A 179,130-nucleotide genomic window follows, 5' to 3' on the forward strand; every position below is an offset into this window, starting at 1 on the left:
GCTTCGCGACGATCTCTTCGGGCTTGTGCTTCTTCTGGGGCATTCCAACGTCCTCTCTATCGGCCAAATAGCCTACTTCAGGGAGGACCACTTTTCAGGAGGCAGGCCACTTTCCCGGCGCCCTTGAGTACGAGCTTCTGTCTATAGGTCGTGAAGCGATAGGTTCCACTTCGAACTTTGGTGAGTGCTAGAGAAAGCTCTGTGTCAATCATGCCTTCAAAGGCGTCTGGCGAAACTCCATCCTTGCCGGTTGTTGCGGTATGAGCGATCCGCTCTTTGAAAATTTCCCTGAGATTATCATGGGCAAACTGGCGGTCGAAATGCTGGCGTGCAGTCATGCACACTTAGCCGCGAAGGGGCCTGCTGCGAAAGCGAGAGGGATCAGAATGAGCATTCCAACCAGAGTCCAGAAGACGACACGCCTCCAGACATAGGCGAACTTCATGTACCAAGTACAATGTAGCGGCTTACCGTTGCTTGTGACCTCCTTCCCTTCGAGAATGATGTGGGTGAACAGGAAGTCATGGTAATCACCGTTCGAATGGTTGGGGCATACCACCAAGATATCAGCGTAGAGTTTCTGCTTGGACCTTACGTCCCCTTCATCGTCGTAAAGGCGCTGCAGGGACAGATAGCAATCGCGATATAGCGAGGCGGTCCTTTCAAACCGGAATCCACCGACAACGAGAGAGGCAACCAACACAGCCACTGAGGCTGCGACCGCGATCCCGTCGAAGTGTGTGTAAAATGATTTGAAATATTCTGAAAAGACTGATAGTATTACTGTGAAGACAGAGTAATATGCAAGAAGAAATAGAGACCATACATTGTACCGAAGAAGGCGCCTCTCACCAATCATCCTAACGCGCGATGTAATCCATATTTTATCTTGGATATAGTCTGTTGGGGAAGCCGGTTCCGACATCAAAGCTCCATATGGGTACGGACGCAATTTCTCATGGATAACTAAGCACTCGTTCCCGAATGCAGCAGAAGCCAAGGCCGAAGCCCTATTTAGTAACAGTGACCCTTCCGAGCCAACGAGCTTTCACTCGTTCCGTCCGTACCCACGCGAAATAGAATGCAAATGGTGAAGGAACGCAAGTTTATCTTGCGGCGAGTAACATACGTTGAAACCTCGTGCCTTCCAATCTTGCCGCGACCGACCAGTTTTTTGGCCACCCTTTGTTTGGCTGCTTTGGGATTGCTCCCAGATCAAACTAAATGACTGCGACGGGGTCGTCTCCAGATCTCCGCTACCCCCACCACCGCACCAAACAAAAGGCCGGCGCTGGGCCGGCCTGTTTTGATGGGTGGGATCGTTCGGGTCAGCTTTCGCGGCGGCCGCCGAACTCGGCGGCCAGCGTTTCCTCGCGCTGGATGACGCCGAACTCGATGGCGATGCCGTCTTCGAAGTGGCGTACGACGCGGCCGCGCATGGTGCCGAGCGTGACGGCGACGCCGAGGGCCGGCTTGACGTCGATCTCGATGGCCGCGCCGGAGAGCGACAGGTCGATCAGGCGGCACTGGTACTGGCGTCCGTCTGCCAGCTGGAGGATGCTCATCGGGTTGCGCGGCTGCACGCGCTCGTGGCGGCGGTCTTCCGGCAGGTCCAGCTCGTGCTTGTTGGCAAGCCATGTGAGCTGAGCCGCAAGCTTGTCGCGCTTGCGGTCGGACGCGAGGATCGTCATCGCGAAGCCGTTGTCGAGGCGGCGGGTGACCACGCCCTCGATGCGGCCGATATGGTCGAGATAGGCGATGACCTTCTCGCCGAGCTGGCCCGGATGGTCGGAGCGGAAGGAAACATCGCCGGGAGACATGTCGACGACCTGGCAGGGATATTCCGAGCGGTCTTCAAGCATATAGCGACCGTAGACCTTCACGCGCACGCGCTGAAAGTTACGTCTCTCCGTCCTTGACGGCGCCAATTTGCTCGCCGCAGAAATCATTCTCGCACCCGCCCCGCTCCACTTCCGTGCTTCGCAAACCGCGAAGTGTTTAGCGCAACGATAATCGCAAACCGGTTAATATCCGGTAAGTTGGGCCGGGTGCGGCAGGCCGTTCAACTGTCCTTGCCGCCCTCGAATACCACCAGATGGCGGATGCGGCGGCCCTGGTCGGAAGAGGCCGAACCGGCGATCATCTGCGAGGCGCCGGGGGCAAGGGAAGGGACCTCCATCGCGGCGCGGCCGCCGAGGAAAACGGGTTCGCGGTCGGGGTCGACGACGCGCAGCGTATCCACCTTGCCTTCGACGATGGGATCGGCGCCCAGCCAGTAGGGCTTGGCGACGGGCGTGATCGCGCCCAGCGAGCGGGGGCTGCCCAGCCCGCCTTCGAGCGGCAGCAACACCAGCTCGAACGGGTTGGTCTTGCCATCCTTGCTGATGCCTTCATAGGTGACGACGACGACGGACTTGTCGTGGAAGGCGCTGTGGGCGAGGCGCGAGATCATGCGCTGGTCGCGGCGCGACCAGATGAGCGGGAAGGAGTATCCCTTGAGCTCGCGTCCATATGTGGCACACAGGCGCGTGCCGGCGAGGCGGAAGATCGCTTCCCCGCGCGTGTCCTTTTCGAGGATGAACGTGTCGGCCAGCAGGGACTTGATGTCCGCCGGCTCGATTTCGGTGCGCCGTGGCGCCGGGCGTCCGTTGCGCAGCCGATTCCAATACTGGAACAACGCTATCGATCCGTCCTGTTTCATATGCCGTGCCGCCCCATTTGTCCCTTTGCGGTTGTCTCATCGGTGAACAGAATCGAAGCCCTCCGATGCGCTACATGCCCAGCCACGCAGATGCCGTGCCAGTCCCGTTAACCGTTGTTCACGGCGTTCGGGCCCGTTAGGGTTAACAAAGGGTTTACGTTGCCGGGCGGCCGGCCCTGTGGCATCTCTGGGCCACTCCAAGGGGACAACGCTTCGGCGGGAACTCCAGTCAGAAGAAATTCCTGGGGGAGAGCAGGGGGCTCGACCAGCCGTTCGGGGGAAACCCCGGACGGCTTTTCATTTGCGCGGATGGCCGAACCGGATTCCACTTTCCGATTCTATGCTCTAGATGTGAGGCAGATGTCTCACGATCCCGCACAGCCCGACAGTTCAGCCGAATACGAAACACCTGCCAGCCAGCCGCCCCGGCCGCCGGCGCGCGAGCCCGTTTTCAACCTGCCGAGGGTGGTGATCGCGCTGCTGGCGATCTGCGTCGGGCTGCACCTGATTAGGATGTATCTCCTCAGCGACCGGCAGGATTTCGAGCTGATCGTGCGTTTCGCCTTCATCCCGCTGCGCTATTCGGGCGGCTACGACATCGACATATGGGCGTTCACCGGGCCGTGGACCTATGCCTTCCTGCATGGCGGGATGGCGCATCTGGTGGTCAACATGGTGTGGCTCGCCGCATTCGGCTCGCCGCTGGCGAACCGAATCGGGACAGGCCGGTTCCTGGCGTTCTGGGTCGTTACATCTCTGGCGGCGGTCGCTCTGCACTATGTGCTGCATCCGGCCGACGCCGCACCGCTGGTCGGTGCGTCCGGAGCGATATCCGGGATGATGGGGGCTGCAGCCCGCTTCGGCTTCAAGATCGACCGCGCCGAGGGCAAGGCGGCGTTTGCCGGGCCGGTCCTTTCCATTCCCGCCGTGTTCCGCTCGCGTGCGGCCGTGACCTTCGTGGGCGTGTGGATGGTGATCAACCTGCTGATGGGACTGGGCATCGGCACGCCGGGCATGGAAAGCCGCATCGCATGGGAAGCGCATATCGGCGGGTTCCTCGCCGGCTTTCTGCTGGTGCGGGTCTTCGACCGTCGCCAGCCGGTGCTGCGGGGGCCGGGCCCCGGCACTTGAAAAGCTTTCGGGCTCGGCGCACCATGCATCGTCAGGCGTATGACGGACCAAAAAGCCGAGAGGAGCGTGCGATGACGATCAGGTCGATACTGGACGAGAAGGGGCGCGACGTCGTCACGATAAAGCCGACGGCGACGCTGGGGGAGGCGGCGCGGATGCTCGGCGAAAAACGCATCGGCGCAGTGGTGGTGACGGCCGGCGACCGCAAGATACTCGGCATCCTGTCCGAACGCGACATCGTGCGGGTGATTGGCGAAAAAGGTGCCGACGGGCTTTCGCAGCCGGTGGGCGACGCGATGACGGCGAAGGTGAGCACCTGCCGCGAGACGCACACGATCAACGACGTGATGGAAGTGATGACGCGCGGGCGGTTCCGCCACCTGCCGGTTGAGCGCGACGGCCATCTCGACGGCATCATCTCCATAGGCGACGTGGTGAAGCGGCGCATCGAGGAGGTCGAGCGCGAGGCCGAGCAAATCCGCGAATACATCGCCACCGCCTGAGCGGTGGCCCGCCGACCCGTGGGGCCGGCAGGATGCTCAGTTTCAGCGGTTGTCGGGTCGCGAGCGCACGAGTTCGAGCCCGCGCCGCGTGATGCGGTAGGGGCCGCCGCCTCTGGACGCGACGGCTTTGCGCCGCTTGAGCTTCCTGAAGAGCGAAAGATCGAACGCGGCGAACCGCCAGTTGTCGCGGGTGTGGCAGTGGGCCGAGGCGATGCGGCCGTGCTCGTCCTTTTCGAGCTCGATCCAGCCGCCCTGCGCCAGCAGGTGGAGAATGCGCTGTTCAGCGCGTGTGATGTTCATTGGGAAAAGTCCTGAAAACCCGGCCCGAAGGCCGAACGCAGATACCGCCCGCGCGAAGGCGGGGCGGTGGCTCTCGGTTTTCATGCCCTGACGGTCTAAAGCGACGTCAGGGCTTCAGCGGGACTCAAAGCTGGACATAGGACACCTTGGCGTGTGGGGGCGATATAGTCGCCCGCAGCCGGGCAGTCCACCCCGCAGATGGCCGCAAAGTCCGCGAATCGCTTGCATGAAAGGCTGCTTTGATCTAGCGAAAGCGCCAGCGAACAAGGCGCGCAAGCGCCGCCCGAACCAGAACGAACCGGACCTTCATGACGATCATCGACACGCGCACGCCCGATCCCAAGCGCCTCATTGCGGGTGCGACCGGAGACTGGGAAATCATCATCGGGCTCGAGGTTCACGCGCAGGTGACTTCGGAAGCCAAGCTGTTTTCGGGCGCGTCCACCTCGTTCGGCGCGGCACCCAACGACAATGTCAGCCTCGTGGATGCCGCCATGCCGGGCATGCTGCCGGTCATCAACGAGGAATGCGTGCGCCAGGCGATCCGCACGGGCGTGGGGCTGAAGGCGCAGATCAACCTGAAGTCGGTGTTCGACCGCAAGAACTATTTCTATCCGGACCTGCCGCAGGGCTACCAGATTTCGCAGTACAAGCAGCCTATCGTGGGCGAGGGCACGGTGACCGTTTCGGTCGGGCCGGACAAGCAGGGCAACTTCGAGGACATCGAAGTGGGCGTCGAGCGGCTGCATCTGGAGCAGGACGCAGGCAAGTCGATGCACGACCAGCACCCGACCATGTCCTACGTCGACCTCAACCGCTCCGGCGTCGCGCTGATGGAGATCGTGTCGAAGCCGGACATGCGGTCTTCCGACGAGGCCAAGGCATACCTGACCAAGCTGCGCACCATCGTGCGCTATCTGGGGACGTGCGACGGCAACATGGACGAAGGCTCGATGCGTGCCGACGTGAACGTGTCAGTGCGCCGGCCGGGCGAGCCGTTCGGGACGCGCTGCGAGATCAAGAACGTCAACTCGATCCGTTTCGTCGGCCAGGCGATCGAATACGAGGCGCGCCGCCAGATCGGCATTCTGGAGGATGGCGGCAAGATCGACCAGGAGACGCGGCTTTTCGATCCCAACAAGGGCGAGACGCGGTCGATGCGCTCCAAGGAAGAAGCGCACGACTACCGCTATTTCCCCGATCCGGACCTGCTGCCGCTCGAGTTCGACCAAGCCTATGTGGACGCGCTGGCGGCCGACCTGCCGGAACTGCCCGACGACAAGAAGGCGCGGCTGATCGAAAGCCTGGGCCTGTCGGTCTACGACGCCTCCATCCTCGTCTCGGAAAAGGCGATTGCCGACTATTACGAGAAGGTGGCGGCCGGGCGCGACGGCAAGGCTGCTGCGAACTGGGTGATCAACGACCTGCTTGGCGCGCTGAACAAGGCCGGGGGCGACATTGAGACTGCCCCCGTGTCGCCCGACCAGCTCGGCGCGATCATCGACCTCATCAAGGAAGGCACGATTTCCGGCAAGATCGCCAAGGATCTGTTCGAGATCGTCTGGAACGAGGGCGGCGACCCGCGCGCGCTCGTGGAGAGCCGCGGGATGAAGCAGGTGACCGACACCGGCGCCATCGAAAAGGCCGTGGACGAGGTGATCGCAGCCAACCCCGACAAGGTCGAGCAGGCGAAGGCCAAGCCGACCATGGCCGGCTGGTTCGTCGGGCAGGTGATGAAGGCCACCGGCGGCAAGGCCAACCCGCAGGCCGTGAACGACCTCGTCAAGGCGCGGCTGGGGATCGAGTAGGATGTTCGTGCGCACGGCCTCCCCGCGCGACCTGGAGGCAGTGCGCGCCCTGTTGGTCGCGACGTGGCACGACACCTACGACGCCATCTACGGCGTCGAGCGCGTGAACGAGATCACCGAGGACTGGCATTCCATCGCGTCGCTGGAGGCGCGGCTGGAGCGACCGAACTCGGAATTTCTGGTCGCCGATGACGGGACGCGGATCGGCGGCGTAGCTTTCGCGTCGGCTGCCGACGACGGCAAGACGGTGATGCTGCACCAGCTCTATGTCCAGCCGGACTGTCAGGGCAGGGGCATCGGCGGTCTGCTGCTGGACGAGATCGAGAGCTGCTTTCCCGACGCGGACAAGGTTCGGCTCGAGGTGGAGGAGCAGAACGCAAAGGCCGTGGCCTTCTATCTCGCGCAGGGCTTCTCCAAGGTCGGCATGACGGGAAATTGCGGCGGCGGCCATTCGGGCATCCCCGCAGCCATCTTCGAACGCCCGATCATCTGGGCCGACTGAAAGCGGCCGCGCGGCGTTGTAACGGCGCGGGCGAGCGGCTATGCCGACGCCACGTTATCAATCCGGATTTGACATGACCACCGGCCTTCCCTTCGACGACTATCGCCAGCTTCTGAAGACGCTTCCCGGACCCAGCGAAGCTGCGCGCGCGCGCGCGGCCAACCGCAACGCCAGGTTTTCGGCGCAGGGGCCGGCGCTGGGGCGGCTGGGCGAGACAGCCGAATGGCTGGCCGCATGGACAGGCCGCGACCCGCAGGTGCTGCGCCCACTGGTGGCGCTCTATGCCGGCACGCACGGACTGACCCGCCATGGGGTGACGCCGCGTGGCAAGGGCGAGACGCAGGCGATGATCGAGCACGCGGCGGCCGGCGGCGCGGCGGTGAACCAGCTTTGCGCGGCCAACGACCTCGGCCTCAAGATATTCGACCTGGCACTGCATCTGCCCGTCGGCGACATCGCATCGGAGCCGGCGCTGGACGAGCGTGGCTGTGCGGCGACCATGGCGTTCGGCATGGAGGCCGTGGCGGGCGGCATCGACCTCGTTTGCGTCGGCGCCGTCGGCGCAGGCGGGACGACCTCGGCCGCAGCGCTGATGACCGCTCTGCTGGGGGGCGAGGCTGCCGAATGGGTGGGCCCCGGCTCCGGCGCGGACACGCACATGATGTCGCGCAAGATCGAGACGGTGGAAAAGGCGCTGGCGTTGCACGGCGCGCACCTGAAAGACCCTCTGGAAGCACTGCGCCGGCTGGGTGGACGCGAATTTGCGGCGATTGCCGGAACGATCCTTGCCGCGCGGGTTGAAAAGGTGCCGGTGATCCTCGACGGCTATGCCGCGCTCGCGGCGGCGGCCGTGCTGCGCGCGGCCGAGCCGACCGCAATCGACCATTGCCTGCTGGCGCATGCGTCGACCGAGCCGGGTGTGGCGAAAGCCGCCGCGGCGATGGGCATGCGGCCGTTGCTCGACCTGTCGCTGGGCGACGGGGAGGGGTTGGGTGCGGCGCTTGCCGCAGGCGTCGTCAAGAACGCCGCCCTCGTTCACGCCGGAATGGCGATCCGGGAATAGATCAGCGCCTGCGACCGCCCGATGCGACGATCTTCGGTTGCGTCGGCAATGCGGGCAGCTCTTCCATGACACGGTGGCGCGGGAAGATGGCTATGGCCTCGGTGCCTTCGCGCAGCTTCGAGTGAAGCTGGAACTCGCCATCGTGCAGCGCGACAAGCCCCTGGACGATAGGCAGGCCGAGGCCCGTGCCCTGTTCGGCGCTCTTGATGGCAATGGAGCCCTGTCCGAAGGCAGACAGCACGACCGGAAGCTCGTCTTCGGGTATGCCCGGCCCATTGTCCTTGACCGAGATGTACTGCCCGCCGCCAGCCGTCCAGCCGACGCGCACACGCACCTCGCTGCCGCTGGGCGCGAACTTGATGGCGTTGGAAAGCAGGTTGAGCGTGACCTGACGCAGTGAGCGCTCGTCGGCGAAAATGCGCGGCAGGCTGGGCTCGAACTGCTGGATGAGACGGATGTCCTTGTTGCGCGCCTTGAGCTCCATAAGGTGGCAGCACTCCTCCACCACGCTTTCGAGCGTGACCGGCTCTTCGTTGAGCTGGTAGCGGCCTGCCTCGATGCGCGACAGGTCGAGGATTTCGTTGATGAGATGCAGAAGGTGGCGACCCGAATCGTTGATGTCGCGCGCATAGTCGCGATAGGTCGGGTTTGGCAGCGGCCCGAGCACCTCGCCGGCCATCACTTCCGAGAAGCCGAGGATCGCGTTGAGCGGGGTGCGCAGTTCGTGGCTCATCGTCGCGAGGAAGCGGGACTTGGCGAGGTTGGCTTCCTCGGCGCGGCGGCGGGCTTCGTCCGACATCGCCTTGGCGGTCTCGAGCTCCGCGATCAGCGCATCCTTCTCGGTGCGGAAGGACAGCAGCATGACCGTCGAATGGTGCAGATGCCGCGCGACATAGGTGAAGAAGGGCAACGACACGGCCAGCAGGCCCGCCATGACCGCCTCGACGGGCTCCCATTCAGGCGCGAGCGACAAAGCGAACACGATGACCGGGAGCGCGAAGGTGGTGACCAGCGCGCCGCCAAGCGCGGAGGAAATGATCGCGGTGGCGGCGATTGCCAGAAGCAGAACGACCGACTTCAGCACCGCGAACTGGTCTATCTGGCATTCGACGCATGCCAGCGACGCGAAATAGGCCCAGCCGATGCCGCTGACGAAATGGCCGAGCAGAAAACCGCGGCGGACCTTGTCGGGTTCGACGTCACTCGTTTCCGTGCGGTTCACCTGGCGTGCGATGAGCAGCAGGCCGCCATAGCAGGCGATGGTGACGAGCGCCCAGGTTGCCATGTCGATGCCGACGCCGGCGAACAGGCCAGCCGTGGCCACGATCAGGACCATCAAAGGGATGGCAAGCGCGGTGTTGACCATGGCGCGGGCATGCAGCTTGAAGAGCTCGCGATCGTAGGCGGCGTTGCCGGCCTGCTGCGAAAGCCGGTCGCGCGTACGCTTGACCGCGCGCGCGACATCGCTGTTGCGGTGCACCTTCGTGCGATCCACAATGTTCTTGTCGGCTGTGGGCGAGCGTTGTAACGCCATGTAAGATTTGAATATTCGCGCCGGAACTCTCGTTGCGCGATGCTAGCGCCGAATGATTAAGAGACCCTTCCGCCAATGATTCGAAATCGGCGCAAACCGCGGCGCGCGGCGCAGCGCAAAAGGTCTCATCTGCGGCTTCTGCTGGATGTTCTGCTTGCCGTGCTGGTGCTGGGGGTGCTGGCATTGGTCGTGGCCAATGAGCGCTTCGGCGATACGGAGACGATAGCCGGGGCGGCGCGCGTGGTGGACGGCGATTCACTCGAGATCGGCAGCCATCGCATCCGGCTGGAAGGCATGGACGCGCCGGAACTCGCCCAGATGTGCACGCGCGGCGCGGCGGAGTATCCATGCGGCCGCGAGGCGCGCGCGGCGCTTGTCGAACTGGCCGGCGTGGGCATGGTGGAGTGCCGGGCGGACCGGCGGGACCGCTATGGCAGGCTGCTGGCGCGATGCACGGCCAATGGTGTCGACCTGAATCGCGCAATGGTGGAGCGTGGATGGGCGGTTGCCTATGGCGACTACGGCAGCTCCGAACGTGCGGCGAGCGATGCGGGCTCCGGGCTGTGGGCCGGCGAGTTCGATCGGCCGCAGGAGTGGCGGCGCGTTCACGGCGGGTTGGCGGAAGACGCCCATGACGGGCTGTCGGGATTTTGGGATTGGCTGCGCACCATGTTGCAGGGCAGGATGCCGCTCGACGAAAACGGAGGAAACATCCAATGAAGCTCTATGACGGCGGACGCGCGCCCAACCCCCGCCGCGTGCGCGTGTTTCTGGCCGAAAAGGGCATCGAGGTGCCGTTGGTGCCGGTGGATATGGGCGCCATGGGGCATCGCGACGAAGAGGTTGCCAGCCGCAACCCGCTGCGCCGCCTGCCGGTGCTGGAACTGGACGACGGCACGATCATCACAGAGTCGGTCGCCATCTGCCGCTACTTCGAGGAGCTTCATCCCGAGCCGCCGCTGTTCGGCACCGGCGCTGTCGGACGTGCGCAGGTGGAGATGTGGCAGCGGCGCATGGAGCTGAATTTCCTCAGCGCGATTGCCGCCGCCTTCCGCCACCTGCACCCGGCGATGAAGGAATGGGAGGTGCCGCAGGTGGCCGAGTGGGGCGAAGCGAACAAGCCCAAGGCTCTGGAATTCCTCGCGCTGCTGGACCGCGAACTGGCGAGCCGGGAATTCATCGCGGGCGACAGCTATTCCATCGCCGACATCACGGGCCTGATCGCCATCGACTTCATGAAGCCGGCGCGTCTCGCGGTACCGGAAGAATTGGGCAACGTACGCCGCTGGTATGATGCGGTGGCCGCGAGGCCCAGCGCAAAGGCCTGATGGACCCCGAGCTCGCCGATCTGGTGGAGCGCATCCACGCCTGTCGCCTCTGCCGCGACCGGCCTGCCGGCCAGCCGCTTGCGCACGAGCCGAGGCCGGTGGTCATGGCTTCGTCGCAGGCGAAGGTGCTGATCGCCGGGCAGGCGCCGGGGACGAAGGTGCACGCGACCGGGCTGCCGTTCAACGACCGGTCGGGCGATCGCCTGCGCGACTGGCTGGGCGTGACGCGCGACGCGTTCTACGACGCCCGAAACTTCGCAATCGCGCCGATGGGTTTCTGCTTTCCGGGGCAGGACGCCAAGGGCGGGGACCTGCCGCCGAGGCGCGAATGTGCGCCTGCGTGGCGCGGTGAGTTGCTGAGCCTGATGCCGCAGGTCGAGCTGGTGCTGGCTATCGGGCTTTATGCGCAACGCTGGCATCTGGGCGAGGCGCGCCGAGGGTCGCTGACGGAAACGGTCTTCGACTGGCGCGCGATCTTCATGCGCAACGCCGTGCCACGCGTGCTGCCGCTGCCGCATCCTTCTTGGCGCAACACGGCGTGGCTGAAGAAGAATCCCTGGTTCGAGGAAGATCTGCTTCCTGTCCTGCGCCGCGAAATCGCAATCCGGATTAGTCCTCGATCCTAGGCGATTGACGCGTCGATTGAGCCAAGTGGGAGAAAATCTTTCTTGTCGAGGCAGGATTTTGCCGGCAATATGGCATGAAATTCTACCGGAGTTCCCAATGGACCGCCTCGACCGAAAAATCCTTCGCCTCTTGCAGGAGGATTCGACCCTCGCCGTCGCCGATATCGCCAAGAAGGTCGGGCTTTCGACGACGCCGTGCTGGCGGCGTATCCAGAAGCTGGAGGAAGAGGGCGTCATCCAGCGGCGTGTCGCCATCCTCGACCCGGTGAAGATCAACACCCGCGTCAATGTTTTCGTGTCGATCCGCACCAACGCGCACAGCATGGAGTGGCTGAAGCGCTTCGCGGAAGTCATCCAGGAATTCCCGGAAGTGGTTGAATTCTATCGCATGAGCGGCGAGGTCGATTACCTGCTGCGCGTGGTCGTGCCGGACATCGCGGCCTACGATGCCTTCTACAAGCGGCTGATCGCGAAGATCGAAATCCGCGACGTCTCCTCGGCCTTCGCGATGGAGCAGATCAAGAACACGACGCAGCTTCCGCTCGACTATCTGGTGCTGGACAAGGAAAGCGGCGAGCGGGCGGCGTAACCTATCGCTTAGCCTTCGCGCGGCTCGCCTCGCGCCTTGCCACGCCGGCAAGGGTCTTTTCGGCGCTCAGTTCACGCGCGGCCTCTCGGCCGATCCAGCGCTCGGTCTTGTCGTTGGAGGCGGACAACTCCTGCGCCAGAGCGAGCGCGGCGGTGTTGAGCGCCATCGAGCGCTTGCCAAGCGAGCGCAGCGCCCAGCTTACCGCCTTCCTGACGAAATTGCGCTCGTCGGACGCATGGCGGCGGATGAGGGGCAGGAAGGCGAGGAAGGTTTCGTCCGGCTCGGTCTTCCGATGGACCACTGACCACGCCATCATGGCGAAGGCGGTGCGGCGGACGAACTCGCGCTCGTCCTGTGCGAACTCGCCGATCAGAGCCAGCCAGTGCTCGGTGTCGACGAAGAGGTCGGAGACGCCATCGACGATATCCCAGGAATCGAACTCCGCGGCCCAGTGCCGTGCGTCATCGATGGTGAAGCGCTTGGGATCGGCGGTCACCGATGCGATGAACTGCGCTTCCATGATGCCGCTATCCCACAGGGCGAAGGCCCGGTCGTGGTTGCGGCCGACGGCCTTGGCGATCCTGCGCTGTATGCCGTGCGAAATGCCGAGCGCCCGCTCGATGCGGATGCCGTAGCGTTTCATCCCCTGCCGGTTTTCCTCCGATCCGATCGAACGGAGATAGGCGACGATCTGGTCGGCCGTCGCATCGCGCGTAAGCGGGATTGCGTCGCCGCTCACCGCTCGAGCCGGGCGAGCAGGGACGACGTGTCCCAGCGCTGGCCGCCCATCTGCTGCACGTCCTTGTAGAACTGGTCGACCAGCGCGGTGACCGGCAGCTTGGCGCCGTTGCGGTCGGCTTCCGCGAGGCAGATGCCCAAATCCTTGCGCATCCAGTCCACCGCGAAGCCGAAATCGTATTTGTCGACGTTCATGGTCTTGTGGCGGTTCTCCATCTGCCACGAGCCGGCAGCGCCCTTGGAGATCACGTCCACCACCTTCTCGATGTCGAGCCCCGCCTTGCGGCCGAAATGGATGCCCTCGGCCAGGCCCTGCACGAGGCCGGCGATGCAGATCTGGTTTATCATCTTGGTGAGCTGGCCGGATCCCGCGGGGCCCATGAGGCCAACCATGCGGGCAAAGGAATCGATGACCGGCCTTGCCTTTTCGAAGATCGCTTCGTCGCCGCCGCACATGACCGTCAGCACGCCGTTTTCGGCGCCCGCCTGACCGCCGGAAACCGGTGCGTCGATGAAGCCGATGCCGCGCTTGTCCGCTTCGGCAGCAAGTTCGCGCGCGACCTCGGCCGAGGCCGTGGTGTTGTCGATGAAGATCGCGCCGCGCTTCATGGCGTCGAACGCGCCGTCCTTGCCCAAAGTGACAGCTCGCAGGTCGTCGTCATTGCCAACGCAGGCAAACACGAAGTCCTGATACTTCGCCGCTTCCGCCGGCGTGGGGGCGAAGCTGCCGCCATGCTCTGCCGCCCATTTCTCGGCCTTGGCGGTGGTGCGGTTGTAGACGGTGACGTCGTGGCCGCCCTTGTTCTTCAGGTGCCCGGCCATCGGGTAGCCCATCACGCCCAATCCGAGAAATGCAACCTTGGCCATGACGGCTTTCCTTTCCTGCCTGCTCTTTATGGAAATGCCGCTCAGCGTTTGAGGTGCCTGGTGATGCGGCGTTCGATCCAGTCGATAATGTTGCGCAGCGTCTCGACGATCGCAAGGTAGATCACGGCCGCCCAGATGTAGGTCTGGAAATCGAAGGTGCGCGAATAGGCCCGCCGCGTCTCGCCCATGAGGTCGTAAACGGTGATGATCGCGACGATGGCCGAGCCCTTGATCATCAGGATGATCTCGTTGCCGTAGGGCCGCAGCGCGACGATCAGCGCCTGCGGGAGAATGATCTTGCGGAGCGTCTGGAAGGTGTGGAGGCCGAGCGAGGCTGCGCCTTCCCACTGGCCTCGCGGGATGCTGCGCACCGCGCCGCGCAGGATTTCTGCCTGATAGGCCGCCGTGTTGAGGGTGAAGGCCAGCACCGCGCAGTACCAGGCCTCGCGGAAGAAGGTCCACAGGCCCACCGCCTCGAGCTGAGGGCGGAACGAGCCGAGGCCGTAATAGATCAGGAAGGTCTGGGCCAGAAGCGGGGTGCCGCGGAAGAAATAGACATAGGCGTATGCCGGCCAGGCCAGAAGCCTGTTGGACGACATGCGCGCATAGGCGATGGGGGCGGACAAAAGCGCGCCAAGGAAGATCGAAATCAGCACCAGCTGGACGGTGACGACCAGACCGGACATGTAGTTCGGCGCATAGCGGGCGAACAGCTCGGCGTCCCATGCGCCGACGAGGAAGGCGACCAGCCCGACGCCCATGACGACCCACAGCGCCATCAAGGCGTGGCCGGCAATGCGCTGGCCGGTCCAGCGGCGGGGCGGGGGTGGCGGGCGTTCTATCGCCCCGATGATGCGCCCGGCGGTGTCGCTCATCGTGCCGGCTCCGACCTGCCGGTCCAGCGCTCGATAGCGCCGAATGCGATGGAGGAGATGATGGCGAGCACGAGATAAAGCACGCAGGCGATGCCGAAGAACAGGAACGCCTCCTTGGTGACACGCGCGGCGATGCCGGCCTGGCGGATGATATCCGAAAGGCCGATGACCGACACGAGGGCCGTATCCTTGAGCAGGATGAGCCACAGGTTGGACAGGCCGGGCAGCGCGATGCGGACGAGCTGCGGCAGCACGACGAGGCGCATCGTCTGCCAGTTGGACAGGCCGATGGCGTAGCCACCTTCATACTGCCCGCGCGGTATGGCGCGGAAGGCGGACAGGAAAACCTCGCTGGCGTAGGATGAGAACACGACGCCGAGCGCGACCATGCCCGCGACGAAGGCGTTGATCTCGATGGAGGTGCCGGGGCTGAACAGCGCGACGACGCGCTGGACGCCCAACTGTACACCGTAGAACACGAGGAACAGGGTAAGGAGTTCGGGCAGGCCGCGGAAGATGGTGGTGTAGACGTTGGCGGCGAGACGCAGGGAGCGCTCTTCCGACTGCTTGGCGAGCGCGATCATGAAGCCGGCCGCAAGCCCGAGCGGAAGGGTGGCGAGCGCCAGCGAAACCGTTACCAGCACGCCAGCGGCGATCTCGTCGCCCCAGCCCTCAGCCCCGAAGCTGAGCAGTGTCAGCGTTCTTTCCATGCGTGCCGGCGGTCTTCTTTCGATGAGGGTCCGGTCTTGCCGAAAGGCGGCGGGACATGGCCCGCCGCCTTCGGGTCTAGAAGTCGATCAGCCTCGGATCAGCCGCCGTAAGCGTCGAACGAGAAGTATTTGTCGTTGATTTCCTTGTACTTTCCGTTTGCGCGGATGGCGTCGATCGCCGCGTTGAACTTTTCGCGCAGCTCGTCTTCGCCCTTGCGGATGGCGATGCCCGCGCCGAGGCCATGGATTTCGTCCACCGGGGTGATGGTGCCGACGATCTTGCAGCACGCGCCCTCGTCGGTCGCGAGCCACTCCTCAAGCACGGTGATGTCGTCATTGGCGGCATCGATGCGGCCGTTGATGAGGTCGAGCTTGTATTCGTCGGCCGTCGGGTAGAGGCGAACGTCGCTGTCGGTGTAGGTGGCTTCGGAGTAGTTGGCGTGGGTGGTGGAGCCCTGCACACCGATGGACTTGCCGGCGAGATCTTCCGCGGTGACGCCCGCGATGTCGGTGTCCTTGAGCGCGACGATGGCCGGCGGCGTGTTGTAGTATTTGTTGGTGAAATCGACCTGCTTCATGCGTTCGTCGGTGATCGACATGGACGCGATGATGGCGTCGAAGCGGTTGGCCTGGAGCGCGGGGATGATGCCATCCCAATCCTGCGTGACGAATTCGCACTCGACCTGCATCTCTTCACAGAGCGCGTTGGCAATGTCGATGTCGAAGCCTTCGAGCTGGCCATCTGCGGTCAAATTGTTGAAGGGCGGATAAGCGCCTTCGGTGCCGATTCTGATCTTTTCCTGCGCCTGCGCCGCTCCGATGGTGAGCGCCAGGGCAGCAGCCGACAAGGCCAACGAAACTCGTGAAGAAATACGCATATTGTTCCTCTCTGCGTGGATGCACCGCGACGATATGCGCGGCGATCGGATCAGACGCGGTTTTGTCCGCGCCTTGAGCCCGATATTCCCATTGTTTTCAGCAGGATTGCAATCGCCAATTGCCTTACGCTGGGCGAGGCGGCTACGTGCCCAGGCCGGCCTTGTCCACGACGAAATCAGCAATGGCGGAAATATCGTCGAGATCGAAACCGGGTATACCGCCGTCCGCCACGACATGGTCTGCGGCGATCGCCACCACGTTGGCCGAGGCGGGCAGGGGCGTCCGGTCTTTTGCCGCCTTGCGGCGCACCTCGATCTTGGGGTGGGCTGCCCCCTTGTAGCCCTCGACGATGACCAGGTCGCAGGGAGACAGGTGGGAGAGAACCTGATCCAGCGGTGGCTCCTGTTCCTCACGCAGTTCATGCATCAAAGCCCAGCGCAGCGGCGTCACCAGCATCACTTCGCCGGCGCCGGCCTTGCGGTGGCGGAAGCTGTCCGTTCCCTCGCTGTCGATGTCGGCGTCATGATGCGCGCGCTTGACGGTGGAGACGCGAAAGCCGCGCGATGCAAGCTCCGCGACGAGCCGTTCCGCCAGGGTCGTCTTGCCCGAATTTTTCCACCCCGCTATCCCGATGACGCGTTGCGACACGCGGTTCCTCCTCAGATCTCGCCGGCCGTTCGGGCGATGCGCAGGACATAGAGCGATGCACCGATTGCGCCCAGCGTGGAGAAAAACATCATCCAAAGCAGCGGCCACGGACCTGTCTGGGGAGACAGGAGAATGCCGCATACCATCGCCAGAACTGCGCCGCCGCCGATCTGCATGGAACCGCCAAGGCCCGACGCGCTGCCGGCCAGATGGGGCCGGACGCTGACGATGCCGGCATTGGCGTTCGGCAGGGTCATGCCGTTTCCCAACCCTACCAAGACAGTCGGCCCGAACAGCGACAGGGCATGAAAATATCCCGCCCCGAACAGCAGGAGAGCGCTGAACGTGCCTGCCGTGGCCACAAGGCAACCGGCGAACATCATCGTGTTGATGCCGAAGCGCCTTGAGAAACGACCCGACAGGAAGTTGCCGGCGATGTACCCGATAGAGATCATGCCAATGTAGTAGCCGTACTGCGACGGCCGCAGGCCGAGCATCTCGGTTGCCACATAGGGCCCGCCGCCCAGAAACGCGAAGAAGGTGCCGGAGGTGAAGGCGGCGGTGAGAACATACCCCCAGAAGCGCCGTGAACTTATCAGCTCGGGATAGGCCCTGACCTGCGCCAGCATGCTGGACGATCGGTTGCGGTTGGTTTCGCCGAGGTCGAGGTAGACCACGACGAATGCGACGATGCCGAAGCCGAGCGTCAGCAAAAAGGCCGCCTGCCAGCCGTAGAGCTCGTCCAATATGCCGCCGATCGCGGGGCCGACCATCGGCACGGCCGCCATGCCCATGGTGATGTAGCCCATCTTGCTGGCGGCTTCATCGGTGCTGACCGTATCGCGCACGATGGCGCGCGACAGAACCATGCCGGCAGCCGAGAAGGCCTGCAGAACGCGCGCTGCCAGCATGAATTCGATGGTGGGCGCATAGATCGTGACAACGGAAGCCACAAGGAACATGCCGAAGCAGAAGAGCATTACCGGCCGACGCCCGAACCGGTCTGACGCGGGGCCGATGAAGAGCTGGAGCACGGCGGTGGCGGCGAGATACAGCGACACGGCGAGCTGCACCACGGCATAGTCGGCATCGAAATAGCGTGCGATGCCGGGCAGCGAGGGCAGAAACACGTTCATGGCGAGCGCGCCCGTGGCCGTGGCGAGCACCAGCGTGACGATGTGCGGCGGCGTGGTGCGGTCGAGGAAAGTGGCCGTCATCGTCACGCCTAAAGCCCGTCGGGCGCCATGGCCGGCCCCGTGCTTTCCGCAGCCGGCTTGCGCCGTCCCGCGCCGCGCTCCCGGTACAGGGCGTACAGACCGGAGCCGACGACGATGGACGCGCCCACGATCATGGCGGCATCCGGCACATCGCCGAAGACGAGGAAGCCGAGCAGGATCGCCCATATCAACGCCGTGTAGCGAAACGGAGCGACGAAGGATATGTCGCCCACGCGCATGGCCATGATGATGAACTGGTAGCCGATGATGAGCAGCACCGCAGCCGCTGCCAGAAGCCCGACGCTGCCGGCCGACATCGGCGTCCAGCCGCCGAACGGCGCGATGAGAACGCCGCCGGCTATGGTGACGGCTGCCGATGTGGCGGTGGAAACCAGCAGGGACGGCACCTCGGAGGGTATGCGCTTGGTCGCGAGATCGCGCACGGCGCAGAACATCACGCAACCCAGCGCCATCAGCGAATAGGCGTTGAACCCTTCCAGGCCCGGCCGCACGATTATCATGACGCCGGTGAAACCTGCGGCGATGGCAAGCCAGCGCCGCCAGCCGACCGCCTCGCCGAGAAACAGGGCCGCGCCCATGGTGACGGCCAGCGGCAGCGCCTGAAGCACGGCAGACACGTTGGCCAGCGGCATATGCGCGAGTGCGGCGAGAAAGAACACCGTCGCCATCAGCTCCGCGCAAACGCGCAGTGCAACCATCGGATGCGCCGCCTGGCGGGGAAACTTCAGCGCGCCCTGGCTCCATGCCAGCAGGCCGATCATCGCCGTGGCGAACAGGCCGCGCACCATCATCACCTGCCCGGTGTTCATCGTTTCAACGACGACCTTGGTGATCGCGTCGTTGAAGGTGAAGCCCGCCATGGCAATGGCCATGAAGAGCGAACCGCGCAGGTTTGGGGAAAGGGCCACGAGCGTTTCCGGATGATTCTTCTTATGGCCCAGACGTGTATGGCCCGCCGCACCAGCGTGCAACGGTCAGCCAGGCCAAATCATGGGGCCATGAAGACGGAAATCTGCGGGTTCAGCCGCCCGTGACGCTCATGTGTCGCGACACGGCAGGCCGGTTGGTGCGACGGTCGATGACGAAATCGTGGCCCTTGGGCTTGCGGCCGATGGCCTCGTCGATGGCGTTGGAGAGAAGCTCGTTGCCCTCGGATGCGCGAAGCGCGGTACGAAGGTCGGCATCGTCGTCCTGCCCCAGGCACATGTAAAGCGTGCCGGTGCAGGTTATGCGCACGCGGTTGCAGCTCTCGCAGAAATTGTGCGTCATCGGGGTGATGAAGCCGAGGCGGCCCCCGGTTTCGGCAACCTGCACGTAACGCGCCGGGCCGCCGGTCTTGAACGGGATGTCGGTGAGCGTGAACCGGTGTTCCAGATCGGCGCGCAACTGCGACAACGGCAGATACTGGTCGGTGCGGTCGGCATCGATCTCGCCCATGGGCATGGTCTCGATCACCGTCAGGTCCATGCCGCGGCCGTGCGCCCAGCGCAGCATCTCGGGCAGTTCCGCGTCGTTGAAGCCCTTGAGGGCGACGGCGTTCAGCTTGATCTTCAGGCCCGCGGCTTCCGCGGCCTCTATGCCGGCCATGACCTTGGAAAGCTCGCCCCAGCGGGTGATGGAGCGGAACTTTTCGGGATCGAGCGTATCGAGAGACACGTTGATGCGCCGCACGCCGCAATCGGCGAGCTCCTGAGCGAAGCGGGCAAGCTGCGACCCGTTGGTGGTCAGGGTCAGCTCTTCAAGCGCGCCGCTTTCGAGATGGCGCGACAGCTGGCGTACCAGATGCATGATGTTCTTGCGGACGAGCGGCTCGCCACCGGTAAGCCGTAGCTTACGAACGCCCTTCTCGATGAAGACGGTGCAGAGCCTGTCCAACTCCTCAAGGCTGAGCAAATCCTTCTTCGGCAGGAAAGTCATGTCCTCAGCCATGCAGTATGTGCAGCGGAAGTCGCACCTGTCGGTCACGGAAACGCGCAGATAGGTGATTGCGCGCCCGAACGGATCGATCATGCTGCTGCCGGCAAAGCTCATTGGCCTGCGTATCCTCCGGCGTTCTCACGCCATCTGCGTTGGCCGGGCTGCTGCCCGTTGCCGGAATGTCGGCCAATCGGACGGCGATTTCAAGGCCCAGTAGTGGAGGTCGGCTATGGCAAGCCGGCGGCGCGGGGGGTAATGTCGCGGTCCGTCCAATCCGGAATCGCCTCATGACATCGCCCACGGAATTGCGCGTCTCCAAGGATCGCCGCACACTGACCGTCACCTTTCCCGGCCATGCGCCGTTCACGTTTCCGGCAGAGCTGCTGCGCGTGCTTTCGCCATCGGCAGAGGTGCAGGGCCATTCGCCCGAACAGCGCGTGACCGTGCCCGGCAAGAAGGACGTGGCGATCATGAAGATCGAGCCCGTCGGGCATTACGCGGTACGCATCACGTTCGACGACATGCACGACACCGGGATATTCACCTGGGACTATTTCCACACGCTCGGTCACGAACAGGACACGCGCTGGCAGTCGTATCTGGATGAACTGGCCGCAAAGGGCCTGTCGAGAGAGCGCTGAATGAGCGTTCGTGTGGTGAACCGGGGGCTCAATCCTCTTCGTTGAGCATTTCCTCGATACGCCGCATCTGCTCGCCCATCGCGTCGCACTGGGCGGGGGTCGACTGCGCCATGACGCGGTCGATGAGCTTCGTGTAGACCTTCAGGGCCTCCTGCAGCCGGGCTTCGCCGTCGTCGGTCAGGAACAGGCGCATGACGCGCTTGTCCTTCTTGTCGCCCTCGCGGCGGATGAGGCCCTGCGCCTCGAGCTGGGGCAGGAGCATGGTGATGTTGGAGCGGCCGATGAGCAGCCGCCGCGCAACGTCCTGCTGCGACATGCCGGGGTGGCGGTAGATGTTCATCATTACGTCGAGCTGCCCGATCTTGAGATCGAGCGGCGCCAGCGCGCGCGTCAACTCGCGTACGACGGCCTTTTCGGCGCGCACCAGCGCGATCCAGTTGCGAAAGCGCGGATTGTTCCAGGGCAGGGATTGCGTATTGTTCATGATTGAACTATTCTGTTCATGTTTGAACGATCTTGGGAATCGTGACCATGGCGACCGTTGGTTTCCTGCTTTTCCGTAGCGCATTCGCGCTCGCCGAACAAATCGCGCCACGGCTGACCGGTCGGGCTGCTTTCGAGCTGTTCTGCCGGACGCCGCATCCGGCGCGCGTTTCGCAGCGCGAGGCGGAGGTTTTGCGCGAAGCGGTGCCGTTCATGGCTGAGGCGCGGCATCACTGGTTGGCGACGCCGCACGGCTGCGTGGTGGCGCACGACTTTCGCGGGCCGGAGGGGTCACATGCGCCGGTGGCGCTGGTGATCCATGGATGGCGCTCGCGAACGGAGCATATGCGCACCATCGTGGAGGCTCTGCGCGGCGAAGGGTTTCGCGTCATCGCGCTCGACCTGCCGGGCCACGGCGCTTCGCCCGGGCGGCGGCTGAACCTGGCCATCGCGGTGGCGGCGGTGCGAGCGGCTGCCGACTGGTTCGGCCCGTTCGCGACGGTGGTGGGCCACTCGTTCGGAGGCGCGGTCGCCGTCAACGCGCTGGCCGGTTCGGTGCGAGGGGTGGCGCCCGTGGAGGCGCGGCGGCTGGTGCTGGTTTCGGCGCCGAGCTCGATGCCGGCGCTGTTCGAGGATTTCGGCCGGTTTCTGGGGCTCGGCAGCCGCACGCAGGTGGCGTTGGCACGCGAGGTGGAACGCGTGGCGGGGCGTCCTCTGGCGGATTTCGTCGGCGATGAGCAATTGCGCGGGATGCCGGTTCCGACCCTTGCCATCCACGCACCGGACGACAAGGAAGTGCCTTTCGAGGAAGCGCGCCGGTTCGAGGCGGCAGGCGAGCATGTGCGCCTGATGCGCGTGCCGGGCAGGGGCCACCGCCGCATACTGGCCGACGGCGAGGTGACGGAGGCTATCGCCGCCTTCGCCCTGCACGGCGAACTGGCCGCCGAAGTAAGCCTAGCCTAGATTGAGCTCCTTGAAAAAGTCGTTGCCCTTGTCGTCGATGACGATGAAGGCGGGGAAATCCTCGACCTCTATCCGCCAGATCGCCTCCATGCCGAGCTCGGGATATTCGACGACATCTACCTTCTTGATGCAGTCCTGTGCGAGGCGAGCCGCCGGGCCGCCGATGGAGCCGAGGTAGAAGCCGCCGTGGCTGCCGCAGGCCTCTCGCACCTGGCGCGAACGATTGCCCTTGGCGAGCATGACCATCGAGCCGCCGAATGACTGGAACTGGTCGACATAGGAGTCCATGCGCCCAGCGGTGGTGGGGCCGAACGAGCCGGATGCATAGCCGGCCGGGGTCTTGGCAGGGCCGGCATAGTAGATCGGATGGTTCTTGAAATAGTCGGGCATCGGCTCGCCGTTTTCCAGGCGCTCGCGGATCTTCGCATGCGCCAGGTCGCGTGCCACGATGATCGGGCCGGAGAGCGAAAGGCGAGTCTTTACCGGGTGTTGCGAAAGCTCTTTGAGAATTTGAGTCATCGGCTGGTTGAGATCGATCCTGACCGTATGAGAGGTCAGCTTCTCCTCGTCGATGTCGGGCATGTAGCGGGCCGGGTTGGTCTCCAGCTCCTCAATGAACACGCCATCCTTCGTGATCTTGCCCTTGGCCTGTCGGTCGGCCGAGCAGGAGACGCCGAGGCCGATCGGCAGCGATGCGCCGTGGCGCGGCAAGCGGATGACGCGCACATCGTGGCAAAAATACTTGCCGCCGAACTGCGCGCCGATGCCCATCTGCTGCGTGAGCCTGTGGACCTCCGCTTCCATTTCGAGATCGCGGAAGGCATGGCCATCATCGCCGCCGCTGGTGGGCAGCGCGTCGAGATAGCGCGTGGAGGCAAGCTTCACCGTCTTGAGGTTCATCTCGGCGGATGTGCCGCCGATCACGATCGCGAGGTGATAGGGCGGGCAGGCAGCGGTGCCGAGCGTGAGAATCTTCTCCTTCAGGAACTCGACCATGCGGTCGTGTGTCAGAAGCGACGGTGTGCCCTGATACAGAAAGGTCTTGTTGGCCGAGCCGCCGCCCTTGGCTACGAACAAGAACTTGTAGGCGTCCTCGCCCTCCTCGTAGATGTCGATCTGTGCGGGCAGGTTGTTCTTCGTGTTCTTCTCCTCGAACATGGAGATCGGCGCCAGCTGCGAATAGCGCAGGTTCTTTCGCTCGTAGGCATCCAGCACGCCCTGGCCCAGCGCCGCATCGTCGCCGCCTTCGGTCCAGACGCGGCGGCCCTTCTTGCCCATGATGATCGCCGTGCCGGTGTCCTGACACATGGGCAGCACGCCCCCGGCTGCGATGTTGGCGTTCTTGAGCAGGTCGTAGGCGACGAAACGGTCGTTGTCGGTCGCTTCTGGATCCTCAAGGATTGCGGCGAGCTGCTTCAGGTGGCCGGGACGCAGAAGGTGGTTGATGTCGGCGAAGGCGTTCTCGGACAAGAGCCGCAGCGCTTCCGTCTCGACGGTGAGGATTTCCTGCCCGCGAAATGTATCGACGGAGACGAAATCCGACGTGAGCTTGCGGTAGGGGGTCTCGTCGGCTCCGAGAGGGAAGAGGCTGGCTGTTGCCTGGTCGGCCATGGCTGTGCGTCCGTTCTGCTGTGGCGGCTGGGGTGCCGGCGGAATGTTTGTGGCTTCTTTAACGGCGAGGCGCAGGGAATCCAATCGCCCGCCGCCTTTGACCTTGGTTGAAGCCCTGTTACACAGCGTTACCTGACTTGGGAACGGTTCTCGATGCCCCTCGATGACGTGACGCTCAACTTCAACCCCTCGGGCCTGATGCTGCTGAACGCGGTGCTGGCCATCGTGATGTTCGGCGTTGCGCTCGATCTGTCCGTCGCGGACTTCAGACGGGTGGCGAAAGCGCCGCGCGCGCTGGCTCTAGGCTTCGCTTCGCAGTTTGTGTTTCTGCCGGCAGCCACGCTGCTGCTTGTGATCGTGACGGCGCCGCCGCCGAGCATCGCGCTTGGCCTGATCCTGGTCGCTGCCTGCCCCGGCGGCAACATATCGAATTTCCTGACCCACCGTGCGGAGGGCAACACCGCGCTCTCGGTAAGCCTGACGGCGATCTCGACGGTCGCCGCCGTGTTCATGACGCCGTTCAGCCTTGCATTCTGGGCCGGCCTTCATGCGCCGGCGGCAGAACTGGTGCGCGAGACGAATGTGAGCGTGCTGGACATGGGATTTACGGTCGGCGTGCTGCTGGTGCTGCCGCTGGGGGCCGGCATGGCCATCAACGCGCGCGTGCCACGGGTCGCCGCACGGATGCGCGGGCCGATGCGCATCGTGTCCCTGCTGGTGTTCGCCGGATTCGTGGCAGGTGCGCTTGCGGCCAACTGGGCGATCTTCATCGCCTATGTCGGGATGGTCTTCGTGCTCGTGCTGGTGCACAACGCCGTGGCGCTGGCGGGCGGCTATGTCATCGCCGCCGGCGGCGGACTGGCAGAGGCCGACCGTCGCGCGATTTCGATCGAAACGGGCATCCAGAACTCGGGGCTGGGGCTCGTGCTCATCTTCAACTTCTTCGGCGGGCTCGGTGGAATGGCGATCGTCGCGGCATGGTGGGGCGTGTGGCACATCGTTTCCGGTCTGGCGGTGGCCGAGCTGTTTCGCCGCCGTAACAAGGCCGAACTTGCCGCTACAGTGTAGACGGCTGTTGCGCATGTGCCGCAGCCGCCGGCAATCGCGAAGCTGTGAAGTGCGTGGACGCTTAACCCGGCAAAGTTGAATCACTATAGTCGCGGCCCACATCCTGCTTATTCGCGGGCGAGGGGAACAAGGGGACAGATGATGAGATTGACGCGCAGCAAGGCCCTGGCCATTTCGACCACCGCCATGGTTGCGATACTTTCCGGTGTGCCCCAGGCTCCGGCGCAGACGCTGATGGACATGCTGCGCGGCAACCGCGTTCAGCGCGAAGCGCCGCCGCAGGCCATGCCGCCCGCCGCGCCTGTCCAGCGCGCCGCGCCGCCGCGCGTCAGCGGCCCAAGCTACTACGCCTACAAGACCGACGCGCTGGTGCGGGTCGATTTCGCCGCGATCACGCCCGAGCGTACCGACGACCATGCCGCGCTCCCGCCGCCTGGCGTCGATTCGCAGTCGGTTGGCTCGACCGTTCTGGTTGCGCAGGCCGTTTCGCCTGTGGTGACCGAGACGGATGAAACGGTGACTTCCGTGCAGGAAGAGGCGACGCCGGTCGAGACGCCTGCTTCAGAGGAAGCCGCAGCCGATGAGCCGGTGACTGATTCGCAAGCCGCGCAGGAGGCGGCGCCGCTGGACGAAACGGATCAGGACGCGGCCGTTCAGGACGTGATCGAACGGGCGCGCAGCGTGCTGGAATCGACCCCGGACGTGGGCACTGCCGAGACGCTGACACCGCCGGCGGTGGAGGAGACGCAACCGGGTGAGACCGTTGCGGAGACGCCCGCACCGGAGCCGCTGACCGACGAGCAGATCGCCGCTCTCCAGCAGTTCGAGCTGATGGCGGAAAAGGAAGCCGCCGACGCCATCGTGGCCCACTACACCGCGTCGCCCGAATATATCTGGGTCAGCGCAGGTGCGCTCAACGACGATGCCCGCGCCGCGCTGCGGGTGCTGGGGGACGCTTCGAGCCACGCGCTCAACCCGGAGGACTATGCGCTGACGGTGCCGGGCGCCGGCGCGGGTGTGGCCGAACTGGCCGCGTTCGAGATGGAGCTTTCGGCGCGCGTGCTGCGCTATGCCCGGGATGCGCAATCTGGCCGGATCGACCCCAACCGCATCTCCGGATATCACGATTTCGCCCCGAAGGAGCTGGATAGGGCAGGCCTGCTGCAATCGCTGGCCGAAAGCGATGACGTGGCGAGCGTGCTGGAGGCGCAGCATCCCCAGAACGAGCAATACAGGGCGCTGCGGGTGGAGCTGGAAATGCTGCGCGCATCGGCCGAAAATGACATCGTCGTTGCGCCGAACACGCTCGTTCGCCCCGGCGAGACGAACCCCGAATTCCCCAAAATCCTGACGCTCATCAACCAGCGCGCCGATGAAGCCTTCCGTGCCGAGCACGGCGAGGTGCTGACCCGTCATCTGGGAAGCGAAACCTACGTGCAGGAACTGGGGCCCGTCATCAAGGCGGCACAGGCGGCCGCAGGCGTCGGCTCCGACGGCGTGATCGGTCCGCGCACGGTGCAGGCGCTGGCGGGCGTGTCCAAGGCAAGCCGCATCGAGAAGGTCGAGATGGCGCTCGAGCAGGCGCGCTGGCTGCCCTCCGACCTCACCGATCGCCACGTCTTCATCAACACCCCTGCGTTTACGGCCAGCTATGTCGAGGACGGCCAGGAAAAGCTCTCGATGCGCACGGTGGTCGGCGGGCTTTCGACGCAGACCTACTTCTTCCAAGACGAAATCCAGTATGTCGAGTTTCACCCCTACTGGGGCGTGCCGCGCTCGATCCTCGTCAACAAGTACCTGCCGAAGCTCTATTCCGACCCATCCTATCTGGACCGCAACGGCTTCGAGGTGGTGGATCGCCGCGGCCGCGCGATCCCGTCCTCGTCCGTGAACTGGGCGCAGTACGGCGCGAACCTGCCCTACGACGTGCGCCAGCGCCCGGGCCGCGGCAACGCGCTGGGGGAGATGAAGATCATGTTCCCCAACAGCCATGCGATCTACATGCACGACACGCCCGAAAAGCACCTGTTCGACCGCGACAACCGCGCGCTGTCGAATGGGTGCGTCCGGCTGGCGGACCCGCGCGCGATGGCCGCGGCCGTGCTGGGCTGGGACAGGCAGCAGGTCGACAGGCGCCTCGAAGGCCAGCACGGTCGCGAGAACCTGTCCGTCAAGGTGCCGGTCTACGTCGCATACTTCACCGCATGGCCGAACGCTGCGGGAACCGTGGAGTATTTCAACGACGTCTACAGCCGCGACGAGAAGACCCGCGAGGCGATCGAAAAGGTCGAAGCGCTGCGCAGCGCAGGGGTGTGAAAGACGGCGCGAAGATGATGCCGTTCGCCGCTTGACTTGATGTGGGGCGGCCCCTTATATCGCGGCGCGTTTGCGATTTCGGATCGCGAACGGGCGCGTAGCTCAGCGGGAGAGCACACCCTTCACACGGGTGGGGTCACAGGTTCAATCCCTGTCGCGCCCACCATCGAAAAGCTTAGTCTTCTCGGTGGTTTACCTCGATAGCCCTTCCTTCCTAGAGACCATTGAAACGGCTGCTGGTCCCACTCTGGCTCCAGGAGTTAGCCAATGGCTTCGATACGCAAGCACCGCGACAAATACCAAGTCCGCATCCGTAGGCATGGATATCCGACGATAACCAAGACCTTCGCCAAACTGCCCGACGCGAAGGAATGGGCGAACCACCAAGAGCGGCAGGCAGACAGAGGCGAGCTTGGTCCCGACAAGAGAGAGCTAGACCGGATCACCCTTGCCGATCTCATCAAACGCTATCTGAAAGAAGTCGTCCCGAGGAAGCGCCATGGCGAGACAGACACATTCGCCTTGAACATGCTGCTTCGGCACAAGGTCGCAAAGAAATCCCTATCCGAACTGTCGCCTTCGGACTTCACGTCATACCGCGATGAGCGCCTTACGCGCCCGTGCGGTCGCAGGGGTAAGACAGTTTCCCTCGCCACCTTGAAGCGGCAGCTTACCCCGGTCCGGCATATGTTCCGCCACGCTCATGACGATTGGGGTATCCCACTACGCGACAACCCGCTAGCGAAGGTCAGATTTAAGGGGGCAGACAAAAGGCGGGAGCGACGGCTACGCGAAGGCGAGCAAGACCGGCTGCTTCTGGCCGGGAAGAAGACGCGGAACCCGCTCATCGTTCCTATCATCCGTTTTGCCCTAGAAACGGCCATGAGACGTGGGGAAATCCTTGCCCTTCGTTTCCACGACGTAGACCTTGAACGCCACTCTTTGACCGTCAGAGAGTCAAAGAACGGGTATTCGCGAACAATCCCGCTGTCTGCTGCCGCTGTCGCCGTACTGACGGATGCAATTCGACGGATGAGCGATAAGGACAAGGTCAGGAATGCTCTCATCTTTCCGACAAAGCCTCTCGCCCTTCGTCTCGCATGGGATCGACTGACCAAGAGGGCAGGAATTGATGATCTGAATTTCCATGACCTTCGGCATGAGGCGATATCTCGGCTGTTCGAGCTTGGATTGACGGTTCCGGAGGTCGCTTCGGTGTCAGGGCACAGGGATATGCGGATGCTTTTCAGATATGCACACGCCAATCACGTCTCCATTAGAGCGAAGCTCAACATGGCCGAAGGCCTATCGGGCTAAAATGGCTGCCGTAAGCTCGGCTCGGTCCGACCTCGGGAGAATTGAGCCTTGGCGAAAGTGAAAGGCTGGCTGCTGCTGAATAAAAACGTCTTAGTAAGGGGAAGGGTGAGGTATAGGGCTTAGACGCTGGGAGAATGAGACGCCCTTGATATTCGATCTGACGGAGCGGCAGGCTGGACCCCTTGAAATCCTTGGGGTTCAGCCTTTTTCATATCATCTCAGCAAATCTGACGTAGGTAAGAATCTTCACCCTCACCTTCCGCCCTACCATTGCCCCTCCTTTTCTCTCTATCCTATGCACAAGCCCGCTGACAGACGTCAACCCTCATCGTGGCAAGTACAGCGGCGAGCGCCAGAAGCTCTCCACGAGTCTTCTAGGGGGCTTTACAGCCTTCCGTTCTCCTATGCAGTCGAAGACAAATTCGTAGGCGCATCGGGGTCAGAATGGCAATCCAAATCAACCCAAATCACCCGCCGCTCAACACTCTACAAACCGTTGAATTTATTGTTCTTTTTCTCACCTCTCGCAAACCGTTGATTTGACTCAATAAAACTTGTTGATAAATCCTCATCCTGAGCAATCTTTTGAATAAAATTATGACTATCAAAGCCTTACCTCACAAGGGAACAGAGAATATACTTGAATTTTTTCCGAAAATGTGCTACTTTATAAGTGTAGGGTTGGATTTCTATTTTTTCTACCACATTGGCTGAATTTCCATCCTTTCATGAATCCCAATCTTCTGCCGTTTTTACCTTAAACCTCTCAGGAGGGGCTGGAGGGATTCTGACTCCTAGACATTAACTGCCTGCTGTCCTTCGTAGCCGAAGGCAAGATAGCGGGCTATCAAGCAGCAAGAAGCTCTAGAAAGGAGCCATAATGAACTACCAAGAAATGAGAAACCGTCCAAAGGCTGCTTCCCGTGACAGTCTCAACGAGACGTACCTTGCAGCACGGGACATGGAAATCCGGAACCTCGTATCCCGTATCAAGAACCTTGCCGGAAGGGACGTCTCTCCTGAATTCCTAGCAGAGGTCGCCCAAGCGCTGGCGGAAGACGCCCTTTCTTCTTCGTCCAAAGCTGGTGAATACTCAAAGCCGAAATCGCCAGAAGAAGACATGGGAGAACGGGCTTCCCGTGCGACGGCTAGAAGGGCGCAAGAACTCTTGGACGAAGAAGCTGAAAGAGAAGCCCGCCGCGCCCCTTCCCATGAGCGTCACATTTGGGGGCCGGGAGCATGAATAAGACCAAGATGGTAAACTCTAAACCGGCCTCCCTCTATCAGACGGCATCGAGTGCCTACGAGACAGAATATGATCGCCAGATTGCCGAAAGGGCGGAAGCCGAGAGGAAGAAGCGGGAATACTCGATTGATGTCGGGGACTTCTTTCTTACTCGTGATCCTGTCTATGACCTCTTCGCCATTCGCCATAAAGACGGAAACCCAATACCCAAGGGGCTTCAAGGTATGTGGCGGGACAAGGAGACGTTCCGGGCACAGGCTGAGAAAATCCTTGGAGCGGCATATTCCGTCGCTGCCTTGAAGAAGAGGGAACTTCGAGAGCGTGAGCTAGCCGAACGGGAAGCTCTCGCACAGGAGGCCCTATGACAAATCGTGCCATTACCCATATTGTTGATGAAGATTCCAATCCTGTCGCTCTCGTTCCTCTCGGCAGGAAAGGCGAAAAGGGAACGGCGATTATCCTTGATGAAGACCTCGCCCTTCTCGAATCTCTCGGCCTCTCCATGAGATGGAACCGGCACACAAGGACAGGCATCGTTGTCGCCCCGACTTCGGCGTCTTCAGGTGGTTCCGTCCAAGTCGCCCGTGTCCTTCTCGATCTAGGGCCGGGTCAGAATATCCGCTACCGGAACGGCGATCCTACCGACCTTCGCCGGGACAATCTCGAAATCAAACCGGAAGGAAACGCCATCCGCCGTGACCGGGACTATCTGACCCCGAAAGAGAAGCGGAAGGCATGGGGTCCGCCTGTCGAGCACGTGTTCGCCTTCGGCTCCAAGCCGATCTTTTCTTCTCTGCTAGCGGCCCTTCCCCGGTAGCTAGCGGGACGCTCCGAGCACTCGCTTGGAGAAGGAACCGGGAGGAGTCCTTTGGTCCGGCTACAGGCAAGTAGCTGTAGGCGCTTCTCCCGGTCCTCCTTTCTCCCAAGGTCGAAGGCCGATCAGAACCAGCCTCCGGCTCTTTAAAGAATAACTCCCGCCAAGAAGGAGAATTTAGATAATGAGACAGCAAGAAGCGTCAAAATCCAGAAACCCAGGAAATCCAAGGGCTCCAGCACGCGCGAAGCGGTCTGACGCTACATTCTACCTAAATGGGGTAAGGCGCGTCCGCAAACCCTTACAGCGCAAGGCCTCCAGAAAGCCAAATAGCGTGTCCCTCGATGATTTGCGACGTTCAGCCGATTGGAGCGGTTTTTGCTTCGACCGAGGCTATGAAGTCTTCATGTTCTCGAAGTCGCTCACTCGCCGTCAGTGTGAGCATCTTGGCTTGAAATACCCGGCTGTCGAGAAGGGCATCTATCGCTGTGCCGATGCCATCCTGCCCGATGAGTTCCACTCTGATGCAAGGATAGCTGCCCGCGCCATAGACGCCGTCATTTCCATGGAGGTAGCCGAATGAACGAGGAAACGAAAACCCCGATCACTCCAGAAGAAATCGAAGCCGTGAAGACCGAACGGGGAGGATGGACGAAAGCCCAACTGGCTGAATGGGGTGTCCCGTGGCCTCCACCAAAGGGGTGGAAGGAGAAGATCGTCAAGGACGGCTACCCGTATTCGGAAAAAGGTATCGACGAGACTGCGTAGGATAGAGTCAGCATAGTTCCTCATTGCCCATTGCTAAAAGCCGTTCATACTCAATGACGATTGGTAATGGAGGGGGAAAGCATGGAATTGATAATTGGCACGATTGTCATCATCGCGGTCGTAATCTGGTTCATTCGCGGATCGGCAAAAGTTTCGAAGATGAATGATGATCCTATTCAGAATGATATATTTTTAATATTGATTGGTATTTCTGCAGATGAATTTGGTGTCGATGAAGCATACGATAATTTAAATCAGATCATATTTGGAAATAATTTTAAATCATCTGAATTAACATCTAGAATTGCCCATGCTTGCTCTATGGTAAAAACAACTGGAAATCACGCCATCTATGAGCGATCTAAACGGGTTTGTGATGTTGTCATTAAAGAGTGGCCAAACCCAGTATCTGCAAGTTCTCTTCGTGAAATTCTTTCGTGATGTAGTTTCAATCTATATGAAGTACATAAAAACGTCTTAGTAATGGGAAGGGTGATATAGACCCTTCTTATCAGCAGCGGAGAAAGGAGACGGTCTTTGACCTAGGAAGGAATGAATGCACTCACCAGAACAGCCAAATTTATGAATGTCGATTGGTCCCTACAGCCCCGCAATGACGAGGAAGGGCGATGGATCGCGGCTGTCGTTGACGCCATACCGAAGGAGAGCTTACGGCATCCCGCTACGCAGTTCCTGATTCCTATCATCCTTTCAGTCATTGACGGCTATCTCTGTGGCCATTCTGTCTTGGTCGATGGCTTGCCGACGCATATCGAGGATCCGTCTGTCGATGACCGTGATGCCGTCCTTTCCGCCCTTTCCGCTGTTAAACTTATCAAAGCCAATGAAGCCAACGGGGAAGGTTACTATGACCCCTGCCAACGGCTGACGGACACTCTCGGGAAGCCGAAGTCCGTGCTTCTCAATCACAGCCGTCCCCTTGGTCTCCATACGTGGTCAGACTACCCGGCGGTCGACGCCCTGACGGATACGATCTATGCCGATCACTTCGGCCCCAAACAATCGACGGTCAGGCGGAAGCTCCTTCGACTGGTCCTTCTGGAGCTTTATCTTGCTTGGACGACAGACCCGACCCTGAAGCTCACGGTTTCACGGAACAACAACGACTATCCGCGTGACCGCTACAACGGCATGGGGATTACGAAGACGATCATCGACGTTATCAATATCCTTCGTGATGCTGGACTGATCCGGCAAGCAATTGGCTTTAATGACCGCCTATCCTCGAAGGGCTACATCTCACGGATTTGGCCGACGGGTAAGCTGACGGCAATGTTCGGCCAAGCCGGGTTCGAACCGGAGGACATCGATACTCACCACCGACAGGAAACGATTGTTCTCAACCGTCCTAGTTCGAAGCCGAAGGTCAATGAGCGCATCGACTACGACGACACCGAAGAAACCCATCGGATGCGTGCGCTTTTGGGTGAATATAACTCTCTCCTTGCACGGACCGATATCGGCATTCCTAGCAGAGACACCAATCCACATGACAAATTCGTCTATCGGGTGTTCAACCGTGGATCGTTCGAGATGGGTGGCCGGTTCTATGGTGGCTGGTGGCAGGACTGTTCGAAGGCCGAACGGGCGCTAATAACAATAGATGCCGAAGAGACAATTGAACTCGACTTCCCCGGCATGCTTCCCACCCTGCTCTACGCCGAAGCCGGTATCGACTATTGGTCAGAGGTCGGCAGCGACCCCTACACCCTCGTTGATCCCCCTGCGTCGGTTGCCAGCATCGCGACTAGGGAGTTCTGCAAGACTCTCTTCCATGCCGCTGTCAACGCCGAGAACGAAACGAGCGCCCTTAGATCGGTCCTCGGCAAGGGCCAGAAACTAACCCACCTTAGGCAAATCCTCGATCTATTGAAGGAGAAGCATAGGCCGATTGCCGACAGTTTTGGCACTGGCTGCGGGCACGAAATGATGAACAAGGAATCCAAGATCGCGGAACGGATTATCGAGCACTTCACACAGAAGGGAATACCTGTCCTGACCGTTCACGACAGCTATATCGTTGCTTGGGGGTATCGCCATGGACTGCAAGAGGTAATGGGCATCGCGCTAGAAACAATTAGGTAGGCATAGTGGCGGTTTATTCACGTGGGCACCACCTGTTCTAGCTGCCTTGCACCAAACGATCCGCCGTTTCGAATCCAGAGTTGGTGACATAGAAGACCTCGCCCTTACCATTACGATCTTCGATAAGGTGAAGCCGCTCGAGCTGATCTATCGCACTACGCCATCGAGCAATCTCTCTGCCGTCATTAGATTCAATGAGATTCCGGCCATTTGTCTGCACCACACTACCGCTCAGATGCTGCAAGCGCATGATCATACCATTCTGGTCCTTCACGGCTTCAAGCAACAGCTCCCTCGCTTGGTTGCTTATCTGCGGTCGAGGGCTTTCGTGTATGATGCTTGCGGGTTCACTGCCGGTAAACTCATCTGATCGTCCAAAGCGTTTAATGACAGTCTGTGCGAGTTGCCGCGCTAGCTTTTGACGGAACTCGTTCTTGGTATCGTATTCCTCAATCAAGCCATCAGCCATCGTCCTCTGCTTAAACGCCTTTAAGGCTTGGTATTGCTGGGGGTCGATACTGTCTAAAACAACGGGCTCTGAGGAAAAATAGATAAGAGCTGGCTTCCCAGCCGCTAAATGCTCTTCAATCTCTTCAGCAGTTCCACTGGCCGCATTGCCTGTTGGCGTTCCGAGCTTGGTCCAGAAGACTGCGACGAGAAGATCGCACCCTTTCAAGATTTGTTTGTTGATGATCGCTTGAGGACGATCACCCATAGCCGGAAAAGAATGGCTCTCCCACCCCACCGGCATAAGCACAATTCCACGATCTTCCGAGTGAATCGCGTTCCACTCGTGAATGACACTGCGAACGACTTCCCGCTCAGCAGCCACGTCACTGGGCGATGCAATCATCACTCTTATGACATCTGCTTTGTATCCCATCTGAGCGCCGTTCTCCTCATTCGCAATGTGGCAATATATCTCGCGAAGTACATTAACCCGAGAAGCTATGTCGGCAGATGTGCAGCCCTCCCACCGCCCTTCATCGCGCGCCTGTGGAAACTCAGTTCCGTTGCCACGAAGAACACGATCCTTGTCAACAGCAGCCCTGCGAATCTTTCCTACGAATTGCCCGACAAGCCCTTCCGTCTCTTTCAGTGCACGTTCCCTTACGGTGACTGGATAGCGCGCTAGTTCTCTTTCGAGGTCGTCAAATATCGACCCTAACTTCTTCCGCAGATATCGTTGGATGGTGTCCCAATAGATTTGCCGTGGAGTCCCTGCAAATGCCAAACCTCCGTACGTCGCGGTCCTGCCGTCAAACGTGTCGATCTCAACCGGCCCGTCCCTGCCAATATAATGCCATTTGAAGAACCACTCGTTTTGCATTCGCCGATATTCGTCATCCAATGAGATATTCAACCGGGAAGCAATTGGCGTCAGTCCTGACATGGCAGTGTACCGTTTAATTCAACCCATAATACGCGGGCGGGAACACAGTAGTAGCCCGGGCGACATTGGGTTCTGGAATTTCTGCTAGAAAATCTCGGGGCGTGATACCCTAAAGGACAGGCCCGGTATGCCCCCCTCCTACCCCCTCCGAGGGGTGTTCCAAAGGACCGCTGGTCCCACTCTGGCTCCAGTCAACGGGTGATTTCAGGCGGCATCGGGGCTACTCTATCTCCTTCGCCTACCGTCCTTGTCTCCTTACGCAAGGAGCTTGCGACGTATCTCCGAAGCTGCTAATCTCTTGGAAGTAGCTGATTTTATTTGGCTTCTAGGAATAAGAGCGCGTAGTAGGCGAAGCCGGTCAAGTCACCGTCAGGGGACGCCTCAGCGGGAGAGCACACCCTTCACACGGGTGGGGTCACAGGTTCAATCCCTGTCGCGCCCACCATTCTCCATATCTCACGGCAGTTCGCTTCGCTCACGCCTCCGATGGGGCGGGCGAAAGCCCGGGCCGCGGTCGCGCCTTGTTCCGGTTCGAGGATTCTCCTCCCACCTCCACCGTTCCCACGCTCTGAATCTGCCTGAATGACCGGCTGCTCAGCGCGCCATGGCGCCCAGAAGCTCTTCAACCACATCGACCGTAAGCTCGTCGAAATGCGAGATGATGCGCGAGGGTTCGAACTCGCGCACGTGCCGGTCGGTGTAGCCGAAATCGACCGCCACCACCGGGATGCCGGCCGCCTTGGCCGTGTCGATGTCGGTCCGCGAATCGCCGATCATCACGGCGCGGGCCGGATCGCCGCCCGCCAGCGCGATGGTTTCCGTGAGATGGCGCGGGTCGGGCTTGCGAAAGGCAAACGTATCCTGCCCGCATATGGCGGCGAACCGGGGCGCCAGACCGAGCGCGCCGATGAGCGAGGTCGAGAGGCCTTCGTACTTGTTGGTGCAGATCGCCGCGAGATAGCCGGCCTGCTGGAAGCGGTCGAGGGCCGCGAGCGCGCCGGGATAGGGCTGCGATTCGCCGGGAATGTTGCCGCCGTAATGGTCGAGGAAGGTCGCCAGCAGTTCGTCGAGCTGGGTCTGCGGCAGTGCGCGCTGCTGCGCCAGGAATGCGCGTTCGATCATCACGCGGCCGCCCATGCCGACGAAGCTGCGCAGCTCGGCCGGCTCGGCCCGCTCCAGCCCGGCGATGCCGAGGCAGTGGTTGAGGCTGGTGAGCAGGTCAGGCGCGGTGTCGATGAGGGTGCCATCCAGGTCGAAGACGACGATCGGTCTGCTCATGCTGCTTTATCCCGGCTGCAAAGGTGAGGCTGCGATAGCCTGCCCACGTGCGGCGGGCAAGCCTTGCACCCGCGATGAAAGATGCTAGGAGCGGGCATCGAACACGGGGAGAGGACCATGGACGCCAGGCAGCTCAAGATCGAGGCGGCGCGCGAAGCGCTCGGCCATGTCGAAGACGGCATGAAGCTGGGCATCGGAACGGGCTCGACGGCAGAAGAATTCGTGCGCCTGCTGGCGGTGAAGGTCGGCGAAGGGCTCTCCATCATCGGCGTGCCGACATCGGAGCGCACGGCGGCGCTGTGCACCGAGCTCGGCGTGCCCCTGTCGACGCTGGATGAGACGCCGCGGCTGGACCTGACCATCGACGGCGCGGACGAGATCGACCCGCACCTCGGGCTCATCAAGGGTGGCGGCGGCGCGCTGCTGCGCGAAAAGATCGTCGCGGCGGCCTCCTCGAAGATGATCGTGATCGCCGATGCGTCGAAGCTGGTCGATACGCTGGGGCGCTTTCCGTTGCCCATCGAAGTCAATCCATTCGGGCTTGGTGCGACGCGCGCCGCCATTGAGGACGCTGCCGCACGGCTCGGCCTCAAGGGTGAACTGACATTGAGGATGACGAACGATGCGCCTTTTGTTACAGACGGCGGGCATTTCATCATCGACGCATCTTTTGGCCGCATTCCGGATACAAGAGCGCTGTCCGATGCCCTTCACGCCATACCGGGCGTGGTCGAGCATGGTCTTTTTCTGGGGTTGGCCAAGGCGGCAATCGTCGCGGAGGCCGGCGGGGTGAGAACGGTGCGGCCCGCCGTATAAACAGGAGTTTCGAACGTCATGAATCTGGTCAACAGGTCCCGTCGCCTTGCAGCCGCCATAGGCGCAGCAGCTCTTCTGATGACGGCTCTTCCCGCGGCAGCGCAGGAAATCGCAGATTCGCACCTAGCCGCCGCACGCTCGGCCATCACCGCCATGCGCGCCACCAACGAGTTCGACAATATCCTGCCGCAGGCGGCCCTCGGCCTGAAGAACGAGCTGATCCAGCAGAACCCCAATCTGCAGGGCGACGTGAATGCCATCGTCGACGAGACCGCACTTTCGCTTGCTTCGCGGCGCGGCGACCTGGAGCGCGAGGTGGCGCTGATCTACGCGCGTGCCTTTACCGAGCCGGAATTGCAGGAACTGGCCGCCTTCTACGCCACCGAAACCGGCAAGAAGGTGATGGAAACCGCACCGCTGATGGTCCGTGAAATCCGTCAGTCGGCCGACATCTGGGGCAGGGGCATCGCGCGCGACATGGCGCAGCAGGTAGCCGAGAAGCTCCAGGAGCGCGTCGGGTTCAATCCGCTGGAAAACCCCGAGGGCGAGGCGACGCCGGCGCCTGCCAGCGAATAGCTGTTGGCCTACAAGTGAATCGGAGCCCGGCCTATGCGCCGGGCTTTTCTTTTTGGGCCTCCACCCTTACGTCAGACGCATTCCTGTAACCATCCCGGAGCGCCCGCATGGCTGAATTCGACTACGACCTCTTCGTCATCGGCGGCGGTTCGGGCGGGGTGCGTGCCGGCAGGCTCGCTGCGTCCATGGGCAAGCGGGTGGCGATTGCCGAGGAGTACCGTTTCGGCGGGACCTGCGTCATCCGGGGGTGCGTCCCCAAGAAGCTGTTCGTCTACGCCTCGCAGTTCCCCGAGCATTTCGAGGATTCCGCCGGATATGGCTGGACCGTCGGCGAAACCAGCTTCGACTGGCCGACGCTGATCGCCAACAAGGACAGGGAGATCGCCCGGCTGGAGGGCCTCTACCGCGCCGGGCTCGAGCGGGCGGGCGCGGAGATCGTCGAAAGCAGGGCGGTCCTGCTCGACCGTCACACGGTACGCATCGTGAAGGACAACCGAACGGTCACCGCACGTCACATCCTCATCGCGACCGGCGGCCGGCCGACCGAGCACCCCGCACTGCCGGGACACGAACATGCGATCAGCTCCAACGAGGCCTTTCATCTCGAGCAACTCCCGGCTTCGATCGCGATCGCGGGTGGCGGCTACATCGCGGTAGAGTTCGCCAATATCTTTCACGGGCTGGGCGTGGAAACCACGCTGATCTATCGCGGCAAGGAAATCCTCGGCCGTTTCGATATGGACATGCGCCGCGGGGTGCACAACGCCATGGAGGCCAAGGGCATCCGCATCATCTGCCCGGCTGTCGCGCACAACATAGGCAAGCGTGCCGACGGCAAGCTGGCGATCGAGCTGAGCAACGACGAAACACTCATCGTGGACCAGCTGATGCTGGCGCTGGGCCGCAGCCCCAACACCGAGGGCCTCGGGCTGGAAGCTGCCGGCGTGGAGACGGGGCATATCGGCGAGATCGTGGTCGACGACTATTCGCGGACCAACGTCGACAACATCTACGCCATCGGCGACGTCACCAACCGCGTGCAGTTGACGCCCGTCGCCATTCACGAGGCGATGTGCTTCATCGATACGGTCTATCGCGACAAGCCGACGACGCCGGATTTCGACGCCATCGCCACGGCGGTGTTCTCGCAGCCGGAAATCGGCACGGTGGGCCTTTCGGAAGACGAGGCGGCAAAGCGCTTCGACGAACTGGAAATCTACCGCGCCGAATTTCGCCCCATGCGCCATACGCTGTCGGGCCGGCAGGAAAAGATGATCATGAAGCTGTTGGTGGATGCCGCCACGCGACGGGTGGTGGGCGCGCACGTGCTCGGCGTCGATGCCGGCGAGATGGCGCAGCTTCTGGGCATAGCGGTCAAGGCCAGGCTGACCAAGGATGATTTCGACGCCACGATGGCCGTGCACCCCACGGCGGCGGAAGAACTGGTGACGATGTACCAGCCAACCTACCGGGTGAAGAACGGCGAACGGGTAGCCTAGACCGAGATGAGATCGGATTGAAACAGTTCTGTTTCTCCGATGGCGAGGCGATCCGCTAGAAGGACGGGCAAGGCAGTATCTGGGATACGGCCAAGTCCGTCCGTCGACGCGGGCGTCCGCCAGCGGGAAACCCTTCGGGCCGGGTGCATTCGCGCCAATCCCTTCGGTCTTCGGATTTGGCCGTATCCAGATACGACCTGCACCGAAGTCCTCGATCTTGACCCGAATGCCCTCCGGCAGAACGATTCAATCCAACCTCATCTCGGTCTAACCCTTCAACGCGCACGTCCGAGCGTCATAGGCCGGGCGGAAAGCAGCCAGTCGGCAAGCGGCGGCCACAGCGTGTCGGCGAAGCGAGATCGGAAGAAGCCGAGGTGCCCTATGCGCTGACCGCCGGCATCGGCAGGCGAAATCCAGCGCTGCTCGACCTGCGCGTTGGAATGATACGACATGAAATGATCGACCGCGCGCGGGGTTGCCCACGGATCGTCGGTAAGGCCGATTGCAAGAATCGGCAGGTCTACTTCCCGGAAGCGTTCCGTTTCAGGCAACTGCCTGTCGTCGAAGAAATAGTTCGTCATGCGGCACCAGCGTGCCCAGTCGCGAAAGCATGAAGACGGTATCGGTTCGCCCAGCCCAAGCCAGCGTGGCATGTCGCGATGGAAAAGCGAGACTGGCACGCCGACGAGGTTCATTCTTGCCCATACCCAGCGGTCGTCCAGCAGACCGACATAACCGGACATGGTAGCCACCATCGCATAGCGCGAGAATCGACCGGCTGCGCCGGACAGGCCGAGTGCGTGGCCCCCGTGGGATTGGCCGAGACCAACGGTTTCGTGGTGAGGTGCGACGGCCTGAAGGACATCCAGCGCGGCGGGAAAATCCTTCATCGCCCAGTCCTTGTAGTCTATGCGGCGGGACCAGCCGGATGGGCGAGGGGACTGGCCGGTGCCACGGTAGTCATAGGTCAGCACCGCCTTTGCGCCCGACTGCACCAGCTTGGCGGCGAAACCCGCATAGAGACCCTGAGGCACGGCGGTGGCAGACGAAATCAGCACCAGAGGGCCGTCGCCGCCACCCTCGAACAAGGTGCCGCCGAGTGAAAAGCCGTCAGGCGTTTCGATGGCGACCGGGCGCTTCGACACATCGAATTGCTGCAGCCGGCTGTCGAAGGCGTGGTCTTGCGCTGCGGATGGTTGCGTGGCCATCGTGTCCTCCGGCGATCATGAGATTGCACGCCGGGAAGGCTACCATTTACGTCAACGTCAAAGTCAATCCGATTTGTTTATGTTTGAACAATCTGCGCTATTCAAACGGTCGCACAGGCGCGATAGGCTTGCGCGATGAGACACGCCGAAACCAGCCATGCGAATGGTGAGCGAAGCGACGTGATCGCCTATTTCGGCTATGGCTCGCTGGTGTGCCGCGCGACGCATCGAACCGAGATCGTGGCGGCCGTGCCTGCGCGACTGAGCGGCTGGCGGCGGCAATGGCGGGCACGTCCGGACATGCCGGGGTTTCCGGCGGCGCTGCTGACGGTGAGACGGGAGGCGGACGGCACGTGCGACGGGCTGCTGGTGTTCGATCGTGCGGAGAACCTTGCCGCGGTCGATGCGCGGGAAGCCTGCTACCGCCGCGTGCAGCTGGATATGGCGACCGATCTCGACCTGCTGGAACCTGCGCCGTTCGACTGTCCCGCATATGTCTATGTCGCCGAGGACGATATTCCGCTGCACCCGCAGCCGCCGAAAATCCTGCGTTCCTACCTCGATGCAGTCATGCTCGGCTTCCTTGTCGAACATGGCGAGGAGGGGCTTTCGCGATTCCTTGCCCAGACGGAGGGTTTCGAGGTTGGCATTCACGACGACCGCGACGCGCCCATCTATCCACGCCCGGTGACGCTGGCCGACGCGCAGCGCGCGATTTTCGAACGAATGCTGGGCGAGGCCAGCAAGTCTGCCATCGAATCGGCACGTATTGCGGGGTAGTATATAACCCTGCTCTGGTGTAAGGAGCCGCGTTCCCGAAAATCCGGGTTCTTTGCGGGCGAAATCCGCCCGGCGCGACGTAATGGGTGCGAAGATGACGACGAAATGGTCCCCGAACTCCTGGCGAAACAAGCCGATCCAGCAGGTTCCGGCTTATCCGGATGCCGCCGCGCTGGCGGAGACCGAAAAGCAGCTCTCCACCTATCCGCCGCTGGTTTTTGCAGGCGAGGCGCGAAAGCTCAAGCGCCAGCTGGCCACGGTGGCCAATGGCGAGGCCTTCCTGCTGCAGGGCGGTGACTGCGCCGAGAGCTTCGCCGAGCATGGCGCGGACAACATCCGCGACTTCTTCCGCGTGTTCCTCCAGATGGCGGTGGTGCTGACCTATGCCGGCGCGCAGCCGGTGGTGAAGGTCGGACGAATTGCCGGGCAGTTCGCCAAGCCTCGCTCGTCCGACAACGAGACGAAGGGCGACGTGACGCTGCCCAGCTACCGCGGCGACATCATCAACGGCATCGAGTTCGACGAGAAGTCGCGCATTCCCGATCCCGCGCGCCAGGAGATGGCTTACCGCCAGTCGGCCGCGACGCTGAACCTGCTGCGCGCGTTCGCGCAGGGCGGCTACGCAAACCTCGAAAACGTGCACAAGTGGATGCTGGGCTTCGTCGCCGACAGCCCGCAGTCGGAGCGCTACGAGGCGCTGGCCACGCGCATCTCCGAGACGATCGACTTCATGCGCGCTGTCGGCATCAACGCCGAGAGCCATCCGTCGCTGCGCGAGACCGATTTCTACACCAGCCATGAGGCGCTGCTTCTTGGCTATGAGGAAGCGCTGACCCGCATCGATTCCACCTCGGGCGACTGGTATGCCACGTCGGGTCACATGATCTGGATCGGCGACCGGACCCGGCAGGCCGACCATGCGCATATCGAATACTGCCGCGGCATCAAGAACCCGCTCGGCCTCAAATGCGGCCCGTCGCTGACGCCGGACGGGCTGATCCAGCTGATAGACCTGCTGAACCCGGAGAACGAGCCCGGCCGCCTGACGCTGATTGCGCGCTTTGGCGCGGAGAAGGTCGGCGACAATCTGCCGAAGCTGGTGCGCGCGGTGCAGAAGGAAGGCCGCAAGGTCGTGTGGTCGTGCGACCCGATGCACGGCAACACCGTGACGGCGGCCGGCTACAAGACCCGGCCGTTCGATCGCATCCTCAAGGAGGTGCAGTCGTTCTTCGAGGTGCACCGCGCCGAGGGGTCGCATCCGGGCGGCATCCATGTCGAAATGACGGGCAAGAACGTCACCGAATGCACCGGCGGCGCGCGCGCCATCCGCGACGAGGAACTGCAGGACCGCTACCACACGCATTGCGACCCGCGCCTCAATGCGGACCAGGCGCTCGAACTGGCCTTCCTCGTGGCGGATCTGCTCAAGAAGGGCGCGGCCGGGCACACCGAAAAGAAGGTGGTCAACGGCTGACGCAGTTCGGCAGCTGAGATCGAGACGGGCGCTTCGGGCGCCCGTTTTCGTTCAGGCGGCGCGCTTGCGCGGGGTGAACACCTCGATGGCCTTGGGCAGAACCTTGAAATGCGCCGGGGTGGAGGTGACGATTTCGCCATCGGCGTTGACCGGCATCTCGGTGTCGGTCTCGATGTCGAACTCGATGCATCGCGCCGTGCGCACCTCGTTCCACGCACCGTGCGTGCCGGAGCGGAACGAGCGCATCATCAGGGCCAGTTTCCAGACGTTCTTCATTTCGAGGCTGTAGAGATCGAGGTGGCCGTCGTCGATGGTCGCCGACGCCTCGATGACATTGCCGCCGCCATAGTGGCGGCCGTTGCCTACGGCGATCTGGTAGGTGGACGTCTCGATACGCTGGCCCTTTTCGGTGATGCGGGCCTCGAACCGGTCTGCGTTGGAAAGAACGCGCGCGGCTGCCAGCGCATAGCCGAAGCGACCGAAGCGCCGCTTGAGCTTGGGGTCGAGCCCGCGCGCAAGCTCGGCACTGAGCCCGATGCTGGCGACGTTGAAGAAGGCATAGCCGTTCACCGTGCCCACATCGATGCGGTGCGTGTGGCCCGCGGCGATGACGTCTGCGGCCCCCTCAAGATCGACCGGGATTTCGAGCGTGCGTGCGAGGTCGTTCGCGGTGCCCATGGGGATGATGCCGAGCGGCAGGCCGCTTTCGATTGCGGCGAGCGCAGCCGACGAGACCGAGCCGTCGCCGCCGCAGACGATCACCCGATCCGCGGTCTCGCGCAGGCGCACGATGTCGCGCGCGATCTCCGGCAGGGCTTCAAAGGATTCGATCGTGACCTGAAGCCCGCCCTTTTCGAGCCGGTCGACGACGGGGGCTATTGCTTCTCCGCCGCGCCGGGCTTTGGGGTTGACGAGCAGGAGTGCGCGCTTCGACTGGGACGGCATTGGTGGCAACCTCGATCTGTGCCGGGCGCAGATAGGTGCCGCGGCGGCGTATTGCGACGCAACAACGCGCAAAAGCGCGGATCAGTCCGTTAATTCTTGGTAATGTTCGGCGCTTGCGACGCGTCTCGTTGATCCGAGCGTGAAGAAATGCGCGATGGCTCGCGCTGGCATTGGATGCGATTGTCGGCAAAAAGGGAGTGCGTCATGGACAGCCATACCGGAGGGTGCCTGTGCGGCGGCGTCCGCTTCACCGCGAGAGGACCGTTGCGCGGCGTGGTCTATTGCCACTGCTCGCAATGCCGGCGACAGACGGGCCACTATTATGCGGCGACGAACGTGTCGGACGAAGAGCTCCAGATCGAAGGCGCGGACAGGCTGACATGGTACCGGGCTTCCGATTTCGCGCGGCGGGGGTTCTGCTCGACCTGCGGCTCAGCGCTGTTCTGGAAAGGCGACAGGCTGGCCCATACCTCGATCATGGCCGGCAGCTTCGACACGCCGTCCGGGCTGGTGGGCGAGGTGCATATCTTCGTCGCCGACAAGGGCGATTATTACGAGTTGAACGACGGGCTGCCGCAACATGAGCGATCGACCGGTTCGGTCAAAGTCGCGGGAGACTGAACGCGTTCTGGCTTTTCGTTCCGGTTTTGTGAACGTAGAGTCGCCTGCGAAGCCCCTGCTAAGGCCAGCGGAACAGGCGTATATGATGGGAAAGGAGATTTCCCATGGCAAAGATGCCGATACTGTTCATCTCGCATGGCGGGCCCAACATCGTCATCGATGAAAGCCCCGCGCGCGACTATCTCGAAACGCTTGGCGAGCGGTTGCCCACGCCCAAGGCCATCGTGATCGTGTCCGCTCACTTCGAGACCGATGGCGTGGCTGTGGTGACCGACCCGGCGCCCGAAATGATCTACGATTTCGGCGGTTTCGCGCCGGAACTTTATGAAATGAAGTACGCCGCGCCGGGCGAGCCGGAGCTTGCAGAACGTGTATTCGGCCTGCTGCGGGATGCCGGGCTGGGCCCGTCGCGCATCGAAAAGCGCGGCTACGATCACGGCACCTGGACGCCACTGAAGCTGGCTTTTCCGGCCGCCACGATCCCGGTGGTGCAGGTGTCGATCGATCCCAACCGGGACGCAGCATGGCACCATGCGCTGGGGCAGGCGCTGTCTCCGCTGCGCGACGAGGGCGTTCTGCTGATCGGGTCGGGCCACATTACTCACAATCTGCGTGCGCTGTTCCCCATCATGCGCGGCGGCAAGACGGCCGACCCGGAGCTGGTCGAGCAGGTCAATTCGTTCACCGGCTGGTTCGCGCAGAGGCTGGCCGAAAACGACCGCGAGGCAATTCTGGACTGGAAGGCGAGGGCGCCTTACCCGGCGGAGAACCACCCGACCGACGAGCACCTGATGCCGATCTTCTTCGCCTATGGCGCGGCCGGCGAGCATCCGCGTGTCGAGCGGGCGCATGCGTCGAAGCAACTGGGTTTCTTCGCCTACGATTCCTACCTGTTCCATTGAGCGCAAGGCTTGGATAAGAGGGGCGGACACAACGCATAGCGGCCCGCCCCCAATGAAACGACTCATCAACGCGACGAAGAACTCGCTCCGGGCATTGCAGGTTCTCATCCGCGAAGAGGCGGCCTTTCGCCTCGAAGCCATCCTGCTCGTGCTGGCCGTGCCGGTAGCCTACTTCATCGCGTCATCGTGGCGGGGGTTTGCGCTGATGATCGGCGCGATCCTGCTGGTGATGATCGTGGAGGTGCTGAACACGGCGGTGGAGGCCGCGTGCGACGCGTTCTCGCGAGAGTTCAACACCGATATCCGGCTCGCCAAGGATTGCGGTTCGCTGGCGGTCGCCATCTCGCTTGTGCTTGCCGGCGGCGTGTGGCTGCTCGCTATATTGGAATGGATGACCGGTGGGCCTGTCTAATTGGAATGGATGACCGGGAGGCCGGTCTAGCCTTTCGCGCGCCGGGCGTAGTGGTGCGCCGCCACGGCGGCCAGCAGCGTGGTGACGAGCCCGATGCCCAGCCCGATCAGCAGGCGCTCGTGCCTGGCGAGTTCCTGCCCGACGAGCTGCTCGGCTCCCGCGCCAAGCAGGTAGCCTGCGCCTAGAAACAGGACCGCCCAAACGGCCGACGAAACCGCGTTGAGCGCCACGAACTTGCCGGCGGGTATCGAAGACAGGCCGGCGGCGACGCCTCCGACGAGGCGGAAGCCGTAGGCGTAGCGGTTGAGCATCACATAGGTGGCCGGTCGTTTCGCCACGAGTTCCAGCGCGCGGCTGAAGCCCGGGCGCGCTGCCTGCCGCACGACGAAAGGGTGCGCGGCAAACCGTCTCCCTGCCATGAAGAACAGGGCGTCACCCAGAAACGCACCTCCAAACACGGCCAGAAATGCGCCCGCGGCATTGAACACATGCTGGTGTGCAAAGAAGCCGGCGAGGACAGCCGCGCTCTCACCTTCGGCGACACAGCCAAGGAACACTGCAATCAGGCCGTATCGCTCGATCAGCAGGTGGATGGCGTCGGTCACGATCCCGGCCTTTCGCTGCGCAGTGCCGCCTCCAGGCGCTCCAGCCTCTCGGACACCGACCGAACCTCGGAGTGCATGGCGACGATCTCGTTATGGCGCAGCGCGTCCATTTTCTCGTGCAACGCCATGATCTCGATCTCGGCCTTGAGGTTGACCTCGTAGTCGTGCGCGGCATCGAGCCGATCGCGCGCGGCCTGCCTGTTCTGCGACATCATGATGACCGGGGCCTGAATGGCTGCGAGCATCGACAATACGAGATTGAGGAAGATGAAGGGGTAGGGGTCGAACGCGTCGCGCGAGAGCAGCCAGGCGTTGCCGACCGTCCAGAGTACGAGAAAAAGCAGGAAGCTGACGATGAACGTCCACGAGCCGCCCACGCGTGCGATGGCGTCGGCCAGCCGTTCGCCAAGACCGGCGTGATCCGACACATGCCGGTTGATGTCCTTCGCCAGCGGCCTGCGGGTGACGGCGCTCTGCAACACGCGGTTTTCGGCATCGCCTATTTCCGCACCCGGCAGCCATCGTGACGCCAGCTCTTCGACTGTTTTGGCCATTGCGATTCTCCCGCTTGGCTGAACCGATCCGGTGAAGCATCATCGCGCCGATTCAAGGAGGCCGACCATGCTTTCGTTTCAATCTATCCGCGCACGGGCCGCCGACCGCAAGGGCGGCGATGAGGTGCTTGCCTCACTGCTGGGCCCGAAGCCGGAAAATACCGCGCTGGCCGGGGTGTCTGACGACCGTATCCTGTCCACCATGGCGCAACGCGTGTTCTCGGCCGGCTTCGTGTGGAGCGTGATCGAGCAGAAATGGCCGGGCTTCGAGGAAGCGTTCCTCGGCTTCGAGCCGAAGCGGCTGCTCTTCCAGCCGGACGATTTCTGGCATGAGCTGGCATCCGACAAGCGCATCGTGCGCAATCCGCAGAAAATCAGGTCGGTCAGGGAAAACGCGGCACTGGTGGATCGCGTGTCGCAGGAGCATGGCGGGTTCGGCCGGTTTCTGGCCGGCTGGCCGGCCGACGACCAGGTCGGCCTGACGGCCTACCTTGCAAAGCACGGCAGCAGGCTGGGCGGCAATACCGGGCAGTATCTGCTACGCTGGTTGGGCTGGGACACTTTCATCGTTTCCGCAGACATGGCGGCCGCCTTGCGCGATGCCGGGCTGGACATCGCCGAAAACCCGACCTCGAAGAAAGACCTGGCCGCCATACAGGCGCAGCTGAATGCGTGGGCGCAGGAGAACCAACTGCCCCGCGCGCATATCTCGCGCATACTTTCCATGTCCATCGGGCCGAACCGTTCGCCGGAAGAGTTGCGCGCCTATGTCAGCGCGTAGCGGGCGCCTGTGCCATTGCCGCAGCGGGGAGGCCGCGCTACAGCCTTTGCCATGACCAAGTCGAAGCCTTCCATTCTCCGCATCGCCGTCGCCCAGCTCAACCCGATCGTCGGGGACGTTGCAGGAAATCTCGCCAAGGCGCGCGAAGCCAGGGCGGACGCTGCCCGCCACGGCGCCGACCTCGTGCTCTACACCGAGCTTTTCATCGCGGGATATCCGCCTGAGGATCTGGTGCTGAAGCCAGCCTTCGTCGCTGCCTGTGAGCGCGCCGTGGAAGAGCTGGCGGGCGATACGGCCGATGGCGGCCCGGGCGTCATCATCGGAACACCGCTTCGCCGCAAAAGCGGACTGCACAACGCCATCATGGTGCTGGACGGCGGCAAGGTCGTTGCGGAACGCTTCAAGATCGACCTGCCCAATTACGGTGAGTTCGACGAGAAGCGCGTGTTTCAGGCTGGCCCCGACGTGCCGGGTCCGGTCAATTTTCGCGGCGTGCGGCTAGGCATCCCGATCTGCGAGGACATCTGGGGCGAGCTTGGCGTGTGCGAGACGCTGGCCGAGAGCGGGGCCGAAATCCTGCTGGTGCCGAACGGCTCGCCATACTATCGCGGCAAGGGGGATGTGCGGCAGCAGGTGGTCATCAGGCAGGTGATCGAGACCGGCCTGCCGATGCTCTACGCCAACCAGATGGGCGGACAGGACGAATTGATCTTCGACGGCGCGTCGTTCGCGATCAATGCAGACAAGTCGCTGGCCTTCCAGATGAGCCAGTTCGAGGCGACCTGCGTCGTCACCACATGGCGCCGGGACGACGACGGAGGCTGGCGGTGTACCGACGGACCGATGTCCAAAATTCCGGAGAAGGAAGAGGCCGACTATCGTGCCTGCATGCTCGGCTTGCGGGATTACGTCGACAAGAACGGGTTCAAGAACGTCGTTCTCGGCCTTTCGGGCGGCATCGATTCCGCCATCTGCGCGGCACTGGCGGTGGATGCGCTGGGCGAAGAGCGCGTGCGCTGCGTGATGATGCCGTATCGCTACACGTCGAAGGATTCGCTGAAAGACGCGGAAGACTGTGCCCGCGCGCTCGGCACCCGCTACGACATCGTGCCGATCTTCGAGCCGGTGGAGGGGTTCTCGAACGCGCTTTCGCAGATGTTCGAGGGCACGAAGGAGGGCATCACCGAGGAGAACCTCCAGAGCCGCGCGCGTGGCACGATCCTGATGGCGATCTCGAACAAGTTCGGCTCGATGGTGGTGACGACCGGCAACAAGAGCGAGATGTCGGTGGGCTATGCCACGCTTTACGGCGACATGAATGGCGGCTTCAACCCGATCAAGGACCTCTACAAGATGCAGGTCTATGCGCTATCGCGCTGGCGCAACGACAATGTGCCGCCCGGCGCGCTGGGGCCTTCGGGCGAGGTGATCCCGCACAACATCATCGACAAGGCGCCGTCGGCGGAGCTTCGCCCCGACCAGACGGACCAGGATTCGCTGCCGCCCTATCCGGTGCTGGACGATATTCTCGAATGCCTCGTGGAAGGCGAGATGGGCGTAGACGACATCGTCGCGCGCGGCCACGACCGCGACACCGTCCATCGCATCGAACATCTGCTCTATATCGCCGAGTACAAGCGAAGGCAGGCTGCGCCGGGGGTCAAGATCACGCGAAAGAACTTCGGCCGTGACAGGCGCTATCCGATCACCAACCGGTTCCGCGACAGGCAGTAGTCAGACGGGCGGGGGCGTGCCGCCGGCCTCGACGATCTCGCGCCGGTCGTAGACATGGTCGACGAGGCCCCATTGGCGGGCTTCTTCGGCGTTGAAGAAGTAGTCCCGGTCCAGCACGCGCTCGACTTCTTCTTCGGTGCGGCCGCAATGCTCGGCATACAATCGGATCATCCGACGCTTCAGCTTGAGTATATCCTCGGCATGGCGCTCGATATCGGACGCCTGCCCGCGAAAGCCGCCCGAGGGCTGGTGCAACAGGATGCTCGCATTGGGCAGCGCGATGCGGCGGCCGGGCTCGCCCGCCATCAGCAGGAACGACGCCATGGAGCCTGCCGTGCCCATGCACAGCGTTGAGACGGGCGACTTGATGAAGCGCATCGTGTCGTAGATGGCGAAGCCGCTGGTGACGACGCCGCCGGGGGAGTTGATGTAGAACGAGATTTCCTTGCTCGGATTTTCCGACTCCAGGAACAGAAGCTGCGCGCAGATCAGGGAGGCAGAGGTGTCGTTCACCTCGCCGTTGAGGAAGACGATGCGCTCGCGCAGCAGCCGCGAGAAGATGTCGAACGAGCGTTCGCCGCGTGGCGATTGCTCGACGACCATGGGGACGAGATTCATCGTGTCGCGCATGGCGCGATCCTCCTTGCTGGGCTGGTTGGTTCAGATCAGGCGGCGCGCGCCATCGGCGAACGGTTCGCGTTGGCGGCGACCGGCGTTCGTGCGGCGATGCCGTGGGTGAGCCGAAAGCGGGTGCGCCCCTCCGGCATCGGCGACAGGTCGATCGTCACGACCGTGTCCGGTTCGCTAGCTTCGGGATCGTTCCACGCATAGCGGACTCGCGTGCAGGGCTCGGCCTCGATGAGCGCGTAGGAGTGGCCCTCCGGACCGTCGAGCCACCGGGCGGCGAGTTCCGGCACCGTCAGCGCGCGCCAGACCTTTTCCGGCGCGGCATCCAGTTCGCAATCGACCACGACGGCGTCTTCCGTTTCGATGTCGCTCATTGGTCGATCTCCCTCAGCAGCTTTTTCAGCCTGTCCACGCGGTGAGGCCAGAACTCACGGTAGCGCGACAGCCAGTCGAACAGAGGCGCGAAGCCGTCCGGGTTGACGCTGTAGTTGACGTTGCGCCCGACGCGCGCCTCGCTGACGAGACCAGCCCCGCGCAGCACGGCAATGTGCTGCGAGACGGCGGGCTGCGATATCGCAAGCCCTTCGCGAAGCTCGGTGGCATTTTTCTCGCCGGCCAGAAGACGCTCGAACACGGCGCGGCGGGTAGGGTCGGCGAGAGCGCGGAATATTTCGGATTCGTTCATGGCTTTAGAATAAGCATGAACTTATCAGATAGGCAATGGCTTATTCGTCTGGCTTAACGGTTGGGTATTCTGACCCAACGGAAATCTTATCCGGTGGACTTGGCAAGGCGCAACGACGCAGCTACAAGCGCCATCCCGTCTGTCCTTGAGGAGGCCCGAATGCCAGCATTCTCTTCCACGCATCAGGGCAGCGCCATGATCGCAGGGCGCAGCGCCTAGGGTCCAGCCAGACCCGTAGCTGAACCCGGCCTTTCGAGGCGGCTGCCAATCGACCCGTCCCGCCATGCGGGGAGGATCGTCTTTTCCCGGCACCGCCTGCCCCAGACATCGTCCGTCTTCGGCGCCGATTTCCATCGACATCGTTTTTTTTGGGACCGGACGCGCGAATGCCTCCGGCGCATCACATGACCCCTTTTCGCAGAAGGCAGCGCGGTAACGCGTTTCGCCGTGTTTTTCGTTTCACCGGCACTCACTGGCGTCATCAGCCGGTGCGGCTGAGCCTGATCATGATCGCGGTGCTGGCTTCGACAGCGGCCGACGTGCTAACGCCGCTCTACTCGGGACGGCTGGTGGATGCCGTCGCGCGCGGCGCAGCGACCGACGAGGTCGCCTGGAATGCGGCGATCGCGGCCTTCTCCATGCTCATCATGCTGTCCACCGGCGCGATCGTGCTGAGGCACGTCGTCTTCCAGGCGATCGTCGGGCTGACGCTGCGCATGATGTCCGACATCGCGGCCGATGCGTTCGCGCGCGTTCAGCGCTTCTCGACGGACTGGCATGCCAACAGCTTCGCAGGCTCGACGGTGCGCAAGGTGACGCGCGGGATGTGGGCGCTCGACCTCCTGAACGACACGATCCTCATCGCGCTGCTGCCGTCCACCGTGATGCTGCTGGGCTCGACCCTGCTGCTCGGCTGGTACTGGCCGATGATGGGCGTGATCGTGGGCACGGGCTCGCTCGTCTATATCGCCATCACCGTGTCGCTGTCGCTGTGGTATGTCGCGCCGGCCGCTAGCCTGGCAAATGCGTGGGACACGCGGCTAGGCGGTTCGCTGGCCGACGCCGTCTCGTGCAACGCCGTGGTGAAGGCCTTCGGGGCGGAAACGCGGGAGGAGGCGCGGCTGGCAAAGGTGGTGGGCAAATGGCGCCACCGCACCGCGCGCACCTGGACGCGCGGCACGATCAACGGCACGACGCAGGGCGTGACCATGCTGGCGCTGCGCGCGGCCGTGATCGGCTTCGCCATCGTGCTTTGGAGCGAAGGGCGGGCAAGCGCCGGCGACATCGCTTTCGTGCTCACCTCGTTCTTCGTGCTGCAGGGCTACCTGCGCGACGTGGGCATGCATGTGCGCAACGTGCAGCGCTCGGTGAACGATATGGAGGAACTGGTCGACATGCACGACCAGCCCATCGGCGTTTCCGATCGTCCCGGAGCGCTGCCGATCGCCATCGAGGAGGGCCGCATCGCGTTCGAGAACGTGACGTTCCACTATGGCGGCCATGTCGAACCGCTGTACCGCGACTTCTCGCTGGAGATCGCGGCCGGCGAGCGCGTCGGGCTGGTCGGGCATTCGGGGTCGGGCAAGACGACGTTCGTCAAGCTGATCCAGCGACTGCACGACGTGACCGGCGGCCGGATCACGATCGACGGGCAGGACATCGCCAATGTTCAGCAGGCCTCGTTGCGCGCGCAGATCGCCATCGTGCAGCAGGAGCCGATCCTGTTTCACCGCTCGCTGGCCGAAAACATCGCCTATGCGCGGCCGGGTGCGAGCCAAGCGGAGATCGAGCGGGCGGCGAAGCTGGCCAGCGCGCACGATTTCATCGAGCGGCTGCCAAAGGGCTACGCGACGCTGGTGGGGGAGCGCGGCATCAAGCTGTCGGGCGGCGAACGCCAGCGTGTCGCCATCGCAAGGGCTTTCCTGGCGGATGCGCCGATCCTGATCCTGGACGAGGCGACATCCAGCCTCGATTCGGAATCGGAGGTGCTGATCCAGCAGGCGATGGAGCGGCTGATGGTGGGACGCACCACGCTGGTGATCGCACACCGGCTTTCGACGGTGCGTGCGCTGGATCGGCTGCTGGTGTTCGACAAGGGCAGGGTGATCGAGGAGGGCGACCACGTCTCGCTCATCCGGCTGGAGGGCGGCATCTACCGCCGGCTGTTCGAGCGCCAGGCGCTGGAGCTGACCAAGGGCTTCGTCTAGTGGCGCGGTGCAGTCTCTTTCGGCGATGCCGGGACGGGGGAGACTGCACCGCCTTGCCAATGCCATGGGCTTGGGCTACCGGCAGGCGATGACAGTCACAGTTCGTTTCGCGCCGTCGCCGACCGGCCACATCCATATCGGCAATGCGCGTACCGCGCTTTTCAACTGGCTGTTTGCGAAAAAGCATGCCGGCCGGTTCATCCTGCGCTTCGACGACACCGATACGGCGCGCTCCAAGCAGGAATATGCCGACGGCATCCAGCGCGACCTGCACTGGCTGGGCGTGCGCCCCGACGTGACCGTGCACCAATCGGCCCGGTTCGACACCTATGACGCGGCGGTGGAAAGGCTGAAGGAACTGGGGCTGCTCTATCCATGCTGGGAAACGGCGGACGAGCTGGAGCGGCGCAGGAAAATCCGGCTGTCGCGCCGCCTGCCGCCCGTGTACGGCCGCGAGGCGCTGAAGCTGACGGACGAGCAGAAAAGAGCTTTCGATGACGAGGGGCGCAAGCCGCACTGGCGCTTCCTGCTGCCCAACTTCAAGGCCGACCCGTTCGCGCCTGAACGCACCGAGGTGCATTGGGACGACGTGGTGCGCGGGCCCCAGACGGTCGATCTAGCCTCAATGTCGGACCCGGTGCTGGTGCGCGAGGACGGGACCTATCTCTACACGCTGCCCTCTGTGGTGGACGACATAGAGTTGGGCGTGACCCATGTTATCCGCGGCGACGACCACGTGACCAATACCGGCGCACAGATCGCGCTGTTTCGTGCGCTGGCGGCCGAGCCGCCTGCGTTCGGGCATCACAATTTGCTGACCACCGTGTCCGGCGAGGGTCTTTCGAAGCGAACCGGCGCGCTGTCGATACACAGCCTGGCCCAAGAAGGCATCGAGCCGATGGCGGTCTGCTCGCTGGCCGTGCTGATCGGCACATCGGAAAGCGTGTCGGCGGTACGGTCGATGGACGATCTTGCAGAGCGTTTCGAGCCGTCCGCGACGTCGAAATCGGCATCGAAGTTCGATCCGGCGGAATTGCAGACGCTCAACCGCGCGCTTATCCACGCCATGCCGTTCGAGGAGGCGAAGGACAGGCTGGCCGCCTTGGGTGTTGCGGGCGACGAGGCAGAGCCGTTCTGGCTGGCGGTGCGCGGCAATCTCGACCGGCTTGCGGATGCGGCATCATGGTGGCGCATCGTGCAGGAAGGGCCCGAGACGAAGCCCGTGTTCGCAGCCGAGGATGCGGCGTTTCTGGACGTGGCGTTCGACAATCTGCCGCCGGAGCCGTGGGACCGCATGACGTGGAAGATATGGACCGACCGGCTGAAGGAGCTGACGGGCCGCAAGGGCAGGGCGCTGTTCATGCCGCTTCGGATAGCGCTTACCGGGCGCGAGCAGGGGCCGGAGCTTGCAGATCTATTGCCTCTTCTGGGTCGGGAAGGAACACTGGCCCGACGACCCTGACCTGACGCTCGCCGCCATCTTCGGCGGTTGAAGGCGGTGTTCGGTGGGCGGGCCGCGACAATCGCCTGATGCTTTCGGCATCGAGCCCGCCCTCGCGGTTTGCCAGCGTGTCGGGATCTTCGGCCGGATCGGGGCGGCCCGACGGCTGCGGAATGGCCGCCGTGACCGGTTCTTCCTCCTGGACCATTCCGTTGCCGTGGTCTCCGCCGATGACCTCGAACCCGCGCTCGCCCCCTCCTGCCGTCGCCCCGCAACTGCATCCGGGCGGTGTCGCGGCGTTCTGCCGGCGGTACAGGAAGGCATTGGTCATCTGGCGGTAGGGCAGGCCGGTAACGGCCGAGACCATGGCTTCGGATTCTTCGCCGGGCACGCGATGGTAGTGCAGCTCGACCTGCGTGCCGGGGCACATGGCGGCGCACGCGTTCTGGTCGCGTGCAAAGGCTGCTGACGAAACCGACCACGAAACGGGGAAATAATAGCCGTCGCAGGTGCGAACGCACATGGTGCGGAAATTGCCGGAAAGGTTGCCGCCTATGCGCTGACCCGTGCGGCCGTCTATGACCGTCTGCTGGCGCGGCGCGTCCTCGATGGGTGCGGGCAGGATGCGCGCATGGCCGCGGCATCCATTGGCGTCGAGCGACGCCATGATGCGGGCGCGCTCACGCCCGTTGTCGCCGCCGCCGCCGAGCCGCTCGCGGGTGCGCTGCAGTTCGCCAAGATTGGCTTCCATCCGGTGGATGGTGGCGTTGATGCTGCCGCAGAAGGCGACCGACCCGCCCCCCATGAAGCGGCCGCAGCCGGCCTGCCGGGCCTGATCGCGCGCCACCTGCAACTGCTGCTGCTGGCGGCCGATGGCGGCATCGTAGCGGCGCGCCTGCGTGGATGAACCTCCGCCGCCCGACGACAGGCCCGCCAATCGCGTTTCAAGCTGGCGGCAGGTGCGAGTGTCGGCATGTGCCACGGAAGGCAGACATAGAGCGGCAAACGCGGCAACGAGAATGCGCCGCGCAAAGCCTGAAAGCCCAAGATTGCCGCCCGAAACCATGCATCACGCTAGCATGGGTCGGGTTAAGCGCCTGTTTACGCTATCGTCGCCTCGGAGCGCGAATGCGCCTCCACCACCGCCAGCGCAGTCATGTTGACCACGCCACGTGAGGTGACCGAAGGCGTGAGGATATGCGCCGGCCTGGCGGTGCCGAGCAGGATCGGCCCCACATGCAATGCATCCAGCATGCTCTTGACGGTGGTGAGGGCGATGTTGGCCGCATCGAGATTGGGGAAGACCAGAAGGTTGGCTTCATCCTTGAGCACCGAATGCGGATAGACGCGCTGGCGCAACGTCGCCGATAGCGCGGAATCGCCGTGCATCTCGCCATCGGCCTCGAGGTCGGGGGCGATCTTCTTGAGCAGGGCAGCCGCCTCGCGCATCTTGAGGGCGCTGGCGGAATCGCGGGAGCCGAAATTGGAATGCGAGAGCAGGGCGGCCTTGGGCGTGAGGCCGAACCGCTTGATCTCCTCGGCGGCGAGCACCGTCATCTCCGCGATCTCACGGGCGGTGGGATCGACAGTGACATAGGTGTCGGTGAAGAAGGTGACGCCGCGCTGCGAAATGAGCATCGACAGGGCCGACAGGTCGCCGACGCCATCGCGGCGGCCGATGATGAGATCGACATTGCGCAGGTGCCGCTCGAAACGGCCTTCCAGCCCGCAGATCATCGCATCGGCTTCGTCGCGCATCATGGCGAGCGCGGCAATCACCGTGTTGTTAGTGCGCACCATGGTGCGGGCGGCTTCCTGCGTGACGCCGCGCCGACCGGCCAGCCGGATGAGCAGTTCGACATAATCGCGGTAGCGCGGATCGTCCTCGGGGTTGACGATCTCGAAATCGGTGCCTGGGCGGATGCGAAGGCCGTAGCGGCGCAGCCTCACGTCGATGACGTGGGGACGGCCGATGAGGATCGGACGGGCGATGCCTTCCTCCAGCACGACCTGCGCGGCACGCAGCACACGCTCGTCTTCGCCATCGGCATAGACGACCCGGTTGGCGGTGGCCGACCGGGCCGCGGAGAAGACCGGCTTCATGACGAGGCCGGAGCGGAAGACGAAGCGCGTCAGCCGATCGACATAGGCGGCCATGTCCTCGATAGGCCGGGTGGCGACGCCGCTCTTGCAGGCGGCATCGGCGACAGCGGGCGCAATGCGCAGGATGAGGCGCGGATCGAAGGGTGAGGGGATGAGGAAATCCGGGCCGAAAATGGGCGTCTCGCCCGAATAGGCGCGCGCGGCCACGTCCGACGGCTCCTCACGGGCGAGGGCGGCGATGGCGCACACGGCGGCCATCTTCATCTCCTCGTTGATCGCCGTCGCGCCGACATCGAGAGCACCGCGGAAGATGTAAGGGAAGCACAGGACGTTGTTGACCTGATTGGGGAAATCGGACCGGCCGGTGCAGATCATCGCGTCGGGCCGCGCCTCGCGCGCCAGCTGCGGCATTATCTCGGGTACCGGGTTGGCGAGCGCCAGGATCAGCGGCTTTTCGGCCATCTCCTTCAGCAGCTCGGGCTTCAGCACGCCGGCGGCCGACAAGCCGAGGAAAACATCTGCGCCCGCGATGACGTCGGCCAGCTCTCGCGCCGGCGTGTCCTTCACGTAAGGGTCTTTCCAGCGGTCCATCTCGTCGATACGGCCCTTGTAGGCGACTCCGAAACGGTCCGTGACCCAGATGTTCTCGTGCCTCGCGCCCAGCGAGACCAGAAGATTGAGGCAGGCAAGCGCCGCAGCACCCGCGCCCGAGGTGACGATCTTGGCGGACTCAAGCGATTTTCCCGCGAGCTCAAGCCCGTTGAGGACCGCTGCGGCGACGATGATGGCGGTGCCGTGCTGGTCGTCGTGGAAGACGGGGATCTTCATCCGCGCCTTCAACTGCTCCTCGATCTCGAAGCATTCGGGCGCCTTGATGTCCTCGAGGTTCACGCCGCCGAAAGTGGGCTCGAGGGCGGCGACAGTATCGACCATGCGGGCGATGTCCGGCGCGTCCATCTCGATGTCGAAGACGTCGATGCCGGCGAACTTCTTGAACAGGACGGCCTTGCCTTCCATGACGGGCTTGGAAGCGAGCGCGCCGATGTTGCCGAGACCCAGCACGGCGGTGCCGTTGGAGATGACCGCAACGAGGTTGGCGCGCGCGGTGTAGAGCGCGGCCGTGGACGGGTCTTCCTGGATGGCGAGGCAGGGGGCAGCCACGCCGGGGGAGTAGGCGAGCGCAAGGTCGCGCTGGTTGCCCAGCGGCTTGGTCGCCTGGATTTCCAGCTTACCCGGTGCCGGATAACGATGATAGAAAAGCGCGCTCTCGTCGAGATCGGAAAGCGCCGTCGCTTTGTCCGGCGAACTCATTGTCGGTGTCGTCTCCGTTGGCTGTGCCGTTGGGCGCGCGTCAGCGCGCCACGACCGTCTGGCGCTGCTCGCCGAGGCCGGCGATGCCGAGGTGCATGGTGTCGCCGACCTTCAGGAACTTTGGCGGCTTCATGCCAAGGCCGACGCCGGGAGGCGTGCCGGTGGTGATGACGTCGCCCGGCTCGAGCACCATGAACTGCGACAGGTAGGAGACGATGTGGGCGACGCCGAAGATCATCGTCTTCGAGCTGCCGGTCTGGCAGCGCTGGCCGTTGACGTCGAGGAACATGTCGAGCGCCTGGGGATCGGCGATCTCGTCGCGCGTGGCGATCCACGGCCCCAGCGGTCCGAAGGTCGGCGCGCTCTTGCCCTTCATCCACTGTCCGCCGCGTTCAGCCTGGAACTCGCGCTCGGACACGTCGTTGCAGAGCGCGTAGCCCAGCACATAGTCGAGCGCGTCGCTTTCCTCGACATAGTCGGCGCGCTTGCCGATGACGATGGCCAGCTCGACCTCCCAGTCCAGCTTCTTGGAGCCGCGCGGCATCACGACGTCGTCGTTGGGACCGGACAAGCTGTTCGGAGCCTTTGAGAAGACGATCGGCTCGGCGGGGATGGCCGCACCGGTTTCAGCGGCATGGTCCGCATAGTTGAGGCCGATGGCGATGAAGTGGCCGATGCGCGAGACCGGCGCGCCGATACGCGCGCCTTCAGGCGCTGCAGGCAGCGACGACAGATCGGATGCGGCGAGCTTCTCGATCAACGCCGGCGACAGCGTCTCCGGGCCGTAATCGGCGACGATCGACGATACGTCGCGGATTTTGCCTGCGCCATCGACGACGCCGGGCTTCTCGCTGCCCTTTTCACCAAAACGTATGAGCTTCAATGGATTACCCCCCTATATTGAAGTGTTGACCACGAATTTCAGAATGCACTCGGATAGTTGCCGCCATCGAGGATGAGGCTCTGGCCGGTCATGTAGCCGGCATGGGTCGAGCACAGGAAAGCGCAGGCCTGGCCGAATTCCTCCGGCGTGCCGAAGCGCCCGGCGGGAATGGCCGCTGCCTGCCTGGCAGCCTGCTCTTCGACCGTGCTTCCAGCCTTCTTCGCCGCAAATTCGATGGTGCTGCGGATGCGGTCCGTGTCGAACTTGCCGGGCAGGATGTGGTTGATCGTGACATTGCGCGAGGCGACGGTACGCGCGACGCCTGCAAGAAACGCGGTCAGGCCAGCGCGCGCGCCGGATGAAAGGTCGAGGCCGGGAATGGGCTGATAGACCGACAGGGAGGTGATGTTGACGATGCGGCCGAAACCGCGCTCCGCCATTCCGTCGATGACAGCCTGGATCAGCTCGATCGGGGTTATCATGTTGTTGGTGACACCAGCGACCATCGCCTCATGGGTCAGTTCGCGGAAATCGCGAAGCGGGGGGCCGCCATTGTTGTTGACGAGGATGTCGGGGTTCGGGCACGCGGCAAGCATCGCCTGACGGACGGAAACGTCGCTCACGTCACCGGCGATCTCGATCACGTCAACGCCGTAGGTGGCCCTGATTTCCTGCGCGGTGGCGGCGAGAATGGCGGCGTCGCGGCCGTTGACGACGAGATTGCAGCCCGCTTCGGCCAGCGCCATGGCGCAGCCGCGGCCAAGCCCACGGCTCGATGCGCAGACGATGGCGTTTTTGCCCTTGATGCCCAGATCCATGAATGTCCCTTTCGATAAGGCGCGCAAACTAGCCCCGCGCGCCTTGATGTACAACCTTCATGAGGCCAGTGAAGACGGGTTATGTGGGATCGACGCTGGCGGAGCGTATCGCCAGCGCAGGCCCATATCGACCTTGCCGGCGGCGTGGTATGGCAGGTCACTCCTTTTCCTGCCTTCCGGACTGACTCCCGCCGATGACGCTGCCGCCTCTCACGCCAGACCAGATGGTCAAACCGCGTCGTTTCGAGCTGCGCATCTCGCTGATGTTCGCCGCGCTGTTCCTGCCGGTCGGCATCCATCTGCCGTATTTTCCCCTATGGCTGGAACATGTCGGGTTCGGTGCGCGCGAAATCGGCGTCATCCTTGCCGCGCCTTTGTTTCTGCGCGTTGTGACGACGCCGGTCGTGACCGCTTTCGCTGACCGCGCGCGCGACCGTGCCAACGTTCTGGTGGCATTCGTGGCAGCTTCGCTGCTGCTGTCGCTCGGCTATTTCCTGCCTCCGACCTACACGATCGTGCTGGGGGTATCGCTCGTTCTCGCCGTCTTCTGGACGCCGCATGCGCCACTGACCGATTCGCTGGCGCTTTCGGGGGTGCGGCGCTTCGGTTCCGACTACTCGCGAATGAGGATATGGGGCTCGTCGTCGTTTCTGGTGGCCAACCTGGCCGGCGGACTGATCCTCGCCGCAACGGGGCCGGGCGCTGTGCCGACGATCATGGCGGTGGGACTGGCGACAACGCTTGCCGTGGCGCTGCTTGCGCCGCGGCTCGGCCGACCGCGCCGGGCTTCACCGCTGTCAGCGGCCGAACTGCAGCAGGCAGCGCCTTCGCTGCTGACGCCGACCTTTCTCTACCTCGTTGCCGGCGCGGGCGTGATAAATGCCAGCCACGGGCTGCTGTACGGCTTCGGTTCGATCTACTGGAAGGGTCTCGGGATCGGCGAAACCACCATCGGCATGCTGTGGGCGTGGGCCGTGGTGGCCGAAGTGGTGATGTTCGCGTTCTTCACGCGATTTTTCGGCCACGTATCGCCCTTGCGGCTGCTGATCTTCGCTGGTTTCGCGTCGATGGTGCGCTGGGCGGCCTTTCCGCTGTTCTGGCAGGCCGGGCTGGGGACGACCGGCTTCTTTCTCGCGCAATCGCTTCATGCAGTATCCACCGGGTTGGTGTTGCTGGGCGTGCAGAAGATGATCGCGGAAACGGTTTCGGAAGACAGGACGGGTGCCGCGCAGGGGGCAGCGTTCTTCGCCAACGGGTTCGCCATGGCATCGGTGATGCTGGCTTCGGGGCCGCTCTATGAGATGCTGGGGGCGAGCGGCTTCTATGTCATGTCGGGCGTGGCCGGCATGGGCGTGGTGCTGCTGCTGCTCGCCAGACGCGCGGCCGCCACCTGACGGCTCCGCTGCGACGGGCCGCTCAGCCCCACAGTGCCGGCTGCGGCGGTGAGACAAGCGATCCCTCATAGGAAAGCGGCGGCTCGCGGTCGCGCGCCAGAAGCAGCGGCCCGTCGAGATCGACGAAATCGGCGTCCTGCGCGACCAGCAAGGCCGGGGCCATGGCCAATGACGTGCCCACCATGCACCCGACCATGACGCCGAAGCCCAAGGCTCGCGCGCGTTCACGCAGCTCCAGCGCACCCGTGAGGCCGCCGGTTTTGTCCAGCTTGATGTTCACGGCGTCGTAAAGCCCGAGCAACTCCTCCAGTTGGTCGGCGGTGTGGGCGCTTTCGTCGGCGCAGATCGGTACCGGATGGGGGATGGAGCGCAGAATCGCGTCCTTGCCGGCCGGCAGGGGCTGCTCGATCAGTGCAACCCGGTGGCGGGCGGCGGCCAGCATGTGCCGGACGATGTTTTCAGGGCTCCAGCCCTCGTTTGCGTCGAGGATGATGCGGCTGGCGGGCGCTGCGGTTGCGACGGCCTCGATGCGTGAAACGTCGTCGCCGGTGCCGACCTTCACCTTGAGCAACGGCCGGTGCGCGTGTTCGCGGGCTTGCGCGGCCATTGCGTCCGGCTCCCCGAGCGAAATCGTGTAGGCAGTCGTCAATGCCCTGGGCGGCGCTGCGCATACGCGCTCGTGGACCCGCCTGCCTTCCTGCCTGGCTTCCAGATCCCACAGCGCGCAATCCACCGCGTTGCGCGCCGCGCCGGCCTTCATCACCTTCTGCAGTTCCTGGCGCGACATGCCCGCGACGATGAGGTCGCGGACGGCCTCGATGGCTTCGCGGACGTTCTCCAGCGTCTCGCCGTAACGCGCATAGGGAACGCATTCGCCCCGGCCGACGTTTTCACCTTCGCTGACCGTGCATGTCAGGACAGCGGCTTCCGTCTTCGATCCTCGCGAGATCGTGAACGCGGCAGCCAGGGGGAACCGCTCAGCTTCGACAAAAAGGTCACGCTTCATGAAAGAACTCCGTGCACGGCCGTTCGCGGCAGCGCTCGCAAAGTGACAGCGCCGGCCCGACCCATTATGACTGGCGCGATGTTGACCAAAGACGCAGACGAAGCAAGCAGCATGCGGCAGGCGGACGCAGAGCGCACGCCGGACGTTGCCGTGAGCGAAACGGACGGACACGCGGTCTGGACGCTTTCCGGCGTCTGGAACACGCGCTCCGTGCATCTGGTCGATGCAAGGATGCGGGAGCTTGAAAATTCGCCTGCAACCGGCACAACAGTCATCGATATTTCCGCCGTGCGCCGCATGGACACGGCAGGCGCGTGGCTCATCGAGCGGCTGGCGGCGGCGCGCGCGGCGCGTGGCGACACGGTCGAGATAGCCGGGGCGTCGGACGCCGCCCGCATCCTGCTGCCCGCGGTGCGCGAGGCTATCGAGCCGCGCGAGGGACGCCGGACCGAAACGCCGCCCTTCTTCTTGATTCGGTGGTTGGAGGCGATCGGCCGGGCTACCGAGAGCGCGTGGAAAGACCTCGTCTTCGGGATGTACATACTGGGTGCGACGATCCGGGGCGCGCAGATGAAGCTGGGGCGCGGCCATGCCGTCAATCCCGCCGCCATCTTTCACCAGATCGACCGCATGGGCGTCGGTGCGATCCCCGTCGTGGTTCTGATCTGCACCATCGTGGGCGCCATCGTCGCACAGCAGGGCGCCTACCAGCTTCGTTGGTTCGGCGCGGAAATCTTCATCGTCGATCTGGTAGGGATACTGGCGCTGCGCGAACTGGGCGTCCTTTTGACCGCCATCATGGTCGCGGGTCGTTCAGGCAGCGCCATAACCGCCGAGATAGGGTCGATGCGGATGCGCGAGGAGGTGGACGCGCTGAAGGTGATCGGCCTCAACCCCATCGGCGTGCTGGTGTTTCCGCGGCTGGTGGCTCTGGTGATCGCCATACCTTGCCTGACCATCATCGCGAACGCCGCAACGCTGGGCGGCGGCATGGCCGTGGCGTGGATGTATTCCGGCATCCCTCCGGAGCAGTTCATCGACCGGCTGCGCGCCAGCATCGACCTCTCGACGATCTTCGCCGGCCTCATCAAGGCCCCTTTCATGGCGCTCATTATCGGCATCGTCGCATCGGTCGAAGGCATGAAGGTGGGCGGAAGTGCGGAATCGCTCGGCCGCCACGTCACCTCCTCGGTGGTGAAGGCCATCTTCGTCGTCATCGTGCTCGACGGCCTGTTCGCCATGTTCTACGTGGCCATCGATTTCTGACCGGAGCGAGGATGGAACAGACCGAAACGCTGCACATGGACCCCAACGCTTCGCGCACGGAAGACACGCGCGAAGTCGTGCTGTCGGTGCGCGACGTGACGGTGGCCTTCGGCGACAATGTGGTGCTCGACAATCTGTCGCTCGATGTCTATCGCGGCGAAATCCTGGGTTTCGTGGGCGCTTCGGGCACCGGCAAGTCGGTGCTGCTGCGCACGGTGCTGGGGCTGACGCCCAAGCGCTCGGGCACCGTCTCCATTTTCGGGCTCGATCTCGACCAGATCGATGAGCAGCAGAGGATGCAGGTGGACATGCGGCTTGGCGTGCTGTTCCAGCACGGGGCGCTGTTTTCCGCGCTGTCGGTGCGGGAAAACATCCAGGTGCCGATGCGCGAATATCTCGACCTGCCGAAGAAGCTGATGGACGAACTGGCGATGCTGAAGTTGGAACTGGTCGGCCTGCCTCCGGACGCGGCCGACAAGTTTCCCTCGGAACTCTCCGGCGGCATGATAAAGCGCGCCGCACTTGCCCGCGCGCTGGCGCTCGACCCCGATATCGTCTTCCTAGACGAACCGACTTCCGGCCTCGACCCCATCGGCGCTGCCGATTTCGACGAACTGGTCGCCAAGCTGCGCGATACGATGGGCCTGACGGTCTACATGGTGACCCACGACCTCGACAGCCTGTTTTCGGTGTGCGACCGCATCGCGGTGCTCGGCAAGAAGAAGGTTCTCGTCGATGGGACCATCGAAGACATGATGAAATTCGACGATCCGTGGGTGAAGTCGTATTTCCGCGGCAAGCGCGCGCGGCAGATCGATCTCAAAGCCCGAGAGCAAGCGTAGGGAAGGACGAATGGAGACAAGAGCCAACTACGTCATCGTCGGCATCTTCACGGTCCTGTCCGTGCTTGCCGCGTTCGGCTTCGTCTACTGGACATCCGGTGTCGGCGACAGGGGCGAGGTTTCGACGTTGCGCTTTCGCATTCCCGGTTCCGCGTCGGGCCTGACGCGCGGCAGCGTGGTGCTCTTCAACGGCATCAAGGTCGGCGACGTGACGCGTGTTTATATCGACGTGTCCAACCCGTCGGTGGCGATCGCGGAAGCCGAGGTCGACCGCCTGACGCCCATCACCGAGTCCACCCAGGCCGATGTCGGTCTTGCGGGCCTGACGACCGGCCAGGCGAATATCGAGCTTCGTGGCGGCAACCCGGCCGAGCCGAACTTGCTCGATCTGGCGGAGGCCGAGGGGACGATCGCCGAGATGACGGCCAACCCGTCAGCCGTTTCCAACCTGCTTGAGAGCGCGCAGAACATCTTCCGCCGGGCGGACTCGGTGCTGAGCGATCTGGAGGGGCTGGCGGGCGACGCAAGAGGCCCCATCACCCAGACGCTGCGCAACGTCGAAGAGTTTTCGGGCGCGCTCAGCCGCAATGCCGAGGGAATCGACCGGTTTCTTGCGAGCGTTACGTCGATGTCGGAGACGCTGTCGGGCGTGTCCGGTCGTCTGGATTCCACGCTGGCCGCGGCCGAAGACCTTATTCGGTCGGTAGATACCGACCAGATTTCGGCGACGGTGAATAACATCGAACAGTTCACGAGACGGATCGACGAAGCCAGCAGCGGGCTCGAAGGCATCATGGGCGAGGTGAACAGTGCCGCGAGCGAGATCGCGCGCTTCTCGGCTTCGGCGAACGACACGCTGGCCAAGATCGACGGGGTTCTCGACGGGGTCGATGCTGCGGCCGTGCGTACGGCCCTGACCAATTTCGAGCAGGCAAGCACCACCGTCAACGCCGCCGTCAACGACGTGGCGAAGGTGACCGAGCGGTTCGGGGAGCGGGCAGGCGACATAGATGGCATCATCACCGATGCGCAGCAGATCGCCGCTCGCCTCAACGAGGCATCGAAGCGGGTCGACGGCGTGCTGGCGCGCGTGGACAGCCTGCTGGGCTCGGGCGAGGCGGAAGGGCTCATGAGCGATGCGGGCGAGACGCTGCGCGCGTTCCGCGAAGTGGCCGATACACTCAACGCGCGCATGGGCACCATCACCGACGGGCTGGCACGCTTCTCCGGACAGGGACTGCGCGAAGTCGAGTCGCTGGTGCGCGATTCGCGGCGCTCCATCACCCGCATCGAGCAGGCGATCACCGATCTGGAACGCAATCCGCAGCGTATAATTACCGGTGGAGCAGGCAGCGTGAGGGAGTATGACGGTCGTGCGCGACGTTGACATGGTCGACGCACACCGCCAAAAATTAACGGTTTTCAAGGGCCTGCACTCCGACGGCCGGTGGGACGAGTTGGTATGATCGGTAGAAGTTTGAGAGCGTGCGCGCTCGTCGCACTCCTTGCTGTGTCCGGATGCGCTGCCCTGCCGGGCGGTGGGCCGGCGCCGCTGGACACCTATGATCTGACGGCTGGAACGGCGGTCGACCCAACGGAGCCGCGCCGGGGCCGGACGCAGGTTCTGGTTGCAGAGCCGACCGCGCTCAAGGTTCTTGACGGCGAGAATGTCGTGATCCGGCCGGCTGCAGGCTCGGTCGAGTTCCTCAAAGGCGCGCAGTGGGCCGACCGCCTGCCGCGCATCGTGCAGGCGCGGATGGTCGAGGCCCTGCAATCGACAGGCAGGCTCGGAGGCGTCGGCAAGCCGGGCGAGGGGCTGGCGATCGACTACCAGATCGTCACCGAGGTACGCTCGTTCGAAATCCGGCTGGACGGTCCGGCGCGTGCCGAAGTGCGGCTCTACGTGAAGGTGCTGAACGACCGCAACGGTGTCGTGCGCGCCTCGCGCAGCTTCGCCGCATCCGCACCCGTCGGCGGTTCCGGCAACGATGCCTATGTCGCCGCGCTCGACCGCGCGCTCGCGCAGGTCCTGAACGAACTGGTGCCGTGGTCTCTGGGAACCATGTAGAAAAGGTTACGCAGCCGCCTCTCGCTCGGAGGGCGCTTTGCGACGGTGATGTGCGCCCCCAAGGGACGCCGTGGCGTCAGCGTGAAACGAGGAGTTGGTCTGCTCGCGTTCTTACACCGTGTGGCCGACGGCTTTTTCGAGCAACTTGAGCTGCCTCGCTACGCCGATTTGCGGCCGGCCCTGGATCTCGTGAGCCGAACAAGTCGCCGCTGCGCCCTAGCAGAAGGAAGCGGCGGAAGGGCCGGGTCAGACTTCCTGATCGGGCGTGCGGCGGCCGCGCGCGCGGGCGGCATAGCCGCGGTAGGTGAGGTATGCGGTCAGCAGCAGGGCGGCGATAGCGGCAATCAGCAAGAGGTCCATGGGTGTCTCCTTTCAGGAAGGAAACGCATCATGCACGCGAGTGTTGCACGGCAAGGCGCAATCGCCCGCTCCAACCTCGTTTCTATCTGGAAGATTGCCGGATACGCCAACGTATGGGCGAAAGGCCATGGCGCAGCCTCAGGCTGCGCCGCAGTTTCGCCGCTTCATTGAATTGTTCATTGCGGTGATCTCGCCGATGGCGCGCGCCTTTGCCCGCGCCGCGTCGCTGCGGCCGTCCGGAATGACGAGATCGAAGCCTGCGGATAGCGATTCCTGCTGCGGCTCGCGCTCCACATCCGGAGACAGACCGTGCTGCGCCGCAAGCTGGTTGCGCCGCTGCGTGAGCTCGCCGCACGGCACGGTGTCGAACTGCATGGAGCCGACGACCTCTCGCTCGCGCTGGACGGCGACGGAGTTCTGACAGCCGGCAAGCGCAAGGGCCGTCAATGCCAGAACGATAGCTTTGCGCATCGCGTGATCCTTCTCCTGTCCTGCGCGCGAAGCATCGGGTGCAAACGCGGCAAACTTAAGCCGCCGGGCGGCTTCCGTTCATTGCCCGAAAAAGACGAAGGCGGGACAAGCCCGCCTTCGCAACGCTTCATGGCGCCGAGGGCCTTACTTCAACCTGCCGCTCGCATGCGCCAGCATGGTGTAGACCTTGCCGGTATCGGAGGTGAGGTAGGTCTGCGTCATCATGTTGTCGCGGTCGTTGCGGCCGACATCCTGAAGCAACTTCTCGAAATCGCGGCAGTAGCGATCGACGGCTTCGCGGAAATCGCTGTCTGCCTGATACTTGCGGCGGATTTCCTCGAACGTCTGCTGGCCCTTCAGCGTGTAGAGCCGGCGGGTAAAGACGTTGCGCTCGCCACGGCGGTAGCGGTCCCAAAGCTCGATCGAGACTTCGTGGTCGATTGCGCGGGCGATATCGACCGAGAGCGAGTTGAGCGATTCGACCAGATGGAGCGGCGAACGCTCGGCACCGGCGGCCGGTGCTGCCTCCTCGCGCGACGCGCCGCGCAGCAGATCCTTGACCCAGCCGCCCGAAGGCGCCTGCGGATCGCGCTCACGAACCGGGGCGGCCGTCAGCCCACCGCGCAGCGGCGTGTCGGCTAACGGCGGCGCAGGCTTGCGCTCTGCCACAGGCGCTGCCGGGGGAGGCGTCAGCGAAGGGGCTGCGGCACGGGGCGCAGCCTTGCGGTCCGTCGCGTCGATGGCGCGGCCGGACTTCGCCACGATATCGGCCAGCTCCTTGAGCGCGTTGATCTGCTCGCTGACGGCACGGCGCATTGCGGAGGTGGACTGCTTGGTCTCCTCGGGCAGTTCCATCACGCCCTTCTTGACCTCTGCTCGGGTCTGCTCCAGCTCGCGGCGGATGGTGCCGGCGGTGCTGCGGATTTCTTCGGTCGCCTCGGCGAAGCGCTTGGCAGCGCCATCCACGGCCTCGGCGATCGCGGCGCGGATGTGCTCGGTCGAGGTGCGGGTGCGGCCTTCGGCCTTCTCCAGCGCGTTGCCGACGAGGTCCTCGAAGGAACGCATCACGCGCTCGATATCTTCCGACTTCTTGACGAGGCCGACGGCGAGGCTTTCCAGTGCCTGCTGGCGGCCGTCGAGCGTGGAGGCGAGGTCGTTCTGCGCCGAGCCGAGCAGGTCGGAGGCGGAGTTGAGCACCTGCGCATGCTCGTCGAAGCGCGTTGCGATTGCGGCGATGTCCTTGAGCGTGGAGGACGACAGCTCGGTCAGGCGGCCGGCGTTGGAGTCGATCAGGCGAGCCGAGCTTGCGAACGACTGGGCGGCGCGCTCCGTGCTGGAGGCAAAGCGCTCCGTCGTGCCCACGATCTTGTCGTCAAGGCTGACGAGGTTCGTCGCGGCCTGCTCGACGAGTTCGCCCAACTTCTCGTTCGACGCTGTGAGTCGGTCGATGAGGTTCGAGACATTGTCGGAAAGATTGTTGCTGGCTGCATCCACCGCCGTGAGCGTCTCGGCAGTACGGGTCGCAAGGGCGTTGACCAGTGCCGCGTTCTGCTGGCGAAGGCGCTCGGTCGCCTGTTCGGTGGCGATCTCGAGGCTCTTCTGGAGCTCGCCGCCGCTTTCCGCGAAGCGCTGCACCAGCGGAGCCGCGCGCTCGTCGAGAATACGGGCGAGGTCGGACGAGCGGGCCGACAGGAGAGCGTTGAGCTCCCGCGTACGCTCGTCGATCGTGAGGGCGGCTTCCGTCGCCGACGTTCCGACCTGATCGTTGACCGCGGCGAATGCCTGGGAAAGCGCGTCGGCGCGAGCGCGCAAATCCGCCTCGGCACGGGAGATCTGCTCCTGCAGCTTCTCGCCGACATGTTCGACGCCTGCGCTCAGGCGCTGTTCGGCGCCAGAGATGTTGTCGTCGATGCGTGCGGCAATCGCGCTTGCGCCGGCAGCGAGGCGCTGGTCGGCACCATCGAGCGACTGAGCGATCGACGCCGCGCGAGCTTCGAGCTCGGCAGCTGTCTGCTGCGTGCGCGAAACGATGGCTTCGTCTGCCGTGGCGAAAATCTCGCCTATGGCTGCGGCACGCGCTTCCAGTTCGGAAGCCGTCTGCTGCGTCCGTGAAACAATGGCGTCGTCGGCCTTGGCGAAAATCTGACGTATGGCTGCCGCGCGCGCTTCAAGCTCGGAAGCCGTTTGCTGCGTGCGTGAGACAATGGCGTCGTCAGCGTTCGCGAAGACCTCGGCGAGGGCAGAAGCGCGCTCTGCAAGGCGTTGGTCCGTGCCCTCGAACGAGCGGGCGATCTCGGCAGCGCGGTTGGCCAGCGACTGGGCGATGCTGTCGACCTGGCTGCCCAGTTCGGAGCCGGACAGCGAAATGCGGTCGGCCAGACGCTTGTCGGCGTCGTCGAAGGCGATGCGGATCTCGGCAGCGCGCGCCGAGAAGATGCCGGCCGCGTGCTCGGCATGGCCGCGCAGTTCTTCACCGGTAGCCAGCGTGCGCTCGGCAAGTCGACGTTCGGCGGCCTCGAAGACATCGGTAAATTCGCCTGCGCGGGCGGAGAGAGCCTGTGCGGCCTGTTCGGCGCGCGCGGCGATAAGCGCATCGGCATCGGCAACCGCCTTACCCGCTTCCTCGCCCAGTGAGGCGGTAACTTCCAGCACCTTGTCGCGCAGCGAACCGGCAACCGCAACGGCGCTGCCTTCCAGTGCGCCCTTGACGTTCTGGACGCCGATGTTGAGGGCGCGCTCCATGCTCTGGGTGCGCTCCTCGATCACGCCGGACTGGCGGGCGAATGCCTCCTCGATCTTGGAAAGGTCCTCGCCGAGCGCATTGCGCACGCCTTCCGCGCCTGCATGCAGGGCGTTTTCCAGCGCCCTCGTATGCTCGGTGACGATGCCGGCATGATTGGCGAATGCGGTTTCGACGCGGGTGATGTCGTCACCAAGCGCGTTGCGCACCGTTTCGGCACCGGCGTTAAGCGTGTCGGCGAGCGCGCTGGTGCGGATTTCGATGGCACCGGCCTGCCGCTCGAAGGCATGATCGATGCGGGCGATATCCTGATCGAGCGCATTGCGTACGGTTTCAGCACCTGAAAGCAGCGTGCTTTCGAGCGCCTTCGTACGCGCCTCGATGACGCCAGTCTGCTGCGCGAACGCGCCTTCGATCCGGGCGATGTCGTCGCCGAGCGCGTTGCGCACCGTCTCCGCCCCGCCAAGCAGCGTATCCTCGAGCACCTTGGTGCGCGCCTCGATCACGCCTGTCTGGCGGCTGAACGCATCCTCGATGCGGGAAATGTCGTCCCCGAGCGCGTTGCGGATATTCTCCGCGCCGGCGTAAAGGGCGCTTTCCATCGTGCGGGTACGGGCCTCGATGACGCCCTGCTGGTGGGAGAAAGCTTCGTCGATCTTGGCGACATCGTCGGCGATCACACCGCGAAGCTGCTCGGCACCGGTGGCGAGCGCCGTTTCGATTGCCTGCGTACGCTGCTGGATCTGGCCGGTATGCGCGGCCAGCGCCTCGTCGATATGCGCGACCTCCTCGCCGAGCGCGCCCTTCATCTGCTCGACACTGCGGCCCAGGGCGGCCTGGAGGTCAAGCGTGCGCTCGCCGATGATGTTGGTCTGGCGATCGAAGGCGTCTTCCACCTTGGCCAGATCGACGGAGATCGCGGTGGTGAGGTCCTTCTGCCGCTCTTCCAGAGACTTGAGGTGCTGTGTAGCCACCTGATCGATGCCGTCGCGCGCCAGCTTGATGCGGGCGAGATCGCTGTCGAGCATCGAGGCGATCTGCTGGCGGCCTTCGGCGAACTTCTCTACGTGGCCCGTGACGGCGGCATCGACGTTGGCGCGTGCCTCGGTCAGCTTGCGCAGATCTTCGTCCAGCGCCTGCACCATCATGGCGCGGCCTTCGGCCAGCTTCTCCACATGGCTGCTCATAGCCGTGTCAACGCTCTGGCGCGAGGCCTCAATGCGCTGAAGGTCGGCTTCCAGCGCTTGCGCGATCATGTCGCGGCCGCCGGCGAGGCGGCTGGCGAAGTCCGATGCGCGGCTTTCCAGCATGGTGGAGGTGGACATGACCAGCTCGGCCATCTCGGAACCGATGCGTGCCTTGCTCTCGTCGATGAGGCTCGAAATGCCGTTCTTGCCGTCGGTGAACGTCTGCGCGATCTGGCGGGAACGTTCGACCAGCGTCTCGTTTATCTGGCGCGCGCGCGCTTCCAGCGCGGCATTGAGCTTTTGTGCGCCGGTATCGAGCGCTTCCGCGCGGGTCTGGAACTCGTGGATAAGCGCCTGACCACGCTCGCGCAGGGTCGCCTCGATGCCTTCGAGGCGGGCGCCAAGCTCGTTGTTGAGCGAGGTGGTGGCGCCGCCCAGCAGCGAGACCATGCCGGTGGTGCGTTCGTCGAGCATCTGCGAGAGGGTACGGGTCACATCGTCGGTGCTCTGGGTGAGCCGCGCGATACGCGTGTCGAGCAGGCTCGCGAAAGCCTCGCCAGAGGTGGTGATGCGGTCCGAGATCACATCGAGGCGCTGGTCGATGGCGTCATACATCGAGACGCCGCTCTCGTTGATGCGATCGACGAGCTGCGCGCCGGAATCGGAGATCGTGCTGCTGAGGCGCGACGAGACGCCCAGAATGTTCTGGCGGATGACGTCGCTGGCCTGATCGAGCTCTTCCTTGAGGGTCTCATGCGCGCCCGAGATGGACGAGCGCACGCGCTCGGCATGGGTGACGACCGCTTCGCGCTCGCTGCCGAGCCCGTCGATGAGCGTGCGGATGCGGCTTTCATTGTCGGTGTAAGCGCGCTCGAGCTCGTTGACCTCGGTATGAACCAGGGTCTCGAGCTCGACGGCGCGCGCCAGCGTACGCTCGATACCTTCGCCCATCGCCTGCACCTCGCGGCGCACGGCCTGACCCACCATCATGACGCGATCGGTTGCCAGATGCTCAGGCTCGGCCAGACGGAAGGCCACCTCGGCCATCGACTGGGCGGCAAGGCGCATCTCCTGCGCGCGCCGGATCATGACGCCGAAGCCCCAGAACAGGACGATCGGCACGACGATGCCTACGATCAGCCCGATGAGCTGCGGCGTGGCCATGAGCTGCTGGATGGAGCGCACTTCCCATATGGCTGGTGAGAAGAGCATGTGGCCGAGAAGCACGCCGCCCGCGATCCACGCGAGCGAAAGCAGCGACACCAGCCAGTAGATGGTACGCGGGCTGCTACGGCGCATCTGCTGCTGGAGCGCGCGATAGTCCTTCTGGCGGTCGTCGTTGGCGTGCGCGAATGAGGACGGCGCGGCCGGCGCAGGGGCGGCCACCGGCTTGAGGTCGGACGCAGCGGCGCTGCCGGCAAGCCTTGTCGGCTGGGTGGGTGCAGGGGAGGGCCTGGGAGCGGCAGGCGCGACGGCCGGGGCCTTTGCCGCGGGCTGCTCGACCTTCAACGGCTCCGGCTTGGCGCCGGCGCGCGAATCCCTTGCAAGGTCTTCGGCGGCCTTGTTGATCTGCGCTTCGAAGTCCGCCATCGAGCCGGCCATGTCGAGGCCGCCATCCTCGTCATCGACAAACAGGTCGATGTCGAGCGCGTCTTCGAGCTCCTTGGCCACTTCGCTATCGAGATTGGTTGTCGTCGTTGCTTTACGCGCCATGCCGCTGCTACCCTGTACTCGTGTCGCGGGCCGCCTTTACGACGCCTCGTGCCCGCTCATTTGGGCCTTTTACGGGCCATGGCGTATCGTACTGGGACAGGGCGACAAAGGAAACTGCCATTCGCCGCCATGTGTAAAACTTTAAATATAAGGTTAACAGGCGGACACCAAACGGCTTTTGGCTGCCGGGCGATGCGTGCCCCTGCCGCCGGAAGTTAACTCCTTCATTAACCGGTTGTGTACCTTGACGAAGCACACTTTGCCCCGTGGGGACAATGGGGTGAAGGGTCATGACGCCGGGGGCGGATGAGACGATGGCGTTCGGCAAGCCGGGCGGAGAAACATGTGGCAGGCCCGGCGCAAGGCCGGTAGATCTCGTGCATCTGGCCCGCCAGACACTCGGCGACAGAGCGCTGGAGCAGGAGGTGCTGGAGCTGTTCGTGCAGCAGATGATCTCGATACGCGAGCGATTGCCGCTGGCTGACGAGGCCGAGCGGAAGATGCTGGCGCATACGCTCAAGGGCGCGGCCCGCGGCGTCGGCGCATTCGCCGTGGCAGATTGCGCCGACGAGATCGAGAAGACGCCTTCAAGCAAGACGCATCTTGCCAAGCTCCCGGGCCTCATCGATGAGGTGCGGGACTTCGTGGCTGCCATCAACCGCTGAGACGCGCCGACTGGTCGCGGTTGACTTGTCGCGGCGAGATTGTATCTCTCGCGCCAAAATCGGCCCGCAGCGGCCAGCACGTCTCCTAAGGCAATCCAATGACCAAGATCACCTATGTCGCCTTCGACGGCACACGCTTCGAAGTCGAGGCGGAAAACGGCTCCACAGTGATGGAGAACGCGATCCGCAACTCCGTGCCCGGTATCGAGGCGGAATGCGGCGGCGCGTGCGCATGCGCGACCTGCCATGTCTATGTCGACGACGCATGGAGTGCTATCGTCGGCTCGCCCGAGGCGATGGAAGAAGACATGCTGGACTTCGCCTATGACGTGCGGCCGACCTCGCGATTGTCTTGCCAGATCCGCGTCCGCGACGAGCTGGACGGCCTGGTCGTCAACGTGCCCGAAAGGCAGGGCTGACCTGACGGTTCAGCTGGGCGGGATCCGTCCCGACTCTATTCGTTCCATCCGGTAGTCCATCAGCCGCATCAGCCGGCGCTCGAAATTGATTCCCTCGATGCGGTCGAAATCGTCCTGTGCCTTGTCGTGGGCGGCGAGGATGCGCTCGCTGACAGCGGCCGCCTTGCTCTGCGCCGCCTCGCAACTGGGCTCGTTTCGAACCTGCAACAGCGCTCTCTCCATGTCGCGCGCGTGATTTTTCGCAATGACAACATGGCTTTCCTCGTGCCGCCTGATGTCTGAAGAGAGCGTGTCCCAGACGAAACGCGTTTCCGTTTCGGCGCGGCCGCGCTTGTTCCAGCGCGGCAGGATCATGGTGGCTTTCACGCTGACATCGGCCTGGAGGACGCTGCAGCGCCCATTGCTCTCGCCGTATCCGACACGGGTGGTGAACTCCATGCGCGTCGCACCGGGATGCCTGGCGCCCTGGCCGCCGATCTGCGGGCCGCGCTTCTTCAGTTCCTGCTCGATTTCCTCAAGGGTAACCCCGCCGATGGTGAAATAGCTGTAGGTCCGCGAAATGCTTGCGCCGTGCGATGGCAGGCTGGCCAGCGCCATGATGCCGGCGGCGAGTACAAGCTTCTTCATGGCGTCTCCTTTTGCGGCCAGTGTGGGGCAGGGGTCCACGGCAGGCAATGGAGAATGTCGCACCGATACGTAACGAGGGGGTTATCGCCCCTGAAATCTTGCACAACGACGTTGCTTTTGGCGGGCGGGCGGACCAGAACGCTGGCAGTTGAAGATTGGACGAAACGCCATGTTCCAGCCCCTCCAGTGGCCTCTCGCCCACGGCCGCAGCCTAGAGCTGGGGCCGGTCGCGCGCCTCATGGGCGTGCTGAACGTGACGCCGGACAGCTTTTCCGACGGAGGGCTGTTTCAGCAAGGGGATGATGCGCTTGCGCAGGCCGAGCGGATGATAGGCGAGGGAGCGTCCATCATCGACGTGGGAGGGGAATCCACGCGCCCGGGAGGCGCTGCCGTAAGCGCCGCCGAGGAGCAGGCGCGCATCCTTCCGGTCATCGAGGCGCTGGCCGGCCGCGATGACGTGCTGATTTCCGTCGACACCTATCGGGAGGAGACGGCACGGCTTGCCGTGGCGGCTGGCGCGCATATCGTCAACGATGTCTGGGGCCTGCAGCGCGAGCCCGGCATCGCGCGGGTTGCCGCCGAAACCGGCGCCGGCCTCGTCGTCATGCATACCGGGCGCGAACGGCTGAAACTGGACGATGTGATCGAGGATCAAGTCGCTTTCCTGTCGCGGTCGCTCGAGATCGCCCGGCAGGCAGGTGTCGAGGAGCGGCGCATCCTGCTCGATCCGGGCTTCGGCTTCGCCAAGGAGACGCCCGAGGAAAATCTCGATCTGATGGCACGGTTCGGCGAGCTTTCCGGCCTTGGGCGGCCGCTGCTCGTAGGCACGTCGCGCAAGCGCTTCGTGGGCGCCGTGACCGGCCGCGAACCTGCAGAGCGTGGGCCCGGCACGGCTGCGACAAGCGTCATCCTGCGTTTGCAGGGAGCCGTCATATTCCGCGTGCATGATGTCGCAATCAACATGGACGCGCTGCGCTTTGCCGATGCTATGGTGGCGCGCGGGATGACCGCGCAGAGGAAACCAGCCTGATGTATACGATCCGCATGAAGAACTGCGCGTTCTTCGCCCGACATGGTGTTCTGGACGAAGAGGAGACGCTGGGTCAGCGCTTCTATGTCGATGCGCAGCTCGATGTCGTTCCGGATAGCGCGCTGGAGAGCGATTCGATCGATGCGACAGTGGATTACGGTGTCGCCTTCATCGAGATAGAGAAGATCGTCACGGGGCGTCGGCGCTTTCTCATCGAAGCGCTGGCGTTCGATGTGGCGCAGGCGCTGTGCAGGAAGTTTCCGCAAATCCGACGGGCCGAAATCACCGTGCGCAAGCCGAATGCGCCAGTTCCCGGCGTGCTCGACCATGTCGAGGTGACGGTTGTCTGGCCCCAATAAGCCCTTGCAATCGCGCGCCTATCTGGGACTGGGCGGGAATCTGGGCGATCCGGCGGCTGCCATGGGGGCCGCGCTGCGCGCGCTGGATGCGCACGAGGCCGTCACCGTGGCCGAGGTATCCTCGCTTTACCGCACGCCGCCGTGGGGCAGGATAGACCAGCCCGATTTTCTCAATGCGGTCGCGGCTGTCGATACGACGCTGACAGCGCGGGAATTGCTCGACCTTTGCCTTGAAACCGAACGCGCGCTCAAACGCGTGCGCGCGGAGCGCTGGGGTCCGAGGCTGATCGACATGGACGTGCTGGTGTTCGCTGACGAGCGCATTGACGAGGAGGGGCTGCAGGTGCCCCACCCGCGCATGGGTGAGCGCGCGTTCGTGCTGGCGCCTCTAGCCGAAATCGCTCCCGGCCTCGACCTCTCCGGCAGCACGGCGGCCGAGCGGCTGGCGGCGGTGGAGCAGGCGGGCATCGAACGGCTTGCCGGCGGGCGCGACTGGTGGCGCGGACCGGCCTGATCCGTCAGACGGCATCCGCTTCCGGCGCTTTACGGATGAGTTCGGCCGCTTCCTCATTGCCGGCGCTACCCTCGCGGCGAGGCGTAGCGAGTGGGGTCGGCACCGGCTGGTTGCCCTTTAGCAACTGGTTGCCGGCATAGATGCCGCCTACTACCTGGATCTCCAGCCGCTCCGCGTCGCGACGGCGTACCTCCTCCATCAACTCGTCCGCCTCTTCGTCGGGGACGCCCAATTGCCCGAGCGTGGCGCGTCCGAATACGAAGGCTGAATGCAGCGTCTCGCGGATCTGGTAGTCCGCGCCGGCCTTGATGAGTTCGATCGCGGCGCCGCGATCGAAAGCGCGGACCATAACCGGGGTAAGCGGGAAATCCGCCTTGATGAGCTCGACGATGCGCAGCGCGGATTCCGGCTTGTCGATGCAGACGAGGATGGCCTTGGCATGCTCCGCGCCGGCCGCACGGAGAATGTCGAGGCGTGTGCCGTCGCCATAATAGACCTTGAAGCCGAAATCGGCGGCCGCCTGAATCATCTCGACATCGGCATCGATGATCGACACTTCCTCGCCGCGCAGAAGGAGCGGTTGGCTGACGATCTGGCCGAAGCGTCCGAAGCCGATGACCAGAATGCTGCCGCGCAGATCGTGTGCAACCTCGACGCCGTCCAAGGACTGTTCGGGCGCGGGTGTGAGGCGTTTCAGCGCCATCATCGCGAAGGGCGTGATCACCATGGAAATTATGACGGTGGACGTGAAGATCGCATTCACGGTGCCGTCGATGAGGCCGACGGTCGTGGCCGTGGCGTAGAGCACGAAAGCGAATTCGCCGCCCTGCGCCATCAGCACGGCGCGTTCCATAGCTTCGGCATGGCCGGTCTTGAGCAGCCGCGCGACGACGTAGATGCCGAGCGCCTTGACGATCATGAAAGAAATCACGGCAATCGCGATGAGGCCGAGGTTTTGGGCGATGACGGTCAGATCGAGCGCCATGCCGACGCCGAGGAAGAACAGGCCGAGCAGAATGCCGCGGAACGGCTCGACGTCGGCTTCGAGCTGGTGACGGAAGGTCGATTCCGACAGGAGCACCCCCGCAAGGAAGGCGCCCATTGCCATCGACAGACCGCCGAGTTGCATGGCTAGCGCGGACCCCAGCACCACGAGCAACGCGGCGGCGGTCATCACCTCGCGCGCGCCGGCCTGCGCCAGGATGCGGAACAGCGGATTGAGCAGGAAACGGCCCACCAGCACCAATCCGGCGATCGAGGCCAGCGCTATCGTGATGGTGACCCAGCGGGCGGCCTCCTCGTCCGCACCCGACCCGGGCGCGAGAAACGCGACGAAGGCGAGAAGCGGCACGATCGCGATGTCTTCCAGCAGCAGGATGGAGACGATGCGCTGACCCTTGGGTGTCGAAAGCTCGCCCCGCTCATTGAGAAGCTGGAAGACGATGGCGGTAGAGGTCAGCACGAAGCCCATGCCGAACACAAACGCGACGGCCGGCGAATATCCGAGGAGAATGCCGATGCCCGTCAACAATAAGCCGCAGGCCGCGACCTGGAGGACGCCGAGACCGAGGATTTCGCCGCGCAGGCTCCACAACCGCGAAGGCTGCATTTCGAGCCCGATCACGAACAGGAACATGACCACGCCGAGCTCGGCGACATGGATGATCGTCTGCGGGTCGGAGAACAGGCCGAGGCCAAACGGACCAATGACGAGGCCGGCGGCAAGATAGCCCAGTACAGAATCAAGGCCGAAGCGCTTGAACAGCGGCACCGCGACGACGCCTGCCGCCAGAAGAGCAACGACCGGAATCAGATCCACGCCGTGATTGGCTGCTTCACCTGCCATGCCAAGGTCTCCAGACGCTTCGCGCGAACGCATCAGCGTCTAGTTCTAGGCATAGAATCGGCAGGAGGGAATATGGGGATTACGGGCGCGATCAGCGATTGTCGATGGAGCCGACCGCGCGGGTGTCCATGCGCTTGAGGTTCATGCCGATGACCGGCACCATCTCGTTGTCGACCTTGACGGACACGGTGACATGCATGGTGTCGTCGTTTGGCAGCCGCGCCAGCATCGCCCCGTTGAGCTGATTGCGGTTGAGCGTCAGCGTGACGCGTTCGCCATTGACGTTGCCGCCGACGACGTCGAGGCCTTCACCGATCGCGCCGTCCATGAAGGTGCCGCGATAGCCCTGACGGCCCTTGTGCTCGACGCTGGCCGACATCTTCTGCGTGAAGAGGCCGACACGGCAGCCGCCGTCAAGCGACATGCCGACCTTGCCGTCGGGAGTCGCACCGGTGAAATTGCAGGTGAAGCGGGTGCCCTTGTACTTGCCGGCAACGATTTCGCCCGGCCCGGACCATTCGCCCTGAACCTTGCTGAAGAATCGCTTGTCCTTCTCAGAAGCATGCGCGCTGCCGACAACAGCCATCGAGGCAACGACTGGCAGCAATGCGGACAGGAATGCGCGTGCGATCATGATGGGACACCCGGCGACAACGATGACTGGAACGACGAAGCCGACCTTGGAGAATAATGGTTAACGCTTCGTCTATTCGCTCTCGCGCGGAGAATGGTCGAACCTGCGGCGCGGCGCAAGATCATTTGGTTTTTTTGGTTTCCACAGCGTTCTTTCGGCGCACGAAAGTGGACAGGGCGGCGAGAAAGTCGCCCATGCCGGGGCGCTTCACCGCCGCAAAGGGCAGGGGGCGTACCGTTTCCATTGCCGCAACGCCGATTCGCGCCGTCATCATGCCGTTCACGATGCCTTCGCCGAGCTTGGCAGAAAGGCGGGCTGCAAGGCCCTGTCCGACGATCTGGTGGACGAACTCGTCGCCTGCCGCAATCGCCCCCGTGACCGCGAGATGCGCAAGCACGTCACGCGCCAGCCGGATGAAGCCGAGCGTACCGGGGCGTCCGCCGTAAAGCTCCGCCAGCCTCCGAATGAGGCGGCCGGCCTCGAACAGCACATAGGCGATGTCCACAAGCGCACGCGGGCTGACGGCAGTGACGACCGAGACACGCTTGGCGGCATCGAGGATGAGCGTCTGCGCCTGCGCGTCGAGCGGGGCCAGCAGTTCCTTTTCGGCGAGGCGCACCAGATCGGCCCCGTCGATAATGTCGTCCTTGAGCGCATCGAGGGACCGACGCCCGGCAGCAGTCTCCGGTCGTGACGCAACGAAGCTCGTCAGTTCGGCGACGACCTTTCGTGCCTCGCGTGCATCGTCATGCGCCAACGCGTCCGCGCCCTTGCGGCGAAGCGCTTCGACGGAGTTGAGGCGGGCAAGGCCGACGAGCTCGCGCGCGACTATGACGATGAAGGCCAGAGCGGCGACAGCTGCGACGCCCGCCGCAAGCCAGCCCAGCCAGTCGGATCGGGCGAACAGATCGCCGATAAGCCGTTCCGTCCACAGCCCCAGCGCCAGCGACAGCAGGATCCCCATAGCGCCGAAGAAGATCGCACCTAACCTGGATCTGCGGCGCGGCGGGGCGGCGGGGGGCGGCTCGGCCAGTGCGGCGTCCGGCTCGTCGAAGACGTCGATTTCGGCCGGAAGAACGACGGCAGTTTCGGGCTTGAGGGCGCGTGGCTCGCGTGGCGGGGCAGCCTTCGTTGCCGGCTCGGGCTTTCGTTCCGGCTCAATGCGAAACGCGGCGGGCTTTCTGGGCTCGTTCATGCCAGATGGTCCCCGATCAGGAATTGCAGCGCCCGGTCGAGCCGGATATGGGGCAGCGAAAGGGTTACGCCTTCGGCGGTCCGTTCGAGCCGCGGCGGGCGGAAGCGCACGAAGCGTATGGCGGGTTCGGCAGGCTGCGAGGCGCCGTGCAACCCTTTGAGCGCGATGTCAGCTTTTTCCGGCAAGTCACCGGGAAATATCGCTGTTTCGCTTTCTCCATCGAAGGTTTCCGAGCCGATGGTCTCGCCCTTTAGCGGCGTGCCGATGATAACGGGGAGGGTGTCTCGCCCCTGCCTTACCGTGCCTTCGCGCGTTGCGCGCACTGCCGCCATCGCGAGAACGTCGACTTCCGCGCCGGAAAAGCTGGCGCGCTCGACGGCCCGGTCGGCGAGCCGGCGTACGATCGCCTGCAGCCTGTCATGGCTTTCGTGGTGGATGTGATCGGCCTTGGTGGCGGCGATCAGGATGCGGTCTATGCGGCGGGAGAACAACCCGGTGAGCAGGCTGCCGCGCCCCTGCCGGAAGCAGGCGAGGATTTCGGTCAGGGCGCGTTCGAGGTCGGCCACCGCCGCAGGACCGGCATTGAGTGCCTGCATCGCATCGACCAGCACGATCTGGCGGTCAAGACGCGCGATGTGCTCGCGGAAGAAGGGCCGGACGACGTGCGTCTTGTAGGCCTCGTAGCGCCGCTCCATCATCGCGCGCAGGGAACCGGGCTTTGCGCGGCCGTCCGCGAGGTTCGGCAGCGGTGCGAAGGTGAGCGCGGGGGAGCCTTCGAGGTCGCCCGGCATCAGGAAGCGTCCTGGCGGGAGGGTCGAAAGTGCGCGCTCATCCTGCTTGCCGGCACGCAAATAGGCGGCGAAGCTTTCGGCCAGCCGCCGCGCAGTCATCTCGTCGGCGGGAGCGTCCGGATCGGCCGCGCCGGCAAGGGTCAGCCATTCGGCCGCGAGGTCGGAACGCGCCGGCAGCAGAGCAAGTTCGTAAGCATCGCGCGAAAACGCGCCGAAGTCCTTGCCCAGCAGCGGCAGGTCGAGAAGCCACTCGCCGGGGTAATCCACGATGTCGAGGGACAGCCTTCCACGCGAGAACATGCGGCCCCAGCCGGAAGCGGATTCGTATTCAATCGTCAGGCGAAGTTCCGATATGGCGCGGGTGGAATCGGGCCAGACCCGCTCATCCACCAGCGCGGCGACGTGATCCTCGTACTGGAAGCGTGGCACGGCGTCGTCGGGCTGATGTTCGAGGTAGGCGCGCGCAATGCGGCCGCTCTTCTGCGCCTCAAACAGCGGCAGCCGCCCGCCATGGACGAGATTGTGCACAAGCGAGGTGATGAACACCGTCTTGCCGGCACGCGAAAGGCCGGTGACGCCGAGCCGCAGCGACGGGTTGACGAGGCCGGCCGCACGTCCCGCCAGCGTGTCGAGCGCTATGCGCGCTTCGTCGCCGATGCTAGTCAGGGCAGCCAAAGAATGCGTCTCATGGTCATCGGCCCGATATAGGTATTTCTTCGGCGATATGAAAAGGCCCGCGCCTCGGCCATTCGTGTTTTGCGCATAGTCTTCACCCGACAGCCGTCGCTTCGGCGAGCAAAGGCAGGTATCTACAGGTCGCGCGGGGCGAGAAACTCCTCCAGATAACCGTCTTCCGGGGCGATCTGCGCCAGCGGCGTCGAAAAGCGGATGACCGCCAGCCCGCAGGTCGGGAAGCCGCCGGCAACGGCGGCGAGAGCATCGGTTTCGCCGCCACGCGAAAGCGCCATGGCGAGGTCCTCCATCATCGGGTTGTGCCCGACGACGAGGACGGAGCCAGAGCCGCCATTTTGCCGTATGATCTCCAGATAGCCGCCAGCGTCGGAACTGTAGAGCCCGTCCAGATACTCGACATCCGTGACGGCGAGGTGCCGCGAGGCCGCTTCCCACGTCTCGCGAGCACGCCTTGCGCCAGAGCACAGAACCCTGTCCGGGACGTAGCCGGCGAGCAGCATGGAGGCCGCCACGGTCTCGGCGTCAGCCTTGCCGGAAGGGTCGAGCGCTCGGTCATAGTCGCGGGAGCCAGGTTCGGCCCATTTCGCCCGTGCATGTCGAAGAAGATAGAGCCGGGTCATCGAACCTCGCAGTTCCAGCCCTGCCGGAATGGCGATCGCGGGCCCGTCGATCCGGTTTAGCTTTCCGCAATGCGCCGTGCAACCGGATGGTCGACGGACGGGCGTGACGACGTGCTTGATGACGCTGCGGCAGGCCGCTTGGCGTGTTTGACAAATGCGTGAGCGGTCATTCCTTTGCGCTTGTGCACCCTTGAACCCAAGAATATATAGGCGCCCGGACTGCAGCTTTTGGGATTGAGTCGAATGTCAGGAACTATTGAGACCGATTACGTTCCCTCCGAAGACGAACCCTTCATGAACGAGCGGCAGAAAGCATACTTCCGCACTAAGCTCGTTTCCTGGAAGAACGATATACTTCGCGAAGCACGCGAAACGCTCGAAATCCTCCAGCAGGAAAACGCCAACCATCCCGATCTCGCTGACCGCGCCTCCTCGGAGACCGATCGGGCGATCGAGCTTCGCGCCCGCGACCGCCAGCGCAAGCTCATCTCGAAGATCGATGCCGCCCTGCAGCGGATCGACGAGGGGACTTACGGCTACTGCGAAGAGACCGGCGAGCCGATCGCCCTCAAGCGCCTGGATGCGCGCCCCATCGCGACGCTCTCCATCGAGGCGCAAGAGCGACACGAGCGTCGCGAAAAAGTGTATCGCGACGACTGAGCGGAACTGAAAGCGGCCCTGGAGCCGCTTTTTTTATTGACGATACAGCCGGCCCCTCCGCCGGACGGCGCATTCATTTGCCGAGAACGGGAAGGCGGTGCCCTCGTCTACCGCTTGCTCGACAGGTCCCCCAGAAGCCTGCTCATCTCCTCGTCAAGCGACAGATCGGGGCCAGCCGCATTCTTGCGTTGCTGGTCCATTTCCAGCGACACCTCGAGCTCTTCCAGCAGGGCGTCGTCCAGATCATGATTGCGCGGGGCCGGCGTTTCCGCCACGGGCTCGGTTACCGGGCGCAGCGTCTTGACGCTGGCGGCTACGGGCTCGGGTTGCGCCACCAAGGGCGGCTGTGATGCGGGTGCCTGAACCGGCACGGTCGGCGCCAGCGATGAAAATCTCGGTTCGGTGGCACGCTCGGATGCCTGCACAGCCGGTGATGCCACGGAGGGCGATACGGGTGGAGGAGGCGGAGGAGCTGCCTGTACCGGCGGTGCCGGGATGATGGGGGGCGGCGCGGGCTGGCGAGGAGGGGTCGCGACGGGCGGCTGAGGCGTGCGTACCGGGCGGGCGGCGGGTTCCTGCTGGGTTGGGCGCTCCGGCACCGGAGCCACGGCAACTGCCGGCGCTTCCTCCGCTGGACGCCGCGAGGGCGGCAGCAACCTTATGTTCTGCTCGACAACCACGTCGCTCGGCCCGCCTATAAGAATGAGATGTTCGACATCGTCGCGGCGCACCAGCACCAGCCGGCGCTGGCTGTCCACGGCGGCGGCGTCCATCACCGCCAGACGGGTCTTGCGGTTGCGTCCGCCCGCCACGAAGGTGCCGAAGGTAAGGCCACGCACGATCTTGACCGCCACAAGCAGCACGAGCAGCGCGACCAGCGCCAGAAGCGTCCACATCAGCGCCGAAGCGTATTCCGGGCCGGCCACACTCTCCAACCATGCCTGCATGTCGACTCTCCTGGTATTTTCTTCGCTTTCGCGCTTTTGCGCGCGAACACTAGACGGCGTCGATGGTCGCGGCAAGTTCCCGGACCGGCCAATGAGGCCGAAGCTTGAGCGAAGCGTGCGGCGGCGGCACGGAACCCAGGGAGACGGGCCTGCCGCCCTTGCGAATGCGGACGGCCATGATGTATGCCGAACCATCCTTGGGCCGCGCGGGCATGGCAGGCAGGAATCGAATGGCGAGACAAACCGGCGGCGAAATCCGTCCCGCACCGATCGTGGACCAGAGCGCCAGACCCGGTGCGATAACGCGCCTGTTGATCTTCATCGTCGTGCTGATCTTCGCAGCCCTGGTGTTCGCCGTGTTCCGCGAACGGCTGGGGGATCCGCTGCTGCTCGGCCTGCTCGGCGTTCTGGCGATGATCGGCGTCGGCTTCCTGTTTACCACCGCCATCGGCTTCATACAGGTGGCTCCGCGCTCAACGGCCGACGAACTGTCGCGCGCCTTCGTCGACACGATGGGGCAGGGGCTGATCGTCGCGGACATAAAGGGCAGGGTCGTCTACGCCAACCGCGCCTATGCGGAGATGACCGGCGCGACATCGGCAGCCGACGTGCGCACGGTGGAAGGCCTGCTGTCGGACAGCCCGGAAGCGTCTCCCACGATCTACCGGCTGGCCGCGGGCCTCCGTGACGGCATCGCCGGCGACGGCGAGTTCCGGCTCGGCGGCGCGATCCGGCCCGGTGCCGATCCCGGCGCGCGCTGGTATCGGGTGCGCGCACGGACCTTCAAGGTGCCTGGCTACCGCCAGCCGCTGTCTGCATGGCAGATCGCCGACATTTCGGCAGAACGCGCAGAGCAGGAACGCTTCTTCCTCGACCTTCAAAAGGCGATCGACCATCTGGACCATGCGCCGGCAGGCTTCTTCGCCGCCGACGCTTCCGGCCGGGTGACCTATATCAACGCGACACTGGCCGAATGGCTGGGTATCGACCTCGCTTCCTTCACGCCCGGATCGACCACGCTGTCTCAGGTGGTGGCGGGCGACGGTATGGCGCTTATCCGCTCGGTGAAGGCCGATCCGGGGTCGACACGCAACGCCGTGATCGACCTCGACCTATCGACGGTCTCGGGGGCCGCGTTGCCGGTGCGCTTCATGCACCGCGTGACGGCCAGCCGCGACGGAGCGCCGGGACCCTCGCGCACCATCGTGCTCAACCGCAACCACGGCGAAGACGCCTCCGCAGAGCTTCGCGCGTCGGAAGTGCGCTTCACGCGCTTCTTCAACTCGACGCCGATGGCCATTGCCGGGGTGGACGGCGAAGGGCGCATCCTGCGAACCAACGCGCCGTTCCTGTCGCTGTTCTCGCCCGCCGTGGACCGCGACATGCTGGATCGCCGGGTCAAGCTGGAGGCGGTCATCCATCCCCGCGACCGCGCGGCCTTCGATGCCGCGCTCGCCCGCGCGCGCCAGCATCAGGCGGACATCGCGCCGATCGACACGGTGCTGCCCGACAACGAGGAGCGCCACATGCGCTTCTACGTCAACGCCGTGGCCGATGCCGGTTCGGGCGAGGGCGCGGAGGAGGCGGCCATCGTCTACGCCGTCGAGACGACCGAGCAGAAGGCGCTGGAAGCGCAGATGGCGCAGAGCCAGAAGATGCAGGCCGTCGGCCAGCTCGCGGGCGGCATCGCGCACGACTTCAACAACGTGCTGACCGCCATCATCATGGCGTCGGACCTGCTTCTGGCTAATCACCGGCCGTCCGACCAGTCCTTCCCGGACATCATGAACATCAAGCAGAACGCCAACCGCGCCGCCTCGCTGGTGCGCCAGTTGCTGGCGTTCTCACGCAAGCAGACCATGCGGCCGGAGGTGCTGAACCTCACCGACGTGCTGGCGGATTTGCGGATGCTGTTGTCGCGCCTGGCCGGCAACGAGATCAAACTGACCATAGACCATGGCCGCGACCTTTGGCCGGTCAAGGCCGATATCGGGCAGTTCGAGCAGGTGATCGTCAACCTCACCGTCAATGCGCGCGACGCCATGCCGGGAGGCGGCGCGCTTTCGGTGCGCACACGAAACGTGCCGGAGGCAGAGTGCGCGTCGTTCGGCTATCGTGAGCTTGCGCCTGCCGACTACGTGCTGGTCGAAGTCGAGGACACCGGGACGGGTATCCCCGCCGACGTGCTGGCGAAGATATTCGAGCCCTTCTTCACCACCAAGGAAGTCGGCAAGGGCACCGGCCTCGGCCTGTCGATGGTGTACGGCATCGTCAAGCAGACCGGCGGCTTCATCTTCTGCTCGTCGGAGCCGGGCAACGGCGCGACGTTCCGCATCTTCCTGCCGCGCCACATCGCGGAGGCGCCGAAGGAAAAGAGCGGCGACGAAGCGGCGGTGGCCGAAGTTGTTGCGCCTGCAAAGCCCGCAGCCAGCAAGGATCTGTCCGGTTCGGCCACGGTGCTCCTGGTGGAAGACGAGGACGCGGTGCGCATGGGCGGCGTGCGCGCGCTTTCCTCCCGCGGCTATACGGTGCACGAGGCTTCCTCCGGTGTCGAGGCGCTGGAAATCTTCGAGGAACTGGACGGCAAGGTCGATATCGTCGTTTCCGACGTCGTGATGCCGGAGATGGACGGGCCGACGCTTCTGGGTGAACTCATCAAGCGCCAGCCCGACATCAAGTTCATCTTCGTGTCCGGCTATGCCGAGGACGCCTTTGCCAAGAACCTTCCCGAAGAAGCGAAGTTCGGCTTCCTGCCCAAGCCGTTCACGCTCAAGCAACTGGCGACGACGGTCAAGGACATGCTCGATTCCTGATCGCGGGTATTTGAGCCAAATTGCGCCGCGTGCGTGAAGACGTCGTCCACAAAGCTTCGCTAGAACGCGCGCCAGAGCAGGTGCTCGGGCGCAGCGGGGACGGACATGATCGTCGGCGGGTTTTCTTATGTGGGCACGCTCGCACGACCGGCCACGGCTTCTCCACCGCATAACCTCCCAGGCACTCCGACGCGGGCGCTGGTGGAGGAGAGCGAGGAGATGAACGAAAGCCCGACCTATTTTCGCGCTATCTCCGCCATCAGTCCCGGCTCGCTCGCCGCCGTCTATCAGGCGATAAGGGCGCATGAAGAACAGGCGGAGCCCACGCAGGAAACCGCAGCGGTTCGGATCGACAAGGAAACGCCCGATGGCGCCAGCGGAGCGTTCATACTTTCAGGACTGGGTATTCCCGCTGCGATGAGCGCGTATGACGAAACCTTGGCGACAGCCGGCGAATAGCGTCGCGCGCGCCGCATTGTTGCAACAGAGCAACACCGGCGACCCCGTCACTTTTCTGCCCCATATCGCACAAGCCATGGCCACGTTTGGCCTTCACCAACGGAACTGAAGGACGCCGAACGCGTTCGCTGCGCGACTACGAACAACAGAAGTCTCAGGTTCCGCCTCATGTGTGTCAAAGACGATCTCAAGGGATCGACCCCTGGCCGGCTTTCCCGTCGGCTCTTTCTCGCCTCCGCCCCGCTTTTCCTGGCCGCCTGCACCAAGACCGCGCAGGTTCTCGAATCGGTGACGCCAACCGGCCCTGACCCGTACTACGTGGCCATGTACGGGGCGAAGCCGGATGAACGCTTCCCGCTTCCCGCCACCGACATCCGTCAGGTCGACCAGCGCTTCTATCGCCAGCAGGTCGACTATCATCGCAGCGAGCCGGCCGGCACGCTCGTCGTCGATACGGCAAACCGCTTCCTCTTCCTCGTGCAGGAAGGTGGCAAGGCGATGCGCTACGGCATCGGCGTCGGCAAGGCCGGTCTCGAGTTCGAAGGCACCGCCCGCGTCGCCCGCAAGGCCGAATGGCCGCGCTGGACCCCGACGCCCGGAATGATCGCGCGTGAGCCGGACCGCTACGCGCAGTATGCCGGCGGCATGGAGCCGGGCCTGACCAACCCGCTCGGGCCGCGCGCGCTCTACCTCTTCCAGGGCAGCCGAGACACCCTCTACCGCATCCATGGCACGTCGGAGCCATGGTCCATCGGTCTTGCCGTTTCGTCCGGTTGCATCCGCCTGTTCAATCAGGACATCATCGACCTCTACAATCGCGTTCCAGTGGACACGGTCGTGGTGGTTCTTCAGAACGAGCCGTTGATGTATCCGCAGCGCGAAGTGCCGGAGTGGGTCGCGCGCCAGATCAACCCGCAGCAGCCGGCAATGCAGCAGACCAGCGATGCCGCACAGTTGCCCCCGCTCGACCCGGGTGCGGCCCAGCCTCGCCGGCCGGCGCTGGACATCTAGCTTTCCTCGGCAAGACGTCATTCTTCATCCGGGCGCGGCAGTCGTCCACGACTGCCGCGCCCGAACGTGTATCCGGTCTCGACGGCCTTGCCGCCGAACTTCGCGCGCAATTGGTCGACCGCTCCTTCCGCCAGCGCCCGCTTGCGTGACTGCACGTCCACCAGGTCGGGCGGGTCGGCGCGTCCGTCATCGGAAAGATCGCTGACGCCGATGCCAAGCAGGCGGTATCGCGTGCCGTCGGTCTCGCGCCGCAGAAGCTCCAGTCCCGTAGCGAAGATGCGATCCGCCAGCCGCGTCGCGTCTGCGAGCTGACGGTTGCGCGTTTTGATCCGGAAATCGGCGCTCTTCAGTTTCAAAACGACCGTTCGGCCTGCGATCCCGGACTTCTTCAAACGGGCCGACACCTGCTCCGACAGCGCCCGCAGGATCGGGACGAGATCGTCGAACGTCGCCAGATCCTTGTCGAAGGTGGTTTCAGCCGACACGCTCTTGGCGTCGTGCTCCGGATGGACCTGGCGCTCATCCTGCCCGCGCGAGAGCCGGTGCAGCCTGTCGCCCATCGTGCCGTAGCGGCGCAGCAGTTCGTTGCGTTCCATCGTCTGCAACTGACCGATGGTGCGGATGCCGCCTTCCGCCAGCGTTGCCTCGAACGCCTTGCCCACGCCCCAGATGAGCGACACCGGCTTGTCGGCCAGGAAGGAGAGCGCCTCGGCGTCGCCGATGACGGAGAAGCCGCGCGGCTTGGCCATATCCGACGCGACCTTCGCAAGGAACTTGCAATAGGACAGGCCCACGGACACGGTGATGCCAACCTCCCGCTCGACCCTTCTGGCAAAGTCGGCCAGCACGAGTGCCGGCGGCCTGCCGTGCAGCTTCTGCGTTCCGGCGAGGTCGAGAAAAGCCTCGTCGATCGAGATGGGCTCCACCAGAGGTGTCAGCGCCTGCATCATGGCGCGCACCTGCCGCCCAACGGCCACATACTTTTCCATGTCGGGCTTGATGACCACGGCGTCGGGACAGGCCTCCAGCGCCTTGAACATCGGCATGGCCGAGCGAACGCCGCGGATGCGCGCGATGTAGCAGGCGGTGGAAACCACGCCGCGCTTGCCGCCACCGATGATAACGGGCCGGTCACGCAATTCGGGCCGGTCGCGCTTTTCGACCGCAGCATAGAAGGCATCGCAGTCTATGTGCGCCAGGGACAGATCGTAGAGTTCCGCATGGCGAGCGAGGCGAGGGCTTCCGCACACCTCGCAGCGCTGCTTTACGGCCCTTTGAAGGCCGAGGCAATCGCGGCAAAAGCCTTGTGTTGGATCGTTGACAGGCGTCGGCATGGATGCGAACATAGAGGGAACAAACGTAATCATAGTCGATGCCCGCCGCGCCAACAAGACGGTGTGCGGGTAGGGAAGGAGGGGTGGTGACTGTTGTCGACGAGGCGACGGACGTCCTGCCATTGACGCCGGAGCGCTGGCCGCTTTTCGAGGATCTGTTCGGCAAGCAAGGCGCCTGCTACGGCTGCTGGTGCACGCATTTCAGGTTGCCGCCTGCCATACGCCGGGAGAACGACCGGCAGCGCAACAAGGATTTCATTCGCGCGCGAATCGAGAATGGCCCGCCGCCGGGATTGCTTGCCGTTGCGGACGGGAAGGCCGTCGGATGGATGCAGATCGGCCCGCGTGCGGACGTGCCCGAATGGAACAATGCGGGCCGCGTGTCGGCGCCCTTGATGCCGGACGAAGCTGGCGATCCGGCAGTGTGGGCGATCTCATGCTTCTTCATCCGCAGCAAGGCGAGAGGCAGGGGACTGACCCACCGGCTCGTGGCTGCGGGCATAGGCTACGCGCGCGAGGCCGGCGCACGGGCGCTGGAGGCTTGCCCAATGGACCAGTCGAAGGATTCGCGCTCGATCGGACTTTTCGTCGGCTCGACGCGGGTGTTCGAGAAGGCCGGTTTCCTGCCGGTGGTAACGCGCAAGCCGGGCCGGCCGCTGATGCGGATGGAACTCGGCTGAGGCTGCACGCGGCAGTCAGATACCCAGCGCCGCCGCAATCCTGCCGCTCGCATCGCGCCAGTCCTCTACCGTGACGATGCCTTCCGGCGGTGGAGGCAGAAATTTGCGAAGGGAGTTGTCGGCCATCAGATGGAACAGATGCGCGTCGGGGACGAATTCCTGTGCCGAGAGAAGGTTGTGCGGCATGTCATCGACGAAGGCGACCGGGCGTTCCGTCTCGCCGCGAAGACGCAGGATCGCCGGCCCCTTTGCCATCTCCGTCGTCAACAAGGGGTAGCACAGGCCAAGCTCGTCCAGATGCCGGCGGCGGATATCGCGGTGGCGATGCGGCATAGCGGTCAGCAATACCACTTCGGCATCCCTGGAAATCGTCTCGATCGCGTCGGCAGCACCCTCGGTCAAGGTCTGCCACGCCGCCTGTGCGTCGAAGAAGGCGGCAAGCAGGTCGCTGACGCGTTCGCGCTCGGCCGCGCTGCCGGTCTCGACATGGAATATGTTGCCGTGCAGGCGGAAATTGCTGAACTCCAGCCGATAGCCCTCCTGCTGGAGATAACGCGGGAACGGCCGGATGAAATCGAGCAGCACATCATCGACATCAAGCACCAGCAGCGGCCTGTCGTCGTGCGAAAGCTCCTCGATCTGGCGAAGGGTCTCAGGGTCGATAGTCACGTTGAAGCCTCGAAGCGGTCGTCGCCGAAGGGGAGCGCACGCAGGGCGGCCGAGACGTGCGCGGGTTCGGTCTGCGTCGATTCGCAGAACGCGGCAAGGGTAGGCTCGTGGGCCAGGATGAACTGCAACACCCCCGCAAGGAAGCCGGGCTCGCCGGCCGCCAGCCTGATCTGGCCGGCATCGATGCCCGAGAGTGCCAGAAAGCGCGGCAGCAAGGCGGGGTCGGACGCGACAAAGGCCAGCGCGGAAATCGCGAGCTGCTCGGCGGCGGCCGGGTCCATCTTGCCCAGTCGTGAGTGGGGCGTTCTGTTCATGCCAAAGCCTGTAGCGCAGGCAGCGCCGGTGCCGCAACCGGCGGTTCGACCGAGGTTTTCCTTTCGTCAATGAAATTGCGGTAGGCTGGAATGAAGATTCGTGCAGTGCGGATGCGCCGGAGAGCTGCATCCGATCGGCAGACAGGGTGGCCATGTCCAAGAAGGTGATGATCGTCGAGGATAACGAGCTCAACATGAAGCTCTTCCGCGACCTGATCGAGGCGAGCGGCTACGAAACGGTGCGTACCCGCAACGGCCTGGAGGCGCTGGACCTTGCCCGCGCGCACAAGCCCGACCTCATCCTCATGGATATTCAGCTGCCGGAAGTTTCCGGGCTGGAAGTGACCAAATGGCTCAAGGAGGATGACGAGCTGCACCCCATTCCGGTAATCGCGGTCACCGCCTTTGCCATGAAGGGTGACGAGGAACGCATCCGGCAGGGTGGCTGCGAGGCCTATATTTCCAAGCCGATCTCGGTCGGCAAGTTCATCGAGACGATCAAATCCTATCTGGGCGATGCCTGATGACCGCTCGCATTCTCGTCGTCGATGATGTCCCGGCCAATGTGAAGCTGCTCGAGGCGCGGCTGCTGGCCGAGTATTTCGAGGTGCTGACCGCGCATGGCGGCGCGGAGGCGCTGGAAATCTGCGAGAACGGCAAGGTCGACGTGGTTCTGCTCGACGTGATGATGCCGGAGATGGACGGCTTCGAGGTCTGCCGAAGGCTCAAATCCGATCCGGCGACCCAGCACATCCCGGTCGTGATGATAACCGCGCTCGACCAGATATCGGACCGCGTGCGCGGTCTGGAAGCCGGCGCCGACGACTTCCTGACCAAGCCGGTGAACGACCTGCAACTGATGACGCGGGTCAAGAGCCTCGTGCGGCTCAAGAACCTGACGGACGAACTGCGCCTGCGCGCGTCCACGACTCGCAATATCGGTATCGAGGAACTGTTGAGCCGCCGCAGCGCGGCAATGGACGAGCAGGTTCGTTCGCTTCTGGTCGATACACGTCCGGCGGCGGCCGAGCGCATCGGCAAGATGCTGCGCGGGCGATGTGAACTCACGGTGACGCAGGATCCGCAGGCGGCCTTTTTCCAGGCGGCCGAAGGCGGTTTCGACTGCGTCATCGTCTCGACGGACCTGGGCGACTACGATCCGCTGCGGCTTTGCTCGCAGCTGCGCACTCTCGACCGCACGCGTTTCGTGCCCATCATGCTGCTGGCCGGCGAGGGGGAGGAAGAACGCCTCGTGCGGGCGCTGGAACTGGGCGTGAACGACTATCTGGTGCGCCCGGTGGACCAGCACGAGCTGGTCGCGCGGCTGACCACGCAGGTCAAGCGCAAGCGCTATAACGACCATCTGCGCGCCAGCGTGGCGCAGACAATCGAGATGGCGGTGACCGACGGGCTGACGGGCCTGCACAACCGCCGCTATCTGGACAGCCATCTGGCGACGCTATTCGAGAGAGCCCGAAGCCGCCGCCGGCCGCTTTCGCTGATGATTACCGACATCGACCGCTTCAAGTCGATCAACGATACCTGGGGGCACGACGTCGGCGATGAGGTGCTGCGCGAATTTGCGGCACGGCTGCGCAAGAACGTGCGGGGTATCGATCTCGCGTGCCGGATGGGCGGCGAGGAGTTCGTCGTGGTCATGCCTGACACGGATGCCGAGATCGCCCAGAAGGTTGCCGAACGCATCCGCGAACAAATCGCGCAGGCTCCTTTCGCAGCCGGGCCACACGGTGCCCTGATCGACGTGACAGTGAGCGTCGGGGTTTCGGCAATGGCCGCAAGCGCGCCCGACACAGTCGAAGCGATGATGAAGCGCGCCGACGTGGCGCTCTACGAGGCCAAGAACGGCGGCCGCAACCGCGTCGTGGCCGCTGCCGCCTGATTCGACACACCGTCAGGTGCTTGCGGTCGAAATCAATCGCGACGTGGTTAGAAATTTACCCTAATATTCGAGAATCAGGCCGGATAGTTAAGAAACTATTGATTTTCCTGCGATGTTGAGCGACTGTCGCCATGGGTAAGACGGGTGGGGGAAACGTTCCCATCCGTTCATGCAGACACCCCATGATGCTCAGGTCCGCCGCATCTCCTGGGTCCGTGGGGTTGGCCGGTCGGCTCTGGTGCATAGTGGCCTCCTCGTACCGCTGCCAGACGCCGACCGGCCCCCTTTGCTCTCATTCTCATATGTCTGAACCGTCCAAGACAGCCGCATCGTCGCGTGCAGGTGTCGGCATGCTCGCGTGAGATCGCGCCAGTGTTACGCCAAAAGAAAACGCCGCCCCGAAGGAGCGGCGTTTTGCATTCTGCGAGGATGAGAAGATTACTTGATCTTCGTTTCCTTGAACTCGACGTGCTTCTTGGCGATCGGGTCGTACTTGCGCTTGGTCATCTTGTCCGTCATCGTGCGGCTGTTCTTGCTCGTGACGTAGAAGAAGCCCGTGTCGGCGGTCGACAGAAGCTTGATCTTGATGGTCGTAGCCTTGGCCATTTTTCCTGTCCGCTATTCTTGAATGGGGTCGCCGCATCGTTTCGGGCGGCAGCCCGGTTGCGGAAAACTCGCGCGGACACATAAAGAACGCTGGGCGAAAGTCAAGTCCGATCAGGCACGAAGCTGGCGGCTGCCCAGCCGGAAGACCGCAAGAACCAGATAGAAGGCGAAGAAAAGCGCTATCGACCATGCGAAACCGTTCGGTCCGGCGACATCCATGCCGATGCCGATCGCCTGCGGGCCGAGCAGCATGCCGATGCCGTAGCACAGCACGAAGGCAGCGTTGGCCGAGGCGAGGTCGCGCCCCGACAGGCGTGAGCCCAGATGGGCGAGGCCGATCGTATAAAGCCCCGCGACGACACCGCCCCAGACGAACAGGATGGCGGCGCTGGCATGCCAGTTGCCGGCCGCATAGGGCAACGCCAGAACGCCCACGAGGCCGACCACGGCGCAGGCGACCAGAAGGTGACGTCGGTCGCGCATTCGGTCGCTCAACAGGCCCAGCGGGATCTGCAACAGGACGTTTCCGAGCCCGACCGCCGTCAGCAGAAGAGCGGCGTCTGCTTCGGAATAGCCGATGCGCGAGCCGTAGACGGGGAATAGCGCGAAGCCGCCGGTTTCAACCGCGCCGAACACGAGGACGGCCGCCGTCGCCATCGGCACCATCCAGATGTAGCGGGCTATGCCGCTGCCCGAGTGCGTGGCGGGCCCGCGCATGTCGGGGCTTTCGCGCCATGCCAGCGAAACCGGCACGGCCGCCAGCATGACGAGCGCGAAGGTGATGCCGAAGGGAGCGAAACCGGCGGAGCCTATCTGCGCGAACAGGAACGGACCGAAGGCAAAGCCGAGCGACAGCACTGTGGCGTAGAGACCCAGCACAAGGCCGCGCCTGTGGGGCGGGGCGGATGTCGATATCCAGAATTCCGACAGGATGAACAGGACGGTGAGAGCGAAATGCAGAACCGCGCGGAGCGGGAACCACATCCAGAAAGCCGGCGCGAAATAGAAGCCGACGAAGGCGAACCCGCCCGCGACGATCATGGCCAGCATGACAGGCACAACGCCGAACCGTACGGCCAGCGGCGTCGCAAAAGGGGCGGCAACGATCGACGCGATGCCCGCGACGGCCGTGTTGGCGCCGATCATCGTCGCGGAGTGGCCGCGCGATTCCAGAATGACCGAAAGCAGCGGCACGCCGAGCCCGATGGCAATGCCCACCACGCTGATGGATGCAATGGCCGCCGAGATCGAGAGCCAGCGCATGGCGGCTTCCGGTTGATGCTGCTGAGCGGACGGCGAGGTCGCCATCGTGGTCACCTGCGGTAAGAGATGGAAAGCGTCAGAGGACGTCGCGGCAGAAGCGGTTGTGGCGCATGTAGTAGAAGGGCGCAGACCCGCCGGGCGAGAGCAGGGGGTCTTCCTTCAGCTGGCTTTCGAGATCGTCCAGCACGGTGCGGGTGATGGCGGGCACGTCAGCGTTCTTCGCCTGAGCAAGGGGAAGCCACACGATCTCTTCCAACTCGTTGGTCGGGCCGCCATCTGCCAGTTCGACGGCGACATCGTCCTTGAAGGCTGCAAGAAAGCGGGTGTCGAAGCGACGCACGCGACCGGGCGGGGTGATTGCGCGGGCAACGAAGCGCAGGGCTTCCAGCGAGGGACGGACGCCGTGGTCGGCAAAGCCCTGCCAGTCGGCCTTTGATGTCGCGAATGCGCCTTTTCGCCCAATAAGGAGGCCGGCTTCCTCGTAGGTCTCGCGCACGGCCGAAAGGGCGATCGCGCGTGCGCGGGCCGTGCTGGTGCGCTTTCCCACAAGTTTGCATTCGACGTCGGGATGGAGCCCCGTCACTACCGGTATGCGGCTGTCGGCTGGATCAGTGCGCCCGCCCGGAAACACGAACTTGCCGGGCATAAACGCGTGACGCATGTGGCGACGGCCCATCAGCACGCGGAATTCCCCGCCGACGCGGTCGAGCAGGATGAGGGTCGCGGCGTCGCGCGGACGCTTCGGCCCGACGCCCAGCGCGAAGTCCTTGTTTTCGACTTTATCGACTTCGGCGCGCGTCATGCCTTCCATGGTGCGTCCCTCCACAGCCAAGGCTATCAAAGCTCCGGGTGCGTTTCGAGGGCGTCGGGGGTTCCCGAAAAGCCATGCATCCTGAGCGCCCACTGCAAACCAACGACGGCGCCCTTGACCGGTTGGAGAAGTCCGATCGTCGCGACCAGCGTGAGAGGTCCCCAGATCGCCAGATGCTGCCACGTGGACAATTCGACCATGCGCTCGACGCCCATGAAGGCACCGACGACGATGTGGCCGACGATGAAGATGACCAGATAGGCGGGCAGGTCGTCGGCGCGGTGATGGTGATATTCCTCGCCGCAGGCATCGCAACGATCCGCCACCTTGAGAAACTTGCCGAACAGACGACCCCTGGCGCAATGCGGGCAACGGCCCATGAAGCCCCGCGCCATGGAGCGCATCAGCGGGCGATCGTTCTTCGCGGCCCGGCCATAAACGTGCTGTTCCATCGTCACCTTCTCCTTGAGCGGCCCCGCGAGGCTGCGCGACCCGTGCCGGCGCGTCCTTTGCGCGTCTTGTGAAACGACTGCTTCGATCCCGGAAGCGGCTTGGGCTCGCTCAGCATCTCGAAACGCATCGCCCCTGCAAGAGGAAGCACCTCGACAAGCCGCACCTCGACCTCATCTGCCAGTTGGTAGCCCCTGCGGCTTCGTTCGCCGAACAGCGCACGGGCACCTTCATCGAATATATAGTAATCGTCACCCAAAGATGACACCGGGATAAAGCCGTCGGCACCGTACTGAGGCAACTGGACAAAGAGTCCCGCCTTGGTGACGCCGGAGATCCGCGCCTGGAAGGTTTCCTCCACGCGCGTGGCGAGATGAGCGGCGACAAGCCGGTCGACGGTTTCGCGCTCGGCGGCCATGGCACGCCGCTCCGACGCCGAAATCAACGCCGATATCTCCTCCAGACGCTCCTCCTCGCTCCGCGAAATCCCTTCATTTCCAAGGCCCAGAGAGCCGATAAGGGCGCGATGGACGATCAGGTCGGCATAGCGGCGAATGGGCGAAGTGAAGTGGGCGTAGCGGCGAAGATTGAGGCCGAAATGGCCGATGTTCTCCGGTGCATAGACGGCCTGGCTTTGGGTGCGCAGCACGACCTCATTGACCAGCGCCTCGTTGTCGGAACCCTGCACCCGCGACAAAATGCCGTTGAACGACGACGGCTTCATCTGAGCACCGCGCGCGAGCGACAGCCCCAGCGTCTGCAGAAACTCGCGTAGCGATTCCTGCTTGGCGAGCGTGGGGGCATCGTGGATGCGATAGATCAGCGGCTGGCGCCTGCCTTCCAACGTCTCGGCGGCCGCGACATTGGCCTGGATCATGAACTCCTCGATGAGCTTGTGCGCATCGAGGCGGTCGGGGACGATGACGCGATCGACGGTTCCGTCAGGCTTCAGCAGTATCTTGCGCTCGGGCAGGTCGAGTTCCAGCGGCGCTCGCTCGTTGCGGCCACGCCTGAGCGCGCCATAGGCCTCCCACAGAGGACGCAAAACGCCATCGAGCAGCGGCGCGGTCTTTTCGTCCGCATTGCCGTCGATGGCCGCTTGAGCTTGCGGGTAGGCCAGCTTGGCGGCCGAACGCATCATGATGCGGTGGAAGGAATGGCGCAGCTTGCGACCTTCCGACGTGAAGACCATGCGCACTGCGAGGGCAGGGCGGTCTTCGTTCTCGTGCAGCGAGCACAGGTCGTTGGAGATGCGCTCCGGCAGCATCGGGACGACGCGGTCGGGGAAATAGACGGAATTGCCGCGCTTCAGCGCTTCGCGATCCAGCGCCGAATTGGTCGTGACGTAGGCTGCGACGTCCGCGATGGCGACCGTCACGACATGGCCCCCGACATTCGCCTCATCGGTGTCGGGTTCCGCGTAGACCGCGTCGTCATGGTCCTTCGCGTCGGCCGGGTCGATCGTTATCAGAGGCAGGGCGCGCCAGTCCTCGCGGCCCTCAAGCGTTGCCGGCTTCGCAGCCTGCGCTTCCGCCAGCACCTCGGGCGGGAAGATGTGCGGTATGTCGTGAGCGTGGATGGCGATCATCGAGACCGCCTTTTCGCTTTCCAGCGAGCCCAGCACCGCAATGACGCGAGCCTTCGGCAAGCCATAGCGGCCGCTCGACAGCGGCTCCACCTCGACCAGATCGCCGCTTTGTGCGTCGCCTGCATTGTCGCGCTCGACGATCAGTTCAGGCTGGCGGCGCTCGACCGGCTCGATGCGGAAGGAGCCGTCCTTCAGCTTGCGGAACACGCCGAGAACGGCTTCACGCCGCTTCTCGAAAATCTTCATCACCCGGCCTGTGTAGGCCGGCCCCGTATCGTCGTCGGTGGGGAAGACCTTGGCCAGCACACGCTCGCCGACTCCCGGGGCGCGGGCCTTGTCGGCGCGTGGCGCGCGTATGGAGACCACCGGAGCAGAGCCGTTTTCTTCCGGCCATTCGGCGGGGCGCGCCAGGAGAAGCCCATCGGCGTCGCGGGAAAACACGTCGAGGACGACCACATGCGGAAGCGCGCCAGGGCGCGAAAACCGCTTGGCGCTCTTCTTCAGCAGGCCTTCGTCCTGCAACTCGCGCAAAGCGTCCTTCAGCCAGACGCGATCCTCTCCCTTGAGGCCGAATGCGCGGGCGATCTCGCGCTTGCCGGCCTGATCCGGGTTCTCACGGATGAACTTGAGGATGTCGTCGCGCGACGGACGAAAGTCGCGTGAAGCGCCGCCGGCCTTGCCCCCGGGAATCCGCTTCGCCAATTCGTCCTATTCCTTTTTCTTCGCGGCCTTCTTGGCCGCCGGCTTTTTCTTGGCGGCAGCCTTTTTGGGCGCGGCCTTCTTGCCACCGCCGGATTTGCCAGCCTTGGCGGCAATCAGTTCGAGAGCCTCCTCGACGGTGATCGAGGCAGGCTCCTTGCCCTTGGGGAGGGTGGCGTTGACCTTGCCCCAGTTGACATAGGGGCCGTAGCGACCGTCACGCACGGTCATCGGCCCGCCGTCGGGATGCTCGCCCAGTTCCTTCAGTGCGACGGCCGCCGCACGGCCCTTGCCGTTGGCGAATTTCGACTTCTTCTCCGCAATGACCGTGACAGCACGGTTGAGGCCGATAGAGAACACATCCTCGATCGATTCGAGGTTTGCGTAGGTGCCGTCATGCAGGACGAAAGGACCGTAGCGGCCGAGCCCTGCGGAAATCATCTTCCCGGTTTCCGGATGCTGCCCGACGTCGCGTGGAAGCGACAGAAGCGCGATGGCCTTCTCGTGGTCGACCTGGTCGGGCGCCCAGCCCTTGGGCAGGCTGGAGCGCTTGGCCTCCTTGCCTTCGCCGCGCTGGACGTAGGGGCCGAAACGACCGCTCTTGAGGACGATTTCCTCGCTCGTGTAGGGATCCTTGCCGAGCACGCGGTCGCCGTTTTCACCGCCGGAGCCGTCACCATCCGCGGCTTCGCCGAGCTGCCGGGTGTAGCCACATTCCGGATAGTTGGAACAGCCGACGAAAGCGCCGAACTTGCCGAGCTTGAGCGAGAGGTTGCCGCTTCCGCATTTCGGGCAGATGCGCGGGTTGGAGCCGTCCTCGCGCTCTGGGAAGACGAGCGGTGCAAGCTCCTCGTTGAGCGCGTCGAGCACCTCGGTTACGCGCAGTTCCTTGATCTCGTCGACGTGGCCGGAAAAATCCTTCCAGAAGTCGCGGAGCACATCCTTCCACGACAGCTTGCCGTCGGAAATCTCATCGAGCTTCTCCTCCAGCGCGGCGGTAAAGTCGTATTCGACGTAGCGCTCAAAGAAGCTTTCCAGGAATGCGGTAACCAGCCGGCCCTTGGCCTGCGGCACCAGCCTGCGACGATCTATGGTGACGTAGTCGCGGTCTTCCAGCGTCTTGAGGGTGGCGGCGTAGGTCGATGGACGGCCGATGCCGAGCTCTTCCATCTTCTTGATGAGCGATGCTTCGGAATAGCGCGGCGGCGGCTCGGTCGTGTGCTGCGTAACCGTGACCGACTTGCGCGACAGCGTCTCGCCCGCCTTGATTTCCGGCAGGCGGCCGTCCTCGTCCTCGGCGTCCTCTTCCTTCTGTTCGGTGTACGCGGCCAGGAAGCCATCGAAGCGGACGACCGACCCAACGGCACGCAGGGCCGCCGTGCGCGAACCGTTGACCGCCTCGATCTCGACCGTCGTACGCTCGATCTCGGCCGGGTTCATCTGGCTGGCGATGGCACGCTTCCAGATGATCTCGTAGAGGCGGGCCTGATCCGCGTCGAGGTACTTGCGAACCTGGGCCGGCGTACGGCGGAAGTCTGTGGGGCGTACGGCCTCGTGCGCCTCCTGTGCGTTCTTGGCCTTGGACGAATAATAGCGTGGCTTCTCGGGCAGATATTTGTCGCCGAACTCCTCGCCGATGGAAGACCGGGCCGCATCGATGGCTTCCGGCGCCATCTGAACGCCGTCGGTTCGCATATAGGTGATGAGACCCGTGGTCTCGCCGCCGATCTCGATGCCCTCGTAGAGGCGCTGGGCAACCTGCATCGTGCGCGAGGCCGAGAAGCCGAGTTGCGACGAGGCGGCCTGCTGGAGCGTCGAGGTGGTGAAGGGCGGGCCGGGATTGCGCTTCGTCGGCTTCGCCTCGACGGATGCCGCCTTGAAGGTCGCGCCGTCCAGCATCGTCTTGATGTCGGCAGCCTGCTCGGCCGAATTGATGTCGAGCTTCTGGAGCTTCTTGCCCTCGAAGGCGGTGAGCCGTGCGTCGAATTCGTCGGCACGGGGCGTCGCGAGCAGGGCGGCGATCTGCCAGTAGTCCTCACGGATGAAGCGTTCGATCTCGCCTTCCCGGTCACAGACCAGCCGCAACGCGACGGACTGCACGCGACCGGCCGAGCGCGCGCCAGGCAGCTTGCGCCACAGGACCGGCGACAGGGTGAAGCCGACGAGGTAGTCCAGTGCACGACGGGCCAGATAGGCCTCGACCAGCGGCGCGTCGATCTCGCGCGGGTTGGCCATTGCGTCTAGCACGGACTTTTTGGTGATGGCGTTGAATACCACGCGGCTGACTGGCTTGTCCTTGAGCGCCTTCTTCTGGCGAAGCACCTCCAGCACGTGCCAGGAAATGGCTTCGCCCTCCCGATCCGGATCGGTGGCGAGGATCAGGCCGTCGGCATCCTTGACCGCCTTGGCGATGTCGGCCAGCCGCTTGGAAGAGGGACCATCGACTTCCCACGACATGGAAAAATCATCGTCCGGACGCACCGAGCCGTCCTTGGCCGGCAGGTCGCGCACGTGACCGAAGGACGCCAGAACCTTGTAGTTCGAGCCCAGATACTTGTTGATGGTCTTGGCCTTGGCAGGCGATTCGACGACGACGACGTCCATGTTTTGACGGATTTCCCCGCAGTGCTGAGATCGATTGCACCGCATATGTTGGCAAAAGGCAGCCCGTCACATGGCCGCGCTTTGTTCCCCGGTCAAGTGCCTTACCGTATTTCGCTGACAGAGGGCACGGAATGCAACCATAAATAGCACCCAAAAATTGTTGCAATTTTAGATAAATTGAATAGTTTCTAATTCACGTGATGGTTGTTTTTTTATAGAAATACAACTCCGGGCGTCGGCTGATGGTTGCGCCTGCCAATGACTTGATGCGGGGTGAGGTGGATGCGGAATCAACCCAACCGACGACGCACTGAGACGCTCGACTACGTGCAGTCAATGCTGGGACAGATGCGCACCATGGCGGAGGCCGAACGTTGCGACATGCTCGCCTACCTCATTGAGATGGCCTATGTTGAAGTTAGCGACATCATTCGTGGCGAGCGGCCGCTACGGGTGCAGGATGAGCGAAACAGAGCCTCCGGCGTGACGCTCGAGCCGTCCGGCAAGGTCAAGTTCCAGTAACACGGAGAATATCTGAGCCGGGTGGAGGCCCGTGTGGCGGATTATCTCGTCGATCGGCGTGGGGACCGGACCCAATGCCTCGATCCCATAGCGCGTTCGTCTTCACCCGGCGGCGTTGTCGTGGCCATGTCCGGCGGTTCCTCGAGGGGCGTCGCCGGCGAGGGTGGCCGCCCGACCAGCGGCGCGATCGCTTCCAGCACATCCTGTGTTTCGGTGACCATCGTCGCACCGTCCTTGAGCAGGCCGTTGGTTCCGGCAGCACGCGGATCGAGAGGCGAGCCGGGTACGGCGAAGACCAGGCGCCCGAGTTCCCCGGCAAGCCGCGCGGAGATCAGCGAGCCCGACCGGGTCGCCGCCTCCACCACGACGAGCCCGAGCCCCAGCCCGGCGACAAGGCGGTTCCTTCTGGGAAAATCCCGTGCGCGGGGCTCCCATCCGAACGGCATTTCGGAAAGGAGCACGCCCCTCTCTGCGATCTCCTCGCAAAGCCGGATGTTTTCGGGCGGGTAGGGCCTGCCCTAACATTTATTATGCGGAATGCTGAAAGCACATAGCTGGCGTTGGCCGGAAATGGGCTGCTAACGCTCATCCGTTGGCCCCGCGTCAAGCCCCATGATCTCGCGCGGTATAGGGTGGTTCGCGGGATGTCCTAGGGGGTGCCGGGGGGTATTCCTGTAAGGAGTATATACGAAATCCCGATACAGATTTTTCTCAAAACGGTCGCCGTAAAAGTCATTTGCCATGAAACCTCTCGCGCGCCGCTAGGCCATTTGACACCACGTCGCGGCACCGGCAATCATCGACCATCTGGGGGGATAAATGTACCGAAGTGTATTGACGCATATCGATGGTTGCCGCCGCGTTGTCGTGCTCGCTTGTATTAGCGTCGCATTGACAATGTGCTTCGTCCAGAGAGGTATGGCTGAGGTGACTGTTGAACAGTGGCGCGGATACCAAGTCCTGCGCTTATCAGGCAGTATTTCGAATGGAACTGCCGCGCGGTATCGCGAACTGGTCTCGACGGTTGACAGGTTGCCCCACGGGCTGCCCATTCTCTTGCTAGACAGCAGCGGCGGCTTGGTGGACGAGGCATTGGCATTGTCTGCCATCATGGCGGACTACCCTGCGCACACTGTCATTCCCGATGGGGCGAAATGCGCATCGGCGTGTGCGTCAATCGTGTTTGTCGCTGGTCAAAATCGAACAATCGAAGATGGCGGCGCGCTTGGGCAGCACTCCTGTTCGGTCGGAGGTGTTGCGGACCAAGCCTGTAACGAGGAGATCGCGGCCCATGCCATCAAGCATGGCGTTTCACACGGCAGCATAGCGGCCTTTGTGACCTACGTTGCACCCGACGATATCCTGTGGTTCTCGCGAGAAGATGCAGAAGGCTGGGGCCTTACACGGTACCCGGGAGAAGCGGAAAGCGGGTTCGAAAAGAGCGAGCCGAGGGTGATCCGAATGTTGACGGGTTCCTTTCCTGCCGCGCAGTCAGCTTGGCGCTTGGCCTTTAGGGAGGACGGCTATCAAGCGTTCTCGCGGACTGTCTCTGACGTTGAGCGAGAAATGGAGATCGGCCTGTTTTGTATTGAGGCCTTGCCCGGACGCCTCTTTCTTTCAATGACAATTACCGGCCCAGCCGCCGCCGTTCAGGGCGCAGTTGCTGGTGTGGGAGTGTTCGCTGACCACATGCGTTGGGACGATCACACACCCGCCATCTGGCAGATTGAGCCCATGCTGACAGAAGTCATTACAGAAGTTCCTCGCGAACGCATAATAGAGTTTCTGACGCGGATTGATGCTCTGACGTTTGGTATTGCCATGCGTAAACCATATGAGCCGATTATTGGAAGAACTACACTGTCAAGTAGTCGCGGCGTTTTAAAATTTGCAGCGAATAACTGTGCAAGCGGCACATATGCCGAAGTGCCGTCACCATTGCGGTGATGCGGCCAATGACGCGAATGTATCGACCTAGGGGAATCAAATGCCGACAAAAATTGACGATGACGTGGCGGAGGATTTTCGGGTGGAGAACTGAGACGCCTCCAACCAGCCGCAAAGTGTGAGAGGGGCGTTTGCTCCTCCCAGCATAGGCGATCGCTCACTAGAATGCGTTGAGGTCTGAGAGCGAATAACTGTAAACTGAGTTCTGTTCGCAGCTTCACTAGCGTGCGGGGTCAGGGGCGGATCGGGCGGCAGTATGCTCGAACTACCGATATACAATCGCCGCAGTAGCGCCCCCCGTCGGTGTCTTGGCCAAGTATGCCAGCAATATATTGACCTTCGGGGCAAGTAACTTTCGTGTTTCCCGCTGATATTATTTCGGTCTCGCCGCCGCCCCAGGCCCTGAGGCTGTTCGCCAGTTCCGCGTTCTTCTCTCCGAGATCATTGACTGACGATTTTAGCGCCTGAACGTCCGCATTTATTGCATCAAGTACTGAACCCGAATAGCCGTTTAAAGTTATTGGCAACGGCCCTGATGCGAAGCGGAGGTTGACTGTTAAGTCGTCGCTGGAAATAACCTGAATGCCTTCGAATATCTGCACGCCTGCTTGGCGCTGACATGTAAGAGTTATCGGTGCATTCTTGGTTACATTTGCCGGAAGCGTATCCGGCAGGCCTATACAATTCACGCTGCTGGAAGAGATAAGGTCAACTCCATGAAGAATTCCGCCGTTCTCAGAATTGTTCGAGATACTGATGCTTAACGCATCCTTCTGTATTGGCTGATAATTAATATCCCAGCCCGCGCCCGCAGCCACCAGGCATTTCTCGATTGTTGGCAAAGCGCTCGCAAAAAACGATGCGCCCGTGTGGTAATCGCGCTGGGAAACTCCTATATCGCCCAAACTCTCATTGCAAAACGTCTGGCGATCTGTCTGGGAAATCCCGAGACCCAGATTGAACGCCTTGTAAGCAATGTCTAATGTAGTACTGGTGGCGTGAGAGGCCGCTTCACAGAAGGCGTAGTGTTGTAAGGATTTCAACTGTCTGTCAGTGATCGTTTCAAATTTCGGTGCAACTATCGCTTGCGCTAAGGAAATACACTGCGATCCGGTCACTTGGGCTAAAGCGATTTTTGTGGATACGAATATTATGGCAGCGAGCACGTAGAGCAGACGCATTGTCGCCTCCAATGTGTGGAAAATACTGAATATTATCACGGCAAACTTGCTAGGTTGAAGCTATACGAATGGTGCTGACGCGTCATAATTCCGACTACATACAAGTACGGTAGGTGGTCATTTTAGTGACAGCTACAACTATCTCCACTATTTGAGTTAGTACTCCAGCACTCATTGTCGCGCATCTCCAAATTTCTCGTCCAATATGGCGCTTCCGGCAGCCTACCCTGCAAGGTTCCGTTTTTCTATTTCAGTTGGGGAATAGATCAACCGCGGCGCGAGGATGTTAGTTCCTCAATGATGCCACCTAGGATTCGTAACCGGCGTCACATAGGGGCACCGGCTTTACAATCGTGCAACTAGATTCACTTGTGCATCGGTAGGGGACGGCTTACTCAGGAGGAACGCTTGCCTAGAATGGCAGAGTTTGGCCTCGAGCGGAGGGTAGAGCTATGGATTGGACCGAGACTAGTCTCTGGAAAGGCGCGAGAGATCAACTTCAGGAAAGGGAGATGGCGGCGGTGTCAGCTGCATTGCGGTCTGCCCAGCTCTCGCTGCGTAGCGCTTCCACTGCCCCCCTAGATTTTACGCTACACGATGAGGGCCATAGTTTTCGTGTGGCAGAGAATATATTCTCGTTAATTCCCAAAGATGTTGATCTAAATGCCTATGAATTGGCATTGTTACTGCTGAGTTCATATATTCACGATATTGGCATGTCGCCATCCCAATATATTGTTAATTTGCACTATAATTACTTAATTACCGGTGCTAAGGAAAGTCTAACAAATCAGCAGATAAGAGATTTTCAGCAATGGATCGATGCAGAATATTGGGGAATTTCTGTCCCGATTGCGGTCGACAAATTATCTTCTTCAGACTTGAGGCTCGTTGACGAGATCATTTCTTATTACTCTCGACATAAGCATAATGACTGGAGTGAGGAGTGGGCTCGTTCGGTACTTGGCGATCTACCGGACTCTCTCTATGCAAATTGGGTGGACGATACTGTAACGCTATGTCGGAGTCACCACGAAGGATTGGCAGCCTTACGTTCGGACAGATTCGATGCGAAGCTGGTTGGTTCGAGGGGGCAGGCCGTAAATTTGCGGTACTTAGCCGCTCTACTACGTATCGCAGATGTTGTGGAGTTTGATCCCGAGAGGACGCCTAGTGTAATATTGGAACGCCGTGACATTGCTGCAAACAGCCGAATATATTGGATGCGCGATCACCAAATAGCGTTTCATCTCAATGCCGAAGACAGCAGCATCTCTCTCTCCGCACGGACACCAAACGCTCCTTTACATCGAGCAGTGTTAGATATTGTTCAGTCGGTTAATCACGAGCTAGCTGTGTGCGCGGCGCTTGAGCACGAAGGCCTCTTCGTAAAGGGAAAAATCCCGAGCCAACAGCGGAGCCGATATCGCTGGGGTTGGCCGTCTCAAATTGGGGTCGATATCGCGGAGAAGGATGGAAGCTTCGTCTACATCGAAGGTGCATTCCGACCGGACACGAAACGCGTTCTCAATCTGCTGTCTGGCGTCGCGTTGTATGGAAATCCTCTAGCCGCAGTCCGCGAGTTGCTGCAGAACGCTGTTGACGCCGTAAAGGAGCAAATCGCCTATGAAAGGCTCGGACAAGAAGATTGTGGGTGTACAGATTTCTCAGAAATTTGGAGCCAAGTTCACCATATAAAGCTAAGTATTGAAGAGGAGGCAGGAGACATTTGGCTCAGGTGTTCCGACGATGGCATCGGAATGACCCGTGACATTATCGAAAATCACTTGCTGGTGAGCGGTTCCCCACCAAGGGTTGCAAGCAGGACACTCGATCGTGAGGCTGCCGAACGAGGGTTTTCTGTCGGCAGAACCGGGCAGTTCGGGGTTGGAGCCCTGAGCTACTTTATGATCGCTGATCGATTGGAGATAACGACCAGGCAAAGTGCCGAGGCTGGGGACATCGACCATTCCGGATGGCGATTCATCTCCGAAGGGTTGGGCACCTTTGGTGAGTTGATGCCCGCTAGTCGTTCCACGAAGGGGACTGAGGTGCGTCTTCGGCTAAGGCGTGACGCATTTGATTCCGCCCAGTCAGTATTTACGCAAATATCAGAATATATTTCGAAAACAGTTTCATTCCTTCCCTGCAAACTGGAATTCAAAGACAATATAGGAGAAGAGAGCCCACTCGTTCTTCAAGCGGGATGGGCATTTCCGGCGGCAAAATTCTCCAGCTCCTGCTTGCCCCCAGTTTACGCGTCTCGACCTCCAGCTGATGCCTCGTCAGCCCGCATCAAACAAGCAGAAATGGAATTCGAAGAACGTCAACGCATGAGAGGCGACGCGTTGACGAGGTTGAAGTGGCTTGGTCCTGAAGAGATAGTATTGGGAGACCCGAAGGTTCGGGTAAGAGTCTGGCTGCCGTACTTTGAGCTAGAGCATGGCAACTGCGCCGTTTACATGGATATCGATGGCAGCACTCTAGCGTGGCTTCCCAGCGGCGACCACTTTCTGAGAGCTGAGAAATGCCTTAAAGTTTCGTGGCGCGGCTTTGGAGTCCACGAGTCGCCTCTCGATATACACGACCGCGTTCTCGCGCAGGTCGATGTCAGCGATGGTGGCATAATCTCCGTGGCGCGGGAGAGCCTGACTTTTCGAACCGACGAGTGTAGCAAATTCATCGCTGAAGCCGCGCAAAGGTTGCGCGAGCGTTTTTTGCGCGAGAATGATACTTCTCCGTTTAAATTTGTCAGTTCTTCGATTCTGAAAATGAGTGGCAAGAGGAACGATGGACAGCTCCACTGGAGGGACAATAACAACCAATGGAGCGTCTTAGCGCCGCCTTTTGCGCAAGTGCTGAGGTTCGTTTACGATCGCGAACTGACAGGTGGAGAAACAACTAATGCGGGCCGGTCAGTTCAGAGACTATTCGAGCTAACAAGTGGGAGCACCCCAACTCGAATTTCGGACAACATTAATGGGGGGCGTATTGTGTACACGCGCGACCATTCAAAATTCTCTATTCTTCAAACGGCCATTTTGTGGGATGAGCACCCCACGGAGTTCACTTGGGGGCCTCGTAAATTTCCTCCCTCACTCGCACAGCTTGTCGCTTTGAGTGTGGATGGAAAAATCGAATTGAACGGTGATCATCCTTTCGCCGCCGGCGCTTCTCCCTATGGATATCCCAGCTTTGGCGCCCTAGACGAGCACTGTGCTGACGAGTTACTGCGATCGACAGTGATTAAGAACCTGTGCTGGTATTCCCTAGAGAGCTGGAGCAGTTTAGGAGAAAGGTATCCTATTCTTAAGAGACGGATAATGGATGCAATTGGTAACACTTTGGATAGTAGAATCGATGCGTGGGTTGTTTCAGGTGCGGATGAATTCGTCTACACACTAGATGATACTGGCATTCACTACAGAAAACAGCCTTTCAGCTTCGAATATTTAGAAGCTTATGACGGAAGAATATTCAAGATCGATGAGGAAGAAGATCATTGGATTATTATAAAAGATTCAAAGGCTGAAGGAAGTGTGAAAAAAGCTGTAACTGGAACAGTAACTTTCTGATGGTTTCCGTATTTTGGAATGATCGCTTGGCCGATGTTGACGGCGATAAGAGGTGGACAACATCACTGAAGTCCATTTGGGGGTCGAAAAGGCTTAGGCCGTGAACCCCTAAGCGCTGGGTGATTGAGGCGCTGGAAAGCAATTAACCGGCGGTCTACAACCTGACTATGCCGCTCGCCCGCAAAATAATTCTGCACGTTCCGGGTGAGACCTTGATGGCTTTGTTGAGCAATGTCTGAATGTCGGTGTGTCGCTCGTGACCGTGGTCGGACTGGGCTGCGCGAAGGTTGAAGACATTATCGACCAGATTGTCGTTGGTGACGGAAGCGACGAAGCACGCTTTCTATGCACAACTTCTCATGCAGGTGAGCCATTTGAAGGTGTGTTGAACATGGGCAAGGGCATGGGAGTTTGAGCGCGGTGATCCCGTCGAAGAGGTTCGGCTGTAAGAGTCATTAACCGTCCCAATTTAGGCTTCCATGCCACGCCATTTCTGATGCAGGCTCCGCATGAGCCGATATGATCCGACTGACTCGGAATGGTGCGTCATCGAGCGGCTGTCGCTTAACAAGTCCCGAGGCGTGCCGCGTGTTGATGATCGGCGCGTGTTGAACGGCATCTTCTGGATGCTGCGATCGGGTGCGCGCTGGAGCGATCTGCCCGAGCGATACGGCCCACGCACCACCTGCTACAATCGCTTCGTCCGATAGCGGAGAGCAGGTGTAGGGGACCGCCTCATGGAGGTTATCACCAAAGCCCATGATGGCAAAGGTGCAGATGATCGATGCCTCAATTGTTCGCGTCCATCAGCAGGGCGCGACGGCAAAATAGGGACTGGGATCATTGTCTCGTTCGTTCCCGAGGCGGGCTGACGACAAAATCCATGCTCTTTTCGACGCCCAAGGCAGACCGATCAAGCAGACGCTCACGGCGGGCCAGATGAGTGACATCGCCTCCGCACCGGACTTGATCAAAGATTGCCGGAGGGTGCCATGCTACTCGCTGACAAGACGTATGCTGCCACGCATTACGAACTCCTGTCACCGAGCGAAAGGCGTGGGCCAACATTCCGCCCAAGGCCAGCCGCAAGGATGCGATCTACGGTTAGATTTCTTTCCGCACATTGAGTTGGCGCGTAGGTATGTATCCATCGTGCTGATTTAGGTGTCCAAAGCTCCTTACTCTACGTGTGGACGTAGGATTTGCTTGCGCCCTGCCCGTGGCACGGTTCGCTACGGGCAGGGTAGCCTCGTTTCCGTCAGGACACTTATGCTTCTAAGTCTTGCTCATTCGCAGCGCCAAGAGAACTTCAATCCCCTTTCAGCTATCGTGGTTAGTACGAAATACATCGATCTTATCTCCAGACTCGGTTCCTGCCTCGATTGCATGACTGACTGAGCTGCTATAGACGGCCGGGAATAAGCCTATCGGGCAAAGCTAATCGCATCTGTCGGAGATAGTCTGTACTGTTAAGGGACTGTCTAGGGTCGCTTTATCCTCCCCTGGAAGGCACCCCAACTCGGGAAAGAACTTCTCCAGTTCGGCATGGGTGACCATAGGTGCCCCTGCGGACAGGTCACGGACCACGGGAGCCTTATGAGCGACAGTCGTCGTGCCCGTTGCAACACCGATTGTCAGTCGGGAATTGCGGCGCTCGATTGGGGCGAGCACTTTCCGCAACGTCTCAAAGTCATCCATCATGCGGGCAAGCTTCATCTCGCTGGCCTTGCGTTGATTGATAAGCAATGCGTTGTCGGTGGTAAGGCGGGTAACTTCCGCCTTCAACTGGGCAATTTCGGTGCTGTTGTCGATTGCTTCAAGCTTGGCGAGGAGTTCCTCGCGGGTTTCTGGTTTCTTGGCCATGGTAGTGGCTCCTCCTATTCGTCGTCTTCTTCGTCGGTGATCGGCGTGATGCCGTTCGCGATGCGCAGGGAGTTTTCAAGGCGCTTGGCGATCCGAGTGATGTTGCGCGCGTCGTCGGCGTAGTAGGTGCCGACAGCGGCAAGGTCGGCTGCGGTTTCGCGCAACGTGGTAATGATGGCTTCCATTAAGGATGCCCTTTCAGTCAGGGCGAATAGCGCCTACGGCGCGATGAGCGGTAGAGACGCGAACACGTCGCTGAGGACCGCAATCATGAGGGTCGTGATTGTCACGATGTAGAGGGCAACGGCGATGTTGAGCATGACGGTGCGCCTCAGTCGGCATCCGGCAGCGAGTGCCACCACATGTCGTATGCGTCCCCAAGCTTGTGGGGCTTGAGCTTGCCGGTGACGAAGTCGGCAACGACACGGCGTGCAAACGGATCGTCCGTTCGGGAAGCGGCGTACATGAGCGATGCCCAGCGCTCGGACCCGATGGCTTCCGATGCGAATGGCTCGACCTCGTCAATGGCCGTCTGGGCCACGCTGGCGGCTGTAGCAGCGTCAAGGCCGGTAGGCCTCCACGATGCGCGCCACGGCATCCTGAGGGTCCCCTGTGGCCACCAGCGTGGTCACACCGTCTTTAAAGTCTTCCGGGGTGAAGCAAGCCGCTATGTCGTCGGCAGTCTCAGACAGGGACGGCTCAACGTCCTGAATTTCTAGCTGGTCCTTGAGGGCCTCAAGGTCCTCGTCGCTGATTTCGTCAAGCTGGTCCTCGGCAGCATGGGCAGCGGGATCGGTCCCAGCCGGGACACCGCGAGGGTCCAAGGCTTGCATGGCCGCAGGGTGTTCCTGAGGGACTGCATTGCTCGGACCCAGCCCAAGGGACGCCGCCACGTCCTCAGCCACGTAGGTATTGAGGCCCGGAACAAAGACCATTCCAGCGGGGGCAGTGTCGGGCACCTCTGCCCGTGAATAGTCGGGGGCGCTGCTGCGCACCGTCCATCCTGAACTGGGGTCCATAGGGTTCGGGAGGCCCATATGGCCGTGATTGTCGTTGAAGTCGTGCATGTGGTGATCGTCTTTCTAAAGGAGCTTGGCGGCTCTGAGTGCCGCTTTGGCGTAGTCGAGAATGGTCATTTCCTGCCCGTCGCTGGTTGAGACAGGGGAAGACCAAAAGGATGCGCCGTAAATCTCACGGGCATGTTTGGTGAAGTCGCGCCCAAGGTGCCGGTGGGTTGCTCCTGAGACTTCCTTGCGCATGGTCGTGCTGCCCATGGTCTTGTGGAAGTCGCCCAGCAGCGCCCCGGCTCGGGTACAGAGAAACCGCTCCCGGTTCTCCCAAAGGCCCCCAGCGGGACCCCCATAGTAAACCGCCATCCAGCCCATGAGCGCCAAGGCGTGGGTAACGGCCTCGGTATAGGTGCGCCGGTCCTTGTGCTGCCAATTCGCCAGAAGACCATGGGCCTTGGCGATCTGCGGCAGCTTGGGGTGAATGTCACCGGGGCCGAGCATGAAAGATGGCGGGAGGGTCTTGAGGGTCTCAAGGGCCTTGAGGTCCCCGGTGATCCGCTGGGCCTTAACGGGGTCTGTGGCGAGGTAGAGCGTGATTGCCTTTCTGAAGATGGGAAGTTCGTTGCGAGCCGGGAGGCGCGCCACGGGGTCACCACGCTGGCTTGCGAGGTCGCGATGAGGTCCACAATAGCGGGAGACACCAGCGCAGTTCTTGAGACAGCGAGGACACTGGCATGGTTTGGTTTCGTTGATGATCTGGCGGCGTCTTAGCTGGGCCGCATTGTTGGGCGCTTGGGCTCCCACACGCCAATCGCGTGGACGCCCCCGCGTGACAGGGGATGCCATAGGGTTCCTTGGGGTGATGGTTGATGGTCGGACTAGCCGAGAAGGAAGGGAGTGGGCAGGAGGTGGAGTAACTCGCGCGCCCATTGACAGACTTGGCGTGAGACGGGCTTGCGCCCGTTCTTGGGAAAGCTTGAGGTGTCCAATGGGATCGCGAGGCCTAGTCCGCTCGGGAAGACCGAAACGGAGACAGTGATTGGAAAGACCAGAAGTGGAATACTCCTCTTTGTCTTCCCCAACTCGGTCTGTCGTGAAGTGCTGGTGCTGCTGTCGGGTATGTCATGACCGGGCACCGCCCGGCTCCAATCCATGAGGGTCCGACGATACCACCAGATAGGGACATAGATGGTTTGATAGCTAGGAAGTACCCGCCCAGCGGGACCTCATGAGCCCTTTATATATAGGCGGATGGTTGACACGAAACCCAGCGTTTGCACGGGTTGCAGATTGGTTTTCCGTTCTGGCCGACACGACGCAAGGTTGACACTACCCAGCTTCAAGCTGCCTTGGCGACAGCCTCAAAAGCCACGCCGTCCTCCCATGAGCCAATGACGGGCCAGTCAGTCAGCCGTGGCGGGCGGCTCCTCAGGTGCTTCGAAACAGCTTCGGCACTGATACCAACCCGCTGGCCGATGGCGCGCATCGACAGCCCAACATCATCGTGCAGCTTCTCGATTTCCGTCTGTGGCTCGTTGGTTGCCTCAAGGTTGCGAGCAAGGAGAACCATCCCTGAGGGAAGAATAACGTCGTACCTTTTGGTTGGCGCGCCCCTGCCAGTGCGACGATGGATCACCTCTCCCTGACACAAGCGTCGGGCGTCCTGAGTAATCCCATAGCGGCCTCTGGCGTCCCTCTGGACGATTCCGAGACAGGCAAGCCGTCTCAGGACATCGGCGGTGGTCGTGTTAAACGTCACCGCAAGCGCAGCGAATGGCAGGTAGCCGGTGTGCCATGCGCCGCTGGCATCGCGGATTTCACCTAGTGTCGTGGACACGCATTGGACGATTTGGCCTTCGCTCATAGTTCTCCTTGCGATTGATGGCTGCTCTTTGAGTCGTGGGGGGCACCTGAGGGCGCTGGGCTTCTCGGCGGTATAGGCGCAGCGGGAAACGCCTGACGCGCTCCCATGACTCCCTGAGGTCCCCTGTGGGCATCCTCTGGTTTACTGGTGCACCGACTGCTTCTGCCGCTTCGATGGTGTCGGGTTGCCGTGCCGGAAGTCCTCAAGTTCCCCGGGGGAGCATGAAGACGCAAAACGTGGCGGTATCAGTGACCATGTATCCGCTGGGCGGCGCTGCTCCTGGGCGATGATTTCGCGGATGGCGTCATAGGAGAGATAGAGGGTGTCGCCGGGTGCCCAGTCGAGAAGCCGGAAGGCCCATAGCGTGTCCACGATTTCAAGGATGACGGGCACGGTGACGTTGTGCGCGCCTCTCACTTCATACTGGTTTGACAGTGAGACGCCTTCCGGTTCCATGGCTCCCGCGTGGGCTAGCCTTCGGGCAGCACGGGACTTGCGAATATGGTCAGGGGCATTGCGGCGCTTCTCTGCCTCGCGCCAGCGCTCGGATGAAAGGTGCGGCGGGCAGAAGGACGGGAATGTGGAAGCGAGGGACTTCCCCCCGGTTGCGGGCTGCTTCATTGCATCGGTGGTCGCGACGATCTCGGGACCGCGCTTGTAGTTCGCCATATCGGCTTCGCTATATGTAGTGTTGATCGGTGTCGAATGCACTAGATGTGCTATCGGGCTGCGGCGGCTACAATTCGGACCACCAAGAGAAAAACAGGGAGCGCACCAGAGGACGCACGACGACGTCTTGCTAGTCTCTGTATGAGGGGGAAACGGAAATCCGACCGGCTTGACTGGCACACTTGATGGCCCCTCAGGGACCCTAAAAGGCCCCATGAGCAGCGTTCACCATCTCATGGTGGTCCGGTTTCTGAATGAGAATGATTACCTGTAGCGGCGCCCAGTCAGTACAGTGACCGATCGGGAGGTGTGGTTTCGGTGTGCTGTATGGGGGGGAAATCCCTGCGCTACCAGAAAACCCCTGATAACGCAGTGACTTAGATGAGTTTCATGGCAGGGCAGACGTGTCACGCAGCAACCGAGCCCGTGGGAGCCTCAAGGAGGCTAGAGAGCCCCTGAGGTATCAAATACCATCTGGTGGGTGTAGCCGGTCCTCAAGGTCACCACGGCGCGGCGCAGGTCCTTGCTATCGCTTTCCAGTTCGATCCGCTCCACCACGTTTGCAATGAGACGCTTGGCGTCCTCACGGTCATCCTTGGCCATCCGCTGCATTGCCGCTATGTCGTCAGCGAAGTCAGCGGTGTGGGTTGCGGCCTGTTGGAAGCGCGCCGCGCTCTCGCGAAGCTGGGTGAGGGCATCGCGCTTTGTCTTGATGTTGTCAGAAATCGCCCTGGCATTGTCGAGAAGGATTGAGCGGGTCGCGGCATCGGCTGCTTCGGCCACACCAGCTAGGACGTTTCTATGGCGGTCCTCAAGGGCCCGTATTTCAGCCTCAAGTTCCTCTGTCCTGCTGTCTTCTAAGCCGGTATCTCCGCTCGGTATAGGAAGGGCGAGAAAGCCCATGCGTTCAAGGAAATCAGCTTCGAACTGGTCATACTTCCAATTGAGCGATTTGCAGTCAGTGCGCTTAAGGGAGCGGCCTTCGCAGACCAGATAGCGCCACGTCTTGCCGCGAACGGTACTAGAGGTGACGACCATAGCCGAACCACAATGAGCGCAGCGCAAGAGACGTGGGAAGAGATTGGTGGTGTTTCCAGCTTGCGGGTTCTGGTGGCGAACACGTTGGCGGCTCTGGATAGCGAGCCATTCGGTTTCCGTGATGAGGGGAGGGAAGTAGCTGCGCACTTCCTCCTTCTTGAGCACCAAAGAGCCATAAGCTGCCTTGGACTTGAGAACGTCCTGCACCATACTCTTTCCCCAAGTGCCCCCTCGGGAAGACGGGATGCCATTTTCGTTTAGATGATTTGTGATGGCCCATTGCCCGTGGCCGTCTGTAGCAAGCTGAAAGATCAGGCGGGCATCATTGGCGCGGGCATTGAGTTCCTGCGTCGTCTGGTCGATCCAAAAGGGGACCTTTGAAAGCTTCAAACGCTCGCCTTGCATGGCGCGCTTCACGCGGCCATTCCATGATTCTCCGATGCGCTTGGAAAGCTTGTCGCTGTACTCGTGAGCGGCTTGCATCGCCATGAGCGACATGAGGAGATTGGCGAAATTGTCGTCATAGCCTTCAGCGGTATGCACCCGGCCATCCGTGAGGGTGACCAACGTTAAGCCCGTATCGAGCAAGTCGAGGAAGTAGCGAACGGCGCGTGTTGGTTTCACGCGGGTGATACGGTCAATGTTCTCGACGATGAGGACATAGTCGTTAGCGATCTTGCCAGCCTTAACGTCCGCGACGAACTGCCCAAGGCTTGCCTCTAGGTTCGCGCCTTTGAATGCTGACACGCCATCATCAACAAGTTGCTTGTCCAGCGTGAGGCCATAGGTCGTGCAGAAGCTTTCGGCGTTCTCCGACTGCCTACGAAGGCTGTCGCCCTCTGCCTGTTTCCCTGAGGACCAACGGGCGTAAGAGATGGCGGTGCGGCCTTTGAGGTCTCTGGCTTGCAACATTGTCGGGCTCCAACTCGGTGTGTTAGAACCGTCCTAATCGTTCTGTAGAGTGCACGTCAAGGCTTGTCCAGTCCGCCGGCCAGAACTGCGACCGTGCCAGTATCCAGGCTGCCGCCGTGAGCGGCCGCATCGATGCCGCGCGCAAGCCCCGATACGATCGCGTAGCCTTCGCGCCCGAGCTCGGATGCGAGGAGCCGAGCCATTCGTACGCCGGCCACCGAGGCGTTACGCGCGCCCACGATGGAAACGGCCGGCAGTTGGAAGGTTTCTGAGCGGCCCTTTATAGCCACCAGCGGCGGCGGTAAATCCATGCGGCGCAGCATCGGCGGATAGTCCGGCTCGCCTATCGCGACGAAGCGCGAACCATGCCGCCGCGCGGCGTCCATTTCGGCTTCGGCCTGGCTCTCGGTGGCCACTCGCATCGGTCGCGACGCACCGCCGCGCATCGCCAGTTCCGGAAGGGCGGCGATGGCGGCTTCCGCCGAGCCGAAACGGTTGATGAGTTCGCGAAACGAAGCAGGGCCGACATTGTCGGTGCGGATCAGACGAAGCCAGTGAAGACGCTGCCGGTCGGTGAGCCTCGGGCCTCCCGCCGGCGGGCCATTCATCCTTTTGCTCCGATCTTGGACTCGGTACCGCCAAGCAGCCGGGAAATGTTGGCGTGGTGCTTGATGAACACGAGGATGCTCATCACCAACATGACGGTCGCACAGTCGTTCAACCCCATTATGTAGAGTATCGCCGGCGTCGCGATGGCAGCCACCAGTGCGGCGAGCGAAGAGAAGCGCGACAGGAACGCCACCGCGAGCCAGAGGACGGCGAAGACGAGGGCGGCCTTCCACGCGAAGGCTGCGAGCACGCCCAGATAGGTGGCGACGCCCTTGCCGCCCTTGAAGCCGAGCCAAACGGGAAAGAGATGGCCGACGAAGGATGCGAAGCCGGCCGCCATGCCCGCTTCGGCTCCCCAGTTCGCCGCGATGAGAACGGCGGCCGTTCCCTTCACTGCGTCGAGAATCAGGGTGAGGGCGGCAAGCCCCTTGTTTCCGGTGCGCAGAACGTTGGTCGCACCGATATTGCCCGAGCCGATCTTGCGCACGTCCCCAAGCCCCGCCGCCTGCGTAACCAGCAGGCCGAACGGGATCGAGCCCAGCAGATAGCCAAAGACGAGCGCGATGATGACTGGAGTCATGACGGACGTTTCCCCCTGGAACCGGTATTCAGGCGCGGTGGACTGTGCTTCCTGCGACCAGCGTTTGCAAGACCTTGCCCTGCAGGCGTGCGCCTTCGAAGCAGGTGTTCTTGGAACGCGAGCGGATATCCTGCTCCCGCACGAGCCAGGGCTCTTCAAGGTCCACCACGATCAGGTCGGCGGCCGCCCCGGGTGCGAGCGTGCCGCCGGGCAGCCCGAATCGTTTGGCCGGTGCGGTGGAGAGCGCATCGATGATGCGCATCAACGGCACCTCTTCATTGTGGTGCAGGCGGAGCGCCGCCGCCAGCAGCGTTTCCAGCCCGATCGCACCCGAGGCGGCGTCGGCAAACGGCAGGCGCTTGGTGTCAACGTCCTGCGGGTCGTGCGACGACACGAGAATGTCGATCGTGCCGTCGCGCAGCGCCTCGACCATGGCGACGCGGTCTTCCTCGGCGCGCAAAGGCGGCGAGAGGCGGAAGAAGGTGCGGTATTCGCCCACGTCGTGCTCGTTGAGCGACAGGCTGGCGATCGCGGCTCCTGCCGTCACCGCCGCCCCGTCGGCCTTGGCGCGAGAGACCGCGGCGGCCGACATTGCGGTGGAAATCTTGGCTGCGTGGTAGTTGCTGCGGGTCAGCCGCGCCAGCATCAGGTCGCGCTCGAGCGGGATCGCCTCGGCCTCGCGCGGGATGCCCGGCAGACCGAGCCAGCTTGCGAAAAGCCCCTCGTTCATCACCCCGGTAGACGCCAGGTCGGGATCCTGCGTCTCGTGGTCGATCACTGCGCCGAAATCGCGGGCGTAGGTAAGTGCGCGGCGCATGACCAGTGCGTTGGAGATGGTGTGCCGCCCTTCGGTGAAGGCGACGGCTCCGGCCTCCCGCAGCAGGCCGAACTCGGACATCTCGGTGCCCCTGAGCCCGCGCGTGATCGCAGCGGCGGGGAAAACGTTGACGATGGCGGTGTCGCGCGCCGTGCGCAGCACGAATTCCACCAGCGCGACATCGTCAATAACCGGATCGGTATCAGGCATCATGATGATGGAGGTGACGCCGCCGGCGGCCGCCGCCGTGCTAGCGGACGCTATCGTTTCGCGATGCTCCGCCCCAGGCTCTCCAATGTGGACACGCGCATCGACGAGGCCCGGCAGAATGGTCTTGCCCCGGCAATCGACGATGGTCGCGCCTTCGGGCGCGCCCTGGTTGTGCGCTGAAGCGCCCGCAGCGGCGATCGTCTTTCCATCGACGATCACCGCGCCGATCTCATCGAGCGTGCGCGACGGATCGACGATGCGGGCGTTCTGGAAGAGAGTGACACTCATCCCGCAACTCCTTCCGGGTTGCGGCGCGGGTCGAGCAGCGCCTCCATCACGGCCATGCGCACGGCGACGCCCATCTCCACCTGTTCCTGGATGACGCTCTGGGGGCCGTCCGCAATCTCGGAGGCGATTTCCACGCCGCGGTTCATAGGGCCGGGATGCATCACCAGCGCATCGTCGCGAGCGGCTTTCAGCTTCTCGGCATCGAGGCCGTAGTAGCGGAAATATTCACGCACCGAGGGCACGAACGCACCTTGCATACGTTCGCGCTGCAGGCGCAGCATCATCACCACGTCTGCGCCGTGCAGCCCTTCCTTCATGGTGTTGAACACCTCGACGCCCATGGCCGAGATGCCCGCGGGCAGGAGCGTGGACGGGGCGACGACGCGCACCCGGGCACCGAGCGCGTTGAGCAGCAGGATATTGGAACGCGCGACCCGCGAGTGGCCGATGTCGCCGCAGATCGCCACCGTCAGGCGCGCGATCTTGCCCTTGGCGCGGCGGATGGTCAGCGCGTCTAGCAGCGCCTGCGTGGGGTGTTCGTGAGCGCCGTCGCCCGCATTGACGACCGAGCAGCCGACCTTTTGGGCCAGAAGGGCGGCCGCGCCCGCCGACGCGTGGCGGATGACGAGGATGTCGGGGCGCATCGCGTTCAGCGTCATCGCCGTGTCGATGAGTGTTTCGCCCTTCTTCACCGAAGACGAGGCGACAGACATGTTCATGACGTCGGCCCCCAGACGCTTGCCGGCGAGCTCGAATGACGATTGCGTGCGGGTGGACGCCTCGTAGAACAGATTGATCTGGGTGCGGCCGCGCAGGGTCGAGGTCTTCTTTTCCGATTGGCGCGAAATCGCAACCGCATCGTCGGCGCGATCCAGAAGCAGCTCTATGTCGGAAGGAGACAGATCCTTGATGCCCAGCAGGTGCCGGTGCGGATAAAGCGGGAAGGGCGCGCGCTCATTCATGTCAAAGCGGTGCTATAGGGAAGGGCAGGCGGCCTCGCAAGCACGCAGGCGGACATCCACCGGATTTTCCTCGCAAGAGCGGCCGGTTTGCATGTAACTGTGGCGATCCTGCTGGAATCGCGCCGGAGTTTGCAGTTGACGCATGAGGTACTGAACCAGAGCCCCCCGCTGACGGGTACGAGCGCGTGGCGGGCCGACCCCCTGCTGGTGCAACTCGCGGAAGGCTATTCCGACCCGGTGCGGCGCGAGCTGGACCAGTTGGGCCGCTACGTGCGCTCGTCGGAGGCGCAGGAGCTTGCCCGTCTCGCCAACACGGAAACGCCCAAGCTCAGGACGCATGACCGGCAGGGAAAGCGCATCGATCTGGTCGAATTCCACCCGGCCTATCATGCTTTGATGCGCCGGTCCGTATCGATCGGCCTTCACTCGTCCGTCTGGGAGAACAATGCAGCGGAGACCGGCAAGCGCCATCAGGTGCGCGCCGCGCGCTTCTACATGACGGCGCAGCTTGAATGCGGGCATCTGTGTCCCATCACCATGACCAGCGCCTCGCTCGCCGCGCTGATGGCCAACCCCAAGCTTTTCCGCGAGTGGGCGCCGCGTGTGACCACGCGCAAATACGATCAGGGCCAGAAGCCGCCGGTGCAGAAGGCCGGGCTGACGCTCGGCATGGGCATGACGGAAAAGCAGGGCGGCACGGACGTGCGCGCCAACACGACAAGGGCAGAACGGGCCGGCAACGGCTTCTACCGACTGACGGGGCACAAATGGTTCATGTCCGCGCCGATGTCGGATGCGTTCCTGATGCTGGCTCAGGCGGGCGAGGGGCTGTCATGCTTCCTGGTGCCGCGCATCCTTGGCGACGGAACCGACAATGGACTGCGTTTCCAGCGACTGAAGGACAAGCTCGGCAACCGCTCCAATGCGTCTTCGGAGGTGGAGTTCACCAACGCGATAGCCGAGATGGTCGGAGAGCCAGGTGCCGGCATCAAGACGATCATGGACATGGTGACGCTGACGCGGCTCGACTGTGCGGTGGCCAATGCGGGCCTGATGCGGGCGGGCCTTGCCGAGGCAGTGCACCATACTCGTCATCGCATCGCGTTCGGCTCCCCGCTCTTCGAACAACCGTTGATGCAGCGCGTGCTGGCTGACATGGCGCTGGACGTGGCAGGCGCGACCGCGCTGTCGTTGCGGCTGGCGCGGTCGTTCGACGAGGCAGCAAACGACCCCGGCGAGGCGGCCTTCGCACGGTCGATGACGCCCGTGGTGAAATACTGGGTCTGCAAGATCGCGCCGGCGCTGCTCTATGAAGCGATGGAGTGCCTCGGCGGCAACGGTTATGTCGAGGAAGCGCCGCTGGCGCGTGCCTACCGCGAGGCCCCGGTCAACGCGATCTGGGAGGGTTCCGGCAACGTGATGGCGCTGGACGTGCTGCGCGTGCTCCGGCGCGCGCCACAGCTCTTCGATGAGGTGCTTGCCGGCATCGGCCGCGATCTGGGCCCGGCCGGCAAGGGCACTGTGGGCGTGCTGCGGGCCGCCCTCCAGGTCGCCAGCTCAGACGAGGGCTCGGCACGCATCCTGACCGAGCAACTGGCGATCTCGGCGGCCGCGGCTGAACTTCGGCGGCTTGGCGCGGGGCAGATTGCCGACGCCTTCGTCGAATCCCGCCTGGCTGGGCAGTGGCGCACGACCTACGGCATGCTGGACGCGCGGCATGACGCGCGCGTGATCGTGGATACGCTCTATCCGGAGCTGACCTGAGCGGCCAAAGCCAGCACCAGCGGTATCGAGAAGAACGAAACCGCCGTCTGTAGTGTGGTGACTGCCGCGTATAATTCCGCGTCGCCGCCAAGCTGGCGTGCGAGAAGGTATCCGTTCATAGCCGTGGGCACGGCCGCGCAGAGCGCGAGATAAAGCACCGGTTCGCCGCGCAGGCCGAACAGCATGGCGAGGCCCACCAGTACCACCGGGAACACGGCGAGCTTCATCACGACGGGCAGCCAGATGGCGAAACGCATGCCGACCAGATCGCCGGGGCGCAAGCTCGCGCCGATCGCCATCAGCCCAAGACCGAGCGCCGCATTTCCCACCAGCCGCAGCGTCTCATTGACCGGTTCGTAGAGCCCGAAGGGTGTCAAGCGGAGGATCACCCCGAGGCAAACGGCAAGCACAAGAGGGTTGAGCGCGACCTGAAGCAGCGTCCGGCCAAGACTTGCCTGACGATTGGCGAAGCGCATCACCACGAAGATAACTAAGACGTTGATCGGCACGATGATGACGGCCATTGCCAAGGCCACCACCGCCGCGCCTTCTGGCGGGAATATCTTGGTGGCCACCGGCAGGGCGATGAACCCGTTCCAGCGGATCGACGTCTGAAAGACCGAGGAATATTCGCTGGCCGCGACGAGCCCGGTGCCCCGGAGCACCGGCCATAGCGCCAGCATAAGTACAGCCATGACGGCGACACCGGTGAGGAGGGCCGCGAGCATCGCATCTAGCCGCAGACCCGAGAAATCCGCGTTGTAGATCGTCACGAAAAGCAGCGAGGGGTACAGGAACCAGTAGCTCAACTGCTCCATGCCCGGCCATGCGGCGTCGTTGATGATCGGCAGGCGACGCAGGACCATGCCCGCCGCGATCAGCAGGAAGATGGGCAGGATACTTTCGAGGATGACAAGCATTGGTTGCGGCGCGGACAGGAGAGACACGCGCCGGATAGGCGCTGCGCCATGATGTGTAAAGCCGGCACGGGCCGGTCTGCCTTGGCCCAGTGGACAAAACGTCCCGCTGTTAACCTTAACAGATGGTTTCCGTTGCCGTCGTTGCGACCAGCGTCCACTCTCGATTCTCGTCGAACAGGGCCAGCATGCACAAGATTCTCATAACCAGCCTGTCGGTCTACTGGACGGTGGTCTTCGCACTGGCCGCTTCGGGCGCCGGAACGCTGTCTGCAGCCGGGCTGGAGCAGGCAGGCCTTGGCGACGCCACGCTGGCCATCGCAAATGCGCTTGTGGCGGCACTCTTCCTGTGGACTGCGATTGCGACGTGGGCGCGCGTGCCCGGCGCGCCTTCCGGTGGCTATGACGACGTAGCGCGCGTGGCGTTTACGGCAGCTTCGCTGGTTCTGTCGGCCGCGGCACTCGTCGAGGGGCTGGGCGGCGAGCAAGTGTCGCCTATGATAGGAATAAAGTTTGCGGCGCTGGCTGCATCCTACCTCGTCATACGCATGGAAGAACGGGCCGGGGAACAGGAACCGGCAGTTGTGGATTATTCATACGCCGTAGCGCGACGACTGGCAGTCGGGGCGGCTCACGGATCGATGCTGTCGCGGCTCACGCGACGAGGGCCGGACACCGCGGAGAACGAAGGCTGATGCGCTACATCCTGCTGTTCTGGGCGCTGCCGATGGGCCTTTTCTGGGGCTGGTACCTGCTATCCTACCACGACATGCATTTCGGGCTGCTCTTCCTGAGCCGCAGCGTTCATGATTTTGCATTCGGCTTTTACGGCAACCTGCTCGGCATAGATCCTGCGACGATCCCGCCACTGGTGGCGCGCGCCTGCGTCGTCGACACGGTGCTGATCTTCGCGATCTACGCTTTCCGCAAGCGTCGCGAAATCGCCGCGTGGTGGAACGCGCGGTCGGTGGCTATGAGCCCAGCGCCCGAAGTCGGTCAAGCGCCCCCTGCAGAATGAAGGCTGCCGCCGCCGAATCGATGCGGGCCTCGCGCTTCTTGCGGGACACGTCCATCGCAAGAAGCGCGCGTTCAGCCGCCACGGTAGAAAGCCGCTCGTCCCAGTAGACGAATGGCAGATCGGTCATCTTCTCGATGTTGCGGACGAAGGCGCGCGTGGCCTGCGCGCGCGGACCCTCCGAGCCATCCATGTTGACGGGCAGGCCAATCACCACGGCGCCTGCCTTTTCCTTCTCCAGCGCAGCCAGAAGGGCCTGGGCGTCCAGCGTGAACTTCCGGCGCGTGATGACAGGCCGCGGGTGCGCGAATGACAGGCCGGGGTCGGAGACGGCGACGCCGATGGTCTTGGTACCGAGATCCAGCCCGGCGACCGTTGCGCCGGCGGCAAGCCGCGCGCGCAGCTCGGAAATGTCGATGACGGCCAATTAGCGCCCGATCCTCTTTGACTTGTCGCGTTCGGGTTCTATCCTTCCGGCAACACAAAAGCGAGGAGGAGATCCTTTCCGATGAAGCTGACCTGGTACGGCCATTCCGCATTCCGTGTGGAGGCAGGCGGAGCAACGATCCTCATAGACCCTTTTCTCTCTGGCAACCCCTCGTGGAGCAAGGGGTGGGAGGGGCCGGCACAGGGCGTCACGCATGTTCTGCTGACCCATGGCCACAATGACCACGTGGGCGATGCGCTGCCGATCCTGAAGAAGACCGGGGCCATGCTCGTCTCCAATCCCGAGATTTGCGACTATTTCGCTGGGCAGGGCGTCGAGAAGGTCAATCCCGGCAACCATGGCGGCACCGTGGATTGCGGCGGCTTTACCGTGACATTCGTCAATGCGCTGCATTCGTCCGCCTACACGCTGGAAGACGGCAAGAACGTTTATCTGGGCAATCCCAACGGACTGGTCCTGCACTTCCCGGACGACAAGACCCTCTACCACATGGGTGATACCGACATTTTCTCGGATATGGCGCTCATCCAAGAACTGCATCAGCCGGACATAGGCCTTGTGCCAGTGGGCGACCGGTTCACGATGGGCGGTGCGGTGGCAGCGCTTGCCTGCCAGCGCTTCTTCAGCTTCGAAAAGGTCGTGCCGTGCCATTTCGGCACCTTCCCGCTGCTCGATTCGTCTGCTCAGAGCTTCATCGACGGCATGGAGGGCTCCGGAGCCACAGTGCTTACGCCCAAGGTTGGAGAAGCCTTCGACGCCTGATCGACTTAGGCAGAATCCCGGCGTTCCATGTTGCGCGGCGGCGACCGCGCCTTTATAGCGCGAGCATATGTTTTCCCTAGCAATCGCCGGAGCGCATCATGTCCGTCGACATCGACACCGTTAAGCGCGTGGCGCGGCTCGCCCGCATCGCCGTCACCGAAGAAGAAGCCGGTCGCATGACCGGCGAACTCAACACAATCCTCGGCTTCGTGGAGCAGCTCGGAGAGGTCAATGTCGAAGGCGTCGAGCCTATGACATCGGTCATCCCCATGGCGATGAGGAAGCGGCAGGACGGCGTGACCGACGGCGGAAAGGCTGCGGACATCGTGGCAAACGCGCCCGCGACCGAGGACAATTTCTTTCTCGTGCCCAAGGTGGTGGAGTAGCCGCCATGGCGATCGAGATCGCGATCGAGACGCCCTTGCAGGACGATATGCGCGCGCTGATCGTGGAGTTGAACGACGCGATGAACGCGCAGGAACCCGACACTCCCGAGGAGTTCAAGTTCCGAATGACCGCCGAGGAGATGGCCGGCCCGGAGACGACCGTCTGGATCGCACGGCTGGACGGCAAGGCTGTCGGCTGCGGCGCGCTGCTGCGGCACGGCGGGGGCTATGGTGAGGTCAAGCGCATGTATGTGCGGCCCGGAATGCAGGGAAGGGGCATCGCTGGCCTCATCCTCTCGGCCATCGAGCAAAAGGCGGCCGCCGAAGGCATGTCGCGGTTGGCGCTCGAGACCGGGGTGCCCTATCTCGCGGCGCGACGGGTCTACGAGCGGGCGGGCTTCGCCCAGTGCGGACCGTTTGCCGACTATCCCGACAATCCGTATTCGGTTTTCTACGAAAAGGCGCTCACCCGGCAGCAGGCCGCCGAAACCGCCCTTTGAGATCGACGAAAGAAACGATGACGAACCTGACGCACCTCACCATTGCCGAAGCACGCAAGAAGCTGCGTGCAAAGGAGATTTCGGCGCTGGAACTGACCGACGCCTATCTCGGCGCGATCGACGCCGCCAACGAGACGTTCAACGCCTATGTCGCGGTCACGCACGACAAGGCGCGGGAGATGGCGAAGGCATCCGACGCAAGGCTCGCCGGCGGGCAGGGCGGCGAGCTGGAAGGCATCCCGCTCGGCATCAAGGATCTGTTCGCGACCGAAGGCGTCCACACGCAGGCGGCAAGCCATGTGCTGGACGGGTTCAAGCCGCGTTACGAATCGACCGTGACCGCGAACCTGTGGGCCGACGGCGCGGTCATGCTGGGCAAGCTGAACATGGACGAGTTTGCGATGGGCTCGTCCAACGAGACGTCCTACTACGGCCCGGTCAAGAATCCGTGGCGTGCCAGAGGATCGAACGTCGATCTGGTGCCGGGCGGCTCGTCGGGCGGTTCCGCCGCGGCGGTATCCGCCTTTCTGTGCGCCGGCGCTACCGCGACGGATACGGGCGGCTCGATCCGTCAGCCGGCCGCATTCACAGGCACGGTCGGCATCAAGCCAACCTACGGACGCTGCTCGCGCTGGGGCACCGTGGCCTTCGCGTCTTCGCTGGACCAGGCCGGGCCGATCACGCGCGACGTGCGTGACGCGGCGATCATGCTGAAGTCGATGGCATCGGTGGACCTCAAGGACACGACCTCCGTGGATTTGCCGGTGCCGGATTACGAGGCAGCGCTCGGTCAGTCGGTCAAGGGCATGAAGATCGGCATTCCCAAGGAATACCGTATCGACGGTATGCCCGATGAGATCGAGGCGCTCTGGCAGAAAGGCATTGCGTGGCTGAAGGATGCCGGCGCGCAGATCGTCGATATCTCGCTGCCGCATACGAAGTACGCGCTGCCAGCCTACTACATCGTTGCGCCCGCGGAAGCGTCGTCCAACCTCGCCCGTTACGACGGGGTGCGCTACGGGCTTCGCGTGCCGGGCAAGGACATCATCGACATGTACGAGAAGACCCGCGCCGAAGGTTTCGGCCGCGAGGTCAAGCGCCGCATCATGATTGGCACCTACGTGCTGTCGGCTGGCTACTACGATGCCTATTACGTCCAGGCGCAGAAGGTGCGCACCCTTATCAAGAAGGATTTCGAGGACGTCTTTGCTGATGGTGTCGATGCCATCCTGACGCCCGCGACGCCTTCTGCCGCCTTCGGCATCGCCGATCAGGACATGGCCGCCGACCCGGTTAAGATGTACCTCAACGACATCTTCACGGTTACGGTCAACATGGCCGGCCTGCCGGGGATCGCGGTGCCTGCCGGTCTCGACGGCAAGGGACTTCCTCTCGGCCTCCAGCTCATCGGACGCCCGTTCGAGGAAGAGACGCTGTTTCGCGCGTCACACGTGATCGAGCAGGCGGCGGGGCGGTTCCAGCCGGAGAAATGGTGGTAGGAATGACCCGCCCTACGCCGCAAACAGCCTGGTAGGGCGCTAATGTTCTTCATTCTTTCCAAAGTCTTCTGGGCGGTCGCTCAACCGATCAACTTGATCGGGATTCTGGTGCTTGTTGGCGTGGTTGCGGCCTTTTTCCGGCTGCGGCGCACCGGTCTCCTCTTCTCCATCAGCGGCCTGCTGGTGCTGGCGCTGGGTGCATGGACGACCACAGGAGCGCTGATGCTTCATCCGCTCGAGGACTATTTTTCGCGGCCCGACCCTGCGCCGGAAAACGTGGCCGGCGTGATCGTGCTGGGCGGCGGGTTCGAGGGCGCGATCAACCTCGCGCGGGGTGGCTATGAACTGAATGCCGGCGGCGATCGTTTCGTCGAGACCGCGGTTCTGGCCCGGCGCTACCCGGAGGCGCGGATCGTGGTGACGGGGGGGACCGGAACCCTGCTGCTGGATGGCGAGGGCGACGGGGATACCGCGCCGCGCCTGTTGACGGCGCTGGGTGTGGAGCCGGAGAGGCTGGTGCTGGAGAACCGCTCGCGCAACACCCATGAGAACGCGGTTTTCACCCGGGAGGTGGTTGAGCCGCAGCCGGGCGAGACATGGCTTCTCGTGACCTCCGCCTTTCATATGCCTCGCTCGGTCGGCCTGTTCCGCAAGGCTGGCTTCGACGTGACCCCGTGGCCTGCGGACTACCGGACTGCGGGCAACGAGACGTTCGGGCTCGCCCAGGACAATGTTTCCGACTCGCTGCAGAACCTGTCTGTCGCCATCCGGGAATGGATAGGTCTCATCGCGTACCGGGTGACCGGCCGCATCGACAGCATATTTCCGGCCCGCAGCTAACCTTTGTCGAGGACCGCGTCACGCGCGGCGGAAAAGAACTGGCGGCGGATCAGCACGCCCAGGACGAAAACGGTCGTGGCCATGAAGACCCAAGGGCCGACGAACCAGCCAAGATAGCCGATCGAGAAGAAGATGCCCCGCAGGCCGGCATTGAAGTGCTTTCCGGCCAGCACGTTCATGCGCGCCGCGCGCTTGACGGCCAATTCCGTCTCGTCCAGCGCCTGCGCCTCGTCTTGCAGCACCGGCACGGCCCCAACCAGGATCGAGCAGTAGTTGAACAGCCGGTACGACCAGCCGAACTTGAAGAAGGCGTAGGACAGGATCGCTATCAGGCCCAGAACCTTGGCCTCGAACACGGGCCGTGCGACCTCGTCCGCTGCCGGCAGATCGCCCAGCACTCCGAGCACGGCGTCGGTCGATCCGAGCAGGGCGAAGCAGCCGCCGATGGCGAGAAGGCAACTCGACGCGAAGAATGCCGTGCCCTGCTGGAGCCCGCTCATGATGCCCGTGTCGATCATGCGCAGTTCGCGGCGCGCCATGGTGCGCATCCACGCCTCGCGCTGCCGGTTCATGGCCGAGGTGAGCGACGGGCGCGAGACGAAGCGCTCGTCGGTGGCGTTGGAGAACAACACCCAGCCAACCAGGAAGAACAGTATGGCGGCTAGATCGGCCGGGCTGCCGAGCAGAGAATCGATCAACATGCCGCAAGGATAGCCTGAAAGGCGCGGCGCTGGCGAAGGCTTCCCGCGTGCCTTGTTTTGGCCGGCAATGTTGAGGATATGTGAAGCAGATGTCGCACCCTAAAGTGTTGATTTTAGATAATTTAGTTCGACATGGAGTCGGCGGCATCAACAGGCTGCCTTGGTTCTGCCACTTTGTGCGTTGCACAGGGCGCCCCGAACGGCTAAGAAATCGCCAGACGGGTGGGACCGTCGCGGCGTTTCGAGAGCCGCATTTCGGGAAAAAATCTACGGAAACAGGACAAAAATGGACGAAAGCGTTCAGAAATCCTGCTGGGGCGTAACCGCCAAGGCAGTGATCGGGTTTGCCGGCATCATCCTGCTGGCTTGGCTCTTCAGCGGCCCCGCAAGCGCGGCGATCCTCGCCGCCGCATAATTGACCCAGCAGACATATGGAATTGCAAAGGCGCGGCTTCGACCGCGCCTTTTTCTTTTGCGTCGGACCAATGTCGCAGGAAAGGCAGGGGAAGTCGGCGGCCCGCTTGCCTATATGCGCAAAAGCCGTGAAACATCGGCCTGAAATCTCGGGAGCGCATGGCATGTTTCTATCGGTCTTCGATCTGTTCAAGATCGGCATTGGGCCCTCATCCTCTCACACGATGGGACCGATGACGGCTGCTGCGCGTTTCCTCGACGAACTGCTTGGTGACGACTGGCCGCGCCCGACCGGCGCGAAGGTGGACAGGCTGGCGGTAAGCCTGCACGGTTCGCTCGCGTTTACGGGGGTGGGACATGGCACCGATCGCGCCGTCGTCCTCGGCCTTACCGGGCTCACACCGGTGACCGTCGATCCGGACGGCGTCGATGAGGTGCTTTCTCAGGTCGCGGCCGCCAAGCGTGTCTGCCCGCCCGGACATCCCGGCTACCACTTCGATCCCGCGGCCGATCTGGTTCTGGACAAGAAGACCCCGTTGCCGGGCCACGCCAACGGCATGGCGTTCTCGGCCTTCGATGCGGACGACAGGCTGCTGCTGCGCAGAATCTACTATTCCATCGGCGGCGGCTTCGTCGTCTCCGACGAAGAACTGCAGCGCATGAAGGCCGAGGGTCCTCTGCGCGGAAGCGGCGGCAAGAAGGTGCCGTATCCGTTCGGCAACGCAAAGGAGATGCTGGCGATGGCTGCTAAAAGCGGCCTTTCCATCGCCGGCATGAAGCGTGCCAACGAGGAGCGTCATATGTCGCGCGAGGAGCTGGATGCCGGCCTCGACGCGATCTGGGAAGCGATGCGCGGCTGCATCGAGCGCGGGCTGTCGCAGGAGGGCATCATGCCCGGCGGGCTCAAGGTCAAGCGTCGCGCACGCAAGCTGCACGACAGGCTGCAGGAGGAGTGGAGCCGCAACCGGCCCAACCCGCTGCTGGCCAATGACTGGCTGTCGATCTACGCCATGGCCGTCAACGAGGAGAACGCAGCCGGTGGCCGGGTGGTAACCGCACCTACCAACGGTGCGGCGGGCGTGGTGCCCGCCGTGATGCGCTACTGGCTCCACTTTCATGTCGAGGCGGACCAGGAATCGATTCGCGACTTCCTGCTGACGGCGGCGGCCGTCGGCGGCATCATCAAGCACAACGCCTCGATCTCCGGCGCGGAAGTCGGCTGCCAGGGCGAGGTGGGGTCTGCGTCTGCCATGGCCGCCGCCGGCCTCTGCGCCGTCATGGGCGGGACGCCCGAGCAGGTGGAGAATGCGGCGGAGATCGCGCTGGAACATCATCTCGGCATGACATGCGATCCCGTCGGCGGTCTGGTGCAGGTGCCGTGCATCGAGCGCAATGCTCTGGGCGCGGTGAAAGCCGTCACCGCCGCATCGCTTGCCATCAAGGGTGACGGGACGCATTTCGTGCCGCTGGATGCGGCGATCGAGACGATGCGCCAGACCGGCCTCGACATGAACGAGCGTTACAAGGAAACCAGCCTGGGCGGCCTCGCGGTCAACGTCGTCGAGTGCTGACCACCCTGTGGATTTGTGAAGGGTCGCCGCTTCATTGCCAGGGGCCGGCGGTCTAAATAAGGGCCATGGCTCTTCATCTCATAAAACTCTGTGTCGGTTGCGAAAGCGTCGAAGACCTCGAAGACTGGATTGCGCTGAAGCTCGACGAGAAGCGCAAGGCCGGCCTTGCGGCCGAGCATTTCCATACGACCCGCATGGTGCCCAAGCGTGTCGACGAACTGCTCGATGGCGGTTCCCTCTACTGGATCGTCAAGGGCGGGGTGCAGTGCCGCCAGCGGCTCATCGACATCAGGCCCTTCACCGATGCGGAAGGGGTGGGGCGCTGTCGCCTCGTGTTCGAGCCGGAGGTGGTGCGCACCGAATGGCAACCGCGCCGGCCGTTTCAGGGCTGGCGCTATCTCGGCGAAGCGGATGCTCCGAAGGATCTCGCCGCCGCTGGCACCGAAGAGGAGCTACCGCTGAACCTGCGGCGTGAGCTTACGGAACTCGGCCTGCTGTAAGCGCGACGCGGGATGGCGGCACTTGCAAGCAGCGCCGTTGAGCCACATGTTCTCGCCATGAGTGACGATAGAACGCCCACACGTACAGGCAGCACGAGCAAGCCTGCCGTTCAACGCTCCGATTCGGCAGCGATCGACGCATTCGTGCGCCAGGCCCGCGCACTGGCGACGCCCGATGCCGGCGGGCAGGGCGGACGGCTGATCCTCGCGCTCGACGCGACGATGAGCCGTCAGCCTACCTGGGATCTTGCCTGCTCGCTGCAGGGCGAGATGTTCGATGCGGTGGGCAAGGCAGGCGGGCTGAACGTCCAGCTCGTCTATTTTCGCGGTTTCGGAGAGTGCCGATCGTCGCGTTTCGTGCGCGATACGGATTCTCTCAAGGAATTGATGACGAAGATCGACTGCCGCGGCGGCCATACGCAGATCGGCAAGGTGCTGTCGCATGCGCTGAAGGAGAACGAGCGCGGAAAGGTCAATGCGCTCGTCTATATCGGCGATGCGATGGAAGAAGGCATCGACGACCTGGCCAACAAGGCCGGGAAGCTTGGCCTTCACGGTGTGCCGGTCTTCGCCTTTCAGGAAGGGCACGACCCGGTGGCCGAGGCGGCGTTCAAGGAAATCGCCCGCCTTTCCAAGGGAGCGTGGTTCAGGTTCGACCGCAGCGCGGCGTCGGCGCTGTCGAAGTTGCTGTCGGCAGTGGCCGTATTCGCCTCGGGCGGGTTGAAAGCGCTGGAGGCGCGCGGCCGCGCCGAGGATCGCCTCATGATCGAGCATCTGAAGAAGGCCGGCGGACGCGGATGACGGTTCTGTTCTACGTCGCGGCCGCCATCCTCGTTCTGACGCTGCTATCGGCAGTCTTTCTGCGACTCGATGCGGCGAGGCTGGCGGGCGGTATGCGGCTTGCAGGACCGCTCATCGTGGGCGTGGTCGGCGTCGGGCTGTTATTGTTCGGCCGGGCGGGTCTGGGCGGCATGCTGGTTTCGACCGCACTCGCATGGCACCTGTCGGGGAGGGTGCGTCGCGCTTCGCGGCCGACGCCGGGCAAGCGGTCGACCGTGCGCACCGCAGCGCTGGAAATGGAGCTGGATCACGACAGCGGCGGGCTTGAAGGCGTCGTGCTGGCCGGACGCTTCGAGGGCAGGGAACTGAGCCAGCTTTCGCTCGAAGAGTTGCTTGAGCTCGGTGGAGCGTTGTCCGCCGATGGCGAAAGCATGCAACTACTTGAGGCCTACCTTGACAGCCGCTTTCCCGTTTGGCGCGAGCACGTGGACGCGGACATGGGCAACCGGCAGCGTAGCGCGCCAGCTTCGGGCCCCATGACTAAGCAGGAGGCCTACGAGATCCTTGGTCTTGAAGCCGGGGCCAGCGCGGCGGAGGTCCGCAAGGCGCATCGCCGCCTGATGCAGCGCCTGCACCCCGATCTCGGCGGCACTTCTTTCCTTGCGGCGCGGATCAACGAAGCCAAGGAAGTTCTGCTGTCTGGTCACAAGTAGTCCCCTTCGACGCGATTACAGACCCGGGAGGCTCGATCGACCTTGCTGCTCACGACCCCACGGCGTAGCAGTCGATCTTTTGTCTTTTCAGCGCATTGCACGCATTCCACGCCTGGTCCTTGGAGGCGAAGCCACCGAACCGGGCGCGATAGTAGGTGGTGCCCTTGTTGTTGAATTCCTCGATGAAGGCATTTGCCGAGCCGAGGACGCCGGAAGCTTCCTTGCCGGTGCGAACGAGGGCAGCAAACGCATCCGACTGTGAGGGCGACGAGGCGATCTGAACGACCCAGCCCGACGATGCTGCTGCCGTCGAGGCCGTCATGACCGGATCGACGTTGCTTCCTTCGCCGCTGGCAAAACGATCATCGGCGACAGCGGCCGTCGGAGTCGGCACGGGGGCGGAAGGAACGGGTGCCGACGGCATCGGTGCGGAGGCGCGGACGGGGTTGGTCTGCTGGACGTAGGCGGTGACCTGCATGTCCACTTCCGCGGGAACCTGTGCCTGTGCCACCTGTGGCTCGGCGGTCGGGCGGAAAGCGGGCATGGGGATGTTGCGTGTCGGAAGAGCCGTTGTCCCAGCCGAAGCTACAGCCCGCGTGCCTGGCGTCGGCTGGCGCGACGCGACGAGGTTGCTGCCACCGCCGCCGCGCGACGCCCGCGGCAGGTGCTCGCGGATGAGGGCCGCCATATGATCGTCGCGGCTCGCTGCCGACTGGCCACCCATCACGACGGCAACGATGCTGCGGCCGTTGTTCTGAACCGATGAAACGAGGTTGAACCCCGAGGCGCGGATGTAGCCGGTCTTGATGCCGTCGACACCCTCGATGCGTCCCAGCATGCGATTATGGTTGCCGATGCGCTGCTTGCCCAAGGTGAACGAGCGGGTGGAGAAATAGGAATAGTGCTGCGGGAAATGCTCGCGCAGCGCTATGCCGAGAATCGCCATGTCGCGGGCCGTCGTATATTGCTCGGGATTGGGCAGGCCGTGCGCGTTGCGGAACTGGGTCGAGTTCATGCCGAGCTGCCTCGCCTTCGCCGTCATCATACGGGCGAAACTGGCTTCGGAGCCGCCAATGAACTCCCCAACGGCAGTCGAGATGTCGTTGGCCGATCGGGTCACCATGGTGAGGATCGCGTTCTCGACGGTAATCGTGGAGCCAGCCTTGAGCCCGATCTTTGTCGGGGGCTCGGCGGCCGCTTTGGCGGAAATCGGGATTCTCGAATTCTTGTTGATCCGCCCGCTCTCGATCGCCTCAAGCACGAGATAGATCGTCATCATCTTGGTCAGCGAGGCCGGATAGCGCCGTGCATCGGCGTTACGGGAGAACAGGACCTGACCTGTCCGCGCGTCGATCACATAGGCCGCGTAACGCGGGTTTGCCGACGCCTGGCCTGCGACGCCAACCACCAGAACGGCGGCGGCGACAAGGACAGCGAAGAATTTGCTGAAGTTCGAAACTTGCGAGAAAAAGCCTGCCAACGCCTGACGCACAATCATACCCAAACTTCTACGTAATCGAGGAACATGACGCCCGAACCCGGCGCCGGTGCCTGAACGATAGAGGCGAGGGTGTTACCAATCCGTTTATGGTAACCGTCCTGTTCACCAATTCCGTCAACTTCTAGGAAAGCTTTCAGCGTCGGCGCCGGGCGCAACCCCATATTTTGCCGGCATCTTGACTTTTTGTGCAGTGCAGCATAAATAGGTTGCAACGCATAAGAATGCGCGTAACCCGCACCGCCAAGGCCACCAACCAAGGCCCACCCAAGGAAGGTATCGTACAATGGTTCAGTCGTTTGAAGACGCCGGCAAAGCCGGCAAGGAATTCATGGACACCGGCCTGAAGAGCTTTGCAGTTCTGTCGAAGAACGTGCAGGCGATCAGCGTCGAGGCCAGCGAATATTCGAAGAAGGCCTTCGAGAACGGTTCGGCCGCGCTCGAGAAGCTCGTTTCCGCCAAGTCGGTCGAAAAGGCCGTCGAAATCCAGACGGACTACGCAAAGCAGGCCTATGAAGGCTTCGTTGCGCAGGCGACCAAGATGGGCGAGCTCTATGCCGAGATGGCAAAAGATGCCTACAAGCCTTTCGAATCGGTCGTCGCAAAGGCTAAGTAAAAAGCCTCAAGGGACGTTGCCGGCCGGTCGCTTGACCGCCGGCTGGCCCGGTCGCGCTCGCGCGGCCGGGTTTTTTGTCGTCTGGATCGGTGCAACCAACCGGATGCCGCGGAATTACGCAGCGGAAGGTGGTCTGCGTATTGTCAGCAGGAAAGAAGGCCTTAAAATTCCATGACGAATGCCTACATGTCGTGCCTTGAAGGAAGCGCGCGAAAAGTGAAGGATGCGGTGATCAGCGGCGGGGAAACGATGTTCGACTTCGCGGCGAGAATGCAGGGTGACGACGACCGTGCCAATGGTCCCGGTCGTGGGACAGCGGTCATCACACGCACCAAGACGAAAACGAAAAAGCCTTCGCTCTACCGCGTGCTCATCCTCAACGACGACTACACCCCCATGGAATTCGTGGTCCACGTGCTGGAGCGTTTCTTCCAGAAGGATCGCGAGGCAGCGACACGCATCATGCTGCATGTTCACAATCACGGTGTCGGCGAATGTGGGGTCTATACATACGAAGTGGCCGAGACCAAAGTGACACAGGTCATGGATTTCGCCCGACAGCACCAGCATCCGCTGCAATGCGTGATGGAAAAGAAATGAGGTTCTGAATGCCGGCTTTCTCGCAAGGCCTCGAACGTGCACTCCACCAGGCGCTCACTTTCGCAAACGAGCGCCATCACGAATACGCGACACTCGAGCATCTGCTGCTCGCACTGCTCGACGATGGCGACGCTGCCGCGGTCATGCGCGCCTGCAACGTCAATCTCGATGAACTGAAGCAGACGGTCGTCACCTACATCGATACCGAACTCGACAATCTCGTCACGGGCTACGACGAAGATTCTAAGCCTACCGCAGGTTTCCAACGCGTCATCCAGCGCGCGGTCATCCATGTCCAGTCATCCGGCCGGGAGGAAGTATCGGGCGCCAACGTGCTCGTCGCGATCTTCGCGGAGCGCGAGAGCCATGCTGCATACTTCCTGCAGGAACAGCAAATGACCCGCTACGATGCGGTCAACTACATCAGCCACGGCATTGCCAAGCGGCCCGGCTCTTCCGAATCGCGTGCGCCGCGCGGTGCCGAGGAAGAGCAGCCCGGACAGCAGGGCGGGGAGGGCGAGGAGCCCGGCAAGAAGAAGCAGCAGGACGCTCTGACGGCCTACTGCGTCAACCTCAATGTCAAGGCGCGCCAGGGCAAGATCGATCCACTGATCGGTCGCGCGAGCGAGATCAACCGTACGATCCAGGTGCTGTGCCGTCGGTCCAAGAACAACCCGCTCTATGTCGGCGACCCCGGCGTCGGCAAGACTGCCATCGCGGAAGGTCTGGCCAAGCGGATCATCGAGGGCGACGTGCCGGAGGTGCTGCATGATGCGACCATCTTTGCGCTCGACATGGGCACGCTCCTTGCCGGCACCCGCTATCGCGGCGACTTCGAGGAGCGTCTGAAGCAGGTGGTGAAGGAGCTGGAGGATTATCCCGGCGCGATCCTGTTCATCGACGAAATCCACACCGTTATCGGTGCGGGCGCGACCTCGGGCGGCGCGATGGATGCGTCCAACCTGCTCAAGCCGGCGCTCTCGTCGGGCGCTATCCGTTGCATCGGATCGACCACCTACAAGGAGTTCCGCCAGTTCTTCGAGAAGGACAGGGCGCTGGTTCGTCGGTTCCAGAAGATCGACGTCAACGAGCCGACGGTCGAAGACGCGATCGAGATCATGAAGGGCCTGAAGCCGTACTTCGAGGACTTCCACAAGGTGAAGTACACGAACGAGGCGATCAAGGCGGCGGTGGAACTGTCGTCGCGCTACATCAACGACCGCAAGCTGCCCGACAAGGCGATCGACGTGATCGACGAGACGGGTGCGTCGCAGATGCTCCTGCCCGAGGGGAAGCGCAAGAAGACCATCAGCGTCAAGGAGATCGAGGCGACCGTGGCCACCATGGCGCGCATCCCGCCCAAGACGGTTTCGGCCGACGACGAGAAGGTGCTCGCCGGGCTCGAAACCGAGCTCAAGCGCGTGGTTTACGGCCAGGATACCGCGATCACCGCGCTGTCGTCCGCGATCAAGCTGGCGCGAGCCGGCCTGCGCGAGCCCGACAAGCCGATCGGCTCCTACCTGTTCTCCGGCCCCACGGGCGTCGGCAAGACGGAAGTGGCCAAGCAGCTTGCGGCGTCGCTTGGCGTCGAACTGCTGCGCTTCGACATGTCGGAGTACATGGAGCGGCACACGGTGTCGCGTCTCATCGGCGCGCCTCCCGGCTATGTCGGGTTCGATCAGGGCGGCCTGCTGACGGATGGCGTGGACCAGCATCCGCACTGCGTGCTTCTGCTCGACGAGATCGAGAAGGCGCATCCGGATCTGTTCAACATCCTCCTGCAGGTGATGGACCACGGCAAGCTGACCGACCACAACGGCAAGCAGATCGACTTCCGCAACGTGATCCTCATCATGACCACGAATGCGGGCGCGTCGGATCTTGCCAAGGCGGCCATCGGCTTTGGTTCGTCGAAGCGCGAAGGCGACGACATGGAGGCGATCAACCGCCTCTTCACGCCGGAGTTCCGCAATCGCCTCGACGCGATCATCCCGTTTGGATCGCTGCCGGTGCCCGTCATCCATCAGGTGGTGCAGAAGTTCGTGATGCAGCTCGAGGCCCAGCTGGCCGAGCGCCGCGTGACCTTCGAACTGACGCCTGAAGCCATCGCGTGGCTGGCAGACAAGGGCTATGACGAGCGCATGGGTGCGCGGCCGCTCGGTCGCGTGATCCAGGAGCACATCAAGAAGCCGCTCGCCGACGAGGTACTGTTCGGAAGGCTGCGAAAGGGCGGCACGGTGCGCGTCTCCGTCATCAGGACCGAGGCCGGCATCGAGGTGCTCAATCTCGAGGCTCTCGCCGACGAGACCCCGGTGAAGCCGAAGAAGGAAGAGCCGGAAGATCGGCCTGTGAAGCGCAAGGCGAAGAAGGCTCCTGCCAAGGCTGCACCCAAGGCGAAAGCCGCCAAGGCCGAACCGAAGGACAAGCAGCCGCCGAAGCGCAGCATCGTCCCGCAGCTTCCGCGCAAATAGCGCGGCGGATGCGGGGAGGGGACGATGGCCGCTAGCGAACAACATGCCGGCAGGGGTTGGATGCTTTTCCTTCTCCTGTCCGGCTACCTTATCGTGACATTTCTCTATCGCGCGTTCGTGACTGGCGGAAGCTGGCCGCCTTCGCCCTGGCACTACGTGTCCATGGGCTTGACGATGATCCTAATCGCCGGTCTCGTCGGGCAAAAGGCGGTCGTGTCGGCCTCGCTTGCCGGAGACGATCCGAAGCGCCGGTGGATCACGCCGCTGTTCGTGGCGGGCATGGTTTCGGGTTTCGGTTCGCTGCTCATAAGGCTCACAAGCGAGCAGGCATGGTGGACCGGGCATCTCAACTGAAGGTTTCGGTATCAAAGATCGACTGACCTGCGAAGGAGTGTCGCGCAGGACGGAACCCTATGCTATCGGCCATAGGACATGGCCGAACCTGCTCCGCATTCTCCTCCCAACGCTTCCGACTACCGCCGCTGGTTTTTCAAAGGCGTAGTGGCTTGCGTTTCGATCCCCGCCCTCATCCTCATGAGCGCCTTCGTGGGTTTTGCCGGACTGGCGCGTGAAGCGGGAATCACCCTGCCGCAGGCGGTGTTCATGGTCGGCGTCGTGTGGGCGCTGCCCGCCAAGGTGGTGCTGATCGGCGCGATCCTGGCTGGAAGCTCGTTGCCTGCCGCCGCATTCGCCGTCGCGCTCTCATCGGTGCGCTTGACCCCGATGGTGGTCGTGCTGGTACCGGAACTGCGCACCGAGAAGACGCGGCCCTGGGTGCTTTATCTGCTGTCGCAATTCGTTGCGGTGACATCCTGGGTGCTGGCGATGGAGCGCCTTCGCGAGGTGCCGCGCGACATGCGGACGGCATGGTATGCAGGGCTGGGCGGAACGCTGGTCGGCGTCAACATGCTGGTCGTCACGGTGATGTACGTGGTAGCCGGCAGCCTGTCGCCAACCCTGTCGGCCGCGCTGCTGATGCTGACGCCGATCTATTTCCTCACTTCGCTGTGGGGCTCGGCCCGCGAAAGCGCCAGCCATTTCGCGATGATCTTCGGGCTCGTGCTCGGGCCGGTCTTTCACGTTCTGCTGCCGGGCTTCGACCTGCTTGCAGCCGGCGTGATCGGCGGTGTGGGCGCATTCCTGATCCACAGGCTTCGCAAAGGGAAGGGCGCACCATCATGACATTCGACGCGCTCGACACCTGGTGGTGGCCGTATCTTTTCATTCTCATCGCCGGATGGTTCGCGACCAACGCGTGGCGGTTTCTCGGCGTCTATCTCGGTGGCCGGTTGCGCGAGGATACCGACGCGCTGGTGATGGTGCGGGCACTCGCAACCGCACTCGTGGCGGCGGTGATAGGCAACCTCATCGTGTTTCCGAGCGGCGCGCTCGCCGCCGCGCCGATGGCCCTGCGCATGTTCGCGGCAGCGGCCGGGTTCGCCACCTATCTGCTGGTGCGCAAGAGCGTCGTGGCCGGCATTCTCGCGGCCGAGGCCGTGCTGATAACGGGCCTCTATTTGATCGGATTCGACGGCTGACTAGGCGGCCAGCGCGGCCCTGATCTTTTCTGCGTTGGCAGCAAGGACGCCCGGATCTTCCATCTGCCCGGTATGCGGCTTGAGACTCACACCTTCGAAACGGGGAATGATGTGGACGTGAAGGTGAAAGACGACTTGTCCGCCCGCAGGCTCGTTGAACTGCTGGACGGTCACACCGTCGGCGGAGAACGCCTTCACCACGGCGCGCGCCAGCTTCTGCGTCGTAGCCATGACGGCGGCGAGGCTATCCGCCTCAACATCCAGGATATTGCGAGAGGGCTGCTTGGGGATCACGAGACAGTGGCCGTCGCCGCGCGGCATGATGTCCATGAACGCGAATGTAGCGTCGTCCTCGTAGAGCTTGTGGGCGGGTAGTTCGCCGCGAAGGATTTTGGCGAAGACGTTGTCGTTGTCGTAGGCGGCCTTGCTCATGTCTTCCTCGATATGCGCGATTGTCGGCGCATGTTTCGGCGTTCGCGCCGTCAAGGTCAACCTGCGGCGGCGGCTCAGCCTCTCCTGAACGGAGCGCGCTCTTCCAGATATTCGCCGATCTCCTCCACCTCGCGACGCTCGCGGCGCAGGTAATCCGCGACGGCGTTGCGCAGGCCGGGATGCGCGATGTGGTGGGCGGAATGGGTCGTGACCGGCAGATAGCCGCGCGCCAGCTTGTGTTCGCCCTGCGCGCCTGCCTCCACGACCTTCAGTCCGTTCGCGATAGCGAAGTCGATTGCCTGATGGTAGCAGACCTCGAAGTGCAGAAACGGATGATCCTCCACGCAACCCCAGTTGCGGCCATAGAGAGTGTCCGCCCCGATGAAGTTGATTGCCCCGGCTATGTATCGGCCATCGCGACGCGCCATCACCAGAAGGATATCGTCGGCCATACGTTCGCCGACGAGCGAGAAGAATTTGCGATTGAGATATGGCCGGCCCCATTTGCGCCCGCCGGTGTCCATGTAGAAGGCGTAGAAGTCGTCCCACACCGCCTCAGTCAGGTCGCGGCCGGTCAGCCATTCGATCCCGATGCCGGGGGCAAGCGCCTCGCGTCGCTCGCGCTTCAGCGCCTTGCGCTTGCGTGAGGCGAGAGTGTCGAGAAAATCCTCGTAGCTGCCGTAGCCCTCGTTGAAGAAATGGAACTGCTGATCGGTGCGGTGCAGGAAACCTGCCTGCGTCAGATTTTCGATGTCCACTTCTTGCGCGAAAGTGACGTGCACAGAGGAAGTGCCGAGCCTGTCGTTAAGCGCCTTGAGCCCCTCGGCGAGCGCCATGCGCGTGGTCGAAGCATTGCCCGTCAGCGCGGTGAGCAGGCGCGGTCCTGCCGCTGGCGTGAACGGCACCGACGCCTGCAGCTTAGGATAGTAGCGCCCGCCGGCGCGCTCGAAAGCGTCTGCCCACCCATGGTCGAAGACATATTCACCCTGGCTATGGTTCTTCAGATAGCAAGGTACCGCGCCGACGAGCTTCCCGTCGGGCCCCTCCAGCCGCAGATGCTGCCCAAGCCAGCCTGTCTGCATCGTCGCGCAGCCGCTCTCCTCAAGCGAAAGCAGGAAGGCGTGCGAAACGAACGGGTTGTAGGGGGTGCTGGAATCCCGTCGCGTCGTTCCGCCAAGGGTTCCCCATTCATCCGGTGAAAACGCCGACATGCTCTGGACGACGCGAATAACAAATTCACCATCGTCGGAGTCTGCCTCCCCGTCACGGATGTCGCTCATGCCTTCTAGATACGACACCCATTGTGCGTTGCAAGATCGTGGCGATCACGGTTTCGCAACGCTCAGGCCTCAAAACCCTCGAAGGTCATCTGGTCCGCATGGGCGAACGTCGTGGTGAGGGCCTCGTCGTTGCGTACCGTCCACGTGATGACCGGCATTGCGAGCTTCTCGCGCACGAACGCGACGAACGGATTGGGCAGGTCGTGGACCCCGAACGAAACGAACGAGATCGGATGTGCCAGCATGGAAAAATGCGCTTCCAGATCGGGCATCATGCGGCCGTGGGCGGTCAGGCCGGCGGGAATGCCGGGAGCCTGCGTGGCGAACTGCCGGATCAGCCAGTGATCGAACGACATGATGGCCGCATTGCCCTCATAAACTGCCAGCGCCTCGGCGACCGCTGCAACGAGCCCCTCATCCTTGCCTTCGATACCCTTCAGTTCGATGACGAGCGGGACGCGGCCGCGCACGCGGGCGAGCATCTCGGCCAGCGTCGGCACATGGTCGGTCGTGCCGCCCACCTTCATCTGAGCCAGCTCGCCGGCGGTCTTTTCGAATATGGCACCTTCCTGTCCGCACAGACGCTTTAGCACGCCGTCATGGAAGACCACGGGAACGCCATCCGCTGAAAGATGCACGTCGCACTCGATGGCATAGTTCTTTTCGATCGCGGCATCGAATGCCGACAGCGTGTTCTCCCACCGCGCGTTGTTGAGATCGTGATAGCCGCGATGCGCGATCGGCCGGCTCGTCAGCCAGGAAAGGTCGGTCATGAGGGTGCCTATTTCAGTTCGACGATGGCTTCGATTTCGACGGCCGCGTTCAACGGCAGCACCGCGACACCCACCGCCGAGCGCGCATGCTTGCCGCGCGCCCCCAGCACGTCGGCCAGAAAATCCGACGCGCCGTTAGCGACGAGATGCTGTTCGGTAAAATCGGGTGTCGAAGCCACGAATACCGTGATCTTCACCAGACGGGCGATTCGCTCCAGATCGCCGGTCGCAGCCTGGATTTGGGCGAGGATGTTGATCGCGCACAGCCGGGCCGCCTTCTTGCCGGCATCCGTGTCGAGGTCGCGTCCTAGCAGGCCCGATGCCATCAGCTTGCCTTCCGCCAGTGGCAATTGCCCCGCTGTCAGCAACAGGTTGCCGCTCTGCGCAAACGGCACGTAATTGGCTGCGGGCGCGGCTGCGGCGGGCAGGGTGACGCCCAGCGCGGAGAGGCGGTTTTGGATTGTGTCGCCCATGATCTATTCCTTATGCTGGCAAGCAGGAGAGGACGGCTTGCGAAACGCGCCCTGCTTCTGCCACGAATGTTTCCTGTGGTGAATAGACAGATTGCGGCACGCGCCGCGCTACGGAGAATTGTTCATGCGCATTGCGCGCCTTGCCCTTCCTGCCTTCCTGTCTTTGCCGATGCTCGGCCTCGCCCCCGCGCAGGCCGCTGCCCTGGTGCCGCACCGCGCGGTCTACGATCTCGCGCTGGAGCAGGCCTTCGACCGCTCGGGGATCACGGGTATCAGCGGCCGCATGGTTTATGAGTTCAACGGTTCGGCCTGTGACGGCTACACGGTGACGTTTCGATTCGTGACCCAGATCGAAACGGCTGACAGCGCGCGTATGACCGACCAGCAGACGACCACCTACGAGGACGGGGACGGCGAGAGCTTCAGTTTCGTCACGCGGTCCTTCATCGACGAAGCGCTTCAAAAGGAATTGAAGGGCACCGCGCGGCTGTCGGCTGGCGGCAACCCGGCCGCCACCGTCGTCTCGATCGAGAAGCCCGAGACGCAGGAACTGCAGCTCGAAGCCACCCAGTTTCCAACCCAGCACCTGCTGGAGTTGATCCGCAAGGCCGAGGAAGGCGACAGTTTCTACGAGACGACTTTGTTCGATGGTTCGGAAGACGCCAACAAGGTGATGACGACAACCGTCATCATCGGCAAGGAAGCGCCGGTTCCCGCCAACGACCCGGAAGCCGAAGCAATCGCTCCACTGAGCGACGACGCGTTCTGGCCGGTCGATATCGCCTATTTCGACATGGAAAGCGACGAAGGCGAGGAACTGCCGACCTACCGGATCAGCTTCAAGCTGCACGAGAACGGCGTGACGCGCGATCTCGTGATGGACTACGGCGATTTTTCCATGACCGGTCGGCTGGTCGATCTGTCGCTGTTCGACGCACCTGAAAACTGCGCCGAGTAGTTGCGTGGCGGTCTATGTGGACGAGCCGGTTTGGCCTTGGGCGGGACGCCGATGGTGCCATATGCTTGCCGACGACGAGGCCGAACTGCATCGCTTCGCGGCAAGGATAGGCATCCACCGCCACGCCTATCAGGGGCCGCCGAAGACATCCGCTCCGCACTACGACCTGACCGGGCTGGAGCGGGATCGCGCCGTACGCATGGGTGCGCAGCCCGTCGGGCGCGAGCAGATCGTCGCCGTTTTCCGCCGAGTGCGCGAGCCCCGCAAGAACAAGATGAGACAGCAATTGCCGGCTGCGGCGGAATGACCTGACACCGAGGCGGTTGCGTTTTACCGCCACAGCCTCTATATGCGCGCACATTCCACACACGGGCTTTGGCCTCTGACCGGGAGAAATCCGGCTGAGACCTCCGGTGGCGGAGAGGGGACTGCCCCGATCCGTCGATGGTCCGTGGAGGCAAACCGGAAAAGGAAAAGACAATGGCTCTGCCTGATTACAGCATGCGCCAGCTTCTCGAGGCTGGTGTTCACTTCGGCCACCAGACCCACCGCTGGAACCCGAAAATGGCGCCTTATATCTTTGGCGCCCGCAACAACATCCACATCATCGACCTGTCGCAGACCGTGCCGCTGCTGCACCAGGCGCTCAAGGTCGTGTCCGACACCGTGGCCCGTGGCGGCCGCGTGCTGTTCGTCGGCACCAAGCGTCAGGCGTCCGACATCGTCGCCGATTCGGCTTCGCGCTCCGCGCAGTACTACGTCAATTCGCGCTGGCTCGGCGGCATGCTGACCAACTGGAAGACGATCTCCAACTCGATCTCCCGCCTGCGCAAGCTCGACGAGCTGCTGGCCGGCGAGGCCCAGGGCTTCACCAAGAAGGAGCGCCTGAACCTCGAGCGTGAGCGCGAGAAGCTGGACAAGGCGCTGGGCGGCATCAAGGACATGGGCTCGACGCCGGACCTGATGTTCGTGATCGACACCAACAAGGAAGCGATCGCGATCCAGGAAGCCAAGCGTCTCGGCATCCCGGTTGTTGCGATCATCGATTCCAACTGCGATCCGGACAAGATCGACTACCCGATTCCGGGCAACGACGACGCAGCCCGCGCCATCCAGCTCTATTGCGACCTCATCGCCAAGGCGGCGATCGACGGCATCGCCCGTCAGCAGGGCGCGCTGGGCGTCGATGTCGGCGCTTCGGCCGAGGCTCCCGCGGAGCCTGCACTGGACGAGACGCCCGCCGAGGAAAACAAGGGCGCGTAATCCTGCCGGCCGCGCCAGCGGCCATCACTTTTAACTTTCGGCAGGCGCACCTTGGAAACCCACGGTGCGCCGCGCTTTTTGAACGAACGGAATTGAAGAGGCGACAATGAGCATTTCCGCTGCACAGGTGAAACAGCTCCGCGACATGACCGGCGCGGGCATGATGGACTGCAAGGCAGCCCTGGCCGAGACCAATGGCGACATCGAGGCCGCCGTGGACTGGCTGCGCAAGAAGGGTATCTCCAAGGCTGACAAGAAGGCCGGCCGCACGGCTGCCGAAGGCCTCATCGGCGTCGCTTCGGACGCTTCGGGCGCCGTCGTGGTCGAGGTCAACTCGGAAACCGACTTCGTCGCACGCAACGATGCCTTCCAGGATATCGTGCGCAACGTCGCGCAGGTCGCGCTGACGACCGACGGCACCGTCGATGCGGTTGCTGCGGCAACCTATCCCGCGGGCGAGAAGAGCGTCACCGACACCATCAAGGACGCCGTCGGCACGATCGGCGAGAACATGAGCCTACGCCGTTCGGCAAGGCTCGCGGTATCGTCCGGCGCGGTGGCCACCTACGTGCACAACGCCGTCGTCGATGGCCTCGGCAAGATGGGCGTGCTGGTTGCCGTCGAGACGACCGGTGACGCCGAAGCCGCGCGCGCATTCGGCCGTCAGGTCGCGATGCACGTTGCGGCCACCAACCCGATGGCGCTGACGGCCGAAGAGGTCGACGCGACTGCCGTCGCCCGCGAGAAGGACATCTTCGCCGCGCAGGCCCGCGAGTCGGGCAAGCCCGAGAACATCATCGAAAAGATGGTCGAAGGCCGCATGCGCAAGTTCTACGAGGAAGTCGTGCTGCTGAAGCAGGCTTTCGTGCTGAACCCCGACTTGACGGTCGAGCAGGCGCTGAAGGCTGCCGAGAAGGAGATCGGCGCGGAAGCGAAGATCACCGGCTTCGTCCGCTTTGCACTGGGCGAGGGCATCGAGAAGGAAGAGAGCGACTTCGCAGCCGAGGTCGCGGCCGCAGCCAAGGGCTGAGCCCTTCCTTTCAAACGACTTTCGAAGGGCGTCGCGTGACATCGCGGCGCCCTTCGTGTATCGCAGCTTCGCATCACCCGCAGACGAGGTTTCCATGTCGCCCAAGCCAGCCTATCGCCGTGTCCTGCTGAAAGCCTCCGGCGAGGCGCTGATGGGCGATCAGGGGTTCGGTATCGACGTCTCGGTGGTCGATCGCATTGCCTCCGACATACGCGAGGCACGGCAGATGGGCGTCGAGGTCGGGGTCGTCATCGGCGGCGGCAACATCTTCCGTGGCGTGGCGGTCGCCTCCAAGGGTGGCGACCGGGTCACCGGCGACCACATGGGAATGCTCGCCACCGTCATCAACTCGCTGGCGCTGCGCACCTCGCTGGTCAAGATCGGCGTCGATGCCGTCGTTCTGTCCGCTATCGCGATGCCCGAGCTGTGCGAAAGCTTTTCGCAACGGCAGGCCACGGCCTACATGAACCAGGGCAAGGTGGTCATTTTTGCCGGCGGCACGGGCAACCCGTTCTTCACGACCGATTCGGCCGCGGCCCTTCGTGCAGCCGAAATCGGGGCGGATGCGCTGTTCAAGGGCACGCAGGTGGACGGAGTCTACACGGCCGACCCCAAGAAAGACCCGTCGGCGACACGTTATGAGCGCATCACGCATTCGGATGTGCTTCGCGACGGGCTTTCGATCATGGATGCCGCCGCAATTGCACTTGCGCGCGAGAACCACATTCCGATAATCGTCTATTCGATACATGAAGAGGGCGGTTTTGGCGCCATTCTGCGTGGCGAAGGCCGCTGCACCGTGGTCAGCGACGCCTGAAGGCATCAGCCGAAACAGTCCATACAGTAAAGACCGGCGATGCCGGCAGCGGAGGGTCAGATGAGCATCGGAGTTGATTTCAAGGATATGCAGCGTCGCATGGATGGTGCCATCAGCGCCTTCAAGCACGATCTTGCGTCCCTGCGCACGGGGCGCGCCTCTGCCAACCTGCTCGATCCTATACAGGTACAGGCCTACGGCGCCCCGATGCCGATCAATCAGGTGGCGACCGTCTCGGTGCCCGAGCCACGCATGATCGCCGTATCCGTGTGGGACAAGCAGCTCGTCGGCGCGGTCGATCGTGCAATTCGCGAAAGCAATCTCGGCTTCAACCCCATCGTCGATGGCACCAACCTGCGCATCCCGCTGCCCGAACTCAACGAGCAGCGCCGCAAGGAACTGGTCAAGATCGCGCATCAATATGCCGAAAGCGCCAAGGTTGCCGCCCGCCATGTGCGCCGCGACGGCATGGAGCACGCCAAGAAGGCGGAAAAGGACGGCGAGATCAGCCAGGACGATTCGCGCGTCCAGTCCGAACGGGTCCAGAAACTGACGGACGATACGATCGCTTCCATCGACAGCCTGCTGTCAGAGAAGGAAGCGGAAATCATGCAGGTCTGACTGCGCGCCGGTCAGCCCGGCGGAACATGCGGCCCTGCGGAAAGGAACCGGGATTTGAAGCCCGCCCACATCGCGATCATCATGGACGGCAATGGCCGCTGGGCAAAAGCACGCGGCCTGCCGCGCGCGGCGGGGCATCGCGCAGGCGTGGAGGCGCTGCGGCGCACAGTCAGGGCGGCAGGCGATCTGGGCCTGGAGTGGCTGACGGTCTACGCGTTCTCATCCGAGAACTGGTCACGGCCCAAGTCCGAGGTCAGCGACCTGATGGGGCTGCTGAAGCTTTTCATCCGGCGGGATCTGGCCGAAATTCATCAGGCTGGCGTGCGCGTCCGCATGATAGGCGAACGGGAAAGCCTGGCTTCGGACATCCGCGCGCTGGTGGAGGAAGCCGAGACGCTGACGGCGAAGAATACGGCGATGAACCTCGTCATCGCGTTCAACTACGGTGCGCGCGACGAGATCGCCCGGGCTGCGCAGAAGATGGCGGAGGCGGCTCGCTCGGGCACGCTGGATCCGGCCACGATCACGCCGGAGATGTTCGGCCGGTTTCTCGACACCAAGCTCATTCCCGATCCTGACCTCGTCATCCGTACCAGCGGCGAGATGCGCCTTTCCAATTTCCTGCTCTGGCAGGCTGCCTATGCCGAACTGATCTTCATGCCGTGCTACTGGCCTGATTTCGGCACCGCGCAACTGGAGGAAGCCATCGAAAGCTTCGCCAGCCGCGAGCGCCGATTCGGCGGCGTAACCGCTCGCGACGTCGCGCTATGACGGCCGCTACCGGCCGGAGCAATCTTCAGGAACGCGTCATTTCCGGCGTCGTGCTGATCGTCGCCGTCCTGGCGCTCACATGGGCAGGCGGCATCTGGTTTCGGCTTCTGAGTGCCGCGATCGGCGGCGCGATTCTCTATGAGTGGATGGCGATGGCCCTGCCGCAGCACAGGAGTCCGCACCGGCTTGTGCTGGCGGTGCTGCTGGCGGTGGTGCTGCTCATGCTCGTCGTTGGGATTTCCGGGACGACATTGCTGCTCGCTCTTGCCGCCGCCACCATCCTAGCAGCCACGCACGCCGCCTATGCGAAGGTGGGCTTCTGGCCCGTCGCCGGGCTCGCCTATGCCGGGCTTTCGGCGATCTCGCTTGCGGCGCTTCGAGGCGGCGACTGGGCGGGTCTCGCCGCGACGCTGTTCCTGTTTGCCGTCGTCTGGGCCACCGACATCCTGGCCTATTTCGTCGGCAAGGCTGTGGGCGGGCCCAAGCTCGCGCCTTCGATATCGCCGGGCAAGACATGGAGCGGCGCAATCGGCGGCACCCTGGCCGGTATCGTGGCAGGCGTCATCGTCGCATTGTGGGTCGGCGCGGCTTGGGGCGTGGCCGCAATGCTTGTCACCGGGTTTGCGCTTTCGGTCGTTTCGCAACTCGGCGACTTGTTCGAATCGTCGCTCAAGCGTCGTTTCGGCGCGAAAGATTCCAGCCAGCTGATTCCCGGTCATGGCGGGGTGATGGACCGCGTGGACGGGCTGGTTGCGGCCGCATTCGCGATGTTCGTCATCGGCGCGCTTGCTGCCGGCGTCGATGCGCCGGCGCATGCCTTTTTCGCGCGCTGATCGGAAGCAAGCGCCGCTATGGGCGACGGTGAAAACAATTCGGTCAGTTTCGGACACGGATTCGCCGGTATTTGTGCGGTATGAGGCGAAACGCTGCACGCCAAACGGGTAAGGGACCGTCTTGAACGAATTTATCGCTACATTCTTCAGCCTCGACAACATCATCATCACGACGATCATTCCCTTCCTGTTCGTGCTGACCGTCGTCGTTTTCGTGCATGAGATGGGCCACTATCTCGTCGGACGCTGGTGTGGCATCGGCGTGCGTGAGTTTTCCATCGGCTTCGGGCCGGAGCTCTTCGGCTTCAACGACCGCAAGGGCACGCGCTGGAAACTGTCCGCCGTGCCGCTTGGCGGTTACGTGAAATTCGTCGGCGACATGAGCGTCACCAGCGATCCGTCGAGCCAGGCGGCAAACGAGGCGCTGAGCCCGCAGGAACGCCGCGAATCATTCCATCTCCAACCGGTCTGGAAGCGTGCCGCAACCGTCTTTGCCGGGCCGCTGTTCAACTTCCTGCTGGCTATCGCCGTTTTCTCCGTGATGTTCTCGATCTACGGGCGCTATGTGTCCGAGCCCACGGTGGCCGAGGTGCGTGCCGAAAGCCCGGCAGAGGCTGCCGGCTTCCAGCCTGGCGACCGGTTCGTCTCCGTCAACGGGCGCGGCGTCAGCACGTTCGGCGACGTTCAGCGGATGGTTTCCGGCCGCGCGGGCGACCCCCTCGTATTCGTGATGATGCGCGGCGAAGACGAGGTGACGCTGACAGCTACGCCCGAGATCGTCGAGCAGACCGACGCGCTGGGAAATACTATCCGTGTAGGCGTGATCGGCGTGGTCAACAATGATGAGCTCGGCCAGCCGCGGCACCTGACCTTCAATCCGCTCGAATCGGTCAGCGAGGCGGTGAAGGAAACCGCCTTCATCATAGTGCGCACGGGGCAGTTCCTGCAGCGCTTTGCAGTCGGTCGGGAAGACCGCTGCCAGCTTGGCGGGCCGGTGAAGATCGCCGACATGGCGGGCAGGGCGGCCTCGCTGGGCTTTGAATGGCTGGTGCAGCTAGTGGCGCTGCTTTCAGTGGGTATCGGTTTTCTCAATCTTCTGCCGATTCCGCCTCTCGACGGTGGGCATCTGGTGTTCTATGGCATCGAGGCAGCCGCCGGGCGGCCGGTTTCGGAACGGGTCATGGAGATGATCTACCGAATCGGTCTTCTGCTCGTTCTCGCCTTCATGGTGTTCGTGTTCTGGAACGACCTGTTCGGTTGCTGAAAAGTGAATGAAATGTATGGCTTCGTAAGCAAATTGACCGGTCATTTACCATGGGGCCGATTAAGAGTGACGCGAATGCCACGCTCGGGGATTTAGTAAACGCATATTAACCCGGAGCCTTGCGTGTATGGAAAATACGGGTAATACGGTAGCAGACTTGTCCGCGACGTCCGGATTTCTCGCCGTGGGGACTACGAGAATAAAAGGTTTAAAAGCCCAATGAAGGCAGCTTCCAGTTTGTTGAGCGCCGCTTCGGCGGTGGCCCTCTCGACCGGTGTCGTATTGTCCGGGGCGGGTGCATTGCAGCTCGCAACCCTTTCCGTTGCGCAGGCCGCCGTGGTCAGCAGCATCGAGGTGCGGGGTAACAGCCGGGTCGACGCGGAAACGATCCGTAACTATGTTGCGATCCGTCCGGGTGCAAATTTCACCAGCGGCGACATCGACGAGGCGGTGAAGCGCCTGTTCGCCACAGGCCTGTTCTCCGACGTGCGCATCAACCAGAGCGGCTCGACGCTGGTCATCAGCGTCGATGAGAACGCCATCGTCAACAACGTGCTCTTCCAGGGCAACCGCAAGATCAAGGACGCCGATCTGGCGCGCCAGATTCAGGTGCAGCCGCGCGGTTCCTACTCGACCGCGCTGATGGATGCCGACATCGAGACCATCAAGCAGGCCTATGGCCGCATCGGACGCGACGACGCCGTCGTTACCGGCCAGGTGGTCGATCTCGGCGAAGGTCGCGTCAACGTCGTCTACAACGTGCAGGAAGGTGGGCGCACCAAGATCGCCTCGATCACCTTCGAAGGCAATTCGGCGTTCTCGGACGGCCGTCTTCGCGAGGTCGTCTCGACCAAGCAGTCGAACATCCTGTCCGTTCTTACGCGCAACGACATCTACGACGAAGATCGTCTGCGTGCCGACGAGGAAGCGCTCCGCCGCTTCTATTACAACCGTGGCTATGCCGATTTCCGGGTTCTGTCCTCGGTCGGCCAGTTCGACGAGGCGGCCAACGCCTATCGCATCAGCTTCTCGGTGGACGAAGGGCAGCGCTACACCTTCGGTAATGTCGACGTGGAAAGCACCATCGAAGGCCTGAGCAACGAGCAGCTGCGCGCGCAAGTCAAGTCGCGTCCCGGCTCCTACTACAGCGCGAAGGACGTCGAGGATTCGATCGTCGGTCTTTCGGAGCGCGTTGCTGATCTCGGCTATGCGTTTGCGCAGGTCACGCCGCGCGGCGATCGTAATTTCGAGAACCAGACGATTTCGGTCGTCTACACGATCGATGAGGGTCCGCGCGCCTATATCGAGCGTATCGAAATCCGCGGCAACCAGCGCACCCGCGACTATGTGATCCGTCGCGAGTTCGATGTCAGCGAGGGCGATGCCTTCAATCAGGTTCTCATCCAGCGCGCAAAGCGCCGGTTGGAAGCGCTTGATTTCTTTGAGACGGTGAACATCGCGACCGCACCGGGCTCCGAGCCCGATCAGGTTGTCCTTGTCGTCGACGTGATCGAGAAGTCGACTGGCGAACTGTCCATCGGCGGCGGCTATACCACGGGTTCCGGCCCTACCGCAGGGTTCAGCGTCGAGGGCTCGGTTGCGGAGCGCAACTTCCTCGGCCGCGGCCAGTCGATCCGTCTTGCGGTCGGCGCGGGCAAGAACTCACGCGACTACACGCTGTCGTTTACCGAGCCCTACTTCCTCGGTCGCCGCATCAGCGCCGGCTTCGATATCTATCGCCAGACGCGCGAGTTCAACCAGGGTTACAACAGCGAGCTTACCGGCGGCACGGTGCGTTTCGGCTTGCCGATTACGGAAGCGCTCAGCACACAGCTTGCCTACAATCTGACGCAGGAAAAGTACAAGTATAGCGGCGTCTGCGTCGATGCGAATGGCAATCCCATTCCGAACGACCCCCGGTGTACGCTTTCCGATTATCTGAAGAACGCGATTGAGAACGAAAGCCCGTGGACGAAGTCCTCGGTCAGCGGTTCGCTGATCTTCAACACGATCGACGACATGCGCAACCCGCGTGACGGCCTCTACGCCAACACGACTCTTGAGGTCGCCGGTCTTGGTGGCGATGCGCGCTGGGCGAAGATCACGGCTCGCGGCAGCTACTACCAGACCCTTTCGTCGGAGTTGGACCTGGTCGGCGTGTTGTCTGCCGGTGCAGGCCACATTCAGGCTTATGGCGACAACGACATTCGCGTGTTCGACAATTTCCAGAACAGCGACCGGATGATTCGTGGCTTCAAGAACAACGGCATCGGTCCCTACCAGACCACGACGGACACAAACGGCAATACGGTCTACAACCACCTTGGCGGTACGACGTATTTCAACGCGTCCGCCGAAGCGCAGTTCCCGATGCCGCTGATCCCGACGGGTATCGGCCTTCGCGGTGCGGTTTTCGCAGATGCCGCAACGCTTTACGGTACGAAGCTCTCCGGTTTCGGTCCCATCCAGGGAACCGAGTTGGAATGGCGCGCCTCGGTCGGCGCAAGCCTGATCTGGGCATCGCCCTTCGGTCCGCTGCGCGTCGATTACGCCGTGCCGGTGGTCAAGGAAGAAGGCGACCAGATCCAGAACTTCAGCTTCGGCATCTCGACACGGTTCTGATAAACCGGATACAGGAGAGGGGCCGCTGTGGGATACCCGCTGCGGCATGAGTTGGAGCGCCGCTCCGGGCCATGTGGGGACGCAGGTGTTCGGATGACGGGTAACGCACTTCCGGGCCGCTTTAGACGGCCCGGAAGAGAAGGCTTGTATGACCGATCCGGTATTCTTCGAACCGTCGCGCCAGTTCACAGCAGGCGAGATTGCAGCGCTGACGGGCGCGGAGCTTCGTAATCCCGAACGAGCCGGCAATGCCGTTACTTCGCTCGCAGCCGCCAGCGAAGGCAGCGCGACGGGGCTGATTTTCGTTGACGGCAAGCGCAACGCAGCCAAGCTCGCAACCATCGAGTCCTCTGTCGTCCTTTGTACGCAGGATGTTGCGGGATCAGTGCGCGGCAACAGCGCCATTCTAGTATCTGCACGGCCACAGCAGGATTTCGCGGCGGTCGGCCGGCTGATGTTCCCGTCCTCCGTAAGGCCAGCTCCTTTGACCGGCGAAACCGGGGTGTCTGCAGGAGCCCATGTCCACCCTCTCGCGCTCATTGAGCCCGGCGCGATCATCGAGGCCGGTGCCGTGGTCGGTCCACATGCCCAGATCGGCAGCGGCACCGTGGTGGCGCCGAATGCGGTTGTGGGTTTTTCCTGCAGGATAGGGCGCGACGGCTTCATCGGCCCGGGCGCCACCGTGCAGAACGCGCTGATCGGCAACCGTGTCATCATCCATGCGGGCGTGCGGATCGGCCAGGACGGGTTCGGCTTCGTGCCCGGCCGGGGCATCCCCGAAAAGGTTCCCCAGTTGGGACGCGTCGTCATCCAGGACGATGTCGAGATCGGTGCGAACACGACAGTCGATCGGGGTGCGTTGACGGACACGGTTATCGGCGAGGCGTCGAAGATCGATAATCTGGTGCAGATTGCACACAATGTGCGGATCGGGCGCGCCTGCCTGATTGCCGGCCAGTGTGGCCTTTCCGGCTCCGTGACGCTGGGCGACGGCGTGATGCTCGGGGGCAGCGTGGGCTTGGCCGACCACATCACCATCGGCAGCGGTGCGGCGATCGCGGCCCGCAGCGGCGTCATGAACGACGTGCCAGGCGGTGCGAGGTGGGGCGGCGCGCCGGCGCAGCCACTCAAGAGCCTGTTCCGCGAAATCGCAACCATCCGCAAATTGACAAACGATCAGACGGGAAAGGGACAGCGCGATGAATGACGCCGCCTCCGCCAGTTCGCTGGACAGCCTCGACATCCTGCAGCTCATGCGGCTGCTGCCGCACCGCTATCCCTTCCTGCTGATCGACCGCATCATCGAGATCGACGCCGACAATTCGGCCATCGGCATCAAGAACGTGACGGCCAACGAGCCGCATTTTCAGGGCCATTTCCCCGAGCAGCCGGTCATGCCGGGCGTGCTGATCGTAGAAGCGATGGCGCAGACGGCTGGCGCGATCTGCATCCGCTCAACCGGTGAGGACAAGCCTTCGCTGGTCTATTTCATGACGATCGACAACGCCAAGTTTCGCCGTCCCGTGGTGCCGGGCGACCGGCTGGAGATCCACGTCAGGAAGCTGAAGCAGCGCGGCAATATCTGGCGCTTCGCCTGCGAAGCGCTCGTGGAAGGGGCGAAGGTAGCCGAAGCGGAGATTTCCGCCATGATGTCGCCAAAGCCTTCCAAGTAATAGCAATCATGAGTTCTGAAACCTTCATTCACCCGACGGCGTTCGTGGAATCCGGCGCAAAGCTGGGCACGGGCGTGCATGTCGGTCCGTTCTGCCACGTCGGCGCAGATGTCGAACTGGGCGATAATGTCCATCTGGCCGGGCACGTTTCGGTAACCGGGGCGACGTCGGTCGGCGCCGGCACGCGGGCTCAGGCATTCGCCGCGCTTGGCGGGCCGCCACAGGACGCCAAGCACAAGGGCGGGCGCACCACGCTGACCATCGGCGCGAACTGCGACATCCGTGAATCCGTGACCATGCATGTCGGCACCGACAGCGGGCGCGGCGCGACGGTGGTTGGCGACAACGGCTTCTTCCTCGCCTATTCGCATGTCGCCCATGACTGCATCGTCGGCAACAACGTCACCCTCACGCATGGGGCCACGCTCGGCGGCCATTGCGAGATAGGCGACCATGTCATCATCGGGGGGCTCACCGCCGTGCATCAGTTCGTCCGCATCGGCCGGCGAGCATTTGTCGGCGGCTGCTCCGCCGTAGTGGGCGACGTCATTCCCTACGGCATGGCGGTCGGCAACAGGGCCAAGCTGCGCGGCTTCAATGTCGTCGGCCTGAAGCGGTCCGGCATGGCCCGCAGCGATCTTGCCAGCCTGCGCGCTGCCTATCGCGACCTGTTTTCGAGCGGTGTCCCTCTGGTCGAGAGCGCGGAAACCGTGCGTGCCCGATACGCCGATGCCCCCGCGGTTCTCGAGATCGTCGACTTCATCACCTCGCGAGGCAAGCGGCACTTTGCCGTGCCGCCTCTGGGCGGCGGCGCCGATGACGACGATGAGCAGGACTGAGTCGAAGCTTGCGCAAGCTGAGGGCGGTGGCCGCATCGCTGTCATTGCCGGTGGCGGTGCGCTACCCGTGGCGGTCGCGCGCACGCTGCAGCAACGCGGTGACGCACCATTTGTCGTGATCGTATCCGAGGAAACAGAAGACGAGGATACCTTCCGCGACCTTGATCGGATCATACTCTCGGTCGAGCAGATAGGCCTGCTCTTGCCGGCACTTCGCAAGGCAGGGGTCGACCGCCTCATTATGGCGGGCAATGTCACGCGGCGTCCGAACCTGCGGCGCATCAAGTGGACAGTGCCGGTGGTTCTTGCCCTGCCGCGGCTGGCAGCGGGGCTGTTGCGTGGCGATGACGGCTTGCTGCGCGCCGTCATAGAACTGTTGGAAACCAATGGGATACGCGTCGTTGGCCCCCACGAGATCGTCCCTGATCTGCTCGCGCCCGCCGGCATCCTGACGCGCGCAGGCCCGACGGCCCAGGACAAGCGCGACATCGCCGCCGCATCCGAGGCCGCGTTAGCCATAGGCAGGCTCGATATCGGGCAAGCCGCCGTTGCAATCGGGGGCAGGGCGGTAGCGCTCGAAGACATCGAAGGCACGGACGGCCTTCTACGCAGGACGGCGGATTTGCGCAGCCATGGCCGTCTTGCGGGCAAGAAGCGCGGGGTACTGGTCAAAAGGCGCAAGCCCTTGCAGGAAAAGCGGGTCGACCTTCCCGCGATCGGTCCAGACACGATCGTCGCAGCACAAGCGGCGGGGTTGGCGGGCGTGGCCGTGGATGCCGGCAATTCCTTCATTCTCGACTTCGACAGCACGGTTGCCCGTGCGGACGAGTTGGGCCTTTTCATCATCGGGCTGGAACCCGGCGAGGACGCGCAGCGATGACGGCGCAGCGCCCGCTTCGTATCGCCATCGTTGCTGGCGAAGAGTCCGGCGATCTGCTGGGCGCCGATCTCGCGACTGCGCTTGCCGATCTGAGCGGTCATGAAGCGTCCCTCTCAGGCGTGGGTGGCAGGCATCTGCGCGCGCTTGGTCTCGACCCGCTGTTCGACGGCTCGGAGATCGCGCTGATGGGCGTGAGCGCGGTGCTGAAGGACTTGCCGCGCCTGATGCGCCGCATCGGCCAGACGGCGGACGCCGTGGTGCGCGCCAACCCCGACTGCCTCGTGACGATCGACAGCCCGGATTTTTCGCTGCGGGTAGCGAGAAAGGTGAGGGCGGCCGACCCATCCATTCCCATCGTGCACTATGTTTGCCCGAGCGTGTGGGCATGGCGGCCGGCTCGCGCCGCAGCGATGCGGCCTTACATCGACGAAATTCTATGCGTCCTGCCGTTCGAGCCGGAAGCGCTGAAGCGGCTCGACGGCCCGTACGGCACTTATGTCGGCCACCGGCTCACGACCCATTCAGGCATCGAAGACGCTTTGGCGACGCAGGTCGCCCGCGCATCCCAGGATCACGCGGACAACCCCCGCAGGCTGCTGGTGCTTCCCGGCTCTCGCCGTAGCGAGGTAACGAGACTGATGGAGCCGTTCGGCGAGATCGTGAACATTCTGCATGCGCGCGGTAACCGGCTCGACATCGCCATTCCCACCGTGCCGCATGTGGCCGCTCTCGTGGAGGCTGCGTGTGACAGCTGGCAGGTTCGCCCGCGCATCATCCATGACGAACGGGGCAAGTGGCAGGCGTTCGGCGAGGCGGACGCCGCCTTGGCGGCCTCTGGCACTGTGCTGCTGGAACTGGCGCTGGCAGGAGTGCCTACCGTCTCCTGCTACCGGACCGACCGGGTGTTTGGGCCCATCATCAAACGTCTGGTGACCACATGGTCGGCCGCGCTGCCGAACCTGGTGGCAGACTGGCCGGTCGTTCCCGAGTATCTGGACGAAAACATCCGCCCCGGCCTGATCGCCCGCCAGCTCGAACAGCTCATTGGCGATACCCACGCGCGAGCCTCGCAGATGGCAGGTTTCGCGCAGGTCGCCGCCGCAATGGCGACGGAACGACCGGCAGGGCAACTCGCCGCCGAAGCTGTCCTGAGACTGACGCGCGGGAAGCTATCCTGAAAGCGAAACGGGCGCCTGTGGCGCCCGTTTCGTATCTGCAGCTCGAGCCGTTCAGCGCTTGGCGATCGGCACGTAGTCGCGCGTGGTTTCGCCGGTGTAGAGCTGACGCGGGCGGCCGATGCGCTGGCTCGGATCCTCGATCATTTCCTTCCACTGGGCGATCCAGCCCACCGTGCGCGCAACCGCGAACAGCACCGTGAACATGGTAGTGGGGAAGCCTAGCGCCTTCAGCGTGATGCCGGAGTAGAAGTCGATATTCGGGTAGAGCTTCTTTTCGATGAAGTACTCGTCGGTGAGCGCAATGCGCTCCAGTTCCATCGCCACGTCGAGCAGCGGGTCGTCCTTGATGCCGAGCTCGCCCAGCACTTCGTGCGTGGTCTTCTGCATGATCTTGGCGCGGGGGTCGTAGTTCTTGTAGACGCGATGGCCGAAGCCCATGAGACGGAACGGATCGTTCTTGTCCTTGGCCTTCTCGATAAATTCGGGGATGCGATCGACGCTGCCGATCTCGGCCAGCATGTTGAGTGCCGCCTCGTTCGCGCCGCCGTGAGCCGGGCCCCAGAGGCAGGCGATGCCAGCCGCGATGCACGCGAAGGGGTTGGCGCCCGAAGAGCCAGCAAGGCGCACGGTCGAGGTGGAAGCGTTCTGCTCGTGGTCGGCGTGGAGGATGAAGATGCGCTCCATCGCGCGGGCCAGCACCGGGTTGACCTTGTAGTCCTCGCACGGCACCGCAAAGCACATATGCAGGAAGTTGGCCGCGAAGTTCAGCTCGTTCTTGGGGTAAATGAAGGGCTGGCCGATGTGGTACTTGTAGGCCATCGCAGCGATGGTGGGCATCTTCGCGATCATGCGGATCGAGGCGACCATGCGCTGGTGCGGGTCGGAGATGTCGGTGGAGTCGTGGTAGAACGCCGACATCGCACCGACCACGCCGCACATGACGGCCATCGGATGCGCGTCGCGGCGGAAACCCGTGAAGAAGCGGGTCATCTGCTCATGCACCATCGTGTGGCGCGTGACACGGTAGTCGAAGTCGTCCTTCTGCGCCTTCGTCGGCAAATCGCCGTAGAGCAGCAGATAGCAGGTCTCGAGGAAGTCGCCGTGCTCGGCGAGCTGGTCGATGGGGTAGCCGCGGTGCAGCAGCACGCCCTCGTCACCGTCGATATAGGTGATCTTCGATTCGCAGCTTGCGGTGGAAGTGAAGCCCGGATCGTAGGTGAACGCCCCGGTGTCCTTGTAGAGGGAACTGATGTCGATGACGTCCGGCCCGACCGACCCTTTTCGAACCTTGAATTCGGTAGGTTTGCCCTCGAATTCAAGCCTTGCAGTCGAATTGGTCATCGCATTCACCTCTCAATGTACGTTGCCTGCCCTCGATGCCGATCAGCTATCACGCATAACAACCGTGCTCCGATTGCGCGCTCTAGCTAGCCCATTTGCGGGGGCGTGCCAAGCTATCCCAAAGGCAGATTGTTGCAACGCGAAAAGCACGTTAGATGCGCCTGCCGCGAATGCGCGTTGCGATCTGCGGCTTTCGCGCTTTTCGCGTTCGCTGGATGTTTTGGCACCGGCCGTTGTCCCTAAGCCACCATCCTCTTTCGGGCGCCGTGCGCTAGGCTGCCCCCTGATCGCGAAGCCGCGCGACGCTCTCCTCACGGCCCAGCACCGCCAACACGTCGAACACGCCCGGTGAGGTTGCGCGGCCGGTGAGTGCAGCACGAAGAGGCTGTGCGATCTTGCCGAGCTTGAGGCCGGTTCGTTCCGCGTGAGCGCGCACGACCGCCTCGGTCGATGCAGCAGACCAGTCTTCAATCTTTTCGAACTCGGGCACGAGCAAGGCAATCGTCGAGCGCGCATCGGCGTCGAGTATCTGCGTGGCTTTTTCATCCAGCTCCAGCGGCCGGGACGCAAACAGGTACTGTGCGCTATCGGCGAGCTCCACCAGAGTCTTCGCCCGCTCCTTCAGGCCCGGCATCGCCGCCAGCAGTCTGGCGCGCTGCGTCTCGTTCAAATCCACCGGGATCGCGCCGCGCTCCTCGATATAGGGCAGCGTAGCGACAAACTGTTCCAGCAACGCGCTGTCTTCGCTCTGCCGCATATGGACGCCGTTGAGCGCTTCAAGCTTGGCGTAGTCGAAGCGTGCCGCGCCCTTGTTCACGTCCTCGATCTCGAACCAGCCGATCATGTCCTGCGTGGACATGACCTCGTCGTCGCCGTGGCTCCACCCCAGGCGAGCCAGATAGTTGCGCAGCGCCTCGGGAAGATAGCCCATCGCCCGATACGCCTCGACGCCAAGAGCGCCATGGCGCTTTGAGAGCTTGGCGCCGTCCGGGCCGTGGATCAGCGGGATATGCGCCATCACGGGCACGTCCCAGCCCATCGCCTCGTAGATGACGGTCTGGCGTGCGGCGTTGGTCAGGTGGTCGTCACCGCGGATGATGTGGGTCACGCCCATGTCGTGATCGTCGACCACGACGGCGTGCATATAGGTCGGGTTGCCGTCCGATCGCAGAATGATGAAATCATCCAGGTCCTTGTTGGGAAAGCGCACGTCACCCTGCACACGGTCGCGCACAAGCGTCTCGCCGTCGCGCGGCGCCTTGATGCGGATGGCGGGCTTCACGCCGGCAGGTGCCTCTGAAGGGTCGCGGTCGCGCCAGCGGCCGTCATAGCGCGGTGGCCGGCCCTCAGCACGGGCCTTCTCGCGCATCTCGTCGAGTTCCGCCGGGGTGGCATAACAATGGTAAGCCTTGCCTGCCCGGACCAGCTCTTCGGCCACCTCGCGATGACGCTCGGCGCGCGCAAACTGCGACACCGGCTCGCCGTCCCACTGAAGGCCCAGCCAGGAAAGTCCGTCGAGGATTGCCGTCGTCGCGGCATCGGTCGAGCGCTCCCTGTCGGTATCCTCGATGCGCAGCAGCATCAGGCCGCCAGTATGCTTGGCGTAAAGCCAGTTGAAGAGCGCGGTGCGCGCGCCACCGATGTGCAGATAGCCGGTGGGCGAAGGCGCGAAACGGGTTACGACCTTGTCGGACATGTCATCTTCTCCGGAGGGGGAGGCAGGCCGCGTGCGGCCGGTGGTCTTTTGCTGGCGCTCATGTAGCATAGAGGCTTGGGCGTGCAAGCGATTACCGGGCAGGGAACGCGGCATGGGCGGGGAGACGAAAGAGGCAACGGACGAGCGCCGACAATTCGGCGTGACCTCCCGCACGCCTCCAGAAGGCGAGACGGATGCCGCGCAAAAGCTGCCGCAGCGCCGCGCCCCTTTTGCTGCGGTCACGGACTGGGTGAAGCCGCCGGCGCGGATGAAGCAGGCGTTCGAAAGCGAACTCGACCACGGCAACGCGTTCCTCTTCATCCCCGTCTTTCTTGCTGCGGGGTCGCTTCTCTATTTTTCGCTGGCCGACGAGCCGCGTTTTATCGGCCTGTTTCTGATCGCTGCCGCTTTTGCCGGCGTGGCGCTCACGTGCCGAAGTCGGCCGGCGCTTCGCGCGGCTCTGCTGGCCGGGTTCCTGACCACGACCGGCATGCTCGCGGCAAAATTCGAGACATGGAGAGCAGATACTCCGATGCTGGGTTCGGAGATCACCACGCGCCTGACGGGAAAGGTGGCGGGTATAGAACACCAGATATCGGGCCGGGTGCGACTGACGCTCGATGTGGTTGCAACCGAGCGGCCGACGCTGCGCTACGGGCCAGACCGGGTGCGCGCCACCGCCAGAAGCGTGCCGGAAGGTTTGAGACCCGGCGACACGGTCGAAGGTGTTGTCAGATTGATGCCCGCGTCAGGCCCAGTTCGCCCCGGCAGCTACGATTTTGCCTTCAACAGCTATTTTAGCGGGATCGGCGCGGTCGGCTTCTTCCTCTCCAATCCACGGCTGACGGCACAACAGACACCGCTTTCGTCTAGCGAAACCGTGTGGGCGTGGTTCGAGAAGTGGCGCCTGGATATGGCGGCTCGCATCGAAACGACGATCGGCGGACCGGAAGGCGGGATTGCGGCCGCACTCATTACCGGCATCCGCACCGGGATACCCGAAGACATAAACGAGGCGCTGCGGATCGTGGGGCTCTACCACGTGATCTCGATCTCGGGCCTGCACATGGCGCTAGTGGGCGGCACGGTAATGGTCGCGATGCGTACCGCATTCGCTCTGGCGCCCACCTTCTCCGCACGCCGCCCCGTAAAGAAATACGCAGCGGCAACCGCTCTGGCTGCTGCAGCCTTCTACCTGCTGATGTGCGGCGGTACGATAGCAGCGCAGCGCGCCTTCATCATGCTTGGGGTTATGCTTCTCGCGGTGATATTCGACCGCGCGGCTCTGACCATGCGCAACCTCGCTATCTCGGCAATCATCATCCTGCTTTGGGCGCCGCATGAAGTTGTCGGGCCGAGCTTCCAGATGTCGTTTGCCGCCACGGCGGCGCTGATCGCGGCCTATTCGGCGTGGACGCAATATCGTCAGGGGCGAAAGCGAGCGCCGCCGGTGTCGCATGGCCCGTTCGTCGCGACGCTGCGCGCAGGTGCGAAATATGCCGCCGGACTTTCCATGACGTCGGTCGTGGCCGGTATCGCCACCGCGCTCTACACGGCGTGGCATTTCCAGCAGGTAGCACCGCTAGGTCTCATCGCCAACCTCGCCGCGATGCCGTTCGTCTCGGTGGTGGTCATGCCGATGGCTGTACTGGCCACGCTGGCGATGCCGTTCGGGCTGGATGGCTTGCCGCTGCAAGCGATGGGGATGGGGATCGCCGCGATGAACGCGATCGCGCTTTGGCTTGCGGACCGCTCGGCATTCGATGCAACCGGCGCGATACCGCTCTCGGCCGTTCTGGCCCTGACAGCTGCACTGGCGATCCTGACCATGGCGGGCAGCGCGCTGCGCTGGTTCGCGGCGCCATTGCTTGTAGCAGGCACGATACTGCTTGCCATGCGTGAGATGCCGGACGTGCTGGTTTCGGAGGATGCGCGGCTGGTGGCATTGCGGCTTTCGGACGGACGCGTGACCGTCAACCGGGATCGGCCCCGCGCCTTCACCATGCAGAATTGGGAGCGAGCGCTCGATGCCGACGAAACCGTTCGCCCGCGGAAAACCGAAAACATAAGTGTGTTGGATGTCGCGCACGCGGATGCCGGCGAAAGCGCGTTTTCCTGCGACCAGACCTCATGTGTCGCACGGCATCATGGCAGCGGTATCGTCGTCCATACGCAGGACGTCAGCTCAGCTGCCGCGGCCTGCTCCTACGCCAGCCTGATCGTGATAGACGACGCCACGGCCAGAAACCCTTGCGCCAGCGCCGGCCCTCTCGTCATTACCAAACGAGATCTGGCGCGGCGCGGCAGCGTCGGGATCGTGTTTCGAAACGGAGAGCGTGCGACCATTGATGAAGCGCACGCCGACCCGATCGCTACGCGCGCTCCCAAGGCACAAGCCGGCTTCGCCATCCGCGAGCCGTATCGGCCATGGCATCATCATCGGCAATTCTCGCGCGAGGCGAGGGGGCTTGCGCCGTACGAGCGACCGACCTCATCACCAAGATCTGAGCAAGGCGCAAGCGACGACGGCTAATGCGTCAACTCCACAACAGCGCAAATGGCAGCTGGCGACGGCTCGGCTCAATAGCGGCGGATGAGACCTACAAGCCGACCTTGCACCTTCACCCGGTCAGGCCCGAAGATGCGCGTCTCGTAGGCTGGGTTCGCCGCCTCGAGCGCGATCGATGCGCCTTTGCGCCGGAAACGCTTGAGCGTCGCTTCCTCGTCGTCAACCAGCGCCACGACGATGTCGCCGGGGTTTGCCGTCTGCCCATCCTTGATGATGACCGTGTCGCCATCGAAGATACCGGCGTCGATCATCGAATCGCCCCTGACCTCAAGAGCATAGTGCTCGCCGCCAGAAAGCATCTCCGGCGGAACACTGATCGAATGCGTCTTGTGCTGGATCGCCTCTATCGGCACACCGGCGGCGATGCGGCCCATGACCGGAATGGATACCGACGCCGTCGCATCATCGTCATTGGAGGGAGCGCGAACACGCGCCGGCTCGGGGGCGCGGCCGAGACTGCCCTGGATGACGCTGGGCGAGAACTTCCTCGCCGCGTTCAATCCCGGCGCAATCGAATCCGGAAGCCTCAGCACCTCCAGCGCACGCGCGCGGTTGGGCAGGCGGCGAATGAAGCCGCGCTCCTCCAGCGCCGTTATCAAACGGTGGATGCCGGACTTAGAGGCGAGGTCGAGGGCTTCCTTCATTTCATCGAAAGACGGGGGGATGCCGGTTTCCTTCAACCTTTCGTGGATGAAGAGAAGCAGCTCGTGTTGTTTGCGCGTAAGCATCTGTTGCCCCTACGGAATCAGCCCATAAACAAAACCAGAACAAACACTATCTGTTCCAGTTGTGTTCCGCAACTGTTTAAATTTTAATGAATTCCTTAGGCTGCCGGAAACCAAAACCGAAACAACGCGTCAGCGCAGCATCAACGCGCGGCAGGGCTCACCGGCCTGCGCGGCGGGTGCGTGAGGCTCGCGGATCAGCAATGCGTTCGCTGCCGCAAGCGTCTTCAACATCGACGAATCCTGCGTACCGAACGGTGTTACGATCAGCCGACCGCCCACCTGTTCGGCCAGCGCGCGCACATAGTCGCGGCGATGGTCGTTGGCCTTCATCGGTTCGCCGAGAAAGGCTTCGCGAATGTCCGGGGTGAATGCCCGGCCGGCGAGCTTCGCGACCAGCGGCTTCAGGAACAGGTGCGCACAGACGAGACTGGAGACCGGGTTGCCCGGCAGGCCGAGCACCCGCACGTCGCCAAAGCGCCCAAACATCAGCGGTTTGCCGGGCCGCATGGCGATCTTCCAGAAATCAAGCGCCATGCCCTCGCCGGTCAGCACTTCACGCACAAGATCATGATCGCCGACGGACGCTCCACCCAGCGTCACGATGACGTCAGCGCCCGCCTCAAGTGCCCGGCGCACACTGGCGGCTAGCAGTGCCCGGTCGTCGGGCTCTATGCCGAGGTCGAGGATTTCAGCTCCCGCGGCCGCGGCGAGCGCCGCCACGCCGTATCCATTGGATGCCACGATCTGGTCCTGGCCAGGTGTGTCACCCGGCGCAACCAGTTCGCTGCCGGTGGCCAGAATGGCGACCAGCGGCTTGCACACCACCGGGAGGTGAGGGTGGTTGGCCGCCGCCGCCAGCGACAGAGCCGCGGGGTCGAGAAACCTGCCTGCCGGCAACAGGGCATCGCCAGCTTCAAAGTCCAGGCCGGAGCGGCGTATGTGGCGACCCGGAGCAACGGCCTCGAGCGCCTCGACGAGGCCATCAGCGGCTACCCTGGCGTCTTCCTGCAAGAGGACGGCGTTGCTGCCGCGCGGCAGAGGTGCGCCGGTGAATATACGAACTGCCTGGCCGGGGCCGACCTCTCCTTCGAACCGCTTTCCGGCAATGGATTCGCCGATGACTTGAAGTGCCTTGGGTGGGTTGGCTACGTCGTCCGCGCGCACGGCATAGCCGTCCATGGCCGAGGCATCGAAAGGCGGCTGGGTGCGGCGCGCGACGATGCCCTGCGCCAAAACGCGCCCGGCTGCCTGATCGATGGAAACATCTTCGGAGGGAAGCGGGCGGACATCGGCCAGCAGCCGCGCCAGAGCCTCGTCCACCGGCATCAGCCCGGCCATGTCAGGCCTCCGGGTAGCGGTAGTCGCCCGACTTGCCGCCGCTCTTCTCGACAAGCCTGATGTCGGAGATGGTCATCGCCCGATCAACCGCCTTTGCCATGTCGTAGATGGTCAGGCAGGCGACTGACGCCGCCGTGAGCGCTTCCATCTCCACGCCGGTCTTGCCGGTGACGCGAGCCAGCGCCGTGACGCGCAGGCCGGGCAGCGCCTCATCAGGCTCGATTTCTACGGACACCTTGGTCAGCAGCAAAGGATGGCACAGCGGTATGAGTTCGTGCGTGCGCTTTGCCGCCATGATGCCGGCGATGCGCGCGGTGCCGAGCACGTCGCCCTTCTTGGAGTCGCCGGCCAGGATCATCTGCAAGGTTGCGGGCAGCATTGTCACCACACCCTGCGCGACGGCGGTGCGCTGCGTTTCGTCCTTGGAACCTACGTCGACCATGTTGGCCTCGCCGGACGCACCCAGATGTGTCAGCCGGGCCATGACGCGTCAGCCCGCAGCCGCGCGTCGCGGCGCATCGAGACCGAGCATCGCACGGGTAGCCGAAGTCACATCATCCTGGCGCATTAGGCTTTCGCCGATGAGAAATGTCGAGATGTTCGCCTTCGACAAGCGCACGCAGTCTTCATGCGTAAAGATGCCGCTCTCGCCGACGATGATGCGATCAGCCGGGATCATCTTCGCCAGCCGCTCCGAGGTTTCAAGGCTCACCTCGAACGTGCGCAGGTTGCGGTTGTTGATGCCGATCAGAGGCGAAGACAGCTGCGCAAGCGCGCGCTCCAGCTCCCGCTCGTCGTGAACCTCCACCAGCACGTCCATGCCGATGGCGTGCGCTTCGTCTTCCAGCGAGCGCGCTTCGTCATCGGAAAGGCTCGCCATGATGATGAGGATTGCATCCGCGCCCCAGCTACGTGCCTCATGGACCTGATAGGTCTCGAACATGAAATCCTTGCGGAGCGCAGGGAGGCTGGTGGCAGCGCGGGCGGCCGTGAGGAACTCCGGCGCGCCCTGAAAGGAAGGCATGTCTGTCAGCACCGAGAGGCACGCAGCGCCGCCAGCCTCGTAGGCGCGTGCAAGTGCGGGCGGATCGAAATCGGCACGGATCAGGCCTTTGGAAGGGCTGGCCTTTTTGATCTCCGCAATGAGCGCGAACTGGCCTGCCGCCTGTCTGGCCTGCAGCGCCGCCCGGAAACCTCGTGGCGGGTCCATCTCGGCGGCGCGCGCCTTTACTTCGCCAAGCGGCAGCGCGGCCTTTGCAGCAGCGATCTCCTCGCGCTTGTAGGTTTCGATCTTGCGCAGGATATCCGTCATGCGTGCTTTTCCCGACTGGAGACATGCACGAGCAGTTCGAGAGCCGATGCGGCGGAACCGTTGTCGATCGAACGAGCCGCCATGTCCACCGCATCCTTCAGCGACTTCGCTTTGCCTGCGACGACCAGTGCTCCGGCCGCATTGAGGACGGCGATGTCACGATAGGGGCCCTTTTCGCCCGACAGCACGGCACGCAGGGCTTTCGCATTGTGTTGCGCGTCCGCGCCCTTCAAATCTTCCGGGCGCGCAGGGTCCAGCCCGACATCCTCGGGTTTCATCTCGAACGTGCGTATCTTGCCGTTTTCAAGCGCGGCGACCTTAGTCGTGCCGGCGGTCGTCATTTCATCGAGCCCGTCACCGTGGACCACCCAAACGGATTCGGCTCCCAGCCCTTTCAGGACCTGCGCGATGGGCTCGACCCATTGCGGCGAGAAGACCCCGACGAGCTGGCGCTTCACGCCTGCCGGATTGGAAAGTGGACCCAGCAGATTGAAGATCGTCCGCGTGCCCAGCTCGACACGGGATGCGCCCACATGGCGCATCGCGGAATGGTGGGCGGGCGCGAACATGAAGCCGACGCCGGCTTCCTCGATGCAGGCCGCTATGGTGTCCGGTCCGATCTCGATGTTCACCCCAAGCGCCGCCAGCGCGTCGGCCGCGCCAGACTTGGAGGAAAGCGCACGGTTGCCGTGCTTGGCAACGGGCACGCCGGCGCCAGCAACTATGAAGGCGGCACAGGTGGAGACGTTGTAGGTCCCGGATGCGTCCCCTCCGGTGCCGACGATATCAATGGCATTGGCCGGCGCACGCACCGGCAGCATCTTGGCGCGCATGGTCGCCACCGCGCCGGATATCTCGTCGACGGTTTCGCCGCGTGTCCGAAGCGCCATGAGGAAGCCGCCGATCTGGCTCGGCGTTGCCTGGCCCGACATCATGATGTCGAACGCGTCACGCGCTTCCTCGAAGGAGAGGGGCTTTCCCTCGGCGACCTTCGCGATATGCGCCTTGAAATCGCTCATCGCCGGCTCAGAAGCTCAGTGCCTGCTGTATGGCGCCGCGGTCCACCGTCACCGGGTAGACGGTCTGGAGGCGAGCGACGAGCTGGTCGAGCAGGTCATCCGCGAAGGCCGAAGCGAGGCTATCGCGCGTCGATTCCGGGATGGCCTCTGGGCCGGCATCGACGGGCACGACCACATCGGTCACACGAAACACGACCTGGCCGTCGCCGGCGTCGTTGGTAAAGGCACCTGTCTCGCCACGCGCCACGGAAAAGATCGCATCGACACCTGCCTGGCCCATCTCGGCGTCGTCGGAGTCGCGTTTCAGCCCGCGCCGGGTCTGCACCTCCAACTCGAGTTCACCGGCTATCTCGGCGAGGTTCTTACCGCCTTCCAGCTCCTGCTGAATTTCGGATGAGCGCGCCGCCAGAAGCCGGGCTGCCTCCTGTTCGGTCCAGTCTGCAACGACCTCGTCGCGAACTTCATCAAGCGTGCGTTCCCGCGCCGGCACGATCTCCTCGACCTCGTAGAAAAGATAGCCGGCCGATCCGATGTTCAGCGGCGGATTTTCGACACCCACCTCCGTGTCGAAGGCGTCTTCGAGAAGTTCTCTCATCAGAGGCACGCCCGTCATGGTCTGGCCGTCTGGTGTCAGGCCGTTGCGATCGACTGGTTCGATGTCGACGACCCGGAGCCTGTTGCGCGCGGCGGCCTCCGTCATGGATTCGCCGGCGGCGCGGGCATCTTCGTAGCCGTCGTAGACCTCCTGCAGAATGCGGTGCGCCTCGTCGAGCGCGACATCCTGTCGGATTTCCTGTGCCACTTCCTCAAATGGCCGGGCGACCTCTGGTGTCACCTCGGTCACGCGAAGCAGGATCGGGCCGAAGGCGCCCGCCACGACATCGCTGACCTCCCCCTCGGGAAGGCCAAACGCGGCCTCGGCGATTGCTGCGTCGGCGACACGCTCCTTCTCGAAGGTGCCGAGTTCAACGTCGCCCATCGACTTGCCTTGCTCGGCTACGATCTCCTCGAACGACGCTCCGCCGCGCACCTTTTCCAGCGCCGCGTTCGCCTCGTCTTCGTTGGCGAAAACGAGCTGCTCGATACGGCGCTGCTCGGCATTCGTGAACCGGTCGCGGTTGCCTTCGTAATATTCGCGTGCCTGTGCATCATCGACGGCCGAAGGGTCCGCGATATCCGAGGGTTCGAGCTTGACGTAGGATATCCGACGGTATTCGGGGGCGGCGTAGTCGGCCTTGTTCTCGTCAAAGAAGGCAGTAACGGCCTCTTCGGAGGGAGCGTCAACGGGTTCGACCACGGAACGCGGCAGGACAAGATATTCGACGGTGCGATCCTCGCCCTGATAAAGCGAGACGGCGCGCAGGAACGTGTCGGGCGCAACAAGACCATCCGAGACCGCCTCGATGATCTGCTGGCGCACAGCGGCCTGTTCGCGATTCTTCAGATAGTCCTCCGGGCGCATACCAATCTGGCGCAGTGTCCAGTCGAACTGGTTGCGGTCAAAACGACCGTCGGGGCCCTGAAACGCCGCGTCCTCGGCAGTGAGCTGCGCCAGACGATCGCGCGAAACACCAAGGCGCATCTCGCGAGCCTGTTCGTCCAGCACCGCGCCGGCCGACAGTTGCGCCAATACGCGGTTGTCCACGCCGAACATCTGCGCCTGCTCGCGCGTGACGGGCGTGCCGAACTGCTGCGACAGCATGGAAAGCTGGCGATCGTAGGCAAGGCGGTACTCAAGCACCGAAACCCGCGTGTCGCCGGCCACGAGCACGTTGTTTCCCAGCCCGCCGAAAATCTGCCCGGAAATGCCCCACACCGCAAAGCTGAGTACGAGCAGCATGAGCAGCAGCTTGGCGACCCACGATCTGGCGGCGTTTCTGAGAGAGTCGAGCATATCGTCTTCCGGTTACCTGATGTGAAGAACGGCAATACCGTCCTTCCCGGCCGGTGTCGATTGCTTTGTGCCTCGTTTTTGGTAGGAGAACCCAGCAGCAAGACCAAAGCAAGGGGACGCTCCAGATGACACCCGGTATCCGCCCGCTCGTCGCCGGCAACTGGAAGATGAACGGCACGAGCGCCTCGCTGAGCGAACTGATCGCCATCGGCAACGGTTTCATGAAGGGGCTGGAAACAGCGACCGACGCGCTGGTCTGCGTTCCCGCCACGCTGCTTTGGCGCGCATCGGAAATCCTGCACCGCACGCCGGTCAAATCGGGCGGACAGGACTGTCATGCAAAAGAGGCAGGCGCCCACACCGGCGACATATCGGCTGAGATGCTCAAGGATGCCGGCGCTTCGTTTGCTATCGTCGGGCATTCGGAGCGGCGTACCGATCATGGCGAAACGGACGCGATCGTTCATGCAAAGGCACGCGGCGCGTGGCGGGCGGGGCTTATCTCGATAATCTGTATCGGCGAGACGCGTGAGGAGCGGGAAGCGGGCCGCACGCTCGAAGTGCTTTCCAGGCAGGTTGCAGGATCTGTGCCGTCGAGCGCGACCCACGCGACGACGGTGATTGCATACGAGCCGGTCTGGGCCATAGGGACTGGCCTCACGCCCTCTGTCGACGACGTTGCGGAGGCGCATGCGCATATTCGCGCCGAACTGGAAAAGGCTATCGGTGCCGAGGCTGCACGCACGCGCATCCTCTATGGCGGCTCCGTCAAGCCGTCCAACGCGGTGGAGCTTCTGGCTGTGCAGAATGTCGATGGCGCGCTGGTTGGCGGGGCAAGTCTCAAGGCCGCCGATTTCCTCGGTATCGCCGAAGCCTACCTTTCCATTGGCTGAGATTTTTCCCGCGTCGGCCTTTTTTGGCGGTGCAAGCCGGCCCATATGGGTTGGAAAGCGTTGCAAAGGCGTGTAATGAGCCGCGTCCGCTGCAATGCCGGCGCGGCGTTGCGCGTGAAATATCCGGATTGAAACATGCAAACTGTTCTCATCGTCATTCACCTGATGGTCGTCATCGCCCTTGTCGGCGTGGTCCTGCTGCAGCGTTCGGAAGGCGGCGGCCTCGGGATCGGCGGCGGCTCCGGCTTCATGACGGCGCGCGGGGCGGCCAACACGCTGACGCGGGCGACCGCGATGCTGGCGGTCGCGTTCTTCGCTACGTCGCTGGCCCTGTCGATCCTTGCCCGCTACGGCGACCGGCCGACCGACATCTTCGACCGCATCCCGGTTGGCGAGCAGGGTGCGCCTTCGGGGCAGGGCGGCGTTCTCGATCAACTCGGCGGCGAGGAGACACCTCCCTCGGCACCCGCAGAACCGGCGCAGCCGCAGGTTCCTAGCGGTCAGTAATTCGTCGCCGATGGCGGCAATGAAGGGCCGGCGGGTGCCGGCCCTTTTGTTTGGCCGGGGGAAAACCTTGGCCCGGCAAGTTTTCACTGGTGGAATCACTCTTATCGGGGTAAGCGACGACTCCCATGGCGCGATACGTTTTCATCACCGGCGGCGTGGTTTCCTCACTCGGTAAAGGCATTGCCGCAGCGGCTCTCGGAGCCCTCCTGCAGGCGCGCGGCTATCGTGTGCGAATCCGCAAGCTCGACCCCTACCTCAACGTCGATCCGGGCACGATGTCGCCCTACCAGCACGGCGAAGTGTTCGTGACGGACGATGGCGCTGAGACCGATCTCGACCTCGGCCACTACGAGCGTTTCACCGGTCGGTCCGCGAACCAGCAGGACAACATTACCACCGGCCGCATCTACAAGAACATCATCGAACGCGAGCGGCGCGGCGACTATCTCGGCGCGACGGTGCAGGTGATCCCGCACGTTACCGACGAGATCAAGAATTTCGTGCTGGAAGGCAACGAAGACTACGACTTCGTGCTGTGCGAGATCGGCGGCACCGTCGGCGACATCGAGGCGATGCCGTTCCTCGAAGCCATCCGCCAGCTGGGCAACGACCTTCCGCGCGGGCAGGCGGTCTACATCCACCTCACGCTTATGCCGTGGATACCGGCGGCTGGTGAACTCAAGACCAAGCCGACCCAGCACTCGGTGAAGGAGTTGCGCTCCATCGGCATCGCGCCCGACATTCTTCTGGTGCGCGCCGACCGTTCGATCCCGAAGGAAGAGCGCCGCAAGCTGTCGCTGTTCTGCAACGTGCGCGAGTCGGCGGTTATCCAAGCGCTCGACGTTGCGCACATCTACGACGTGCCGATGGCCTACCACAAGGAAGGGCTGGACGGCGAGGTGCTGGCAGCATTCGGCATCGATCCGGCGCCGAAGCCCCGCATGGAGCCCTGGCAGGGGGTCGCCGAGCGCATCCACAACCCGGAAGGCGAGGTCACCATCGCCATCGTGGGCAAATACACCGGCCTCAAGGACGCCTATAAGTCGCTGATCGAGGCGCTGGCCCATGGCGGCATGGCGAACCGTGTGCGCGTGAAGCTCGAATGGATCGAGTCGGAAGTCTTCGAGAAGGAAGACCCCGCGCCGTTCCTCGAGAAGGTGCACGGCATCCTGGTTCCCGGAGGCTTCGGGGAGCGCGGCTCGGAAGGCAAGATACTCGCCGCCAAATTCGCCCGCGAGCGCAAGGTGCCGTATTTCGGTATCTGCTTCGGCATGCAGATGGCCTGTATCGAGGCGGCGCGCTCGCTGGCGGGCATCGACAATGCGTCCTCGACCGAGTTCGGAGAGACGAAGGAGCCCGTCGTCGGCCTGATGACGGAATGGCTCAAGGGCAACATGCTTGAGAAGCGCAAGGCCTCCGGCGACCTCGGCGGCACGATGCGCCTGGGCGCATACAAGGCGGCGCTGAAGGAAGGCACCAGGATCGCCGATATCTACGGCGGCACGCAGATATCGGAACGCCACCGCCACCGCTACGAAGTGAACGTGGACTACAAGGAGCGGCTGGAGGAATGCGGGCTCGTGTTTTCCGGCATGTCGCCCGACGGCGTGCTGCCTGAGACGGTCGAATATGCGGATCATCCCTGGTTCATCGGTGTACAGTACCACCCGGAACTGAAGTCGCGTCCGCTTGAGCCGCATCCCCTGTTTGCAAGCTTCATCAACGCTGCGATGGACCAGAGCCGACTGGTCTGAAATCTCGCATTCGTGATTGGCCGGCTTGTCCGACAGCGGCACATATTCGCTGAATATTCTGTTCTTGTCGGCGCAAACGATTCGGCAACAAAATCTGCGTCAGACTGGGGCGATTGGCAGGGCGTCGAAATGGCGCCTCCGGGCGAACGGGGCGTTGCGTGACCAGAGTTTTCGGCTTGCTGTCGAGCCACGGGTGGATGTTGGGTTCGGTCTTCGCGGCGGTAGGTGTGCTGCTGGCCGCGCTGTCTACTGCGCCCGAAGTACTGCTTTTCAAGGAGCGACTGGCGCTCAGCCTTTTCGAACTCGACAGCGACGTCGAGTTGCAGCCCATCGATCTGACCACTCATGACGGGCTCGTGCTGCGGTCCTGGTATCATCCGCCGCGTGCCGGTAAGCCGGTGATCGTCTATTTTCCCGGACGAGCGGGAGATGTCATCAAGAAGCCGCGCCACCTCTTCAACCTCGCGGAGCAGGGATACGGTCTCATGCTGGCGGGTTATCGCGGGTATGGCGGCAACCCCGGGCGCCCTAGCGAGGACCGACTGTACCGGGATGCCACGAGGCTCCTTGAAAAGGTGGCCGAAAACCGGCTCGCGCCTAACGGCATCGTCCTCTACGGCTATTCGATGGGCACGGGCATCGCCAGCTACATTGCTGCGCATTCGAAGCCTGTGGGCGTGGTGCTGGAGGCACCGTTCACGTCCTTTCGCGACATCGTCGGACATAACGCACGCCAGATGCCGTTGTTTCTGGTCAGGTCGCGCTTCGATACCCGGTCGCGCTACGCTGCGATCGACGCGCCGGTTCTGCTTCTGGCGGGCGAGCGCGATACGGTCACGCCGGCATCGTTCGCGACGCTTCTTGCTTCAATCAACGAAACATTGTCGCAACTCCACGTCTTCCCGGAAGCCTCGCACGACGACATGTTCGAGCATGGAGCATGGGAGGTCGTATCCGCCTTTCTCGGCGGCCTTCAGGAGCTCGCAATCGCACCGGCCGCGGCGATGGACGGTGTCGGGCCTATCCTCGAATAGAACTCGCTCGGGCTTGCACGCGGTGGCCGATTGGGGCAAACCGCAGCCATGCCTGAAACAGCAGTCGCACCACGTGCACTCGACCACCTCGTCATGCCGACGGCCGACCTCGGCGTGGCGCAGATGCGGCTGGCGGCTCTGGGTTTCACCGTCGCGCCTCAAGGCGTCCACCCGTTCGGCACGGTCAATGCTTGCGTCTATTTCGCCGACGGCACCTTCATCGAGCCACTGGCGGTCGGTGACGCGGCGGCGGTCGAGAAAGCCGTGTCAGACGGCAACAGTTTCGTTGCACGCGACCGCATGTTCCGTGCAGCTCAAGGCGAGGAAGGCCTATCTGCGATCGTGTTATCCACGAAGGATGCGACCGACGATCACGACGCATTCCTGAGGCTGGGAATATCTGGCGGCGACATGGTCGAGTTTTCCCGCCCCTCCGTGGGTGCGGACGGAAAAGCGGACACCGCTTCCTTCCGGCTCGCCTTTGCCACGGACGGGTCGCCGGGGGCATTCTTATTCACCTGCGAACGCAGGAGGGTACCGGCCATCGACCGATCTGCGCTGGAACGTCACCCGAACACTGCGGTGCGCCTAGCCGGGATTCATGCTGTATCGGACGATACGGATGCATTCGCCCGTCTTGTCGCCCTTGCGTCGGACAGTGTGGCGCGGCCTGCCGGTCCTTCCGGCTTCGTCATAGATCTTGCCAACGGGGTAATCGACATTGCCGCTCATACCGGCAGCACGCGGCTCGTCTGGGTAACGTTCGGCGTGGGCGATCTCGACGCCGCGGTAGCGCTGTTCAGCGCCAAAGGCATCGGATACGAGATGCGCGACAACCGAATCCTTGTCCCCGCTACAGCGGGGCAGGGGGCTGATTTCCTTTTCGAGGAGACGAAATGAACGCTGCCAACTCTGTGGTGAGCGCGGGCGATGTCCGCTTTTCCAACACCGGCCCGCTCTCGCTGATCGCCGGACCGTGCCAGCTCGAATCCCGGCAGCATGCATTCGACATGGCCGGCGCGCTCAAGGAGATGTGCGCGAGCCTGGGCATCGGCCTCGTCTACAAGTCCTCTTTCGACAAGGCCAACCGCACTTCGCTGTCGGGCAGGCGCGGGGCCGGCCTCGACGCCGCGTTGCCGATCTTCGCCGATATCCGCAGCAATCTTCATCTGCCAGTGCTCACGGATGTCCACACCGAAGAACAGTGCGCGGCGGTGGCCGAAGCTGTGGACATCCTGCAGATACCCGCCTTCCTGTCGCGCCAGACCGACCTTCTGATCGCCGCCGCCGCAACCGGCAAGGTCGTTAACGTCAAGAAGGGTCAATTCCTCGCGCCATGGGACATGAAGAACGTCGTTGCCAAGGTAACAGGCTCCGGAAACGCAAATGTGCTGGTGACCGAACGCGGAGCCTCGTTCGGCTACAACACGCTCGTATCCGACATGCGCGCGCTGCCGATCATGGCCGAGACGGGCGCGCCGGTCATTTTCGACGCCACCCATTCCGTCCAGCAGCCCGGCGGGCAGGGCGGCTCCAGCGGGGGAGAGCGCCGTTTCGTCGAGACGCTGGCGCGCGCGGCTGTCGCGGTCGGTGTCGCCGGCGTGTTCATCGAGACGCACCAGGACCCCGACAATGCGCCCTCGGACGGCCCCAACATGGTGCCGCTTAGGGACATGCCGCGCCTGATAGAAACGCTCATGGAGTTCGACCGCATCGCCAAATCACGATAGCGGCCCCTGTCGTCCGCTCCCGGAACTTCGCGCCTTGTCCAACATTGAAGACTGACAGGGCGGCGAACAGACAAGGAGCAAACAAATGGCCACTGCAACTGGACACACCGAAGCAATTCAGGCTTCGCGCGTCATTGGCACCGACGTCTACAACACCGAAGGCAAGCACATCGGGACGATCGAGGATGTCATGCTCGACAAGACCTCGAACAGCATCATGTTCGCGGTGATCGGCTTTGGCGGCTTCCTCGGCATCGGTGAAAAATACCACGCGATTCCGTGGTCGACGCTGGACTACGAGCCCTCTCGCGGCGGCTATGTCGTGCCGTTCAGCAAAGAGCAGCTTCAGGCTGCACCCGTGCACGACATCAACGAGCTGACGGGCGGCGACGGGCACAAGGTGCGCGATGCCTCCTACAGCTACTACAAGGTTCCGCCTTACTGGGTCTAAAGATCAGGCCATCGGCAACCACAAGCCCCGCAGCCGCGCTGCGGGGCTTTTCGTTTGCGGATGGTCGCGTATCGGCCTCGGTCATCCGATTGCCTCTTGCATGCCCTTTCGTTAAGACGGCGGCGACCTCGCCATCCTCCATCGAAGGGACCTCGCCATGACTGCTATCATCGACATCATCGGCCGTGAAATTCTCGACAGCCGCGGCAACCCGACCGTGGAGGTCGATGTGGTGCTGGAAGACGGCTCGATGGGCCGCGCCGCGGTGCCGTCCGGCGCATCCACCGGCGCCCATGAAGCCGTCGAGCTGCGCGACGGCGGCTCGCGTTATCTGGGCAAGGGCGTCAAGGGCGCAGTCGATGCAGTCAACGGCGAAATCTTCGAGGCCATCGGCGGTCTGGACGCGGAAAACCAGATCCAGATCGACCGTACGATGATCGAGCTGGACGGGACCGCCAACAAGTCGCGCCTTGGCGCAAACGCGATCCTGGGCGTGTCGCTGGCCGTCGCCAAGGCAGCCGCCAACGCGGCAGACCTGCCGCTTTACCGCTACGTGGGCGGCGCGGGCGCACACGTGCTGCCGGTCCCGATGATGAACATCGTCAATGGCGGCGCGCATGCCGACAATCCGATCGACTTCCAGGAATTCATGATTATGCCGGTCGGCGCGGAGAGCTTCAGGGAAGGGCTCCGCTGGGGTGCGGAAATCTTTCACACGCTCAAGAAGGGCCTGAAGGACGCGGGGCACAATACCAACGTGGGCGACGAAGGCGGTTTTGCGCCGAACCTCAAGAGCGCGCAGGCGGCGCTCGACTTCGTCATGGCCTCCATCGAGAAGGCCGGCTACAAGCCCGGCGAGCAGGTCGGCATCGCGCTCGACTGCGCGGCGACGGAGTTTTTCAAGGACGGCAACTACGTCTACGAAGGCGAGAAGAAGACGCGCGATCCCAAGGCCCAAGCGAAGTACCTTGCAAAGCTCGCGGCCGACTATCCGATCATCTCCATCGAGGACGGCATGGCCGAAGACGACTGGGATGGCTGGAAGGCGCTGACAGACCTTTGCGGCTCGAAGGTGCAGCTCGTTGGCGACGACCTTTTCGTCACCAACTCCGCCCGCCTCAAGGACGGTATCCGCATGGGCGTGGCCAATTCGATCCTGGTCAAGGTCAATCAGATCGGTTCGCTGACCGAAACGCTCGACGCCGTCGAGACCGCACACAAGGCCGCCTACACCGCCGTCATGTCGCACCGTTCGGGCGAGACCGAGGATTCCACGATCGCGGATCTGGCGGTCGCCACGAATTGCGGACAGATCAAGACCGGCTCGCTTGCCCGCTCCGACCGCCTCGCAAAGTACAACCAGCTTCTGCGTATCGAGGAAGAGCTCGGCAAGAGCGCGCGCTATGCCGGCAAGGGCATCCTCAAGGGCTGAAAATTCGAAGGGGCGGTTGCGATGGTAACCGCCCCTTAAGCATGATGGTGTCCAATGCAGCGATTGTATCCGAGTATCGCTTCATCTCCATGTGGACACGCCAGCATAAAAAGAGAAACACCGGCGCACTGATCGTTCCTGCGGTTGCCGCTGTGTTCCTTTCCTATTTTGGATTTCACGCCTTTCAGGGCGAGTATGGCATCTATGCCAAGTATCGCCTCGAAGAGCGGGTCGCCATGCTGGAAGGCAACCTGGCCCGGGTGAGCGCCGAGCGTACGCACCTGGAGCGAAGGGTCCAGCTCCTGCATGACGGAACGCTGGAAAAGGATATGCTCGATGAGCATGCGCGACGCGCACTCAATCTGGCTCTTCCCGACGAAATCGTCATCATGCGGCCTGTCTCTGGAAATTAATCTAAATCCGGTTAATCGCCCGAATCCCGTGCAATTAGAGTTGCTTATGTGCATGTGAGCCATGCGTTTTTCCGCATGGCAGAACGCAGGTGCGCATGATAGCCTTTGCTTAAATTCGGGAGGGCTATGCGCCGGCCCGGTCCGCAAAGAGACGAATACAGGGAGCGAGCCATGGCGACAGCCGCCAGGAAGACGTCTGCCAAATCCAAGGCAGACGGCAAAGCCCAGCCGACACTCAAGACACCGCCTCCGGCGAAGTTCTCCAAGGAGGAGGAACTCAAGGCCTATCGCGACATGCTGCTCATACGGCGTTTCGAGGAGAAGGCCGGTCAGCTCTACGGCATGGGCTTCATTGGCGGGTTCTGCCACCTCTACATCGGCCAGGAAGCGGTCGTTACCGGGATGCAGATGGCGCTCATCGAAGGCGACCAGATGATTACCGCCTATCGCGACCACGGCCACATGCTTGCCATGGATATGAGCCCACGCGGCGTGATGGCCGAACTGACCGGACGCCGGGGAGGCTACTCCAAGGGCAAGGGCGGCTCCATGCACATGTTCTCCAAGGAGAAGAACTTCTATGGGGGACACGGCATTGTCGGCGCTCAGGTCTCACTGGGCACGGGACTGGCCTTCGCCAACAGGTATCGCGGCAACGACAATGTCTCGCTGACCTATTTCGGGGACGGCGCGGCCAACCAGGGCCAGGTCTATGAGAGCTTCAACATGGCATCGCTATGGAAGCTTCCGGTCATCTACATCATCGAGAACAACCGCTACGCGATGGGCACCTCGGTGTCGCGCTCGTCGGCCGAGACCGACTTCTCCCAGCGCGGCCTGTCTTTCCGCATTCCGGGCATCCAGGTGGACGGCATGGACGTGCGCGCGGTGAAGGCGGCCGGCGACATGGCGGTGGCGCATTGCCGTGCCGGCAACGGCCCGATCATTCTGGAAATGCAGACCTACCGCTATCGCGGCCATTCGATGTCGGACCCGGCGAAATACCGGTCGAAGGATGAAGTGCAGAAGATGCGGTCCGAGCATGACCCCATCGAGCAGGTGAAGGCGCGGCTGCTGGAAGCCAAGTGGGCCACCGAGGATGAGTTGAAAGCGCTCGACAAGGAGGTGCGCGACATCGTCGCCGACGCCGCCGACTTCGCCCAGACCGACCCGGAGCCGGATCCGTCCGAGCTCTATACCGACATTCTGCTCTAAGGGGGAGGCGGACAATGCCGATCGAAATTCTCATGCCCGCCCTCTCGCCTACGATGGAAGAGGGCAATCTGGCCAAGTGGGTCAAGAAGGAAGGCGACAAGGTCGCCCCCGGCGACGTCATCGCCGAAATCGAGACCGACAAGGCGACGATGGAAGTCGAGGCCGTCGACGAAGGAACGCTGGGCAAGATCCTCGTTGCCGAAGGCACCGAAGGGGTGAAGGTCAACACGCCCATCGCAGTGCTCCTGCAGGAGGGTGAGGACGCTAGTGCAGCTTCTGCAGCTGCAAAGGCGGAGGCGCCGAAGGAATCGAAGCCCGGCGAACCGGCGCAGGCCGAAGGGAGCGCTGGCGGCAAGGCGCGCGAGGCCCATGAAGAGCCGAGCGCGAGCAAGGATGCCGCCGTCCCTGCCGCGCCGAAGCTGGAAATTGCGGCCGACCCGGACATTCCGGCGGGCACGGAGATGGTGCCGACCACGGTCCGCGAAGCGCTGCGCGACGCCATGGCCGAGGAGATGCGCCGCGACGAGGACGTCTTCATCATGGGTGAGGAAGTCGCGGAGTATCAGGGCGCCTACAAGATCACGCAGGGACTGCTGCAGGAATTTGGTGCCCGCCGCGTCGTCGACACACCGATTACCGAACATGGCTTTGCCGGTGTCGGCGTCGGGGCTGCGATGGCGGGGCTGAAGCCGATCGTCGAGTTCATGACGTTCAATTTCGCGATGCAGGCGATCGACCATATCGTCAACTCGGCCGCAAAGACGCTCTATATGGCTGGCGGCCAGATGGGCGCGCCCATCGTGTTCCGCGGCCCCAACGGCGCTGCCGCACGCGTGGCTGCGCAGCATTCGCAGTGCTACGCCGCGTGGTACGGGCATATTCCCGGCCTCAAGGTTGTGATGCCGTACACGGCGGCGGACGCCAAGGGCCTGCTGAAGGCCGCCATCCGCGATCCCAACCCGATCATCTTCCTTGAGAACGAAATCCTCTACGGTCAGACGTTCGACGTACCCAAGATGGACGATTTCGTTCTGCCGATCGGCAAGGCGCGCATCCACAAGAAGGGCAAGGACGCCACCATCGTCTCGTTCGGCATCGGCATGACCTACGTGGTCAAGGCGGAGCAGGAACTGCGTGGCATGGGACTGGACGTCGAGATCATCGACCTGCGCACGATCCGTCCGCTCGATTTCGACACGGTCATAGAATCCGTGAAGAAGACAAACCGCCTTGTCGTGGTGGAAGAGGGCTTCCCGCAATCGTCGGTGGGCGACCACATCGCCAGCCAGGTGATGCAGCGTGCATTCGATCATCTCGATGCGCCCGTCATCACCATCGCCGGCAAGGATGTGCCGATGCCCTATGCCGCCAATCTCGAAAAGCTGGCGCTGCCGAATGTCGGCGAGGTCGTCGAGGCGGTCAAAGCCGTCACCTACCGTAGCTGAGGGAGGGCCGCGCGATGCCTATCAACATCACCATGCCGGCCCTTTCGCCCACGATGGAAGAGGGCAATCTGGCCAAGTGGCTGGTCAAGGAAGGCGACAAGGTTTCGCCTGGCGACGTGATCGCCGAGATCGAGACCGACAAGGCGACCATGGAAGTGGAAGCCGTTGATGAAGGCACGGTTGCAAAGCTCGTCGTGCCGGCGGGGACGGAAGGCGTTAAGGTCAACGCGTTGATCGCGGTTCTCGCCGAGGAAGGCGAGGATGCCGCTGCCGCTGCCAAGGGTGGAGAAGCACCTCCAGCTAAAGCTGAGACGAAGGCAGAGCCGGCAAAGGCGGAAGCGCCCGCCAAGACCGAGGCTGATGCTCCGAAGTCGCAGCATCCTGCGCCGAAGCAAGAAAAGAAACAGGCTGAGACCTCCGGGGCGTCCGGTGGGCGCACCTTTTCATCGCCGCTTGCCCGCCGGATTGCGAAGGATGCCGGCATCGACATTTCCGCCGTTTCCGGTTCGGGGCCGAAGGGCAGGGTGGTGAAGGCCGATGTCGAGTCGGTTCTTGCCGGGGGCGGCAAGGCGGCACCTGCGTCGAAGGCTGCCGATGCCGCGGCGGCTCCGGCAGCAGGCGCGCCTGCACCGAAGCCGATGTCCGACGATGCTGTGCTCAAGCTGTTCGAGGAGGGCTCCTACGAGCTCATCCCGCACGACAGCATGCGCAAGACCATCGCGCGCAGGCTGGTCGAAGCCAAAAGCACCATCCCGCATTTCTACCTCACGCTCGACTGCGAGATCGACGCGCTTCTGGCGCTGCGCAAGCAGCTGAATGACGCAGCCCCCACCCTCAAGGGCGAGAAGGGCGAAGAGCCGGCCTACAAGCTGTCGGTCAAC

179 protein-coding genes, 2 tRNA genes and 3 pseudogenes are annotated in these 179,130 nt (G+C 63.0%); 104 read left to right on the forward strand and 80 right to left on the reverse strand.

What is annotated here, in order from left to right:
* Window positions 1-77: 77 nt before the first annotated feature.
* From FY036_RS06335 to FY036_RS06350, 4 genes are all read right to left on the reverse strand, one after another.
* Window positions 78-338, reverse strand: a complete 261-nt coding sequence (locus tag FY036_RS06335; RefSeq protein WP_148913878.1) for a hypothetical protein — start codon at window positions 336-338, stop codon at window positions 78-80.
* Window positions 335-925 carry an SLATT domain-containing protein gene (locus FY036_RS06340; protein ID WP_148913879.1) on the reverse strand — a complete coding sequence of 197 codons (591 nt, stop codon included), beginning with the start codon at window positions 923-925 and terminating at the stop codon, window positions 335-337. The genes FY036_RS06335 and FY036_RS06340 overlap by 4 nt, the downstream gene beginning before the upstream one ends.
* A gap of 403 nt (window positions 926-1,328) precedes the next feature.
* On the reverse strand, window positions 1,329-1,949 hold the full coding sequence (locus FY036_RS06345; RefSeq protein ID WP_148913880.1) for a PilZ domain-containing protein: 621 nt from the start codon (window positions 1,947-1,949) through the stop codon (window positions 1,329-1,331).
* 113 nt (window positions 1,950-2,062) lie between these two features.
* Window positions 2,063-2,701, reverse strand: coding sequence for a PAS domain-containing protein (locus tag FY036_RS06350; protein ID WP_148913881.1), 639 nt, complete (start codon window positions 2,699-2,701; stop codon window positions 2,063-2,065).
* Window positions 2,702-3,061: 360 nt separating this feature from the next.
* On the opposite strand from FY036_RS06350, the gene FY036_RS06355 reads away from it, so the two are divergent.
* Window positions 3,062-3,832 carry a rhomboid family intramembrane serine protease gene (locus FY036_RS06355; protein WP_148913882.1) on the forward strand — a complete coding sequence of 257 codons (771 nt, stop codon included), beginning with the start codon at window positions 3,062-3,064 and terminating at the stop codon, window positions 3,830-3,832.
* A 71-nt stretch (window positions 3,833-3,903) separates the two neighbouring features.
* On the forward strand, window positions 3,904-4,335 hold the full coding sequence (locus FY036_RS06360; RefSeq protein WP_148913883.1) for a CBS domain-containing protein: 432 nt from the start codon (window positions 3,904-3,906) through the stop codon (window positions 4,333-4,335).
* A gap of 42 nt (window positions 4,336-4,377) precedes the next feature.
* Here the strand turns inward: FY036_RS06360 and FY036_RS06365 are convergent, their stop codons facing one another.
* Window positions 4,378-4,635 (reverse strand): YjhX family toxin, encoded by a 258-nt coding sequence (locus tag FY036_RS06365; RefSeq protein WP_148913884.1) that lies wholly within the window; start codon window positions 4,633-4,635, stop codon window positions 4,378-4,380.
* 308 nt (window positions 4,636-4,943) lie between these two features.
* Between FY036_RS06365 and gatB the strand changes: the two genes are divergently transcribed.
* The 3 genes from gatB to FY036_RS06380 all read left to right on the forward strand — a co-directional run bounded on the left by gatB (window position 4,944) and on the right by FY036_RS06380 (window position 8,008).
* Entirely contained in the window at window positions 4,944-6,443 is a 1,500-nt protein-coding gene (gene gatB / locus FY036_RS06370) for an Asp-tRNA(Asn)/Glu-tRNA(Gln) amidotransferase subunit GatB (RefSeq protein WP_148913885.1), read from the forward strand.
* Between the two features lies 1 nt (window position 6,444).
* Complete coding sequence (locus FY036_RS06375; protein ID WP_148913886.1) at window positions 6,445-6,945, forward strand: GNAT family N-acetyltransferase; 501 nt, start codon at window positions 6,445-6,447, stop codon at window positions 6,943-6,945.
* 73 nt (window positions 6,946-7,018) lie between these two features.
* On the forward strand, window positions 7,019-8,008 hold the full coding sequence (locus FY036_RS06380) for a nicotinate-nucleotide--dimethylbenzimidazole phosphoribosyltransferase (RefSeq protein WP_148913887.1): 990 nt from the start codon (window positions 7,019-7,021) through the stop codon (window positions 8,006-8,008).
* Between the two features lies 1 nt (window position 8,009).
* On the opposite strand, the gene FY036_RS06385 is transcribed toward FY036_RS06380, so the two are convergent.
* Window positions 8,010-9,542, reverse strand: a complete 1,533-nt coding sequence (locus FY036_RS06385; protein ID WP_148913888.1) for a sensor histidine kinase — start codon at window positions 9,540-9,542, stop codon at window positions 8,010-8,012.
* A gap of 75 nt (window positions 9,543-9,617) precedes the next feature.
* Here FY036_RS06385 and FY036_RS06390 point away from each other — a divergent pair, with 75 nt between their 5' ends.
* From FY036_RS06390 to FY036_RS06405, 4 genes are all read left to right on the forward strand, one after another.
* On the forward strand, window positions 9,618-10,262 hold the full coding sequence (locus FY036_RS06390; protein WP_148913889.1) for a thermonuclease family protein: 645 nt from the start codon (window positions 9,618-9,620) through the stop codon (window positions 10,260-10,262).
* On the forward strand, window positions 10,259-10,870 hold the full coding sequence (locus FY036_RS06395) for a glutathione S-transferase (RefSeq protein WP_148913890.1): 612 nt from the start codon (window positions 10,259-10,261) through the stop codon (window positions 10,868-10,870). The genes FY036_RS06390 and FY036_RS06395 overlap by 4 nt, the downstream gene beginning before the upstream one ends.
* Window positions 10,870-11,496 carry a uracil-DNA glycosylase family protein gene (locus tag FY036_RS06400; protein WP_148913891.1) on the forward strand — a complete coding sequence of 209 codons (627 nt, stop codon included), beginning with the start codon at window positions 10,870-10,872 and terminating at the stop codon, window positions 11,494-11,496. The genes FY036_RS06395 and FY036_RS06400 overlap by 1 nt, the downstream gene beginning before the upstream one ends.
* 97 nt (window positions 11,497-11,593) lie before the next feature.
* Window positions 11,594-12,085, forward strand: a complete 492-nt coding sequence (locus tag FY036_RS06405) for an Lrp/AsnC family transcriptional regulator (protein WP_148913892.1) — start codon at window positions 11,594-11,596, stop codon at window positions 12,083-12,085.
* 1 nt (window position 12,086) lies between these two features.
* On the opposite strand, the gene FY036_RS06410 is transcribed toward FY036_RS06405, so the two are convergent.
* The 9 genes from FY036_RS06410 to moaA all read right to left on the reverse strand — a co-directional run bounded on the left by FY036_RS06410 (window position 12,087) and on the right by moaA (window position 20,071).
* Complete coding sequence (locus FY036_RS06410) at window positions 12,087-12,824, reverse strand: DNA alkylation repair protein (RefSeq protein ID WP_235897559.1); 738 nt, start codon at window positions 12,822-12,824, stop codon at window positions 12,087-12,089.
* Entirely contained in the window at window positions 12,821-13,690 is an 870-nt protein-coding gene (locus tag FY036_RS06415; RefSeq protein WP_148913893.1) for an NAD(P)-dependent oxidoreductase, read from the reverse strand. The genes FY036_RS06410 and FY036_RS06415 overlap by 4 nt, the downstream gene beginning before the upstream one ends.
* A gap of 41 nt (window positions 13,691-13,731) precedes the next feature.
* A complete protein-coding gene (locus FY036_RS06420) occupies window positions 13,732-14,565 on the reverse strand; it encodes an ABC transporter permease (protein WP_148913894.1) in 834 nt (277 codons plus the stop codon).
* Window positions 14,562-15,275: an ABC transporter permease gene (locus FY036_RS06425; RefSeq protein WP_148913895.1), complete on the reverse strand. Its 714-nt coding sequence runs from the start codon at window positions 15,273-15,275 to the stop codon at window positions 14,562-14,564. Before FY036_RS06425 ends, FY036_RS06420 begins: the two co-directional genes overlap by 4 nt.
* Before the next feature lie 98 nt (window positions 15,276-15,373).
* On the reverse strand, window positions 15,374-16,153 hold the full coding sequence (locus FY036_RS06430) for an ABC transporter substrate-binding protein (RefSeq protein ID WP_148913896.1): 780 nt from the start codon (window positions 16,151-16,153) through the stop codon (window positions 15,374-15,376).
* Window positions 16,154-16,295: 142 nt separating this feature from the next.
* Entirely contained in the window at window positions 16,296-16,802 is a 507-nt protein-coding gene (gene mobB, locus FY036_RS06435; RefSeq protein ID WP_148913897.1) for a molybdopterin-guanine dinucleotide biosynthesis protein B, read from the reverse strand.
* A gap of 11 nt (window positions 16,803-16,813) precedes the next feature.
* Entirely contained in the window at window positions 16,814-18,019 is a 1,206-nt protein-coding gene (locus FY036_RS06440) for a multidrug effflux MFS transporter (RefSeq protein ID WP_148913898.1), read from the reverse strand.
* An 8-nt stretch (window positions 18,020-18,027) separates the two neighbouring features.
* Window positions 18,028-18,948 (reverse strand): DMT family transporter, encoded by a 921-nt coding sequence (locus FY036_RS06445; RefSeq protein ID WP_148913899.1) that lies wholly within the window; start codon window positions 18,946-18,948, stop codon window positions 18,028-18,030.
* A 112-nt stretch (window positions 18,949-19,060) separates the two neighbouring features.
* A complete protein-coding gene (gene moaA / locus FY036_RS06450; RefSeq protein ID WP_235897560.1) occupies window positions 19,061-20,071 on the reverse strand; it encodes a GTP 3',8-cyclase MoaA in 1,011 nt (336 codons plus the stop codon).
* A gap of 173 nt (window positions 20,072-20,244) precedes the next feature.
* Between moaA and FY036_RS06455 the strand changes: the two genes are divergently transcribed.
* Window positions 20,245-20,598: a gamma-butyrobetaine hydroxylase-like domain-containing protein gene (locus FY036_RS06455; RefSeq protein WP_148913900.1), complete on the forward strand. Its 354-nt coding sequence runs from the start codon at window positions 20,245-20,247 to the stop codon at window positions 20,596-20,598.
* A gap of 28 nt (window positions 20,599-20,626) precedes the next feature.
* Here FY036_RS06455 and FY036_RS06460 read toward each other — a convergent pair whose 3' ends face one another.
* On the reverse strand, window positions 20,627-21,082 hold the full coding sequence (locus FY036_RS06460; RefSeq protein WP_148913901.1) for a MarR family winged helix-turn-helix transcriptional regulator: 456 nt from the start codon (window positions 21,080-21,082) through the stop codon (window positions 20,627-20,629).
* Between the two features lie 47 nt (window positions 21,083-21,129).
* Between FY036_RS06460 and FY036_RS06465 the strand changes: the two genes are divergently transcribed.
* Complete coding sequence (locus FY036_RS06465) at window positions 21,130-22,044, forward strand: alpha/beta hydrolase (RefSeq protein ID WP_148913902.1); 915 nt, start codon at window positions 21,130-21,132, stop codon at window positions 22,042-22,044.
* On the opposite strand, the gene FY036_RS06470 is transcribed toward FY036_RS06465, so the two are convergent.
* Window positions 22,036-23,655, reverse strand: coding sequence for a fumarate hydratase (locus FY036_RS06470; protein WP_148913903.1), 1,620 nt, complete (start codon window positions 23,653-23,655; stop codon window positions 22,036-22,038). The genes FY036_RS06465 and FY036_RS06470 overlap by 9 nt on opposite strands.
* 153 nt (window positions 23,656-23,808) lie before the next feature.
* Here FY036_RS06470 and FY036_RS06475 point away from each other — a divergent pair, with 153 nt between their 5' ends.
* The 11 genes from FY036_RS06475 (at window position 23,809) to FY036_RS06525 (ending at window position 33,290) form a co-directional block, all read left to right on the forward strand.
* Complete coding sequence (locus tag FY036_RS06475) at window positions 23,809-24,723, forward strand: bile acid:sodium symporter family protein (protein ID WP_148913904.1); 915 nt, start codon at window positions 23,809-23,811, stop codon at window positions 24,721-24,723.
* A 138-nt stretch (window positions 24,724-24,861) separates the two neighbouring features.
* Window positions 24,862-27,039 (forward strand): L,D-transpeptidase family protein, encoded by a 2,178-nt coding sequence (locus FY036_RS06480; RefSeq protein ID WP_148913905.1) that lies wholly within the window; start codon window positions 24,862-24,864, stop codon window positions 27,037-27,039.
* A 91-nt stretch (window positions 27,040-27,130) separates the two neighbouring features.
* Window positions 27,131-27,205 (forward strand) — tRNA-Val (locus tag FY036_RS06485).
* Between the two features lie 101 nt (window positions 27,206-27,306).
* Window positions 27,307-28,356: an integrase gene (locus tag FY036_RS06490; RefSeq protein ID WP_148913906.1), complete on the forward strand. Its 1,050-nt coding sequence runs from the start codon at window positions 27,307-27,309 to the stop codon at window positions 28,354-28,356.
* A gap of 880 nt (window positions 28,357-29,236) precedes the next feature.
* Window positions 29,237-29,599 carry a hypothetical protein gene (locus tag FY036_RS06495; RefSeq protein ID WP_148913907.1) on the forward strand — a complete coding sequence of 121 codons (363 nt, stop codon included), beginning with the start codon at window positions 29,237-29,239 and terminating at the stop codon, window positions 29,597-29,599.
* Window positions 29,596-29,967, forward strand: coding sequence for a hypothetical protein (locus FY036_RS06500; RefSeq protein ID WP_148913908.1), 372 nt, complete (start codon window positions 29,596-29,598; stop codon window positions 29,965-29,967). Before FY036_RS06495 ends, FY036_RS06500 begins: the two co-directional genes overlap by 4 nt.
* A complete protein-coding gene (locus FY036_RS06505; protein WP_148913909.1) occupies window positions 29,964-30,419 on the forward strand; it encodes a hypothetical protein in 456 nt (151 codons plus the stop codon). Before FY036_RS06500 ends, FY036_RS06505 begins: the two co-directional genes overlap by 4 nt.
* Window positions 30,420-30,750: 331 nt before the next feature.
* On the forward strand, window positions 30,751-30,999 hold the full coding sequence (locus FY036_RS06510; RefSeq protein ID WP_148913910.1) for a hypothetical protein: 249 nt from the start codon (window positions 30,751-30,753) through the stop codon (window positions 30,997-30,999).
* A complete protein-coding gene (locus FY036_RS06515; protein WP_148913911.1) occupies window positions 30,996-31,184 on the forward strand; it encodes a hypothetical protein in 189 nt (62 codons plus the stop codon). The genes FY036_RS06510 and FY036_RS06515 overlap by 4 nt, the downstream gene beginning before the upstream one ends.
* Window positions 31,185-31,265: 81 nt before the next feature.
* On the forward strand, window positions 31,266-31,625 hold the full coding sequence (locus FY036_RS06520) for a hypothetical protein (protein WP_148913912.1): 360 nt from the start codon (window positions 31,266-31,268) through the stop codon (window positions 31,623-31,625).
* 111 nt (window positions 31,626-31,736) lie between these two features.
* On the forward strand, window positions 31,737-33,290 hold the full coding sequence (locus FY036_RS06525) for a hypothetical protein (RefSeq protein ID WP_148913913.1): 1,554 nt from the start codon (window positions 31,737-31,739) through the stop codon (window positions 33,288-33,290).
* Between the two features lie 37 nt (window positions 33,291-33,327).
* On the opposite strand, the gene FY036_RS23890 is transcribed toward FY036_RS06525, so the two are convergent.
* Window positions 33,328-34,683 carry a DUF4062 domain-containing protein gene (locus FY036_RS23890; RefSeq protein WP_201744704.1) on the reverse strand — a complete coding sequence of 452 codons (1,356 nt, stop codon included), beginning with the start codon at window positions 34,681-34,683 and terminating at the stop codon, window positions 33,328-33,330.
* Window positions 34,684-35,055: 372 nt separating this feature from the next.
* On the opposite strand from FY036_RS23890, the gene FY036_RS06535 reads away from it, so the two are divergent.
* Window positions 35,056-35,128: transfer RNA gene (locus FY036_RS06535), tRNA-Val, on the forward strand.
* A gap of 149 nt (window positions 35,129-35,277) precedes the next feature.
* On the opposite strand, the gene FY036_RS06540 is transcribed toward FY036_RS06535, so the two are convergent.
* A complete protein-coding gene (locus FY036_RS06540) occupies window positions 35,278-35,961 on the reverse strand; it encodes a phosphoglycolate phosphatase (RefSeq protein ID WP_148913914.1) in 684 nt (227 codons plus the stop codon).
* A 117-nt stretch (window positions 35,962-36,078) separates the two neighbouring features.
* Between FY036_RS06540 and rpiA the strand changes: the two genes are divergently transcribed.
* The 3 genes from rpiA (at window position 36,079) to gor (ending at window position 38,852) form a co-directional block, all read left to right on the forward strand.
* Window positions 36,079-36,777: a ribose-5-phosphate isomerase RpiA gene (rpiA, locus tag FY036_RS06545; protein ID WP_148913915.1), complete on the forward strand. Its 699-nt coding sequence runs from the start codon at window positions 36,079-36,081 to the stop codon at window positions 36,775-36,777.
* A 78-nt stretch (window positions 36,778-36,855) separates the two neighbouring features.
* The gene (locus tag FY036_RS06550; protein WP_235897562.1) at window positions 36,856-37,353 is read left to right on the forward strand and encodes a DUF2059 domain-containing protein; all 498 of its coding nucleotides are present in this window, start codon (window positions 36,856-36,858) and stop codon (window positions 37,351-37,353) included.
* A gap of 107 nt (window positions 37,354-37,460) precedes the next feature.
* Window positions 37,461-38,852 carry a glutathione-disulfide reductase gene (gor, locus tag FY036_RS06555; protein ID WP_148913917.1) on the forward strand — a complete coding sequence of 464 codons (1,392 nt, stop codon included), beginning with the start codon at window positions 37,461-37,463 and terminating at the stop codon, window positions 38,850-38,852.
* Between the two features lie 275 nt (window positions 38,853-39,127).
* Here the strand turns inward: gor and FY036_RS06560 are convergent, their stop codons facing one another.
* A complete protein-coding gene (locus tag FY036_RS06560) occupies window positions 39,128-40,060 on the reverse strand; it encodes an alpha/beta hydrolase family protein (protein WP_148913918.1) in 933 nt (310 codons plus the stop codon).
* A 135-nt stretch (window positions 40,061-40,195) separates the two neighbouring features.
* Between FY036_RS06560 and FY036_RS06565 the strand changes: the two genes are divergently transcribed.
* Both FY036_RS06565 and FY036_RS06570 read left to right on the forward strand, forming a co-directional pair.
* Window positions 40,196-40,840: a gamma-glutamylcyclotransferase family protein gene (locus FY036_RS06565; RefSeq protein WP_235897563.1), complete on the forward strand. Its 645-nt coding sequence runs from the start codon at window positions 40,196-40,198 to the stop codon at window positions 40,838-40,840.
* 94 nt (window positions 40,841-40,934) lie between these two features.
* Entirely contained in the window at window positions 40,935-42,314 is a 1,380-nt protein-coding gene (locus FY036_RS06570; RefSeq protein ID WP_148913919.1) for a class II 3-deoxy-7-phosphoheptulonate synthase, read from the forward strand.
* Window positions 42,315-42,365: 51 nt separating this feature from the next.
* Here the strand turns inward: FY036_RS06570 and FY036_RS06575 are convergent, their stop codons facing one another.
* Complete coding sequence (locus tag FY036_RS06575; protein WP_148913920.1) at window positions 42,366-43,259, reverse strand: lipid kinase; 894 nt, start codon at window positions 43,257-43,259, stop codon at window positions 42,366-42,368.
* A 204-nt stretch (window positions 43,260-43,463) separates the two neighbouring features.
* On the opposite strand from FY036_RS06575, the gene FY036_RS06580 reads away from it, so the two are divergent.
* From FY036_RS06580 to FY036_RS06590, 3 genes are all read left to right on the forward strand, one after another.
* Entirely contained in the window at window positions 43,464-43,880 is a 417-nt protein-coding gene (locus FY036_RS06580; RefSeq protein WP_148913921.1) for a GFA family protein, read from the forward strand.
* Between the two features lie 104 nt (window positions 43,881-43,984).
* Window positions 43,985-44,782 (forward strand): DODA-type extradiol aromatic ring-opening family dioxygenase, encoded by a 798-nt coding sequence (locus FY036_RS06585; protein WP_148913922.1) that lies wholly within the window; start codon window positions 43,985-43,987, stop codon window positions 44,780-44,782.
* Between the two features lie 52 nt (window positions 44,783-44,834).
* Complete coding sequence (locus FY036_RS06590) at window positions 44,835-45,194, forward strand: diacylglycerol kinase (RefSeq protein WP_148913923.1); 360 nt, start codon at window positions 44,835-44,837, stop codon at window positions 45,192-45,194.
* 26 nt (window positions 45,195-45,220) lie between these two features.
* Here FY036_RS06590 and FY036_RS06595 read toward each other — a convergent pair whose 3' ends face one another.
* A complete protein-coding gene (locus tag FY036_RS06595; RefSeq protein ID WP_148913924.1) occupies window positions 45,221-45,799 on the reverse strand; it encodes a DedA family protein in 579 nt (192 codons plus the stop codon).
* Window positions 45,796-46,353 (reverse strand): DUF1003 domain-containing protein, encoded by a 558-nt coding sequence (locus FY036_RS06600; protein ID WP_148913925.1) that lies wholly within the window; start codon window positions 46,351-46,353, stop codon window positions 45,796-45,798. The genes FY036_RS06595 and FY036_RS06600 overlap by 4 nt, the downstream gene beginning before the upstream one ends.
* Before the next feature lie 67 nt (window positions 46,354-46,420).
* Between FY036_RS06600 and FY036_RS06605 the strand changes: the two genes are divergently transcribed.
* Together FY036_RS06605 and FY036_RS06610 are read left to right on the forward strand one after the other, a co-directional pair.
* Complete coding sequence (locus tag FY036_RS06605; RefSeq protein WP_148913926.1) at window positions 46,421-47,134, forward strand: DNA-3-methyladenine glycosylase I; 714 nt, start codon at window positions 46,421-46,423, stop codon at window positions 47,132-47,134.
* Window positions 47,135-47,185: 51 nt separating this feature from the next.
* Window positions 47,186-48,868, forward strand: coding sequence for an NAD+ synthase (locus FY036_RS06610; protein ID WP_148913927.1), 1,683 nt, complete (start codon window positions 47,186-47,188; stop codon window positions 48,866-48,868).
* On the opposite strand, the gene FY036_RS06615 is transcribed toward FY036_RS06610, so the two are convergent.
* From FY036_RS06615 to FY036_RS06625, 3 genes are read right to left on the reverse strand one after another with little or no spacing between them, the layout of a single operon-like run.
* Window positions 48,869-49,498, reverse strand: a complete 630-nt coding sequence (locus FY036_RS06615) for an ATP-dependent Clp protease proteolytic subunit (protein WP_148913928.1) — start codon at window positions 49,496-49,498, stop codon at window positions 48,869-48,871.
* Window positions 49,499-49,533: 35 nt separating this feature from the next.
* Complete coding sequence (locus tag FY036_RS06620; protein WP_148913929.1) at window positions 49,534-49,869, reverse strand: SRPBCC family protein; 336 nt, start codon at window positions 49,867-49,869, stop codon at window positions 49,534-49,536.
* Window positions 49,866-50,180 carry an ArsR/SmtB family transcription factor gene (locus FY036_RS06625; protein ID WP_148913930.1) on the reverse strand — a complete coding sequence of 105 codons (315 nt, stop codon included), beginning with the start codon at window positions 50,178-50,180 and terminating at the stop codon, window positions 49,866-49,868. Before FY036_RS06625 ends, FY036_RS06620 begins: the two co-directional genes overlap by 4 nt.
* Before the next feature lie 404 nt (window positions 50,181-50,584).
* Between FY036_RS06625 and FY036_RS06630 the strand changes: the two genes are divergently transcribed.
* Both FY036_RS06630 and gltX (FY036_RS06635) read left to right on the forward strand, forming a co-directional pair.
* Complete coding sequence (locus tag FY036_RS06630) at window positions 50,585-52,387, forward strand: ABC transporter ATP-binding protein (RefSeq protein WP_148913931.1); 1,803 nt, start codon at window positions 50,585-50,587, stop codon at window positions 52,385-52,387.
* An 88-nt stretch (window positions 52,388-52,475) separates the two neighbouring features.
* Window positions 52,476-53,849, forward strand: a complete 1,374-nt coding sequence (gene gltX / locus FY036_RS06635; RefSeq protein ID WP_148913932.1) for a glutamate--tRNA ligase — start codon at window positions 52,476-52,478, stop codon at window positions 53,847-53,849.
* On the opposite strand, the gene FY036_RS06640 is transcribed toward gltX (FY036_RS06635), so the two are convergent.
* Genes FY036_RS06640 through FY036_RS06655 form a run of 4 tightly spaced genes read right to left on the reverse strand, consistent with a single transcriptional unit; the run spans window position 53,767 to window position 58,943 of the window.
* Entirely contained in the window at window positions 53,767-54,894 is a 1,128-nt protein-coding gene (locus tag FY036_RS06640) for a DUF2865 domain-containing protein (protein WP_148913933.1), read from the reverse strand. The two genes, gltX (FY036_RS06635) and FY036_RS06640, sit on opposite strands and share 83 nt — an antisense overlap.
* 35 nt (window positions 54,895-54,929) lie before the next feature.
* Window positions 54,930-57,242 (reverse strand): NADP-dependent malic enzyme, encoded by a 2,313-nt coding sequence (locus tag FY036_RS06645; protein WP_148913934.1) that lies wholly within the window; start codon window positions 57,240-57,242, stop codon window positions 54,930-54,932.
* Window positions 57,243-57,282: 40 nt separating this feature from the next.
* Complete coding sequence (locus FY036_RS06650) at window positions 57,283-58,125, reverse strand: fumarylacetoacetate hydrolase family protein (protein WP_148913935.1); 843 nt, start codon at window positions 58,123-58,125, stop codon at window positions 57,283-57,285.
* A gap of 38 nt (window positions 58,126-58,163) precedes the next feature.
* Window positions 58,164-58,943 carry an SDR family oxidoreductase gene (locus FY036_RS06655; RefSeq protein ID WP_148913936.1) on the reverse strand — a complete coding sequence of 260 codons (780 nt, stop codon included), beginning with the start codon at window positions 58,941-58,943 and terminating at the stop codon, window positions 58,164-58,166.
* A gap of 194 nt (window positions 58,944-59,137) precedes the next feature.
* Here FY036_RS06655 and FY036_RS06660 point away from each other — a divergent pair, with 194 nt between their 5' ends.
* Window positions 59,138-60,337 (forward strand): MFS transporter, encoded by a 1,200-nt coding sequence (locus FY036_RS06660; RefSeq protein WP_148913937.1) that lies wholly within the window; start codon window positions 59,138-59,140, stop codon window positions 60,335-60,337.
* Window positions 60,338-60,359: 22 nt separating this feature from the next.
* Here FY036_RS06660 and dgcA read toward each other — a convergent pair whose 3' ends face one another.
* The gene (gene dgcA, locus FY036_RS06665) at window positions 60,360-61,343 is read right to left on the reverse strand and encodes an N-acetyl-D-Glu racemase DgcA (RefSeq protein WP_148913938.1); all 984 of its coding nucleotides are present in this window, start codon (window positions 61,341-61,343) and stop codon (window positions 60,360-60,362) included.
* A gap of 78 nt (window positions 61,344-61,421) precedes the next feature.
* On the opposite strand from dgcA, the gene FY036_RS06670 reads away from it, so the two are divergent.
* The 4 genes from FY036_RS06670 to FY036_RS06685 all read left to right on the forward strand — a co-directional run bounded on the left by FY036_RS06670 (window position 61,422) and on the right by FY036_RS06685 (window position 65,519).
* Window positions 61,422-62,609, forward strand: a complete 1,188-nt coding sequence (locus FY036_RS06670) for an ABC transporter permease (protein WP_148913939.1) — start codon at window positions 61,422-61,424, stop codon at window positions 62,607-62,609.
* An 11-nt stretch (window positions 62,610-62,620) separates the two neighbouring features.
* Window positions 62,621-63,451, forward strand: a complete 831-nt coding sequence (locus tag FY036_RS06675; protein ID WP_201744705.1) for an ABC transporter ATP-binding protein — start codon at window positions 62,621-62,623, stop codon at window positions 63,449-63,451.
* Window positions 63,452-63,461: 10 nt separating this feature from the next.
* Window positions 63,462-64,838, forward strand: coding sequence for an MlaD family protein (locus tag FY036_RS06680; RefSeq protein ID WP_148913940.1), 1,377 nt, complete (start codon window positions 63,462-63,464; stop codon window positions 64,836-64,838).
* Window positions 64,839-64,913: 75 nt separating this feature from the next.
* Window positions 64,914-65,519, forward strand: a complete 606-nt coding sequence (locus FY036_RS06685) for an ABC-type transport auxiliary lipoprotein family protein (RefSeq protein WP_148913941.1) — start codon at window positions 64,914-64,916, stop codon at window positions 65,517-65,519.
* 498 nt (window positions 65,520-66,017) lie between these two features.
* On the opposite strand, the gene FY036_RS06690 is transcribed toward FY036_RS06685, so the two are convergent.
* Both FY036_RS06690 and FY036_RS06695 read right to left on the reverse strand, forming a co-directional pair.
* Window positions 66,018-66,350: a hypothetical protein gene (locus FY036_RS06690; RefSeq protein ID WP_148913942.1), complete on the reverse strand. Its 333-nt coding sequence runs from the start codon at window positions 66,348-66,350 to the stop codon at window positions 66,018-66,020.
* Between the two features lie 144 nt (window positions 66,351-66,494).
* Window positions 66,495-71,990 (reverse strand): apolipoprotein A-IV repeat region-like domain-containing protein, encoded by a 5,496-nt coding sequence (locus FY036_RS06695; protein WP_148913943.1) that lies wholly within the window; start codon window positions 71,988-71,990, stop codon window positions 66,495-66,497.
* Window positions 71,991-72,280: 290 nt separating this feature from the next.
* On the opposite strand from FY036_RS06695, the gene FY036_RS06700 reads away from it, so the two are divergent.
* Window positions 72,281-72,655 (forward strand): Hpt domain-containing protein, encoded by a 375-nt coding sequence (locus FY036_RS06700; RefSeq protein ID WP_148913944.1) that lies wholly within the window; start codon window positions 72,281-72,283, stop codon window positions 72,653-72,655.
* Window positions 72,656-72,753: 98 nt separating this feature from the next.
* Window positions 72,754-73,074 (forward strand): 2Fe-2S iron-sulfur cluster-binding protein, encoded by a 321-nt coding sequence (locus tag FY036_RS06705; RefSeq protein ID WP_148913945.1) that lies wholly within the window; start codon window positions 72,754-72,756, stop codon window positions 73,072-73,074.
* A 9-nt stretch (window positions 73,075-73,083) separates the two neighbouring features.
* Here FY036_RS06705 and FY036_RS06710 read toward each other — a convergent pair whose 3' ends face one another.
* Window positions 73,084-73,701, reverse strand: coding sequence for a DUF922 domain-containing Zn-dependent protease (locus FY036_RS06710; protein WP_148913946.1), 618 nt, complete (start codon window positions 73,699-73,701; stop codon window positions 73,084-73,086).
* 169 nt (window positions 73,702-73,870) lie between these two features.
* On the opposite strand from FY036_RS06710, the gene folP reads away from it, so the two are divergent.
* From folP to folK, 3 genes are read left to right on the forward strand one after another with little or no spacing between them, the layout of a single operon-like run.
* Window positions 73,871-74,731, forward strand: coding sequence for a dihydropteroate synthase (folP, locus tag FY036_RS06715; RefSeq protein WP_148913947.1), 861 nt, complete (start codon window positions 73,871-73,873; stop codon window positions 74,729-74,731).
* Window positions 74,731-75,090: a dihydroneopterin aldolase gene (gene folB / locus FY036_RS06720; protein WP_148913948.1), complete on the forward strand. Its 360-nt coding sequence runs from the start codon at window positions 74,731-74,733 to the stop codon at window positions 75,088-75,090. The genes folP and folB overlap by 1 nt, the downstream gene beginning before the upstream one ends.
* Window positions 75,074-75,604 (forward strand): 2-amino-4-hydroxy-6-hydroxymethyldihydropteridine diphosphokinase, encoded by a 531-nt coding sequence (gene folK / locus FY036_RS06725; RefSeq protein WP_148913949.1) that lies wholly within the window; start codon window positions 75,074-75,076, stop codon window positions 75,602-75,604. Before folB ends, folK begins: the two co-directional genes overlap by 17 nt.
* Before the next feature lie 4 nt (window positions 75,605-75,608).
* Here the strand turns inward: folK and FY036_RS06730 are convergent, their stop codons facing one another.
* From FY036_RS06730 to FY036_RS06750, 5 genes are all read right to left on the reverse strand, one after another.
* Entirely contained in the window at window positions 75,609-77,450 is a 1,842-nt protein-coding gene (locus FY036_RS06730) for a monovalent cation:proton antiporter-2 (CPA2) family protein (protein WP_148913950.1), read from the reverse strand.
* A gap of 91 nt (window positions 77,451-77,541) precedes the next feature.
* Complete coding sequence (locus FY036_RS06735) at window positions 77,542-78,084, reverse strand: hypothetical protein (RefSeq protein ID WP_148913951.1); 543 nt, start codon at window positions 78,082-78,084, stop codon at window positions 77,542-77,544.
* A 121-nt stretch (window positions 78,085-78,205) separates the two neighbouring features.
* Window positions 78,206-79,279: a YcjF family protein gene (locus tag FY036_RS06740; RefSeq protein WP_148913952.1), complete on the reverse strand. Its 1,074-nt coding sequence runs from the start codon at window positions 79,277-79,279 to the stop codon at window positions 78,206-78,208.
* On the reverse strand, window positions 79,276-80,745 hold the full coding sequence (locus FY036_RS06745) for a YcjX family GTP-binding protein (RefSeq protein ID WP_148913953.1): 1,470 nt from the start codon (window positions 80,743-80,745) through the stop codon (window positions 79,276-79,278). The genes FY036_RS06740 and FY036_RS06745 overlap by 4 nt, the downstream gene beginning before the upstream one ends.
* Before the next feature lie 134 nt (window positions 80,746-80,879).
* The gene (locus FY036_RS06750; protein WP_148913954.1) at window positions 80,880-81,383 is read right to left on the reverse strand and encodes a SixA phosphatase family protein; all 504 of its coding nucleotides are present in this window, start codon (window positions 81,381-81,383) and stop codon (window positions 80,880-80,882) included.
* 243 nt (window positions 81,384-81,626) lie between these two features.
* Here FY036_RS06750 and dksA point away from each other — a divergent pair, with 243 nt between their 5' ends.
* On the forward strand, window positions 81,627-82,043 hold the full coding sequence (gene dksA / locus FY036_RS06755; RefSeq protein WP_148913955.1) for an RNA polymerase-binding protein DksA: 417 nt from the start codon (window positions 81,627-81,629) through the stop codon (window positions 82,041-82,043).
* Window positions 82,044-82,150: 107 nt separating this feature from the next.
* Here dksA and FY036_RS06760 read toward each other — a convergent pair whose 3' ends face one another.
* A complete protein-coding gene (locus tag FY036_RS06760; RefSeq protein WP_148913956.1) occupies window positions 82,151-82,990 on the reverse strand; it encodes a flagellar biosynthetic protein FliO in 840 nt (279 codons plus the stop codon).
* A 230-nt stretch (window positions 82,991-83,220) separates the two neighbouring features.
* Here FY036_RS06760 and cckA point away from each other — a divergent pair, with 230 nt between their 5' ends.
* The 3 genes from cckA (at window position 83,221) to FY036_RS06775 (ending at window position 87,273) form a co-directional block, all read left to right on the forward strand.
* Entirely contained in the window at window positions 83,221-85,803 is a 2,583-nt protein-coding gene (gene cckA, locus FY036_RS06765) for a cell cycle histidine kinase CckA (protein ID WP_148913957.1), read from the forward strand.
* Between the two features lie 105 nt (window positions 85,804-85,908).
* A complete protein-coding gene (locus tag FY036_RS06770; protein ID WP_148913958.1) occupies window positions 85,909-86,262 on the forward strand; it encodes a hypothetical protein in 354 nt (117 codons plus the stop codon).
* 168 nt (window positions 86,263-86,430) lie between these two features.
* Entirely contained in the window at window positions 86,431-87,273 is an 843-nt protein-coding gene (locus tag FY036_RS06775) for a L,D-transpeptidase (RefSeq protein ID WP_201744706.1), read from the forward strand.
* Window positions 87,274-87,290: 17 nt separating this feature from the next.
* Here FY036_RS06775 and FY036_RS06780 read toward each other — a convergent pair whose 3' ends face one another.
* Window positions 87,291-88,619 (reverse strand): DNA polymerase IV, encoded by a 1,329-nt coding sequence (locus tag FY036_RS06780; protein WP_148913959.1) that lies wholly within the window; start codon window positions 88,617-88,619, stop codon window positions 87,291-87,293.
* Between the two features lie 74 nt (window positions 88,620-88,693).
* On the opposite strand from FY036_RS06780, the gene FY036_RS06785 reads away from it, so the two are divergent.
* On the forward strand, window positions 88,694-89,287 hold the full coding sequence (locus FY036_RS06785) for a GNAT family N-acetyltransferase (RefSeq protein WP_235897565.1): 594 nt from the start codon (window positions 88,694-88,696) through the stop codon (window positions 89,285-89,287).
* A 15-nt stretch (window positions 89,288-89,302) separates the two neighbouring features.
* Here FY036_RS06785 and FY036_RS06790 read toward each other — a convergent pair whose 3' ends face one another.
* Both FY036_RS06790 and FY036_RS06795 read right to left on the reverse strand, forming a co-directional pair.
* A complete protein-coding gene (locus tag FY036_RS06790; protein WP_148913961.1) occupies window positions 89,303-89,956 on the reverse strand; it encodes a hypothetical protein in 654 nt (217 codons plus the stop codon).
* A complete protein-coding gene (locus tag FY036_RS06795) occupies window positions 89,953-90,270 on the reverse strand; it encodes a DUF3572 domain-containing protein (protein WP_235897566.1) in 318 nt (105 codons plus the stop codon). Before FY036_RS06795 ends, FY036_RS06790 begins: the two co-directional genes overlap by 4 nt.
* A gap of 152 nt (window positions 90,271-90,422) precedes the next feature.
* Here FY036_RS06795 and FY036_RS06800 point away from each other — a divergent pair, with 152 nt between their 5' ends.
* The gene (locus tag FY036_RS06800) at window positions 90,423-90,794 is read left to right on the forward strand and encodes a response regulator (RefSeq protein ID WP_148913962.1); all 372 of its coding nucleotides are present in this window, start codon (window positions 90,423-90,425) and stop codon (window positions 90,792-90,794) included.
* Window positions 90,794-92,170 (forward strand): PleD family two-component system response regulator, encoded by a 1,377-nt coding sequence (locus tag FY036_RS06805; protein ID WP_148913963.1) that lies wholly within the window; start codon window positions 90,794-90,796, stop codon window positions 92,168-92,170. The genes FY036_RS06800 and FY036_RS06805 overlap by 1 nt, the downstream gene beginning before the upstream one ends.
* Before the next feature lie 438 nt (window positions 92,171-92,608).
* Here the strand turns inward: FY036_RS06805 and rpmG are convergent, their stop codons facing one another.
* The 6 genes from rpmG to topA all read right to left on the reverse strand — a co-directional run bounded on the left by rpmG (window position 92,609) and on the right by topA (window position 100,191).
* Complete coding sequence (gene rpmG, locus FY036_RS06815; protein WP_148913965.1) at window positions 92,609-92,776, reverse strand: 50S ribosomal protein L33; 168 nt, start codon at window positions 92,774-92,776, stop codon at window positions 92,609-92,611.
* 111 nt (window positions 92,777-92,887) lie between these two features.
* Window positions 92,888-94,084 (reverse strand): MFS transporter, encoded by a 1,197-nt coding sequence (locus FY036_RS06820; RefSeq protein WP_407941133.1) that lies wholly within the window; start codon window positions 94,082-94,084, stop codon window positions 92,888-92,890.
* Between the two features lie 31 nt (window positions 94,085-94,115).
* On the reverse strand, window positions 94,116-94,850 hold the full coding sequence (locus tag FY036_RS06825) for an NUDIX hydrolase (protein ID WP_148913966.1): 735 nt from the start codon (window positions 94,848-94,850) through the stop codon (window positions 94,116-94,118).
* A 26-nt stretch (window positions 94,851-94,876) separates the two neighbouring features.
* Window positions 94,877-95,302, reverse strand: coding sequence for a DUF983 domain-containing protein (locus tag FY036_RS06830; RefSeq protein WP_148913967.1), 426 nt, complete (start codon window positions 95,300-95,302; stop codon window positions 94,877-94,879).
* Between the two features lie 2 nt (window positions 95,303-95,304).
* The gene (rnr, locus tag FY036_RS06835; protein ID WP_148913968.1) at window positions 95,305-97,590 is read right to left on the reverse strand and encodes a ribonuclease R; all 2,286 of its coding nucleotides are present in this window, start codon (window positions 97,588-97,590) and stop codon (window positions 95,305-95,307) included.
* Between the two features lie 6 nt (window positions 97,591-97,596).
* Window positions 97,597-100,191 carry a type I DNA topoisomerase gene (gene topA / locus FY036_RS06840; RefSeq protein ID WP_148913969.1) on the reverse strand — a complete coding sequence of 865 codons (2,595 nt, stop codon included), beginning with the start codon at window positions 100,189-100,191 and terminating at the stop codon, window positions 97,597-97,599.
* 282 nt (window positions 100,192-100,473) lie between these two features.
* Here topA and FY036_RS06845 point away from each other — a divergent pair, with 282 nt between their 5' ends.
* Window positions 100,474-100,713 carry a hypothetical protein gene (locus FY036_RS06845; RefSeq protein ID WP_148913970.1) on the forward strand — a complete coding sequence of 80 codons (240 nt, stop codon included), beginning with the start codon at window positions 100,474-100,476 and terminating at the stop codon, window positions 100,711-100,713.
* Here FY036_RS06845 and FY036_RS06850 read toward each other — a convergent pair.
* Window positions 100,639-101,225 (reverse strand): annotated as a pseudogene (locus tag FY036_RS06850) (DNA-processing protein DprA); the annotation flags it as partial. The gene FY036_RS06845 and the pseudogene FY036_RS06850 sit on opposite strands and share 75 nt — an antisense overlap.
* 406 nt (window positions 101,226-101,631) lie before the next feature.
* On the opposite strand from FY036_RS06850, the gene FY036_RS24115 reads away from it, so the two are divergent.
* A complete protein-coding gene (locus FY036_RS24115; RefSeq protein ID WP_235897567.1) occupies window positions 101,632-102,660 on the forward strand; it encodes a hypothetical protein in 1,029 nt (342 codons plus the stop codon).
* A gap of 233 nt (window positions 102,661-102,893) precedes the next feature.
* On the opposite strand, the gene FY036_RS06860 is transcribed toward FY036_RS24115, so the two are convergent.
* Window positions 102,894-103,841: a hypothetical protein gene (locus tag FY036_RS06860; RefSeq protein WP_148913971.1), complete on the reverse strand. Its 948-nt coding sequence runs from the start codon at window positions 103,839-103,841 to the stop codon at window positions 102,894-102,896.
* 512 nt (window positions 103,842-104,353) lie between these two features.
* Between FY036_RS06860 and FY036_RS06865 the strand changes: the two genes are divergently transcribed.
* The 3 genes and pseudogenes from FY036_RS06865 to FY036_RS24125 form a co-directional block, all read left to right on the forward strand.
* Window positions 104,354-107,416 (forward strand): HD domain-containing protein, encoded by a 3,063-nt coding sequence (locus tag FY036_RS06865; protein ID WP_161601103.1) that lies wholly within the window; start codon window positions 104,354-104,356, stop codon window positions 107,414-107,416.
* Window positions 107,417-107,672: 256 nt separating this feature from the next.
* Window positions 107,673-107,831, forward strand: coding sequence for a hypothetical protein (locus tag FY036_RS24120; RefSeq protein WP_235897568.1), 159 nt, complete (start codon window positions 107,673-107,675; stop codon window positions 107,829-107,831).
* Between the two features lie 94 nt (window positions 107,832-107,925).
* Window positions 107,926-108,518: pseudogene (locus tag FY036_RS24125) on the forward strand (IS5 family transposase); the annotation flags it as partial.
* A gap of 335 nt (window positions 108,519-108,853) precedes the next feature.
* Here the strand turns inward: FY036_RS24125 and FY036_RS06880 are convergent.
* The 12 genes and pseudogenes from FY036_RS06880 to FY036_RS06930 form a co-directional block, all read right to left on the reverse strand.
* Window positions 108,854-109,279, reverse strand: a complete 426-nt coding sequence (locus FY036_RS06880; RefSeq protein ID WP_148913974.1) for a hypothetical protein — start codon at window positions 109,277-109,279, stop codon at window positions 108,854-108,856.
* A gap of 14 nt (window positions 109,280-109,293) precedes the next feature.
* On the reverse strand, window positions 109,294-109,464 hold the full coding sequence (locus FY036_RS23745) for a hypothetical protein (RefSeq protein WP_161601104.1): 171 nt from the start codon (window positions 109,462-109,464) through the stop codon (window positions 109,294-109,296).
* 146 nt (window positions 109,465-109,610) lie between these two features.
* Window positions 109,611-109,820, reverse strand: coding sequence for a hypothetical protein (locus tag FY036_RS06885; RefSeq protein WP_148913975.1), 210 nt, complete (start codon window positions 109,818-109,820; stop codon window positions 109,611-109,613).
* Between the two features lie 19 nt (window positions 109,821-109,839).
* Window positions 109,840-110,346 (reverse strand): hypothetical protein, encoded by a 507-nt coding sequence (locus FY036_RS06890; RefSeq protein ID WP_148913976.1) that lies wholly within the window; start codon window positions 110,344-110,346, stop codon window positions 109,840-109,842.
* Between the two features lie 15 nt (window positions 110,347-110,361).
* Window positions 110,362-110,934, reverse strand: a complete 573-nt coding sequence (locus FY036_RS06895; RefSeq protein WP_148913977.1) for a hypothetical protein — start codon at window positions 110,932-110,934, stop codon at window positions 110,362-110,364.
* 694 nt (window positions 110,935-111,628) lie between these two features.
* Window positions 111,629-112,153, reverse strand: coding sequence for a hypothetical protein (locus FY036_RS06900; protein ID WP_148913978.1), 525 nt, complete (start codon window positions 112,151-112,153; stop codon window positions 111,629-111,631).
* Window positions 112,154-112,294: 141 nt separating this feature from the next.
* Window positions 112,295-112,822: a hypothetical protein gene (locus tag FY036_RS06905; protein WP_148913979.1), complete on the reverse strand. Its 528-nt coding sequence runs from the start codon at window positions 112,820-112,822 to the stop codon at window positions 112,295-112,297.
* A 444-nt stretch (window positions 112,823-113,266) separates the two neighbouring features.
* Window positions 113,267-114,772 carry a recombinase family protein gene (locus FY036_RS06910; RefSeq protein ID WP_148913980.1) on the reverse strand — a complete coding sequence of 502 codons (1,506 nt, stop codon included), beginning with the start codon at window positions 114,770-114,772 and terminating at the stop codon, window positions 113,267-113,269.
* 59 nt (window positions 114,773-114,831) lie between these two features.
* Window positions 114,832-115,380 (reverse strand): annotated as a pseudogene (locus FY036_RS06915) (DNA-processing protein DprA); the annotation flags it as partial.
* Complete coding sequence (gene plsY, locus FY036_RS06920; RefSeq protein WP_148913982.1) at window positions 115,377-115,961, reverse strand: glycerol-3-phosphate 1-O-acyltransferase PlsY; 585 nt, start codon at window positions 115,959-115,961, stop codon at window positions 115,377-115,379. The gene plsY and the pseudogene FY036_RS06915, both read right to left, overlap by 4 nt.
* A 28-nt stretch (window positions 115,962-115,989) precedes the next feature.
* Window positions 115,990-117,276 (reverse strand): dihydroorotase, encoded by a 1,287-nt coding sequence (locus FY036_RS06925; RefSeq protein ID WP_148913983.1) that lies wholly within the window; start codon window positions 117,274-117,276, stop codon window positions 115,990-115,992.
* A complete protein-coding gene (locus FY036_RS06930) occupies window positions 117,273-118,238 on the reverse strand; it encodes an aspartate carbamoyltransferase catalytic subunit (protein WP_148913984.1) in 966 nt (321 codons plus the stop codon). Before FY036_RS06930 ends, FY036_RS06925 begins: the two co-directional genes overlap by 4 nt.
* Before the next feature lie 135 nt (window positions 118,239-118,373).
* Between FY036_RS06930 and FY036_RS06935 the strand changes: the two genes are divergently transcribed.
* Window positions 118,374-120,002, forward strand: coding sequence for an acyl-CoA dehydrogenase family protein (locus FY036_RS06935; protein WP_148913985.1), 1,629 nt, complete (start codon window positions 118,374-118,376; stop codon window positions 120,000-120,002).
* On the opposite strand, the gene FY036_RS06940 is transcribed toward FY036_RS06935, so the two are convergent.
* Window positions 119,984-120,922: an AEC family transporter gene (locus FY036_RS06940; protein WP_148913986.1), complete on the reverse strand. Its 939-nt coding sequence runs from the start codon at window positions 120,920-120,922 to the stop codon at window positions 119,984-119,986. The two genes, FY036_RS06935 and FY036_RS06940, sit on opposite strands and share 19 nt — an antisense overlap.
* A 185-nt stretch (window positions 120,923-121,107) precedes the next feature.
* On the opposite strand from FY036_RS06940, the gene FY036_RS06945 reads away from it, so the two are divergent.
* Window positions 121,108-121,614, forward strand: a complete 507-nt coding sequence (locus FY036_RS06945) for a hypothetical protein (RefSeq protein WP_148913987.1) — start codon at window positions 121,108-121,110, stop codon at window positions 121,612-121,614.
* Window positions 121,614-121,937 (forward strand): DUF6105 family protein, encoded by a 324-nt coding sequence (locus tag FY036_RS06950; protein WP_148913988.1) that lies wholly within the window; start codon window positions 121,614-121,616, stop codon window positions 121,935-121,937. Before FY036_RS06945 ends, FY036_RS06950 begins: the two co-directional genes overlap by 1 nt.
* On the opposite strand, the gene ruvX is transcribed toward FY036_RS06950, so the two are convergent.
* Entirely contained in the window at window positions 121,891-122,361 is a 471-nt protein-coding gene (gene ruvX / locus FY036_RS06955; RefSeq protein ID WP_148913989.1) for a Holliday junction resolvase RuvX, read from the reverse strand. The genes FY036_RS06950 and ruvX overlap by 47 nt on opposite strands.
* A gap of 81 nt (window positions 122,362-122,442) precedes the next feature.
* Between ruvX and FY036_RS06960 the strand changes: the two genes are divergently transcribed.
* The 5 genes from FY036_RS06960 to FY036_RS06980 all read left to right on the forward strand — a co-directional run bounded on the left by FY036_RS06960 (window position 122,443) and on the right by FY036_RS06980 (window position 126,369).
* On the forward strand, window positions 122,443-123,144 hold the full coding sequence (locus tag FY036_RS06960; RefSeq protein WP_148913990.1) for a metal-dependent hydrolase: 702 nt from the start codon (window positions 122,443-122,445) through the stop codon (window positions 123,142-123,144).
* Between the two features lie 98 nt (window positions 123,145-123,242).
* Window positions 123,243-123,530, forward strand: a complete 288-nt coding sequence (gene gatC, locus FY036_RS06965) for an Asp-tRNA(Asn)/Glu-tRNA(Gln) amidotransferase subunit GatC (RefSeq protein ID WP_148913991.1) — start codon at window positions 123,243-123,245, stop codon at window positions 123,528-123,530.
* A 5-nt stretch (window positions 123,531-123,535) separates the two neighbouring features.
* Entirely contained in the window at window positions 123,536-124,030 is a 495-nt protein-coding gene (locus FY036_RS06970; protein ID WP_148913992.1) for a GNAT family N-acetyltransferase, read from the forward strand.
* A gap of 17 nt (window positions 124,031-124,047) precedes the next feature.
* Window positions 124,048-125,529: an Asp-tRNA(Asn)/Glu-tRNA(Gln) amidotransferase subunit GatA gene (gene gatA, locus FY036_RS06975; RefSeq protein ID WP_148913993.1), complete on the forward strand. Its 1,482-nt coding sequence runs from the start codon at window positions 124,048-124,050 to the stop codon at window positions 125,527-125,529.
* A 42-nt stretch (window positions 125,530-125,571) separates the two neighbouring features.
* On the forward strand, window positions 125,572-126,369 hold the full coding sequence (locus FY036_RS06980) for a YdcF family protein (protein ID WP_148913994.1): 798 nt from the start codon (window positions 125,572-125,574) through the stop codon (window positions 126,367-126,369).
* Here FY036_RS06980 and FY036_RS06985 read toward each other — a convergent pair.
* Window positions 126,366-127,070, reverse strand: coding sequence for a DUF599 domain-containing protein (locus FY036_RS06985; protein ID WP_148913995.1), 705 nt, complete (start codon window positions 127,068-127,070; stop codon window positions 126,366-126,368). The genes FY036_RS06980 and FY036_RS06985 overlap by 4 nt on opposite strands.
* Window positions 127,071-127,356: 286 nt before the next feature.
* Between FY036_RS06985 and FY036_RS24215 the strand changes: the two genes are divergently transcribed.
* The 5 genes from FY036_RS24215 (at window position 127,357) to FY036_RS07005 (ending at window position 131,048) form a co-directional block, all read left to right on the forward strand.
* Window positions 127,357-127,485 (forward strand): hypothetical protein, encoded by a 129-nt coding sequence (locus FY036_RS24215; RefSeq protein ID WP_268932161.1) that lies wholly within the window; start codon window positions 127,357-127,359, stop codon window positions 127,483-127,485.
* Between the two features lie 163 nt (window positions 127,486-127,648).
* Entirely contained in the window at window positions 127,649-129,055 is a 1,407-nt protein-coding gene (locus FY036_RS06990; RefSeq protein ID WP_148913996.1) for an L-serine ammonia-lyase, read from the forward strand.
* A 65-nt stretch (window positions 129,056-129,120) separates the two neighbouring features.
* Window positions 129,121-129,555, forward strand: a complete 435-nt coding sequence (locus FY036_RS06995) for a DUF1489 family protein (RefSeq protein ID WP_148913997.1) — start codon at window positions 129,121-129,123, stop codon at window positions 129,553-129,555.
* Between the two features lie 57 nt (window positions 129,556-129,612).
* Complete coding sequence (locus tag FY036_RS07000) at window positions 129,613-130,356, forward strand: vWA domain-containing protein (RefSeq protein ID WP_148913998.1); 744 nt, start codon at window positions 129,613-129,615, stop codon at window positions 130,354-130,356.
* Window positions 130,353-131,048 carry a DnaJ domain-containing protein gene (locus FY036_RS07005; RefSeq protein WP_148913999.1) on the forward strand — a complete coding sequence of 232 codons (696 nt, stop codon included), beginning with the start codon at window positions 130,353-130,355 and terminating at the stop codon, window positions 131,046-131,048. Before FY036_RS07000 ends, FY036_RS07005 begins: the two co-directional genes overlap by 4 nt.
* Before the next feature lie 49 nt (window positions 131,049-131,097).
* Here the strand turns inward: FY036_RS07005 and FY036_RS07010 are convergent, their stop codons facing one another.
* Both FY036_RS07010 and FY036_RS07015 read right to left on the reverse strand, forming a co-directional pair.
* Complete coding sequence (locus tag FY036_RS07010) at window positions 131,098-132,546, reverse strand: D-alanyl-D-alanine carboxypeptidase (protein WP_235897569.1); 1,449 nt, start codon at window positions 132,544-132,546, stop codon at window positions 131,098-131,100.
* Complete coding sequence (locus FY036_RS07015; RefSeq protein ID WP_148914000.1) at window positions 132,543-132,833, reverse strand: hypothetical protein; 291 nt, start codon at window positions 132,831-132,833, stop codon at window positions 132,543-132,545. Before FY036_RS07015 ends, FY036_RS07010 begins: the two co-directional genes overlap by 4 nt.
* Between FY036_RS07015 and FY036_RS07020 the strand changes: the two genes are divergently transcribed.
* From FY036_RS07020 to FY036_RS07045, 6 genes are all read left to right on the forward strand, one after another.
* The gene (locus FY036_RS07020) at window positions 132,833-133,162 is read left to right on the forward strand and encodes a phasin family protein (RefSeq protein ID WP_148914001.1); all 330 of its coding nucleotides are present in this window, start codon (window positions 132,833-132,835) and stop codon (window positions 133,160-133,162) included. The genes FY036_RS07015 and FY036_RS07020 overlap by 1 nt on opposite strands.
* 249 nt (window positions 133,163-133,411) lie before the next feature.
* Window positions 133,412-133,762, forward strand: coding sequence for an ATP-dependent Clp protease adapter ClpS (clpS, locus tag FY036_RS07025; protein ID WP_407941136.1), 351 nt, complete (start codon window positions 133,412-133,414; stop codon window positions 133,760-133,762).
* An 8-nt stretch (window positions 133,763-133,770) separates the two neighbouring features.
* A complete protein-coding gene (gene clpA / locus FY036_RS07030; protein ID WP_148914002.1) occupies window positions 133,771-136,233 on the forward strand; it encodes an ATP-dependent Clp protease ATP-binding subunit ClpA in 2,463 nt (820 codons plus the stop codon).
* Between the two features lie 60 nt (window positions 136,234-136,293).
* Complete coding sequence (locus FY036_RS07035; RefSeq protein ID WP_148914003.1) at window positions 136,294-136,587, forward strand: hypothetical protein; 294 nt, start codon at window positions 136,294-136,296, stop codon at window positions 136,585-136,587.
* 78 nt (window positions 136,588-136,665) lie between these two features.
* Window positions 136,666-137,415, forward strand: a complete 750-nt coding sequence (locus tag FY036_RS07040; protein WP_235897570.1) for an AzlC family ABC transporter permease — start codon at window positions 136,666-136,668, stop codon at window positions 137,413-137,415.
* Entirely contained in the window at window positions 137,412-137,771 is a 360-nt protein-coding gene (locus FY036_RS07045; protein WP_148914004.1) for an AzlD domain-containing protein, read from the forward strand. The genes FY036_RS07040 and FY036_RS07045 overlap by 4 nt, the downstream gene beginning before the upstream one ends.
* Here the strand turns inward: FY036_RS07045 and FY036_RS07050 are convergent, their stop codons facing one another.
* The 4 genes from FY036_RS07050 to FY036_RS07065 all read right to left on the reverse strand — a co-directional run bounded on the left by FY036_RS07050 (window position 137,772) and on the right by FY036_RS07065 (window position 140,729).
* A complete protein-coding gene (locus tag FY036_RS07050; protein ID WP_148914005.1) occupies window positions 137,772-138,203 on the reverse strand; it encodes an HIT family protein in 432 nt (143 codons plus the stop codon). It lies immediately after the preceding gene.
* A gap of 74 nt (window positions 138,204-138,277) precedes the next feature.
* Entirely contained in the window at window positions 138,278-139,414 is a 1,137-nt protein-coding gene (locus tag FY036_RS07055; protein WP_407941137.1) for a GNAT family N-acetyltransferase, read from the reverse strand.
* A 131-nt stretch (window positions 139,415-139,545) separates the two neighbouring features.
* On the reverse strand, window positions 139,546-140,256 hold the full coding sequence (locus tag FY036_RS07060) for a glycerophosphodiester phosphodiesterase (RefSeq protein WP_148914007.1): 711 nt from the start codon (window positions 140,254-140,256) through the stop codon (window positions 139,546-139,548).
* 8 nt (window positions 140,257-140,264) lie between these two features.
* Window positions 140,265-140,729 carry a RidA family protein gene (locus FY036_RS07065; protein ID WP_148914008.1) on the reverse strand — a complete coding sequence of 155 codons (465 nt, stop codon included), beginning with the start codon at window positions 140,727-140,729 and terminating at the stop codon, window positions 140,265-140,267.
* A 124-nt stretch (window positions 140,730-140,853) separates the two neighbouring features.
* Here FY036_RS07065 and FY036_RS07070 point away from each other — a divergent pair, with 124 nt between their 5' ends.
* The 15 genes from FY036_RS07070 (at window position 140,854) to lpxB (ending at window position 155,478) form a co-directional block, all read left to right on the forward strand.
* Window positions 140,854-141,687 (forward strand): cell envelope integrity EipB family protein, encoded by an 834-nt coding sequence (locus FY036_RS07070; RefSeq protein ID WP_148914009.1) that lies wholly within the window; start codon window positions 140,854-140,856, stop codon window positions 141,685-141,687.
* Between the two features lie 16 nt (window positions 141,688-141,703).
* On the forward strand, window positions 141,704-141,994 hold the full coding sequence (locus FY036_RS07075) for a DUF4031 domain-containing protein (protein WP_407941138.1): 291 nt from the start codon (window positions 141,704-141,706) through the stop codon (window positions 141,992-141,994).
* Window positions 141,995-142,167: 173 nt separating this feature from the next.
* Window positions 142,168-142,950 carry a 30S ribosomal protein S2 gene (gene rpsB / locus FY036_RS07080; protein WP_148914011.1) on the forward strand — a complete coding sequence of 261 codons (783 nt, stop codon included), beginning with the start codon at window positions 142,168-142,170 and terminating at the stop codon, window positions 142,948-142,950.
* 106 nt (window positions 142,951-143,056) lie between these two features.
* A complete protein-coding gene (gene tsf, locus FY036_RS07085) occupies window positions 143,057-143,980 on the forward strand; it encodes a translation elongation factor Ts (RefSeq protein ID WP_148914012.1) in 924 nt (307 codons plus the stop codon).
* Window positions 143,981-144,074: 94 nt separating this feature from the next.
* Window positions 144,075-144,797, forward strand: a complete 723-nt coding sequence (gene pyrH, locus FY036_RS07090; RefSeq protein ID WP_148914013.1) for a UMP kinase — start codon at window positions 144,075-144,077, stop codon at window positions 144,795-144,797.
* A 60-nt stretch (window positions 144,798-144,857) separates the two neighbouring features.
* Window positions 144,858-145,418 (forward strand): ribosome recycling factor, encoded by a 561-nt coding sequence (frr, locus tag FY036_RS07095; protein ID WP_148914014.1) that lies wholly within the window; start codon window positions 144,858-144,860, stop codon window positions 145,416-145,418.
* 54 nt (window positions 145,419-145,472) lie between these two features.
* Window positions 145,473-146,189 (forward strand): isoprenyl transferase, encoded by a 717-nt coding sequence (locus FY036_RS07100; RefSeq protein ID WP_148914015.1) that lies wholly within the window; start codon window positions 145,473-145,475, stop codon window positions 146,187-146,189.
* Window positions 146,186-147,022, forward strand: a complete 837-nt coding sequence (locus FY036_RS07105) for a phosphatidate cytidylyltransferase (RefSeq protein ID WP_148914016.1) — start codon at window positions 146,186-146,188, stop codon at window positions 147,020-147,022. The genes FY036_RS07100 and FY036_RS07105 overlap by 4 nt, the downstream gene beginning before the upstream one ends.
* 121 nt (window positions 147,023-147,143) lie before the next feature.
* Entirely contained in the window at window positions 147,144-148,286 is a 1,143-nt protein-coding gene (gene rseP, locus FY036_RS07110) for an RIP metalloprotease RseP (protein WP_148914017.1), read from the forward strand.
* 219 nt (window positions 148,287-148,505) lie between these two features.
* Entirely contained in the window at window positions 148,506-150,908 is a 2,403-nt protein-coding gene (bamA, locus tag FY036_RS07115; protein ID WP_148914018.1) for an outer membrane protein assembly factor BamA, read from the forward strand.
* A gap of 148 nt (window positions 150,909-151,056) precedes the next feature.
* Window positions 151,057-152,115 (forward strand): UDP-3-O-(3-hydroxymyristoyl)glucosamine N-acyltransferase, encoded by a 1,059-nt coding sequence (lpxD, locus tag FY036_RS07120; protein ID WP_148914019.1) that lies wholly within the window; start codon window positions 151,057-151,059, stop codon window positions 152,113-152,115.
* Window positions 152,108-152,581 (forward strand): 3-hydroxyacyl-ACP dehydratase FabZ, encoded by a 474-nt coding sequence (fabZ, locus tag FY036_RS07125; protein WP_148914020.1) that lies wholly within the window; start codon window positions 152,108-152,110, stop codon window positions 152,579-152,581. The genes lpxD and fabZ overlap by 8 nt, the downstream gene beginning before the upstream one ends.
* Window positions 152,582-152,589: 8 nt before the next feature.
* On the forward strand, window positions 152,590-153,420 hold the full coding sequence (lpxA, locus tag FY036_RS07130; protein ID WP_148914021.1) for an acyl-ACP--UDP-N-acetylglucosamine O-acyltransferase: 831 nt from the start codon (window positions 152,590-152,592) through the stop codon (window positions 153,418-153,420).
* Window positions 153,407-154,300 carry an LpxI family protein gene (locus FY036_RS07135; RefSeq protein WP_328593096.1) on the forward strand — a complete coding sequence of 298 codons (894 nt, stop codon included), beginning with the start codon at window positions 153,407-153,409 and terminating at the stop codon, window positions 154,298-154,300. Before lpxA ends, FY036_RS07135 begins: the two co-directional genes overlap by 14 nt.
* On the forward strand, window positions 154,297-155,478 hold the full coding sequence (lpxB, locus tag FY036_RS07140; protein WP_148914023.1) for a lipid-A-disaccharide synthase: 1,182 nt from the start codon (window positions 154,297-154,299) through the stop codon (window positions 155,476-155,478). The genes FY036_RS07135 and lpxB overlap by 4 nt, the downstream gene beginning before the upstream one ends.
* Window positions 155,479-155,529: 51 nt before the next feature.
* Here the strand turns inward: lpxB and gltA are convergent, their stop codons facing one another.
* Window positions 155,530-156,819 (reverse strand): citrate synthase, encoded by a 1,290-nt coding sequence (gltA, locus tag FY036_RS07145; protein WP_148914024.1) that lies wholly within the window; start codon window positions 156,817-156,819, stop codon window positions 155,530-155,532.
* Window positions 156,820-157,090: 271 nt separating this feature from the next.
* Window positions 157,091-158,515, reverse strand: a complete 1,425-nt coding sequence (gene gltX / locus FY036_RS07150; RefSeq protein WP_148914025.1) for a glutamate--tRNA ligase — start codon at window positions 158,513-158,515, stop codon at window positions 157,091-157,093.
* Between the two features lie 112 nt (window positions 158,516-158,627).
* Here gltX (FY036_RS07150) and FY036_RS07155 point away from each other — a divergent pair, with 112 nt between their 5' ends.
* Entirely contained in the window at window positions 158,628-161,048 is a 2,421-nt protein-coding gene (locus FY036_RS07155; protein ID WP_148914026.1) for a ComEC/Rec2 family competence protein, read from the forward strand.
* A 47-nt stretch (window positions 161,049-161,095) separates the two neighbouring features.
* On the opposite strand, the gene lexA is transcribed toward FY036_RS07155, so the two are convergent.
* The 6 genes from lexA to FY036_RS07185 form a co-directional block, all read right to left on the reverse strand.
* Window positions 161,096-161,812 carry a transcriptional repressor LexA gene (gene lexA / locus FY036_RS07160; RefSeq protein ID WP_148914027.1) on the reverse strand — a complete coding sequence of 239 codons (717 nt, stop codon included), beginning with the start codon at window positions 161,810-161,812 and terminating at the stop codon, window positions 161,096-161,098.
* Between the two features lie 129 nt (window positions 161,813-161,941).
* Entirely contained in the window at window positions 161,942-163,150 is a 1,209-nt protein-coding gene (locus tag FY036_RS07165) for a molybdopterin molybdotransferase MoeA (protein ID WP_148914028.1), read from the reverse strand.
* 1 nt (window position 163,151) lies between these two features.
* The gene (gene moaC, locus FY036_RS07170) at window positions 163,152-163,634 is read right to left on the reverse strand and encodes a cyclic pyranopterin monophosphate synthase MoaC (RefSeq protein ID WP_148914029.1); all 483 of its coding nucleotides are present in this window, start codon (window positions 163,632-163,634) and stop codon (window positions 163,152-163,154) included.
* Between the two features lie 6 nt (window positions 163,635-163,640).
* Window positions 163,641-164,462 (reverse strand): indole-3-glycerol phosphate synthase TrpC, encoded by an 822-nt coding sequence (gene trpC, locus FY036_RS07175; RefSeq protein ID WP_148914030.1) that lies wholly within the window; start codon window positions 164,460-164,462, stop codon window positions 163,641-163,643.
* Complete coding sequence (gene trpD / locus FY036_RS07180; RefSeq protein WP_148914031.1) at window positions 164,459-165,481, reverse strand: anthranilate phosphoribosyltransferase; 1,023 nt, start codon at window positions 165,479-165,481, stop codon at window positions 164,459-164,461. Before trpD ends, trpC begins: the two co-directional genes overlap by 4 nt.
* Window positions 165,482-165,488: 7 nt before the next feature.
* On the reverse strand, window positions 165,489-167,375 hold the full coding sequence (locus FY036_RS07185; protein WP_148914032.1) for a SurA N-terminal domain-containing protein: 1,887 nt from the start codon (window positions 167,373-167,375) through the stop codon (window positions 165,489-165,491).
* A 125-nt stretch (window positions 167,376-167,500) separates the two neighbouring features.
* Here FY036_RS07185 and tpiA point away from each other — a divergent pair, with 125 nt between their 5' ends.
* The 12 genes from tpiA to FY036_RS07245 form a co-directional block, all read left to right on the forward strand.
* Entirely contained in the window at window positions 167,501-168,268 is a 768-nt protein-coding gene (tpiA, locus tag FY036_RS07190) for a triose-phosphate isomerase (protein ID WP_148914033.1), read from the forward strand.
* Window positions 168,269-168,403: 135 nt separating this feature from the next.
* Window positions 168,404-168,775, forward strand: coding sequence for a preprotein translocase subunit SecG (secG, locus tag FY036_RS07195; protein WP_148914034.1), 372 nt, complete (start codon window positions 168,404-168,406; stop codon window positions 168,773-168,775).
* 125 nt (window positions 168,776-168,900) lie between these two features.
* Complete coding sequence (locus tag FY036_RS07200) at window positions 168,901-170,529, forward strand: CTP synthase (protein ID WP_148914035.1); 1,629 nt, start codon at window positions 168,901-168,903, stop codon at window positions 170,527-170,529.
* A gap of 158 nt (window positions 170,530-170,687) precedes the next feature.
* A complete protein-coding gene (locus tag FY036_RS07205) occupies window positions 170,688-171,563 on the forward strand; it encodes an alpha/beta hydrolase (RefSeq protein ID WP_148914036.1) in 876 nt (291 codons plus the stop codon).
* A gap of 48 nt (window positions 171,564-171,611) precedes the next feature.
* Window positions 171,612-172,463 carry a VOC family protein gene (locus FY036_RS07210; protein WP_148914037.1) on the forward strand — a complete coding sequence of 284 codons (852 nt, stop codon included), beginning with the start codon at window positions 171,612-171,614 and terminating at the stop codon, window positions 172,461-172,463.
* Window positions 172,460-173,293, forward strand: coding sequence for a 3-deoxy-8-phosphooctulonate synthase (kdsA, locus tag FY036_RS07215; RefSeq protein ID WP_148914038.1), 834 nt, complete (start codon window positions 172,460-172,462; stop codon window positions 173,291-173,293). Before FY036_RS07210 ends, kdsA begins: the two co-directional genes overlap by 4 nt.
* Before the next feature lie 85 nt (window positions 173,294-173,378).
* Window positions 173,379-173,744 carry a PRC-barrel domain-containing protein gene (locus FY036_RS07220; protein WP_148914039.1) on the forward strand — a complete coding sequence of 122 codons (366 nt, stop codon included), beginning with the start codon at window positions 173,379-173,381 and terminating at the stop codon, window positions 173,742-173,744.
* 157 nt (window positions 173,745-173,901) lie between these two features.
* Window positions 173,902-175,176 (forward strand): phosphopyruvate hydratase, encoded by a 1,275-nt coding sequence (gene eno, locus FY036_RS07225; protein WP_148914040.1) that lies wholly within the window; start codon window positions 173,902-173,904, stop codon window positions 175,174-175,176.
* A gap of 89 nt (window positions 175,177-175,265) precedes the next feature.
* Window positions 175,266-175,589: an FtsB family cell division protein gene (locus tag FY036_RS07230; protein WP_148914055.1), complete on the forward strand. Its 324-nt coding sequence runs from the start codon at window positions 175,266-175,268 to the stop codon at window positions 175,587-175,589.
* A 171-nt stretch (window positions 175,590-175,760) separates the two neighbouring features.
* The gene (gene pdhA, locus FY036_RS07235; RefSeq protein ID WP_148914041.1) at window positions 175,761-176,804 is read left to right on the forward strand and encodes a pyruvate dehydrogenase (acetyl-transferring) E1 component subunit alpha; all 1,044 of its coding nucleotides are present in this window, start codon (window positions 175,761-175,763) and stop codon (window positions 176,802-176,804) included.
* A 14-nt stretch (window positions 176,805-176,818) separates the two neighbouring features.
* Window positions 176,819-178,249 carry a pyruvate dehydrogenase complex E1 component subunit beta gene (locus FY036_RS07240; RefSeq protein ID WP_148914042.1) on the forward strand — a complete coding sequence of 477 codons (1,431 nt, stop codon included), beginning with the start codon at window positions 176,819-176,821 and terminating at the stop codon, window positions 178,247-178,249.
* A 14-nt stretch (window positions 178,250-178,263) separates the two neighbouring features.
* Window positions 178,264-179,130: biotin/lipoyl-containing protein (locus FY036_RS07245; RefSeq protein WP_148914043.1), on the forward strand; the 867-nt coding region annotated here is incomplete at its 3' end.

Origin of the sequence: Neoaquamicrobium microcysteis (assembly GCF_008180155.1) — a bacterium.
Taxonomy (GTDB): domain Bacteria; phylum Pseudomonadota; class Alphaproteobacteria; order Rhizobiales; family Rhizobiaceae; genus Aerobium; species Aerobium microcysteis.

What these genes read in the sequence shown, in the direction of transcription:
- FY036_RS06335 (WP_148913878.1), bottom strand. Translation starts at nt 338, where the DNA reads ATGACTGCACGCCAGCATTTCGACCGCCAGTTTGCCCATGATAATCTC.
- FY036_RS06340 (WP_148913879.1), bottom strand. Translation starts at nt 925, where the DNA reads ATGTCGGAACCGGCTTCCCCAACAGACTATATCCAAGATAAAATATGG.
- FY036_RS06345 (WP_148913880.1), bottom strand. Translation starts at nt 1,949, where the DNA reads ATGATTTCTGCGGCGAGCAAATTGGCGCCGTCAAGGACGGAGAGACGT.
- FY036_RS06350 (WP_148913881.1), bottom strand. Translation starts at nt 2,701, where the DNA reads ATGAAACAGGACGGATCGATAGCGTTGTTCCAGTATTGGAATCGGCTG.
- FY036_RS06355 (WP_148913882.1), top strand. Translation starts at nt 3,062, where the DNA reads ATGTCTCACGATCCCGCACAGCCCGACAGTTCAGCCGAATACGAAACA.
- FY036_RS06360 (WP_148913883.1), top strand. Translation starts at nt 3,904, where the DNA reads ATGACGATCAGGTCGATACTGGACGAGAAGGGGCGCGACGTCGTCACG.
- FY036_RS06365 (WP_148913884.1), bottom strand. Translation starts at nt 4,635, where the DNA reads ATGAACATCACACGCGCTGAACAGCGCATTCTCCACCTGCTGGCGCAG.
- gatB (WP_148913885.1), top strand. Translation starts at nt 4,944, where the DNA reads ATGACGATCATCGACACGCGCACGCCCGATCCCAAGCGCCTCATTGCG.
- FY036_RS06375 (WP_148913886.1), top strand. Translation starts at nt 6,445, where the DNA reads ATGTTCGTGCGCACGGCCTCCCCGCGCGACCTGGAGGCAGTGCGCGCC.
- FY036_RS06380 (WP_148913887.1), top strand. Translation starts at nt 7,019, where the DNA reads ATGACCACCGGCCTTCCCTTCGACGACTATCGCCAGCTTCTGAAGACG.
- FY036_RS06385 (WP_148913888.1), bottom strand. Translation starts at nt 9,542, where the DNA reads ATGGCGTTACAACGCTCGCCCACAGCCGACAAGAACATTGTGGATCGC.
- FY036_RS06390 (WP_148913889.1), top strand. Translation starts at nt 9,618, where the DNA reads ATGATTCGAAATCGGCGCAAACCGCGGCGCGCGGCGCAGCGCAAAAGG.
- FY036_RS06395 (WP_148913890.1), top strand. Translation starts at nt 10,259, where the DNA reads ATGAAGCTCTATGACGGCGGACGCGCGCCCAACCCCCGCCGCGTGCGC.
- FY036_RS06400 (WP_148913891.1), top strand. Translation starts at nt 10,870, where the DNA reads ATGGACCCCGAGCTCGCCGATCTGGTGGAGCGCATCCACGCCTGTCGC.
- FY036_RS06405 (WP_148913892.1), top strand. Translation starts at nt 11,594, where the DNA reads ATGGACCGCCTCGACCGAAAAATCCTTCGCCTCTTGCAGGAGGATTCG.
- FY036_RS06415 (WP_148913893.1), bottom strand. Translation starts at nt 13,690, where the DNA reads ATGGCCAAGGTTGCATTTCTCGGATTGGGCGTGATGGGCTACCCGATG.
- FY036_RS06420 (WP_148913894.1), bottom strand. Translation starts at nt 14,565, where the DNA reads ATGAGCGACACCGCCGGGCGCATCATCGGGGCGATAGAACGCCCGCCA.
- FY036_RS06425 (WP_148913895.1), bottom strand. Translation starts at nt 15,275, where the DNA reads ATGGAAAGAACGCTGACACTGCTCAGCTTCGGGGCTGAGGGCTGGGGC.
- FY036_RS06430 (WP_148913896.1), bottom strand. Translation starts at nt 16,153, where the DNA reads ATGCGTATTTCTTCACGAGTTTCGTTGGCCTTGTCGGCTGCTGCCCTG.
- FY036_RS06440 (WP_148913898.1), bottom strand. Translation starts at nt 18,019, where the DNA reads ATGACGGCCACTTTCCTCGACCGCACCACGCCGCCGCACATCGTCACG.
- moaA (WP_235897560.1), bottom strand. Translation starts at nt 20,071, where the DNA reads ATGAGCTTTGCCGGCAGCAGCATGATCGATCCGTTCGGGCGCGCAATC.
- FY036_RS06455 (WP_148913900.1), top strand. Translation starts at nt 20,245, where the DNA reads ATGACATCGCCCACGGAATTGCGCGTCTCCAAGGATCGCCGCACACTG.
- FY036_RS06460 (WP_148913901.1), bottom strand. Translation starts at nt 21,082, where the DNA reads ATGAACAATACGCAATCCCTGCCCTGGAACAATCCGCGCTTTCGCAAC.
- FY036_RS06465 (WP_148913902.1), top strand. Translation starts at nt 21,130, where the DNA reads ATGGCGACCGTTGGTTTCCTGCTTTTCCGTAGCGCATTCGCGCTCGCC.
- FY036_RS06470 (WP_148913903.1), bottom strand. Translation starts at nt 23,655, where the DNA reads ATGGCCGACCAGGCAACAGCCAGCCTCTTCCCTCTCGGAGCCGACGAG.
- FY036_RS06475 (WP_148913904.1), top strand. Translation starts at nt 23,809, where the DNA reads ATGCCCCTCGATGACGTGACGCTCAACTTCAACCCCTCGGGCCTGATG.
- FY036_RS06480 (WP_148913905.1), top strand. Translation starts at nt 24,862, where the DNA reads ATGATGAGATTGACGCGCAGCAAGGCCCTGGCCATTTCGACCACCGCC.
- FY036_RS06490 (WP_148913906.1), top strand. Translation starts at nt 27,307, where the DNA reads ATGGCTTCGATACGCAAGCACCGCGACAAATACCAAGTCCGCATCCGT.
- FY036_RS06495 (WP_148913907.1), top strand. Translation starts at nt 29,237, where the DNA reads ATGAACTACCAAGAAATGAGAAACCGTCCAAAGGCTGCTTCCCGTGAC.
- FY036_RS06500 (WP_148913908.1), top strand. Translation starts at nt 29,596, where the DNA reads ATGAATAAGACCAAGATGGTAAACTCTAAACCGGCCTCCCTCTATCAG.
- FY036_RS06505 (WP_148913909.1), top strand. Translation starts at nt 29,964, where the DNA reads ATGACAAATCGTGCCATTACCCATATTGTTGATGAAGATTCCAATCCT.
- FY036_RS06515 (WP_148913911.1), top strand. Translation starts at nt 30,996, where the DNA reads ATGAACGAGGAAACGAAAACCCCGATCACTCCAGAAGAAATCGAAGCC.
- FY036_RS06520 (WP_148913912.1), top strand. Translation starts at nt 31,266, where the DNA reads ATGGAATTGATAATTGGCACGATTGTCATCATCGCGGTCGTAATCTGG.
- FY036_RS06525 (WP_148913913.1), top strand. Translation starts at nt 31,737, where the DNA reads ATGAATGCACTCACCAGAACAGCCAAATTTATGAATGTCGATTGGTCC.
- FY036_RS23890 (WP_201744704.1), bottom strand. Translation starts at nt 34,683, where the DNA reads ATGTCAGGACTGACGCCAATTGCTTCCCGGTTGAATATCTCATTGGAT.
- FY036_RS06540 (WP_148913914.1), bottom strand. Translation starts at nt 35,961, where the DNA reads ATGAGCAGACCGATCGTCGTCTTCGACCTGGATGGCACCCTCATCGAC.
- rpiA (WP_148913915.1), top strand. Translation starts at nt 36,079, where the DNA reads ATGGACGCCAGGCAGCTCAAGATCGAGGCGGCGCGCGAAGCGCTCGGC.
- FY036_RS06550 (WP_235897562.1), top strand. Translation starts at nt 36,856, where the DNA reads ATGACGGCTCTTCCCGCGGCAGCGCAGGAAATCGCAGATTCGCACCTA.
- gor (WP_148913917.1), top strand. Translation starts at nt 37,461, where the DNA reads ATGGCTGAATTCGACTACGACCTCTTCGTCATCGGCGGCGGTTCGGGC.
- FY036_RS06560 (WP_148913918.1), bottom strand. Translation starts at nt 40,060, where the DNA reads ATGGCCACGCAACCATCCGCAGCGCAAGACCACGCCTTCGACAGCCGG.
- FY036_RS06565 (WP_235897563.1), top strand. Translation starts at nt 40,196, where the DNA reads ATGAGACACGCCGAAACCAGCCATGCGAATGGTGAGCGAAGCGACGTG.
- FY036_RS06570 (WP_148913919.1), top strand. Translation starts at nt 40,935, where the DNA reads ATGACGACGAAATGGTCCCCGAACTCCTGGCGAAACAAGCCGATCCAG.
- FY036_RS06575 (WP_148913920.1), bottom strand. Translation starts at nt 43,259, where the DNA reads ATGCCGTCCCAGTCGAAGCGCGCACTCCTGCTCGTCAACCCCAAAGCC.
- FY036_RS06580 (WP_148913921.1), top strand. Translation starts at nt 43,464, where the DNA reads ATGGACAGCCATACCGGAGGGTGCCTGTGCGGCGGCGTCCGCTTCACC.
- FY036_RS06585 (WP_148913922.1), top strand. Translation starts at nt 43,985, where the DNA reads ATGGCAAAGATGCCGATACTGTTCATCTCGCATGGCGGGCCCAACATC.
- FY036_RS06590 (WP_148913923.1), top strand. Translation starts at nt 44,835, where the DNA reads ATGAAACGACTCATCAACGCGACGAAGAACTCGCTCCGGGCATTGCAG.
- FY036_RS06600 (WP_148913925.1), bottom strand. Translation starts at nt 46,353, where the DNA reads ATGGCCAAAACAGTCGAAGAGCTGGCGTCACGATGGCTGCCGGGTGCG.
- FY036_RS06605 (WP_148913926.1), top strand. Translation starts at nt 46,421, where the DNA reads ATGCTTTCGTTTCAATCTATCCGCGCACGGGCCGCCGACCGCAAGGGC.
- FY036_RS06610 (WP_148913927.1), top strand. Translation starts at nt 47,186, where the DNA reads ATGACCAAGTCGAAGCCTTCCATTCTCCGCATCGCCGTCGCCCAGCTC.
- FY036_RS06615 (WP_148913928.1), bottom strand. Translation starts at nt 49,498, where the DNA reads ATGCGCGACACGATGAATCTCGTCCCCATGGTCGTCGAGCAATCGCCA.
- FY036_RS06620 (WP_148913929.1), bottom strand. Translation starts at nt 49,869, where the DNA reads ATGAGCGACATCGAAACGGAAGACGCCGTCGTGGTCGATTGCGAACTG.
- FY036_RS06625 (WP_148913930.1), bottom strand. Translation starts at nt 50,180, where the DNA reads ATGAACGAATCCGAAATATTCCGCGCTCTCGCCGACCCTACCCGCCGC.
- FY036_RS06630 (WP_148913931.1), top strand. Translation starts at nt 50,585, where the DNA reads ATGACCCCTTTTCGCAGAAGGCAGCGCGGTAACGCGTTTCGCCGTGTT.
- gltX (WP_148913932.1), top strand. Translation starts at nt 52,476, where the DNA reads ATGACAGTCACAGTTCGTTTCGCGCCGTCGCCGACCGGCCACATCCAT.
- FY036_RS06640 (WP_148913933.1), bottom strand. Translation starts at nt 54,894, where the DNA reads ATGGTTTCGGGCGGCAATCTTGGGCTTTCAGGCTTTGCGCGGCGCATT.
- FY036_RS06645 (WP_148913934.1), bottom strand. Translation starts at nt 57,242, where the DNA reads ATGAGTTCGCCGGACAAAGCGACGGCGCTTTCCGATCTCGACGAGAGC.
- FY036_RS06655 (WP_148913936.1), bottom strand. Translation starts at nt 58,943, where the DNA reads ATGGATCTGGGCATCAAGGGCAAAAACGCCATCGTCTGCGCATCGAGC.
- FY036_RS06660 (WP_148913937.1), top strand. Translation starts at nt 59,138, where the DNA reads ATGACGCTGCCGCCTCTCACGCCAGACCAGATGGTCAAACCGCGTCGT.
- dgcA (WP_148913938.1), bottom strand. Translation starts at nt 61,343, where the DNA reads ATGAAGCGTGACCTTTTTGTCGAAGCTGAGCGGTTCCCCCTGGCTGCC.
- FY036_RS06670 (WP_148913939.1), top strand. Translation starts at nt 61,422, where the DNA reads ATGTTGACCAAAGACGCAGACGAAGCAAGCAGCATGCGGCAGGCGGAC.
- FY036_RS06675 (WP_201744705.1), top strand. Translation starts at nt 62,621, where the DNA reads ATGGAACAGACCGAAACGCTGCACATGGACCCCAACGCTTCGCGCACG.
- FY036_RS06680 (WP_148913940.1), top strand. Translation starts at nt 63,462, where the DNA reads ATGGAGACAAGAGCCAACTACGTCATCGTCGGCATCTTCACGGTCCTG.
- FY036_RS06685 (WP_148913941.1), top strand. Translation starts at nt 64,914, where the DNA reads ATGATCGGTAGAAGTTTGAGAGCGTGCGCGCTCGTCGCACTCCTTGCT.
- FY036_RS06690 (WP_148913942.1), bottom strand. Translation starts at nt 66,350, where the DNA reads ATGCGCAAAGCTATCGTTCTGGCATTGACGGCCCTTGCGCTTGCCGGC.
- FY036_RS06695 (WP_148913943.1), bottom strand. Translation starts at nt 71,990, where the DNA reads ATGGCGCGTAAAGCAACGACGACAACCAATCTCGATAGCGAAGTGGCC.
- FY036_RS06700 (WP_148913944.1), top strand. Translation starts at nt 72,281, where the DNA reads ATGACGCCGGGGGCGGATGAGACGATGGCGTTCGGCAAGCCGGGCGGA.
- FY036_RS06705 (WP_148913945.1), top strand. Translation starts at nt 72,754, where the DNA reads ATGACCAAGATCACCTATGTCGCCTTCGACGGCACACGCTTCGAAGTC.
- FY036_RS06710 (WP_148913946.1), bottom strand. Translation starts at nt 73,701, where the DNA reads ATGAAGAAGCTTGTACTCGCCGCCGGCATCATGGCGCTGGCCAGCCTG.
- folP (WP_148913947.1), top strand. Translation starts at nt 73,871, where the DNA reads ATGTTCCAGCCCCTCCAGTGGCCTCTCGCCCACGGCCGCAGCCTAGAG.
- folB (WP_148913948.1), top strand. Translation starts at nt 74,731, where the DNA reads ATGTATACGATCCGCATGAAGAACTGCGCGTTCTTCGCCCGACATGGT.
- FY036_RS06730 (WP_148913950.1), bottom strand. Translation starts at nt 77,450, where the DNA reads ATGGCAGGTGAAGCAGCCAATCACGGCGTGGATCTGATTCCGGTCGTT.
- FY036_RS06735 (WP_148913951.1), bottom strand. Translation starts at nt 78,084, where the DNA reads ATGATCGCACGCGCATTCCTGTCCGCATTGCTGCCAGTCGTTGCCTCG.
- FY036_RS06740 (WP_148913952.1), bottom strand. Translation starts at nt 79,279, where the DNA reads ATGAACGAGCCCAGAAAGCCCGCCGCGTTTCGCATTGAGCCGGAACGA.
- FY036_RS06750 (WP_148913954.1), bottom strand. Translation starts at nt 81,383, where the DNA reads ATGACCCGGCTCTATCTTCTTCGACATGCACGGGCGAAATGGGCCGAA.
- dksA (WP_148913955.1), top strand. Translation starts at nt 81,627, where the DNA reads ATGTCAGGAACTATTGAGACCGATTACGTTCCCTCCGAAGACGAACCC.
- FY036_RS06760 (WP_148913956.1), bottom strand. Translation starts at nt 82,990, where the DNA reads ATGCAGGCATGGTTGGAGAGTGTGGCCGGCCCGGAATACGCTTCGGCG.
- cckA (WP_148913957.1), top strand. Translation starts at nt 83,221, where the DNA reads ATGGCGAGACAAACCGGCGGCGAAATCCGTCCCGCACCGATCGTGGAC.
- FY036_RS06770 (WP_148913958.1), top strand. Translation starts at nt 85,909, where the DNA reads ATGATCGTCGGCGGGTTTTCTTATGTGGGCACGCTCGCACGACCGGCC.
- FY036_RS06775 (WP_201744706.1), top strand. Translation starts at nt 86,431, where the DNA reads ATGTGTGTCAAAGACGATCTCAAGGGATCGACCCCTGGCCGGCTTTCC.
- FY036_RS06780 (WP_148913959.1), bottom strand. Translation starts at nt 88,619, where the DNA reads ATGTTCGCATCCATGCCGACGCCTGTCAACGATCCAACACAAGGCTTT.
- FY036_RS06795 (WP_235897566.1), bottom strand. Translation starts at nt 90,270, where the DNA reads ATGAACAGAACGCCCCACTCACGACTGGGCAAGATGGACCCGGCCGCC.
- FY036_RS06800 (WP_148913962.1), top strand. Translation starts at nt 90,423, where the DNA reads ATGTCCAAGAAGGTGATGATCGTCGAGGATAACGAGCTCAACATGAAG.
- FY036_RS06805 (WP_148913963.1), top strand. Translation starts at nt 90,794, where the DNA reads ATGACCGCTCGCATTCTCGTCGTCGATGATGTCCCGGCCAATGTGAAG.
- rpmG (WP_148913965.1), bottom strand. Translation starts at nt 92,776, where the DNA reads ATGGCCAAGGCTACGACCATCAAGATCAAGCTTCTGTCGACCGCCGAC.
- FY036_RS06820 (WP_407941133.1), bottom strand. Translation starts at nt 94,084, where the DNA reads ATGGCGACCTCGCCGTCCGCTCAGCAGCATCAACCGGAAGCCGCCATG.
- FY036_RS06825 (WP_148913966.1), bottom strand. Translation starts at nt 94,850, where the DNA reads ATGGAAGGCATGACGCGCGCCGAAGTCGATAAAGTCGAAAACAAGGAC.
- FY036_RS06830 (WP_148913967.1), bottom strand. Translation starts at nt 95,302, where the DNA reads ATGGAACAGCACGTTTATGGCCGGGCCGCGAAGAACGATCGCCCGCTG.
- topA (WP_148913969.1), bottom strand. Translation starts at nt 100,191, where the DNA reads ATGGACGTCGTCGTCGTCGAATCGCCTGCCAAGGCCAAGACCATCAAC.
- FY036_RS06845 (WP_148913970.1), top strand. Translation starts at nt 100,474, where the DNA reads ATGCGGAATCAACCCAACCGACGACGCACTGAGACGCTCGACTACGTG.
- FY036_RS24115 (WP_235897567.1), top strand. Translation starts at nt 101,632, where the DNA reads ATGGCTGAGGTGACTGTTGAACAGTGGCGCGGATACCAAGTCCTGCGC.
- FY036_RS06860 (WP_148913971.1), bottom strand. Translation starts at nt 103,841, where the DNA reads ATGCGTCTGCTCTACGTGCTCGCTGCCATAATATTCGTATCCACAAAA.
- FY036_RS06865 (WP_161601103.1), top strand. Translation starts at nt 104,354, where the DNA reads ATGGCGGCGGTGTCAGCTGCATTGCGGTCTGCCCAGCTCTCGCTGCGT.
- FY036_RS06880 (WP_148913974.1), bottom strand. Translation starts at nt 109,279, where the DNA reads ATGGCCAAGAAACCAGAAACCCGCGAGGAACTCCTCGCCAAGCTTGAA.
- FY036_RS23745 (WP_161601104.1), bottom strand. Translation starts at nt 109,464, where the DNA reads ATGGAAGCCATCATTACCACGTTGCGCGAAACCGCAGCCGACCTTGCC.
- FY036_RS06890 (WP_148913976.1), bottom strand. Translation starts at nt 110,346, where the DNA reads ATGCACGACTTCAACGACAATCACGGCCATATGGGCCTCCCGAACCCT.
- FY036_RS06900 (WP_148913978.1), bottom strand. Translation starts at nt 112,153, where the DNA reads ATGAGCGAAGGCCAAATCGTCCAATGCGTGTCCACGACACTAGGTGAA.
- FY036_RS06905 (WP_148913979.1), bottom strand. Translation starts at nt 112,822, where the DNA reads ATGGCGAACTACAAGCGCGGTCCCGAGATCGTCGCGACCACCGATGCA.
- FY036_RS06910 (WP_148913980.1), bottom strand. Translation starts at nt 114,772, where the DNA reads ATGTTGCAAGCCAGAGACCTCAAAGGCCGCACCGCCATCTCTTACGCC.
- plsY (WP_148913982.1), bottom strand. Translation starts at nt 115,961, where the DNA reads ATGACTCCAGTCATCATCGCGCTCGTCTTTGGCTATCTGCTGGGCTCG.
- FY036_RS06925 (WP_148913983.1), bottom strand. Translation starts at nt 117,276, where the DNA reads ATGAGTGTCACTCTCTTCCAGAACGCCCGCATCGTCGATCCGTCGCGC.
- FY036_RS06930 (WP_148913984.1), bottom strand. Translation starts at nt 118,238, where the DNA reads ATGAATGAGCGCGCGCCCTTCCCGCTTTATCCGCACCGGCACCTGCTG.
- FY036_RS06940 (WP_148913986.1), bottom strand. Translation starts at nt 120,922, where the DNA reads ATGCTTGTCATCCTCGAAAGTATCCTGCCCATCTTCCTGCTGATCGCG.
- FY036_RS06945 (WP_148913987.1), top strand. Translation starts at nt 121,108, where the DNA reads ATGCACAAGATTCTCATAACCAGCCTGTCGGTCTACTGGACGGTGGTC.
- FY036_RS06950 (WP_148913988.1), top strand. Translation starts at nt 121,614, where the DNA reads ATGCGCTACATCCTGCTGTTCTGGGCGCTGCCGATGGGCCTTTTCTGG.
- FY036_RS06960 (WP_148913990.1), top strand. Translation starts at nt 122,443, where the DNA reads ATGAAGCTGACCTGGTACGGCCATTCCGCATTCCGTGTGGAGGCAGGC.
- gatC (WP_148913991.1), top strand. Translation starts at nt 123,243, where the DNA reads ATGTCCGTCGACATCGACACCGTTAAGCGCGTGGCGCGGCTCGCCCGC.
- FY036_RS06970 (WP_148913992.1), top strand. Translation starts at nt 123,536, where the DNA reads ATGGCGATCGAGATCGCGATCGAGACGCCCTTGCAGGACGATATGCGC.
- gatA (WP_148913993.1), top strand. Translation starts at nt 124,048, where the DNA reads ATGACGAACCTGACGCACCTCACCATTGCCGAAGCACGCAAGAAGCTG.
- FY036_RS06980 (WP_148913994.1), top strand. Translation starts at nt 125,572, where the DNA reads ATGTTCTTCATTCTTTCCAAAGTCTTCTGGGCGGTCGCTCAACCGATC.
- FY036_RS06985 (WP_148913995.1), bottom strand. Translation starts at nt 127,070, where the DNA reads ATGTTGATCGATTCTCTGCTCGGCAGCCCGGCCGATCTAGCCGCCATA.
- FY036_RS24215 (WP_268932161.1), top strand. Translation starts at nt 127,357, where the DNA reads ATGGACGAAAGCGTTCAGAAATCCTGCTGGGGCGTAACCGCCAAGGCA.
- FY036_RS06990 (WP_148913996.1), top strand. Translation starts at nt 127,649, where the DNA reads ATGTTTCTATCGGTCTTCGATCTGTTCAAGATCGGCATTGGGCCCTCA.
- FY036_RS06995 (WP_148913997.1), top strand. Translation starts at nt 129,121, where the DNA reads ATGGCTCTTCATCTCATAAAACTCTGTGTCGGTTGCGAAAGCGTCGAA.
- FY036_RS07000 (WP_148913998.1), top strand. Translation starts at nt 129,613, where the DNA reads ATGAGTGACGATAGAACGCCCACACGTACAGGCAGCACGAGCAAGCCT.
- FY036_RS07005 (WP_148913999.1), top strand. Translation starts at nt 130,353, where the DNA reads ATGACGGTTCTGTTCTACGTCGCGGCCGCCATCCTCGTTCTGACGCTG.
- FY036_RS07010 (WP_235897569.1), bottom strand. Translation starts at nt 132,546, where the DNA reads ATGATTGTGCGTCAGGCGTTGGCAGGCTTTTTCTCGCAAGTTTCGAAC.
- FY036_RS07020 (WP_148914001.1), top strand. Translation starts at nt 132,833, where the DNA reads ATGGTTCAGTCGTTTGAAGACGCCGGCAAAGCCGGCAAGGAATTCATG.
- clpS (WP_407941136.1), top strand. Translation starts at nt 133,412, where the DNA reads ATGTTCGACTTCGCGGCGAGAATGCAGGGTGACGACGACCGTGCCAAT.
- clpA (WP_148914002.1), top strand. Translation starts at nt 133,771, where the DNA reads ATGCCGGCTTTCTCGCAAGGCCTCGAACGTGCACTCCACCAGGCGCTC.
- FY036_RS07035 (WP_148914003.1), top strand. Translation starts at nt 136,294, where the DNA reads ATGCTTTTCCTTCTCCTGTCCGGCTACCTTATCGTGACATTTCTCTAT.
- FY036_RS07040 (WP_235897570.1), top strand. Translation starts at nt 136,666, where the DNA reads ATGGCCGAACCTGCTCCGCATTCTCCTCCCAACGCTTCCGACTACCGC.
- FY036_RS07045 (WP_148914004.1), top strand. Translation starts at nt 137,412, where the DNA reads ATGACATTCGACGCGCTCGACACCTGGTGGTGGCCGTATCTTTTCATT.
- FY036_RS07050 (WP_148914005.1), bottom strand. Translation starts at nt 138,203, where the DNA reads ATGAGCAAGGCCGCCTACGACAACGACAACGTCTTCGCCAAAATCCTT.
- FY036_RS07055 (WP_407941137.1), bottom strand. Translation starts at nt 139,414, where the DNA reads ATGTCGGCGTTTTCACCGGATGAATGGGGAACCCTTGGCGGAACGACG.
- FY036_RS07060 (WP_148914007.1), bottom strand. Translation starts at nt 140,256, where the DNA reads ATGACCGACCTTTCCTGGCTGACGAGCCGGCCGATCGCGCATCGCGGC.
- FY036_RS07065 (WP_148914008.1), bottom strand. Translation starts at nt 140,729, where the DNA reads ATGGGCGACACAATCCAAAACCGCCTCTCCGCGCTGGGCGTCACCCTG.
- FY036_RS07070 (WP_148914009.1), top strand. Translation starts at nt 140,854, where the DNA reads ATGCGCATTGCGCGCCTTGCCCTTCCTGCCTTCCTGTCTTTGCCGATG.
- rpsB (WP_148914011.1), top strand. Translation starts at nt 142,168, where the DNA reads ATGGCTCTGCCTGATTACAGCATGCGCCAGCTTCTCGAGGCTGGTGTT.
- tsf (WP_148914012.1), top strand. Translation starts at nt 143,057, where the DNA reads ATGAGCATTTCCGCTGCACAGGTGAAACAGCTCCGCGACATGACCGGC.
- pyrH (WP_148914013.1), top strand. Translation starts at nt 144,075, where the DNA reads ATGTCGCCCAAGCCAGCCTATCGCCGTGTCCTGCTGAAAGCCTCCGGC.
- frr (WP_148914014.1), top strand. Translation starts at nt 144,858, where the DNA reads ATGAGCATCGGAGTTGATTTCAAGGATATGCAGCGTCGCATGGATGGT.
- FY036_RS07105 (WP_148914016.1), top strand. Translation starts at nt 146,186, where the DNA reads ATGACGGCCGCTACCGGCCGGAGCAATCTTCAGGAACGCGTCATTTCC.
- bamA (WP_148914018.1), top strand. Translation starts at nt 148,506, where the DNA reads ATGAAGGCAGCTTCCAGTTTGTTGAGCGCCGCTTCGGCGGTGGCCCTC.
- lpxD (WP_148914019.1), top strand. Translation starts at nt 151,057, where the DNA reads ATGACCGATCCGGTATTCTTCGAACCGTCGCGCCAGTTCACAGCAGGC.
- fabZ (WP_148914020.1), top strand. Translation starts at nt 152,108, where the DNA reads ATGAATGACGCCGCCTCCGCCAGTTCGCTGGACAGCCTCGACATCCTG.
- lpxA (WP_148914021.1), top strand. Translation starts at nt 152,590, where the DNA reads ATGAGTTCTGAAACCTTCATTCACCCGACGGCGTTCGTGGAATCCGGC.
- FY036_RS07135 (WP_328593096.1), top strand. Translation starts at nt 153,407, where the DNA reads ATGAGCAGGACTGAGTCGAAGCTTGCGCAAGCTGAGGGCGGTGGCCGC.
- lpxB (WP_148914023.1), top strand. Translation starts at nt 154,297, where the DNA reads ATGACGGCGCAGCGCCCGCTTCGTATCGCCATCGTTGCTGGCGAAGAG.
- gltA (WP_148914024.1), bottom strand. Translation starts at nt 156,819, where the DNA reads ATGACCAATTCGACTGCAAGGCTTGAATTCGAGGGCAAACCTACCGAA.
- gltX (WP_148914025.1), bottom strand. Translation starts at nt 158,515, where the DNA reads ATGTCCGACAAGGTCGTAACCCGTTTCGCGCCTTCGCCCACCGGCTAT.
- FY036_RS07155 (WP_148914026.1), top strand. Translation starts at nt 158,628, where the DNA reads ATGGGCGGGGAGACGAAAGAGGCAACGGACGAGCGCCGACAATTCGGC.
- lexA (WP_148914027.1), bottom strand. Translation starts at nt 161,812, where the DNA reads ATGCTTACGCGCAAACAACACGAGCTGCTTCTCTTCATCCACGAAAGG.
- FY036_RS07165 (WP_148914028.1), bottom strand. Translation starts at nt 163,150, where the DNA reads ATGGCCGGGCTGATGCCGGTGGACGAGGCTCTGGCGCGGCTGCTGGCC.
- moaC (WP_148914029.1), bottom strand. Translation starts at nt 163,634, where the DNA reads ATGGCCCGGCTGACACATCTGGGTGCGTCCGGCGAGGCCAACATGGTC.
- trpC (WP_148914030.1), bottom strand. Translation starts at nt 164,462, where the DNA reads ATGACGGATATCCTGCGCAAGATCGAAACCTACAAGCGCGAGGAGATC.
- trpD (WP_148914031.1), bottom strand. Translation starts at nt 165,481, where the DNA reads ATGAGCGATTTCAAGGCGCATATCGCGAAGGTCGCCGAGGGAAAGCCC.
- FY036_RS07185 (WP_148914032.1), bottom strand. Translation starts at nt 167,375, where the DNA reads ATGCTCGACTCTCTCAGAAACGCCGCCAGATCGTGGGTCGCCAAGCTG.
- tpiA (WP_148914033.1), top strand. Translation starts at nt 167,501, where the DNA reads ATGACACCCGGTATCCGCCCGCTCGTCGCCGGCAACTGGAAGATGAAC.
- secG (WP_148914034.1), top strand. Translation starts at nt 168,404, where the DNA reads ATGCAAACTGTTCTCATCGTCATTCACCTGATGGTCGTCATCGCCCTT.
- FY036_RS07200 (WP_148914035.1), top strand. Translation starts at nt 168,901, where the DNA reads ATGGCGCGATACGTTTTCATCACCGGCGGCGTGGTTTCCTCACTCGGT.
- FY036_RS07210 (WP_148914037.1), top strand. Translation starts at nt 171,612, where the DNA reads ATGCCTGAAACAGCAGTCGCACCACGTGCACTCGACCACCTCGTCATG.
- kdsA (WP_148914038.1), top strand. Translation starts at nt 172,460, where the DNA reads ATGAACGCTGCCAACTCTGTGGTGAGCGCGGGCGATGTCCGCTTTTCC.
- FY036_RS07220 (WP_148914039.1), top strand. Translation starts at nt 173,379, where the DNA reads ATGGCCACTGCAACTGGACACACCGAAGCAATTCAGGCTTCGCGCGTC.
- eno (WP_148914040.1), top strand. Translation starts at nt 173,902, where the DNA reads ATGACTGCTATCATCGACATCATCGGCCGTGAAATTCTCGACAGCCGC.
- FY036_RS07230 (WP_148914055.1), top strand. Translation starts at nt 175,266, where the DNA reads ATGTGGACACGCCAGCATAAAAAGAGAAACACCGGCGCACTGATCGTT.
- pdhA (WP_148914041.1), top strand. Translation starts at nt 175,761, where the DNA reads ATGGCGACAGCCGCCAGGAAGACGTCTGCCAAATCCAAGGCAGACGGC.
- FY036_RS07240 (WP_148914042.1), top strand. Translation starts at nt 176,819, where the DNA reads ATGCCGATCGAAATTCTCATGCCCGCCCTCTCGCCTACGATGGAAGAG.